Source organism: Hydrogenophaga aquatica, assembly GCF_054780915.1.
The window spans coordinates 1-214555 of record NZ_BAAGVK010000007.1 but is presented as its reverse complement, the minus strand read 5'-3'; the positions used below and the strand labels follow the sequence as shown (position 1 = coordinate 214555).

General features: G+C 66.1%; 213 protein-coding genes, 1 tRNA gene, 1 other RNA gene and 1 riboswitch. Of the genes, 100 read left to right on the top strand and 115 right to left on the bottom strand.

Annotated elements, in window-relative coordinates:
• The first annotated feature begins 96 nt into the window (after positions 1-96).
• From ACYVHH_RS05985 to ACYVHH_RS05930, 12 genes are all read left to right on the top strand, one after another.
• A complete protein-coding gene (locus ACYVHH_RS05985; RefSeq protein WP_460564198.1) occupies positions 97-1176 on the top strand; it encodes an ABC transporter substrate-binding protein in 1080 nt (359 codons plus the stop codon).
• A gap of 31 nt (positions 1177-1207) precedes the next feature.
• A complete protein-coding gene (locus tag ACYVHH_RS05980) occupies positions 1208-2047 on the top strand; it encodes an ABC transporter permease (protein ID WP_460564197.1) in 840 nt (279 codons plus the stop codon).
• 10 nt (positions 2048-2057) lie between these two features.
• A complete protein-coding gene (locus ACYVHH_RS05975) occupies positions 2058-2852 on the top strand; it encodes an ABC transporter permease (protein WP_460564196.1) in 795 nt (264 codons plus the stop codon).
• A gap of 16 nt (positions 2853-2868) precedes the next feature.
• The gene (locus ACYVHH_RS05970) at positions 2869-3702 is read left to right on the top strand and encodes an ABC transporter ATP-binding protein (protein ID WP_460564195.1); all 834 of its coding nucleotides are present in this window, start codon (positions 2869-2871) and stop codon (positions 3700-3702) included.
• A 29-nt stretch (positions 3703-3731) separates the two neighbouring features.
• Positions 3732-4829: an ABC transporter substrate-binding protein gene (locus ACYVHH_RS05965; protein WP_460564194.1), complete on the top strand. Its 1098-nt coding sequence runs from the start codon at positions 3732-3734 to the stop codon at positions 4827-4829.
• Entirely contained in the window at positions 4826-6157 is a 1332-nt protein-coding gene (locus ACYVHH_RS05960) for a sulfatase family protein (RefSeq protein WP_460564193.1), read from the top strand. Before ACYVHH_RS05965 ends, ACYVHH_RS05960 begins: the two co-directional genes overlap by 4 nt.
• Before the next feature lie 215 nt (positions 6158-6372).
• Entirely contained in the window at positions 6373-7014 is a 642-nt protein-coding gene (locus ACYVHH_RS05955; protein WP_460564192.1) for a peroxiredoxin, read from the top strand.
• A gap of 10 nt (positions 7015-7024) precedes the next feature.
• Positions 7025-7573, top strand: coding sequence for an RBBP9/YdeN family alpha/beta hydrolase (locus tag ACYVHH_RS05950; protein ID WP_460564191.1), 549 nt, complete (start codon positions 7025-7027; stop codon positions 7571-7573).
• 119 nt (positions 7574-7692) lie between these two features.
• The gene (locus tag ACYVHH_RS05945) at positions 7693-8691 is read left to right on the top strand and encodes a sulfate ABC transporter substrate-binding protein (RefSeq protein ID WP_460564190.1); all 999 of its coding nucleotides are present in this window, start codon (positions 7693-7695) and stop codon (positions 8689-8691) included.
• Positions 8692-8693: 2 nt separating this feature from the next.
• Positions 8694-9566, top strand: coding sequence for a sulfate ABC transporter permease subunit CysT (gene cysT, locus ACYVHH_RS05940; protein WP_460564189.1), 873 nt, complete (start codon positions 8694-8696; stop codon positions 9564-9566).
• Positions 9563-10477: a sulfate ABC transporter permease subunit CysW gene (cysW, locus tag ACYVHH_RS05935; protein ID WP_460564188.1), complete on the top strand. Its 915-nt coding sequence runs from the start codon at positions 9563-9565 to the stop codon at positions 10475-10477. Before cysT ends, cysW begins: the two co-directional genes overlap by 4 nt.
• A 22-nt stretch (positions 10478-10499) precedes the next feature.
• Positions 10500-11588 (top strand): sulfate/molybdate ABC transporter ATP-binding protein, encoded by a 1089-nt coding sequence (locus tag ACYVHH_RS05930; RefSeq protein ID WP_460564186.1) that lies wholly within the window; start codon positions 10500-10502, stop codon positions 11586-11588.
• A 15-nt stretch (positions 11589-11603) separates the two neighbouring features.
• Here ACYVHH_RS05930 and ACYVHH_RS05925 read toward each other — a convergent pair whose 3' ends face one another.
• Positions 11604-12605 carry an HDOD domain-containing protein gene (locus ACYVHH_RS05925; protein WP_460564185.1) on the bottom strand — a complete coding sequence of 334 codons (1002 nt, stop codon included), beginning with the start codon at positions 12603-12605 and terminating at the stop codon, positions 11604-11606.
• A gap of 428 nt (positions 12606-13033) precedes the next feature.
• Here ACYVHH_RS05925 and ACYVHH_RS05920 point away from each other — a divergent pair, with 428 nt between their 5' ends.
• Positions 13034-14026 (top strand): HDOD domain-containing protein, encoded by a 993-nt coding sequence (locus ACYVHH_RS05920; protein ID WP_460564184.1) that lies wholly within the window; start codon positions 13034-13036, stop codon positions 14024-14026.
• 80 nt (positions 14027-14106) lie between these two features.
• On the opposite strand, the gene ACYVHH_RS05915 is transcribed toward ACYVHH_RS05920, so the two are convergent.
• The gene (locus ACYVHH_RS05915; RefSeq protein WP_460564183.1) at positions 14107-15321 is read right to left on the bottom strand and encodes a DesA family fatty acid desaturase; all 1215 of its coding nucleotides are present in this window, start codon (positions 15319-15321) and stop codon (positions 14107-14109) included.
• Positions 15322-15463: 142 nt separating this feature from the next.
• Positions 15464-16750, bottom strand: coding sequence for an RsmB/NOP family class I SAM-dependent RNA methyltransferase (locus tag ACYVHH_RS05910; RefSeq protein ID WP_460564182.1), 1287 nt, complete (start codon positions 16748-16750; stop codon positions 15464-15466).
• Positions 16751-16868: 118 nt separating this feature from the next.
• Here ACYVHH_RS05910 and ACYVHH_RS05905 point away from each other — a divergent pair, with 118 nt between their 5' ends.
• The 3 genes from ACYVHH_RS05905 to ACYVHH_RS05895 are packed head-to-tail and all read left to right on the top strand — an operon-like array spanning position 16869 to position 19540.
• Positions 16869-17276 (top strand): hypothetical protein, encoded by a 408-nt coding sequence (locus ACYVHH_RS05905; RefSeq protein WP_460564181.1) that lies wholly within the window; start codon positions 16869-16871, stop codon positions 17274-17276.
• Between the two features lie 56 nt (positions 17277-17332).
• On the top strand, positions 17333-18952 hold the full coding sequence (locus ACYVHH_RS05900) for a peptide chain release factor 3 (protein ID WP_460564180.1): 1620 nt from the start codon (positions 17333-17335) through the stop codon (positions 18950-18952).
• A 6-nt stretch (positions 18953-18958) separates the two neighbouring features.
• A complete protein-coding gene (locus ACYVHH_RS05895) occupies positions 18959-19540 on the top strand; it encodes a YqaA family protein (RefSeq protein WP_460564179.1) in 582 nt (193 codons plus the stop codon).
• Between the two features lie 17 nt (positions 19541-19557).
• Here the strand turns inward: ACYVHH_RS05895 and purN are convergent, their stop codons facing one another.
• Entirely contained in the window at positions 19558-20166 is a 609-nt protein-coding gene (gene purN, locus ACYVHH_RS05890) for a phosphoribosylglycinamide formyltransferase (RefSeq protein WP_460564178.1), read from the bottom strand.
• Positions 20167-20249: 83 nt separating this feature from the next.
• On the opposite strand from purN, the gene ACYVHH_RS05885 reads away from it, so the two are divergent.
• The 4 genes from ACYVHH_RS05885 to ACYVHH_RS05870 all read left to right on the top strand — a co-directional run bounded on the left by ACYVHH_RS05885 (position 20250) and on the right by ACYVHH_RS05870 (position 23876).
• A complete protein-coding gene (locus ACYVHH_RS05885; RefSeq protein WP_460564177.1) occupies positions 20250-21431 on the top strand; it encodes an acyl-CoA dehydrogenase family protein in 1182 nt (393 codons plus the stop codon).
• Between the two features lie 10 nt (positions 21432-21441).
• Entirely contained in the window at positions 21442-22557 is a 1116-nt protein-coding gene (locus ACYVHH_RS05880; protein WP_460564176.1) for an acyl-CoA dehydrogenase family protein, read from the top strand.
• A gap of 16 nt (positions 22558-22573) precedes the next feature.
• Positions 22574-23455, top strand: coding sequence for a dienelactone hydrolase family protein (locus ACYVHH_RS05875; protein ID WP_460564175.1), 882 nt, complete (start codon positions 22574-22576; stop codon positions 23453-23455).
• 121 nt (positions 23456-23576) lie between these two features.
• Positions 23577-23876: a hypothetical protein gene (locus ACYVHH_RS05870; protein WP_460564174.1), complete on the top strand. Its 300-nt coding sequence runs from the start codon at positions 23577-23579 to the stop codon at positions 23874-23876.
• A 50-nt stretch (positions 23877-23926) separates the two neighbouring features.
• Here the strand turns inward: ACYVHH_RS05870 and ACYVHH_RS05865 are convergent, their stop codons facing one another.
• Positions 23927-26080, bottom strand: a complete 2154-nt coding sequence (locus tag ACYVHH_RS05865) for a hypothetical protein (protein ID WP_460564173.1) — start codon at positions 26078-26080, stop codon at positions 23927-23929.
• A 106-nt stretch (positions 26081-26186) separates the two neighbouring features.
• Complete coding sequence (locus tag ACYVHH_RS05860; protein ID WP_460564172.1) at positions 26187-26744, bottom strand: HNH endonuclease; 558 nt, start codon at positions 26742-26744, stop codon at positions 26187-26189.
• A gap of 164 nt (positions 26745-26908) precedes the next feature.
• Here ACYVHH_RS05860 and ACYVHH_RS05855 point away from each other — a divergent pair, with 164 nt between their 5' ends.
• From ACYVHH_RS05855 to lspA, 3 genes are all read left to right on the top strand, one after another.
• On the top strand, positions 26909-28006 hold the full coding sequence (locus tag ACYVHH_RS05855; protein WP_460564171.1) for a bifunctional riboflavin kinase/FAD synthetase: 1098 nt from the start codon (positions 26909-26911) through the stop codon (positions 28004-28006).
• A 123-nt stretch (positions 28007-28129) separates the two neighbouring features.
• Complete coding sequence (gene ileS, locus ACYVHH_RS05850) at positions 28130-31024, top strand: isoleucine--tRNA ligase (protein WP_460564169.1); 2895 nt, start codon at positions 28130-28132, stop codon at positions 31022-31024.
• A 10-nt stretch (positions 31025-31034) separates the two neighbouring features.
• Positions 31035-31544 carry a signal peptidase II gene (gene lspA, locus ACYVHH_RS05845; RefSeq protein WP_460564168.1) on the top strand — a complete coding sequence of 170 codons (510 nt, stop codon included), beginning with the start codon at positions 31035-31037 and terminating at the stop codon, positions 31542-31544.
• Between the two features lie 18 nt (positions 31545-31562).
• Here lspA and ACYVHH_RS05840 read toward each other — a convergent pair whose 3' ends face one another.
• On the bottom strand, positions 31563-33203 hold the full coding sequence (locus ACYVHH_RS05840) for a methyl-accepting chemotaxis protein (protein ID WP_460564166.1): 1641 nt from the start codon (positions 33201-33203) through the stop codon (positions 31563-31565).
• 345 nt (positions 33204-33548) lie between these two features.
• Between ACYVHH_RS05840 and ACYVHH_RS05835 the strand changes: the two genes are divergently transcribed.
• On the top strand, positions 33549-34043 hold the full coding sequence (locus ACYVHH_RS05835; protein WP_460564165.1) for a hypothetical protein: 495 nt from the start codon (positions 33549-33551) through the stop codon (positions 34041-34043).
• Here the strand turns inward: ACYVHH_RS05835 and ACYVHH_RS05830 are convergent.
• Positions 34024-35016, bottom strand: a complete 993-nt coding sequence (locus tag ACYVHH_RS05830; protein WP_460564164.1) for a quinone oxidoreductase family protein — start codon at positions 35014-35016, stop codon at positions 34024-34026. The genes ACYVHH_RS05835 and ACYVHH_RS05830 overlap by 20 nt on opposite strands.
• 108 nt (positions 35017-35124) lie before the next feature.
• Between ACYVHH_RS05830 and ACYVHH_RS05825 the strand changes: the two genes are divergently transcribed.
• Entirely contained in the window at positions 35125-36057 is a 933-nt protein-coding gene (locus tag ACYVHH_RS05825) for a DMT family transporter (protein ID WP_460564163.1), read from the top strand.
• Positions 36058-36078: 21 nt separating this feature from the next.
• Here the strand turns inward: ACYVHH_RS05825 and ACYVHH_RS05820 are convergent, their stop codons facing one another.
• From ACYVHH_RS05820 to ACYVHH_RS05800, 5 genes are read right to left on the bottom strand one after another with little or no spacing between them, the layout of a single operon-like run.
• Positions 36079-36873 carry an SDR family oxidoreductase gene (locus ACYVHH_RS05820; RefSeq protein WP_460564162.1) on the bottom strand — a complete coding sequence of 265 codons (795 nt, stop codon included), beginning with the start codon at positions 36871-36873 and terminating at the stop codon, positions 36079-36081.
• A 30-nt stretch (positions 36874-36903) separates the two neighbouring features.
• Positions 36904-37815: a DMT family transporter gene (locus ACYVHH_RS05815; RefSeq protein WP_460564161.1), complete on the bottom strand. Its 912-nt coding sequence runs from the start codon at positions 37813-37815 to the stop codon at positions 36904-36906.
• Positions 37816-37827: 12 nt separating this feature from the next.
• The gene (locus tag ACYVHH_RS05810) at positions 37828-38613 is read right to left on the bottom strand and encodes a class I SAM-dependent methyltransferase (RefSeq protein WP_460564160.1); all 786 of its coding nucleotides are present in this window, start codon (positions 38611-38613) and stop codon (positions 37828-37830) included.
• Positions 38613-39149, bottom strand: a complete 537-nt coding sequence (locus ACYVHH_RS05805) for a DNA-deoxyinosine glycosylase (RefSeq protein WP_460564159.1) — start codon at positions 39147-39149, stop codon at positions 38613-38615. Before ACYVHH_RS05805 ends, ACYVHH_RS05810 begins: the two co-directional genes overlap by 1 nt.
• The gene (locus ACYVHH_RS05800; protein ID WP_460564158.1) at positions 39146-40006 is read right to left on the bottom strand and encodes a TatD family hydrolase; all 861 of its coding nucleotides are present in this window, start codon (positions 40004-40006) and stop codon (positions 39146-39148) included. The genes ACYVHH_RS05805 and ACYVHH_RS05800 overlap by 4 nt, the downstream gene beginning before the upstream one ends.
• Before the next feature lie 94 nt (positions 40007-40100).
• Between ACYVHH_RS05800 and ACYVHH_RS05795 the strand changes: the two genes are divergently transcribed.
• The 5 genes from ACYVHH_RS05795 (at position 40101) to ACYVHH_RS05775 (ending at position 45485) form a co-directional block, all read left to right on the top strand.
• Positions 40101-41801, top strand: coding sequence for a diguanylate cyclase domain-containing protein (locus ACYVHH_RS05795; RefSeq protein ID WP_460564157.1), 1701 nt, complete (start codon positions 40101-40103; stop codon positions 41799-41801).
• Positions 41798-42574 (top strand): SDR family NAD(P)-dependent oxidoreductase, encoded by a 777-nt coding sequence (locus tag ACYVHH_RS05790; RefSeq protein WP_460564156.1) that lies wholly within the window; start codon positions 41798-41800, stop codon positions 42572-42574. Before ACYVHH_RS05795 ends, ACYVHH_RS05790 begins: the two co-directional genes overlap by 4 nt.
• Positions 42575-42579: 5 nt before the next feature.
• On the top strand, positions 42580-43176 hold the full coding sequence (locus ACYVHH_RS05785; protein WP_460564155.1) for a histidine phosphatase family protein: 597 nt from the start codon (positions 42580-42582) through the stop codon (positions 43174-43176).
• Positions 43177-43294: 118 nt separating this feature from the next.
• On the top strand, positions 43295-44479 hold the full coding sequence (bktB, locus tag ACYVHH_RS05780; protein WP_460564154.1) for a beta-ketothiolase BktB: 1185 nt from the start codon (positions 43295-43297) through the stop codon (positions 44477-44479).
• Between the two features lie 16 nt (positions 44480-44495).
• On the top strand, positions 44496-45485 hold the full coding sequence (locus ACYVHH_RS05775) for a Bug family tripartite tricarboxylate transporter substrate binding protein (RefSeq protein WP_460564153.1): 990 nt from the start codon (positions 44496-44498) through the stop codon (positions 45483-45485).
• Between the two features lie 48 nt (positions 45486-45533).
• Here the strand turns inward: ACYVHH_RS05775 and ACYVHH_RS05770 are convergent, their stop codons facing one another.
• The gene (locus ACYVHH_RS05770) at positions 45534-46274 is read right to left on the bottom strand and encodes a 2OG-Fe dioxygenase family protein (RefSeq protein ID WP_460564152.1); all 741 of its coding nucleotides are present in this window, start codon (positions 46272-46274) and stop codon (positions 45534-45536) included.
• 110 nt (positions 46275-46384) lie between these two features.
• On the opposite strand from ACYVHH_RS05770, the gene ACYVHH_RS05765 reads away from it, so the two are divergent.
• Positions 46385-47218 (top strand): DUF2189 domain-containing protein, encoded by an 834-nt coding sequence (locus ACYVHH_RS05765; protein WP_460564151.1) that lies wholly within the window; start codon positions 46385-46387, stop codon positions 47216-47218.
• Between the two features lie 13 nt (positions 47219-47231).
• On the opposite strand, the gene ACYVHH_RS05760 is transcribed toward ACYVHH_RS05765, so the two are convergent.
• Positions 47232-48953 carry a long-chain fatty acid--CoA ligase gene (locus ACYVHH_RS05760; protein WP_460564150.1) on the bottom strand — a complete coding sequence of 574 codons (1722 nt, stop codon included), beginning with the start codon at positions 48951-48953 and terminating at the stop codon, positions 47232-47234.
• Positions 48954-49088: 135 nt separating this feature from the next.
• Here ACYVHH_RS05760 and ACYVHH_RS05755 point away from each other — a divergent pair, with 135 nt between their 5' ends.
• Positions 49089-49367: a hypothetical protein gene (locus ACYVHH_RS05755; protein ID WP_460564149.1), complete on the top strand. Its 279-nt coding sequence runs from the start codon at positions 49089-49091 to the stop codon at positions 49365-49367.
• A gap of 27 nt (positions 49368-49394) precedes the next feature.
• Here ACYVHH_RS05755 and ACYVHH_RS05750 read toward each other — a convergent pair whose 3' ends face one another.
• Positions 49395-49871 (bottom strand): Cd(II)/Pb(II)-responsive transcriptional regulator, encoded by a 477-nt coding sequence (locus ACYVHH_RS05750; RefSeq protein ID WP_460564148.1) that lies wholly within the window; start codon positions 49869-49871, stop codon positions 49395-49397.
• Between the two features lie 72 nt (positions 49872-49943).
• On the opposite strand from ACYVHH_RS05750, the gene ACYVHH_RS05745 reads away from it, so the two are divergent.
• The 9 genes from ACYVHH_RS05745 (at position 49944) to coq7 (ending at position 57316) form a co-directional block, all read left to right on the top strand.
• Positions 49944-50588, top strand: a complete 645-nt coding sequence (locus tag ACYVHH_RS05745) for a cation transporter (RefSeq protein WP_460564147.1) — start codon at positions 49944-49946, stop codon at positions 50586-50588.
• Between the two features lie 41 nt (positions 50589-50629).
• Positions 50630-51040, top strand: coding sequence for a hypothetical protein (locus tag ACYVHH_RS05740; protein WP_460564146.1), 411 nt, complete (start codon positions 50630-50632; stop codon positions 51038-51040).
• A 79-nt stretch (positions 51041-51119) separates the two neighbouring features.
• Positions 51120-52427, top strand: coding sequence for a TolC family protein (locus ACYVHH_RS05735; RefSeq protein ID WP_460564145.1), 1308 nt, complete (start codon positions 51120-51122; stop codon positions 52425-52427).
• 2 nt (positions 52428-52429) lie between these two features.
• Positions 52430-53848: a multicopper oxidase family protein gene (locus tag ACYVHH_RS05730; RefSeq protein WP_460564144.1), complete on the top strand. Its 1419-nt coding sequence runs from the start codon at positions 52430-52432 to the stop codon at positions 53846-53848.
• 12 nt (positions 53849-53860) lie between these two features.
• Positions 53861-54409, top strand: a complete 549-nt coding sequence (locus ACYVHH_RS05725; RefSeq protein WP_460564143.1) for a cupredoxin domain-containing protein — start codon at positions 53861-53863, stop codon at positions 54407-54409.
• 23 nt (positions 54410-54432) lie between these two features.
• On the top strand, positions 54433-54897 hold the full coding sequence (locus tag ACYVHH_RS05720; RefSeq protein WP_460564142.1) for a DUF411 domain-containing protein: 465 nt from the start codon (positions 54433-54435) through the stop codon (positions 54895-54897).
• A 3-nt stretch (positions 54898-54900) separates the two neighbouring features.
• Positions 54901-55272: a copper-binding protein gene (locus ACYVHH_RS05715; RefSeq protein WP_460564140.1), complete on the top strand. Its 372-nt coding sequence runs from the start codon at positions 54901-54903 to the stop codon at positions 55270-55272.
• A gap of 12 nt (positions 55273-55284) precedes the next feature.
• On the top strand, positions 55285-56619 hold the full coding sequence (locus ACYVHH_RS05710) for a TAXI family TRAP transporter solute-binding subunit (RefSeq protein ID WP_460564139.1): 1335 nt from the start codon (positions 55285-55287) through the stop codon (positions 56617-56619).
• Positions 56620-56650: 31 nt separating this feature from the next.
• The gene (coq7, locus tag ACYVHH_RS05705; protein WP_460564138.1) at positions 56651-57316 is read left to right on the top strand and encodes a 2-polyprenyl-3-methyl-6-methoxy-1,4-benzoquinone monooxygenase; all 666 of its coding nucleotides are present in this window, start codon (positions 56651-56653) and stop codon (positions 57314-57316) included.
• Between the two features lie 6 nt (positions 57317-57322).
• On the opposite strand, the gene ACYVHH_RS05700 is transcribed toward coq7, so the two are convergent.
• The 3 genes from ACYVHH_RS05700 to ACYVHH_RS05690 all read right to left on the bottom strand — a co-directional run bounded on the left by ACYVHH_RS05700 (position 57323) and on the right by ACYVHH_RS05690 (position 59524).
• The gene (locus ACYVHH_RS05700) at positions 57323-57580 is read right to left on the bottom strand and encodes a MoaD/ThiS family protein (RefSeq protein WP_460564137.1); all 258 of its coding nucleotides are present in this window, start codon (positions 57578-57580) and stop codon (positions 57323-57325) included.
• 10 nt (positions 57581-57590) lie between these two features.
• A complete protein-coding gene (locus ACYVHH_RS05695; RefSeq protein ID WP_460564136.1) occupies positions 57591-58742 on the bottom strand; it encodes a glycosyl hydrolase in 1152 nt (383 codons plus the stop codon).
• 158 nt (positions 58743-58900) lie between these two features.
• Positions 58901-59524, bottom strand: a complete 624-nt coding sequence (locus tag ACYVHH_RS05690; RefSeq protein ID WP_460564134.1) for a 5-formyltetrahydrofolate cyclo-ligase — start codon at positions 59522-59524, stop codon at positions 58901-58903.
• A gap of 9 nt (positions 59525-59533) precedes the next feature.
• On the opposite strand from ACYVHH_RS05690, the gene ACYVHH_RS05685 reads away from it, so the two are divergent.
• Both ACYVHH_RS05685 and ACYVHH_RS05680 read left to right on the top strand, forming a co-directional pair.
• Positions 59534-61531 carry a lytic transglycosylase domain-containing protein gene (locus ACYVHH_RS05685; RefSeq protein WP_460564133.1) on the top strand — a complete coding sequence of 666 codons (1998 nt, stop codon included), beginning with the start codon at positions 59534-59536 and terminating at the stop codon, positions 61529-61531.
• 30 nt (positions 61532-61561) lie between these two features.
• Positions 61562-62509, top strand: coding sequence for a complex I NDUFA9 subunit family protein (locus tag ACYVHH_RS05680; RefSeq protein ID WP_460564132.1), 948 nt, complete (start codon positions 61562-61564; stop codon positions 62507-62509).
• 60 nt (positions 62510-62569) lie between these two features.
• Here the strand turns inward: ACYVHH_RS05680 and ACYVHH_RS05675 are convergent, their stop codons facing one another.
• Both ACYVHH_RS05675 and ACYVHH_RS05670 read right to left on the bottom strand, forming a co-directional pair.
• On the bottom strand, positions 62570-63814 hold the full coding sequence (locus ACYVHH_RS05675; RefSeq protein ID WP_460564131.1) for an OmpP1/FadL family transporter: 1245 nt from the start codon (positions 63812-63814) through the stop codon (positions 62570-62572).
• A gap of 76 nt (positions 63815-63890) precedes the next feature.
• Entirely contained in the window at positions 63891-64436 is a 546-nt protein-coding gene (locus tag ACYVHH_RS05670; protein ID WP_460564130.1) for a DUF302 domain-containing protein, read from the bottom strand.
• A gap of 256 nt (positions 64437-64692) precedes the next feature.
• Here ACYVHH_RS05670 and ACYVHH_RS05665 point away from each other — a divergent pair, with 256 nt between their 5' ends.
• From ACYVHH_RS05665 to ACYVHH_RS05655, 3 genes are read left to right on the top strand one after another with little or no spacing between them, the layout of a single operon-like run.
• On the top strand, positions 64693-65007 hold the full coding sequence (locus ACYVHH_RS05665) for a metal-sensitive transcriptional regulator (protein ID WP_460564129.1): 315 nt from the start codon (positions 64693-64695) through the stop codon (positions 65005-65007).
• 13 nt (positions 65008-65020) lie between these two features.
• Positions 65021-65719, top strand: coding sequence for a glutathione S-transferase family protein (locus tag ACYVHH_RS05660; RefSeq protein ID WP_460564127.1), 699 nt, complete (start codon positions 65021-65023; stop codon positions 65717-65719).
• A gap of 18 nt (positions 65720-65737) precedes the next feature.
• A complete protein-coding gene (locus ACYVHH_RS05655; protein WP_460564126.1) occupies positions 65738-67078 on the top strand; it encodes a multifunctional CCA addition/repair protein in 1341 nt (446 codons plus the stop codon).
• Here the strand turns inward: ACYVHH_RS05655 and trxC are convergent.
• The 3 genes from trxC to ACYVHH_RS05640 form a co-directional block, all read right to left on the bottom strand.
• The gene (gene trxC, locus ACYVHH_RS05650; protein WP_460564125.1) at positions 67055-67498 is read right to left on the bottom strand and encodes a thioredoxin TrxC; all 444 of its coding nucleotides are present in this window, start codon (positions 67496-67498) and stop codon (positions 67055-67057) included. The genes ACYVHH_RS05655 and trxC overlap by 24 nt on opposite strands.
• Positions 67499-67615: 117 nt before the next feature.
• Entirely contained in the window at positions 67616-67810 is a 195-nt protein-coding gene (locus ACYVHH_RS05645) for a DUF2905 domain-containing protein (protein WP_460564124.1), read from the bottom strand.
• A gap of 9 nt (positions 67811-67819) precedes the next feature.
• The gene (locus ACYVHH_RS05640; RefSeq protein ID WP_460564123.1) at positions 67820-68929 is read right to left on the bottom strand and encodes a class I SAM-dependent methyltransferase; all 1110 of its coding nucleotides are present in this window, start codon (positions 68927-68929) and stop codon (positions 67820-67822) included.
• A gap of 50 nt (positions 68930-68979) precedes the next feature.
• Between ACYVHH_RS05640 and ACYVHH_RS05635 the strand changes: the two genes are divergently transcribed.
• The 8 genes from ACYVHH_RS05635 (at position 68980) to ACYVHH_RS05600 (ending at position 75298) form a co-directional block, all read left to right on the top strand.
• Positions 68980-69783, top strand: coding sequence for an SDR family oxidoreductase (locus tag ACYVHH_RS05635; protein ID WP_460564122.1), 804 nt, complete (start codon positions 68980-68982; stop codon positions 69781-69783).
• Entirely contained in the window at positions 69780-70226 is a 447-nt protein-coding gene (locus ACYVHH_RS05630; protein ID WP_460564121.1) for a dihydroneopterin aldolase, read from the top strand. The genes ACYVHH_RS05635 and ACYVHH_RS05630 overlap by 4 nt, the downstream gene beginning before the upstream one ends.
• A complete protein-coding gene (locus tag ACYVHH_RS05625) occupies positions 70223-70606 on the top strand; it encodes a dihydroneopterin aldolase (RefSeq protein ID WP_460564120.1) in 384 nt (127 codons plus the stop codon). The genes ACYVHH_RS05630 and ACYVHH_RS05625 overlap by 4 nt, the downstream gene beginning before the upstream one ends.
• Positions 70607-70712: 106 nt before the next feature.
• Entirely contained in the window at positions 70713-71480 is a 768-nt protein-coding gene (locus ACYVHH_RS05620) for a substrate-binding periplasmic protein (protein WP_460564119.1), read from the top strand.
• Positions 71471-72811 carry a GGDEF domain-containing protein gene (locus ACYVHH_RS05615; RefSeq protein WP_460564118.1) on the top strand — a complete coding sequence of 447 codons (1341 nt, stop codon included), beginning with the start codon at positions 71471-71473 and terminating at the stop codon, positions 72809-72811. Before ACYVHH_RS05620 ends, ACYVHH_RS05615 begins: the two co-directional genes overlap by 10 nt.
• A gap of 40 nt (positions 72812-72851) precedes the next feature.
• Positions 72852-73625: a substrate-binding periplasmic protein gene (locus ACYVHH_RS05610; protein ID WP_460564117.1), complete on the top strand. Its 774-nt coding sequence runs from the start codon at positions 72852-72854 to the stop codon at positions 73623-73625.
• A gap of 84 nt (positions 73626-73709) precedes the next feature.
• The gene (ttcA, locus tag ACYVHH_RS05605; RefSeq protein WP_460564116.1) at positions 73710-74651 is read left to right on the top strand and encodes a tRNA 2-thiocytidine(32) synthetase TtcA; all 942 of its coding nucleotides are present in this window, start codon (positions 73710-73712) and stop codon (positions 74649-74651) included.
• 8 nt (positions 74652-74659) lie between these two features.
• Complete coding sequence (locus ACYVHH_RS05600; protein WP_460564115.1) at positions 74660-75298, top strand: DUF4136 domain-containing protein; 639 nt, start codon at positions 74660-74662, stop codon at positions 75296-75298.
• A 25-nt stretch (positions 75299-75323) separates the two neighbouring features.
• Here the strand turns inward: ACYVHH_RS05600 and ACYVHH_RS05595 are convergent, their stop codons facing one another.
• On the bottom strand, positions 75324-76301 hold the full coding sequence (locus ACYVHH_RS05595; RefSeq protein ID WP_460564114.1) for a chemotaxis protein: 978 nt from the start codon (positions 76299-76301) through the stop codon (positions 75324-75326).
• A 122-nt stretch (positions 76302-76423) separates the two neighbouring features.
• Here ACYVHH_RS05595 and ACYVHH_RS05590 point away from each other — a divergent pair, with 122 nt between their 5' ends.
• A complete protein-coding gene (locus ACYVHH_RS05590) occupies positions 76424-77062 on the top strand; it encodes a histidine phosphatase family protein (RefSeq protein WP_460564113.1) in 639 nt (212 codons plus the stop codon).
• The gene (locus ACYVHH_RS05585) at positions 77046-78197 is read left to right on the top strand and encodes a DSD1 family PLP-dependent enzyme (RefSeq protein ID WP_460564112.1); all 1152 of its coding nucleotides are present in this window, start codon (positions 77046-77048) and stop codon (positions 78195-78197) included. The genes ACYVHH_RS05590 and ACYVHH_RS05585 overlap by 17 nt, the downstream gene beginning before the upstream one ends.
• A 30-nt stretch (positions 78198-78227) precedes the next feature.
• Here the strand turns inward: ACYVHH_RS05585 and ruvB are convergent, their stop codons facing one another.
• Complete coding sequence (gene ruvB, locus ACYVHH_RS05580; protein WP_460564111.1) at positions 78228-79286, bottom strand: Holliday junction branch migration DNA helicase RuvB; 1059 nt, start codon at positions 79284-79286, stop codon at positions 78228-78230.
• A gap of 10 nt (positions 79287-79296) precedes the next feature.
• Positions 79297-79872, bottom strand: coding sequence for a Holliday junction branch migration protein RuvA (ruvA, locus tag ACYVHH_RS05575; RefSeq protein ID WP_460564110.1), 576 nt, complete (start codon positions 79870-79872; stop codon positions 79297-79299).
• A 30-nt stretch (positions 79873-79902) separates the two neighbouring features.
• On the opposite strand from ruvA, the gene ACYVHH_RS05570 reads away from it, so the two are divergent.
• From ACYVHH_RS05570 to ybeY, 3 genes are read left to right on the top strand one after another with little or no spacing between them, the layout of a single operon-like run.
• Positions 79903-80892, top strand: coding sequence for a PhoH family protein (locus tag ACYVHH_RS05570; RefSeq protein WP_460564109.1), 990 nt, complete (start codon positions 79903-79905; stop codon positions 80890-80892).
• A gap of 6 nt (positions 80893-80898) precedes the next feature.
• Positions 80899-81291, top strand: a complete 393-nt coding sequence (locus ACYVHH_RS05565; RefSeq protein WP_460564108.1) for a TfoX/Sxy family protein — start codon at positions 80899-80901, stop codon at positions 81289-81291.
• Entirely contained in the window at positions 81288-81746 is a 459-nt protein-coding gene (ybeY, locus tag ACYVHH_RS05560) for an rRNA maturation RNase YbeY (protein WP_460564107.1), read from the top strand. The genes ACYVHH_RS05565 and ybeY overlap by 4 nt, the downstream gene beginning before the upstream one ends.
• 13 nt (positions 81747-81759) lie before the next feature.
• On the opposite strand, the gene ACYVHH_RS05555 is transcribed toward ybeY, so the two are convergent.
• Genes ACYVHH_RS05555 through ACYVHH_RS05545 form a run of 3 tightly spaced genes read right to left on the bottom strand, consistent with a single transcriptional unit; the run spans position 81760 to position 83859 of the window.
• Complete coding sequence (locus tag ACYVHH_RS05555; RefSeq protein ID WP_460564106.1) at positions 81760-82467, bottom strand: 4Fe-4S dicluster domain-containing protein; 708 nt, start codon at positions 82465-82467, stop codon at positions 81760-81762.
• A gap of 3 nt (positions 82468-82470) precedes the next feature.
• Complete coding sequence (gene dtd, locus ACYVHH_RS05550) at positions 82471-82914, bottom strand: D-aminoacyl-tRNA deacylase (protein WP_460564105.1); 444 nt, start codon at positions 82912-82914, stop codon at positions 82471-82473.
• A gap of 15 nt (positions 82915-82929) precedes the next feature.
• Entirely contained in the window at positions 82930-83859 is a 930-nt protein-coding gene (locus ACYVHH_RS05545) for a cation diffusion facilitator family transporter (protein WP_460564104.1), read from the bottom strand.
• A gap of 38 nt (positions 83860-83897) precedes the next feature.
• Here ACYVHH_RS05545 and ACYVHH_RS05540 point away from each other — a divergent pair, with 38 nt between their 5' ends.
• The 4 genes from ACYVHH_RS05540 to ACYVHH_RS05525 all read left to right on the top strand — a co-directional run bounded on the left by ACYVHH_RS05540 (position 83898) and on the right by ACYVHH_RS05525 (position 87334).
• Complete coding sequence (locus ACYVHH_RS05540) at positions 83898-85367, top strand: sensor histidine kinase (protein WP_460564103.1); 1470 nt, start codon at positions 83898-83900, stop codon at positions 85365-85367.
• Positions 85364-85990, top strand: a complete 627-nt coding sequence (locus tag ACYVHH_RS05535; RefSeq protein ID WP_460564102.1) for a response regulator transcription factor — start codon at positions 85364-85366, stop codon at positions 85988-85990. The genes ACYVHH_RS05540 and ACYVHH_RS05535 overlap by 4 nt, the downstream gene beginning before the upstream one ends.
• 122 nt (positions 85991-86112) lie before the next feature.
• Complete coding sequence (locus ACYVHH_RS05530; RefSeq protein WP_460564101.1) at positions 86113-86604, top strand: GlcG/HbpS family heme-binding protein; 492 nt, start codon at positions 86113-86115, stop codon at positions 86602-86604.
• 7 nt (positions 86605-86611) lie between these two features.
• The gene (locus tag ACYVHH_RS05525) at positions 86612-87334 is read left to right on the top strand and encodes an ankyrin repeat domain-containing protein (protein ID WP_460564100.1); all 723 of its coding nucleotides are present in this window, start codon (positions 86612-86614) and stop codon (positions 87332-87334) included.
• A gap of 3 nt (positions 87335-87337) precedes the next feature.
• Here the strand turns inward: ACYVHH_RS05525 and tyrS are convergent, their stop codons facing one another.
• Positions 87338-88546, bottom strand: coding sequence for a tyrosine--tRNA ligase (tyrS, locus tag ACYVHH_RS05520; protein ID WP_460564099.1), 1209 nt, complete (start codon positions 88544-88546; stop codon positions 87338-87340).
• 280 nt (positions 88547-88826) lie between these two features.
• On the opposite strand from tyrS, the gene ACYVHH_RS05515 reads away from it, so the two are divergent.
• Complete coding sequence (locus ACYVHH_RS05515; protein WP_460564098.1) at positions 88827-90155, top strand: peptidoglycan DD-metalloendopeptidase family protein; 1329 nt, start codon at positions 88827-88829, stop codon at positions 90153-90155.
• 28 nt (positions 90156-90183) lie between these two features.
• Complete coding sequence (locus ACYVHH_RS05510) at positions 90184-91314, top strand: anhydro-N-acetylmuramic acid kinase (protein ID WP_460564097.1); 1131 nt, start codon at positions 90184-90186, stop codon at positions 91312-91314.
• Between the two features lie 10 nt (positions 91315-91324).
• On the opposite strand, the gene erpA is transcribed toward ACYVHH_RS05510, so the two are convergent.
• The 3 genes from erpA to rplM all read right to left on the bottom strand — a co-directional run bounded on the left by erpA (position 91325) and on the right by rplM (position 92702).
• On the bottom strand, positions 91325-91690 hold the full coding sequence (gene erpA / locus ACYVHH_RS05505) for an iron-sulfur cluster insertion protein ErpA (protein WP_460564096.1): 366 nt from the start codon (positions 91688-91690) through the stop codon (positions 91325-91327).
• A gap of 175 nt (positions 91691-91865) precedes the next feature.
• A complete protein-coding gene (gene rpsI, locus ACYVHH_RS05500) occupies positions 91866-92258 on the bottom strand; it encodes a 30S ribosomal protein S9 (RefSeq protein ID WP_460564095.1) in 393 nt (130 codons plus the stop codon).
• A gap of 9 nt (positions 92259-92267) precedes the next feature.
• Positions 92268-92702, bottom strand: a complete 435-nt coding sequence (gene rplM, locus ACYVHH_RS05495; RefSeq protein WP_460564094.1) for a 50S ribosomal protein L13 — start codon at positions 92700-92702, stop codon at positions 92268-92270.
• A 196-nt stretch (positions 92703-92898) separates the two neighbouring features.
• Here rplM and ACYVHH_RS05490 point away from each other — a divergent pair, with 196 nt between their 5' ends.
• Positions 92899-93816 (top strand): 23S rRNA (adenine(2030)-N(6))-methyltransferase RlmJ, encoded by a 918-nt coding sequence (locus tag ACYVHH_RS05490; RefSeq protein WP_460564093.1) that lies wholly within the window; start codon positions 92899-92901, stop codon positions 93814-93816.
• A gap of 27 nt (positions 93817-93843) precedes the next feature.
• Here the strand turns inward: ACYVHH_RS05490 and ACYVHH_RS05485 are convergent, their stop codons facing one another.
• A complete protein-coding gene (locus tag ACYVHH_RS05485) occupies positions 93844-95115 on the bottom strand; it encodes an O-acetylhomoserine aminocarboxypropyltransferase/cysteine synthase family protein (protein WP_460564092.1) in 1272 nt (423 codons plus the stop codon).
• A 107-nt stretch (positions 95116-95222) separates the two neighbouring features.
• Between ACYVHH_RS05485 and ACYVHH_RS05480 the strand changes: the two genes are divergently transcribed.
• Positions 95223-95987: a DUF3047 domain-containing protein gene (locus ACYVHH_RS05480; protein ID WP_460564091.1), complete on the top strand. Its 765-nt coding sequence runs from the start codon at positions 95223-95225 to the stop codon at positions 95985-95987.
• Positions 95988-95999: 12 nt separating this feature from the next.
• Here the strand turns inward: ACYVHH_RS05480 and ACYVHH_RS05475 are convergent, their stop codons facing one another.
• The 4 genes from ACYVHH_RS05475 to ahcY form a co-directional block, all read right to left on the bottom strand.
• Positions 96000-96611, bottom strand: coding sequence for an OmpW/AlkL family protein (locus ACYVHH_RS05475; protein ID WP_460564090.1), 612 nt, complete (start codon positions 96609-96611; stop codon positions 96000-96002).
• Positions 96612-96789: 178 nt separating this feature from the next.
• On the bottom strand, positions 96790-97626 hold the full coding sequence (gene metF / locus ACYVHH_RS05470) for a methylenetetrahydrofolate reductase [NAD(P)H] (RefSeq protein WP_460564089.1): 837 nt from the start codon (positions 97624-97626) through the stop codon (positions 96790-96792).
• An 18-nt stretch (positions 97627-97644) separates the two neighbouring features.
• The gene (locus ACYVHH_RS05465; RefSeq protein ID WP_460564088.1) at positions 97645-98415 is read right to left on the bottom strand and encodes a TlyA family RNA methyltransferase; all 771 of its coding nucleotides are present in this window, start codon (positions 98413-98415) and stop codon (positions 97645-97647) included.
• Positions 98416-98422: 7 nt separating this feature from the next.
• On the bottom strand, positions 98423-99859 hold the full coding sequence (gene ahcY, locus ACYVHH_RS05460) for an adenosylhomocysteinase (RefSeq protein ID WP_460564086.1): 1437 nt from the start codon (positions 99857-99859) through the stop codon (positions 98423-98425).
• Between the two features lie 71 nt (positions 99860-99930).
• A riboswitch (S-adenosyl-L-homocysteine riboswitch) is annotated at positions 99931-100044 on the bottom strand.
• 110 nt (positions 100045-100154) lie between these two features.
• Here ahcY and ACYVHH_RS05455 point away from each other — a divergent pair.
• A complete protein-coding gene (locus ACYVHH_RS05455; RefSeq protein ID WP_460564085.1) occupies positions 100155-101138 on the top strand; it encodes a polyprenyl synthetase family protein in 984 nt (327 codons plus the stop codon).
• A gap of 10 nt (positions 101139-101148) precedes the next feature.
• Positions 101149-101225: transfer RNA gene (locus tag ACYVHH_RS05450), tRNA-Pro, on the top strand.
• Positions 101226-101298: 73 nt separating this feature from the next.
• On the opposite strand, the gene ACYVHH_RS05445 is transcribed toward ACYVHH_RS05450, so the two are convergent.
• Entirely contained in the window at positions 101299-102501 is a 1203-nt protein-coding gene (locus tag ACYVHH_RS05445; RefSeq protein ID WP_460564084.1) for an HD-GYP domain-containing protein, read from the bottom strand.
• Between the two features lie 91 nt (positions 102502-102592).
• Here ACYVHH_RS05445 and ACYVHH_RS05440 point away from each other — a divergent pair, with 91 nt between their 5' ends.
• Entirely contained in the window at positions 102593-103885 is a 1293-nt protein-coding gene (locus ACYVHH_RS05440) for an HD-GYP domain-containing protein (protein ID WP_460564083.1), read from the top strand.
• Entirely contained in the window at positions 103882-106302 is a 2421-nt protein-coding gene (locus tag ACYVHH_RS05435; protein ID WP_460564081.1) for a putative bifunctional diguanylate cyclase/phosphodiesterase, read from the top strand. The genes ACYVHH_RS05440 and ACYVHH_RS05435 overlap by 4 nt, the downstream gene beginning before the upstream one ends.
• Positions 106303-106341: 39 nt before the next feature.
• On the opposite strand, the gene ACYVHH_RS05430 is transcribed toward ACYVHH_RS05435, so the two are convergent.
• Positions 106342-106863 (bottom strand): TlpA disulfide reductase family protein, encoded by a 522-nt coding sequence (locus tag ACYVHH_RS05430; protein WP_460564080.1) that lies wholly within the window; start codon positions 106861-106863, stop codon positions 106342-106344.
• Entirely contained in the window at positions 106860-107462 is a 603-nt protein-coding gene (locus ACYVHH_RS05425; RefSeq protein WP_460564079.1) for a hypothetical protein, read from the bottom strand. Before ACYVHH_RS05425 ends, ACYVHH_RS05430 begins: the two co-directional genes overlap by 4 nt.
• A gap of 57 nt (positions 107463-107519) precedes the next feature.
• Here ACYVHH_RS05425 and mpl point away from each other — a divergent pair, with 57 nt between their 5' ends.
• Positions 107520-108959, top strand: coding sequence for a UDP-N-acetylmuramate:L-alanyl-gamma-D-glutamyl-meso-diaminopimelate ligase (gene mpl, locus ACYVHH_RS05420; RefSeq protein WP_460564078.1), 1440 nt, complete (start codon positions 107520-107522; stop codon positions 108957-108959).
• A gap of 15 nt (positions 108960-108974) precedes the next feature.
• On the opposite strand, the gene ACYVHH_RS05415 is transcribed toward mpl, so the two are convergent.
• From ACYVHH_RS05415 to rodA, 5 genes are all read right to left on the bottom strand, one after another.
• Positions 108975-109295 carry a hypothetical protein gene (locus tag ACYVHH_RS05415; RefSeq protein WP_460564077.1) on the bottom strand — a complete coding sequence of 107 codons (321 nt, stop codon included), beginning with the start codon at positions 109293-109295 and terminating at the stop codon, positions 108975-108977.
• 81 nt (positions 109296-109376) lie between these two features.
• Positions 109377-110504 carry a 3-deoxy-7-phosphoheptulonate synthase gene (locus tag ACYVHH_RS05410; protein ID WP_460564076.1) on the bottom strand — a complete coding sequence of 376 codons (1128 nt, stop codon included), beginning with the start codon at positions 110502-110504 and terminating at the stop codon, positions 109377-109379.
• A 257-nt stretch (positions 110505-110761) separates the two neighbouring features.
• Positions 110762-112222 (bottom strand): metalloprotease TldD, encoded by a 1461-nt coding sequence (gene tldD / locus ACYVHH_RS05405; RefSeq protein ID WP_460564075.1) that lies wholly within the window; start codon positions 112220-112222, stop codon positions 110762-110764.
• Between the two features lie 55 nt (positions 112223-112277).
• The gene (locus ACYVHH_RS05400; protein WP_460564074.1) at positions 112278-113174 is read right to left on the bottom strand and encodes an NAD(P)-dependent oxidoreductase; all 897 of its coding nucleotides are present in this window, start codon (positions 113172-113174) and stop codon (positions 112278-112280) included.
• On the bottom strand, positions 113171-114325 hold the full coding sequence (gene rodA, locus ACYVHH_RS05395; RefSeq protein WP_460564073.1) for a rod shape-determining protein RodA: 1155 nt from the start codon (positions 114323-114325) through the stop codon (positions 113171-113173). Before rodA ends, ACYVHH_RS05400 begins: the two co-directional genes overlap by 4 nt.
• A 42-nt stretch (positions 114326-114367) precedes the next feature.
• Between rodA and ACYVHH_RS05390 the strand changes: the two genes are divergently transcribed.
• The 11 genes from ACYVHH_RS05390 (at position 114368) to ruvC (ending at position 124341) form a co-directional block, all read left to right on the top strand.
• Positions 114368-114952, top strand: coding sequence for a YqiA/YcfP family alpha/beta fold hydrolase (locus ACYVHH_RS05390; protein WP_460564072.1), 585 nt, complete (start codon positions 114368-114370; stop codon positions 114950-114952).
• Between the two features lie 32 nt (positions 114953-114984).
• Entirely contained in the window at positions 114985-116382 is a 1398-nt protein-coding gene (radA, locus tag ACYVHH_RS05385; RefSeq protein WP_460564071.1) for a DNA repair protein RadA, read from the top strand.
• A 126-nt stretch (positions 116383-116508) separates the two neighbouring features.
• Positions 116509-116691 (top strand): hypothetical protein, encoded by a 183-nt coding sequence (locus ACYVHH_RS05380; protein ID WP_460564205.1) that lies wholly within the window; start codon positions 116509-116511, stop codon positions 116689-116691.
• A 134-nt stretch (positions 116692-116825) separates the two neighbouring features.
• Complete coding sequence (locus tag ACYVHH_RS05375) at positions 116826-117491, top strand: 7-cyano-7-deazaguanine/7-aminomethyl-7-deazaguanine transporter (protein WP_460564070.1); 666 nt, start codon at positions 116826-116828, stop codon at positions 117489-117491.
• Between the two features lie 12 nt (positions 117492-117503).
• On the top strand, positions 117504-118208 hold the full coding sequence (queC, locus tag ACYVHH_RS05370) for a 7-cyano-7-deazaguanine synthase QueC (protein ID WP_460564069.1): 705 nt from the start codon (positions 117504-117506) through the stop codon (positions 118206-118208).
• Positions 118209-118224: 16 nt separating this feature from the next.
• The gene (locus ACYVHH_RS05365; RefSeq protein WP_460564068.1) at positions 118225-119310 is read left to right on the top strand and encodes a 6-carboxytetrahydropterin synthase; all 1086 of its coding nucleotides are present in this window, start codon (positions 118225-118227) and stop codon (positions 119308-119310) included.
• Positions 119311-119326: 16 nt separating this feature from the next.
• Positions 119327-119974, top strand: a complete 648-nt coding sequence (gene queE / locus ACYVHH_RS05360) for a 7-carboxy-7-deazaguanine synthase (RefSeq protein ID WP_460564067.1) — start codon at positions 119327-119329, stop codon at positions 119972-119974.
• An 89-nt stretch (positions 119975-120063) separates the two neighbouring features.
• Positions 120064-122148, top strand: a complete 2085-nt coding sequence (locus ACYVHH_RS05355; RefSeq protein WP_460564065.1) for a ribonuclease catalytic domain-containing protein — start codon at positions 120064-120066, stop codon at positions 122146-122148.
• A 9-nt stretch (positions 122149-122157) separates the two neighbouring features.
• Positions 122158-123012, top strand: a complete 855-nt coding sequence (locus tag ACYVHH_RS05350) for an energy transducer TonB (RefSeq protein ID WP_460564064.1) — start codon at positions 122158-122160, stop codon at positions 123010-123012.
• Positions 123009-123764 (top strand): monofunctional biosynthetic peptidoglycan transglycosylase, encoded by a 756-nt coding sequence (gene mtgA / locus ACYVHH_RS05345; protein WP_460564063.1) that lies wholly within the window; start codon positions 123009-123011, stop codon positions 123762-123764. The genes ACYVHH_RS05350 and mtgA overlap by 4 nt, the downstream gene beginning before the upstream one ends.
• A 28-nt stretch (positions 123765-123792) precedes the next feature.
• On the top strand, positions 123793-124341 hold the full coding sequence (ruvC, locus tag ACYVHH_RS05340; RefSeq protein WP_460564062.1) for a crossover junction endodeoxyribonuclease RuvC: 549 nt from the start codon (positions 123793-123795) through the stop codon (positions 124339-124341).
• Between the two features lie 27 nt (positions 124342-124368).
• Here the strand turns inward: ruvC and ACYVHH_RS05335 are convergent, their stop codons facing one another.
• The 17 genes from ACYVHH_RS05335 to mraZ form a co-directional block, all read right to left on the bottom strand.
• Positions 124369-124545 (bottom strand): hypothetical protein, encoded by a 177-nt coding sequence (locus ACYVHH_RS05335; protein ID WP_460564061.1) that lies wholly within the window; start codon positions 124543-124545, stop codon positions 124369-124371.
• Between the two features lie 28 nt (positions 124546-124573).
• Positions 124574-125497, bottom strand: a complete 924-nt coding sequence (gene lpxC, locus ACYVHH_RS05330; protein WP_460564059.1) for a UDP-3-O-acyl-N-acetylglucosamine deacetylase — start codon at positions 125495-125497, stop codon at positions 124574-124576.
• Positions 125498-125608: 111 nt separating this feature from the next.
• Positions 125609-126856, bottom strand: a complete 1248-nt coding sequence (ftsZ, locus tag ACYVHH_RS05325; protein ID WP_460564058.1) for a cell division protein FtsZ — start codon at positions 126854-126856, stop codon at positions 125609-125611.
• Positions 126857-127022: 166 nt separating this feature from the next.
• On the bottom strand, positions 127023-128252 hold the full coding sequence (gene ftsA, locus ACYVHH_RS05320) for a cell division protein FtsA (protein ID WP_460564057.1): 1230 nt from the start codon (positions 128250-128252) through the stop codon (positions 127023-127025).
• A 19-nt stretch (positions 128253-128271) separates the two neighbouring features.
• The gene (locus ACYVHH_RS05315; RefSeq protein WP_460564056.1) at positions 128272-129060 is read right to left on the bottom strand and encodes a cell division protein FtsQ/DivIB; all 789 of its coding nucleotides are present in this window, start codon (positions 129058-129060) and stop codon (positions 128272-128274) included.
• 1 nt (position 129061) lies between these two features.
• Positions 129062-130039: a D-alanine--D-alanine ligase gene (locus tag ACYVHH_RS05310; protein WP_460564055.1), complete on the bottom strand. Its 978-nt coding sequence runs from the start codon at positions 130037-130039 to the stop codon at positions 129062-129064.
• Positions 130036-131460, bottom strand: a complete 1425-nt coding sequence (gene murC, locus ACYVHH_RS05305; RefSeq protein WP_460564054.1) for a UDP-N-acetylmuramate--L-alanine ligase — start codon at positions 131458-131460, stop codon at positions 130036-130038. The genes ACYVHH_RS05310 and murC overlap by 4 nt, the downstream gene beginning before the upstream one ends.
• Positions 131457-132554, bottom strand: a complete 1098-nt coding sequence (gene murG, locus ACYVHH_RS05300) for an undecaprenyldiphospho-muramoylpentapeptide beta-N-acetylglucosaminyltransferase (RefSeq protein ID WP_460564053.1) — start codon at positions 132552-132554, stop codon at positions 131457-131459. The genes murC and murG overlap by 4 nt, the downstream gene beginning before the upstream one ends.
• Complete coding sequence (gene ftsW, locus ACYVHH_RS05295; protein WP_460564052.1) at positions 132551-133843, bottom strand: putative lipid II flippase FtsW; 1293 nt, start codon at positions 133841-133843, stop codon at positions 132551-132553. Before ftsW ends, murG begins: the two co-directional genes overlap by 4 nt.
• Positions 133840-135417 (bottom strand): UDP-N-acetylmuramoyl-L-alanine--D-glutamate ligase, encoded by a 1578-nt coding sequence (gene murD / locus ACYVHH_RS05290; protein ID WP_460564051.1) that lies wholly within the window; start codon positions 135415-135417, stop codon positions 133840-133842. Before murD ends, ftsW begins: the two co-directional genes overlap by 4 nt.
• Entirely contained in the window at positions 135414-136592 is a 1179-nt protein-coding gene (gene mraY / locus ACYVHH_RS05285; RefSeq protein WP_460564050.1) for a phospho-N-acetylmuramoyl-pentapeptide-transferase, read from the bottom strand. Before mraY ends, murD begins: the two co-directional genes overlap by 4 nt.
• Positions 136582-137997: a UDP-N-acetylmuramoyl-tripeptide--D-alanyl-D-alanine ligase gene (locus ACYVHH_RS05280; protein WP_460564049.1), complete on the bottom strand. Its 1416-nt coding sequence runs from the start codon at positions 137995-137997 to the stop codon at positions 136582-136584. The genes mraY and ACYVHH_RS05280 overlap by 11 nt, the downstream gene beginning before the upstream one ends.
• On the bottom strand, positions 137994-139532 hold the full coding sequence (locus tag ACYVHH_RS05275) for a UDP-N-acetylmuramoyl-L-alanyl-D-glutamate--2,6-diaminopimelate ligase (RefSeq protein ID WP_460564047.1): 1539 nt from the start codon (positions 139530-139532) through the stop codon (positions 137994-137996). Before ACYVHH_RS05275 ends, ACYVHH_RS05280 begins: the two co-directional genes overlap by 4 nt.
• Positions 139529-141259 carry a peptidoglycan D,D-transpeptidase FtsI family protein gene (locus ACYVHH_RS05270; protein ID WP_460564045.1) on the bottom strand — a complete coding sequence of 577 codons (1731 nt, stop codon included), beginning with the start codon at positions 141257-141259 and terminating at the stop codon, positions 139529-139531. The genes ACYVHH_RS05275 and ACYVHH_RS05270 overlap by 4 nt, the downstream gene beginning before the upstream one ends.
• Positions 141256-141600, bottom strand: a complete 345-nt coding sequence (gene ftsL / locus ACYVHH_RS05265) for a cell division protein FtsL (RefSeq protein ID WP_460564044.1) — start codon at positions 141598-141600, stop codon at positions 141256-141258. The genes ACYVHH_RS05270 and ftsL overlap by 4 nt, the downstream gene beginning before the upstream one ends.
• Positions 141597-142532, bottom strand: coding sequence for a 16S rRNA (cytosine(1402)-N(4))-methyltransferase RsmH (rsmH, locus tag ACYVHH_RS05260; RefSeq protein ID WP_460564042.1), 936 nt, complete (start codon positions 142530-142532; stop codon positions 141597-141599). The genes ftsL and rsmH overlap by 4 nt, the downstream gene beginning before the upstream one ends.
• Positions 142533-142541: 9 nt before the next feature.
• Positions 142542-142970, bottom strand: coding sequence for a division/cell wall cluster transcriptional repressor MraZ (gene mraZ, locus ACYVHH_RS05255; RefSeq protein ID WP_460564041.1), 429 nt, complete (start codon positions 142968-142970; stop codon positions 142542-142544).
• 428 nt (positions 142971-143398) lie between these two features.
• Here mraZ and ACYVHH_RS05250 point away from each other — a divergent pair, with 428 nt between their 5' ends.
• The 5 genes from ACYVHH_RS05250 to ACYVHH_RS05230 are packed head-to-tail and all read left to right on the top strand — an operon-like array spanning position 143399 to position 147230.
• Complete coding sequence (locus tag ACYVHH_RS05250) at positions 143399-143935, top strand: cupin domain-containing protein (RefSeq protein ID WP_460564040.1); 537 nt, start codon at positions 143399-143401, stop codon at positions 143933-143935.
• A gap of 28 nt (positions 143936-143963) precedes the next feature.
• Positions 143964-144929, top strand: coding sequence for a VOC family protein (locus ACYVHH_RS05245; RefSeq protein ID WP_460564039.1), 966 nt, complete (start codon positions 143964-143966; stop codon positions 144927-144929).
• A gap of 38 nt (positions 144930-144967) precedes the next feature.
• Positions 144968-145192, top strand: coding sequence for a recombinase-like helix-turn-helix domain-containing protein (locus tag ACYVHH_RS05240; RefSeq protein WP_460564038.1), 225 nt, complete (start codon positions 144968-144970; stop codon positions 145190-145192).
• A gap of 33 nt (positions 145193-145225) precedes the next feature.
• Complete coding sequence (locus tag ACYVHH_RS05235; protein ID WP_460564037.1) at positions 145226-146266, top strand: Rieske 2Fe-2S domain-containing protein; 1041 nt, start codon at positions 145226-145228, stop codon at positions 146264-146266.
• A 1-nt stretch (position 146267) separates the two neighbouring features.
• On the top strand, positions 146268-147230 hold the full coding sequence (locus tag ACYVHH_RS05230; RefSeq protein ID WP_460564036.1) for a PDR/VanB family oxidoreductase: 963 nt from the start codon (positions 146268-146270) through the stop codon (positions 147228-147230).
• 93 nt (positions 147231-147323) lie between these two features.
• Here the strand turns inward: ACYVHH_RS05230 and ACYVHH_RS05225 are convergent, their stop codons facing one another.
• From ACYVHH_RS05225 to ACYVHH_RS05175, 11 genes are all read right to left on the bottom strand, one after another.
• Entirely contained in the window at positions 147324-148103 is a 780-nt protein-coding gene (locus ACYVHH_RS05225) for an SDR family oxidoreductase (protein ID WP_460564035.1), read from the bottom strand.
• A gap of 28 nt (positions 148104-148131) precedes the next feature.
• Positions 148132-149604 (bottom strand): aldehyde dehydrogenase, encoded by a 1473-nt coding sequence (locus tag ACYVHH_RS05220; RefSeq protein WP_460564034.1) that lies wholly within the window; start codon positions 149602-149604, stop codon positions 148132-148134.
• Positions 149601-150401, bottom strand: coding sequence for an aspartate dehydrogenase (locus ACYVHH_RS05215; RefSeq protein WP_460564033.1), 801 nt, complete (start codon positions 150399-150401; stop codon positions 149601-149603). Before ACYVHH_RS05215 ends, ACYVHH_RS05220 begins: the two co-directional genes overlap by 4 nt.
• Positions 150402-150403: 2 nt before the next feature.
• Positions 150404-152065 carry a thiamine pyrophosphate-binding protein gene (locus ACYVHH_RS05210; protein ID WP_460564032.1) on the bottom strand — a complete coding sequence of 554 codons (1662 nt, stop codon included), beginning with the start codon at positions 152063-152065 and terminating at the stop codon, positions 150404-150406.
• The gene (locus ACYVHH_RS05205) at positions 152062-152892 is read right to left on the bottom strand and encodes an IclR family transcriptional regulator (RefSeq protein ID WP_460564031.1); all 831 of its coding nucleotides are present in this window, start codon (positions 152890-152892) and stop codon (positions 152062-152064) included. Before ACYVHH_RS05205 ends, ACYVHH_RS05210 begins: the two co-directional genes overlap by 4 nt.
• Entirely contained in the window at positions 152889-153746 is an 858-nt protein-coding gene (locus tag ACYVHH_RS05200) for an alpha/beta fold hydrolase (RefSeq protein ID WP_460564030.1), read from the bottom strand. The genes ACYVHH_RS05205 and ACYVHH_RS05200 overlap by 4 nt, the downstream gene beginning before the upstream one ends.
• Before the next feature lie 35 nt (positions 153747-153781).
• Positions 153782-154279, bottom strand: a complete 498-nt coding sequence (locus ACYVHH_RS05195) for a cupin domain-containing protein (protein WP_460564204.1) — start codon at positions 154277-154279, stop codon at positions 153782-153784.
• A 119-nt stretch (positions 154280-154398) separates the two neighbouring features.
• On the bottom strand, positions 154399-155151 hold the full coding sequence (locus ACYVHH_RS05190) for an SDR family oxidoreductase (RefSeq protein WP_460564029.1): 753 nt from the start codon (positions 155149-155151) through the stop codon (positions 154399-154401).
• A gap of 17 nt (positions 155152-155168) precedes the next feature.
• The gene (locus tag ACYVHH_RS05185; RefSeq protein WP_460564028.1) at positions 155169-155948 is read right to left on the bottom strand and encodes an ABC transporter permease; all 780 of its coding nucleotides are present in this window, start codon (positions 155946-155948) and stop codon (positions 155169-155171) included.
• 39 nt (positions 155949-155987) lie between these two features.
• Positions 155988-156980, bottom strand: coding sequence for an ABC transporter substrate-binding protein (locus ACYVHH_RS05180; RefSeq protein ID WP_460564203.1), 993 nt, complete (start codon positions 156978-156980; stop codon positions 155988-155990).
• 49 nt (positions 156981-157029) lie between these two features.
• Positions 157030-157836, bottom strand: a complete 807-nt coding sequence (locus ACYVHH_RS05175) for an ABC transporter ATP-binding protein (protein ID WP_460564027.1) — start codon at positions 157834-157836, stop codon at positions 157030-157032.
• A 199-nt stretch (positions 157837-158035) separates the two neighbouring features.
• Here ACYVHH_RS05175 and ACYVHH_RS05170 point away from each other — a divergent pair, with 199 nt between their 5' ends.
• Positions 158036-158509, top strand: a complete 474-nt coding sequence (locus ACYVHH_RS05170; protein ID WP_460564025.1) for an acyl-CoA thioesterase — start codon at positions 158036-158038, stop codon at positions 158507-158509.
• Between the two features lie 634 nt (positions 158510-159143).
• Here ACYVHH_RS05170 and ACYVHH_RS05165 read toward each other — a convergent pair.
• From ACYVHH_RS05165 to ACYVHH_RS05110, 12 genes are all read right to left on the bottom strand, one after another.
• Positions 159144-160514: a sodium:solute symporter family transporter gene (locus ACYVHH_RS05165; protein WP_460564023.1), complete on the bottom strand. Its 1371-nt coding sequence runs from the start codon at positions 160512-160514 to the stop codon at positions 159144-159146.
• 2 nt (positions 160515-160516) lie between these two features.
• Positions 160517-161842 (bottom strand): ATP-dependent protease ATPase subunit HslU, encoded by a 1326-nt coding sequence (hslU, locus tag ACYVHH_RS05160; protein WP_460564022.1) that lies wholly within the window; start codon positions 161840-161842, stop codon positions 160517-160519.
• Complete coding sequence (hslV, locus tag ACYVHH_RS05155) at positions 161839-162402, bottom strand: ATP-dependent protease subunit HslV (RefSeq protein ID WP_460564021.1); 564 nt, start codon at positions 162400-162402, stop codon at positions 161839-161841. The genes hslU and hslV overlap by 4 nt, the downstream gene beginning before the upstream one ends.
• Before the next feature lie 2 nt (positions 162403-162404).
• Positions 162405-164153 (bottom strand): STAS domain-containing protein, encoded by a 1749-nt coding sequence (locus ACYVHH_RS05150; RefSeq protein ID WP_460564020.1) that lies wholly within the window; start codon positions 164151-164153, stop codon positions 162405-162407.
• Positions 164154-164210: 57 nt separating this feature from the next.
• The gene (gene dksA, locus ACYVHH_RS05145) at positions 164211-164693 is read right to left on the bottom strand and encodes an RNA polymerase-binding protein DksA (protein ID WP_460564019.1); all 483 of its coding nucleotides are present in this window, start codon (positions 164691-164693) and stop codon (positions 164211-164213) included.
• Between the two features lie 195 nt (positions 164694-164888).
• Entirely contained in the window at positions 164889-165995 is a 1107-nt protein-coding gene (locus ACYVHH_RS05140; protein WP_460564018.1) for a CobW family GTP-binding protein, read from the bottom strand.
• 78 nt (positions 165996-166073) lie between these two features.
• Positions 166074-167258, bottom strand: a complete 1185-nt coding sequence (locus ACYVHH_RS05135) for a class I SAM-dependent rRNA methyltransferase (RefSeq protein ID WP_460564017.1) — start codon at positions 167256-167258, stop codon at positions 166074-166076.
• Between the two features lie 97 nt (positions 167259-167355).
• Positions 167356-167754 carry a DsrE family protein gene (locus ACYVHH_RS05130; protein WP_460564201.1) on the bottom strand — a complete coding sequence of 133 codons (399 nt, stop codon included), beginning with the start codon at positions 167752-167754 and terminating at the stop codon, positions 167356-167358.
• A 95-nt stretch (positions 167755-167849) separates the two neighbouring features.
• Positions 167850-168932, bottom strand: a complete 1083-nt coding sequence (locus tag ACYVHH_RS05125; RefSeq protein WP_460564016.1) for a tyrosine recombinase XerC — start codon at positions 168930-168932, stop codon at positions 167850-167852.
• A gap of 12 nt (positions 168933-168944) precedes the next feature.
• A complete protein-coding gene (locus ACYVHH_RS05120) occupies positions 168945-169649 on the bottom strand; it encodes a DUF484 family protein (RefSeq protein ID WP_460564015.1) in 705 nt (234 codons plus the stop codon).
• 29 nt (positions 169650-169678) lie between these two features.
• Positions 169679-170563, bottom strand: coding sequence for a diaminopimelate epimerase (gene dapF, locus ACYVHH_RS05115; protein ID WP_460564014.1), 885 nt, complete (start codon positions 170561-170563; stop codon positions 169679-169681).
• 24 nt (positions 170564-170587) lie between these two features.
• Positions 170588-171256, bottom strand: coding sequence for an OmpA family protein (locus ACYVHH_RS05110; RefSeq protein ID WP_460564012.1), 669 nt, complete (start codon positions 171254-171256; stop codon positions 170588-170590).
• Positions 171257-171401: 145 nt separating this feature from the next.
• Between ACYVHH_RS05110 and ACYVHH_RS05105 the strand changes: the two genes are divergently transcribed.
• The gene (locus tag ACYVHH_RS05105) at positions 171402-173060 is read left to right on the top strand and encodes an MBL fold metallo-hydrolase (RefSeq protein WP_460564011.1); all 1659 of its coding nucleotides are present in this window, start codon (positions 171402-171404) and stop codon (positions 173058-173060) included.
• A gap of 10 nt (positions 173061-173070) precedes the next feature.
• Here ACYVHH_RS05105 and ACYVHH_RS05100 read toward each other — a convergent pair whose 3' ends face one another.
• The 3 genes from ACYVHH_RS05100 to rnpB all read right to left on the bottom strand — a co-directional run bounded on the left by ACYVHH_RS05100 (position 173071) and on the right by rnpB (position 177454).
• Positions 173071-176319 (bottom strand): EAL domain-containing protein, encoded by a 3249-nt coding sequence (locus ACYVHH_RS05100; protein ID WP_460564010.1) that lies wholly within the window; start codon positions 176317-176319, stop codon positions 173071-173073.
• A 43-nt stretch (positions 176320-176362) separates the two neighbouring features.
• Positions 176363-177064, bottom strand: coding sequence for an RNA pseudouridine synthase (locus ACYVHH_RS05095; protein ID WP_460564009.1), 702 nt, complete (start codon positions 177062-177064; stop codon positions 176363-176365).
• A gap of 16 nt (positions 177065-177080) precedes the next feature.
• An RNA gene (gene rnpB / locus ACYVHH_RS05090) (RNase P RNA component class A) lies at positions 177081-177454 on the bottom strand.
• Positions 177455-177591: 137 nt separating this feature from the next.
• On the opposite strand from rnpB, the gene cysK reads away from it, so the two are divergent.
• Both cysK and ACYVHH_RS05080 read left to right on the top strand, forming a co-directional pair.
• A complete protein-coding gene (gene cysK / locus ACYVHH_RS05085) occupies positions 177592-178506 on the top strand; it encodes a cysteine synthase A (protein WP_460564008.1) in 915 nt (304 codons plus the stop codon).
• A gap of 79 nt (positions 178507-178585) precedes the next feature.
• The gene (locus ACYVHH_RS05080) at positions 178586-180442 is read left to right on the top strand and encodes an NAD(P)/FAD-dependent oxidoreductase (protein WP_460564006.1); all 1857 of its coding nucleotides are present in this window, start codon (positions 178586-178588) and stop codon (positions 180440-180442) included.
• 15 nt (positions 180443-180457) lie between these two features.
• Here ACYVHH_RS05080 and flhC read toward each other — a convergent pair whose 3' ends face one another.
• The 13 genes from flhC to ACYVHH_RS05015 form a co-directional block, all read right to left on the bottom strand.
• A complete protein-coding gene (gene flhC / locus ACYVHH_RS05075; RefSeq protein ID WP_460564005.1) occupies positions 180458-180997 on the bottom strand; it encodes a flagellar transcriptional regulator FlhC in 540 nt (179 codons plus the stop codon).
• Between the two features lie 49 nt (positions 180998-181046).
• Positions 181047-181400 (bottom strand): flagellar transcriptional regulator FlhD, encoded by a 354-nt coding sequence (gene flhD / locus ACYVHH_RS05070; protein ID WP_460564004.1) that lies wholly within the window; start codon positions 181398-181400, stop codon positions 181047-181049.
• A gap of 223 nt (positions 181401-181623) precedes the next feature.
• Entirely contained in the window at positions 181624-182493 is an 870-nt protein-coding gene (gene htpX / locus ACYVHH_RS05065; protein WP_460564003.1) for a protease HtpX, read from the bottom strand.
• A 111-nt stretch (positions 182494-182604) separates the two neighbouring features.
• Entirely contained in the window at positions 182605-183423 is an 819-nt protein-coding gene (locus ACYVHH_RS05060) for a DUF3025 domain-containing protein (RefSeq protein ID WP_460564002.1), read from the bottom strand.
• A 20-nt stretch (positions 183424-183443) separates the two neighbouring features.
• A complete protein-coding gene (gene pyrC, locus ACYVHH_RS05055) occupies positions 183444-184490 on the bottom strand; it encodes a dihydroorotase (protein ID WP_460564001.1) in 1047 nt (348 codons plus the stop codon).
• A 27-nt stretch (positions 184491-184517) separates the two neighbouring features.
• A complete protein-coding gene (locus ACYVHH_RS05050; protein ID WP_460564000.1) occupies positions 184518-184919 on the bottom strand; it encodes a GreA/GreB family elongation factor in 402 nt (133 codons plus the stop codon).
• 249 nt (positions 184920-185168) lie between these two features.
• Complete coding sequence (locus ACYVHH_RS05045) at positions 185169-186800, bottom strand: methyl-accepting chemotaxis protein (RefSeq protein ID WP_460563999.1); 1632 nt, start codon at positions 186798-186800, stop codon at positions 185169-185171.
• A 115-nt stretch (positions 186801-186915) separates the two neighbouring features.
• The gene (locus ACYVHH_RS05040; RefSeq protein WP_460563997.1) at positions 186916-187653 is read right to left on the bottom strand and encodes an amino acid ABC transporter ATP-binding protein; all 738 of its coding nucleotides are present in this window, start codon (positions 187651-187653) and stop codon (positions 186916-186918) included.
• A gap of 29 nt (positions 187654-187682) precedes the next feature.
• The gene (locus ACYVHH_RS05035) at positions 187683-188351 is read right to left on the bottom strand and encodes an amino acid ABC transporter permease (RefSeq protein ID WP_460564200.1); all 669 of its coding nucleotides are present in this window, start codon (positions 188349-188351) and stop codon (positions 187683-187685) included.
• Positions 188352-188355: 4 nt separating this feature from the next.
• A complete protein-coding gene (locus ACYVHH_RS05030; protein WP_460563996.1) occupies positions 188356-189111 on the bottom strand; it encodes an amino acid ABC transporter permease in 756 nt (251 codons plus the stop codon).
• A gap of 81 nt (positions 189112-189192) precedes the next feature.
• Complete coding sequence (locus ACYVHH_RS05025) at positions 189193-190101, bottom strand: amino acid ABC transporter substrate-binding protein (protein ID WP_460563995.1); 909 nt, start codon at positions 190099-190101, stop codon at positions 189193-189195.
• A 240-nt stretch (positions 190102-190341) separates the two neighbouring features.
• The gene (locus tag ACYVHH_RS05020; RefSeq protein ID WP_460563994.1) at positions 190342-191277 is read right to left on the bottom strand and encodes a LysR substrate-binding domain-containing protein; all 936 of its coding nucleotides are present in this window, start codon (positions 191275-191277) and stop codon (positions 190342-190344) included.
• Positions 191258-193207: an ABCB family ABC transporter ATP-binding protein/permease gene (locus ACYVHH_RS05015; RefSeq protein ID WP_460563993.1), complete on the bottom strand. Its 1950-nt coding sequence runs from the start codon at positions 193205-193207 to the stop codon at positions 191258-191260. Before ACYVHH_RS05015 ends, ACYVHH_RS05020 begins: the two co-directional genes overlap by 20 nt.
• 29 nt (positions 193208-193236) lie before the next feature.
• Here ACYVHH_RS05015 and ACYVHH_RS05010 point away from each other — a divergent pair, with 29 nt between their 5' ends.
• Positions 193237-193674 (top strand): acyl-CoA thioesterase, encoded by a 438-nt coding sequence (locus ACYVHH_RS05010; RefSeq protein ID WP_460563992.1) that lies wholly within the window; start codon positions 193237-193239, stop codon positions 193672-193674.
• Between the two features lie 15 nt (positions 193675-193689).
• Here ACYVHH_RS05010 and ACYVHH_RS05005 read toward each other — a convergent pair whose 3' ends face one another.
• Positions 193690-194892, bottom strand: a complete 1203-nt coding sequence (locus ACYVHH_RS05005; RefSeq protein WP_460563991.1) for an AGE family epimerase/isomerase — start codon at positions 194890-194892, stop codon at positions 193690-193692.
• Between the two features lie 27 nt (positions 194893-194919).
• Entirely contained in the window at positions 194920-195558 is a 639-nt protein-coding gene (locus ACYVHH_RS05000; RefSeq protein ID WP_460563990.1) for a nucleoside/nucleotide kinase family protein, read from the bottom strand.
• Positions 195559-195672: 114 nt separating this feature from the next.
• Between ACYVHH_RS05000 and ACYVHH_RS04995 the strand changes: the two genes are divergently transcribed.
• A complete protein-coding gene (locus ACYVHH_RS04995) occupies positions 195673-196578 on the top strand; it encodes a DUF808 domain-containing protein (protein ID WP_460564199.1) in 906 nt (301 codons plus the stop codon).
• Between the two features lie 3 nt (positions 196579-196581).
• Here ACYVHH_RS04995 and ACYVHH_RS04990 read toward each other — a convergent pair whose 3' ends face one another.
• The 10 genes from ACYVHH_RS04990 to ACYVHH_RS04945 all read right to left on the bottom strand — a co-directional run bounded on the left by ACYVHH_RS04990 (position 196582) and on the right by ACYVHH_RS04945 (position 209124).
• Positions 196582-196935: a carboxymuconolactone decarboxylase family protein gene (locus ACYVHH_RS04990; RefSeq protein ID WP_460563989.1), complete on the bottom strand. Its 354-nt coding sequence runs from the start codon at positions 196933-196935 to the stop codon at positions 196582-196584.
• 135 nt (positions 196936-197070) lie between these two features.
• Positions 197071-198054, bottom strand: coding sequence for a glucokinase (locus tag ACYVHH_RS04985; RefSeq protein ID WP_460563988.1), 984 nt, complete (start codon positions 198052-198054; stop codon positions 197071-197073).
• Positions 198055-198067: 13 nt separating this feature from the next.
• Positions 198068-198916, bottom strand: coding sequence for a MurR/RpiR family transcriptional regulator (locus ACYVHH_RS04980; protein WP_460563987.1), 849 nt, complete (start codon positions 198914-198916; stop codon positions 198068-198070).
• A gap of 11 nt (positions 198917-198927) precedes the next feature.
• Positions 198928-201732 (bottom strand): phosphoenolpyruvate carboxylase, encoded by a 2805-nt coding sequence (ppc, locus tag ACYVHH_RS04975; protein WP_460563986.1) that lies wholly within the window; start codon positions 201730-201732, stop codon positions 198928-198930.
• Positions 201733-201788: 56 nt separating this feature from the next.
• Positions 201789-203375 (bottom strand): glucose-6-phosphate isomerase, encoded by a 1587-nt coding sequence (gene pgi, locus ACYVHH_RS04970; protein ID WP_460563985.1) that lies wholly within the window; start codon positions 203373-203375, stop codon positions 201789-201791.
• 27 nt (positions 203376-203402) lie between these two features.
• On the bottom strand, positions 203403-204056 hold the full coding sequence (locus tag ACYVHH_RS04965) for a bifunctional 4-hydroxy-2-oxoglutarate aldolase/2-dehydro-3-deoxy-phosphogluconate aldolase (protein WP_460563984.1): 654 nt from the start codon (positions 204054-204056) through the stop codon (positions 203403-203405).
• A gap of 19 nt (positions 204057-204075) precedes the next feature.
• A complete protein-coding gene (gene edd, locus ACYVHH_RS04960; RefSeq protein WP_460563983.1) occupies positions 204076-205914 on the bottom strand; it encodes a phosphogluconate dehydratase in 1839 nt (612 codons plus the stop codon).
• Positions 205915-205924: 10 nt separating this feature from the next.
• Positions 205925-206647 (bottom strand): 6-phosphogluconolactonase, encoded by a 723-nt coding sequence (gene pgl, locus ACYVHH_RS04955; RefSeq protein WP_460563982.1) that lies wholly within the window; start codon positions 206645-206647, stop codon positions 205925-205927.
• A complete protein-coding gene (gene zwf / locus ACYVHH_RS04950) occupies positions 206647-208119 on the bottom strand; it encodes a glucose-6-phosphate dehydrogenase (protein WP_460563980.1) in 1473 nt (490 codons plus the stop codon). The genes pgl and zwf overlap by 1 nt, the downstream gene beginning before the upstream one ends.
• Positions 208120-208191: 72 nt before the next feature.
• Entirely contained in the window at positions 208192-209124 is a 933-nt protein-coding gene (locus tag ACYVHH_RS04945; protein WP_460563979.1) for a carbohydrate kinase family protein, read from the bottom strand.
• A gap of 159 nt (positions 209125-209283) precedes the next feature.
• Here ACYVHH_RS04945 and ACYVHH_RS04940 point away from each other — a divergent pair, with 159 nt between their 5' ends.
• The 6 genes from ACYVHH_RS04940 to ACYVHH_RS04915 form a co-directional block, all read left to right on the top strand.
• Positions 209284-210288, top strand: coding sequence for a substrate-binding domain-containing protein (locus tag ACYVHH_RS04940; RefSeq protein WP_460563978.1), 1005 nt, complete (start codon positions 209284-209286; stop codon positions 210286-210288).
• Between the two features lie 95 nt (positions 210289-210383).
• On the top strand, positions 210384-211343 hold the full coding sequence (locus ACYVHH_RS04935; RefSeq protein ID WP_460563977.1) for an ABC transporter permease: 960 nt from the start codon (positions 210384-210386) through the stop codon (positions 211341-211343).
• Positions 211343-212137: an ATP-binding cassette domain-containing protein gene (locus tag ACYVHH_RS04930; protein ID WP_460563976.1), complete on the top strand. Its 795-nt coding sequence runs from the start codon at positions 211343-211345 to the stop codon at positions 212135-212137. The genes ACYVHH_RS04935 and ACYVHH_RS04930 overlap by 1 nt, the downstream gene beginning before the upstream one ends.
• 28 nt (positions 212138-212165) lie before the next feature.
• A complete protein-coding gene (locus ACYVHH_RS04925; protein ID WP_460563975.1) occupies positions 212166-212609 on the top strand; it encodes an RbsD/FucU family protein in 444 nt (147 codons plus the stop codon).
• Between the two features lie 22 nt (positions 212610-212631).
• Positions 212632-213855 carry an ROK family transcriptional regulator gene (locus ACYVHH_RS04920; protein ID WP_460563974.1) on the top strand — a complete coding sequence of 408 codons (1224 nt, stop codon included), beginning with the start codon at positions 212632-212634 and terminating at the stop codon, positions 213853-213855.
• Positions 213856-214016: 161 nt separating this feature from the next.
• A partial coding sequence (locus ACYVHH_RS04915; protein WP_460563973.1) for a type I glyceraldehyde-3-phosphate dehydrogenase occupies positions 214017-214555 on the top strand: 539 nt, incomplete at its 3' end.

Below are 214555 nucleotides of genomic sequence, written 5' to 3'. Positions count from 1 at the left end.
CGGCCAGTCCGTTCGCGCCAGCCATGCCGACATGACGCGAAGCGTTTCCACACAAAACGGCATAGAGCCCTCTCCACTGCATTACCGGAGCAACGAATGAAACGCTGGATACGCTTTGCACTGCCTGCCCTGGCGCTGGCACTGTCGGCCACGGGCACCGCCCTCGCCCAGAACACAGAACCTCTGAAAACGATACGCATAGGCGTGGCTACCGGAGGCGTCGGCACCAACCCTATCCGCCATGGTGGCACCACCACTGCGCAAGCCTATACCGATGGCGTGCTGGAGGAAGAATTCAAAAAGGACGGCGTGCGCGTCGAATGGATCTTCTTCAAAGGCGCCGGCCCGGCCGTGAACGAGGCGCTGGTCAACAAGCAGCTGGACTTCGCCTGGCAAGGGGACCTGCCGTCCATCGTGCACCGCGCCAACGGCGTGAAGACACGCATCGTGCTGGGCAGCGGTGTGCGCACAGGTCTGTACCTGGGCGTGCAGCCCGGCTCTGACATCCGCCGCCTGGAAGACCTCAAGGGCAAGAAGGTGGCTCTGTTCAAGGGCACCAACCTGCACTTGGCCGCGATCCGGGCCCTCAAGGACAAGGGCATCCGCGAGCGCGACGTGAAGATCATCAACCTCGATCTGCCCGGCGGCAGAACGGCACTCATCAACAAGGACGTAGATGCGGTGTTCGACTACGTGGGCCTGTTCGACCTGCGCGACAAGGGGCAGGCACAGGTGGTCTGGTCTGCCGCGCAGGACTCGTACAAGTACACGCGGCAGACCGTGTTGCTGGTGACCGACGATTTCGCGCGCCAGCAACCGGCCGCCGTGCAACGCGTGGTGACGGCACTGGTGAAGGTGGCGCACAAGTATTCCGACGAAGGAAAGCGCGGTGAGCTGTTCGAAAAATGGGGGAAGACGGAATACCCCGACAAGGTCTGGCGCGAGGACTTCATAGGCCAGCCGCTGCGTGTGAGGCTCTCGCCGCTGCTGGACCCCTTCCTGGTGGAACGCTACAAGGACTCCGCCCGCGAGAGCCTGGAGCTCAAGCTCACGCGCTCGGCTCCCGAGGTCGACAGCTGGTTCGACCGCAGCTTCCTCAACGCCGCACTGAAGGAGCTGAAGCTGGAGAACTACTGGCCAGCCTACGCGGCCGATGGCAAGCCTTTGGTGCGTTGACCGTGCCCGCCAAGACTGCGAGGCAAACACCATGACCGTACAGCGATCACTCACGGCACCCCTACCTGCCGACGACATCGGGCCGCCAAGGCTCATCTTCCGACCGCCATTGAACTGGAGCGTGAACTGGCTGTGGGCCTGGGCCGTGCCGCTGGCACTGCTGGCCATCTGGCAACTCGCCAGCACACGCGGCTGGGTGCCCGACCAGGTGCTGCCTGCACCCCGCACGGTTGTGAACACGTTCTCTGACCTGCTCGGCAGCGGGGAACTGTGGGCCAACCTGAACATCAGTCTGGTGCGCGTCTTCGCGGGCTTCAGCATCGGGCTGTTCGGCGGCTTGATGCTGGGCATTGCCATGGGTCTGTCGCCCCTACTGCGGGACTACGTCTATCCGCTGTTCAAGGCCTTCAGCCAAGTGCCCACGATCGGCTGGCTGCCTTTCCTGATGCTGCTGGTCGGCATCGACGAGTCACTGAAATACCTGCTGATTGCCAAGGCCACACTGGTGCCAGTGGCAGTGAACACTTGCCAGGGCATCCAGGGCGTGCCGCACCGTTTCGTGGAAGTCGCCAGGGTCTACGCCTTCAGCCGCTGGCAGTTGCTGACACGCGTGGTCCTGCCTGCCGCCACGGCCCCCATCTGGAACGGCGTGCGCTACGGCCTCACCCACGCTTGGCTGGCCCTGGTGGTGGTGGAACTGCTGGCCTCGTCTGAGGGCATCGGCTTCCTCATCGTCTACGGTCGCCAGCTGTTCCAACTGGACGTGGTGCTGGCCGCCGTGCTGGCCGTGGGAATGGTGGGCTGGGCGCTGGACAAGGCGCTGCAGCGCACCGAAGACTGGCTGCTGCGCTGGCGCAAGAGCGGTTTCTGAAAGGAGACACATGATGTCCACCAACACACACAAGATCACCCTGCCCCCCCAGTTGCGGGGATGGGTTCTGCCCCTGGCCCTTCTGGCCGCCTGGGCTTGGGCCGCCAACGCGGGCTGGTCCGACTCGCCACTGCTCGTTTCGCCGCTGGCAGTATGGGAACGCGCGGTGCTGCAGGTGCGTACCGGTGAGTTATGGACCAGCCTGTCGGCCAGCCTTTGGCGCAATGCCTGGGGGTTTGCCATCGGCGCCAGCGCCGGGCTGGTGTTCGGTGCACTGCTGGGCGGCTCGCACTGGTTCAACCGGCTCCTGGGCCCGTCTTTCCACACGCTCAAGCAGATTTCGCTGTTCGCGTGGATACCGATGCTGTCAATGTGGTTCGGCCTGGGCGACGCCGCCAAGATCGCTTTTATCGCCCTAGCTGCGTTCTTCCCTGTGGTGCTCAACACCTGCGAGGGCCTGCGCGGCGTTCCGCGCGAGTTCATCGAGGTTGCCCGGGTGCACGGGTTCAGCACCTGGCAACTGGTGGGCCGCGTGGTCGCCCCGGCGGCGGCGCCCTCGATCTTCACAGGTCTGCAGCTGTCGCTCATCTACACCTGGCTGGCCACTCTGGGCGCCGAATACCTGATGGCGTCGGGCAAGGGCATCGGAAACACCCTCATCGATGGCCGCGAGCACCTGTGGATGGATCTGGTGCTGCTCGGAATCATCGTGGTCGGGCTGGTCGGGGCCGTATTGAACTGGACGCTGGCCACCCTGGAAAAACACCTGCTGGCATGGCGCGACCGTACGGTGGCGCGCTACTGAAACAAGGAACACAAACATGGCACATGCCGCAACACTTTCCATCAAGGACCTTCACAAACAGTACGAGGTCAAGGGCAAGCCTTTGCCCGTGCTGCAGGACATCAACCTCGACATCGCCCCGGGCGAATTCATCAGCATCGTAGGCTCCAGCGGTTGCGGCAAGTCCACGCTGCTGCGCCTGCTCATCGGCCTGGAGGGTGACTACCAAGGCGACATCCTGCTGGACGGCAAGCGCATCGTGGGGACCAGCCTGGAACGCGGCATCGTGTTCCAGGAGCACCGCCTGTTTCCCTGGCTCACGGTCGAGAAGAACATCGCACTCAGCCTGCTCAACGCCCCCCTCAGCCCCCAGGAAAAGGCCGCCACCGTGCGCGAGCACATCGAACTGGTGGGGCTCAAGGGATTCGAATCCGCCTACCCCCACCAGCTCTCGGGCGGCATGTCGCAGCGTGTGGCGATTGCCCGCGCGCTGGTCAACCGCCCCGATGTGCTGCTGCTGGACGAACCCTTCGGCGCGCTCGACGCGATGACCCGCGCCCACCTGCAACAGGAACTGCACCGCATCTGGCGCACAGAGGGCATCACCATGATCCTGGTGACGCACGACGTGGAGGAAGCGGTCTATCTGGGCAACCGCGTGGTGGTGATGGAACCGCGCCCCGGGCGGGTGCGCCGCATCGTCCCGGTGACCTTGCCCCACCCCCGCGACCGCGCCTCGCATGGGTTTGCCACCGTCAGGGAACAGGTGTTGCGGGAATTCGCCCCACAAGGCGCGGCCGAACTGGCCGAGGCCCCATGGAAGCGTGAGCCCGCCGCCAAGCCGCTGTCGGGCTGGCAGTTCGCCATCTGACCCCTTTATTCAATCTACAGAAGAACACCATGGATCTCACCTCCTCCCCGCAGCCCGCTATCCGGCGCCGCCATATCGTCTTGGGACTGGCCAGCGCAGCGGTGGCCAGTCCGCTCCTCGGCCGGGCACAAACCTCCAAGGTCATCCGCCTCGGCTCGCCCGACCTGGGCAGCGCAGGCAAGCCCTCACCCGGCGCCAACGCCTTTGCCGTGCTACAGGCCCACAAGTGGCTGGACGAAGAATTCGCCAAGGACGGCATTCGCATCGAGTGGAACTTCTTCCGTGGCGCAGGTCCGGCAGTCGCCGAGGCGCTCGCGGCCAGGCAACTGGACATCGTCTCACTGGGCGACTTGGCCTCGGTGATCCACAAGTCGAGGGGGCTCAACACCCGTTTCATCGCAGCCACCGGACGGGGTTCGGACAGCTACCTGGCCACCGCGCCCGGGGTGGTGGTCAAGACCTTCGCGGACCTCAGGGGCAAGCGCGTCACCGTACTCAAGGGCACGGCCTACCAGCGGACCTTCGACAACCTGCTGGCCAGCGTCGGCCTGACGGAAAAAGACGTCAAACTCATCAACATGGACTGGCCCAGCTCCAAGGCGGCCGTGGCCACCGGGCAGATCGACGCCACCTTCGGCGGCCCGGACCTCTTCGCCCTGAAAGACAAGGGCGTCAACATCCCCATCAGCACCAAGGGACTCGGCCCGGCTTACACCATCAACTCCGGGCTGCTGGCCACCGCCGAATTCTCGGCGGAACAACCGCAATCGGTTCAGCGCGTCGTCAAGCAGCTGGTGCGCGCGGCCCACTGGGCGTCGGCGGAAAACAACCGCGCGGCGCTCATCAAGCTGTACGCCGACAACAGCGGCAACCCCGAGGTGTCCTTTCGCGAGGAACTCCAGGGCGACGATCTGTCGTGGCGATATTCGCCGCTGCTGGACGACGGGTTCGTTGCTGGCTACCAGGGCGTACTCGACGATGGCCTGCGGCTGGGCTTGATTCGCCAGGGCTTCGACGTTCCCGCCTGGTTCGACCGCCGCTTCGTCCTGCAGGCAGTCAAAGACCTCAAGCTGGACCGGCATTGGCGCGAGACCGACGCCAGCGGCAAGGTGACGGGGCAAGCATGAACACACATCGCCGCCCCAACATCCTCTTCATCCTGGCCGACGATCTCGGCTGGGCCGACCTCGGCGTCTACGGGCAAACCGCCTTCCAGACCCCTCATCTCGACACCCTGGCCGCGCAAGGCGTGCGTTTCACCCAGGCTTACGCCAATTCCGCCGTGTGCTCCGCCACGCGCTTCGCGCTCATGACGGGCCGCTACCAGTACCGCCTGCGTGGCGGCCTGGAAGAGCCCCTGGTACGCGCCGCACACCTGCATGGTCTGCCGCCAGACCACCCCACGCTGCCATCGCTGCTGCGCGACGCCGGCTACGAAACCGCACTGATCGGTAAGTGGCACCTGGGCAGCCCGCCCACCTTCGGCCCCCTCCGGAGCGGCTACAACCACTTCTTCGGCAACCATGGCGGTGCTATCGACTATTTCACCCACAAACCGGGCGTGGGCGAGACCGTGCGGAGGGACCTCTTCGAAGGCGACACACCCGTCGAACGGGTGGGGTATTACACGCAGATCCTGGCTGACGAAGCCTCGGCCTGGATCGAGCGCCAGTCAGAAGAACGTCCTTTCTTCCTCTCCCTGCACTTCACCGCCCCCCACTGGCCGTGGGTGGGACCGGAGGACGAGCACGTTTCGCGCACCCTTGGCGACCTCTTCCACTACGACGGCGGCAACCTGCAGACCTACGGCAAGATGGTTGGCTCGCTGGACAACGCCGTCGGCCAGGTGCTTCGCGCCCTTGAGCACCGCGGGTGGGACGAGAACACCATCGTTGTCTTCAGCAGCGACAACGGTGGTGAGCGCTTCGCAAAGACCTGGCCATTCACCGGTCAGAAGACGGAGTTGCTGGAAGGAGGAATCCGCGTCCCCACTCTGCTGCGTTGGCCAGCCCGCCTGCAACCCCAGGTCAGCGAACAGGTAACCATCACCATGGACTGGCTGCCCACCCTGCTAGCCGCAGCCGGTGTGTCTCCCGCCCCGGGCTTCGAGCCCGATGGCGAGGACATTCTTCCGGTGCTGCAAGGGCACCAACCCGTGCGCGAGCGCCGTCTCTTCTGGCGCTACAAAGCGCAGCAGCAGCGTGCCGTACGGGAAGGCCGCTGGAAATACCTCAAGATCAACGGCAACGAGTTCCTGTTCGATGTCGAGACCGACTCCCTGGAACGCGCCAACCTGAGACAGCGGCACCCCGAGGTGTTCGAGCGGTTGCGCCAAGCCTGGACAGAATGGAACGCACAGTTCCTACCCATCACAGACGAAGTCTTCACACACGGACTGACACCCGACATCCAGGCCGACCGCTACGCGCCGGAGCACGCCAGCCGCGCCCTGTAAAAAAACCGATCAGGTGAACCCATGACGGAACCGCCTCGCACGCGGAGGTAACGGAGGTGCACAGCGAGGCCTTGGCCTGGGCCGTCAACCGCCCAGGCATTTTTTTGCCCAGACCGGACTTGCAACCAAAACGCATAAGCAAGTAAACGAATATTCGTTCGCCGTTCAGGCTCGGGCTTCCACAATCAAACACCTGACCAAACCGGAGAACCCGAATGACGACGCTCAGACTCGGCGATATCGCCCCGGACTTCACTCAGGAGTCCACCGCCGGCCTTATCCATTTCCACGAGTGGGCAGGAGAACACTGGACCGTGCTCTTTTCCCATCCAGCTGACTTCACACCGGTGTGCACCACGGAACTCGGCAAGACCGCCGCGTTGTCCAGCGAATTCGCCAAGCGCAATGTCAAGCCCATCGCAGTCAGCGTAGACCCTCTGGAATCCCACGATCGCTGGGTCGTGGACATCAACGAGACCCAGAACACGACGGTCGACTTCCCCATCCTGGCCGATGCCGACCGCAAGGTAGCCACGCTGTATGACATGATCCACCCCAACGCGTCGGCCACTGCGACGGTGCGCAGCGTGTTCGTCATCGACCCGAAGAAGGTGATCCGCGCCACCTTCACGTACCCCGCCAGCACCGGCCGCAATTTCGACGAGATCCTGCGGCTCATCGACTCGCTGCAACTGACGGACAGCCACAAGGTCGCCACGCCCGCCAACTGGCAACAGGGGCAGGACGTGGTCATCGTCCCCAGCCTGCAAGACCCCGAGGAAATCGCCCGCCGTTTCCCCAAGGGTTACCGCGTAGTCCGCCCCTACCTGCGGCTGACGCCGCAGCCCAACCGGTGAGGTACAGGCGATGAACCGCCCCACCACCATCATCGTGCCGGGCTGGCGAGACTCCGGCGCGGGGCACTGGCAGACCCTTTGGGCCGATTCCATTCCCGGGGCACGCCGGGTGGTGCAGGACAACTGGATCACCCCTGTCCGCTGCGCCTGGGTCGAACGGCTGACCAAGACCATCCTGGCGGTACCAGGACCTGTAGTGCTGGCCGCCCACAGCCTGGGCTGCATTGCCACGGCCCATTTGGAAGGTGAAGTTCTGGATCGCATCCACGGCGCCCTGCTGGTGGCACCCGCCGACCCGGAGCGCCGTGGCGTGCTCGCAGACTTCGCACCGGTCCCGTACCAGCGGCTGCCCTACCGCAGCATCGTTGTTGCAAGCACCAACGACCCCTTTTGCCCGGTACGGCTGGCAGGTGCATACGCCCGAGCCTGGGGTAGCGAATTCGTCCGCATCAACGACGCTGGACACATCAACGTCGAATCCGGTCACGGCAACTGGCCCCTAGGTCTGGCGCTGCTGAGGTCTTTGCTTGAAACCCATGAGGTTAACTGCACTGCATAAGCGAGAAAGCACCTCGTATATTCGTTTTTTAAATAAGAAAACAATAACAAAGTAGTTTGAGGATTGAAGAGGGTCTTTCAGAATCCAGGGCATACATCCTTTTCCTCTCTGTTCGCACCATGAAAAACACCCTCCGCACCGCCCTGGCCACCCTGGCCCTGGCCGCCGCTTCTGCCGCCTCCGCCCAGACCACGCTGCTCAACGTGTCTTACGACGTGGCCCGCGAGTTCTACAAGGACGTCAACACCGCCTTCATTGCCCACCACAAAAAGACCACGGGCAAGGACATCAAGGTTGACCAGTCGCATGCCGGCTCCAGCGCGCAGGCGCGTGCCGTGGCCGATGGCCTGGAGGCCGACGTGGTGACCTTCAACACCACGACCGACATCGACTTCCTCGCCGACAAGGGCGTGGTGGCCAAGGACTGGCGCCAGAAGTTCCCCAACGGCGCGGCCCCCACCACCTCCACCATGCTGTTCCTGGTGCGCAATGGCAACCCCAAGAACATCAAGGACTGGGACGACCTGATCAAGCCCGGCGTGCAAGTGGTGGTGGTCAACCCCAAGACCGGCGGCAACGGCCGCATGGCCTACCTGGCCGCCTGGGGTTACGTGCGCAGCAAGGGCGGCAGCGACGCCGACGCGCTGGACTTCGTGAGCAAGCTGTACAAGAACGTGCCCGTGCTGGCACGCGGCGGGCGTGACGCCACTGGCATCTTCCTGCAGCGCAACATCGGCGACGTGCTGGTGACCTTCGAGTCCGAAGTCGTGTCGGTGGACAACGAATTCGGCAAGGGCAAGGTCGACGCGATCCACCCGAGCGCCTCCATCGTGGCCGAGAACCCGGTGGCCATCGTCGAACGCACCGTAGCCAAGAAGGGCACATCCGCCGATGCCAAGGCTTACCTCGACTTCCTCTACAGCCCCGAAGGCCAGGAAATCGCCGCCAAGCACAACATCCGCCCGCGCAACGAGGCCGTCCTCAAGAAATACAGCAGCGCCTTCAAGCCCATCAAGTTCTTCACGGTGGAGCAATACTTCGGCTCCCTGGCTGAAGCACAGAAAGTGCACTTCAACGACGGCGGCCAGTTCGACAAGCTCTACACCCAGGGCCGTTGAGCATGAGCCATACCCTGGCAACACAGCCTGAGGCAGCACGGCGCCCGAACCGGCGCAATGTGCTGCCCGGCTTCAACCTGACGCTGGGCTACGCCGTCCTGTACCTGAGCCTGATCGTGCTGATCCCGCTGTCGGCGCTGGTGCTCAAGACCTTCACGCTCACCTGGCCGCAATTCTGGGAAGCGGTGACGGCGCCCCGCGTGCTGGCCTCGTACCGGCTGACGTTCGGCGCATCGCTGATCGCGGCATTGGTCAACGTGGTGTTCGGCCTGCTGGTAGCCTGGGTGCTGGTGCGCTACAGCTTCCCGGGCAAGAAGATCGCCGACGCGCTGGTGGACCTGCCCTTCGCGCTGCCCACGGCGGTGGCGGGTATCTCGCTCACGGCCCTGCTGGCCGGCAACGGCTGGATCGGTCAGTTCCTGGAGCCGCACGGCATCCAGCTGGCCTTCAACCCGAATGGCGTGGTCATCGCACTCATCTTCATCGGGCTGCCCTTCGTGGTGCGCACGGTGCAGCCAGTGCTGGAAGACGCCGAGAAGGAACTCGAGGAAGCCGCCACCTGCCTGGGCGCCACACGCTGGCAGACCTTCACCAAGGTCATCTTCCCGTCCATCATGCCCGCGCTGCTCACCGGCTTTGCCATGGCATTCGCGCGTGCGGTGGGTGAATACGGCTCGGTCATCTTCATCGCAGGCAACATGCCCATGGTTTCGGAAATCACGCCGCTCATCATCATCGGCAAGCTGGAACAGTACGACTATGCCGGTGCCACCGCTGTGGCTACTGTCATGCTGGCCATCTCCTTCGTGCTGCTGCTCATCATCAACGGGCTGCAGGGCTGGCAGCGCAAACGCGCCACGGGGGGCCGGGCATGAGCGCAGCACCCGCAGGCAAAGCCGCCACACGCAGCGCGCGCAAGGGCACGACCGAAGCCGCCTGGGTGCGCTACACGCTCATCGGCGTGGCGCTGACGTTCATGTTCCTGTTCCTGGTGCTGCCGCTTGCCGCCGTGTTCACCGAAGCGCTGCGCAAGGGTGTCGAGGGCTACCTGGAAGCCCTGAAGGAGCCCGACGCCTGGTCCGCCGTGCGGCTGACGCTGCTGACGGCACTGGTCGCCGTGCCGCTGAACCTGGTCTTCGGCGTGGCCGCAGCCTGGGCCATTGCCAAATACGAGTTCCGGGGCAAGTCCTTCCTCACCACGCTGGTGGACCTGCCGTTCTCGGTGTCGCCGGTGGTGGCGGGTCTCATCTACGTGCTGGTTTTCGGCGCGCAAGGCTGGCTGGGCCCCTGGCTGGCCGAACACGACATCAAGATCATCTTCGCCGTGCCGGGCATCATCCTGGCCACCATCTTCGTCACCTTCCCCTTCATTGCGCGCGAACTCATCCCGCTGATGCAGGCACAAGGCAACGAAGAGGAGCAGGCTGCCATCGTGTTGGGTGCCACTGGCTGGCAGACCTTCTGGCGCGTGACGCTGCCCAACATCAAGTGGGGCCTGATCTATGGCGTGATCCTGTGCAACGCGCGTGCCATGGGCGAGTTCGGCGCGGTCAGCGTGGTCTCTGGCCACATCCGCGGGCAGACCAACACCATGCCGCTGCACGTGGAAATTCTTTACAACGAATACCAGTCGGTGGCTGCCTTCGCCGTGGCCTCGCTGCTGGCACTGCTGGCCCTGGTCACGCTGGCCATCAAGTCCGTGGCCGAGTGGCGCATGGAACGCGAGATGAAGGCGCTCACCGAGCTGCCGCCAGAGCGCCCCGCGCCCGCCAGCCAAGCTGCTTGAAAACGCAGCGCAAGGAACGAACATGAGCATCGAGATTCGCAACGTCAACAAACACTTCGGCAACTTTCACGCGCTGCGCGACGTGAACCTGGACATCGCATCCGGCGAGTTGCTGGCGCTGCTGGGCCCATCGGGCTGCGGCAAGACCACGCTGCTGCGCATCATCGCCGGGCTGGAAACGCCCGACACCGGCAGCATCCTCTTCAGCGGTGAGGACACCACTGACGTTCACGTGCGCGAGCGCAACGTGGGCTTCGTCTTCCAGCACTACGCGCTGTTCCGCCACATGAGCGTGTTCGAGAACGTGGCCTTCGGCCTGCGCGTGAAGCCGCGCGGCCAGCGCCCCAGCGAAGCGCAGATCAAGGCCAAGGTGCATGAACTGCTGAGCCTGGTGCAGCTGGACTGGCTGGCCGACCGCTACCCGGCACAACTCTCCGGCGGGCAGCGCCAGCGCATTGCCCTGGCACGCGCGCTGGCCGTGGAGCCCAAGGTGCTGCTGCTGGACGAACCCTTTGGCGCACTGGACGCCAAGGTGCGCAAGGAACTGCGCCGCTGGCTGCGCCGCCTGCACGACGAACTGCATGTGACCAGCATCTTCGTGACGCACGATCAGGAAGAAGCGCTTGAAGTGGCCGACCGCGTGGTGTTGATGAACCAGGGCGTGGTGGAACAGGTAGGCACCCCACAGGACGTGTGGGACCATCCCGCCAGCCCCTTCGTCTATGGTTTCCTGGGCGACGTGAACTTGTTCCACGGCCGCGCGCATGAGGGCTTGCTGCACCTGGAAGGAGTGGCCATCGACTCGCCCGAACATGCCCAGGCGCACGACGCCAAGGCCTTTGCCTACGTGCGCCCGCACGACCTGGAAGTGGAACGCTACAGCCCGGGTGCCACCGGCATCGTGGCCGAACTGCAACGCGCCATCGTCGTGGGCCCCATCGCCAGGCTGGAACTGTGGCCTGAAGACCCCCAGCAGCCCGACGGCCACGACCCGCTGATCGAAGCGCAGATCACCGCCGAGCGCTTCCGCGCGCTGGGCCTGAAAGAGGGCGAGAAGGTCGTGGTGTCGCCGCGCAAGGCCAAGGTGTTCCTGCAACCGCAATCGAACTGACGCGGGGCTCTGCCGTCAGAGGCTGCGCACCGACTGCAGCATGCCCGTCATCTCCGCGACGAATGCCGGATCGCGGAAATCCTGCGCAAGCAGCTTCAGGCGTGGATGCACCATGAAGTGGGTTTGCAGGTGAAAGAACTCGGAGCCTCGCAGGGCCTCAGGCGCCGCCTGTGACAGGTCGGCCCATTCACCCGTGGCAAGCTTTTCTGCCACGCGCGCGCTGTAGTAGCTCAGCGCCAGGCGCAGGCCGCGGTGGCTGTCGAGCTGTTTGGGCGGCGTGGTGAGGATGCGGTCAACCGCGCGCACATCTTCAATGATGGCGTCGGGCATTTCCCACTGCTTCATCATCAGGCAACCCAGCTCACCGGCACACAGGCCAAGCGTTTCCTGCTCGCGCCGGGTGCGCTCCAGAAACCCCGAACGGGCATTGGCAAGTGTGGCCTCGGCGGGCTGCAGCGACATGGCCACCATGTGCCCAAGGAAGGACAGCACGGCCTGCGTCACCATGGCCCCGGGGTCGGGCACGCCCAGGCGCTGACCCAGGCGCAAGGCCAGCTGGCTGGCAAGCGCACTGGCATTCCACCATTTGTCGAAAACCGGCTGCAAGCCAGGGTCGGCTGGCCGCAAGGACTCGCTCACCATGTGTCGCAGGCAGATGCCGCGCACCGCATCCATGCCCAGCACGGCGATGGCCTGGTCCACGCTCGTCACGGGCCGGGGCAGACCATAGAAAGGCGAGTTGACGGTGGCCAGCACCTTGGCCGCGACCGCAGGCTCCGCGAGGATCAGCTCGCTCAGCTCTGAAGCCATCGCCTCTTCCAGGAACTGCGGCGACAGCAGCTTGTGCAAACCGTTGGGCGGGCGGGGAATGTGTGTGAGCCGAGCCAGCAAGGCGTCGTGATCGGCGTCCGACAGTTCAAATGCCTCGACACGCCGAAAACCCGCCAGTTCAGCTGGCATGTCCCAGCGCTCGGGAAGGATCGCGGGGACGGCAGCACCGGACTGAACCGTCTGCATGCTGGCGGGCACCTCGTTCTCCGTGGCAAAAAAACCACTGCGCCGCCGCCTGAGCATCCAAAACGACAGAATCAATACTGAAAAAACAAGCAACACCAACAAAATAACCAGGATTGTTGTCATTTACTTCAAGAAAAATGATCTACGACATGCGTGATTCTGACGCATGTCGATCCATTCATCACAAAAAATATGACATTTCCGCAAAACGGTGAAAATGCTGACCAGAAACACTGTTCACGTGAGGTTGGTTCATGGGCGGCTCCCTGTTCGTCTGGCTTGTCGGTATTGCGCTGTTGGTTGGCGTTGCCTGGTTTTGGCTTTCACGCGGGGGCCGGCAGCAGCCATCCGTGCCAGACAATCCCAGCAAAACACCATCAGACTCACCGTCTGCGCTGGTCTCCACGCCTGTTCGTCAAGAGCCTGCCATGCAGGCCACAACTTGGCAGGCTGCAGACGTTCCGCAACCCTTGGCAGCCTTGCGCCTGATCCACAGCGACAGCCTGGATGAAGAGAGCAAAGCCGCGCTGCTGGCCAGGCTCAAGGGCATTCCCAGGCCGCCCCGCTCGTTCCAGCAACTGGTGTCACCCGACTTCCTGCTGCGCGCCACCTCCACCGAACTGGCCGACCTGGTCCTGGGCGAGCCTCTGATCGCCGCCAAGGTGCTGGCGCGCGTCAATTCGCCGGTCTACGGGCTGCAAAAGCCGGTGGTACAGATCGGTCAGGCGGTCACCTACCTCGGGCTCAACGCCGTGCGTGGCATCTGCGTCCAGTACATGCTGGACGAGTCCTTCAAATCGGACAGCCCCGAGATCCAGAAGATCTTCGACGGCATATGGAAAGCCAGCGCGCTGGCCAGCGACCTGTGCTTCCGCCTGGGTCAGAAGCTGCGGCTGCCCGACCCGGGTGTGCTTTCCACACACGTGGTCCTGTCCTACGTGGGCCACCTGGCGGCGGCCGCCCTGTTGCCCAAGGATGTGGCTGTGGCCACGGCAGAGGCGGGGCTGCTGGAACGGGCCCAGGCCGAACAGCAACACCTGGGCGTGGCTGCATGCGAACTGGCACGGCTGTTGATGCAGAGCTGGGAACTGCCCAGTGAGCTGATCGAGCGGGTCAGCGCCATTGACAGCGTCCTGGTGTCACCCAGCCATGTGGCGGACACGCCCTTGCAGGCCGAACAGACAGGGCTGAGCTACTTGAGCGCCCGTGCCGGGGAATGGCTGGCCCAGGGGCGCCTGAACCTGCCCAGCGACATCACGGATCTGAACATTCTGGGTCAGGATGGCTTCTACCTGGGCAGTTACATGCACCTGCCCCACCTTCAGCATGGCCTCAAGGCGTTGCAGGCCCCCGAACTGAACGTGGCCGTCGAACGGATGTTGCAGGCCCTGCGTGGCGAAGCTGCTGGCCAGCCGACCTGAACAGCGGCTTGGCCAAACAGAAAGCCCGCCCTCTTTCGAGAGGCGGGCTTTTTTTGCCTGCCTGGACCGGTGATGCCGGATCAGGCCGCCTGGACAGCGCGCAGACGGATGGAGTAATCGCGCAGGGCGGCGATGCCACTCTCCTCGGCACGGCGGCACCAGGCCTGCAGGTCCTTGGCCAGTTGCTCACGGGTCACCGTGGTGTTGGACCACAGCTGGCGCAGCTCCTCGCGCATGGCATGCATCTTGGCCAGCGTGGGGTGCTGGGCGCGCACCTGCTCAACCTTGGCCTTGTACTTGGCGGGCACCTTGTCGTCGTCGCGGTGCAGCCAGCGGCGTGCGGCTTCCAGCATGGAAACGTCAGCGCGCTTGGACTTCATGGCGTCCAGTTCGGCCTGCACGGTGGCGCGCATCTGGCGGGCGTAACCAGCCATCACCTCGTAGCGGTTGGCGATGATCGCCTCCAGCGTCTTTTCGTCGGCCACGGGCTTCACATCGCCAAAGGCCAGCTTCGGCGGCGTCTTCTTGGGTTTGGCCAGGCCAAACTTGGCCAGAATGCTGATGTACACCCAGCCAATGTCAAACTCATACGGCTTGACCGAGAACTTGGCGGAAGTGGGGTAGGTGTGGTGGTTGTTGTGCAGCTCTTCGCCACCAATGATGATGCCCCAGGGGAACACGTTGGTGCTGGCGTCGGTGGCCTCGAAGTTGCGGTAACCCCAGAAGTGGCCGATGCCGTTGACCACGCCAGCCGCCCAGAACGGGATCCAGGCCATCTGCACGGCCCACACCGCCAGACCAAGTGCGCCGAACAGCGCCACGTCGATGATCAGCATGGCGCTGACACCCAGGCGGGAATACTTGGTGTAGACATTGCGCTCGACCCAGTCGTCGGGCGTGCCGTGGCCGTAGCGCTCCATCGTTTCCTTGTTCTTGGCCTCGGCGCGGTACAGCTCGGCACCTTCCCAGAACACTTTCTTGATGCCGAACACCACGGGGCTGTGGGGGTCGCCTTCCTGCTCGCACTTGGCGTGGTGCTTGCGGTGGATGGACGCCCACTCCTTGGTGAGCATGCCGGTGGTCATCCACAGCCAGAAGCGGAAGAAATGCGACACCGCGGGGTGCAGATCCAGCGCGCGGTGGGCCTGGTGGCGGTGCAGGAACAGCGTGACGCTGACGATGGTGATGTGGGTCATCACCAGTGCGACGATCAGCACCTGCCACCACGTGGCGCCGGTAAGGCCCTGAGACAGGAAATTGATCAACCCGTTCCAGCCCGATTCAAACACAGACATGTATGTCCTTTGGAAAAAGAAAAACTCACCAGACGGCACCCCGTTCCGCGGGGCCACGCAAGGCATAGCCTCTGATTTTAGGGCGCAAGGCCAAAATCGCCAAGCGCCACTCGTCGGGCATTTCGCGGCAAATGCCGAAAGTTCAAGGCCTTTTGTTCCAGACAGCCGCAAAAAAGCCGTCGGTTCCATGCAGATGCGGCCACAAGCGCAGGTAGCCGTCCCGGCACAGAGCCGCTGCGCCTTCGACACCCGCGCGCGTCAACAGTTCCTCAGCCCGCACAGGCACGAAGTCCCGGTGGGCGGCGGCGAACGCCCGCGCGACAGCCTCGTTTTCCTCCTCCAGCAGGCTGCAGGTGGCGTACACCAGACGGCCACCGGGCCTGACCAGCCGTGCCGCGCTGGCCAGGATGCGGCCCTGGAGCATGGCAAGCTCGGCCACCCCCTCGGACGACTGGCGCCACTTCAGGTCGGGGCTGCGGCGCAGCGTGCCCAGGCCGGAGCATGGCGCGTCCACCAGCACCCGGTCGAGCTTGCCCGCCAGCCGGTTGAGGCGCTCGTCGCGCTCGTGCGCAATGGCCATGGGATGCACGTTGGCCAAACCGCTGCGGGCCAGCCGGGGCTGGATGGCTTCCAGGCGGTGTGCGGACGTGTCCATGGCGTAAAGCCGCCCGGTGCCGCGCATGGCAGCTCCCAAGGCCAGCGTCTTGCCGCCCGCACCGGCGCAGAAGTCCGCCACCATCTCATTGCGCTTGGGCTCCATCAGCAGCACCAGCAGCTGCGAACCCTCGTCCTGCACCTCAACGGCGCCTTCGGTGTACAGCGGGAGCTTGTGCAGGGACGGCTTGCCCTGCAGACGCACCCCCAATGGCGCATAGGGGGTGGGCTCGGCGGGCAAGCCCGCCTCCTGCAGGGCCCGCAGCACCGCAGGGCGCTTGGCCTTCAGCGCATTCACGCGCAAGTCCAGGGTGGCGGGCGCGTTCAACGACGCGGCCAGGTCGTCGAATTCCTCACCCACCTGGGCCCGCAGCCGCTCGGCCAGCCAGCCGGGCAGCAAGTGGCGCGCTTCGGGCGGTAACGCCGCCTGACCGGGGCTGGCAACCTGGGCCAGCCAGGCCCGTTCTTCGTCGCTGCAGGCCGCGTCGCGCCAGGCGGGGTCCCCCTTGAAGGCCAGCAGCGCCAGCCGGCGCGCCAAGGCAATGGGCGCAGCGCCCTTGGGCAGGGCTGCCTCGCCTTGCCGGGCCAGCCACTCCAGGCGCGGCTTCTCACGCAACACGGTGTAGACAGTGTCAGACAGGCTTTGCCGCTCGCGCGGCCCCAGGTGGTGGTGTTCGCGGAAGTAACGCGCCACGGTGGCGTCGGCGGGGTGTTGAAAGGTCAGCACCTGCGCGACCAGTGCGGCGCAGGCGTCAAGAAAGGCTTTGGGATGCATGGCCCGGATTGTCCGGGATAACCGCCGCCTGCGGCCGTTCATCTGCCGTTCAGCCATCGGACAACACAATGGCCGCCTTTCCTTCCCGCAACCCACAAGCCCAGCCCTCACCCCTTCCATGAAGCCGATCCGAACTTCCCTCCTCGCCCTGGCAACCGGCTGTGCACTGAGTGGCTGCAGCGTCAACGGCAGCTGGGACCAGGAATATGCCTGCACCGGGGAGGAAAGGACCCAGGCCAGCTTCGCCGACCCGAAAGCCGCCAGCCAGACGCAAAAGACCTACCCCTTGACGATCGACTTCCACCTGCGGGGCGGGCAGGCCCTGGCCAAGACCTACACCACCCGCATCGACGACCTGGCCGCCGACCGGCTGACCTTCCACGCCAAAGACGCGCTCAACTGGCTCAACGGCACGTTCGACAAGCAGTCGCAAGAGCTGACACTGATAGAAGAGCGGCAGCTGGACACCCCGCTGGGCAGGCAGAGCGTGCGCTCGACGGCGCATTTCACATGCCAGGCCGTCTGACGGAATGTCTGCCACGCCGGCACCAGTGGCGCGCCAGTCCGGGATAATCCCGCCCCATGTCCGAAATTGAAAACCAGGTGCGCCGCCGCCGCACCTTCGCCATCATCTCCCACCCCGACGCGGGTAAAACCACCCTCACCGAGAAGCTGCTGCTGTTCTCGGGTGCCATCAACATCGCGGGTTCCGTGAAGGCGCGCAAGGCCGCGCGCCACGCCACGTCCGACTGGATGGAAATTGAAAAGCAGCGCGGCATCTCGGTCGCCAGCTCGGTGATGCAGATGGAGTACCGCGATTGCGTCATCAACCTGCTGGATACCCCGGGCCACCAGGACTTCAGCGAAGACACCTACCGCGTGCTCACCGCCGTGGACGCGGCGCTCATGGTGATCGACGCGGCCAACGGCGTGGAGCCCCAGACCCGGCGACTGCTGCAGGTTTGCCGCGCGCGCAACACGCCCATCCTCACATTCGTGAACAAGATGGACCGTGAGGTGCAGGCCCCGCTGGACGTGATGGACGAGATCGAGCGCGAACTCGGCATGACGGTGGTGCCCTTCACCTGGCCGGTGGGCATGGGCAAGCTGTTCCACGGTGTGTACGACCGCCGCAGCGAACAGATGCGCGTGTTCACCGCGGGTGAAGACCGCGCCGGTGGCGACGAAGAGGTGCTGGCCGGACAGGACAACCCCGAAACCGCCCGGCGCTTCGGCCTGGAATGGCAACAGGCCAAGGACGAACTGGAACTGGTCGAAGGCGCCTCCCCCGCCTTCGACGAAGCCGAATTCCTGGCGGGCAAGCAAACGCCCATGTTGTTCGGCTCGGCCATCAACAACTTTGGCGTGCGCGAGGTGCTCGACGCGCTGGTGGACCTGGCCCCGCCCCCCGGCCCCAAACCCGCCATCCAGCGAGTGGTGGAACCCGTTGAGCCCAAGTTCAGCGGCGTGGTGTTCAAGATCCAGGCCAACATGGACCCGGCGCACCGCGACCGCATCGCCTTCGTGCGGGTGGCCAGCGGCCACTTCGAGCGCGGCATGAAGCTGAAGGTGGTGCGCAGCGGCAAGGAACTGCGCCCCAACACCGTGGTGAGCTTCCTGAGCCAGCGGCGCGAATTGCTGGATGAGGCGTATGCCGGCGACATCATCGGCATCCCCAACCACGGCGTGCTGCAGCTGGGCGACACGCTGACCGAGGGCGAGCAGCTGCAGTTCACCGGCCTGCCCTTCTTCGCACCTGAGATCATTCGCAGCGTCGAGGTGGCCGACCCGCTGCGTGGCAAGCAGCTCAAGGCGGGCCTGACGCAGCTGGGTGAGGAAGGCGCCATCCAGGTGTTCCGCCCGATGGCGGGATCCATCCTGATGCTGGGCGCCGTGGGCCAGCTGCAGTTCGAAGTGGTGCAGCACCGCCTGGAAGCCGAATACGGCGTGAAGGCACGCATCACCCACAGCCCCTACCAAGTGGCGCGCTGGGTGACCTGCCCGCCCGAGAACGGCGGTGAGACGGAGCTCAAGCGCTTCATCGACGCCAACATCCACCGCATGGCCTGGGACGCGGTGGACGCGCCCGCCATTCTGGTGGACCACAACGCCACACTGCGTGCGGTGGAAGCCAACTGGCCCAAGATCCAGTTCCACGCCATGCGCGAGCACGCGGGCCTGGTGTTCCACAAGAGTGTCTGACCGCCGATGAAGCTGTTTGCGCCGCTATACGCCCGTGCCATGCAGTGGGCACGCCACCGCCACGCCCCCTGGTACCTGGGCGGTCTGAGCTTTGCCGAGTCGTCGTTCTTTCCCATACCGCCCGACGTGATGCTGGCGCCCATGTGTCTGGCGCAGCCGCACAAGGCCTGGCGGTTCGCCTGGCTCACCACGCTGATGTCGGTGCTGGGCGGCTTGCTGGGCTACGTGATCGGCATGCTCGCCTTCGCCTCCATCGAACCCTGGCTGCAGACGAGCAAGTACTGGGCGCCCTACCAGACGGCGCTGGCGTGGTTCAACGACTGGGGGGTGCTGGCGGTCTTCATCGCGGGGTTCTCCCCCATTCCCTACAAGGTGTTCACCATTGCCGCCGGGGTGCTGTCGATGGCCCTGCTGCCGTTCACACTGGCGTCTTTCGTGGGCCGCGGCGCGCGCTTTTTCCTGGTGGCGGGGCTCATGCGCTGGGGCGGCGCGCGCATGGAGGCGGAACTCCACAAGCACATCGACCGCATTGGCTGGGCTACCGTGGCGCTGGTGGCTGCGGGCGCGGCGGTGTACGCGCTGCGCTGACGCCTTCGCTCAGCCTCTCAAACCTGCGCCAGCAGGCGCTCCACGGCACGGGGGTAGATGATGTGCTCCTGCGTGAGCACGCGCGCGGCCAGCGCCTCTGGAGTGTCCCCCGGCAGCACCGGCACCACGGCCTGGTCCAGGTACTCGCCATGGTCCAGTTCGGCCGTGACACGGTGCACCGTGGCGCCAGCAAAACGGCACCCGGCCTCGATGGCGCGCTGGTGCGTGTGCAAACCTGGGAACGCAGGCAGCAGCGACGGGTGGATGTTGACCAGCCGCCCCTCGTAGTGCGCGACGAAACCCGGCGTGAGAATGCGCATGAACCCGGCCAGCACCACCAGGGCAGGACGGCCGTGGGGGTCGAAGCCGTCGATGACACGCACCAGTTCCGCATCAAACGCCTCGCGCGAGTCAAAGCCCTTGTGGTCCAACACAGCGGCGGCAATGCCTTGCTCGCGGGCAAAATCCAGGCCCTTGGCACTGGCGCGGTTGCTGACCACGGCCGCCACGCGCGCGCCCAGGCGCTCGGCCCAGCGCTGCCGCTGTGCGGCATGCACGATGGCGGCCATGTTCGACCCCGTGCCCGATATGAGGATGACGATGTTCTTGTCTGTCTGGGAAGGCATGGGGCAGGAGTGTAAATGTCACAGGCCGGACAACCCGAAATCGAACGGCCGTGCTAAAAACCAGGATCAAAGGAGACACAAGCATGGATCTCGCATTCACCCCTGAGGAACAGGCCTTCCGCGCCGAAGTGCGCGCGTGGGTCAGGGCGAACCTGCCCCAGCACATTGCCGACAAGGTGCACCAGGCCCAGCGCCTGACCCGCGACGACATGCAAGGCTGGGCCAGGATCCTCGGCAAGAAGGGCTGGCTGGGCTACGGCTGGCCGAAACAGTTCGGCGGTCCCGGCTGGAACGCCGTGCAAAAACACCTGTTCGAAGAAGAATGCGCGCTGGCAGGCGCACCCCGCATCGTGCCTTTCGGGCCAGTGATGGTGGCACCCGTCATCATGGCCTTTGGCAACGCCGAACAGCACAAACGCTTCCTGCCCGGCATCGCCAGCGGCGACGTGTGGTGGAGCCAGGGCTACAGCGAACCGGGCTCCGGCTCCGACCTGGCCAGCCTGAAGACCCGGGCCGAGCGCGTGGGTGACAAATACATCGTCAACGGCCAGAAGACCTGGACCACGCTGGGCCAGTACGGCGACTGGATCTTCTGCCTGGTGCGCACCTCCACCGAAGGCAAGCCGCAGACGGGCATCAGCTTCCTGCTCATCGACATGAAGAGCCCGGGCATCACCGTGCGTCCGATCAAGCTGCTCGATGGCGAGCACGAGGTCAACGAGGTGTGGTTCGACAACGTGGAGGTGCCCGCCGAGAACCTGATCGGCGAGGAGAACAAGGGCTGGACCTATGCCAAGCACCTGCTGAGCCACGAGCGCACCAACATTGCCGACGTGAACCGCGCCAAGCGCGAGCTGGAGCGGCTCAAGCGCATAGCCAAAACCGAAGGTGTGTGGGACGACCTGCGTTTGCGCGACCAGATCGCGCTGCTGGAAGTGGACATCGTGGCGCTGGAGATGCTGGTGCTTCGTGTGCTGAGTGCCGAGAAATCGGGCCGGAACTCGCTGGACATTGCGGGCCTGCTCAAGATCAAGGGCAGCGAGATCCAGCAGCGCTACACCGAACTGATGATGCTGGCCGCAGGCCCCTTCAGCCTGCCCTTCATCTTTGAGGCCATGGACGCAGGCTGGCAAGGCGACTTCCCCGGTGGCGTGGTAGCCAACGCCCCCCTGGCGGCCAACTACTTCAACATGCGCAAGACCACCATCTATGGCGGCAGCAACGAAGTGCAACGCAACATCGTGGCACAGACCGTGCTGGGCTGAGGAGACTGACATGGATTTCGACTTTTCCGAAGATCAGGAACAACTGCGCGACGCCGTGCGCCGCTGGGTCGACAAGGCTTACGCCTTCGAGCGCCGCCGCGACGCCGTGGCCGCGGGCGGCTTTGACCGCAAGGCCTACGGCGAGCTGGCCGAACTGGGCCTGTGCGGCCTGTACGTGAGCGACGAACACGGTGGCATGTCCATGGGCCCCGTGGAGGGCATGGTGGCGATGGAGGAACTGGGCCGCGGCCTGGTGCTGGAACCGCTGGCACAGACGCTGATCGCCTCAGGCGTGCTGGGCGGCTATGCGGATGCGGCTTTGCAGGCCGAATGGCTGCCCCGCATCGCAGCGGGCGAAGCGCTGGTGGTGATGGCCCACCAGGAACGCGGCCTGCGCCACCGGCTGGGTGCAGGATTGACGCGGGCCACGGCCCAAGGGGGCGGCTGGACCGTGAGCGGCACAAAGAGCATCGTGCCCGCTGGTGACCAAGCCGATGCCTGGCTGGTGCCCGCGCAAACCGATCAGGGCCTGGCCCTGTTCCTGGTGGAACGCGGCGCCAGGGGAACCCAGGCCAGCGGTTACGTCACGCAGGATGGCAGCCGGGCTGCCGAGGTGAGCCTCCAGGACGCCCCCGCGCACCTGGTGACGCTTGATGGGCAGACCGCGCTGGAGCATGCCGCAGACATCGGCATTGCCGCCGCCAGTGCCGAGGCTGTGGGCGTGATGGACAAGACCCTGGCACTTACCGCCGAGTACCTGAACACCCGCAAACAGTTCGGCGTGCCCATCGCGAGCTTCCAGGCCCTGCGCCACCGTGTGGCCGACATGAAGATGCAGCTGGAACTGGCCCGCAGCATGAGCTATTACGCCAGCCTCAAGCTCAACGCCCCAACCGGCGAGCGCCGCCAGGCCCTGGCCCGGGCCAAGGTGCAGCTGGGGCAGTCCATGCGCTTCGTTGGGCAGCAGGCGGTGCAACTCCACGGCGGCATCGGGGTCACGGACGAATACATCGTCAGCCACTGCTTCAAGAAACTCACCCAACTGGAGATGACCTGGGGCGACACCTTGCACCACCTGGCCGAAGTTTCGGCCAGAATGCAGGACACCGCTGGCGTATTTGCCTGATTTGGAGGTCTCCGACATGCACGCTCTTCGCCTCTTCGCCCTGACCGCATGCCTTCTGACGGGTGTGACTGCCGCGCAGTCGCGCACGGAATCGGTTCAGTTTGCCGGTGCGACGGCCAACGCGAGCGAGTTTCCGGCCACCAGCTCTGTCAAGGCGACGCTGTCGCTGCCCAGCACGCCTGCAGGGCAACGGGTACCGGCGGTGGTCTTGCTGCACGGCAGCGGCGGTGTCGATGGCCGCGGGGCCTACCATGCAGCCGGATTGAACCAGGCGGGTTTTGCCACCCTTGAGGTGTACATGTTCGACCGGGACCAACGCCCCCGGCAAGGCCACACCGTGACCTTGAGCCACGCCTATGGCGCATTGAAGTACCTGGCGAGCAGGCCGGATATCGACCCCAACAGTATTGGCGTGATGGGTTTTTCCTGGGGTGGGAACATGGCGCTGCGCATGTCGTCTGCCAAGGTGCGCGGCGCTTTTTCGAACGACCTGAAGGATCTCGGCTTTGCCGCTCACGTTGCGTTCTACCCCGTGTGCTGGTTTCACAACAGCCTGCTGACATCAACCGATCCTGCCACCCAAGACACCTACGCGGCATTCACTGGCGCCCCTGTGTGGATTGCGATCGGCGAGCTTGACGACTACGGCGATCCGCAGGACTGCCCAGAGTTTGGCAAGGGGGTAGCCGATGCGTCCAAAGGCACAGTGGCGGTAACGGTCTACCCCGGTGCCACCCACGGCTGGGACGTTCCGGGCGGCACCTCTCGCACGGTGTACGACCCTACGGCACGCAAAGGCAAGGGGGCACAAGTGAGGATGTTTGCAGATTCGAGGCTGGCAACGCAATCGCGCACCGAAGCCATCCGGTTTTTCGAGCAGAACCTCAAACGTCCCTGAACCCAGTTGGGAGCCTTCGCTCAACCGGCGAGGGGCGGCCTCTGCCACTTCAGTAAAATCGCCGACCCTTCGCGGCAAGAGGCTGTTCTCTGCCCGCTCCTGATCTGCCCCCTGAAAATCCATGCGTTATTCCGTCTCCCACCACAAGCTCAACCTCATCCTGTCCGCCCACGGTCTGTCCTCGGGCGACGCAGGCGGCATCGACAAGCTCTTTGGCGGTGAAGACGGTTACTACTGGTACGGCACCCTGCGCGACCTGTGCCCGCAAGGCAAGACGATCACCTGGGACAACCAGTACGCCATGGTCAATGCCATTCAGGCGCACGAGAACGCCACCGCCGCCGAGGACGAAATGAAGCCGATGGTGCCCAGCCCGGCCAACATCGCCGCGCTCTCGAAGCTGCTGGGCGACCCCGTCTGAACAGGCTGCGGCCAGCGGCACACGCGACCGCTGGCCCCGCAACAGGGGACTCAGCCCCCCAGCCAACCTTGCCGCCAGACCCAGTACAGGCCGCCCATCAACAGCGCCAGCAGAATCCACCACGGCCAGGGGCTGGACTGCTCCGCGTACGGATCGGCGAGTGATCTCTCGGCCCCTTGCGGCAGCTGGGCCACACCGGTCAGCGAAGCGCCAAACGGGATGTTGATGCGCGCGCGGATGTTCACGGCCCAGCCGTTCGCGTCGAGCAGCGGACCCACGTTGCGCTTGCGCAGCTTGAGCCAGGCCAGCAGCATGGACGGCCCCGAGATGAGCAGCATGACGCCCAGCACCACCAGCGGCATCTGCCAGGCAGGCAACCGCAGGAAACCGGTGACCACCGCCGCCAACGCTGTACCCAGCGCACCCAGCGCCAGGCCGATGGCGGCAAAGATACCGGCGAACTTGGCGATGTCGAAAGCCTGGGCGGGTTTGGCGTCTGCGGCTGGCGCGGGCGCATCGGCCTTGGCACCAGCGTCGGCCACGCGGGCAGCTGCCTTGGCTTCCACGTCCTTGTCGCGCGAGGCGGCAAACTTGTGGACCTGCTCGCCGATCAGGCGCGAGATGCGCTTGTAGGGCGACCAGAAGGCCTGCCGCACGCTGATGGGCGCTTCCACCACCTTCACCACGCTCGCGTTCCAGTCGCGGCCCTGGCGGTCGTAGAACACGCCGTTGCGGCCCGGCACCATCATGTCGTCGGCATCGCCGCCGGTCATGGCAGCCACGATGGTGATGGGCGGTTCGCCCTGGCGAACACACTGGCAATAGACAAGATACGTGCCCGACAGCGGGGCCAGCGCGGCATGGCGGCCCATGTCACCCACGCGCAGGCACAGGTCGCAGCTGCGCTGGTCGATATAGAGCGTGCCCGCCTGGAAGATGGCCGGGCGCTCGGGGCCGTAGAAGTCGCTCAGGTTGACGAAGTTGCGCAGGAGCGTGATCAGGTCCCGGCGCAGGCGCACCAGGCGTTCGAGTGCCTCGATGGCCGTGGCGCTGGCTTCGGCAGTCTGGTCCTTCTCGATCAAGGCCTTCAGCGTGGCGGGGGCCGCCCCGCTCAGGATGTCGCGCAGCGTCTCTGCCGGCACGTCGGCCACCGGGGTGGCCGGGCGGGCGGCCAGCCACTCACGGTAGGCACCGAACCGCGCGGCCAGCGCGTCCCATTCGGCCTGGGTGAGCTGCTCACGCTCCCCCAGCACCGGCGTGACGACCTGCTCACGCAAGGCGGCCACCCTCGCCTGCCAGGCGGGGTTGATGCCGTCGCGCAGCGGCAGAAGTCCATCCGTGGCCACCTTGGCCAGCGGCAGGCTGGCCACTTCCTCGCTGGCATTGCTCAACGCCAGGGCGGACAGTTCGGCGTAACGGGTGTCGGCGGGATTGAGTGCCGCCTCGGCCCGCCCATCGAAGGCGGCAAGGCTGCAGCGTGTGAAGTAGTCCCGCACCTTGTCCTGCACGGCATCGAAGGCGGCCAGCGCGGCAGGGGTCTGCTCACCCCAGGCCATCACGCTGCCGACACCGGTTTCCGCCTGGGCATGCCAGTCCACCACCTGCTGCGCAGCGGCCAGGAAGGCATCCAGCGTCTCGCCCGACACACCGGGCTGGCCGCTGCGGTCCTTCAGCGCGCCCTGCGCGGCGATGACGTGGCCGATCAGCGCGGCACTGGCCTCGTCGGGTGCCAGTTCAGCGGGGACGATCCCGTCGCCGTTGGGCTGCGCGGGCGGGAAGATCAGGCCCAGATCGGCGAAATCGTTCACGGCCAGAGCTGCGGCTTCAGGCTTGCCCAGGCGCTCCAGCACCTGGCGCGCCGCCCCCAGCAAACGCGGCCCCTCGTCGGCACCGGGGTGGATGGCATCAAGCGCCAGGGTATCGCCTGGCTGGAACAGCACATCCGGGTCGTTCAGCATGGCGCAAGCCCAGCGCACAGCCTCGCGCAGTTCGGGCACGCGGATGCGCCCATCACCGTCGGTGTCGATGAGTTGCAGGGTGCGCGTGTCGAATTCGAGCCCCGAGGTGGGACAAGCCAGCACGGCCCAGAGTTTCTGGTCCAGCTCACCCAGCCGGATCAGGTCCTGGGCGTTTTCGATGCGCACCTGGTCAAAGCCCCCCGACCGGAAAAAACGCCAGCGATGCTGGCCGTGCGGTTCACCCATGCGTGTACTCCTCTGTGGGTTGCTGTCTACGGCCAACCGCGTGTGCGGCGCCCCTCCCGATCGATGTTAGCAGTTCAAGCAGACCCAACCCGCCGTGACAGGACGATCAGGCGTGAAGGCGTGAGGTCTTGGGCAGGTGGGCCATGAGAAATTCCATCTGGTCCGCCAGGATGCGGCGGTTGCGCAGAATGAAATCCTCCCAGAGACTGGGCACGTAGGGTGCATAGAGCAGTGGCATGCGGGCCTGCTCGGGTGTGCGGTTGGCCTTGCGGTGGTTGCACGAACGGCAGGCGGTGACCACGTTCATCCACTGGTCGCGCCCCTTCTGCGCCAGCGGCACAATGTGTTCGCGCGTGAGCTCCTCTTCATGGAAATGGCCGCCGCAGTAGGCGCAGACGTTGCGGTCGCGCGCAAAAAGCTTGCCGTTGCTCAACGTGGGCTTCAGGTCGAAGGGGTTGATGGCAGGCACGCCACGGGTTCCGATGATGGAGTTGACCTCGATCACCGACTGCAGGCCCGTGACGGCGTTGTGCCCGCCACGGAACACAGCGACCCGCTGGCCCATTTCCCAGCGCACCTCGTCGGCCGCGTAGTGAAGCACAGCCTCTTCCAGGCTGATCCACGATTGCGGCAGACCCTGCGCCGACAGCTTCAACACCTTCAAGACCGACCTCCGCGCGTAACGCCCCTGGGGGCACCGAACCACAGGAATTCGTCCTGCCCGGCGCAACGCAGCGCTGCGACCGGGCGGATGCATGAACTTGTGTCAATATAGCGCGCTTTTGTATCGGTTTTCCGGCAAAACTTCTGAAATCCCCTGACCGTCGCATGAAAATCATCCAAGGCCTGAACAACCTGCTGCGCCACGCCAGCGCACGGGACACGGGCTGCGCCCTGACCATAGGCAATTTCGACGGCGTGCACCGCGGCCACCAGGCCATGCTGGCCCTGCTGATCAACGAGGCGCGCCACCGCGGCGTGCCCAGTTGCGCGCTGACCTTCGAGCCCCACCCGCGCGACTTCTTTGCCCAGAAGTTTCACAAGCCCGAATTGGCACCTGCGCGCATTGCCACCCTGCGCGACAAGCTGAACGAACTGCGCCGCTGCGGTGTGGATCAGTGCGTCATCCTGCCATTCAACGAACAGCTGGCCAGCCTGCCCGCGCAGAGTTTCATTGACGACGTGCTGGTTCGCGCCCTGGGTGTGCGCTATGTGCTGGTGGGCGACGACTTCCGCTTCGGCGCGCAGCGCCAGGGCGACTACGCCATGCTCGACGCCGCAGGCACCACCCACGGCTTTGACGTGGCGCGCATGATGAGCTACGAAGTGCATGGGCTGCGCGTGTCCAGTTCTGCCGTGCGCGACGCACTGGCCGAAGGGCGCATGGACGACGTGGCCGCGCTGCTCGGCCGCCCCTACAGCGTCAGCGGACACGTGGTGCATGGCCGCAAGCTGGGCCGCGAACTGGGCGCCACTGCGGCAGGCGCGGGCAACGGCTTTCGCACGCTGAACCTGCGCTTTGCCCACTGGAAACCTGCGGCCAGCGGCATCTTCGTGGTGCAGGTGCACGGGCTGGACGACGACCCCGACGCCGCCCCCCTGCCCGGCGTGGCCAACCTGGGAATACGGCCCTCGCTCGACCCCGACGACGTCAACGGCGGGCGCGTTCTGCTGGAAACCCACTGCCTGGAGTGGCCCGAACGCGTGCGGCGCGCCCTGGCCCACGCACCGTCTCCCGGAGAGGCCTACGGTAAAATCATCCGTGTGGAACTGCTGCACAAACTGCACGACGAACTCAGGTACGACAGTCTGGATGCCCTGACGAGGGGCATTGCCAAGGACTGCGATGACGCACGCGCCTGGTTCTCGGCGAACGCCACCCCCCACGCGTCGGTGCGCCGCCAGACCACGCGCGACCGAATTTAAAGCCCGCCCCAGCCGCCCGGCTGTTGCCGCACGCCCCTGGACAGGCTCGGGGTGCGTGGCCCCCTCACCCGGTTTCCTGCGCCTGCGCGGGCCGAGCCTGTCAGAAATTCCGAGACACAAGCCATGTCCGACGCCAAAGCCAACGCCCCCCAGTCCGGCACCGACCACAGCAAGACGCTGAACCTGCCCGACACCCCCTTTCCCATGCGCGGCAACCTGCCCCAGCGCGAGCCAGACTGGGTGAAGCAATGGGAAGAGCAAGGCATCTACCGCCGCCTGCGCGACGCCCGCGTGGGCGCGCCCAAGTTCATCCTGCACGACGGCCCGCCCTACGCCAACGGCCAGATCCACATCGGCCACGCCGTCAACAAGGTGCTCAAGGACATGATCGTCAAGGCGCGCCAGCTGGCTGGCTTCGATGCGCAATACATCCCGGGCTGGGACTGCCACGGCCTGCCGATCGAAAACGCCATCGAGAAGCTGCATGGCCGGGGCCTGCAGCGCGACGAGATGCAGGCCAAGAGCCGCGCCTTCGCCACCGAGCAGATCGGCCAGCAGATGGCCGACTTCAAGCGGCTGGGCGTGCTGGGCCAGTGGGACAACCCCTACAAAACCATGGCCTTTGCCACCGAAGCCAATGAAATCCGCGCCTTCAAGCGCGTGATGGAACGCGGCTTCGTGTACCGTGGCTTGAAGCCCGTGTACTGGTGCTTCGACTGCGGCTCCTCGCTGGCCGAGTTCGAGATCGAATACCAGGACAAGAAGAGCCAGACGCTGGACGTGGGCTTCCCCTGCGCCGAACCGGCCAAGCTGCTGCAGGCCTTCTTCGGCCAGAGCGGCCTGCCGCACGCCGACACGGCTGGCCTGCAAGACAAGCCGATGTTCGTGGTGATCTGGACCACCACGGCCTGGACCATCCCCGCCAACCAGGCGCTCAACCTCAACCCCGAGCTGACCTACGCGCTGGTCGACACCCCGCGCGGCCTTCTGGTGCTGGCCGAATCGCTGGTGGAAAAGTGCCTGGAACGCTACCAGCTGGAAGGCACCGTGCTGGCTACTGCCCAAGGCCGGGCGCTGGAGATGATCCACTTCAAGCACCCGCTGGCGCACGTGCACCCGGGTTACGACCGCCTGAGCCCCATCTACCTGGCCGACTACGCCACCGCCGACGACGGCACGGGTATCGTGCACTCCTCGCCCGCCTACGGCGTGGACGACTTCAACTCCTGCGTGGCGCATGGGCTGAAGTACGACGACATCCTCAACCCCGTGCAGGGCAACGGCCAGTACGACGATGCGCTGCCCCTGTTCGGCGGCATGAACATCTGGAAGGCGGCACCCGTCGTCATCGACACGCTGCGCGACCACGACCGCCTGTTCGCCACCGAGACCATCACCCACAGCTACCCGCACTGCTGGCGCCACAAGACGCCGGTGATCTACCGCGCCGCTGCGCAATGGTTCGTGCGCATGGACGAGGGCGAGGGCATCTTCACCAAGGACAAGGCCGCCAAGACGCTGCGCCAGCTGGCCCTGGAGGCGATCGAGCACACCAGCTTCTACCCGGAAAACGGCCGTGCCCGCCTGCGCGACATGATCGCCAACCGGCCCGACTGGTGCATCAGCCGCCAGCGCAGCTGGGGGGTGCCCCTGCCCTTCCTGCTGCACGTGGACAGCGGTGAGCCGCACCCGCGCACGCCCGAGATCATCGACCTGGCCGCCGAGGTGGTGGAGGCTGGCGGCATCGAGGCCTGGAGCAAGCTGAGCGTGGCGGACATCCTCGCGCGCATTGGCGATGCCACCGACCCGGCCGCCTACAGCAAGAGCACCGACATTCTGGAGGTGTGGTTCGACTCGGGTACCACGCACACCACCGTGCTCAAGGGCAGCCACGCCGGCAGCGGCCACGACAGCGGCCCCGAGGCCGACCTGTACCTGGAAGGCCATGACCAGCACCGCGGCTGGTTCCACAGCTCGCTGCTCACCGCCTGCGCCATGTACGACCGCGCGCCCTACAAGGGCTTGCTGACCCACGGCTTCACTGTGGACGGCCAGGGCCGCAAGATGAGCAAGAGCGTGGGCAACGTGGTGGCACCGCAGCAGGTCAGCTCCAAGATGGGCGCCGAGATCATCCGCCTGTGGGTGGCCGCCACCGACTATTCCGGCGATCTGGGCATCGACGACAAGATCCTGGCCCGCGTGGTGGACGCCTACCGCCGCATCCGCAACACGCTGCGCTTCCTGCTGGCCAACATCAGCGACTTCAACCCGGCACAGGACGCCGTACCCGTGGAACAGATGCTGGAGATCGACCGCTACGCCCTGAGCCGCGCGGCGCAGTTCCAGGCCGACGTGCTGGCCCACTACCACGTGTACGAATTCCACCCTGTGGTGGCCAAGCTGCAGGTGTACTGCTCCGAGGATCTGGGCGCCTTCTACCTGGACGTGCTGAAGGACCGCCTCTACACCACGGCACCCAAGAGTCTGGCGCGCCGCAGTGCGCAAACCGCGCTGCACCAGATCACCCACGCCATGCTGCGCTGGATGGCGCCCTTCCTGAGCTTCACCGCAGAGGAAGCGTGGGCGCTGGCGGGCAACACCCCGTCCATCTTCACCGAAACCTACCTGCCCTTGGGCACGCCCAACGAGGCGCTGCTGGCCAAATGGAGCCGCGTGCTGGAACTGCGCGCCACAGTGAACAAGGCCATCGAGGACGTGCGTGCCGCGGGCAACGTGGGCTCGTCCCTGCAGGCCAATGTGACGTTGACGGTCGGTGCGGAAGACTTCGCGCTGCTGCAGAGCCTGGGCGACGACCTGAAGTTTGTATTCATCGTCTCGGCCATCACGCTGCAACAGGGTGCCGACCTCGCGGTGGAGGTGACCCCATCTGGCGCCGCCAAGTGCGGCCGCTGCTGGCACTACCGCGACGACGTGGGCCACGACGCCGCCCACCCCGACCTGTGCGGCCGCTGCACCAGCAACCTGTACGGCGCGGGTGAAGCCCGCACCGTGGCCTGAAGGCGGGCGCATGGGCAAGGCATCCTCCAAAGGCATGCTCACCTGGCTGGGCCTGGCTTTCCTGATCCTGCTGGCAGACCAGTTCACCAAGGTGCTGATCCTGGGTTACTACCGCCCGGGTGAGGCCACCTACGTCACGTCGTTCTTCAACATCGTGCGCGTGCACAACACGGGCGCGGCGTTTTCCTTCCTGGCCAACGCGGGGGGCTGGCAACGCTGGTTCTTCACGGTGGTTGGGTTGGGCACAGCCGCCTTCATCGTGTGGATGCTGCGCTCGCACCATGGGCAGAAGCTTTTCGCCTTCTCGCTGAGCTGCCTGCTGGGCGGTGCCGTGGGCAACGTGGTTGACCGCCTGCTGCACGGCTACGTGGTGGACATGCTGGACTTCCACTGGCGCTTCCTTTCTCCGGTGTTCCATGGCGGGCACTTCCCCGCCTTCAACATCGCAGACGCGGCCATCACCGCTGGCGCCATCGGCCTGATCCTGGACGAACTGCTGCGCGTGCGGCGCACGGGCTGAACACAGCCCGGCGGTGTCTCAGGCCGCCAGCTGCAGGCTACGCTTGTTGGCCGCCCTCAATGCCACGGCGTCGGGGAGCAAGGGCGCATGCTGGGCGCTTTCCAGCCGGAACACCTGCACCGTCTCGGTCACGTTGCGCGCCATCCCCTCCAGGGATGAGGCTGCGTTGGCCAGCTGCTCCACCAGCGCGGCGTTCTGCTGGGTGATGCCATCCATCTGCGAAACCGCCGCGTTGATCTGCGACAAACCGGCAAGCTGCTCCTCGGCCGCGTGACTGATCTCGGTGACGATATCGTTGACCTTGCGCACGCCATCCACCGTCTGGCCCATCACGCTTTGAACGGCCTGTGTCCTGGCTTCTCCGTCATTGACCTTGCTGGTTGACTCGTCGATGAGGTCCTTGATTTCTCGGGCAGCCAGAGACACACGTTGGGCCAGGGAACGCACCTCTGAAGCAACCACGGCAAACCCGCGGCCCTGGTCTCCGGCGCGCGCGGCCTCCACTGCGGCATTCAGCGCCAGGATGTTGGTCTGGAAGGCAATGCCGTCGATGACCTGGGTGATGTCGCCGATGCGCGCGGAAGACGCCTGGATTTCACGCATGGTGCCACCCAGCGCCTCCACCGCCTCGCTGCCCCGCTGCACGGTCTCGTTGACGGCCGTGGCCATGGCATTGGCCTGGCGGGTGGAGTCGACGGTCTGGCGCACGGTTTCGGTGATCTGTGTGAGCGAAGCCGCCGTCTGCTCCAGGCTGCTGGCCTGGGCCTCGGTGCGCTGTGACAGGTCCAGGTTGCCCTGGGCGATCTCCGTCGTGGCCCGCGCCATCTCTTGGCTCTGCTGGCGGGCGTCACGCACCACGGACATCAGGTTCACGTTCAGCTGCGCCATGGCCTGCTGCATCTGGCCAAAGTCGTCGTCACGGGTTTTCTCCACAGGCTGGGTCATGTCGGCGCCCGCCATGCGGTTGGCTGCCGCCACCAGCTGGCCGACCGGACGCAACATCAGGTACGACAGGTACCGCCATGCGGCCGCGATCCCGCAGACGATCATGCCGCCAGCCAGCGCCTGACGGACAAAAGACGGGTCGTGGTCCACCAGGGAGATGGCATACCCCAGAAGGCCCGTCGTTGCGAGCACGAGCAGAAGGCGCCATTCCAGCCCCAGGCGCATGCGTTCGCGCAGACGGCCCCACCAGGTGGCCCTGACCACCCGTCCGGCCTTCAGCCGGTGAACGAGGTGGCCAGAAGTTTCCTCGGCACGCATGCGGGCATACAGCGACTCGGCCGCCTGTATCTGCGCCTGGCTGGCTTCGGTGCGCACAGACATGTAGCCCGCAGGCACACCGTCATGCATCAGCGGCGTGACGTTGGCCATCACCCAGTAATGGTCGCCATTCTTGCGCCGGTTCTTCACCAGCCCGGACCATGGGCGGCCAGAAGCGATGGTGTCCCACAGGTCACGGAACGCCTCCTCGGGCATGTCGGGGTGGCGAATGAGGTTGTGGGGCTGGCCCAGCAGCTCTTCCCTCGTATAGCCGCTGACCTCGATGAACATGGGATTGCAGTAGAGGATGCGCCCCTTGCTGTCCGTGGTGGACACGAGTGTCCTCCCCTTGGGAAACGGGTATTCGCGGCTGGTGACCGGCAAGTTCAAACGCATGATGACTCCTCAGGGCTCCACAACGACAATGGTTGGCTTATCGCCATAAATCACATTTCACACATTGTCGATTGATTATATGTATCGAGGCCTCACAAAAGCGTTTCAGTGATTTCAGTCACACTTAAACGGAAATCATTTTCAACTTTTATGATATATGAACGAAAAAATATGATGCATGCCATCGAAATTAATCTGGCGTTCAGAATAGACTGGGGGTGTATCTGCGCCAACGGCGCGGAACGCTCGCGCCGCCAGCGCAAGCATCACACCCATTGCAACCGCTAAAATTGGCAAAACAGAGGGGCGACCGCCCCGTACACCCCTCGGAACGCCTTCTTCTGCATGTCGAACCATCAAATCGTGCCGTCAGGCCGCCATGGTCCCACCGTCCGCCACATGATGAAAAGCCATGTGCGCTGGGCGGTCAGTTTCCGGCGGGCGGCAGCGGCGATGACCGCTTTGCTCCTGACCACACAGGTGAAGGCAGACCACATTCATTGCCACCTGTCGTACGCGGGTGCCACGCGCATGCTGACGGTCCCTCCCGTCACACAGGCCGAGGACGTGGAACCGCAACTGCAGGGGTCGTCGTTCGTGTTCAAGGTGGTGAACAAGGCCCTGCCGTTTGAAGAACCCGTGGTGCGTGTGAGCACCTACGCCGTGCTGGGGGGCGAACCGGTCCTGCTGCACCAGGCCAGCTACCGCAGCGCGCAGGTGCGACCCGCCGATGCCGCGCACGGCTTCACAGGCCTGCAGGCCGTGCAGGAACCCCTGCGCGGCTACGAGTTGCGTTACTGGTGCGAGAGCGGCGTGCCGGTCAGGGCAGCAGCACGGTAGAGCCCGTGGTCTTGCGGGCTTCCAGGTCGCGGTGGGCCTGCTGCACCTGCTCCAGCGGATAGCGCTGCTCCACGTGGATCTTGACCTGCCCACTGCCCACCACCGCGAAGAGGTCGTCAGCCATGGATTGCGTGCGCTCACGGCTGGTGATGTGGGAGAAGATCGTCTGGCGCGTCACGTAAATCGAGCCCTTGGCCGCCAGAATGGCAGGCGCAAACGGCGGCACCGGGCCTGAGGCGTTGCCGAACGCCACCATCAGACCGAAGGGCGACAGGCAGTCGAGCGACTTGTCCCAGGTGTCCTTGCCCACCGAGTCGTACACCACCTTCACACCCTTGCCGCCCGTGATTTCTTTCACGCGTGGCAGAAAGTCTTCGGTGTTGTAGTTGATGACGTGGGCCGCGCCGTTGGCTCGCGCCAGCTCGCACTTGGCGTCAGAGCCTGCCGTGCCGATGAGCTGCAGGCCCAGCGCCTTGGCCCACTGGCAGGCGATCAGCCCCACCCCTCCAGCTGCAGCGTGGAACAGCACGAAATCGCCCGGGTGCAAACCTTCTGCAGGCGGGCAACGCTTCAGCAGGTATTGCGCCGTGAGGCCCTTGAGCATCATGGCCGCACCCTGCTCGAAAGAAATGTTGTCGGGCAGGCGGCAGACGTTCATCGCGGGCATCACGCGCACATCGCAGTAGCTGCCCGGGGGCTGGCTGGCGTAGGCCGCGCGGTCACCGGGCTGCAGGTGCGTCACACCCTCGCCCACCGCCTCCACTATGCCAGCGCCCTCCATGCCCAGTTGCAGGGGCAGGGGCAAGGTGTACAGGCCGGTCCGCTGGTAGACGTCGATGAAGTTCAGGCCGATGGCATGGTGGCGGATGCGCACCTCCCCCGGGCCGGGGTCGCCCACGGTCACCTCGACAAGTTTCATTTGTTCGGGGCCGCCAGGCTGCTCTATGCGCACGGCGCGGCTGGTGATGCTCATGAATGGGGTCTCCTGCAGAAATTGGAACACTGCAATGGTGCCACGCAGGTGACGCGAAGGTGTCCCCATGGGGTCAATGCCCCTGCGGCGCTTGATACAGTGCGGGGCATGTCTTCCACACCCACCCAACGCCTGGACGCCGCCACGGCCCTGCTGCTCGTTGTTCCGCCACTGATGTGGGCGGGCAACGCGGTGGTGGGGCGTCTGGCCGCGCCCTGGATTCCCCCTGTCACGTTCAACTTCCTGCGCTGGGTGCTGGCCTTTGCCATGCTGCTGCCGCTGGCGGCGTGGGTGCTGCGCCGGGGCAGTCCGCTGTGGCGCGAATGGCGGCGCTTCGCCCTGCTGGGCCTGCTGGCCATCGCGGGCTACAACATGCTGCAGTACCTGGCGCTCAAGACGTCCACCCCCACCAACGTGACGCTGGTGGCTTCAAGCATGCCGGTGTGGATGCTGCTGGTGGGCCGGCTGTTCTTCCATGCGCCCATACGGCGGCAGGCCCTGCTGGGGGCGGCGTTGTCGCTGTCGGGGGTGACGGTGGTGCTCACCCAGGGTCACCTGGAGCGTCTGATGTCGCTGCAGCTGGTCCCGGGCGACGCCTGGATGCTGGTGGCTTCTCTGGTCTGGGCCTGCTACAGCTGGCTGCTCACGCGGCGTGACGAATCCGCCGAGATACGCAACGACTGGGCGGCGTTCCTGCTGGCGCAGGTGGTGATGGGCCTGGCGTGGGCGTCGGCGCTGACAGCCGGGGAATGGGTCTGGCTGGGGGCCACTGGCGCGCCCGAGCCATTTATTCACTGGAGCTGGGCACTGGCGGCCGTGCTGGTGTTCGTGGCCCTGGGCCCTTCGCTGGCGGCCTACCGTTGCTGGGGCATTGGCGTGCAGCGCGCAGGGCCCACGGTGGCCAGCTTCTTCAACAACCTCACGCCGCTGTTCGCCGCCACCATGTCGGCCGCGTTCCTGGGCGAGCCACCCCGGATGTACCACGGGGTAGCCTTCGCACTCATCGTTGCGGGCATCGTGGTGTCGTCGCTGCGGCGCTGACACCCCTGCCCGCAGGCGGGCTCAGTACGTGCCGGGGTACAGCCCGCCGTCGGGCAGAATGTTCTGGCCGTTGATGTAGCCCGCGTGCACGCTGCACAGGAAGGCGCAGATGGCCCCGAACTCTTCGGGGGTGCCAAAGCGCCTTGCCGGTATCTGCGCCTCCTGAGTGGCGCGCACCTCGTCCAGCGGTTTGCCGGTCTTCTGCGCGGCGCCCACCATGGTGGCCTTGAGGCGGTCGGTGTCGAACTTGCCGGGCAACAGGTTGTTGATGGTGACACCGCGCGCGGCGATGGGGCTGCGTGCCAGCCCGGCCACGAAGCCGGTCAGGCCGCTGCGCGCGCCGTTGCTCAGCCCCAGAATGTCGATGGGCGCCTTCACAGCGCTGCTGGTGATGTTGACGATGCGCCCGAAACCGCGCTCGGCCATGCCGTCCACCGTGGCCTTGATCAGTTCGATGGGAGTGAGCATGTTGGCGTCCACCGCCTTCAACCACTCTTCACGGCCCCACTGGCGGAAGTCACCCGGCGGGGGGCCGCCCGCGTTGGTCACGACGATGTCGAAAGCCCGGCCCGGCCCACCAGGCACGTTGAACAACGCCTCGCGGCCGGCCTCGGTGGTCACGTCCGCAGCCACGGTGAGCACCTTGCCGCTGGCTTGGGCTCGAAGCGCAGCAGCGGCATCCTCCAGGGCCTGCGCGCCGCGCGCCGCCATCACCACGTTCACGCCATCCAGGGCCAGCGCACGTGCACAACCCCAGCCCAAACCCTTGCTGGCGCCGCACACCAGCGCCCACTTGCCCGTCAAACCCAGATCCATGTCTTGTTGCTCCTCTGTCGTCAAAAAAGGTCAGGCCCGCTGGCGGCTCACCCACAGCACGCCGGACACCACCAGCACCGTGCCCGCCAGAATCCAGCCGTTGAAAGGTTCGTCCAGTATGAACACCCCCATGAGGATGGTGGACATGGGGCCGATCATGCCGGTCTGTGCCGCGAGGCCCGAGCCTATGCGCTCGATGGCCATCATCACCATCATCACCGGCGCGGCGGTGCAGGCCACGGCGTTGAGCACCGACAGCCAGACCACCTCGGGCGCCACCAGCGCCGCAGACATGGGCCGCAGCAAAACGAACTGCAGCAGGCACAGCAAACAGGCCACCGTGGTGGCCAGCCCCACCAGCCGCAGCGAGCCCAAACGCTTGACCATCTCACCGCTGTAGACCAGATAGATGGCGTAGCTGATGGCGCTGCCGAAGACCAGCAGCGCCCCCAAGGCGGTGGACCAGCCGTCGAAGCTCACTTCGTGGCCGAACACCAGCAGCACGCCGGCGTAACTCAACGCCATGGCACCGGCCTGCCGCGCGGTGATGGCACGCTTGTAGAGCACCCAGCCGAGCACCAGTACCAGCGTGGGGTTGAGGTAAAGGATGAGCCGCTCCAGGCTGGCGCTGATGTACTGCAGACCCCAGAAGTCCAGGAAGCTCGCCAGATAGTAACCACTCACTCCCAGTCCTAGGATGCCCAGCCAGTCGCGCCGGGTGAGTGGCACCACCGGCGTGCTGGAACGGTAGGTGGCCCACCACGTCATGGCCAGGAACAGCGGCAACGCGAACAACATGCGGTACATGATGAGCGTGACCGCATCCACCCCATACCGGTAGGCCAGCTTGACGATGATGGCCTTGCCGCTGAAGGCGATGGAACCCGCCACCGCCAACAAGAGACCGGTGGTGAGCGACGCCTTGGGAGAGGGTTGTGACATGACTGCCGTCCCTCAAGGTGCAACGGGCTTGAACACCCGCAGCCACTTGGTGGCGGGCAGCCCCCAGCGCTCCTGGATCACCTCGGCACGGGCCAGCAATTCCATGCGAGTGGGGTGTTGCGGTGTGCGCAGCGCCAGCACGATGGTGTTGCCCTCGCGCGTGGGGCGGAAGGCCCACACGGCATCGGCTCCGAAGGCTTCGCAGATTTTTTCCAGCGAACGCTCGTAGCTCGCGTCACGCCCGAAGAGGTTGACCGTCATGGCGCCGTCGTCGGTCAACAGGCGGCGGCAATCAGCGTAGAACTCGGTGCTGTCCAGCACTGGCGCGGCAGCTTCGTGGTCGTACAGGTCCACCTGCAAGGCGTCCACCGTGCCGTGGAAGGGCCCGTGTTTTGCCACCTCGGCGGCGTCGCCCAGCATGACGCGCAGCTTGGCACTGTCGGGCGGCAGTTTGAACCAGGTGCGGCAGGCCGCCACCACCTGCGGGTTGATCTCGATGGCGGTGGTGTCCATGCGCAGTTTCTTGAAGTGGAACTTGGTCAGCGCGGCCGACCCCAGCCCCAGCTGCCAGGCACGCCTGGCGGCCACACTGTCCGGATCGACGAACAGCAGCCACGCCACCATGCGCTGCACGTACTCCAGCTCGATGTCGAAGGGTTTGTCGATGAGCATCGAGCCCTGTATCCACTCGGTACCCAGGTGCAGGAAACGCACCTCGCCGTCCTCGGAGATGGTGACTTCAGGCAAGTCTGCGGTTTCGGTACCGCCGCCACGGGCGGCATTGCGTTGGCGGGCCATCAGACAGCCCCTTCGGCCAGCAGCCCGTGCCGGACGAACACCTCGCGCCAGGCAGCAAGCTTGCGCTCGAAGCTCCAGCTGGCATTGGCCGGGCTGGTGGAGGGTAGCCGGTACACAGGCAGGCCCAGGGCACGGGTGTGGCGCGCATGGCGGAAGCTTTCGCCGCCGTTGTGGGCAATGGCCTGGAGGCGGGGGCAGCGTTGGCGCAGGCCTTGCAGGTCGTTCAGGCGGGCGTTGCGGATGGCGCTGTCGAGGCTGCCTTCGCGCTCGCAGGCGGCGTAGACGTCCCACACGCCCAGGCCATGGGCGCGCAACACGTCGGTTCTTTCGTTGTAGGGCATGTCGGTCAGCGGCTGGCCCCACAGGGCGCCGAGAATCTTCCAGAAATGGTTTTGCGGGTGGGCATAGTAACGCTGCGCCTGCAGCGAGGCGACGCTGGGAAAGCTCCCCAGCACCAGCAGGCGGGTGCGTTCGTCGAGGATGGGGGCCAGCCCCTGGAGGGTTTCGGGCAAGGACGCGTTGAAGGGCGCGCTCATGAGACATGCTCCAGCACACGCAGCCTGGGCAACGCGGTCAAGGCGTTGCTGCTCGTCGCCTTCGCCAGAGTATCCGCGGTCAAGCCGCGCAAGCCCGCCACCGCCTCGCCAATGCGAGGCAGTTCCGCCGGTGTGTTGATGCCCTGCGGCTGGCCAGCGCCGCGCTGCGCGGCAGGCACGTAAAGCCATTGCGGGGGTATGTCGGGCGCGTCCGTCTCCAGCACCAGCGCTTCCAGCGGCAGCTGGGCAGCCAGGCGGCGCAACTGGCGGGCCGTGTCGAACGTGACCGCGCCGCCAAAGCCCAGCTTGAACCCCAATGCCAGGAAGGCCTGTGCCTGCTGTTCGCTGCCATTGAAGGCGTGGGCGATACCGCCGGCCACGGGCTGGCCCTGTGCCGCCATGCCGCGCAGGTGCTTGAGCAACTGGTCGGCCGAGCGCCGCACATGCAGGATCACCGGCAGCCCATGGCGCTGCGCCAGGCGCAACTGCTCGCGGTAGAAGTGAAGCTGCCGCTCGCGCATGGCGGGTTCGCACAGCGCAGGCACGAAGAAGTCCAGGCCGATCTCGCCCACGGCCACCAGGCGTGGGTCGTCACGCGCCTCCTGCAAGGCCTGGTCCAGCGCGGCCAGGTCGGCTTCTTCGGCTTTCGGCACATACAGGGGATGGATGCCCAGAGCATAGGCGTCTCCGGTGCGGTGGGCCAGGTCGCGCACCGTTGCCCAGTTCTGGCGCATCACGGCGGGCAGCACGCACAGGCCCACGCCGCGCTCGCGCGCCAGCACCCGGGCAGCGAGTGCACCGGCGTGGTCTGTGCCGAACTCCGGCGCGTCAAGATGGCAATGGGTATCTGTCCACATGGGGCTTCGCATTATTGCTCAGGGTAAACCCCCGGGCTGTACGGCACAATCTAACCCGTACATCACAAAAATACTCCACGCCGAGGGACGTCGCTTGAAACTCAAATCGCGGTTCCTGCTGCTTACCGCATCACTCATCATCCCTGCCACGCTGGTGGCCTGGGGGGTATTCCAACTGATTGCGGAGAGCGTGATCGAGCGCTGGGGCCAGCGGGTGGTGGGCATACAGGTGCGCTACGACAGCGCGCGGCTGCTGCAGCCCATCGAGCGTGAGATTGCGCTAGCCAAGCAGATGGCGCAGTCGCAGGTGCTCAAGCGCTGGGCCAGGTCGCCAGACGACCCCGAGCGCCACGCCCAGGCCTTGGCCGAGATGGAGAACTACCGCCAGAACTTCCGCGACCGCAACTACTTCGTGGCACTGCGGGATTCCGGTGCGTATTACCACAACAACGCAAGCAACGATTTCGCTGAACAGCCCCTGCGCTACCACCTGAAACGCGACAACCCGGCCGACGCCTGGTTCTACGGCCTCATCGACCAGGACCGCGAGTTCCACCTCAACGTCAACCCGGACCAGGAACTCAAGGTCACCAAGCTGTGGGTGGACGTGCTGATGCGCGAGGGCGACCGGACCGTGGGGGTGGTGGGCACCGGCATTTCGCTGGAAGAGTTCCTGAGCAACGTGGTGGACATCGGCCAGCCGGGCATCACCAGCCTGTTCGTGGACTCCACCGGCGCCATACAACTCTACCGCGACCAAAAGCTGATCGACTACGCCAGCTTCGTGAAGCCGGAAGGCCAGAAGAGCCTGGTCACCCAGCTGCTGGACGACCCGCAGGACCGGGCGCGGCTGCAGCAACACATGCAGACACTGCAGCAAAGCACCTCACTGGCGGAACCGGTGCACAACGACTTCGTCACCGTGGGCGGCAAGCGCCACCTGCTGGGCGTGGCCTACCTGCCTACCATAGGCTGGTACGAGGTGACGCTGATGGACCTGGACGAACTGATGCCCGTGAACCAGTTCGCCCCGGTGGCGGCGGTGTTCGCCATCACCTTGCTGGCCACCCTGCTGCTGCTGCACCTGACCCTGCGCGCCTGGGTGCTCAACCCGGTGGCGGCGCTGGAAAAGGCGATGCTGCGCGTGCGCGACGGAGACCTCGGACCTTCCGGGCTGCCACGCGCGCGAGGCGAAATCGGGCAGCTGATCGAGCACTTTGGCACCATGGCCAACGCCATCCGCAACAACACCCGCGACCTGGAACAGAAAGTGCGCGAACGCACCGAGGCGCTGGACCGGCTGGCCCGCATCGACCCGCTCACCGGGCTGGTCAACCGCCGTGGCATGAACGAGCTGCTGGAAAACGTGGCCCTGCGCAGCCGGCGCGAAGGCGGCAGCTACGGCGTCATCTACCTCGACGTGGACTGGTTCAAGAAGATCAACGACACGCTGGGACACGCAGCGGGCGACACCGCGCTGGTAACAGTGGCCGGGCTGCTGCGCGCCAACATCCGCCCCTACGACCACGCGGCCCGCTGGGGCGGTGACGAGTTCTTGGTCCTGCTCACCCCCTGCGACAGCGCACTGCTGGAAAAGGTGGGCGAACGCATACGTGCAGACGTGGAGCAGCAGACACGTGATGGCGGGCAGCCCCTGACGCTGAGCATGGGCGGATACCTTGCCGATGGAGGGGACAACACCGAAGAAGTCTTGCACCGTGTGGACGAAGCGCTGTACGCTGCCAAGGATGCCGGGCGCAATGCTTTCCGCCTGGCGACGGACGACCCGACATGAACGACACCCGCCACCTCACCATTCTTACCGGCGCCTCGCGCGGCATGGGCCTGGCCATGGCCCGTCAGTTGCTGGCGCCTGACCGCATTCTGCTGTGCATCTCCCGCCAGACCAGTGATGACCTGGCCCACGAGGCCATGGCGCGTGGCGTGCACCTGGAACAATGGTCGCAGGACCTGGCAGAAACGGAAGAATCCGCCGAGCGGCTGGAGCGCTGGTTGCACAGCCTGCATGCCCCGGGCATCGTCAGCGCCACGCTGATCAACAACGCGGGCGTGATCCCGCGCATCGGCTCCATCGACCGCTGCCCGCCCGGCGAACTCGCACGGGCACTGCGCGTGGGGCTGGAAGCACCCATGCTGCTCACGGGTGCCTTCCTGCGCGCCACGCGTGCCTGGGTGGACGGCGGCTGGGAAGGCCCGCGCAAGGTGCTCAACATTTCGTCCGGGCTGGGGCGCCGGGCCATGGCGGCGCAAGCTCCCTACTGTGCGGCCAAGGCGGGCATGGACCATTTCAGCCGCTGCACCGCGCTGGACGAGGCCGCCCGCCCGCAAGGCGCGCGCATCGTCTCGCTGGCCCCAGGCGTGATAGACACGGACATGCAGACCCAGCTGCGCGCAGGGCCGCCCACCGAGTTCCCGGACCTGGAACGCTTTGTCAGCCTGCAACGCGACGGCCAGCTGAGCACCCCCGAAGATGCCGCCAGCCGTGTACTGGCCTATCTGGAGAAACCTGGCTTTGGCGAGCAGCCCGTGGCCGACGTGCGGGACTGAGCGCGATGGGAGTCTGTGACAGACACGACGACACGCGCCGCCGCGTGCTGCTGGCCACGCTGGCCCTGCCCGCCACAGCCTTGGCAAGGCAGGACAGCGCCGTTTTCTGGCGCTTGGCGCGAGAGGGCGGCAACGTTTTCCTGATGCGCCATGCCTCGACCGAACCCGGAACCGGGGACCCGCCCAACTTCACCCTGGGGAACTGCGCCACCCAGCGCAACCTCAGCGAGCGGGGGCGGCGCGAGGCGAAGCAGGCAGGCCAGCGCTTTGCCAGCGAAAAAGTGCAACTGGCCCGCGTGAGCACCAGCGCCTGGTGCCGCTGCGTCGATACGGCCCAGCTCGCTTTCGGCGATGCCAAACCCGAAGTCTGGCCTGCCCTCAATTCGTTCTTCCAGGGCCAGGGGGACGGTGATGCCCAGGGCAGAGAGGTGTTGCAGGCTGCAGCGGCCCTCCGTGCACCGGACAACTGGATGCTGGTGACCCACCAGGTCAACATCACGCAGCTGACAGGCGTGTACCCCGGCATGGGGGAAATCCTGCTCACGCGCCCGGTGACAGGCCCGTCACCCAGCCTGCGCGTGCTGACCCGCTGGACGCCCTGACGATGCCCGACCTGCCGCCCTGGCGACACAAGCGGCGCCCATCCCGCGCCGCGCCCCCGCAGCAGACATAAGATGTGACTTTGTACCTTCCCACCCTTCACCCCTACCGGAGCCATCCATGAGCAGAGAAGTCGTCGTCGTCAGCGCAGTGCGCACCGCCATTGGAACCTTTGGCGGCAGCCTCAAGGACATCCCGCCCACCGAGCTGGGCGCCTTGGTGGTCAAGGAGTCGCTGGCGCGCGCCAGCACCAGCGGCCAGGACGTCGGCCACGTCGTCTTCGGCCACGTCGTCAACACCGAGCCCAAGGACATGTACCTCTCGCGCGTGGCGGCCATCAACGGCGGCTGCGCCGAAGGCACCCCCGCCTTCAACGTCAACCGCCTGTGCGGCTCCGGCCTGCAGGCCATCGTCTCGGCCAGCCAGTCCATCCTGCTGGGCGATGCCGACATCGCCATCGGCGGCGGTGCCGAATGCATGAGCCGCGCGCCGTACGCCAGCCTGACCAGCCGCTGGGGCGCGCGCATGGGCGACACCAAGATGGTGGACATGATGGTCGGTGCCCTGCACGACCCCTTCCACACCATCCACATGGGCGTGACGGCCGAGAACATCGCCGCCAAGTGGGGCATCACCCGCGAGGATCAGGACCGCCTGGCCGTGGAAAGCCACAACCGTGCACAAAAGGCCACCGAGGCAGGCCACTTCAAGGGCCAGATCGTGCCGGTGATGCTCAAGAGCCGCAAGGGTGAGGTGGCCTACGACACCGACGAACACTTCCGCCCCAACGCCACGATGGAGGACATGGCCAAGCTCAAGCCCGTGTTCCTGAAGGAAAACGGCACGGTCACGGCCGGCAACGCCTCGGGCATCAACGACGCGGCTGCCGCGGTGGTGCTGATGGAAGCGGGCACGGCCAAGGCGCGCGGCCTGCAGCCCATGGCACGCCTGGTGGCCTACGCGCACGCCGGGGTGGACCCGAAGTACATGGGCATCGGCCCGGTGCCCGCGTCCAAGCTGGCGCTGCAGAAGGCGGGGCTGACCGTGAACGACCTGGATGTGATCGAGGCAAACGAGGCGTTTGCGGCACAGGCTTGCGCGGTCACGCGCGACCTGGGACTGGACCCGGCCAAGGTCAACCCCAACGGCTCGGGCATCTCGCTGGGCCACCCCATCGGTGCCACGGGCGCGCTCATTACCGTGAAGGCGCTGCACGAGCTGCAGCGCATCAACGGCCGCTACGCGCTGGTGACCATGTGCATCGGCGGCGGCCAGGGCATCGCCGCCATCTTTGAACGTTTGTGACTGAGGACCCCCTGACATGCTGAAACAGCCAACATCCTTTCCCCGCCGCGCGCTGCTGGGCGCCTGCACGGCCCTGGCCTCCCTTCTGTGCGTGGGCCCTGCGCTGGCGCAGTCCAGCCAGCCCATCAAGCTGATGGTGGGCTTTCCCGCAGGCGGCGGCACCGACGCGATCGCCCGCATCCTTGCCGAGCCGCTGCGGGAAGCCCTGGGCGCCCCGGTGGTGGTGGACAACAAGGCAGGCGCGGGCGGGCAGATCGCGGCCCAGGCCCTCAAGGCCGCCCCGGCCGACGGCCACACCCTGTTCCTTTCGCACGACCACAGCATCTCCATCCTGCCGCAGGTGATGAAGAGCCCGGGGTTTGACCCGGCCAAGGACTTCGTGCCGGTGGCGGGTTTCGCCACCTTCGTCAACGCGCTGGCCCTTTCCGGCGGCACGCCCGCCAAGTCCTACAAAGACTACGTGACCTGGGTGAAGAACAACGGCGGCAAGAGCGCCGTGGGCATTCCGGCTCCAGCCTCGGTGCCACAGTTCCTGGTGCAGGTGCTGGCCAGGAAAAACGGTTTCGACCTGGTGGCGGCACCTTACCGTGGCAGCGCGCCCATGATGGGGGACATGCTGGGCAATCAGATCCCGGCGGGCGTGGGCTCCATTCCCGACTTCATCGAAAACCACAAGGCAGGCAAGCTGCAGGTGGTGGCGGTGATGGGCAAGGAGCGCCAGGCCATCATGCCCGAGGTGCCTACCTTCGCAGAACTGGGCATCACCGGCTTCGAGGACGTGCCCTACTACGGCATCTTTGCACCGGCAGGCACGCCCAAGGCCATGATCGACCAGCTGGGCGCCGCCGTGGCCAAGGCGCTGACCGCCCCTGGCGTGAAGGACAAGCTCACCGCCATGGGCTTGAGCGTGGGCTACATGAGTGCCGAGCAGCTGGGCCAGCGCGAGCGCGCCTACACCCAGACCTGGGCACGCATCATCAAGGAAAGCGGCTTCCAGCCGCAGTGACGCTTTGCAGCGCCCAAGGCGACTTTCGCCGCCTTGGAGCGCAGCGGCTCAATCACCCTGGAAGCTCCCCGAGCGGCAGGTGATCACCAGGGTGTCGCGCCAGCCGATCGCATCGGCGTCGGCAGGCTGGATGGGGGTGGTCTCGTGGATCACCCGCTCGTCGTCCAGCAGCAGCAGTGACCACGGCTCGGTCAGCGTGAAGCGCTGGCCGTTCGGGCCATGGGCCTCGAACACCCGGCTCTCGCCGCCCTTGATGCGGTGGCGCCCCACCAGGAACACTGCCACCAGCTCCATGCCGTCGCGGTGGGCGCCCTCGGGCGTGGGGCGGCCAATGCCGTCGGTGGTGTCGATGCGGAACTGGTGCGCCTCGATGAACCAGCGCTGAGCGCCCTTCAGCCGGGAGGTGACCGCCGCCGTCTGTACCAGCAGGCGCTTCCACGCTGGCAGCGCCACGGTGGCGGGGTCCATCGGCTCGAACCAGCGCTCCATGCCGCCGTGCAGGGCGTTGTACTCCAGGGGCTGCCAATGGCGGCGGTGCGGCACCTGCTGAACGTTCTCGCCATCCACGATGAAACAGCTGTGGCGGCGGCGGCGGTAGCGCCCGCCATCCTTGAGGTATTCGTCGCTGGGCAGGTCGTCCCAGCTGGGCTGCAACGCAGCCAGATCCTGCGGCCCCACGGCCAGCCAGTCCTGCACGGACCGGGCATCCATCAGGGCAAAGCCCTGGCGGGACAAGGTTTCATCGACTCTGGACGGGGGAACGCAGGGCGGCAGGAAATGGGCACTCATGATGTCGCAAGTGTAGCCCCGTGGCCGGGAAAACCATGAGGCCGCCGCATCAGCGTTTGGTTATCTTCAATGATTGAGAAATATCAATCCAGATACCCGCAGGAGTTCACATGAGCCCAGCCCAGGCCGACGACACCCCACCCCGCCGCGATGAGGACACCCTCGGCAAGCCCGCCAACGGAGATGCCCCGGAAGAAACCTCCGTTTTCTCGCTCAAACTGGCGGACCTTTCAGCAGCCGACCCTTTTCGTTGGCTGGCGCTGGGTTGGCGAGACTTCGTCAACTGCCCCAAGGTGGGCTTGTTCTACGGGATCTGCTTCTTCGTCATGGGCCATGCGCTGTGGTACGTGTTCCAGGCCGCCCCGGCCTATGTGCTGGCCCTGAGCGCAGGCTTCCTGCTGATGGGCCCCTTCCTGTGCCTGGGCATCTACGACGCCAGCCGCGCGATCGAGGACGGCCGGCGCCCTTCGCTGCGTGCCTCCCTGGCCGCATGGCGCCCCACGAAAGGCACCATGGCCATCTTTGCCGGTGTGCTGCTGATCCTGGAGATGCTGTGGGGCCGCGCCTCGCTGGTGGTGTTCGCCGTGACGTTCAACACCATGCCCTCCACCGAGAACCTGCTGGCCGAACTCGTGCGCATCGAGAACATCGAGTTCCTCATCACCTACACGGTGGTGGGCGCCCTCTTCGCCGGGCTGATCTTCGTGACCAGCGCCATCTCCATCCCCATGATCCTGGACCGGCAGACCGACGCCATCTCCAGCGGGCTCACCAGCATCCGCGCCTGCCTGCAGAACCCCGGCGTGATGCTGCTCTGGGGGGCGCTGATCACCACCATCGTGGTGCTGGCCATGCTGCCCTGGTTCCTGGGGCTGCTGCTGGCCGGACCGGTGCTGGGCCACGCCACCTGGCACGCCTACCGGGCGATCGTGCCCAAACCCTGAGCGGCCGTGGCCGTCAGGCCAGTTCGGCCTCCTGCAACAGCCGCCACATGACCTTGCCGCTGCCGCTCTTGGGCAGCGCGTCCACAAACTGCACCTGGCGTGGCACCTTGTAAGCCGCCATGTGCTCGTGACACCACGCCATGACCGCCTCTTCGCTCACCGTGCCCCGGGCTTCGGCCCGCAGCACGACCACCGCCTTCACCGACTCGCCCCGGTAGGCGTCGCGCGTACCGATGACGCAGGCCTCGGCGATGGCCGGGTGCCTGAACATGAGCGCCTCCACCTCGGCAGGCCAGACCTTGTAGCCGCTGGCGTTGATCATGCGCTTGAGCCGGTCGGTGATGAAGAAGTAGCCCTCGTCGTCCACGCGCCCCAGGTCGCCGGTGCGGAAGAAGCGCTTGCCGTCAATGTCGATGAACGCAGCGGCGGTGGCTTCGGGGCGTTGCCAGTAGCCGTCAAACACCTCGGGGCCGTGCACCACGATCTCGCCCGCCTCGCCAGGCGGCAGCTCACGCAGGGTTTCGGGATCGATGACACGCGCGTCGGTACTGACGAAGGGAATGCCCAGGCATTGCTGCTTGGGCCGGTCCGGCGGGTTGTTGTGAGACGGCGCAGCGGTTTCGGTCAGGCCATAGCCCTCGGCATAGCGCAGGCCATACTGCTCGAACAGGCGCTGGGCCACGGCCTGCGGCATGGCCGCGCCGCCTCCGCCAATGAACATCAGGCTTGAAAGGTCGTGGCTGGCGAAGTTCGGACTGGCCAGCAGGTCGATGATCATGGTGGGAATGTTCACCCAGTGCGTGACGCGCCAGCGCGAGATCAGGCGCCCGGCCAAATCGCGATCCCAGCGCGGCATGACGACCATGGTGGAGCCCGCGTAGATGCTGGCATGCATGCCCACCACCATGCCGGTGATGTGGAACATGGGCACCACCAGCAGACCCACGTTGTCGGCGGAGCCTCCCGTCCAGAGGGCGCAGGCCACGGCGTTGTGCATGAGCGTGCGGTGAGGGTGCATGCAGCCCTTGGGCAGCCCTGTGGTGCCGCTGGTGTAGGGCAGCACGGCCAGGTCGTCCGGTCCCGCCAGCGGCTCTGGCACGGGGCCGGTACAGGCCATGGCCTCGCGCCAGTCGCTCACCGTGCCGCCAGGCAGCTCGGGCATGGCATGGCGCGTGCCCAGCCAGTCGAGCCACGCGGCGGGCACGTCGCTGTCAGGCCCAAGGCAGCCGGGCGGCATGGCATCGTGGTAATGCACCACCAGCAGGTGCCGCAGCTGCTGCGCAGAGGGCAGCGCGGCGTTGGCACGTGCCAGTTCGGGCGCCAGATCGGCCGCCGCAATGGCCACGGCGGCCTGCGGGTCCGTGATGTAGTGCCCCAGCTCGTCGGCTTTGTTCATCGGGTTCACAGGCACCACCACTGCATTCGCACACAGGACGCCGTAATACGCCGCTATCCACTGCGGGCAGTTCTGCATGAACAGCATCACCCGGTCCCCGCGCCGCACACCCTGCTGGTGCAGCCAGGCACCCACCCGCCGCGCCTGTTGCAGCAACTCGGCATAGGTGGTGACCTGATCGAAGAAGACGATGGCGGGCTTGTCCGGGTAGCGTTGGGCGCTGACCTCCAGGTTGAACCACAGCGAGGTCGCCGGAGGCCGGATGGCATGGGGCAGACGTGCTGGCCAGTGGCGGTGATGCGCACGCAAGGGCATGCCAGCCCGAGGCGATTGGCTCATGGTTGACTCCTGGTGTCGTTGTGTGTGGAACTGAAAAAAAGCATACGGGAGCCCTGGTGGTACGCTTTGTCTCCAAGGGGACGGGGCAGGCTGGCAGCACCACCCGCACACGACCGGCATACCATCAGCGCCACCATGCAAACCGAACACCACACCACCCTGCAACGCATGCAGCAGCAGCTCGACCGGCTGCGTCAGGGCCAGCTGAACCTGAGCGGCTATCTGGACGAGGCGCGCCAGCAGGACGCGCTGATGCGCGCCCTGCCCCCGGCCTTCGGGGAAGTCTGGCGCAACCTGCTGGACCGGCTCGAATCGGCCAGCCTGTTCAGCGAGGAAAGCTGCTCCTTCAGCCAGAAGGACTTGCTGGACAGCCTGCAGCTCTGGCTGGACAAGGCAGGCCAGCGTCTCGCCTGAAGCGAGCGCGGCCGCGCCGTTCAGGTTTCAGACGTGGCGTGAGGGCCGTGCCTTCGGCTGCCCGTCTGCCACCACAGCGTCGGCCTGGGCATGCAGCGCCTCGATGATGTGGCAATGGTCATCACTGCCGTCGCAGCGGTCGCGCAACACCATCAGGTCTTTTTCCAGCACGCGGAGTTCGGCCAGGCGCTCCCGCACATGCCCCAGGTGGGCGTCCAGTGCCGCACGCGCGGTGGCGCAATCGTCCTTGTCGCGCAGGTCCAGTCCCAGCAGTGTGCGCACCTCGTCCAGTGACATGTCCATCGCCCGGCACAGGCGGATGAAGCGCAACCGGTGCAGGTCGGCGTCGCTGTAGAGACGGTAGTCGTTGTCGGCGCGCGCCTGCGGCGGCAGCAGGCCCTCGCGCTCGTAGTAGCGGATGTTGGCCGCGCTCACGCCAGAGTGACGGGCCGCCTGGCCAATGCGGTGTTTTGGCAACAAAGACATCGAGGAGGAGATCGGCATGCTTGACCTTGAACCTGCTTCAAGGTTTCAAATCATGTCACAGACACCGATTTCCCTCCAGACAACACAACCATGGCCTGTTCCTGCCACACCGACTCCTGCTCCACCGAAACTGCCGCCAGCGCCGTTCAGGACCCGCGCTGGCGGCGCGCACTGTGGATTGCGCTCGTCGTCAACGCCGCGATGTTCGTGGTGGAGCTGGCAGCCGGTCTGCAGGCTGGCTCCGTCTCGCTGCTGGCGGACGCCATCGACTTCGCGGGTGATGCGGCCAACTACGGCCTGTCGCTGGCCGTGCTGAGCATGGCGGTGGTCTGGCGCAGCCGCGCCGCCTGGATCAAGGGGGCCACCATGTTCGGCTACGGCCTGTTCGTGCTGGCCAAGGCCGCCTGGGTGCTGCGCAGCGGCAGCGTGCCCGAACCACTCACCATGGGCGCGGTTGCCTTCATGGCCATGCTCGCCAACGTGGGGGTGGCCGCGCTGCTCTACGCCTGGCGCAACGGCGACGCCAACATGCGCAGCGTGTGGATCTGCTCCCGTAACGACGCACTGAGCAACGTCGCGGTGATGCTGGCCGCCGCGGGCGTGTTTGGCACCGGCTCCGCCTGGCCCGATCTGGCGGTGGCCGCCATCATGGCCGGGCTGGCGCTGACGGGCGGCGCACAGGTGATGCGCCACGCGCGCGCCGAACTGGCCGAACACCGGCACGCCCCCGCTTGACCGCCGGGAACTTCCGTGGGCCCGCCGCTATCATTCCACCCATGCGTGCTCTGACCCTGTGGCTGATGATGTGCCTGCTGCCCCTGCGGCTGCTGGCAGGCGACGCCATGGCCGTGCAGGCGCAGGTGGCTGGCGGGCACATGCCTGCGGCCAGCATGCCCAAGGCGCAGGCAGCGCCGCAAGCCAGCCGCGACTGCCATGGGCAGACCGTCGGCAAAGCCATGTCCCACCACGCACATGGCCAAACAGACACGGCCAGCCCGGCGTCCGCTGACAAAGCCCACCCAGGCCACGCCATGTGCGGACTGTGCGACGTGTGCCACAGCACCTTGCACGCGGCCACGGCTGTCTCTCTGCCCGCTCAGGAACTGCCTCGCGTGCTGCCCGCCGCCCTCACCCCGCGCCTGAGCAGCGCCGAGCCGCTGCCCGGCTTCAAACCCCCCATCGCCTGACCGCCACACCCTAAGTGCGTCCGGAATTTGCCAATAACGGCAGCCGGGCGCCGGTTTCGAGCGTTTTCAGGAGCATTTCATGTCCCGTTCCCCCGGCCTTGGACACAGGCCTGGTCACATCGCCTGGCTGCTGGCCAGCGCACTGGCCGTGTCCGCCACGCCCGCGTGGCCCCAGGTCCACGACCATGGCGGTACCACTTCGGCCCCATCCACCAGCACGCCCTCCGGTGCAAAGCCCCCGCCACAGCAGGCAGCCTGGAAGGCAGCCAACGAGGCGGTCGGCGCCTTCCCGCGCGGTCATGCCGACATCCTGCGCTGGGAACAGTCCCGCGCGTCACCCCAGACAGCCGAAATGGCGAAGCTGCCCGAGCCCTGGACCTTGCCCCAGTCCATCGCCGCCGCCATGCGGGCGCAGCCCGGCCTGTTGGCCCAGCCCGGACTCAACCCCCAGGAAGCCGCCGCACTGCGCAACCGCACACTGGCCCTGAGCCACCAGGTGGAACGCGCCTGGGTGCAGGCCGTGGCCGCGCGACAGGGCCTGGCGTACCAACGCCAAGTGCTGGAAGCTGCCGAAGCCGGTACCGAACTGGCCCGTCGCATGACCCAGGTAGGCAACTGGAGCGCCGCCCGCCAGATGCGCGAGGAACTCGCCCTGTGGGACGCACAGGCACAGTGGTTGCTGGCACAGCAGCAGGAACAGGCCGCCACCGAAGCACTGTGGCGGCTGCTGGACAGCACGGCCCCGGACACCCAAGCCCTGCCGGACCACCTTCCCACGCAGCTGCCCCCGCTGCCCGCCAGCCTTGCCGGGAACAGCGAGGCCCTGCAACAACAGGCGCTGCAGCAGCACCCCCGCTGGCCGTGGCTGGACAGACAGGCACGCCTGCTGGTGCAAGGCCTCACGCCCGCAGACCGGGAGCGCCTGACAAGGCTGCCCCAAGAGGCCATTGCCGCCGCACAAGGCCAGTGGCCCGCCCGCATGGAAACGCGCGGCACTGGCTGGAGCCACGCGCTGGAAAAGGCTGCAGAAGCCCAGGCCGAAGCCGCTGCACTGGAACGCCAGATCCGCTCCGACGTGCGCCTGGCGCTGACCGCCTGGCAAACGGCACGTGCTCTGGCTGTGCAGGCTCGCCAGGAAGTGCAGCGCCTGCACACCGCCTTGCAGGAAGAAACCCTGCTGCGCTACAACGGCATGCTCGCCAGCACCTGGGACCTGCTCGCCGCCGCGCGAACCCGCGTCACCAGCGTGCACGCCGCCTTGCAGGCCGAGCGCGACGCCTGGCTGGCCCACGCAGACCTGCAAGCCGTTCTCAACGGCCTGCCCTACGCAGGCGCCTCCCTTGGCGCAGCGGGCACCAGCGCAGCCCCCACACCCGCAGGACACTGACCATGCAACGCCGACACTTCTTCCAACAGGCACTGGCTGGAGCTGCCACCGCCGTGGCCGCCACGGGCGTCAGCCGCAGCGCCCTGGCTGCACTGCCCGAACCCGTCATTCGCTCCAATGCCGACACCGCCGCCCCCTGGACGCCGCCTGGCGTCACCGGCGCGGGCCGCCCCTACCGCCCCGTCGTCACCCTCAACGGCTGGACGCTGCCCTTTCGCATGAACAACGGCGTCAAGGAATTCCACCTCGTCGCCGAACCCGTGGTGCGCGAAATGGCCCCCGGCTTCCAGGTAAACATGTGGGGCTACAACGGCCAGTCGCCCGGCCCCACCATCGAAGTGGTCGAGGGCGACCGCGTGCGCATATTCGTCACCAACCGCCTGCCGGAGCACACCACCATCCACTGGCATGGCCAGCGCCTGCCCAACGGCATGGACGGTGTGGGCGGCGTCAACCAGCCGCAGATCCAGCCCGGCAAGACCTTCGTCTACGAATTCGTCGCACGCCGCCCCGGCACCTTCATGTACCACCCCCACGCTGACGAGATGACACAGATGGCCATGGGAATGATGGGGCTCTGGATCACCCACCCCAAGGGGCGTCACCCCCTCATCGCCGATGTGGACCGCGACTACTGCTTCCTGCTCAACGCCTTCGACGTGGAACCCGGCAGCATGACGCCCAGGGTCAACACCATGCTCGACTTCAACATCTGGGCCTTCAACAGCCGCGTGTTTCCGGGCATCAGCCCGCTGGTCGCACGGCTGGGCGAGCAGGTGCGCGTGCGCGTGGGCAACCTCACCATGACCAACCACCCGGTGCACATTCACGGCATCGAGTTCGAAGTCACGGGCACCGACGGCGGCCCCGTGCCCAAGAGCGCGCGCTGGCCCGAGGTGACCACCGACATTGCCGTGGGCCAGATGCGCCAGATCGAGTTCCTGGCCGACGAACCCGGTGACTGGGCCATGCACTGCCACAAGAGCCACCACACCATGGGCGCCATGGGGCACGACGTGCCCACCATGATCGGCGTGGACCACCGCGGCCTGGTGCAAAAGATCCAGAAACTGGTGCCCGACTACATGGTCATGGGTGAACGTGGCATGGCCGACATGGGCGAAATGGAAATGGAACTGCCCGCCAACACCTTCCCCATGATGACCGGCTCCGGCCCCTACGGCCCTGTGGAAATGGGCGGCATGTTTACCATGTTGAAGGTACGGGCCGACCAGAAACCCGGCGACTACACCGACCCCGGCTGGTACACCTTGCCCGCCGGCACGCAAGCCTACGAATACACCGGCGAGCCGCTGCAGCCTGCACCATCGGCGGCACAGCCGCCCGCGCAGGGCATGCCCGCCCACAACCAGCCGCCAGCCCAGGCACGCAAGCCCATGGGCCATGGCAACCACCACTGAGACCTGCCCCTGATGAAACACGCCACCCCCGCCAGCCACCGACCCCTGGGCACCCTGCTGCTGACAGGTGCCCTGCTCACGCCAGCAGCCTGGGCGCACGGCCCCCAAGGCCATGCCGGCCAGATGCCCATGGCCAAGCACCATGACCTCGTGAAAGAACAAAAACCCTGGGGAATCGCTGCCGAACGCTCCAAGGCCCGCCGCACCATCGAAATCCGCATGACCGATGACATGCGCTTCACGCCCGAACGCATCGAGGTGCGTGAAGGCGAGACCGTGCGCATCGTTGCCGCCAACCGAGGCCAGGTGATGCACGAGATCGTGCTGGGGACGCGCGAGGAACTCCTCGCCCACGCCGAACTCATGAAGAAACACCCGGACATGGAACACGACGAGCCCCACATGGCCCACGTTCCCGCAGGCAAGCGCGGCGACATCGTCTGGACCTTCAACCGCCCAGGCGAGTTCGAGTTCGCCTGCCTGATCGCGGGGCACTACGAAGCAGGCATGAAAGGCCGCATCACCGTGCTGCCCGCCAGCGGGCAACGTGCCCAGCCCTGAGCCCATCCCTTCTGGAGAACACCATGCAAAGACGAACCCTGCTCGGCGTGTGCGCCGCCTGGATGGCCAGCGGAGCCACCGCCGCACTGGCCCAGCCCGCCAAACCCCTGGTCGAGGTCTGGAAAGACCCCAACTGCGGCTGCTGCAAGGACTGGGTCGCGCACCTGGAGGCCAACGGCTTCACCGTGCGCGTCAACGACTCCGGCAACACCGCTGCCCGCAAGCGCCTGGGCATGCCCGACCAGCTCGGCTCCTGCCACACCGCCCGCGTGCAGGGCTACGTGATCGAAGGCCACGTGCCCGCCAAGGACATACAGCGCCTGCTGGTCGACAAACCCCAGGCCCTGGGCCTGAGCGTGCCGCGCATGCCCGTGGGCAGCCCCGGCATGGACGGCCCGGAATACGGCGGCCGCAAGGACCCCTACGACGTGCTGCTGGTGCAGCGCGACGGCTCCACCCGCATCTATGCTTCCTACAACAAGGCCTGAACCATGAGCTTGCCCCAACACCGCCTTTGCGCACTGCTTGCGACCCTGTCACTGGCGCTCGCCAGTGCTGCCCACGCCCAAAGCACCACCAGCCACGACGGACACCACGTCACCCCCGCTGTTTCCACCCCGGCGCCCGTGACGGACGGCCTGCCAACGGCCGAGGCCGAGGTGCGCCGGGTCGACCTGCAAGCCGGCAAGGTGTCACTCCGGCATGGCGACATCCCCAACCTCGACATGCCCCCCATGACCATGGTTTTCCAGGTGAAGGACGCCACCTGGCTGCAGCAGATCAAGGTGGGTGACAAGGTCCGATTCACCGCAGACAAGGTCAATGGCACCTACACGGTGATGAGCCTGGAGCGCATGCAGTAAGCTGTCGGGGCCATGCCCCAACCCCTGCGCCACACCCTGCTGTCGCTGCGCGACCTGCTGGTCTCGTTCGGCCCGTTCATCCTGCTGACGGCCGGCCTGCTTGGCCTGGCCTACTGGTGGCTTGACCCGGCGCCCCCGAAGCGCGTGGTGCTAGCCACCGGCCCCGAGCAAAGCGCCTACGAAAACTTCGGCCAGCGCTACGCCCAGGCCCTGGCAGCCTACGGCATCACCGTGGAACTGCTGCCCAGCGAAGGCTCCGCCGACAACGTGGAGCTGCTGCGCAGCGGCCGGGCAGACCTGGGTTTCGTCCAGGGCGGCAGCGGCCACATCCGCGCCGAGGACACCGAGCAAATGCTCACCCTGGGCAGCCTGTTCGTTGAACCGCTGTGGCTCTTCTACCGCGAAGACGCGGCCCGTTCGCGCAACCGCACCCAGCAGATAGGCACGCTCAAGGAGCTGCGCGGCTGGCGCGTCAACGTCGACACCCCCGGCAGCGGCGTGCCGCAACTCTTCACCCGGCTGCTCGACGCCAACGGCATGGCCCCCGCCGACCTGCAACTCAGCCAGCTGGCCCAGACACCTGCCACGGTGGAGTTCATCGACGGCCGGCTCGACGCCCTTGTGTTCGCGTCCGCCCCGGAATCGCAGCTGGTGCAGATGCTGCTGCAGACCCCGGGCGTGCGTCTCATGAACTTCCAACAGGCACAGGCCTACTCCCGCCGCTTCGGCTTCCTCACCCCGGTGGTGCTGCCGCAAGGCGTGGTGGACCTGGCCGCCAACCGCCCGGCGCAGAATGTCGACCTGGTGGCATCCACCACCAGCCTGCTGGCACGCGCTGACACCCACCCCGCCATCCGCCAGCTCTTCGCCCAGGCCGCGCAGACGCTCCACAGCCCATCAGGCTGGTTCAACCGGCAGGGCGAGTACCCCAGCCTGACACTGGCCGAACTCCCCGCAGCGCCGGAAGCGGAACGCGCCATCCGCAACGGCCGTCCGCTGCTGCAGCGCTACCTGCCCTTCTGGCTGGCCAACCTGGTGGAACGCATGTGGCTGGCCCTGGGCCTGATCATTGCTCTGGCGCTGCCCCTGTCGCGCGTGCTGCCGCCGCTATACACCTTCCGCATCCGCTCGCGCGTGTTCCGCTGGTACGCCGAGTTGCGCGACATCGAGGCCCGCGCCGAGCAGGAAGGCGCGGCCATGCCGGAGCTGCTGCAGGAACTGGACCAGCTGGAAACCCGCGCCGAGAAGGTTCCACTGCCATTGGCCTACACCGACGAACTCTACGCCTTGCGTCACCACATCGATCTGGTGCGCAAGCGCCTGCGCCGGCAAGGGGCGCTGCCATAATTCACCCGTTGCCTTTGGAGGACCCGTCATCATGACCACCTTCGTCGATGCCAGCCTGATTGCCGCCGACAGCGCCTTGCGCACCCTCTTTGCACCGCACCGCGCGGGCCGCCCCACCCCCACCGTCTCGCCGGAACAGCAGGCCGAATCGGCCAGCCTGAGCGACAGCGAACGCAAGCTCGCGGGTGCGCTGATGCGCGTCAACCATGTGGGCGAAATCTGCGCACAGGCGCTCTACACCTCGCAAGCCCTGTCGGCCCGCCTGGGCCCCGGCAACCCGGCCGCCAAGGAAGAACTGGCCCGCCATCTGGAAGAGGCCGGGCAGGAAGAAACCGACCACCTGGCCTGGTGCAAGCAGCGCCTGGACGAGCTGGGCGACCGCACCTCCCTCCTCAACCCGCTGTGGTTCGCGGGCGCCTTCGGCATCGGCATGCTGGCTGGGCGCTTCGGCAAGGGCGTGAGCCTGGGTTTTGTCATCGAGACCGAGCGCCAGGTGGAAGCCCACCTGGACAGCCACATGGACCGCCTGCCCGCCAAGGACCATGCATCGCGCGCCATCGTCGCCCTGATGAAGGACGACGAGATCCGCCACGCGCACAACGCCCAGCACGCTGGCGGGGTGGAATTCCCGACGCCCGTCAAAGGCCTGATGCGCGCCGCGGCCAAGGTAATGACCACCATCGCGCACCGCATCTGAAGCCCGCTACCCCCCGCTGAGCGCCTGCACGATGTGCAGCCTTTGCGCGGGGTTCAGTTCGGCATCCAGCCGGAACACCTGTTCGCTGTCCACGAAGAAGCGGATGTGGCGGCGGATACCTCCCTGCTCGTCGATCATGCGAAAGCGGATGCCCGGGTACTGGCGCTCCAGGTCCCACAGCACGGTGTCGACCGTGCTGCCCTGCGCCTCCACCCACGCCGCACGCGTGTAGGACTGCAAGGCACTGGGTATCAGGACCCGCACGTCATGCCCCTCAAAACTGGACGTAGGCAGCTTCCACCGCGTGAATCTCCGGCAGGTGGCGGGCGAGGCACTGCCAGTGCGCGCCTTCGTCAACGCTGCCCCACAGCTCGCCCCCGGTGTTGCCAAGGTACAGGCCCAGAGCCGCCTCACGGTCTGCCGTCATGGCCTGGCGTTTCACGGTCCACCAGGCCTGCGCCTGCGGGAAGCCCGTGTCCTGCCGGGTCCAGCTGGCGCCGCCGTCGCGCGTCACATACGCTGCAGGCCGCCCGCCGGGCGAGGTGCGCGGCCACACGTCGGTGCCATCCATGGGAAATACCCAGGCCACGTCGGCGTCACGCGGGTGCACCACCAGCGGAAAACCCACATCGCCCACGTCGGCAGGCATGGCGCGGCCAATGCGCTCCCAGCGCGTGCCGGGCCGGTCGAGCCGGTAAATGCCGCAATGGTTCTGTTGGTACAGCCGGGTGGGCTGGCTGGGGCACAGGCGCAGGCAGTGCGGGTCGTGGAAGGTGGGCTGGCCCGGCTCGAACCCCTCCACCACGTCCATGCCGTCGATCAGCGTGCGAAACGTCTCACCGCCATCCGTGGTTTCGTGCACGCCGCCACCCGACATGCCCAGGTACAGGTGGCGCGGATCGGCCGGGTCCACGGTGATGGAGTGCAGCTTGGGGCCGTCGGGCGTGCCGTCCTGCACCGTGCCCATCCACTCGCGGAACGCCGGGTCGTCGTTGAGGGACGACCAGGGCGACCAGGTCTGCCCCCCGTCTTCGGAGCGGAACAGGCCTTGTGGAGACGTGCCCGCGTACCAGACGCCGGGCTGCGAAGCGTGCCCGGGCGTGAGCCAGAAGGTGTGGTCGACCGTGCGTGCGGGCAGCCCGTTGGCGGCTGGCCCAAAGGCCGGCGGGCGCGTGGCTTCCTGCCAGCTGGCGCCCAGGTCGGTGGAGCGCAGCACGGTGGGGCCCAGGTGGCCGGTGCGCGCCGCCACCAGCAGGGTGCGGCCATCGCGCGGGTCCAGCACCGCGTGGTGGATGATGTGCCCGAGGAAATGCGGCCCGTCCTGCCGCCAGCCGTCGCGGCCGCCCTCGTCATGGAACAGCCACAAGCCCTTGCGTGTGGCCACCAGCAGCACCAGGCGCTGCTTCGATAGGTCCGTCTGCGCCATCGCGGCCCCCCTTGGAAGAAGTGCGAAAGCGGCAGTGTATGCCTGTGTGGCGGGCTGCGGTAGCTCCCTGGGGTACTTGCCTGGCTATGGGGCGGCTCTGTTGGCGTTGCAACTTGCAGGCCGCAGCAGTCGGTGCGCCTGGCAAGGCCCGGAAAGCCTCAAGGCAGCGGCCAGACCACCCCGTTGTCGTTCAGGATCGCGTCCAGCGGCACGTCGTGCGGCTCCGGCTCCAGATCGGGCAGGAAGCCGTTGGTGTAACCCAGGCCCACCGTGAACGGCTTGGGCTGCAGCGCCGCCAGCGTGCGGTCGTAGAAGCCGCCGCCATAACCCAGGCGGTAGCCCCCCGGGCCGTAACCCACACACGGCACGAACAGCAGCGTGGGCTGGATGATCTCCGTGTCCTTCGGTTTCGGGATGCCGTAGGCGTCCTCCTCCATCGGGCAGCCCGGGTACCAGGTGTGGAAAGTCAGCGTCTTGTCGATCTTGTTGATCACCGGCAGTCCGATGCGCCGCCGCCGCGTGGCCCCCATCGCGTCGGCCTCCATTCCCGCCTCCTGCCAGCGGAACAAAGCAGGCAAAGGATCGAACTCACCCTTGATCGGCCAGTAGGCCCCGATGGTCACGTCGGGCCGGTCCACCAGCCACACCCGCATCACCCGCTGCAAGGCGTCGTTGCGTGCCAGCCGGTCCTCCAGGTGCAGGCGCTCCTCCACCAGCTGCTTGCGCCAGATGGCCTTGCGCTGCAGGGGATCAGGCTGGGCAGAGGGTGCTTTGTTATCCATAATTCGCTTATGACACTGAAGAAGACGTTGCGACACCGATTGTTGACCATTATGGCGGCCACCGTGCTGCCCTGGGGCGCCATGCTCGCGCCCGCTGCCGCGCAACCGCTCACCGACGCCGACCGCACCCTGCTGGACATGCGCCAGGCTTTTGCCAAGAACAACCCGGCCCAGCTGCGCGCCGCCTTGCCCCAGGTTCTGGGCCACCCGCTGGAACCGCTCGCCGCCTACTGGGAACTCAAGGCCCGCCTGGAAACCGCCTCCACCGACGAAATCCGCTCATTCCTGAACCGCTACGCGGGCACCTACCACGAAGACCGCCTGCGCAACGACTGGCTGCTCCTGCTGGGCAAAGCGGCCAACTGGCCGCTGTTCCTGGAGGAGCTGCCCCGTTACAGGATGAATGACGACCGCGAAGTGCAGTGCTACGCCCTGCTGGCCCAGCGCGACCGCCTGGGTGCCAGCGCCGCGCAGCAGGTGCGTGCCTTGTGGCTGGCACAGAAGAAGGCCGATGACGGCTGTGCCGCTGCCGCCCAGTACTGGCTGCAAACCCGTGCCTTGCCTGCCGAAACCGCCTGGCACAGGGCGCGCTGGGCCATGGAGTTCAACCAGCCAGCCGCCGCCATCCAGGCGGTTGGCATGCTCGACCCCGCCTGGGTCAGCCTGGTCAATACCATCCACACCAACCCCGAGCGCTACCTGGACGAAAAGGTCACCGCGATCCGCACGCGCACGAAGGAACTCGTCACCCTGGCGCTCATCCGCCTGGCGGTGCGCGACCCGCTGGCCGCCGCCGACGAGGCCGACAAGCTGCGTTGGCGCACCCAGCTCACCGCCGAGGAACAGAGCTGGGTGTGGGGCGTGATCGGCAAACGGCTGGCGCTGAGGCTTTCCGACCAGGCCCTCGCGGCCTTTGCCAAAGCGCAAAACCAATACCTGAACGACGACCTGCTTGGCTGGCGCACGCGGGCGGCATTGCGCGGGGGCGCCTGGGATCAGGTCGAGGCGGCCATCGCCGCCATGAGTGCCGCTCAGCAAGCCGAACCCGTCTGGACCTACTGGATGGCCAGGGCACTGCAGGCGCGCAACACCCCCGAAACCCGCAGGCAGGCCACCGTCCTGTACCAGCGCATCGCGGGCAGCGCCGGTTTTTACGAACAGCTGGCCCTGGAAGCGCTCGGCCAGGCCGTCACGCAGCCCCTGGCGCCCATGCCGCTGACCCCTTCTGAAATGCAAGGCGCCCGCGAGAACCCGGGCCTGCAGCGTGCCCTGAAGGCCATCCAGATCGGCCTGCGCAGCGAAGGCGTGCGGGAGTGGAACTACAGCGTCGCCTTGCACACCCCAGGTGGCATGGGTGAGCGCGAACTGCTCGCGGCGGCAGACCTGGCCTGCAGACACGAAATCTGGGACCGCTGCATCAACACCAGTGCCCGCACCCAGAACGAGCTGGACCACTCACAGCGTTTCCCCATGCCTTTCAGGGACACGGTGGTCAGGCGCGCTCGTGAAATCAACCTCGACCCAGCCTATGTGTACGGTCTCATCCGCCAGGAAAGCCGCTTCATCATGGATGCGCGCTCCCACGTCGGCGCCTCGGGCCTGATGCAGGTGATGCCCGCCACTGCCAGCTGGACCGCCAAGCGCATCGGCCTGACCGACTTCAAGCCCCACCAGATCACCGAACGCGACACCAACATCATCATCGGCACGGCCTACCTCAAGCTCGCGCTGGACGACTTTGAAGGCTCCATGGCCATGGCGGCGGCTGCCTACAACGCCGGCCCCGGCCGCCCCCGCACGTGGCGCAACGGCCCCGTGCTGGAAGCCCCTATCTGGATCGAGAACATCCCCTTTGACGAGACCCGTGATTACGTCAAACGGGTGCTCTCCAACACCACCAATTACGCCGTCCTCATCACCGGCGAGCCGCAGCGGTTGAGCAGCCGGCTCGCGCCGGTCGGCCCCCGTTCCGCTGCGGCGCAGGCTCCCAACACTGACCTGCCCTGACCCTTTTCCTTCACTCACTTCAACGTACCCATGAAAAAGGTTCTTCTTCTGGGTGGCACCGGCTTTGTCGGCCGCCACGTCTGCGAGCAACTCACCCGCCAGGGCGTGCGCGTTACCGTCGCCACTCGCCGCTTCAGCAACGCCCAGGCAGTGCAGACCCTGCCGATGGTGGACGTCATTGAGGCCAACCCCCACGACGAAGCTGCACTGCGTGCATTGCTGCCGGGCCATGACGCGGTGGTCAACCTGATCGCCGTGCTGCACGGCAGCGTGCAGCGGTTTGAGCAGGTCCATGTCAAGCTGCCGCAGACGCTGGCGCGCGCCATGCAGGCCAGCGGCGTGAGCCGCCTTGTGCACGTGAGTGCCCTGGGCGCCAGCCTGGAGGGCCCCTCCCTGTACCAGGCCAGCAAGGCTCGCGGCGAGGCCGCCCTGCGCGAAGCAGGCCTGGACCTCACCGTCCTGCGGCCCAGCGTCATCTTCGGTGCGGAAGACAAGTTCCTCAACCTCTTTGCCCGGCTTCAGCAAGTGTTGCCCATCGTCCCGCTGGCGGGCGCCAGCACCCGCTTCCAGCCGGTGTGGGTGGGAGACGTCGCCCAGGCCATCGTGCGCTGCCTGCAGCAACCGCAAACCACTGGGCAGACCTACGAGTGCGTGGGCCCCGAGGTGCTGTCCCTCGGCGACATCGTGCGCATGGCTGGCCGCCTCAGCGGGCATCCGCGCCCGGTGCTGGGCTTGCCGCGCGCACTGGCCTACTTTCAGGCGCTGTTCATGGAATGCCTGCCCGGCGAGCCGTTGATGAGCACCGACAACCTGCGCTCCATGGAGGTGGACAACGTGGCATCGGGCAACGCCCCCACGCTGGCAGACCTGGGCATCTCGCCCACGGCGCTGGAAACCACGGCTGCCCGCTACCTCGACCTAGCCGGCCAGGCCGATCCGCTGCTGCATGTGCGCGAGCGCGCCGGCCGCGCTTCCTGACGGAAAAAACCCCCGGTGCGCATAAGGTGCACCGGGGTTGACGCACTAAACCGGTGGGCGTCAGAACTTGCGGCTGTACTGCAGTCCAAAGCCGTTCTGGCTCATGCCTATGCGGGCATCAATGCCCGGCGTCATGCTTGGCCCGGCCACGTTTTCGCGTTTGCCGTGCCAGATGGCGAAAGTCCACTCGGCATCCTTGTCTGGCGAATAGGTCCCGCCGAAGGTGATGTGCCTGCGCACCACCCCCGGCGCCAGGATATTGAACATGGCGTCAGCCGACGTCACCGGGTTGTCGCCATGGTTGTAGCCCGCCCGCAGGGTCCAGCTGCCGTTCAAGCGCCACTGCACGCCGACCTTCACCACGTTGATGTCTTTCCAGCCGAAACCCGAGCCACCCGCCTCACCCAGCTGCGTGCCCGACATGATCGGGGCCAGGCTGCCATTGGCAATGGACGGCACCTTGCCATAGCCAATGCGCTGCCAGTCCATGGCCAGCTGCACGTTCGGGGTCACCTGCAGGGCAATGCCCAGGTTGTAGTTCTCCGGGATGTCGAAATCCCCACCGCCCGCGAACAAGCCCGAATATTTGTCGAACCGGCTCATGCCGATCTTGGGGGAATACGAAGCGCCCAGGGTCACGACATCGTTCAACCGCCCCATGTACCCCAGGCGTATCCCGATGCCGGTACTGGTGTCCTTGCCCCGGTTGGTCAAATTGCCGGGCGACGATGAGTACATCGAGAAGCCCTGCAGCCCGTAAGCCTCGAAACGCTGCAACACCAGCAACGGCGACACACCGATCGAGTGCCCTGGCGTGAACTGGTAGGCCACGGTTGGTGCCACGATCAGCTGCATCAGGTCCACGCCCAGCTTGCCCTGGCCACCCAGCAGGTTGGAATCATCGGGGAACGGCGCATACGACGTGTTCATCCCGCCATTGCCGTACACCGTCAACCCCACCGCCAGCTGCTCGGACAGCTTCACGTTGTAGCCAAACTCGGGGATCAGGAAGGTATTGCGGCCGCTTTTCACCACGGGGCTCGCGCCCACCAGCTCCGCGTCCCGCTTTGGGGTGAATATCTCTGCGCCAATGTCCCAGCGGTTCCCCGCGAACATGGCGGCCGCAGGGTTGTTCACCCCAGCAAAGCCGTCCTGTGCCAAGGCCGCAGCTGTGCCGCCCATGCCCTTGGCCTTCAGGCCAAAGCCGTGCGGGAAGTAGCCGTTGGTTGCATGCGCGGCCTGTGCCGCCCCCAGCAAGGCCACCGCCATGCCCAACCGCTTCCAGGCAGTCGTCTTCTGCTTCATGGTTTTGTCTCCTCGTCTCTCTTGTTGATGTGTGGATATCCGGGCGTCCCTCTCCTGGCACCCTCGGCGTCAAGGCTCAGAAGTCGCCCTTGGAGGCTCGGTCGATGATCTGGTACATCGCCTCGCGCACCATCCAGGCCTCCTCCTTCAAAGGGGACGGCAGCTTGCGCCCCATCTTGACCATCATGTCCATGTTGAGTGTGTAGAGCCACAGGCCATCTGGCTGCTCCACCATCGAGACCCGGCACGGCATGTAGGCCGACATGGCCGGACTGAAATCGGCCATGCGCCGGGCAATCGTCGGGCTGCAGAACTGGTAGATCGTCAGCACCGGCTCCTTCTTGCCCGATCGCGCCTCCAGCTCCTTCGACAGCGGCAGGGTTCCCACGTCGCGGATGTTGTGCTCCACCGCCACCATCCGGATGATCTCCTCGACCTGGGCCACCGTCATTCCGTCCTTCACCTTGCGCGACCAGGTGGTCGCCACGGCGATGTCACCCTCCCCCTCGATCCAGCGGTCCCACATCCGGCCCGCCTCACCCGCGGCGCCGTCCTCCAGCTTGCCGATGGTGGACAGCGTGCCGCAACCACTGGTTGCCAGGGCAGCGACCGACAGGACCATCAAGACAGCACTTCGTTTCCATATGCGCATTGCTTGCACCTCTTTCGCAGTTGGGATTGCGCCGGCTTGACAAATATCAAGCTCAACGTGCCTGCACGATATCGGAGAGGTCAAAAATCAAGCATTGGCATTTACCCTAGGGGGTAGGGTTTATTGAGGCACAAGAGAAGTCGCCTGAAAGGGGTATGCGCCCGTTCGAGCGGAATTTTTGGCACACTTCCCCGTATTTCCTTCTTCGAATCTCAAGAGACACACCATGGCCACTACCTCCAAAGCCACCTCACGCAGCCCCAAAGCGGCCCCAACCGTGGCGGCCTCCTACCGCTCCGAGCACCAGCGCGACATCGTCAACCGTCTGCGGCGCATCGAGGGCCAGGTTCGCGCCCTGGTGGAAATGGTCGAAGGCGGCCGACCGTGCGAAGACGTTGCCCAGCAGATGTCCGCCGCGCGCAAGGCCATGGACAAGGCGTTCTACCGCATGATGGCCTGCACCGTGATGGAAGCCGTCACCGGCACCGAGGCCGAGGCCGATGTCGAGCGCTCCACCCGCATCCTCGAAAAGTACGCCTGAACAGGAAAACCCCATGCTGCGCCTCTACATCGGCAACAAGAACTATTCCTCCTGGTCCATGCGCCCCTGGGTGCTCATGCGCCAGGCAGGCATTTCCTTCCAGGAAGTGATGGTGCGCTTCGACTCCTTCGATGCGGACTCCAAGTTCAAGCAGTCCCTGGGCGGCGTCAGCCCCACGGGCAAGGTGCCGGTGCTGGTCGACGACGGCGCAGAGGGTGGTCCGCTGGCCGTCTGGGACACCCTGGCCATTGCCGAATACCTGGCCGAACGGTTCCCGCAAAACGCGTTGTGGCCAGCGGCAGCTGCCGCCCGGGCCACCGCGCGCAGCGTCTGCGCCGAAATGCACAGCGGCTTCGGCGCGCTGCGCAGCGCCTGCCCCATGAACATCGAGGCACACCTGCCCGACACGGGCGCGCTCATCTGGCGCGACAACGCCGCCGTTCGCGCCGACGTTGCCCGGCTGACCCGCATGTGGGAAGGTTTGCTTGCACAGCATGGCGGCCCCATGCTCTTCGGGGAGTTCAGCATTGCCGACGCCTACTACGCCCCGGTGTGCATGCGCCTGCACAGTTATGCGCTGCCCGTCTCGGCCACCGTGGCGGCCTACGTCGAACGCGTGCGCGCCCTGCCAGGGGTGCAGGCCTGGATTCAAGACGCTCTGGCCGAGCAGGACTTCCTGGACTTCGAGGAACCCTACCGGATGCGCCGCTGAACCGGCGCGCCACAGCACATGGACATCTACCTGGTAGGCGGTGCCGTTCGCGACGGGCTGCTCGGCCGTTTCCACACCACGCACCGCCTGCCCGACGGCACCCCGCATGCCGACCGCGACTGGGTCGTCGTCGGCGCAACCCCCGAGGCCATGGTGGCCCAGGGCTTCCTGCCTGTCGGGCGGGATTTCCCGGTCTTCCTGCACCCCAAGACGCGCGAGGAATACGCGCTGGCGCGCACCGAACGCAAGACCGCTCGCGGCTACCACGGGTTCGAGTTCCAGGCGCATCCCGATGTCACCATCGAACAGGATCTGGCCCGGCGCGACCTGACGGTGAACGCCATGGCACTGCCCCTGGGCGAGCTGGACACCGAGGGCCGCTTCGACCCTCACAGCCCTGCGCTGATCGACCCATACGGTGGACTGCGCGACCTGCAGGCCAGGGTGCTGCGGCACGTGACGGACGCTTTCCACGAAGACCCGGTGCGCATACTGCGCATGGCGCGCTTCGCCGCGCGCTGGCCGGATTTCACGGTGGCACCCGAAACCCAGGCGCTGATGCAGCACATGGTCGACAACGGCGAGGTCGACCACCTTGTGGCCGAACGCGTGTGGCAGGAACTGTCCCGCGGGCTGATGGAGCAGCGCCCTTCCCGCATGCTGGACGTTCTGCGCGCCTGTGGCGCCCTGCACGTGCTGCTGCCCGAAGTGGATCGCCTGTGGGGCGTGCCCCAAAGGGCCGACTACCACCCCGAGATCGATACCGGCGTGCACCTGTGCATGGTGCTGGACATGAGTGCGCGCCTGCAGGCCCCGCTGCCCGTTCGCTTCGCCTGCCTCTGCCACGACTTGGGCAAAGGCACCACGCCCGCCGACGTCCTGCCCCGCCACATCGGTCATGAGGGCCGCAGCGTCAAGCTGCTGCAGACGGTTTGCGAGCGCTGGCGCGTGCCCAGGGAATGCAAGGAACTGGCAGAGGTGGTGGCCCGGGAGCACGGCCACATCCACCAGAGCCTTGCGTTCGGCGCCGAAGCCGTGTGGCGCCTGCTGGAGCGCTGCGACGCCCTTCGCCGCCCGCAGCGTTTTGCCGACATCTTGCTGGCCTGCGAATGCGATGCACGCGGTCGCCTGGGCCACGAGGACGACGCCTACCCCCAGGCAGCTCGCCTGAGCACAGCGCTCGATGCCGCGCTGGCGGTTGAAACGGCGCCCATTGCTGCCCAGGTCATGGCACACGCGGCAGACGCCGCCAAGGCCGGCCTGCACATCGCGCAAGCCATTGCCTCAGCGCGCACGGCGGCCGTCGATCAGGCTCTCACGGCATTCGACGCCCAGTCAGCGGACGCTGGCCAGCGCTGAACGCACCCAGCGCACGATATCCGCCTGCCCCATTGCGCCGGGCTGGCGGGCCACTTCGCGGCCACGGTAAAACAGCGCCAGCGTGGGAATGCTGCGGATACTGAACCGCGCCGCCAGCTGCTGTGCCTCTTCGGTATTGACCTTGGCCAGCCGCACCTGCGGCTCCAGTTGGTTTGCTGCGGCCTCATAAGCGGGGGCCATCATCCGGCACGGGCCACACCATGGCGCCCAGAAGTCCACCAGCACCGGCAAGTCGCTGCGCGACACATGGCGCTCGAACGATGCCTCGTCCAGCGGCACGGGGTGCCCGGTGAACAAGGGCTGGTGGCACTTGCCACAGTCCGGCGCGTTGCCCAGGTGCCCATGGGCAACACGGTTGGTGGTATGGCAGTGGGGGCAGACGACGTGCAAGGGTTCCATGGTGGAGCAAGCTGGAAGGTTGAAACAGCAGGCGAATACGCCTCATGTGGCGCTGTCCCGTGCAATTTCAAGATACCCCATGCGGTACCAAGCACCTTCGGGCATCGACCCTGGGCTTCAGATCAGGTGACTGATCAGGCTGGCCACGAAGCTCAAAAGAATGGTGGTGGTGACGGGCAAAAACCACTCCCGCCCGAACGCCCGGAAACGAAAGTCCCCCGGCAGGCGGCCAAACCCCAGCTTCTGCAGCAGCGGCGTGAACCAGCTGATCAGCAGCAACGCGAGGAAGATGACGATCATCCAGCGAATCACGGAACCACCTCAGAGCGTGTGGGTGCGGTCGCCCTGGGCAAATCCCAAGGGCAGCCAGCCATCGGCACTGGCCATGGGGGCCAGCGCCAGCACCTTGAACAGCTCGCCCATCTCGTGCTCGTTGACCAGACGGGCCATGTTGGCGCGTTCGGCCAGCGGCGCGTCCTGCCCCATTGCCAGCAACCCCGCGTTGATGAGGAAGCGCCCCTGGCTGGTGTAACCCATCACCTGCAGACCAGCGTCCTGCGCGGCCAGCGCCACGCCTGTGAAGTTGACGTGCGCGGTGATGTCCTTCAGCCCCAGGCCGGTGAGCGGATCGGCGTCGCTGCGGTGCAGCCGGTGGCAAATCAGTGTGCCCATGGCGCGCTGGGGGTGGTAGTACTCCGCCTCGGGGAAACCGTAGTCGATGAAGAACCCCGCCCCGCGGCCCCAGCGCTCGGCCAGCGTGCGCACGAAGGCCTCGGCTTGCGGATGGATCTCCGTCACGTAATCGTGGGTGCCCTCCACCTCGACGGGTGGCCGCAGAGCGGTCGGGCGGTCTTGCCAGACGAAGACGCCGTCCGCGTTCAGCCCGACACCGCGCTCCTGCCAGCTGCCTTTGACGCGCGCGAGCAACTGCACCGGCATGGCGTCCAGCACTTCGTTGCCCAGCAACACGCCATCAAAGTGTTCCGGCAGCCGGTTCTCCCAGGTCACACGGCCGGCAAAGCCGCTCAGCGTCTCTTGCTGGCGGGCCCGCAACGTGCCCGACAGATCGACGATGTGGTACGCCACACCATCCATCCCCTCGGCGCTGAGCTGTGCCAGCACCTGCCGGGCCAGGGCCCCCGTGCCTGCGCCAAACTCCCACACGTCCTTCGTGCCGGTGGCCTGCAAGGCCTGCGCCACCTGGCGGCCCAGCGCCCGCCCGAACCAGGGCGACAATTCGGGCGCTGTGACGAAATCCGACCCGCCCTGCGGCATGGCACCGAACTTCACCGTGTCGTTGGCGTAATAGCCCAGGCCGGGCGTGTACAGTGCCAGGGCCATGAAACGGTCGAACGGCAGCCAGCCACCGCAGGCGGCCAGCTCGCTCACAATATGGGCTTTCAGCTTCTCGGACAACAAGGATTCGCTCAAGGTGGTGCGTGCGTCGGATGGATGTGCGCGCCATCATAAGCCCCCACACCATGCCCGCCACGCCCCCCCCAAACACCCCGCCTTCCGTGCTGGTCACAGGAGGCGGTGTTCGCCTGGGCGCTGCCCTGTGCACCACCTTTGCCGAGGCCGGGTGGCACGTGCTGTGCCAGTACCGCCACTCTGCCCGGGCGGCCCAGGCGCTTTGCGACGCGCTCGTCAAACGCGGGCTGCTCGCCACCGCCATTGAAGGCGACCTGACCAGCGACACGGGGCGCACCGACCTGATGCAGCGCGCCCAGGCACTCGCCGGACCGCTCCAATGCCTGGTCAACAACGCCTCAGCCTTCGAACCCGACACGGGCGAAACCTTCGACCCGTCCCTGGCACGCAACCAGCTGGAAGTGAACCTTGTTGCGCCGCTGGACCTGTCGCGCCTGTTGGCCGCCGGGCTGGCACGTCAACCCGGCGCGCAAGGCAGCGTCATCCATGTCCTGGACCAGAAGGTCTACAACCTCAATCCCGACTATTTCTCCTACACGGTCACCAAGCTGGCGCTGGAGCGCGCCGTGGCGCTGCAGGCCCAGGCGCTGGCGCCGCAGGTGCGCGTCTGCGGTGTGGCCCCCGGGCTGATGTTCCCCAGCGGCCCGCAAACGCAGGAAAATTTTGAACGCGCCAGCCGTGTCAACCTGTTGCGCCGCCCCATCGACCCGGCCGACGTGGCGCGCACCTGCCTGTTCCTCGCGCAGACGCCCTCCATCACCGGCACCACGGTCTGCGTCGACAACGGCCAGCACCTCGTTCCCCTGGCACGCGACGTCATGTTCGCCATCGACACCCCATCCTCCGCACCATGATCGACGTCACCCCACCCACCCACCTGTCCCTCATGGACGAACTGCGGCTGCATTGCCGCAAGCTCTTCCTGCGCAGGCACGAGGTACAGGCCCGCATCGGCGCCCACGATTTCGAAAAGGGCGTGACCCAGCGCCTGTGGATCGACGTGGAGCTTTACGTGCCCTTTGAGCATTCCAAGCCGTCTCTGGACCGGCTGCACGAGGTGGTGGACTACGACTTCGTGCGGGCCGAAGTGGCCTTGCGCCTCGCCCAAGGCCACGTGGAACTGCAGGAGACGCTGTGCGACGACCTGGCCCGCCGCCTGCTGGCGCACCCCGGCGTGCGCGCCGTGCGCGTGGCCACGAGCAAACCCGACGTCTACCCCGACTGCGAAGCCGTGGGCGTGGAAGTCTTCCACGTCAAGGACCTGACCCCCAACCCGGAACCCGCCCACCTGCCATGACCACGCTCTCTGTTCCCAAGGCCGGCACCCAGATCCTGACGCTGACCGGTCTGCGTTTCGACGCCAACCTCGGCATCCTCGACCACGAAAAAACCGGCCCCCAGCCCATCCAGGTGGACGCCGAACTCAATCAGGGCACCCAGCCGCTGATGCCGCACGACGACGACATCAGCCACGTGCTCGACTACCGCAAGGTGCGCCAGATCATCATTGACGAGTGCACCGCCGAACACGTGAACCTGCTGGAAAGCCTGATCGGCAAGCTGACGCACCGCCTGATGCAGCTGCCCGGGGTCATCGGCGTGCGGGTCCGCATCGCCAAACTGGAAATCTTCCAGGATTGCGAGGTTGCCATCCGCATGGAAAGCGGGCAGTGGTGATCCGCGCCGGGCGGCAGCGCCTGCCCGAATCATCGTAATATGATGGATATGCGCATGCCTCGAACCCGTGGTGGGTTTCCCCCGTAGCAGGCGCACGGAGAACTGCATGATCCTGTCTGCCATGGCGGCTTTGCTGCGCCGCGCGAGCGTGATGCTTGCGCTAGCCGCCTGTGCGCTTCCGGCAACTGCTCACGAAACCATCCGCATCCTGACGGAGGAATACCCCCCCTTCAACTACACCGACAAGGGCAAGGTCACCGGCCTGGCCACCGAGGTGGTGCAGGCCGTCCTCAAGGAGATCGGCATTGAAGGGCAGATCCAGTCTCTGCCCTGGGCGCGGGCCTACGAAACGGCCCAGAACAGCGAGAACGTGCTGCTCTACGCCGTGCACCGGTCCAAGGAACGGGAAAAGCTCTTCAAGTGGATCGGGCCCATCATGCCCACCAACTTCTACCTCTTCGCCTGGAAGAGTCGTAACCTCCATGTCAGTGACTTGCGGCAGGCGCAAACCCTGCAGATCGGCACGGTCAACCAGGACATTGGCGAACAGTTTCTGATCCAGCAAGGCTTTCTGCCAGGGCGCAACCTGCAGTCGAGCGGCAAGTACGAGCAGAACTACGAAAAACTCAAACTCGGCCGGATCGACCTGTGGGTGATGAACGAGCTCAGCGCCTATCACATTGCCCGGCAGTCGGGTGACGACCCCTCCCGCGTCCTGCAAAAGGTGCTGTTCATTCCCGAGTTGAGTGGCAATGGCAACTACATGGCGTTCGGCCTGAAGACCTCCGACGCGCTGGTGGAGCGGTTCCGCAAGGGGCTGGAGACGATCAAGAAGAACGGCACCTACGACGCCCTGCAGAGGAAATGGCTTTGACTCCAGCGTCTTTCCGGCCCGCCAGCGCCACGCTGGGCTCCAGGCTGGTCCTGGCCACCCTGGGCTTCTGCCTGGTGTTCACGCTGCTGGTGGTAGGGTTGCGCACCTGGTCGGCCTGGCAAGACAACATCTCGGCCTTGTCCGGCGAACTGCGCCTCATCGGGCAGATTTACCAGCGCTCCCTGTCCAAGTCAATCTGGGACATGGACCGCGAATCGCTCGAAGCGCACGTCAGGGGCGTGGCCAACGTCGCGTCCGTGGGGCAGATCGAAGTCACGCTGCAATCGGCCAACCGCGCACCCGAGGTGCTGCGCAACGCGCGCGAGGGCTGGCAGCCTTCCACCCAAATCCCGGTGCTGCGCGTGCAGCTCGATTACGAGCCCTTTGCCGGTGGCAGCGAAGTCATTGGCGAACTGGCACTCTACGGCGACGAGCGGGTGTTGTGGTCCCGCCTGCGCGACGAAGTGGTGGCCATCGTCGTGACGCAGGTGGTCCAGTCGCTGCTGCTCGCCAGCCTCATCATGCTGATGTTCAACAAGCTGGTGACCGTTCATGTGCGCCGCATTGCCCAGCACCTGGGAAAGCTGACGCCCGCCAACCTTGGGCAGGCACTGCGGCTAGACCGTGACACCGCCCGCCACGACGAACTGTCCCAGCTGGTGACGGGGGTCAACCAGCTGCAGGGCAACCTGTCGAGCTACCTGGAACAGCAGCAACGTTACGAACAGGAGCTGCTGGTTCACCGCGACAACCTGGCGCTCCTGGTGAAGGAGCGCACCACCGAACTGGAAGCCGCCAACGCGCGCCTGGACAGCCTTGCGCGCACAGACACGCTCACGGGCCTGGCCAACCGCCGCCAGTTCGACGAGGTCAAGCAAGTCGAATTCCACCGCTCCCTGCGTTACGGACACCCATTGTCATTGCTGGTGTGCGACATCGATCACTTCAAACGCTACAACGACGCCTACGGCCATGCCGCTGGCGACCAGTGCCTGCGGCGGGTAGCGCAGGCGCTGCGCGACGGCTGTGCCCGGGCAACCGATCTGGTGGCAAGGCTGGGGGGCGAGGAGTTCGCCATCCTGCTGCCCGCGACGGACGCGGCACACGCGGCTCAGATCGCCGACCGGCTACGGCTGGCCGTGGCCCGGCTGGGCATTGAACACAAGGACTCCGACACGGCCGCCCATGTCACCATCAGTCTGGGGCTGGCACAACTCGACCCGGGCAGGACCAGCACCTTCGATGACCTGTTCATGCAGGCCGATGCAGCGCTCTACGAGGCGAAGGCTGCTGGTCGAAACCGCTGCGTCGTCCACATCGTGCCCGGCTGACGCAGGCGCCCCACCGAACCACCCACTCCCGGAGGTCCGCATGAAACACATGTCCGCTACGTTGCTGCTCTGTGTCGGCGCATGGTTCGGCCAGTTGGCCCTGGCGCAGCCCGTTCGTGTCGTCACCGAAGATGCCCCTCCGTACTCCTTCATGCAGAACGGGCAAATCGGCGGCACGGCCACCGCGGTGCTGGAAAAGACCCTGCAAACCGCGGGCATCCAGGACTATCGCATCCAGATGTACCCGTGGGCCAGGGCCTATGACATCGCCCTGACCGAGCCCAACGCGCTCATCTACATGATCGCCCGCACCCCGGCGCGTGAACAGCAATTCCAATGGGTAGGGGAATTCACGCGCATCAGCTACCACCTCTACAAGCTGCGTGGCCGTGACGACGTTGCCCCGCGCGATCTGGACGGTGCGCGCCCGCATGCCATCGGCGTGATCCGCGACGACGTGCGGCACCAGTACCTGCAGCGCAAGGGTTTCGCGAGGCTGGTCATCTCCGCTGGTGCGGCGGACAACCTGGCCAAGCTCGCCAACCGGCAGGTCGACCTGGTGCCGCTGACCGAAGGCGAGACCCAGTCCTTGTGCCAGGCCATCAAGCTTGACTGCACCCGGCTGGAAAAAGTCATGACCCTCAACGAAATGACCACCGGTCTTTACATGGCCTACAGCAAGAACACGCCGGTGGAGCTGGTCAAACGCACCCAGGCGGCCTTCGATCAGCTGCAGGCCAGCGGCACGGTCCGGCGCCTCATGGACGGGCAGACACCCGCCCGGAGCCCGGCAACGGCAGCCAAAACCCCTTGAAACAGCCTGTATCCCCGTGAAACCACGCAGCGCGGGATAATTGGCGTTTTTTCGAAGCTTGGCAATTGCCAACAGACGACACCGATGAGCGCTGCATGGACCACGGAGGGCGCCCCCAGCCCCGCCTCCACCTCTTCCGACCTCAAGATCGAACGGGAAAACCACAAGCTGGAAAAGCGCCTGTGCCGCCTGACCGGACAGGCCATCACCGACTACAACATGATCGAGGCGGGTGACCGCGTGATGGTCTGCCTCTCCGGCGGCAAGGACAGCTACGCCCTGCTCGACATCCTGATGAAGCTGCAGCAGCGCGCGCCCGTGCGCTTCGAGCTGGTCGCCGTCAACCTGGACCAGAAGCAACCCGGCTTCCCGGCAGACGTGCTGCCCAACTACCTGAGCAAGCTGGGCATCCCCTTCCACATCGAGACGCAGGACACCTACTCCATCGTCAAGAAGGTGATTCCCGAAGGCAAGACCATGTGCAGCCTGTGCAGCCGCCTGCGCCGGGGCATCCTTTACCGGGTGGCGCGTGAGTTGGGCTGCAACAAGATCGCCCTGGGCCATCACCGCGATGACATCCTGCAGACCCTGCTGCTCAACATGTTCTTCGGCGCCAAGCTCAAGGGCATGCCCGCCAAGCTGGTGAGCGACAACGGCGAATTCATGGTGATCCGCCCGCTGGCCTACGTCGCCGAGAAGGACCTGATCCGCTGGGCCCAGGTGCGCGAATTCCCCATCATCCCCTGCACACTTTGCGGCAGCCAGGAAAACCTGCAGCGCCAGCATATGAAGGAAATGCTGAAGGACTGGGAAAAACGCTTCCCCGGCCGCGTGGACAACATGCTCACCGCCTTGCAGAACGTGGTGCCCAGCCACCTGATGGACCGCAAGCTCTACCCCTTCGAGACACTGCAGACCACTGGCGTGGCGAGCGAGGACGGTGACACGGCCTTTGACGAGGAACCTCTGCCGCTGGCGGCGCCTCTACCCCAGGAGCAGGTCATCTCCCTCAGCCCCAGCCACTGAAGCCCGCCATGTTCAACCGCCGCCGCTTGGCCCGCTTGGCCGTGCTGCTCGCCGTCGCAGCCGCCCTGGGCGGCTGCGCCAGCGTGATCCGGCTGGACAACGATGTGCGCAGCTACGCCGCATGGCCTGCGGGCAAGGCCCCGGCCAGCGGTGACACCTACCGGTTCGAGCGGCTGCCCTCACAGCGTGATGGGGAGATGGCGTTGCGGCAGGACACCCTGGAAAGCCTGACGCGTGCAGCGTTGACGAAGGCCGGGCTGCAGCCGGCAAGCGACGCTGCCCGGCCTGCGGGATGGGCAGTGCAGGTGAGCGCGCGTTCGGTCAGAATGCCTTACGCCCCCTGGGATTCCCCCTATGACGCCTGGCCCGGCTGGGGCCTGGCAGGGCGCGACTACGTGGTCACGGGAAGCGGACGGGTGGTCTGGACCCCGATGTTCATGCACGTGCGTTCGCCGTACTACCAACGCGAAGTCAGTCTGATCATCAGGAACACCTCGGGCCAGGTGGCTTACGAGACCCGCGCCGCCCATGACGGGCCTTGGCACGACACCGAGGCAATGTGGTCGGCCTTGCTGGACGCTGCCTTGCAGGGCTTTCCTCAGCCCCCTGCGGGGACCAGGCGTGTGGTGATCGAAGTCCCGAGGTGACCCGGTCTGCCGGACCGGTCAATGGTCAGGCAGCCACGATGTCGTGACGCCCGAGCACGGTGCGCAACACCTCGGCCAGCTCCTTCGCGGCAAACTTGGCCACGTAGGCATCGGCGCCCGCGCTGCGCACGTGGCTCTCGTTGGTGTCCCCCGTCAGCGAGGAATGGATCACCACCGGCAGGCCGCGCATCTGCGGATCCTTCTTGATGTTTCGCGTCAGCGTGAACCCATCCATCTCGGGCATTTCCAGGTCCGTCAGCACCACGGCCACGCGGTCCTGCACAGGAATGCCCTTGGCTTGGCAGTCGGCCGCGATCTGCTGCAGTGTCTCCCAGGCCTCCTTGCCGGTCTTGGTCATGACGAAAGGCAGGTTCAGCACCTTGAGTTCCTGCTCGATCATGCTGCGGGCCACGAAGGAGTCGTCAGCCGCCAAAACGATCGCGTTGGGCTTGATCTTGACGGCCGGGCCCACGGTTTCAGAAGTCACCTCCACCTTCTCGCTGGGAAGCACGCGCTGCAGGATGGATTCCACGTCGAGGATTTGCGCGAGCCGGGTGTTGTTCTGGTCGCCGTCCAGGCGGGCAATGCTGGTGACGTAGCCACGCGCCACCGTGCCGTCAGCCGACAGGATCTGGTTCCAGTCCAGCCGCACGATGTCCTCCACCGACTCGGCCGCAAAGGCCTGGGTGGTGCGGGCGTATTCGGTCACGAGCATGATGTTAAGGCCGGTCTTGGGCACGCAGCCGACCACGGCCGGCAGGTCGATCACCGGGATCACCTGCCCACGCAGGTTGACCACACCCAGCACATGTTGCGGCGCCCCGGCCATGGTCGTGACTGGCGGCATGGCCACGATCTCGCGGATCTTGAAGACGTTGATGCCAAAAAGCTCCGAGCGGTCAGTGCCCGCCGAATCGCCCAGCCGGAACAGCAACATCTCGAATTTGTTGGACCCGGTCAGGTTGGCGCGTTCGTCGATTTCTTTTTGAATGGATGAGCTCATGGGCAGAATGTCCTGATTGGCGTGGCACCCGGGCGTGCGCCATTACCATTGCATTCTAGGCACAAGTGACCGCAGGTCGCAAACTTCACACTGGACAGGAACCACACCAAGGAGCCCCTTACGTGCATTGCACCCGCATACTGGCCATCCGTCACGGCGAAACCGCCTGGAACAAAGACACCCGCATCCAGGGCCAGATCGATATTCCGCTCAACGATACGGGGCTCTGGCAGGCTGGCCGCGCCGCGCAGGCCCTGCGCGACGAGGACGTACACGCGGTGTACGCCAGCGACCTGAGCCGCGCCCACCAGACGGCCAGCGCCATTGCCAGCGTGCTGGGACACGATGTGCAAACCCACCAGGGATTGCGTGAGCGCTGCTTCGGGGCATTCCAGGGCCAGACCTGGGCCGAACTGGAAGCCAACTGGCCCGACGACGCCCTGGCCTGGCGCAAGCGCGTACCAGATTACGCGCCCCCCCAGGGTGAAAGCCTGCTGCAGTTGCGTGAACGCGTGCTGTCCACCCTGGACGACATCGCCGCGCGCCACCTGGGCCAGCAGATCGCCGTGGTGGCACACGGCGGGGTACTCGACATCCTTTACCGTGCCGCGACTCGGGTGGAGCTGCAAGCCCCCCGCACCTGGGAGCTGGGCAACGCCGCCATCAACCGCCTGCTCTGGACCCCCGAAGGCCTGAGCCTGGTGGGCTGGGCAGACCGCAGCCACCTGGAACAGGACAGCCTGGATGAAAACACCGCTTGACAGCTTGATCGGCCAGCCCGTGGCCGCCATCGACACCCCTGCGCCGGTGATCGACCTGGACGCCATGGAGCGCAACCTGCACACGATGGCGGCATTCGCCCGCCAGCACGGCGTGCGGCTGCGCCCCCACGCCAAGATGCACAAGAGCGCCGAACTGGCATTGCTGCAGATGCAGGCAGGTGCCGTGGGCGTGTGCGTGCAAAAGACGGCCGAGGCAGAGGCCCTGGCCGCTGGCGGCGTGACCAACATCTACATCAGCAACGAGGTGGTCGCCCCTGCCAAGCTGCGCCGGGTGGCCACGCTGGCGCAGGCATTGGCTGCGAGAGGCGGACGGCTGGCCATCGCCGTGGACAGCCTGGCGGGCGTGCAGGGTCTGGACACCGCCATGCGCCAGACAGGCGCGGCAGACGCTTGCCTAGAGGTTTTCGTGGAACTCGACGTGGGGCAAGGCCGCTGCGGCGTGCCCCACCCCGAAGGCGTGGTACCGCTGGCCCAGGCCATCTCCCAATGCCCAGCCCTGCGGTTTGCAGGACTGCAGGCCTACCACGGCAAGGCCCAGCACCTGCGCACGCCAGAGGAACGCCGTGCAGCGCTGGCCGCGACGCTGGACAAGGTGAACCAGGCCCGCGCCTTGCTCGACACCGCCGGGCTGCCCGCGCCGCTGGTCACGGGTGCGGGTACCGGCACCTTCGTGCTGGAGGCTGCCAGCGGCGTCTATGGCGAGCTGCAGACCGGCTCCTACCTGTTCATGGACGCGGACTATGCCCGCAACGAACTGCCCGCCGGGCAGCCGCGCTTCGAGCACGCCCTGTTCATCAAGACGCAAGTGATCAGCGCCTGTGCCGATCACGCGGTATGCGACGCCGGGCACAAATCACATGCCATTGACTCGGGCCTGCCGCACGTGCACGGCGCGGCGCTGGAATTCGCCAACGGTGGAGACGAGCACGGCATCCTGCGCGCCAGCCAACCCGGCACGCCCTTGCCAGCGATAGGTGATTCTCTCTGGCTCATTCCCGGCCACTGCGACCCCACCGTCAACCTGCACAACCACCTCATCGGCGTGCGCGGCGGGCTGGCACAAGGCGTGGTCGAGCGCATCGTGCGCGTGGACGCGCGTGGCGCACTGACCTGACGGCCCTGCCCGCGCCCGGCCACACGAGATTCACTCGCTAAAGAGCGAGTCGTCCTGCGCCGGAGGCGCCACACCCAGGTGGCGGTAGGCCGCCAGCGTGGCAATGCGCCCGCGTGGCGTGCGCTGCAGGTAACCCTGCTGGATCAGGTAGGGCTCGATCACGTCCTCGATGGTGTCGCGCTCCTCACCAATGCTGGCCGCGATGTTGTCCAGCCCCACCGGCCCGCCATCGAACTTGTGGATCACGGCTTCCAGCAGCTTGCGGTCCATCAGGTCGAAGCCGACCGGGTCCACGTCCAGCATGGCCAGCGCACGGTTGGCCATGTCGCGGGTGATGGTGCCCGTGCCCTTGACCTCGGCGTAGTCGCGCACGCGGCGCAGCAGGCGGTTGGCAATGCGCGGCGTGCCACGCGAGCGCCGCGCGATCTCGAAAGCGCCATCGTCCTCGATGGGGGCTTGCAGCAGGCCCGCGCTGCGGCGCACGATGCTGCGCAGCTCCTCTGCGGTATAGAACTCCAGCCTGGCGACGATGCCGAAGCGGTCGCGCAGCGGGTTGGTCAGCATGCCCGCGCGCGTGGTGGCCCCCACCAGGGTGAAAGGCTGCAGGTCCAGCTTGATGCTGCGCGCCGCGGGGCCCTCGCCAATCATGATGTCGATCTGGTAGTCCTCCAGCGCGGGGTAGAGGATTTCCTCCACCACTGGCGACAGCCGGTGGATCTCGTCGATGAAGAGAACGTCGTTGGGCTCCAGGTTGGTCAGCAGCGCGGCCAGGTCCTTGGGCTTTTCGAGCACCGGCCCGCTGGTCTGGCGCAGGTTCACCCCCAGTTCGTGCGCGATGATGTGCGACAGCGTCGTCTTGCCCAGGCCGGGCGGGCCGAACAGCAGCACGTGGTCCAGGGCCTCCTCGCGCTTGCGCGCCGCGCCGATGAAGATTTCCAGCTGCTCGCGCACCTTGGCCTGGCCCACGTATTCCTGCAGGCCCTTCGGCCGCAGGGCGCGCTCCAGCGCCTCCTCGCGGGTGCTCTCCGGCGCAGCGGACACCATGCGCTTGGGCGCCTGGAAGGCGAAGTCGTCGGTTTCAATGCTCATCGGCGCACCCTCACTTTGCCAACGCCTTCAACGCCAGCTTGATGCCATCGCTCACCCCCACGTCCGCAGGCAGGGCCTTGAGCGCGGCGGCAGCTTCCTTGTCGTTGTAGCCCAGCGCCAGCAACGCCTGCTGGATGTCCCCATGGGCATCGGTGTGCGGGGTGCCCGCCACGGGTCCCAGCTCGGCGCCGATCTTGCCCTTCAGCTCCAGCAGCAGCCGCTCGGCCGTCTTCTTGCCGATGCCGGGGACCTTCACCAGCCGCCCCACCTCCTGCGCCGTCACCGCCTGGGCCAGGTCAGCCACGCTCATACCCGACAGGATGCTCAACGCCGTGCGCGGCCCCACGCCGCTGATCTTGATGAGCTGGCGGAAAGCTTCACGTTCGCTGGCCGTGCCAAAGCCGTAAAGAATCTGCGCGTCCTCGCGCACCACGAAGTGCGTGAGCAGCGCCACCTTCTCGCCCGAAGCGGGCAAGTTGTAGAACGTGCTCATGGGCACATCGACCTCGTAGCCCACGCCATGGCAGTCCACCAGGATCTGGGGAGGGTTCTTTTCCAGCAGGGTGCCGCTCAACTTGCCTATCATTGGAGATCTTCCTTTTACCGGATTATCGGTTTGATTCTCAGACACACCTTCTCCCCCCCGGACAACACCCGCATGGCCCACCTGTGCGGCCCCATGGACGCGCACATCCGCACCATCGAGGCCGCGCTGCAGGTGAAAGTGGCACATCGCTTCGAGCAGTTCCGTGTCGAGGGCCCCAAAGCCCTGGCGCAGCAGGCCATGGAGGTCATCCAGGCCCTGTACGAGATGGCCCGCGCGCCCATTCCGGCGGAACAGGTACAGCTCATGCTCAGCGGCGACACTGCCCTGGGTGGTGATACCGTGGACGCGGTGGTGATGCAGACACGGCGTGGCGAAGTGCAGGGCCGCACGGCCAACCAGAAGCGCTACCTGGCCAACATGGCCACACACGACATCACCTTCGGCATCGGCCCGGCCGGCACCGGCAAGACCTATCTGGCCGTGGCCTGCGCCGTGGACGCACTGGAACGCAGCGCGGTGCAACGCATCGTGCTGACTCGCCCGGCCGTGGAGGCAGGTGAACGCCTGGGCTTTCTGCCCGGCGACCTCACACAAAAGGTGGACCCCTACCTGCGACCGCTGTACGACGCGCTGTACGACCTGATGGGCTTCGACAAGGTGCAAAAGGCCTTCGAGCGCCAGCAGATCGAGATCGCGCCGCTGGCCTTCATGCGCGGGCGCACGCTCAACCATGCCTTCGTCATCCTGGACGAGGCACAGAACACCACGCCCGAGCAGATGAAGATGTTCCTCACCCGCATAGGCTTCGGCAGCAAGGCCGTGGTCACCGGTGACGTGAGCCAGATCGATCTGCCGCGCACGCAGTTGAGCGGCCTGATCGACGCCGAACGCGTGCTCAAGCGCATCAAGGGCATCGCCTTCAACCGCCTGAGCAGTGCCGATGTGGTGCGCCACCCGCTGGTGGCGCGCATCGTGGACGCGTACGACGCGGGCGGTGCTGCGGCACATGACGATGGCGCCCCGCCTGCGCGGCGCAGCACACGCGCCGCGAGCAGATGAGCGCACATGACCACGCGCGAGCTGCCTGAATTCACCGCCTACTGCCTGGAGCTGCTGCAGGGCATCGGGCCCAGCCTGGCGCGGCGCATGTTCGGCGGCTGGGGCATCAGCGTTGACGGCCTGACCTTCGCCATCATCGCTGACCTGGGCGGCGGCGAGCGCCTGTGGCTCAAGACCGACGACGACACCCTGCCCGTCTTCCGTGGCGCGGGTTGCCCGCGCTTCACCTACCAGGCCAAGGGCAAGGACATGTCCCTGCATTACCACGCCGCGCCCGAGGAGGCGATGGAGTCCCCCGCGCTGATGCTGCCCTGGGCCCGGTTGGCCTGGGAGGCCGCGCTGCGTGCCCAGGCGCGCCCGGCCAACAAACGCCGTACCACACGAAAGTCATCGAAATGACCCTGCCCGACCTGTCTCTCTCCCTGCAATTCGGCCGTTTTGACGGTGTGGCGGAACACCGTGCCGCCCTGCCCCGCCAGAAGGTGATCCGCTGGCTGCGCCACGCGCTGGACGCCGACGGCGAACTCACCGTGCGCATCGTCGATGCCGAAGAGGGCCAGGCGCTCAACCGTGACTACCGGCAAAAGGACTACGCCACCAACGTGTTGACCTTCGACTACGCGCAGGAGCCCGTGGTGATGGCGGACCTGGTGCTGTGCGCGCCGGTGGTGGCGCGCGAGGCCGCCGAACAGGGCAAGACGTTGCAAGCCCATTACGCGCACTTGCTGGTGCATGGCGCGCTGCACGCTCAGGGCTGGGACCACGAAACCAGTGAAGAAGACGCCGAGGCGATGGAAGCGCGCGAGATCGAGATCCTGGCACGCCTGGGTTACCCCAACCCCTACGCGGGTTGAGGCTGGCGACGCATCAGTACCACTCGCGGATCGCGCGCATCGAATGCAGATAGTGGTAGGCGATCTGCTCGTCGCTGTAGCGGTGCGGTTCACCCACCGGGCAGGCGTTGCGCGCCAGGCAGCGGTCCAGGCACGCTGAGCCTGGCTGCTTGCGGTAGTCCAGGCAGGCCTGCAGGCGCCAGGCCCCGGTCTGATCACTGGCCAATGCCCCGGCAGGGCAGGCGCTCACGCACGGCTGGCCGCTGCAACTCAGGCATGGCGAGGTGGTCTCACGCCGTGGCGTGACGGGCAGCGACGTGTCCGCCAGAACGGCCGCACGGTAGGCAAACCAGCTGCCCCATTCGGCATCCACCCCCACCCAGAACGGTGACGGGTGGTGCCACCCTGCCAGCTCCCCCAGGCGCTGCAGCCCGATCGGCCTGGTCCCTGGAAACAGCTGCAGCCAGGCGTGCCCGGCCAGCGGACCTTCCATCCACGCTCGCACGCATTCGCCCACAAACGTGTCCACCGGCGCGCTGCCATGCATGCCACGCCGTTGCAAGGCCTGCCAGAACCCGCCGCCCAGGTTGCCGATCAGGATCAGCTGCCGGTAACGCTCGCGCTCCTCCTCGGTCAGTGCCAGGCGCTCCAGCACATCGTGCGGCAGGCCATCCAGGTCAAAGACGGCATGCAGCGGCATGCCGTGGGCGCGCAAGGGTGCAAAGAGGTCGGTGTCGGTCATCGCTTAGGCAGTCATCTGTATGGGAATCGTCACCGGCCCGTCGTTGACGAGATGGACTTTCATGTCCGCCGCGAAGCGGCCCGTGGCCACCTGCGGGTGCGCGGCCCGGGCCAGCTCGACGAACCGCTCGTACAGCCGCCGCCCCTCGTCCGGCGCCGCTGCCTGCGTGAAGCTGGGCCTGTTGCCGCCAGACACATCCGCCGCCAAGGTGAACTGGCTCACCACCAGCAGGCCGCCGTTCACGTCCTGCACGCTGCGGTTCATCTTGCCCGCCTCGTCGCTGAACACGCGCAGCTTGAGAATCTTGGTCAACATGCGCTCAGCCACCGCGTCCGTATCCCCACGCTCGGCACACAGCAGCACCAGAAAACCAGCGCCTATGTCACCGGTCACCTCGCCGTCCACCACCACCCGCGCTTCGCTCACGCGCTGCAGCACTACCTTCATCCGTTCACTCCTGGGTCAGATCAGATCACGAGGATCGTCGAAATGCGCTTCAACATCGCTGGGCAGCAACTGTATGCTTGCACGCAGGCCCGGCACAGCACTCATCAAGGCCTGCTCGACGCTGCCGCGCAGGGCCGCCGCGCGCCCCAGCGACCAACTGGCTGGCATATGCATGTGCACATCCACGAAGCAGCGCTGCCCGGCCTTTCGGGTGCTCAGGTGGTCGAATCGGACGATCTCCGTCTCGCCCCGGCGGTGCGCAAAGCCATCCAGCGTGCGCTGCACCGTCTGCAACACCTCGGGGTCCACGGCTTCGTCCATGAGTCCTTGGGAAGAGCGCCAGATCAGGTGAAAGCCTTCGCGCAGGATGTTGGCCGCCACACCCATCGCCACCACGGCGTCCAGCCACAGCCAGCCGGTCAGCCACACCAGCACCAAACCGGCCACCACGCCCGCCGATGTCCACACGTCGGTGAACAGGTGGCGCGCATCGCCCTCCAGAGCCATCGAGCGGTGCTCTCGCGCGGCCCGCAACATCACCCAGGCCAGCAGACCGTTGAGCGCCGAACTGGCCACCGAGAGCGCCAACCCCCAGCTCAGCTGCTCCAAAGGCTGGGGGTTCCACAGGCGGTCCAGCGACGCCCACAGGATGCCCAATGCCGCGATGATGATGAGAACGCCCTCGAAGCCGGAGGAGAAGTACTCGGCCTTGTGATGGCCATAGGGGTGGTCCTCGTCCGCAGGACGCGCCGCCACGGTGACCATCGCCAGACCAAACGTGGCGCCCGCCAGGTTCACCACCGATTCCATGGCGTCAGACAGCAAACCGACCGATCCCGTGAGCCACCAGGCCAGCGTCTTGAGCGCGATGGTGACCAGCGCCACCACCACCGACACCCACATCAGCCGGGCTGGCGTAAGCCAATGTCTTGCAAATACCGTCATGGGTGCATTGTCTCGCACCGCCATGCCAGAATGCCGCGATGCGCTCTTGGTGGACCCTTCGTGTGTGGTGGCTGACCGGCCTGCTGGCGGCCGTTGCAGGTTGCGTTGCGCTGGCCCGCTGGGAACTGGACAGCCTGCACCAGTCCTTCGACACGGATGCACGGATCGCGCACCGCCTGCTGAGCCAGCGCGTGGTGCAGCACGACGCCATCCTGGCCACGGTGGCCCTGCTGCAGGCGCCCGGCACGCAAGACGCAGGACCCGAACAACGCCTGCCCGCGCTCTACCCACAGGTGCTGGCCGTTCACCGGCGCAGCCCCGGCGCCTCCTGGGGTGACGATTCGCTGGCGCAGGCCGAAGAACGTTCACGCCAGCTGGGCCGTGCCGTGCTGGCAGACCTGGACGCCTCGGCAGGCAGGTACCGGCTGGTGCTGGCGGGACTCCCGGCAAGCTACGCCATGGTGATCGACTTGGCGCGCACCGTACCCACCGAGGAGTGGCCCATGCCCGGCCCAGAGCATCCGGCACGCGTCACTTTGGCGCTGGCCGCGAACGAATGGGTGATCCAGCCGGGCCAATCGCCCGGTTGGGGCTGGAATTTCGCTTTTGCCAAGACCTTGGCTGCTGACAGCCAGCCCTTCGAAGTGCGCGTACAGCGGCGCGCAGGCTGGAGCGAGCTGCCCTGGGCGGGCATGCTCGCCTGGTGCCTGGCCGTCTGGGCCACCAGTGCGTCCCTGGTGGCCTGGACACGCCAGCGCCAGGCCAGGCGCCGCGCTGAGGACTTGCTACGCCTGGGACAGGTCGCGCGGCTCAACACCCTGGGGGAGCTCGCGGCGGGGCTGGCACACGAGCTCAACCAGCCGCTGACAGCCGTGCTGGCCAGCACCCAGGCCGCACAGCGGCTGCTGCATGAGCAGCCGCCCGACGAAGCCACCGCCCGGGACGCCATGACACAAGCTGCCGCTCAAGCCCGTCGTGCGGCGGACGTCCTCACCCGTCTGCGCCGTCTGGTGGAACGGCCATCTGACCAGCAGACCAAGGAGGGCGTGAACCTGGGCGAGGCCGCGCAGCGCGTCCTCTTCCTGCTCGACCCCGAATGCCGCAAGCGCTCGGTGACCGTATCTCTCGTGGCAGCGGACAAACCCGTCCATGTGCTGGCCGACCCGGTGGCTCTGGACCAGATCGTGCACAACCTGCTGATGAACGCGCTTCAGGCCCTGGAACACGTGCCGGAGCAACAGCGGCAGATCACCCTGACCGTCCGTGCCAGCGGCGGACACGGCGAACTGCTGGTGCAGGACAACGGCCCCGGCATCCCCGAGGACTTGCGCAGCCGGATTTTCGAGCCCTTCTTCAGTACCCGGGACGGCGGTCTGGGGCTGGGGCTGAGTCTGTGCGAGAACCTGGCCTCCGGCATGGACGGCAGCCTGACGCTGCGCGCTGCTCCCGTGCACGGCGCCAGCTTCGTCCTTCAACTGCCTTTGCAGACAACAGGCCAACACCCATGAAGCCAACCTCCGAGGCCCATTCGCCCGTCATCCACCTGGTCGACGACGACGGTGCCGTGCGCGACAGCCTGGCCCTGTTGATAGGGACCATCGGCCTGCGCGTCCAACCCTGGGCCGACCCGGTGGCATTCATGGAGCAGTTCGACCGTCAGGGCATAGGCGCCATCGTGCTGGACGTGCGCATGCCGGGCATCAGCGGCCTGAGCCTGCTCGACACCCTGAAGGCACAGGGCATCGACCACCCCGTCGTGATGCTGACCGGCCACGGGACCGTGGACATGTGCCGGCGCGCGTTCAAGGCGGGTGCCGCCGAATTCCTGGAAAAGCCTGTCAACGATGAGCAATTGATCGAAGCATTGCAAAACGCGGTGCGGCACCACGTCAAGGCCCGCGAGCGGCTGCACGGCGATCACTTGGCGCGCGAGCGTTACGGCCACCTGTCGGAACGGGAAAGGGAAGTGCTTGCGTTGATCGTCGAAGGCTTGACCAACAAGGAAATCGGGCGGGCTCTGACCCTGTCGCCCCGCACCGTGGAAACGCACCGCGCCAACCTGTTTGCCAAACTGGAGGCCGAATCACTGGCCCAGCTCATCCGGCAGTACGCCTGGCTGGTGGATGAATGACTCGGACTCTCCGTAGATTTACGGAGCCACGGGCGTAGCCACACGAATGTGCAGAATCGCGCGGTTTTTCTACAGTTCTCCCACGGTCCCGTTGACCGCAACCACCACCCAAAGGAGAACCCATGAAACACCGCGCCGCACTCACCGCCCTGCTGCTCACCGTTGCTGCCACCGCCGCCCAGGCACAGGCTGTGCGCACCGAAAAGAACATGTCGCAGGACCTGGCCCGGCAACTGGCCGAAGCCACCGTGGCCGCCTGCACCGCTGGCGGCTACGCCGTGACCGCCACCGTGGTGGACCGCGCGGGCAGCGTGCGTGCCGTGCTGCGCGCCGACAACGCCGGCCCCCACACACTGGAAGCCAGCCGCCTGAAGGCCTACACCTCGGCCTCGGCCAAGAACACCACGTTGGCCATGATGGAAGCGGCACAGAAGAACCCCGCAGCCGCCAACCTGGTGCACATCCCAGGCTACCTGCTGCTGGGCGGCGGCGTGCCGGTGAAGGCAGGAAACGAAGTGATTGGCGCCATCGGCGTGGGCGGTGCGCCCGGCGGCCACCTCGACGAGCAATGCGCCATGGCTGCCCTGGCCAAGGTGCAAGACCAGCTGAAGTGAGCCTGCCATGAACTTGCAACCACAGGCATGGGCACAAACGCGGCGGCAGTGGCTAGGCTGCGTGGCGGCAGCCGGCTGGGCTGCGGCCTTCCCTGCCGCCCAGGCGCAGGTGGCGCCCTCCCCAGGCGAATCCGACCGGTACGGCGGCCTGCTGGCGGCAGCACACCGGGGCGACCTGCCCCGGCTACGGCAAATACTGGCCGCAGGCACCAACCTGGAGGAAACCGACGGCCATGGCCGCACGGCCGTGCACCTGGCTGCCCACGGCGGGCACCGTGACGCGCTGCGCCTGCTCGCCCAGGCGGGCGCCAACCTCAACCGCCTGGAAAATGACCGTTACGACGCGGTGACCATCGCGTCCGTCGCCAGCGACGAGGCCACGCTGGCGGTGTTGCTTGCTCTGGGCGCCAGCGCCAGGCAGGTCACCAGCCGTTACGACGGCACCGCGCTGATCGCCGCCGCCCACCTCGGGCACGCAGGCATCGTGCGCCAACTGATCGCCGCAGGCGCACCGCTGGACCACGTCAACAACCTGCACTGGACGGCCGTGATCGAGGCCATCGTGCTCGGCGACGGCGGCACCAGACACCAGGCCACGCTCCAGGCGCTCATTGGCGCTGGCGCCAACCTGCAGCTTGCCGACCGGCATGGCGACACGCCGCTGCAACTGGCCCGCGCCCGGGGCTACACGGCCATGGTGCGCATGCTGGAGGCAGCGGGCGCCCGCTGAAGGTCAGGCCAGCGTTACCCGCGCGAACTTGCGCTTGCCGACCTGCACCACAAAGGTGCCGGCGGGCAGCTTCAAACCCTTGTCGCTGACGACGGCACCATCCACGCGCACACCACCGCCGTCGATGAGGCGGTTCGCCTCGCTGGTGGACGGCGCCAGGCCAGCGGACTTCAGCAGCGCGCCAATGCCCAGCGGCGCCCCGGTCAGGCTCACCTCGGGGATTTCGTCGGGCACGCCGCCCTTGCTGCGGTTGATGAAGTCCTGCTCCGCCACGTCCGCCGCCGCCGCGCTGTGGAAGCGCGCGGTGATCTCCTTGGCCAGCATCACCTTGGCGTCCTTGGGGTTGCGCCCGCCAGCAATTTCCTGCTTCAGTGCATCGATCTCGGCCAGCGACTTGAACGACAGCAGCGTGTACCAGCGCCACATCAGTTCGTCGCTGATGGACAGCACCTTGGCGAACATGGTGTTGGCGTCTTCGGTGATGCCGATGTAGTTGTTCTTCGACTTGGACATCTTGTCCACGCCGTCCAGCCCCTCCAGCAGCGGCATGGTCAGGATGCACTGCGGCTCCTGCCCATACTCGGCCTGCAGGTGGCGGCCCATCAGCAGGTTGAACTTCTGGTCGGTGCCGCCCAGCTCGAGGTCGCTCTTCAGCGCCACCGAGTCGTAGCCCTGCATCAGCGGGTACAAGAACTCGTGCACGCTGATGGGCGTGCCCGCCGTGAAGCGCTGATGGAAGTCGTTGCGCTCCATCATGCGCGCCACCGTGTACTTGGCCGCCAGCTGGATCATGCCCATCGAGCCCAGCGGCAGGCTCCACTCGCTGTTGTAGCGGATCTCGGTCTTGGTGGGGTCCAGCACCAGGCTGGCCTGCTTGTAGTAGGTTTCGGCGTTGGCCTTGATCTGCTCTGGCGTGAGCGGCGGGCGCGTGCTGTTGCGCCCCGACGGGTCGCCGATCAGGCTGGTGAAGTCACCGATCAGGAAGATCACCTGGTGGCCCAGGTCCTGCAGCTGGCGCATCTTGTTGAGCACCACGGTGTGGCCGATGTGGATGTCCGGCGCCGTGGGATCCAGCCCCAATTTGATGCGCAACGGCTGCCTCGTCGCCTCGCTCTTCTGCAGTTTCTTGACCCAGTCCGCCTCGGGGATCAGTTCCTCGCAGCCACGGCGCGTGACTGCCAACGCATGCTGAACGGCATCGGAAAGTTTCACAGGCGCCGAATTGTCTGCAACGGTCGCGGCAGCCGACAAATGCGTCGCGTTTTGAGGTATTTCGTGATTGTTCATAAGGGTTATTACAGATGCCCAGACAGGTGCACCCGTTATACTTCAGCGTTGATTTGTCTTGGGATTCTAGTTGGCCTGCTTCTTGCACGCCTTTCGTGACATTCCAGGCCAGGCACGGGCTGCAGTTCAACGCAGCCGCTCCCCTGTTTATCCCCATGGCGCCAGCAGAGACTCTGCTGCGGGCCCATGTTGTACCCGAATTCACATGAACGACCTGTTCGGCCAGCTCAAGCTGACAATCCAACAGCACCCAAAGCGAATCATGGGTGGCTTGGGCGCGCTCCTGCTGGGCACCGGGGTCACCGCCTTTGGCGTAGCCCCGTCCGACGCCGAGATCGCGAACCTGCCCGTCCGCCAGGTGGTCGAGTCGGTGCAGCCCTTTGCCGCAGCAAACACCGGTCTTGATGCGCCGGTGCCTTTCGTCCTGTTCCGCAGCGACACCACCCGCCGTGAAGACACGGCGCAGACGCTGCTCCTTCGCCTGGGCGTCAACGACAGCGAGGCGACCGCGTTTCTGCGACGTGACGCCGCCGGCACGGAACTCTTCAAGGGCCGGGCTGGCAAGCTGGTCATGGCCGAGGCCGATGACGCCCAGCGCCTGCTGCGCCTGACCGCGCGCTGGCTGCCCAGCGAAAACAGCCAGACCTACAACCGCCTGGTCGTCGAACGCAGCGAACAAGGCTGGACCTCCCGCGTCGAAACGGCCGAATTCACCACATCGGTGCGGCTGAGCAGCGGCACCATCCGCACCTCCCTGTTCGCGGCCACCGACGCGGCGCGCCTGCCTGACGACGTGGCATCCCAGCTCGCCGACCTGTTCTCCTCAGAGATCGACTTCCGGCGCGACCTGCGCCAGGGCGACACCTTCAACGTGGTCTACGAGGCGCTCGAAGCCGACGGCGAGGTCCTGCGGTACGGCCGCATCCTGAGCGCGGAGTTCGTCAACCAGGGCAAGGCACACCAGCTGGTGTGGTTCCAGGAGCCCGGGCAAAAAGGCGCGTACTACAACTTCGCCGGCGAGAGCATGCGCCGTGCCTTCCTCGCTTCGCCCCTTGCGTTCTCGCGCGTGAGCAGCGGCTACGGCATGCGCTTCCACCCCATCTCCGGCAACAAGAAGGCCCACCTCGGCGTGGACTTTGCCGCACCCACCGGCACCCCGGTACGCAGCGTGGCAGATGGTTCGGTGCAATTCGCAGGCTGGCAGAACGGCTACGGCAACATCGTCATCATCCAGCACCGCCAGGACAAGACCACGGCCTACGCACACCTCAGCCGGATTGACGTGCGCAAGGGCCAGCGCGTGTCTCAAAGCGACGTCATCGGCGCTGTCGGCTCCACCGGCGCGTCCACCGGCCCGCACCTGCATTTCGAATACCGCGTCCGGGGCATCCACCAGGACCCCCTGAACATCGCCCGCGAGAGCGCTGGCGAACCGATTGCCGCTCGCTCGCGCGCCGCCTTCAACGAGGTAGCCCAGAGCATGCGCCAGAAACTGGCATCGGCTTCCACCGTCGTCCAGGCCAGCGCAGAATGACGGAATGCGCCCTCAGGCGCATTTCCTCATGACCGGCATGCCTCAGCACTACATCGGCCTGATGTCCGGCACGTCGCTAGACGGCGTGGACGGTGTGCTGATGGCTTTTGACGACGGCCAAGCCAACCTGCTTGGCAGCTGCGCTCTCGACTTCCCTGCCGACCTGCGCGAGGAACTGCTGGCCTTGAACCGGCCCGGCCCCAACGAGCTGCACCGCGCCGCGGTTGCCGCCCACCGGCTCGCCGAACTCTACAGTCAGGCCGTTCATCTGCTGCTCCAACAAGGCGGCCTGCCAGCCAGTGCCGTGCACGCCGTGGGCGCGCATGGACAGACCGTTCGCCATGCGCCACCTGGCTCGGGCAATGCCACGCCCTACACCCTGCAGCTGAACCAGCCCGCCCTGCTCGCAGAGCTTTGCGGCATCACCGTTGTGGCGGACTTCCGCAGCCGCGATGTTGCTGCGGGCGGCCAAGGGGCGCCGCTTGTGCCCGCGTTCCACAAGCGGGTGTTCGGTCAAGCCGGGAAACCGGTAGCCGTGGTGAACATCGGCGGCATCGCCAACATCACCGCCCTGCCTGCCGACGGCAGGGTGCTGGGCCTGGACACCGGCCCAGGCAATGTGCTGCTGGACCTTTGGTGCCAAAGGCACACCGGGCAAAACTACGACGCCAACGGCGCCTGGGCTGCCAGCGGCAATTGTCATGCCGCGCTCCTGTCACACTTGCTGCAGGAGCCCTACTTCCACGTGAAAGGGATCAAAAGCACGGGAAGAGACCTGTTCAACGCCGCCTGGCTTGACGAGCGCCTGCAAGGCTTTTCGCAGCTCGCCCCGGCAGACATACAGGCGACCCTTGCCGAGCTGACGGCGCACACCATAGCGCAAGCCATCATGGGCACGCCCTGGAACGGCACTGGGCCCAAGGAGGTTCTGGTGTGTGGCGGCGGCGCGCGCAACGGCCACCTGATGGGAAGAATTGCCGCCTTGATACCCCAGGCAAGTGTGTCGACGACCGACAGCCGGGGATGGCCCGTGTCTCAGGTGGAGGCTGCGGCCTTCGCCTGGCTGGCCCAGCAGACACTGGCAGGTCAGACTGGCAACGAACCCCAGGTGACGGGCGCCAAAGGCCCGCGCATCCTGGGCGCGATCTACCCTGCCTGAAGAAAACAGCTCAGACGCTGAAGCTGGAGCCACAACCGCAGGTGGTGGTGGCGTTGGGGTTCTTGATGACGAACTGGGCACCCTGCAGATCTTCCTTGTAGTCGATCTCGGCCCCCACCAGGTACTGGTAGCTCATGGCATCGATGAGAAGCGTGACACCGTTCTTGCTCATCTGTGTGTCGTCATCGTTCACGATCTCGTCGAAAGTGAAACCGTACTGGAAGCCGGAGCAGCCGCCGCCTTGCACGAACACACGCAGCTTGAGGTCGGGGTTGCCCTCCTCGGCGATCAGGTCGGCGACCTTGGCCGCGGCACTGTCGGTAAAGACCAGCGGTGCGGGCATTTCGGTTTCGACTTGTTCTGCGACTGCGCTCATGGTGCGACCTTCCGGATTGAAACTGACGTATGAATACTAAAGCAAAAAAGTCAGGAATCTCCCTAGGCGAGACGATTCCCTTCGACGCCAGCAGGGTCTTTCCCCCTGGCAAGAAAAAACCGCCCCCGGCACAAGGCCAGCAGGCGGCTTTTTCGGCAGCAGGCTGCCAGCGCGATCAGCGCTTGGAGAACTGCTTGCGGCGGCGTGCGGAACGCAGACCGACCTTCTTACGCTCGACCTCGCGGGCATCGCGGGTCACGTAACCGGCAGCGCTCAGAGCGGGCTTGAGGGCTGCGTCGTAGTCGATCAGGGCGCGGGTGATGCCGTGGCGCACGGCACCGGCCTGGCCGGATTCACCACCACCGTGGACGTTGACCTGGATGTCGAAAGCTTCGACGTTGTCGGTCAGCACCAGGGGTTGCTTGGCAATCATGATCGAGGTCTGGCGGCCGAAGAACTGTTCGATGTCCTTGCCGTTGACCGTGATCTTGCCGGAGCCTTTTTTCAGAAACACGCGGGCGACGCTGGATTTGCGACGGCCGGTGCCATTGTTCCAATCACCAATCATGTCAGCTCCTTAGATTTCCAACACTTTGGGTTGCTGGGCGGTGTGCGGGTGCTCTGCACCGCCGTACACCTTGAGCTTCTTGATCATGGCGTAACCCAGGGGACCCTTGGGCAGCATGCCCTTGACGGCTTTTTCCAGGGCACGGCCAGGGTGCTTGGCCTGCAGGTCGCGGAAGTTGGTGCCGTAGATGCCACCGGGGAAACCGGAGTGGCGGTAGTACACCTTGTCCAGGGCCTTGGTGCCCGTGACCTTGAGCTTGGATGCGTTGACGATGACGATGAAATCACCGGTATCAACGTGAGGGGTGTAGATGGCCTTGTGCTTGCCGCGCAGACGGCGTGCCACTTCGCTGGCGACACGTCCGAGCACCTTATCGGTGGCGTCAATCACAAACCACTCATGCACCACCTCAGCGGGCTTGGCGCTGACGGTTGTTTTTTGCATGGTTTTCTCTCTGTGAAGAGGGGTTTGGCGGGCTCTTTTCCACGGTCGGTGTTGCTCTGCTGGCAACCTCTTAGGTGGGATGAATGCTTCGCCGCGGAGCCCAAAAAATCGCTGCGAAGCCCGCCATTATAGATTCAAACCCGATTCCAACGCAAACCCTGCCCCGTGCACGCCCGCTGTGGGGTACCATGCGCCCATGTTCAGTTACCGCCACGCCTTCCACGCAGGCAACCACGCAGACGTGCTCAAGCACATGACGCAGGTTGCCATCCTGCAATACCTGGGTCAGAAAGACACGGGCCTGCTGGTGGTGGACACCCACGCCGGTGCGGGCGTCTACCGGCTCGACCAGGAGCACGCGCGCACCTCGGCCGAGTCCGACGCGGGCATCCTGCGCCTGCGCGCGGCGGCCGAAGCCGCCATGGCCAAGGGGCAGGCCGTTCCGGACATGGCACGGGCCTACCTGGACACGGTGCAGACATTCAACCCGGGCCGGGACTGGCGCACCTACCCCGGCTCGCCATGGATCAGCCAGGCCATGCTGCGCCCGCAGGACAAGCTCAAACTGTTCGAGGTGCACCCGACCGACGCGCGCCTGCTGGACAAGCAGGTGGCCGAGCTGGAGCGCGGCAAGCAGATCGAAGTGCTGCGGCGCAGCGGCTTCGAGGGCCTGCGGGCGCTGCTGCCACCGCCCACCCGTCGAGCCCTGGTGCTGATGGACCCGAGCTACGAACTCAAGACGGACTACAACGCCGTGATCGAGTGTCTGGAAGACGCCCTCAAACGGTTCCCTACGGGGACGTACGCCATCTGGTACCCGGTGATTGGCCGCCCGGAGGCACATGCCCTGGCGCGCAAGCTCAAAACGCTCTGTACCCGGCTACAGCGCCCCTGGGCACAAGCCGAGCTGAACGTGGGGCTGACCCCCGCCGAAGGCACCAGCGCGCAAGTGGCGCAGGGCCGCTCGCACACCGCCATGCGGGCCAGCGGCATGCACGTCATCAACCCGCCTTTCACATTGGCCCAGCAATGGCGCGAAGCCCTGCCATGGGTCAAGGATGCGCTGAAAGAAGCCACTGGCGCGGGCTGGACGGTGGAACACGGCGGCGGCTGATTCGCCGCCGACCGTCCAGGAAAGCACTCAGACCGCAGCCAGCGCCTGCGCCAGATCGTCGCGCAGGTCGTCGATGTGCTCGATACCGACGCACAGGCGCACCGTGTCTTCCGTCACCCCAGACTTTTCCAGTTCTTCGGGTGAGAGCTGGCGGTGCGTGGTGGACGCCGGGTGCGTGGCCAGGGAACGCACATCGCCAATGTTGACCAGGCGGGTGAACAGCTTGAGCGCGTCCAGGAAGCGTTCGCCGCCGCTGCGGCCGCCCTGCACGCCGAAGGTCAGCAAGCCTGAGGCCCGCCCGCCCATGAGCTTGCGGACCAAGGCGTGGTCCGGGTGGTCGCTCAAACCTGCGTAGTTCACCCACTTCACCTTCGGGTGCTGGCGCAGGTATTCGGCCACAGCAAGGGTGTTCTCGCAGATGCGGTCCATGCGCAGCGGCAGGGTCTCTATGCCCTGCAGGATGAGGAAGGCGTTGAATGGCGACAGCGCCGCACCCATGTTGCGCAGCGGCACCACGCGCGCGCGGCCAATGTAGGCCGCAGGCCCCAGGGCCTCGGTGTACACCACGCCGTGGTAGCTGACATCCGGCTCGTTGAGCCGGCGAAAACGCTCTCTGTGCTGGGCCCAGGGGAATTTCCCCGAGTCCACGATCGCGCCCCCAATGCTGTTGCCATGCCCGCCCAGGTACTTGGTGAGCGAATGCACCACGATATCGGCGCCGTGCTCGATGGGCCGGCACAGGTAGGGGCTGGGCACCGTGTTGTCCACGATCAGCGGCACGCCATGGCGGTGCGCAATCTCGGCCAGCGCCGCGATGTCGGTGACGTTGCCGCGCGGGTTGCCCAGGGATTCGGCGTACAGCGCCTTGGTCCGACCGTCGATCAACGCTTCAAAGCTGGAGGGGTCGTCGGAATTGGCGAACCGCGTCTCGATGCCGTACTGCGGCAGCGTGTGCGCGAACAGGTTGTAGGTGCCGCCATACAGGGCTGTGGCCGACACAATGTTGTCACCCGCCTCGGCAATGGTCTGGATGGCGTAGGTGATGGCAGCCTGGCCGGACGCCACGGCCAGCGCCGCGATGCCGCCTTCAAGGGCTGCCACACGCTCTTCCAGCACCGCCTGGGTGGGGTTCATGATGCGGGTATAGATGTTGCCCGGCACCTTCAGGTCGAACAGGTCCGCGCCGTGCTGCGCGCTGTCGAAGGAATAGGCCACGGTCTGGTAGATGGGCGGCACAACCGCCTTGGTGGTGGGGTCGGGCTGGTAACCCGCGTGCACGGCCAACGTTTCGATCTTCATGCATTCACTCCTTTATCACTTGTACCTTATCGGATGAAAACGCATCTGTCGAATGCGGGTTTCTCACTAGCATATGCGTGGAACGGATGTCATCGACTGACGCTAACATGCCCGCCATGTTTCTGCGCCGCCTGACACCACTCATCTGCCTGTTGCCCCTGCTTGTTGCCGGTTGTGCCATAGCGCCAGCTCAGCGAGAGGCCCGGGACCTGACAAGCTCGCCCTGGGCGCAAGCCAGCACCCTGACGGGCGAAGGCCAGTGGCAACACCAGACCTTCAAGGGACGCAAGAACACCGCTTACGCCGCCACCACGCACGAAGGCCGCCCGGCGCTCCACGCCCGCAGCGACTCGGGCAGCAGCGCCATGCGCTACCGGGTACGCGTGCCGTCCGACGCCATGGGAACCCTGCGTTTTTCGTGGTTCGTGCGGCAGCTGAACCCCGCCTTCGACCTGACGGACCGCGAGGCTGAAGATGCCGTGGCCCGTGTGATCCTGACGTTCGAAGGGGACCGCCAGCGTTTGACAGCCAGAGACCACATGCTGTCGGAACTGGCACAGCTGATCACCGGCGAACCGCTGCCCTACGCCACCCTGATGTATGTCTGGGATCACGTGCACCCGGCGGGCACGGTACTGGAACATCCAAGCACGCGGCGTATCCGTATGCTGGTGGTCAAATCCGGCCCTGGCAAGCTGGGCCAGTGGGCCGACCAGGAACGCGACGTCCTGGCCGACTTCCAGCATGCTTTCGGTGAAACACCACAGGCGCTCACAGGCATAGGCCTGATGACCGATGGCAACAACACCCGCCAGCTGGCCGAGGCCTGGTACGGCCCCGTGAAACTGGACCGGCAGGTGGTGCAGAGGTGAAGAGCCGGGCGCTCAGAAACGCCAGCCCAGGCCAATGCCCACCAGCACCGGGTCAACCTTGAACTTTCCGACCTTGGCACCCGACGAATACACGTCGGTTTCGATGAACACCTTCTTGACGTCGACGTTCAGGTACATGTCCTTCGACAACGGGATGTCCACCCCGACCTGAAGCGCCGCCCCCCAACTGTTCTTGTCGATGGACGGGTTCAATGCAGTCACCACGGCTGGATCGAACTTCACACTGGAGAACCGCGTGAAGTTGACGCCTGCGCCAACATAGGGTTTGAAGCCGGGGGCGTTGAAGTGGTATTGCAGGGTCAGTGTCGGGGGCAGGTGCTTGAGTGTGGCGATAGATGCGCCGTTTGAAGAAAGGGTGTGCTTCTGCGGAACGGTGAGGATAAGCTCAGCGGCCACGTTCTTGGTGATGAAGTAGGTGAAGTCCACTTCGGGCAGCCACTTGTTGTTGACCGACAGGCCCAGACCCGTGGTGTCCTTGTTCGCGCTGTCGAGATGGACAGCTCGGGCTCGAACCAGCCAGTCGCCCTCCTTGAAATCCTGTGCGAAAGCGGAGCCACAAACCAGGGTCGCCCCTGCGACCATTGCGAGGAGATGCTTGCTCATGATGTGTCGTGAAAATACCCGGGAATATTCCCGGGTGACATTTCAGAGCGGCATCCCGGCGCCCCACTTGACCCAGGTCAAAACGAAGAATACCCCCACGACAGAAGTGTGAGCTCGGTCATGTTTGGTTCATCCAGAACTGAACGAACGTTGCGCCAACAACACACCCGCCCATAAATCAGGCGACGCCGAGCTGACTCAGAACAGTCAGCGTGGGCGCACTCTGGTTCATGGTGTAGAAGTGCAGCCCCGGCGCGCCCGCCTGACGCAGCCGCTCACACAAATCTGCCACCACGTCCCGCCCGAAAGCCTGAATGCTGGCGGTGTCGTCGCCATAGCCTTGCAGGCGCAGGCGTATCCAGCGCGGCACCTCGGCCCCGCAGGCATCTGAAAAGCGCAGCAGTTGCGAGGCATTGGTGATGGGCATGATGCCGGGCACGATCGGCACCTCGACCCCCAACTTGCGCACGTCGTCCACGAAACGGAAATAGGCGTCGGCGTTGAAGAAATACTGGGTGATGGCGGAATCCGCCCCGGCCTTGACCTTGGTGGCAAAAGCCTGCAGGTCGGCTTCGGGCGAGCGGGCCTGGGGGTGGAATTCGGGGTAGGCGGCCACCTCGATGTGGAAGGTGTTGCCCATTTCCGCGCGGATGAAGGCCACCAGATCGCTGGCGTACTGGAACTCGCCACCCAGCCCGTAACCGCTGGGCAGGTCGCCACGCAGGGCCACCAGCCGCTTGACGCCCATGGCCTTGAGCGTGGCCAGTTGCTCACGCACGCTGGTGCGCGTGGCGCCGATGCACGAGAAATGCGAGGCGGCATCAACCCCCTCTGCCAGGATTTCGCCCACGGTGGTGAAGGTGCCCTCCTGGGTCGAGCCCCCCGCACCGTAGGTCACCGAGCAGAAAGCAGGCTGGCGTGCGTACAAGGCTTGGCGCGCGGTGCGCAGCTTGGCCGCGCCTTCGGGCGTCTTGGGCGGGAAGAATTCAAAACTGATGGGAAAAGTCGTATCCATGTACTGCCCCTGGGGGATTCAGGCTGCCTTGGCAGCCCAGACAAAAAACTCGCGGTTGCCATCACCGCCGGCAATCGCTGAATCGAACCAGCCACGCACCGTCAGGCCAAGCGCCTCGCAGCAGGTACGGATGCGCTGCTCCACCACAAGGTAGAGCGACGTGTCGCGCACCACGCCGCCCTTTCCGATCTGGCCGGGCTGCAACTCGAACTGCGGCTTGACCAGCATGAGCAGTTGCCCGCCCGGCGCCAGCAAAGGCACCACGGCGGGCAGCACCAGCGTCAGCGAGATGAACGAAAGGTCGCCCACGGCCAGATCGAACCCGTTGACCAGCTGCTGCTGCGGCACACCTGCCTCCTGCAACCGCTCGCGACTCAACTCGCGGGCATTGAGCTTTTCCAGTGCCAGCACGCGCGGGTTTTGCAACAGGCTCGCGTGCAGCTGGCGCTGACCCACGTCCACACCCAGCACCCAGGCGGCACCCTTTTGCAACAGGCAGTCGGTGAACCCCCCGGTGCTCTGGCCCACGTCCAGGCAATGCAAACCTGTGGCGTCCAGGCCGCTGTCGCGCAGCGCCCCTTCCAGCTTCAGCCCGCCGCGCGACACGTAGCGCGACTCGGCGGTATCCTGCAGACGCAACTCGGCCGTGACGGGCAGCTCGTCACCGTTCTTGGCCACGGCCCGCCATTCGCCGCCGTGGCGCCACAGCACCCCGGCGGCAATCAGGCGCTGCGCCTGCGAACGGCTGGCGGCCAGGCCGCGCTCCACGAGCAACTGGTCGGCACGCACCGCTGAATCAGTAGCGGTAGGTGTCGGGCTTGTACGGGCCCTGCTTCGGCACGCCGATGTAGGCGGCCTGCTCGTCGGTCAGCTCGGTCAGCATGGCGCCAACCTTCTTCAGGTGCAGGCGAGCGACCTTCTCGTCGAGATGCTTGGGCAGCACGTAGACCTTACCCACGTCGTAACCTTCGGGGTGGCAAAACAGTTCGATCTGGGCGATGGTCTGGTTGGCGAAGCTGGACGACATCACGAAGCTGGGGTGACCCGTGCCGCAGCCGAGGTTCACCAGGCGTCCCTTGGCCAGCAGGATGATGCGCTTGCCATCCGGGAAGATCACGTGGTCGACCTGGGGCTTGATCTCTTCCCACTTGCAGTGCTCTTCGAGCTTGGCGACCTGGATCTCGTTGTCGAAGTGACCGATGTTGCAGACGATGGCCTGGTCTTTCATGGCCTTCATGTGTTCGAAGGTGATCACATCGCGGTTACCCGTGGTGGTCACGAAGATGTCGGCCTTGTCGGCGGCGTACTCCATGGTCACGACTTTGTAGCCTTCCATGGCGGCCTGCAAGGCGTTGATGGGGTCGATCTCGGTGACCCACACCTGGGCGCTCAGCGCACGCAGGGCTTGTGCAGAGCCCTTGCCCACGTCGCCATAGCCGCACACCACGGCTACCTTGCCAGCGATCATCACGTCGGTGGCGCGCTTGATGCCGTCCACCAGCGACTCGCGGCAGCCGTACAGGTTATCGAACTTGCTCTTGGTGACCGAGTCGTTCACGTTGATGGCGCGGAACATCAGCGAGCCCTTGGCCGACATTTCCTTGAGGCGGTGCACGCCCGTGGTGGTCTCTTCGGTCACGCCGATGATCTGGGCGCTCTTGCGGCTGTACCAGGTGGGGTCCACGGCCAGCTTGGCCTTGATGGCGGCGAACAGGATGCGCTCTTCCTCGCTGCCCGGGTTGGCCAGCACGCTCTGGTCCTTCTCAGCCTGCTTGCCCAGGTGCATCAGCAGCGTGGCGTCGCCGCCGTCGTCCAGGATCATGTTCGGGCCTTCGCCCTCGGCGCCTGCGGGGCCGAAGTCGAAGATGCGGTGGGTGTAGTCCCAATAGTCGACCAGGGTTTCACCCTTGATGGCGAACACCGGGGTGCCCGCGGCGGCAATGGCGGCAGCGGCGTGGTCCTGCGTGGAGAAGATGTTGCAAGAAGCCCAGCGCACCTGAGCGCCCAGCGCCTGCAACGTCTCGATCAGCACGGCTGTCTGGATGGTCATGTGCAGCGAGCCGGTGATGCGCGCGCCCTTGAGGGGCTGCTTGGCCGCGAACTCTTCGCGGATGGCCATCAGGCCGGGCATCTCGGTTTCGGCGATCTTGATTTCCTTGCGGCCCCAGTCGGCCAGGCCGATGTCGGCGATGGCGCAATCGGCGTTGATGGGGTTCTTCAGCGGTGCGTTCATGGTGTGCTCCAAAACTCATGTTTCGAGAAAGCCACTGGACGCAAGGGAGGATGGAGGCTCACCTCACGTCAAGTGGGTGAGCGTCGTTGCGGAAGACGGCGCGCACGCGGTCGTGGGCCGGTTTCCGAGCCTCGCGCCCACGCCTGCCGGTACGGCTGGGGGACGCTGCAACGCTCCTCGGAAAACTCCCGCGATTATACGAACCCCAGGCCATGGCGGGCAAGCGTGTCAGGACCGGACAGGGCGCGCTTCCTATAATGCTCAGGAGATTCGCAACCCAACAAGCAGCAGCATTTTGAGCCCCGCGCCCACCCCGACCAACCAGCCCCTGTCCCTCGTTGCCGACGAGATGCGGACGGTGGACGCCGTCATCCAGCAACGCCTGAGCAGCGAGGTTCCCCTCGTCGGGCAGGTGGCCCAATACATCATCAGCGCAGGCGGCAAACGTGTGCGCCCGGCCCTGCTGTTGCTGATGTGCGGCGCCCTGGAATGCACCGACGAACGCCGCCATAGCCTGGCGGCGGTGGTGGAGTTCATCCACACAGCCACCTTGCTGCACGACGACGTGGTGGACGAATCCACCCTGCGCCGGGGCCGCGACACGGCCAACGAGGTGTTCGGCAACGCGGCCAGCGTGCTGGTAGGCGACTTCCTCTATTCGCGCGCCTTCCAGATGATGGTGGACGCCGGGAACATGCGCATCATGCAGGTGCTGGCCGACGCCACCAACGTCATCGCCGAAGGCGAAGTGCTGCAACTGATGAACATGCACGATGCCTCGCTGGACGAGTCGGGCTACCTGCGCGTCATCCGCGCCAAGACGGCAAAGCTGTTCGAGGCCAGCGCCCGGCTGGCGGCCATCCTGGCCGGCGCCGGCGACGCGCTGGAGGCCCGGTGTGCCGACTACGGCCAGGCCCTGGGTGCAGCCTTCCAGGTGGTGGACGACGTGCTGGACTACGAAGGCGACGCACAAGAGTTGGGCAAGAACCTGGGTGATGACCTGCGCGAGGGCAAGGTCACGCTGCCCATCATCTGCACGTTGCAGAAGTGCGCGCCGGACGAAGCCGAGCTCATTCGCAGCGCCATAGAGAACGGCAACACCGAACACCTGGACGACATCCTGAGGATCGTTCGCCAGTGCGGCGGTCTGGAAGCCGCTCGCAAGGCCGCTGCGGCAGAGGCCATGCGTGCGGTTGAAGCCGCTCGCGCACTGCCCGCCAATAAATACAGCGAATCCTTGATACAATTAGCGGCTGCACTTTTGGAGCGACGCTCCTGAGTTGCCCCATCGGGGTGTAGCTTAGCCTGGTAGAGCGCTACGTTCGGGACGTAGAGGCCGGAGGTTCGAATCCTCTCACCCCGACCAGGATCACCAAGAAGCCGGATCGACCATGTTCGATCCGGCTTTTTTTGTGCCTGGCGTCGAAGGGAGCCAAGATTCAGACGCGGCTGAGCAGTTTGGGAACGTTGATGCGAACCTTGACCTCGTCGGCCGAGATGCTGGCCTTGACCTCGTACTCGCGCTCCAGGGTGTCACGCAAGGCTGGCTCGCCCAGCGGCATGCCGTGCCGGCCCACGATGGCAAACACCCCGGGCGCATTGGCCCGGCGCCCGCGCCTGACCACCACCGCCACCTCGTCGTTGGCAAGACGGACGTAGCTGCCGGGTATGTAAAGCCCCAAGGTCTTGACAAAGGCTGCCCCGAGCGGATTGGGCTGCCCGCCCTCCCCCAGGTAAACGTCGCGGGCAGCCATCTGCGGCAACAAGCCCGCACGCGCCTGCCTGGGGCTGATGCGCGCCACGTAGACGTCGGCCATGCGCAACAGCTGGCAAGGGATGCCATCAACGCGCTTGCCCGCCGGGTAGCCCTTGCCGGAGGCATCCTCGTGGTGATCCGCGACCAGTTCCAGCCAGAGATGATCACCCACGCCCAGCTGGCGCAGCAAAGACACCCCCTCTGACGGATGCCGCAGTATGTCCGCCCGCTGCTCCTCGCTCAGAGGCACTGTCTGGCGCGTCAGGGCGTCGTGCAGGCGCGCCATGCCGATGTTCATGGTCAGGGCGGCACGGCAAAGGCTGGCCAGCTCACCCGCGGATAGGCCGACCGTCTGCCCGACCAGGCGGCAGATCACGGCGCACAGCAGCGCGTGGGTGGCGCTGTAACCCACCGAGCGATCAAACAGCAGCTGCACCAGTACAAAAAGGCTGTCATCTACTCGGGTACGCAGTTGGGCATCCAGGCGCTGGTCAAGCTGGACCAGGCGGGTCACGAAATCCTGCGCCGTGACGTTCTGGTGCAAAAGGGTCTGCAGAACCGCATGCATGTCGGCCCAGGCATCGGCAGGCGTCAGCTCGGCCTGGGCCGGGTGGTTCTCCACCCCCATCGGGCGCGCGACACCGGCAATCTTGGTCAAGGCCTCGTTGCCACGGACGCGCCGGTCAATCTCGGCGGTGTAACGGTACATCCAGGCGCGGTACTCGTCCTCAACCACCATGGGGCTGTGCAGGACCAGGTACTCGCGGTGCTGTGCATTGCGTATCGCTTCGCCTTTGCGCAACAGCAACACCCCTTTGGGGTCCCAGATATTGACTGGAACCGGGGCGTTCAGCTCTAGCGCGTCCAGCGGGAAAGGTACGTACATGATGCGACTGTAACGCCTGCTCGGAAGCAACAGGCTGGCGACAAAAGTTTAGCCATAATGGCGGACACAGTCACAACCCGGTTCAGAAGAATTGCCCAGCACCATCGACCCCAACAGCCCAACGGTCGCCCTGGATGACCTGCGCGTGGGACTTTACGTGCACCTGGACCTGGGCTGGATGGACCACCCCTTTCCCCTGGGCAGCTTCAAGATCACCTCCCAGCAGCAGATCGACACGATCCGCTCCCTGGGGCTCCAGCGGCTGCGCTACTCACCGGAGAAAAGCGACCCTGCGCCAGCAACCGTCCCGCAGCAGCCCCTTTCCGCTGAATCTGCAGCCGAGGCAGAAGCCCCCCCTCTGGAAAGCGACGCCCAGCGCCACTTGCGCGAACAGCTGGAAACCCAGCGCCGTGGCCTGCTGCAATGCGAACGCCAGTTCACGGAAACGGCACGGGGCTACCGGCTGGTGATCGAAGAGTTGACGCAACGGCCCGCCGAAGCCAAGGAGAGAAGTGCCGCCATGGTCGGATCGATGGTCCGGCAGATGCTGGGCCAGGGCGAGTCGGCCATCAGGCTGCTGTCTGAAGGCACGGGTGACCGGGCTTCGCTGCACGCGGTGAACGTCACCGTCCTGAGTCTGCTGCTGGGCAAGGCCATGGGGCTGGACCAGGACACGCTGCAAGACCTGGGCATGGCAGCCCTGCTCCACGACATGGGCAAGATCGAGCTGCCAGACCGCGTGCGGTACAGGGACGAGCACTTCACACCGCCGCAGTTCAAGCTTTACCAGGAGCACGTGATGCACGGCGTGGCGCTGGGCAAGCGCATGGGCATGTCCACCAGAGCCCTGCTCACGCTGTCCCAGCACCACGAGCAGGCCGACGGCAAGGGCTTTCCCCTGGGATGTGGCGTGGAAAAGATCACGCCCGGCGCCCGCATCCTCGCCCTGATCAACCGTTACGACAACCTCTGCAACCCGACCAACCCCATCAACGCGCTGACACCGCACGAAGCCCTTTCGTTGATCTTCGCGACGATGAAGGAGCGTTTTGACAGCGCCACGCTCAGTGCGTTCATCCGCATGATGGGCATCTACCCGCCGGGGTCCCTGGTCCAGCTGTCAGACCAGCGCTACGCCATGGTGGTGTCGGTCAACTCGTCGCGCCCGCTCAAACCCAAGGTGCTGGTGCACGACAGTACCATCAAGGTGGCCGAGGCCCTGCTGCTGGACCTGGAAAGCACACCCCAGTTGTGCATCCAGCGCAGTCTGAAAGCCCACCAGCTGCCGCGCCAGGCTGTCGAATACCTCGCGCCGCGCCAGCGCGTGTGCTATTTTTTCGAGCGCGCTGTAGAACACAACATCACAGGGGAAGAGTCCGCATGAAGTATGTCCACTGGAGAACCTGCATAGAGGGCATGCTTGAGGCGGTCTGGGTGGTCGACCTCAAGACGCAGCGCATCCTCACCGCCAACCAGGCTGCGGGCGCGCTGCAGCAGATAGACCCGGCCGAACTCGAAGGGGCGGCCGTGATCGAGTTGCACGCCTCGCCCCAGGACCAGTTCTTCTGGCACGACATGGCGGCCGGCCGGCTGGAGGGCATCCACTCCGAAACACTGCTGCGCCGCTCCGACGGCTCAACCGTGCTCGTGGAACGCCGCGCCACGCCCGTGGATCTGGGAGACGGCGAGCTGGTCTGCCTGGTGGCCATGCAGGACAAGAGCCAGGAACACCGCATACAGCAGCAGCTGGAACAGCTCCTGGCCGAGCTGCGCGCCACGCTGGAGTCATCGGCGGACGGCATCCTCGTGTGCGACATGTACGGCGGCATCAGGGCCTTCAACCGCCTCTTTGCCACGCTGTGGAGCCTGCCACAGGCCTTGCTGCTGCAGCGTGACGACGCCTCGGTGCACGCCTACCTGGCCAACAGCGTGCCCAACCCGGAACAGTACCAGCAGCGCCTTGCGCAGATCAACCGGTCGCCACTGCTGGAAGCGACCGACGTGCTGGTGCTGCGCACGGGCCGCATCCTGGAGCGTATATCGCGCCCGCAGCTCGTGCGCGGCAGACCCACAGGCCGCGTGTACGCGTTCCGCGACATCACCGAGCGTTCCGCCACGGAAACGCAGCTCAAGCTCGCGGCCAAGGTGTTCGAGTCGAGCCTGGACGCGATTCTGATCACCGACCCGAACTACAGCATCCTCGCATGCAACCCCGCTGCCGAGCGCCTTGTGCGCTCTCCGGGCAAGAACCTCATCCAGCGCAACGCACAGGAGCTGTTCTTCACACCGCACGAGCTGCCCTGGGTGCAGGACCTTGACAGCAAGCTTGCCCAGGCCGGTTACTGGGAAGGCGAACTGTGGTTCAGGCGCCCGGACGGCGCCGCCACCGCCCTGCAGGTGTCCTGGGTCATGCTGCGCAATGCGGAAGGCGAGCCACTGAACACGGTCCTTTTCGTCAAGGACCTGACCGAGAAGCTGGCCGCCCAGCAGCGCATCGAACAGCTGGCCTACACCGACGTCCTGACCGGCCTGCCCAACCGGCTGATGCTGACCGAGCGCGTGGAACACGCCATCCACCTGTCGGAACGCAGTGACAGGGGCTTTGCCGTGCTGTTCCTCGACCTGGACCGGTTCAAGCACATCAACGATTCATTGGGCCACCTGTTCGGTGACCGCGTGCTGGTGGAAGTGGCTGGCCGGCTCAAGGGCTGCTTGCGACAGACCGACACTCTGTGCCGCCTGGGCGGCGACGAGTTTGTGATCCACCTGCACGAAGCCGACGTCAGCGCCGCTGAGCGCACCGCGCGGCGCATCATCGAGACGGTGGGGCAGCCCGTCTGCCTGGAGGACATGAACTTCAGCCTGACCTGCAGCGTTGGCATTGCCATGTACCCGGAGGACGGGACCTCCCTGGACGAACTCATCCAGCACGCCGACACCGCGATGTACCAGGTGAAGGAGCGCGGCAAGGGGCATTTCCGTTTCTACCAGCCGCAGATGAACGCCGATCTGCTGTCCCGCATACGGCTGGACCACGCCATGCGCGAGGGGCTTCAGCACAACCAGTTCGTGCTTCACTACCAGCCCCGGGTCAACATCCGCACAGGGGCACTGATGGCGTGCGAGGCGCTCGTCCGGTGGAACGACCCCGTCAAGGGACTGGTTTTCCCGGGCGCCTTCATCGGGGTGGCCGAAGAAACGGGCTTCATCGTGATGCTGGGTGACTGGGTGCTGCGGGAGGCCGTGCGGCAAGCCGCCGCGTGGGCACGCGAGGGGCGGCCCTGCCAGGTAGCCGTCAACGTTTCAGCCCTGCAATTCCAGCAATCCCGCTTTGTCGGGGATGTGGCAGCCGCGCTGCGGGAACACGGCCTGGACCCATCGCTGCTTGAGCTGGAGCTGACCGAGTCGATCCTGATCCTGGATGCCGAAGAAGCCCTGGAACGGCTGCAGGCGCTGGCGGCGTTGGGCGTGGGCCTGTCGCTGGACGACTTCGGCACCGGGTACTCCAGCCTGTCCTACCTGCGCCGGTTCCCGCTGCAAAAACTCAAGATCGACCGCTCCTTCATCGTCTCCATGCACGAGAACCCCGCAGACGACGCCATCGTTGCGGCCATCGTGCAAATGGGGCATGCGCTGAACATGGAAGTGGTGGCCGAGGGCGTCGAATGGGCTCAACAGCATGAGCGCCTGCGGGACCTGGGCTGCGACCAGTACCAGGGCTTCCTGTGCTCGCCCGCGGTGCCGCCTGCCGACTTCGTTCTGTTGCTGCAGGGCGCAGAGGCTGCCACGCCCGCCAGCTGAGGCGAGCCCAGGGTTTGGGCCGCCATTCGGCGCCAGCGGTCAGACGCGCTGCAACCAGGCCTGCAGGTCTTCGGCGTGGACCTGTCCGATCTTGCGCTCCGCCACCCCGCCCGCCCGGTCGAACACGATGGTGAAGGGAAGGCCTCCGCCGGTGTTGCCCAGCTGCTTGCTCAAATCGACGCCAGAAAGGCCCGCCATGGCGACCGGAAACGCCAGCGGCAGGCGCTCCAGGAACTTGCGTACCGGGCCTACCTGGTCCACCGCCAGTGCCAGCACCTGCCAGCCCCTGCTCTGCTGTTCACGGTAGAAGGCGTTGAGCAACGGCAGCTCCTCCACGCAGGGGGGGCACCACGTGGCCCAGAAGTTCAGCAACAAAGGCTGCCCACGAAAATCCGCCATGCGCACGGTCTGGCCTTGCGGTCCTTCCCACTGCTGGCCCCACAGGGTATCCACCGCGCCATCCGCCACCTCATGGGGCTGGTAGCGCCACCAGGCCCAACCAGCCCCTGCCAGCGCGGCGGCGGCGGCCACGCCGCCTGTCAACACATGTCTTCGGTTCATGAGGGGTCCGACTCCGTTGTGGCCAGCAAGTTTCGCAGCGCCTGCGCGTCACCGCGCGGCTTGCGCCCAAGTTCGTCGGGCAGCAGAGCGCCTCGCTGGTCGCGTGTTTCGTGGATCAGCAGGTGCACGCCCACCCACTCCTGCAGCGCCTGGCTGCGGCTGCGCACGCTCAACACCGGCACTTCGCGGCCATGCAAGCCAGACGTACTGCGGGCTTCGTAGTCCACCCCCCGGTTGAGCAGCCAGATTTCCACCGCCTTGGGGTCGTCACTGAAGAGCTGCAACTGGATGTCGCTCATGCGGTTGGCCGTGCCGTGCCACACCGCCCCGCCGACCAGGGGCTGGAACTCGGCCAGCCGTTCCATCCACTCCAGGGCCAGTTCGCGCAGCTCGCGCAGCTCGCCGGGCTGGGTGTCGGCGTGGAAGATGGCAATGTGCTCGCGCACGGCCGCTTCCACCTCGTACTTGTCGGGCAACGGGGTGCGTGCGGGCAGGCCCAGAGCCTTGAGCGCACGCCGCTTGGCGCTGCCGTAATCCAGGCCTTCGTCCACCACCAGCGCTGCCGCCGTGGCCGCGATTTCCTGTTTCTCGGTATCCATGACCGCTATTGTGCCGCCCGCCGCAAAACCCGGACCTGGCCGCCGATAATCACCGCCATGCACATACACATTCTTGGCATTTGCGGCACGTTCATGGGGGGCGTGGCCGCCCTGGCCCGCGAAGCTGGTCACAAGGTCACAGGCTGCGACGCGGGTGTTTACCCACCCATGAGCGACCAGCTCCGCGCACTCGGCATCGATTTGATCGAAGGTTTCAGCGCCGACCAGATGGCCCTGAACCCCGACGTGTTCGTGATCGGCAACGTGGTGTCGCGAGCCCGCCTGCCCGACGGCTCGCCCAAGTTCCCGCTGATGGAAGCCATCCTCGATGCCGGCGCCCGCTACACCAGCGGCCCCCAGTGGATGAGCGAGCACATCCTGCAAGGCAGGCACGTGCTGGCCGTGGCGGGCACACATGGCAAGACCACGACCACCTCGATGCTGACCTGGATTCTGGAGCACGCAGGGCTGCAGCCGGGCTTCCTGGTAGGGGGTGTGCCGCTGAACTTTGGCGTATCCGCGCGCCTGGGCGGATGGGGAGCGTCGGGTTCTGCTCCGTGTCCCCCCGACCGCTCACCGTTTGTCATCGAAGCCGACGAATACGACACTGCTTTCTTCGACAAGCGCAGCAAGTTCGTGCACTACCGCCCGCGCACGGCCGTGCTCAACAACCTTGAGTTCGACCACGCCGACATCTTCGACAACCTCGCCGCGATCGAACGCCAGTTCCACCACCTGGTGCGCACTGTGCCATCCCAGGGGCGGGTGGTGTTCAACGGCCTGGAAGAAAGTCTGGCACGCGTGCTGCACATGGGTTGCTGGAGCGAACAACGCAGCTTTGGCGCAGCGGTGAGCGACTTTTGCGCCGAGGGCGAGGCCAACGACTTTGCCGTGCTGCAACAGGGCCGCGAGGTGGCGCGCGTGCGCTGGAGCCTGAGCGGTACGCACAACCAGCTCAACGCCCTGGCCGCCATTGCCGCGGCCGAGCACGTGGGCGTATCACCCGCCCTGGCGGCCGAAGCTTTGAGCCTGTTCCAGAACGTGAAGCGCCGCATGGAAGTGCGCGGGCACATCGAACGCCCGCAGGGCACCATCACCGTGTACGACGACTTCGCCCACCACCCCACCGCCATCCGAACCACGGTGGACGGCCTGCGCCGCCAGCTCGACCAGCAAGGCCATGCGCAGGCACGCATCCTCGCGGTGTTCGAGCCACGCTCCAACACCATGAAGCTGGGGACGATGAAGTCACAGCTGCCCTGGAGCCTGGAGCATGCCGACCTGGCCTTCTGCCACAGCGCGGGGCTGGACTGGGATGCCGCCGAAGCCCTGGCCCCCATGGGCGACCGCGCCAGCGTGGCGGACCGCATCGACACCCTGGTGCAAACCGTGGTGACCGCTGCCCGGCCGGGCGATCACATCCTGTGCATGAGCAATGGCGGCTTCGGTGGCGTGCACCAGAAGCTGCTGGACGCACTGCGCCCCAAAACGCAGTGAGCCATGCGACGAGGGTCAGTAGCTGACGCTCAAGGCGGGCACGTCCACCCGCACCACGGGCTTGGCCAGCATGGCGCTCACCGCGCGGGCATACACATTGGCCCACGCCCGGTGCGCGTCGTCTGAAAACCTGTCAGGGCCCACCGCCTGCGCCACCGCCAGTACCTTGTCGGCCAGCAGCACCTTGCCTGTCAGGCGGATGGGTTCGCACCCCAGCTCGGTGAACTGCTGGTCCAGCCACGACCTGGCCATGTCGTGGGGCATGGGCTGCACCTCGTCCAAGTCGAAGGTGTAGGTTGCGGTCTCTCCCCAGCTGACGATCACTTGGCTGCGCATGTATCGGTCTCCTGTGACGGTTGCGGCATCTGGGTTGATTGTGCCCAGATGCCCCACCCCGTACAAGCCCTCAACCCGCCATCAGCCGCGCCGTGCGCGCACCGCGTCGCTCAGCGTCTGCAGCACCTCCACGGACGCGTCCCAGTCGATGCAGGCGTCGGTGATGCTCTTGCCGTATTCGAGCTGCCCCACTTCGTCCTTGCCAGGCGTGAACTTCTGGGCACCGCCCTTGAGGTGGCTTTCCACCATCACCCCGAAAATGTGGCGCGATCCCCCTGAAATTTGTGCGGCAATGTCGCGCGCCACATCCACTTGCCGTTCGTGCTGCTTGCTGCTGTTGGCATGGCTGCAGTCCACCATCAGGGTGGGCGGCAGCTTCGAGGCTTCCAGCTCCTTGCAAGCGGCGGCCACGCTGGCCGCGTCGTAGTTGGGTGTCTTGCCACCGCGCAGAATCACGTGGCAGTCCTTGTTGCCGTTGGTCTGCACGATCGCCACCTGCCCGTTCTTGTGGACCGACAGGAAATGGTGCCCGCGTGCCGCGGCCTGGATGGCGTCGGTGGCGATCTTGATGTTGCCGTCGGTGCCGTTCTTGAACCCGATGGGCGCCGACAGGCCGGAGGCCAGCTCGCGGTGCACCTGGCTTTCGGTGGTGCGCGCGCCAATGGCGCCCCAGGCGATCAGGTCGCCGATGTACTGCGGCGAGATCACGTCCAGGAACTCGCTGGCGGCCGGCAGGCCCAGGCGGTTGATCTCGATGAGCAACTGACGCGCGATGCGCAGGCCCTCGTCGATGCGGTAGCTCTCGTCCAGGTACGGGTCGTTGATGAGGCCCTTCCAGCCCACCGTGGTGCGCGGCTTCTCGAAATAGACACGCATCACGACTTCCAGCGTGTCGCTGTACTTTTCGCGCATTTCCTTCAGGCGGCGGGCATAGTCCAGCGCCGCAGCAGGGTCGTGGATGGAGCAGGGGCCGATGATCACCAGCAGCCTGTCGTCCTTGCCGTGCAGGATGTCGTGGATGGACTTGCGGGTCTTGGCGATGAGCTTCTCGATGGCGGTGCCACGGATGGGGAAGAAGCGGATCAGGTGTTCGGGCGGAGGCAGCACGGTGATGTCCTGGATGCGTTGGTCGTCGGTCTGGCTGGTGCGGTCGGCGGGATGCGCATACCAGACGTCGGTGGCGCCGGACTTCGTGTTGGACTTGTTCATCGTGCTGCTCCTGAAGGTTGGGAATCGTGGATGGAATGGGGTAAAGAACGAAGGCAAAAAAAAACCGCCGGGTTCACCGACGGTTTTTTGAGGGCTGCGGGCTTTTTTCGCCTAGGCTCGACTCTCTCTTCCGTCGGTGACGCGTGAGAACCAAAAGTAGGCAAAGTAAAAGCGGGTGGCTTTCATGTGTATCAATGTAGCACAAACTTCATGACGGCGGCCTGACGGGTATGTCGTGAAAGCACAACGCTGGCGAATCAGGCGGTGCCACCGACGGTCAGGCCTTCGATGCGCAAGGTGGGCTGGCCCACGCCCACGGGCACGCTCTGCCCTTCCTTGCCGCAGGTACCCACGCCGCTGTCCAGCGCCAGGTCGTTGCCGATCATGCTGACCTTCTTGAGCGACTCGGGCCCGCTGCCCACGATGGTGGCGCCCTTGACCGGGTACATCAGTTTGCCGTTCTCCACCCACCAGGCCTGGCTGGCGCTGAAGACGAACTTGCCACTGGTGATGTCCACCTGTCCGCCACCGAAGTTGGTGGCGTACAAACCCTTCTTGATGCTGGCGATGATTTCCTGCGGGTCTTTGTCGCCGCCGAGCATGTAGGTGTTGGTCATGCGCGGCATGGGCAGGTGCGCGTAGCTTTCGCGGCGGCCGTTGCCGGTGGGCTTGACACCCATGAGTCGGGCGTTCAGGCTGTCCTGGATGTAGCCACGCAGGATGCCGTCTTCGATCAGCACGTTGCGCTGGCTCGCACAGCCTTCATCGTCCACGTTGAGCGAGCCGCGCCGGTCGGCGATGGTGCCATCGTCCAGCACCGTCACGCCCTTGGCGGCCACGCGCTGGCCAATGCGCCCGCTGAAGGCGCTAGAACCCTTGCGGTTGAAGTCACCCTCCAGGCCATGGCCCACGGCCTCGTGCAGCAACACGCCAGGCCAGCCGGGCCCGAGCACCACGGTCATTTCGCCAGCAGGCGCAGGGCGGCTGTCCAGATTGGTGAGCGCGGCCTGCACGGCCTCGGTCACGTAGCTGTTGATGAGTTCGTCGTCGAAACGGTCCAGCCCGAAGCGGCCGCCGCCGCCCGAAGAACCGATCTCGCGGCGGCCATTCTGCTCGGCGATCACGGTGACCGACAGACGCACCAGCGGGCGCACGTCTGCGGCCATGGTGCCATCGGCACGCGCCACCAGCACCACATCGTATTCGCTGGCCAGGCCCGCCATCACCTGAACGATGCGCGGGTCTTTGGATTTGGCGAGCTGCTCCACCTTTTCCAGCAGAGCGACCTTGGCCGTGCTGTCGAGCGTGGCGATGGGGTCGTGCGCTTCGTAGAGCGAACGCGCCTTGGCAATCTTCTGCGCCCCCACGCGCACCTTGCGGCTCTGCCCCTGGGCACCGATGGCTCGGACGCTGTGGGCGGCATCCAGCAGGGCCGACCAGGAGAGGTCGTCGGAATAAGCGAAGGCGGTCTTGTCGCCGCTGACGGCACGCACACCCACGCCCTGGTCGATGCTGAAGCTGCCCGTCTTGACGATGCCCTCTTCCAGGCTCCAGCCTTCGGCGCGGGTGTACTGGAAATACAAGTCAGCGTCGTCCACGCCGGGCACCATGATTTCACCCAGCGCGCGGCGCAGTTGCGCCTCGTCCAGGTCGTAAGGGGCCAGCAGGAGGGACTGGGCGGTGGCCAGGCGGGCCAGGGTGGGTTCTCGCGCGATCATGGGGTGATTGTAGAAAGGCCCGCGATCCAACACCGGGGCCGTGGTTACAAAGGCGCTACGCCTGGCCACGCAGCCAGAGCAGCAGGGCCGCATCGTCCAGGTCGGCCATGCCGGCGGCATGCGCCTGCTCGAAGGCCTGGGCCGCCAGCGGGCCCAGCAGGCCGGCGAAACCGGCGGCGCGAGCGGCCTCGATGGCCAGGGCGGTGTCCTTCTTCAGCAGGCCCACGTGGGCACGGGGCGCAAAGTCTCCCGCCAGGGCACGGCGCATGCGGTCGCTGCCTACCCAGCTCTGCCCGCTGGACTGTTCGATCACATCGAGCGTCCGGGCCGCGTCCAGGCCCAGCCGCTCGGCCAGGGCGATGGCTTCGGCGGCGCCCACCAGGTTGATGCCGGCCAGCAGGTTGTTGACGAGCTTGGTGCGGGCGCCGTCGCCCACCCTGCCGCCCACCACGAACTGGCGCGACGACATTGCATCGAGCAGGGCCTGGTGGCGGTGCCGCAGCTCGCCAGGGCCGCCCAGCATCAGGCTCATGGAACCGTCCCGCGCCCGGGCAGGCCCGCCGGACATGGGGGCGTCCAGCGTCTCCACACCCATGGCGGCCAGTTCGAACGCGATGGCTTCGGCATCCCGCGGCGCGATGGTGGGGCACAGCAGCACGGCCTGCCCCTGGCGCATGGCCGGGGCCGCGCCCTCGGCGCCGAAAAGCACGTCGCGCGTCTGCGCGGCATCCACCACCGCCACCACCAGGGCAGCCCCGGGCTTGAGCGACTGGGCCACCTGCCGCGCGCTGGCAAGCACCTGCGCACCTGCCGCGCTGGCACGCGCCTGCGCTGCGGCTGCCACATCGTTCACCGCCACGCGCCAGCCCAGTTCGCACAGGCGCTCCACCACGGCGCCGCCCATGTTGCCGGCCCCCACCACGGCCACGTCGGCCCAGGCGCCTGCCGTCATGTCTGCACCAGCCGCTTCGAGCGGGAAATCGACATCAGGATGCCCAGGCTGGCCCCCAGCGTGACCATGGCCGTTCCCCCGTAGCTGATGAACGGCAAAGGCACCCCCACCACGGGCAATATGCCGCTGACCATGCCCATGTTGACGAAGGCATAGACGAAATAGATGAGCGTGAGCGCCCCGGCCAGCAGGCGGGAGAACAGCGTGGGCGCCTCCACCGCGATGCGCAGCCCCCGGTAGAACAGGAACAGGAAGGCCAGCAGCAAGGTCAGCACGCCGAGGAAACCGAACTCCTCGGAAAAGGCGGCAAAGATGAAGTCAGTGGTGCGCTCTGGCACGAACTCCAGGTGGGTCTGCGTACCCTGCATGAAGCCCTTGCCCCAGACACCGCCCGAGCCGATGGCGATCATGCCCTGGAGAATGTGAAAACCCTTGCCCAGCGGGTCTTTCATCGGGTCCAGCAGCGTACACACGCGCTGGCGCTGGTATTCATGCAGCACGTGCCAGTCAACCCCGGGCTGGCACCACTGGGGCTCCATGACGATGAGGGTGATGATGCCCGCAGCCCCCAGCAAGACTGGCGGGATGATGAGTTTCCAACTGAGCCCGGCAAAGTAGATCACGAACAGGCCGGACGCCACAACCAGCAGCGTGGTTCCCAGGTCGGGCTGGCGCAGGATGAGCGCCGAAGGCACCGCCAGGATGATCCCGGCCACCACGAAGTCGAGCGGGCGCAACTGCCCTTCGCGTTTCTGGAACCACCACGCCAGCATGAGCGGCATGGCGATCTTCATGATTTCACTGGGTTGAATGACGATGCCGACGTTCACCCAGCGCTGCGCCCCTTTCTTGGTGATGCCGAACAGCGCCACGGCGATCAGCAGCGCCACGCCCACCGTGTACAGCGGCACGGCCAGGGCCATGAGCCGCTGGGGCGGCACCTGCGCCATCACGAAGAGCACGCCCGCGGCGATCAGCATGTTGCGGGCATGGTCGACAAAACGCGTGCCGTGGTCGTAACCGACCGAATACATCACCACCAGCCCCATGGATGCCAGGATCATCACGGCCAGCATCAGCCAGCCGTCGAACCCCCGGAACACCGGGGCCACGCGTTGCCAGAGAGGAGGTTTTTGGATGACGACGGCCATGGTGCGGGATTATCCCCCGGTGTGACGTTAAGCTGCACAGCCATGACAACCACACACCTGCTTTACCTGCACGGATTCCGCTCATCGCCACGTTCCATGAAGGCCGTGAAGGTGGCCGAACGCGTGCAACGCGACCACCCCGCAGTGCACTGGTGGTGCCCGCAATTGCCGCCCTCGCCCCGCGAGGCCATGGCCCTGATACGCCAGGGCACCGCCAACTGGCCGCGCGACCGCATGGCGGTGGTGGGCTCGTCGCTGGGCGGTTTTTACGCCACCCGCGTGGCGCTGGACACCGGCTGCCGCGCCGTGCTGCTGAACCCTGCCGTGGACCCTGCGCGCGACCTGGCCAAGCACATAGGCGAGCAGACTGCGTGGCACAACCCCGAAGAACGCTTCTACTTCCGTCCCGAATACGTGGACGAGCTGCGCGGCCTGGCGGGCGGCACCCTGCACCACCCGGAACGCGTGATGGCAGTGATTGCCAAGGGCGACGAGGTGCTGGACTGGCGCGAGATGGTGGGCCGCTACCCCGGCGTTCACCTGAAACTGCTGGAAGGCAGCGACCACGCCATCAGCGACTTTGACGACCACATTGACGAAGTGTTCGCTCACTTGCAGTTGGCCTGATTGGGCTGGCGGGCGACTGCTAAAGTGACGCCATGGCCAAAGACAAGACCCTGTACGCGTGCAACGAATGCGGTGGAACCAGCCCGCGCTGGCTGGGGAAGTGCCCGCATTGCGGCGCCTGGAACAGCCTGGTGGAAGTGGTGGCTGAAGCCCCCACCGCCAGCAAGAACCGCCTGAGCAGCGCCCCCAAGGGCCTGGCGCCCAGCGCAGAACTTGCGGTACTGAGCGAGATTGAAGCCGCCGACGTGGCGCGCACGCCCACGGGCCTGAGCGAGCTGGACCGCGTTTTGGGCGGCGGCGTGGTGGAAGGCGGGGTGGTGCTGATAGGCGGCGACCCGGGCATAGGCAAATCCACGCTGCTGCTGCAGGCGCTGGACGCGCTGCAACGCAGCAACCTTTCCACCCTGTATGTAACAGGCGAGGAAAGCGGCGCCCAGGTGGCCTTGCGCTCGCGCCGCCTGGGGCTGGAACAAAGCCAGGTGAAGGTGCTGGCCGAAATCCAGCTGGAAAAGATCGTGGCCACGCTGGACGCCCACCGCCCGGCCATCGCCGTCATCGACTCCATCCAGACGCTGTATTCCGACCAGCTCAGCTCCGCCCCCGGCTCGGTGGCGCAGGTGCGCGAATGCGCCGCCCACCTGACGCGCGCCGCCAAGGCCAGCGGTGTGGCCATTGTGCTGGTGGGCCACGTGACCAAGGAAGGCGCCCTGGCCGGCCCGCGCGTGCTGGAGCACATGGTGGACACCGTGCTGTACTTCGAGGGCGACACCCACAGCAGCTACCGGCTGATCCGCGCCATCAAGAACCGCTTCGGCGCGGTCAACGAGATTGGCGTGTTCGCCATGACTGAGCGCGGCCTGAAAGGCGTGGCCAACCCGAGCGCGATCTTCCTGTCTCAGCACTCGCAGCCCGTGCCCGGCAGTTGCGTGCTGGTGACGCTGGAAGGCACACGGCCCATGCTGGTGGAAATTCAGGCTTTGGTGGACAGCGGCGGCCCCAGCCCGCGCCGCCTGAGCGTGGGCCTGGAACGCGACCGCCTGGCCATGCTGCTGGCGGTACTGCACCGGCACGCGGGCGTGGCCTGCATGGACCAGGACGTGTTCGTCAATGCCGTTGGGGGCGTGCGCATCAGCGAACCTGCCGCCGATCTGGCCGCCATGCTGGCCATCACCTCCAGCCTGCGCGGCAAGGCGCTGCCGCAGGGTTTTCTGGCCTTTGGCGAAGTGGGCCTGGCAGGCGAGGTTCGCCCCGCCCCGCGCGGGCAGGAACGGCTGAAGGAAGCGGCCAAGCTCGGCTTCAGCGTGGCCGTGGTGCCCAAGGCCAACTTGCCCAAGAAAAGCGATGCAGCCTTGGCCAAGGCGCTGGAAGGCATGCGCATCTTTCCGGTGGAGCGGATCGAGGAAGCGCTGGAGGTGGTGCGAGAGTTGTGACGGATGGGCAAATGGCTGGAGTTTTGGAGAAGCCATCCGTGAACATTTGGGATACCGGGATTACCGCTGAAAAGTGGAGTTCCTGGTACTCGCTGAAAATACCGGCAAGCGAACCGTGGTGTTATGGTGAGCGACATCACCACGAAAGCGTTCCAGATGGCAAAGCCCAACTACCAGTACGAAAAACGTCAGCGAGAGCTGCAAAAGAAGCAGAAAAAGGAAGAGAAGGCCCAGCGCAAGGCCCACACCGAACCGGTGGCACAAGAATCTCCCGCCCATCCCACGCAGAACGAACCTGTTGCCGGATGAAGCATCCCTGCGGAAACCGTAAAGTCGACACTCCGCACCGGTAGCAGTTAAAATTTCATACTTCGGCCCACAAGCCGATCCGTCCGATGGGTTCCCTCGCCCCCATCCTGTCTTCAAAAAAAAGGACCCCCACCATGGCTTCCCTTCATGGCGCCGCTGAATTGCGCGGCCGCTCTGCCCTGCCGGCCCTCGTGGCCTTGCACATCGCCCTCATCATCGCCAGCAACTACCTGGTGCAAATCCCCTTCGAGGTGATGGGCCTGCACACCACCTGGGGCTCGTTCACCTTCCCGCTGGTCTTCGTGGCCACCGACCTGACCGTTCGCCTGCTCGGCAAAGAGGTGGCACGTGGCGTGATTGCCCGCGTGATGCTGCCTGCGCTGGTGGCTTCTTACGCCGTGTCGGTGCTGTTCTTTGAAGGCGCCTTCAGCGGCTGGGCCTCGCTGGCAGCATTCAACGGTTTCGTCTTCCGCATTGCGCTGGCCAGCTTCGTGGCCTACGTGGCGGGCCAGTTGCTCGACATCGCCGTGTTTTCCCGGCTGCGCCAGGTGGCTGCATGGTGGGTGGCGCCCGCAGCGTCCACTGTGGTGGGCAGCCTGCTGGACACGGTGCTGTTCTTCTCGGTGGCGTTCCACAACAGCAGCGATGCCTTCATGGCTGAGCACTGGGTGGAAATTGCCACGGTGGATTACTTCACCAAGCTGGGCGTGAGCCTGGTGTGCTTCCTGCCCCTGTACGGCGTGCTGCTGGGTGCGCTGATGAAGGTGTTCAAGCCCGCGCCGCAGGCCGTGGCCGCCTGACGGGAGCGCGCCATGAGCAACAACAAACCCGCTGTCGTCCTGCTCAGCGGCGGGCTGGATTCGACCACCGTGCTGGCCATGGCCAAGGCACAGGGTTACACCCCTTACGCGCTGAGCTTCAGCTACGGCCAGCGCCACGCTCACGAACTGCAGGCCGCCGAGGCCGTGGCCCGCACACTGGGCGCGGCCAAACACGTGGTCGCGCAGATCGACCTGCGCGAATTTGGCGGCTCTGCCCTCACTGCCGACATCGCGGTGCCCAAGGGCCGGTCGGTGGACGACATGGGCCACGGCATTCCCGTGACCTACGTTCCCGCGCGCAACACCGTGTTCCTGAGCTTCGCGCTGGCCTGGGCCGAAACGCTGGGCGCATCGGACATCTTCATCGGCGTCAACGCGTTGGATTATTCAGGCTACCCCGACTGCCGCCCGGAGTACATCGCCGCCTTTGAAACGCTGGCTAACCTGGCCACCAAGGCCGGGGTGGAAGGCACACAGAAGCTCAAGATCCACAGCCCGCTGATGGCACTGAACAAGGCGCAGATCATTCAGGAAGGCCTGCGCCTGGGCGTGGACTACGCGTTCACCAGCAGCTGCTACGACCCGGGCCCGGACGGCAAACCCTGCGGCGGATGCGATTCGTGCCTGCTGCGCGCCAAGGGCTTTGCCGAAGCAGGCCACGTGGACCCGCTGTGGGTGCGCTTCGGCATGGCCTGAGCGCGGAGGGTTGAGCATGCACATCCTCCATACCGCCGAGGCGGGCTTTGAGGCCGCCCGGTACATAGACGCGCTGCCCGAAGGGCACCCCAAGAAACGCCTGCACGGGCACAGCTTCGTGGCCCGCCTGCGCGGCACCACTGATGCGGGCTGGGCCGCCTTTGCCGGGGGCGAGGTGGACCAACTGCGCCGCCACCTGGCCACAGGCGTGCAGGTGTTGGACCACGCCTGCCTGAACGACCACGTGCCCAACCCCACCGACACGCAGCTGGCCCAATGGCTGCAACAACGGCTGCAAGTTGACGGTCTGCACCTGCAACAGGTGAGCGTGCAGAGCACCCGTACCAGCGGCGTGGAAATCGACGTCCAGGGCCAGCCCCACGTGTGGCGCCGTTACGTTTTGCATGCTGCTCACCAACTGCCCAACGTGCCGGAAGGGCACAAATGCGGCCGCATGCATGGACATGGCTTCGAGGTGCTGCTGCACGCCCGCCAAAGCGGCGCCACACCAGTGGACGCCGACCGGCTGGACGCCCTGTGGGCGCCGCTGCACCAGTTGCTGGACCACGCCTGCCTGAACGACATCCCCGGCCTGCAAAACCCGACGAGCGAGGTGATGTCGGGCTGGCTCTGGCGCCAGCTCAAGCCGCTGCTACCGGAACTCTCCTGGGTGACGGTGTTTGAAACCGCATCGTGCGGCGCCAGCCACGACGGCCACCACTACCGCATCTGGAAAGAAATGACGCTGGACAGCGCCGTACGCCTGCGGCATGCGCCCGAGCACAGCCCGCTTCAACGCCTGCACGGGCACACCTTCACGCTGCGCCTGCACCTGTGCGCCCCGCTGGACGAGGTGATGGGCTGGACCGTCGACTTTGGCGACGTAAAACGCCTGTTTGACCCCATCTTCAAGGCCCTGGACCACCGCCCGCTGCACGAACTGGCCGGGCTGCCCGACTGCGACTGCGCCAGCCTGGCGCGCTGGGTGCTGGGGCAGGCGCGCAGCGAGTTGCCAGCAATGAACCGTGTGGATCTGCACGAGACCCCAGGGTGCGGCGCCGTGGCATTGCTTGGCGACAGCGAAGCAGCTTTGCCCATCTGAACACCAAGGCCTGAGCATGAGCTACGCCGTCAAGGAAATCTTCTACACCCTGCAAGGCGAAGGCGGGCAGGCGGGCCGCGCCGCCGTGTTCTGCCGTTTTGCAGGCTGCAACCTGTGGAGCGGGCGCGAGGAAGACCGCGCCCAGGCCGTTTGCCGTTTCTGCGACACCGACTTCGTGGGCACCGACGGGACGGGCGGCGGCAAGTTCGCCACGGCCCAGGCGCTGGCTGAGGCCGTGCGCTCGCACTGGCCCGCGCCTAACGGCGCCTCTGCCCAGGGCAAGCCGCTGGTGGTGTGCACCGGGGGCGAGCCGTTGCTTCAGCTCGACTCACCGTTGATAGACGCCCTGCACGCACAGGGGTTCGAGATCGCCGTGGAAACCAACGGCACACAGCCCATTCCCCCTGGGCTGAACTGGGTGTGCGTCAGCCCCAAGGCGGGCAGCGAACTGGTGGCCAGGGCAGGCGACGAACTCAAGCTGGTATTCCCGCAGCCGGGCGCCATGCCCGAGCAGTTCGAGCACCTGGCGTTCCGCCACTTTTTCCTGCAGCCCATGGACGGCCCGCTGCGCGAGCAGCACACCCAGGCCGCCGTGGCGCACTGCATGGCCCACCCGAAGTGGCGCCTGTCGCTGCAGACCCACAAGCTGTTGGGCATACCCTGAGCGGCCACCCCCGGTAAACTTGAGCCTTGGGCAGCGTCCATAGCGACCTGCCCTTTCGCTGCGTTCCCCCACCACCCGAAAGCCCCATTTTGTTTGCTCTGTTCGATGAAGCCGGCAAGTTCCTGACCGGTCGCGTGTTGTCCGAAGCCGAAAGCTCCCTACAGGTGGAGCTGGAAACGGGCAAGCGCGTCAAGGTCAAGTCGGCCAACGTGTTGCTGAAGTTCGACAAACCCGCACCGTCCGCGCTGATGAACGCGGCACAGTCGCTGGCGAGCGACATCGAGCTGGACCTGGCCTGGGAATTCGCACCCGAGGACGAATTCGGCTTTGCCGACCTGGCACGCGACTACTTCAGCGAACAGGCCACGCTGGAACAGCAGGTGGCCGCACTGCTGCGCCTGAGCGAGGCGCCGCACTACTTCCGCCGCGCGGGCAAGGGCCGCTACAAGAAGGCCCCGGCCGAGGTGCTGCAACAGGCGCTGGCCGCCATCGAGAAGAAAAAACAGGTGCAGGCACTGATCGACCAGTGGGCTGCCGAACTGGCCGCAGGCCAGTGCCCTGCCCCGGTACGCGAACAGCTCTACAAGATCCTGTTCAAGCCCGACAAGAACGCGCCGGAATACAAGGCCGTGGTGCACGCCGCGCGCGAAACGCACCTGGCCCCGCTGGCCCTGCTGCAAAAGGCAGGTGCCATCAGCAACGCCTACCAGTTCCACTGGCAGCGCTTCCTGTTCGAGCATTTCCCCAAGGGCACCGGCTTCCCTGCGTTGCAGGCTCCTCCCGTGACCGACGAGCTGCCACTGGCCAGCGTCAACGCCTTCTCGGTGGACGACTCGAGCACCACCGAGATCGACGACGCGCTGAGCGTGCAGGGTCTGGGCAGCGGCACCGTGACGCTGGGCATCCATATTGCCGCGCCGGGCCTGGCCATCCAGCCAGACAGTGCACTGGACCAGGTGGCACGCAACCGCCTGTCCACCGTGTACATGCCGGGCCACAAGATCACCATGCTGCCCGATGAGGTGGTGCAGACCTACACACTGGAAGCGGGCGGCCCGCGCCCCGCCCTGTCTCTGTACCTGACCATCGACGAAGCCGACCTGACGGTACGCGACAGCGCCACGCGCCTGGAGCAGGTGCCCATCCAGCACAACCTGCGGCACGACCAACTTGACCAGGCCATCACCGCTGAATGGCTGCTGGACCCTGCCGCCCCGGCAGGCGCCCCACTGGCCGACGACGTGGCCGCGCTGCGCCCGGAACTGGCCTTCCTGTACCGCCTGGCGCTGGCCTGCAAAGCCCGCCGCGAAGTGGTGCGCGGCAAACCCGAAACCTTCACCCGCCCCGACTACACCTTCAAGCTCGACGGCGTGCAGGGAAGTGAGCCGCACGGTGACGAAACCGTCATCATCGGCACGCGTTCCCGCGGTGCTCCGTTGGACCTGATGGTGGCCGAAGCCATGATTCTGGCCAACAGCACCTGGGGCCAATTGCTGGCCGACAGCGGCGTGCCCGGCATCTACCGCAGCCAGGCCAGCCTGGCGCCGGGCGTGAAAGTGCGCATGGGCGCCAAGGCTCTGCCCCACGCAGGCATTGGTGTGCCCTGCTACGCCTGGAGCACCTCGCCCCTGCGCCGCTACACCGACCTGGTCAACCAGTGGCAGATCATTGCCTGCGCGCGCCACGGCAAGACCGCCGCACTGGTGGCTCCGTTCAAGCCGAAAGACGCCGGGCTGTTCTCGGTGATCAGCGCCTTCGACGCCGCCTACACCGCCTACAACCAGTTCCAGAACGGCATGGAGCGTTACTGGACGCTGCACTACCTGCAGCAGCACGCGTTGAGTGAAATCACCGCCACTGTCATCAAAGACAACCTGGTGCGCGCCGACACGCTGCCGCTGGTGTTGCCGGTGCTGGGGGCCGACGGCCTGCCGCGCGGCGCCCAGGTGCGCGTGCGCTTAGGCGCCATAGACGACATCTCGCTGGACATCAGCGGTACGGTGATAGAGCGGTTGGACCAGACGGCACCGGCCGCAGCCATGGACGAGGAAGGCGATGACGAGGCCGAACTGGCCGCGCCGTTGACCATTGCCATGGACGTGAACGACGATGACCCCGCCGACAAACCCGCAGACGCGGGCAATGGCAGTGCCAACGGCGGCGCTGCTGGATAATTTGACGCCGTGAACTTCCTGCGCCGACTCAGCACCCTGCAGATCGCTCTGGCGGTGTCCGTGTTGGCGCACGCTGCGTTGCTGACGGTGCGTTTCGTGGCGCCGCAGACCTACAACCGGGTGTTCCAGGACACCCCGCTGGAGGTGGTGCTCGTCAACGCCCGCAGCGACGAAAAACCCACCAAGGCACAGGCCATCGCCCAGGCCAACCTGGCCGGCGGCGGTGAGGCCGAGCGCGGCCGCGCCACCTCTCCCCTGCCGCCTTCGGCGCAAGCCCGGCTGGGTGACGCCCTGGAGGAAGAGGAGCGGCGCATAGAGGCCATGAAGGAGCAGCAGAACCGCCTGCTGGCGCAGATGCGCAAGCAGTTGGCCAGCCTGCCCCCGCCCGACCAGAACGCCCTGTCCCGCCCGGATGCCGAGGAACGCGAGCGCAAGCGGCAGGCGCTGGTGAAGGTGCTGGCGGAAATCGAAAGACGCATCAACGAAGAGAATGCCCGCCCGCGCAAACGCTACATCAGCCCCGCCACGAGCGAAAAGGCGTACGCGGCGTACTACCACCAGGTCAAGCTGCGCATCGAGGATCATGGAACACGCAACTTCCCCGAGATTGCCGGACGCAAGCTCTACGGAGAACTGACCATGGCGATCACCGTGAACCACGACGGCAGGGTGCTTGACACCGAAGTGCTGCAGAGCTCGGGACAGAACGTGCTCGACAACCGCGCGCAGGCCATTGTGCGCAGCCTGCGCTTCGGTTCTTTTGACAAAGCCATACGGCAACGCGCAGACCAGCTGGTGATGGTTTCACGTTTCCGGTTCACGCGGGAAGAAACCCTGCAAGCCCAGCAACTGAACGCGCAATGAAGAAGACGGGTGTGTTCAGGGCCTTCTGGGCGTGGATCGGGTGGCTGCTTCTGGCAGGCATCGCGCTGCAGGTTTTTTTTGTCGGGCGCATTGCACTCATGGCGGTGCTCGCCCCGCAGAGCACGGCGTTCCAGCGTTCTGAGGCCTGGCAGCTGCTGCAAGGGGGCGACCGCTTCACATGGTCGCAGCAATGGGTGGACTACAGCCAGATATCCCCTCACCTCAAACGCGCGGTGATCGCATCGGAAGACGCCAGCTTCGTGACGCACGGCGGGGTGGACTGGAAAGCCATTGAGTCGGCGTGGCAGAAGAACGCGCGTCGGCTAGCACAGGCTGAAAGGCGTGCCGCACAGGCCAGACACCCCAGCCAGGTGCGCCCGGCGCGCATCGTCGGGGGTTCCACCATCACGCAGCAGCTGGCCAAGAACCTGCTGCTTTCGGGTGAGCGCAGCATGCTGCGCAAGGGGCAGGAACTGGTACTTGCGCTGGCGCTGGAAGCCTTGCTGAGCAAGGAACGCATCCTGGAGATCTACCTGAACAGCGTGGAATGGGGCGAAGGCGTGTTCGGCGCAGAAGCGGCGGCCCAACGCTATTTCAGGAAGTCCGCGCGCCAGTTGAACGCGTACGAGGCTGCGCGCCTGGCGGTGCTTCTGCCTGCGCCCAAGTTGTTCGAGAAACGCATGAATTCCAGCTACCTGGCGGGGCGAACCTCGACGATCGTTGCACGCATGGGCGCCGTGCAGCTGCCCTGAGCGGCTCATTCTCTGCTACAAGAGCACCATGCGCATTCTTGGCATCGACCCCGGCCTGCAGGCCACCGGCTTTGGCGTGGTGGACGTGGACGGCGCGCGCCTGAGCTACGTGGCCAGCGGCACCATCCGCACCCGGCCCGACGAAGGCGCCCTGCTGCCCGAGCGGCTAGGCGTGATCTTCAATGGCATCACCGAGGTGGTGAAACGCTACCAGCCGACGGTGGCCGCCTGCGAGATCGTGTTCGTGAACGTGAACCCCCAGGCGACGCTGCTGCTGGGTCAGGCGCGAGGCTGCTGCCTGACCGCCCTGGTGGCCAACGGCCTGCCAGTGAGCGAATACACGGCGCTGCAGCTGAAGAAAGCCGTGGTGGGTTACGGCAAGGCGGCCAAGCCACAGATGCAGGAGATGGTGAAACGCCTGCTGCAGCTGCCAGGCCTGCCTGGCAAGGACGCCGCCGACGCGCTGGGCCTGTGCATCACGCACGCGCAGGTGGCGCGCACCACACAGGCCATCAACCAGGTGAGCAAGTCGCAGGCCCGCACGCACGCGGTGTACCGCGACGGCCGGGTGTACTGAACGGTTTTCCCCTGCCCGGGCAGTGCGTCAGACGATGCGTTCCAGCGCCAGCACAGCGAAGAAGGCGAGCGCGGCAATCAGCGTCCACTTGAGGATGACAAGGCCCCAGCGGCGGTAATGCACGCGGCCGGTGCCCAGGTAGAACACGAAGCACAGCGCCGACGCTCCCAGAAGGAAGAACATGAGGAAGCGGAAGATCAGCATGTTCGTTCCTGTGCCGGCATAGCCCTGATCACCAGGCAGCCACGGGTTGTGCAAAGCCCTTGGGAGCGCGGCTGTCCTGCTCGAAAGTGACGATCTCGAAAGCTTCGGGTTTGGCCAGCAGAGCGCGCAGCAGCTGGTTGTTCATGGCGTGGCCCGAGCGGAACGCGCTGTAGGCAGCCAGCAAGGGCTTGCCCACGATGTATAGGTCGCCCATGGCGTCCAGGATCTTGTGCTTGACGAACTCGTCCTGGTAGCGCAGGCCGTCGGCGTTGAGCACCTTGACGTCGTCCATCACGATGGCGTTGTCCAACCCGCCACCCAGCGCCAGACCGTGCGAACGCATCATCTCCACATCGCGGGTGAAGCCGAAGGTGCGGGCCCGGGCGATCTCGCGCGCGTACTGGCCGGTACCCAGGTCGAACTCCACGCGCTGCCCGGTGGCGTTGACCGCCGGGTGGTCGAATTCGATTTCGAAGCTCAGCTTGTAACCATGGTAAGGGTCCAGCCGCGCCCACTTGAGGTTGCGGCCCTCGCCTTCTCGCACCTCCACAGGCTGTACGACGCGGATGAAGCGCTTGGGCGCCTTCTGCAGTTCGATGCCTGCACTCTGGATGAGGTAGACGAAGGACGCGGCGGAACCGTCGAGGATGGGCACTTCCTCGGCGGTGATGTCGATGATGAGGTTGTCGATCCCCAGACCGGCGCAGGCACTCATCAGGTGCTCGATGGTGTGCACCTTGGCGCCGCCGTTGGCGATGGTGGACGCCAGCCGCGTGTCGGACACGGCCATGGCGTTGACCGGAATGTCCACCGGCTCGGGCAAATCCACCCGGCGGAACACAATGCCCGTGTCCGGCGCGGCAGGGCGCAGCGTCAGCTCAACCCGCTGACCGCTGTGCAGGCCCACGCCGACAGCTTTGGTCAGGGTCTTGAGGGTACGTTGCGCAATCATGCTGCCAATTTTAGTTTTTCAACACCAACTCTGCTGAAGAGAACGGCAATCTCCCAAATAGAGAAAGCCGATTGAGGGAATGGAAAGCGTAGCGAGTACGCTTTACACCCCTCAATCCGCTTGTTTGCGCAGGAAGGCGGGGATCTCGAAATCGTCCATGCCACCCGAAGACAGTGCGTCCACCTTGGCCGCAGCGGAGGTGCGGTCACGGGTGCGCCACACGCTGGGCACGGCGGGGTTGCCGCCCATGGCGGGCTGCGCCTGCCCCATGCCCACGGCCTGTGCCAGACCGGAGCCACCCACCGCCTGGTTCAGCGTGGGAATGAAGGGCATGTTGTCGGTACCGGTGCGCAGGCCCTGGGCAGGCGACTGCACCACGGTCAGCGGCTGGCGGGCGCCAGCGCGGTTCAGACCGGTGGCCACCACGGTGACGCGGATGGCATCACCCAGCGACTCATCGTAGGCGGTGCCGTAAATCACGTGCGCGTCCGGCGCGGCGAAGGCGCGGATGGTGTTCATGGCCAGCTTGGATTCGTTCAGCTTCAGGGAACCCTTGGCGGCGCTGATCAGCACCAGCACGCCCTTGGCACCCTTCATGTCCACGCCCTCCAGCAACGGGCAGGCCACGGCCTGTTCGGCGGCGATGCGGGCGCGGTCAGGGCCGCTGGCCACCGCGGTGCCCATCATGGCCTTGCCAGGCTCACCCATCACGGTGCGCACGTCCTCGAAGTCCACGTTCACCAGCGCCTCGACGTTGATGATCTCGGCAATGCCGCCGACGGCGTTCTTGAGCACGTCGTTGGCCTCGGCGAAAGCCTCGTCCTGGGTGATGTCGTCGCCCAGCACCTCCAGCAGCTTGTCGTTGAGCACGACGATGAGGGAATCCACGTTGGCTTCCAGTTCGGCCAGGCCCGCGTCGGCGTTGGTCATGCGGCGGCCGCCTTCCCAGTCGAAGGGCTTGGTCACCACGCCCACAGTCAGGATGCCCATTTCCTTGGCCACCTTGGCGATCACGGGCGCCGCGCCGGTGCCGGTGCCACCGCCCATGCCTGCGGTGATGAAGAGCATGTGTGCGCCTTCGATGGCGTTGCGGATGTCCGCCTCGGCCATCTGCGCTGCCTCGCGGCCTTTTTCAGGCTTGCTGCCTGCGCCCAGACCAGTCTGGCCCAGCTGGATGACGCGGTGCGCTGCGGTCTTGCCCAGGGCCTGTGCGTCGGTGTTGGCGCAGATGAACTCCACGCCCTGCACGTGGCTCTGGATCATGTGCTCGACGGCGTTGCTGCCACCGCCGCCCACGCCGATCACCTTGATTTGCGTGCCCCGGTTGAACTCTTCGACCTCGATCATTTCGATGCTCATTTGAAACTCCTTGAATGCCTTGAAACTGTGAATCTGAAAACTTGCTGAAAACGGGGATCGGTGGATCAGCCGGGCGGCGCATTGGCGCCGTGACTTCGTCGGACGTGCGCCTCGCGTGAGCGGGGACTGGTAGTGGAACGGCGCTGAACGCGGTGGTTGTTGTTCATCAGAAATTCCCCACAAACCAGTCCTTGATACGGCCCAGGGCGTTGCCCATGGAGCCAGCCTTTTGCGCCACCTTGTGGCCGCGCAGGCGCGCCAGGCGCGCCTCTTCCAGCAAGCCCATGACGGTGGCTGCCCGGGGCTGGGCCACCATGTCGCTGAGCGCGCTGGCGTACTTGGGAATGCCGCGCCGCACGGGCTTGAGGAAGATGTCCTCGCCCAGCTCGACCATGCCCGGCATCACGGCGCTGCCACCCGTGAGCACGATGCCCGACGACAGCAGCTCCTCGTGCCCCGACTCGCGGATGACCTGCTGTACGAGCGCGAAGATTTCCTCCACGCGCGGCTCGATGACACCCGCCAGGGCCTGACGGCTCAGCAGGCGCGGCCCACGGTCGCCCAGACCCGGCACCTCGACCTGCTGGTCGGGATCGGCCAGCAGTTGCTTGGCGCAGCCGCTTTCGACCTTGATGTCCTCGGCGTCCTTGGTGGGCGTGCGCAAGGCCATGGCGATGTCGTTGGTGATGAGGTCGCCAGCGATGGGAATGGCAGCCGTGTGGCGGATGGCACCGCCCTGGAAGATCGCCACGTCCGTAGTACCTGCGCCAACGTCCACCAGCGCCACACCCAGTTCCTTTTCGTCTTCGGTGAGCACGGCCTGGCTGGCGGCCAGCGGGTTGAGCATGAGCTGGTCCACCTCCAGCCCGCAGCGGCGCACGCACTTGATGATGTTTTCGGCCGCCGCCTGCGCACCGGTGACGATGTGCACCTTGGCCTCCAGGCGGATGCCGCTCATGCCGATGGGCTCCTTGACCTCCTGCCCGTCGATGATGAATTCCTGCGGCTCCACCAGCAGCAGGCGCTGGTCGGTGGAGATGTTGATGGCCTTGGCGGTCTCGATGACGCGCGCCACGTCGGTAGGCGTGACTTCGCGGTCCTTGATGGCCACCATGCCGCTGGAGTTGATGCCCCGGATGTGGCTGCCGGTAATGCCGGTGTAGACGCGGCCGATGCGGCAGTCGGCCATGAGCTCGGCCTCTTTCAACGCCTGCTGGATGCTCTGCACCGTGGCGTCGATGTTGACCACCACGCCACGTTTGAGACCGTTGCTCGGCGCCACGCCCAGGCCCGCCAGCTTCAGGTGCCCTCCCTGCTGGACTTCGGCGACCACCACCATGATCTTGGCGGTGCCGATGTCGAGTCCGACCACGATGTCTTTGTATTCCTTGGCCATGATGCGTGTGTGCTCTGGTTTAACTCCGGGGTTTGCCGGTCTTGTCTTCGGTCAGGGTGGTCACACCGCGCAGGCGCACGGCATAGCCATTGGGATAACGCAGGTCGGCGGACTCGATGTCGCGCCCGCCGTAACGGTGTGTGAGTTGCGTGGCGGTGGCCACCAGGGTGTGCACGCGAGCCAGCAGCTCCTCGCTGTCGCCACGGCCCATTTCGATCCGTGCGCCGTTGTCCAGCTCGGCGCGCCAGCTGCCACGGCTGGTCAGCTCCAGGCGGCGCATCTCGCGGCCGATGCGGGCGAACGCCGGTTGCAACTGCTGGTAGAAGGCGTAGACGCGCCCCGACTGGCCTTCGGGCCCGGCGAGTTCGCTCCATTCGTCCGCGCGGGAGTCGTCCGGGTTGGCCTCGAAAACCTCGCCCCGGTCGTTGACCAGGCGGCCGCCAGCGGCCTCTCCCCACCAGGCCACGGGCCGGTGTTCTTCGATGGTGACCGTGAGGCGGTTCGGAAAGGTCCGTTGCACCACTGCCTGGCGCACCCAGGGCACGTCTTCGAACAACTTTTGCACGTCCTGCAGGTTGAGGGTGAGAAAGCTGCCGTGCAGGCTGGACGCGAGGTGTGCGCGTACCGTGACCACGTTCTGGTGCGTGACGTCGCCTTCAATGGTGATGCCCGCGAGCGTCCACGCTGGGTGCCGGGCCATCCACCAAGCCCCCGCACCCAGCCCCAGGACGCACGCGACCACGAACAGGGTGCTGGCCACCCAGTTCATGACACGGACGTCGAGGGGAAGGACGGGGGTATCGGCCACGTCAGGCTCCGTTTGCCACAGGCAAGGGGTTGTCCAGGCTGGCGCCGGCCAGCACGTGCAGGCACAAGGTCTCGTAACTCATGCCCGTTGCACGCGCCGACATGGGCACCAGCGAATGGCCCGTCATGCCCGGCGAGGTGTTGATTTCCAGCAGGTAGGGCTTGCGGGTGGCGGCGTCGATCATCACGTCGGCACGCGCCCAGCCTCGGCAGCCCAGCGTGCGGTAGGCCTTGAGCACCAGCGCCTGGATCACCGGCTCCTCGCCAGCGGGCAGGTCGCACGGCACGATGTAGCGGGTGTCGTCGGTGAAGTACTTGTTCTGGTAGTCGTAGTTGCCACCCGGCGCCACGATGTGGATCACCGGCAGCGAACGCGCGCTCGCACCCGTGCCCAGCACCGGGCAGGTCACCTCGTCACCGCTGATGAACTGTTCGCACAACACCTCGGGGTCGTGCTGCGCGGCCAGGGCGTAGGCCTGGGCACACTGCGCAGCGTCGGTCACCTTGGTCAGGCCGATGGTGGAGCCTTCGCGTGCGGGCTTGACGATCATGGGTGAACCCAGGGCCTGGAAGGCGGCAACGGTTTCTTCGGCGCTTGACACCTGGCGCCAGTCTGGCGTGGGCAGCCCTTCGGCGCGCCAGATGCGCTTGGTCATGACCTTGTCCATGGCCACGCTGGACGCCAGCACGCCGGGCCCGGTGTACGGAATGCCCATCAGCTCCAACGCGCCCTGCACGGTGCCGTCTTCGCCGAAACGCCCGTGCAGCGTGATGAAAGCGCGCTCGAACCCGTCGCGCCTGAGTTCCCCCAGGTCACGCTCGGCCGGATCGAAAGCGTATGCATCCACGCCCTGCGAAAGCAGGGCCTGCAGCACGCCGTTGCCGGACATGAGCGAGACTTCGCGCTCGGCGGAGAAACCGCCCATCAGAACCGCTACCTTGCCCAGGCTGCGGGGATCGATCTTCACATCAGCGCTCATGCGCTCACCTCTTTCTGTTCCCCGGCCTGCGCCAGGGTGATCACTTGACCCGCCACCACACCGATGGAGCCTGCGCCCATGCACAGCACAACGTCGCCGTCGCGTGCGTTGTCCAGAATGGCCTGGGGCATGGCAGCGATGTCGTCCACGAACACGGGTTCGACCTTGCCTGCAACGCGCAGGGCGCGTGTGAGCGCGCGGCCATCTGCCGCCACGATCGGCGCCTCGCCAGCGGCGTAGACCTCGGACAGCAGCACGGCGTCCGCCTGCCCGATGACCTTGACGAAGTCCTCGAAACAGTCGCGGGTGCGGGTGTAGCGGTGCGGCTGGAAAGCCAGCACCAGACGGCGGCCCGGGAAGGCGCCGCGAGCGGCGGCCAAGGTGGCGGCCATTTCCACGGGGTGGTGGCCGTAGTCGTCCACCAGTGTGGCTGTGCCACCGCTGGGCAGCGCCGCTTCGCCATAGCGCTGGAAGCGCCGCCCCACGCCTTTGAAGCTGGACAGCGCGTCTAGCACTGCGGTGTCGGGCACGCCCAGCTCCACCGCCACGGCAATGGCAGCCAGGGCGTTGAGCACGTTGTGATGGCCGGGCAGGTTGAGCACCACGTTCAGGTCGGGCAGCTGCACACCGTTGCGGCGCTGCACGCGGAAGTGCATCTGTCCCTCCACCGGGCGGATATCCAGGGCCCGCACCTGTGCGTCCTCGCTCACGCCGTAGGTGGTGATGGGGCGCTGGATGTCGCCCAGCAAGCCACGGATATTGGCATCGTCGACGCAGACGATGGCCGCGCCGTAGAACGGCATGTGGTGCAGGAACTCCACGAACGCCTGCTTGAGGCGGCCGAAGTCGTGCCCGTAGGTGTCCATGTGGTCGGCGTCGATGTTGGTGACGACCGCCATCACGGGCAACAGGTTGAGGAAGGAGGCGTCGGACTCGTCAGCCTCGACCACGATGTATTCGCCGGTACCCAGGCGGGCGTTGGCACCCGCGCTGTTGAGCTTGCCGCCGATGACGAAGGTGGGGTCCATCTCGGCGGCAGCCAGCACGCTGGCCACCAGGCTGGTGGTGGTCGTCTTGCCGTGTGTGCCCGCGATGGCGATGCCCTTCTTCATGCGCATCAGCTCGGCCAGCATGATGGCGCGCGGCACCACCGGCAGCAGCTTGGCGTGCGCGGCCACCACCTCGGGGTTGTCCGCCTTCACAGCCGTGGACGTGACGATGCAGTCTGCACCGTCTATGTTGGCGGCGGCGTGCCCCAGGTGCACACGCGCGCCCAGCTGGCGCAGGCGGCGCGTGGTGGCACTTTCACCCAGATCGCTGCCCGAGATGGTGTAACCCTGGTTGAGCAACACCTCGGCGATGCCGCTCATGCCGGCCCCACCGATGCCGACGAAATGGATGTGGCGGATGGCGTGTTTCATGCGTGGCCTCCGGTTGAGGCGGTTGTCGTTTTGGCCAGGGTGCGGCAGGCCTGCACCATGGCTTCCACCGCCTGGGTCTTGGCCTGGGCGAGTGCCTTGCTGGCTCGGGCCTGCAGCTCGTCGCGGGTCAGGCCTTGCAGCATGGCAGCCAGCCCTTGCGCGGTGAGTTCGGTCTGCGGCACGAGCCAAGCCGCGCCTGCGTCCACCAGGAAGCGGGCGTTGTGGGTCTGGTGATCGTCCACTGCGTGCGGGAAAGGCACAAAGATGGCCGCAGCGCCCACGGCGGCCAGTTCGGTCACGGTGCTGGCACCAGCGCGTGCAATGACGACGTCCGCCTCGGCAAACGCCGCCGCGGTGTCCTGGATGAAAGGTGTGAGCGTGGCTTCAACACCGGCCTGCGCGTACGCGGCCTTGAGTGCGTCGATCTGTTTTTCGCCACTCTGGTGCGTGACCACCGGGCGCTGCCCGGCAGGAATCAAAGCCAGAGCCTGGGGCACCGTGTCGTTCAAGGCCTTGGCACCCAGGCTGCCGCCAACCACCAGCACCCGCAAGGGGCCGCTGCGGCCTGCGAAACGCTGCGCCGGTTCGGGCTGCTTCAGAAACTCGGCGCGCAGCGGGTTGCCTATCCATTCTCCCTTGCCCAGTGCGTTGGGGTAGGCCGTGAAAACCTTGTCGGCCACGCCAGCCAGCACCTTGTTGGCCATGCCAGCCACGGAGTTCTGCTCGTGCAAGACCAGTGGTTTGCCTGCCAGCACGCCCATCATGCCGCCAGGGAAGGTGATGTAGCCGCCCAGGCCCAGCACCACGTCGGGTTTGACGCGGCGCACCACAGCCAGGCTCTGCCAGAAGGCCCTCAGCAGGCGAAGCGGCAAAAGCAGCAAGGTCTTCACACCCTTGCCACGCACGCCGCCGAATGCCACCGGTTCAAACGCGAAGCCGCGCGGCGACACCAGGCGCTCTTCCATGCTGCCGGGTGCGCCCAGCCAGTGCACGCGCCAGCCTTCGGCCCGCAGGGCCTCGGCCACGGCCAGGCCGGGGAAGATGTGGCCGCCCGTGCCGCCCGCCATCACCAGAGCGCAGGGTTGTCTGTTCATACCCGGCCTCCGTGCATGAGTTTTCGGTTTTCATGATCGATGCGCAGCACCACTGCGATCGCCACGAGGTTCATCAGGATGGCCGAGCCGCCGTAACTCATGAACGGCAGCGTCAGGCCCTTGGTGGGCAGCGCGCCCAGGTTCACGCCGATGTTGATGAAGGCCTGGAACCCTATCCACAGACCCACGCCCTGCGCCACCAGCCCGGCAAACACCTGGTCCAACGCGATGGCCTGACGGCCGATGTACATGATGCGGCGCGTGAGCCACATGAACAGCGCGATGAGGATGAGCACGCCGACCAGGCCGAATTCCTCGCCAATGACGGCGAGCAGGAAGTCGGTGTGCGCCTCGGGCAGCCAGTGCAGCTTCTCCACGCTGCCACCCAGGCCTACGCCGAACACCTCGCCCCGTCCGAAGGCGATGAGCGAGTGCGAAAGCTGGTAGCCCTTGCCCAGCGCGTGGTCCACGCTGAAGGGGTCGAGGTAGGCGAACACGCGCTCGCGGCGCCAGGGTGAACTGGCGATCATGGCCGCGAAGGCGGCCACGAGGATGCCCGCGATCAGGAAGAACATGCGGGCGTTGACCCCACCCAGGAAAAGGATGCCCATGGCGATGACGGCAATCACCAGGAAGGCGCCCATGTCGGGCTGCGCCAGCAGCAGCACGCCGATGATGCCGACAGCGGCCCCCATGGGCAGCACGGCGCGGAAGAAGCGCTCTTTCACTTCCATGCGCCGCACCATGTAGCCCGCCGCGTACATGACCACGGCCAGCTTGGCCAGCTCTGAAGGCTGGAAGTTCATGAGCCCCAGGGGAATCCAGCGGCGTGCGCCATTCACGCCCTTGCCGATGAAGGGCAGCAGCACCATCACCATCAGCACGATGGCGGCCCCAAACAGCCAGGGCGACCATTTCTCCCACCGGCTCATGGGCACCTGGAAGGCGATGAGCGCGGCGACCGCGCCAATGGCCATGGACAGGGCGTGGCGCACCAGGAAGTGTGTGGACGCATAGGCGCGGAAGCGTGGGTTGTCGGGCAAGGCGATGGAGGCGGAATACACCATCACCAGACCCCAGCACAACAAGGCGACTACCACCCACATCAACGGTTGGTCGAACCCCATCTCGCGAACCACCGAGGTGCGCCCGCGCGCGTAATCTCGGCTGGAGAGGCGCACGGGCAACTCGCCCACCCACTCCCGCGCAGCCCCGCCAGCGGCGCGCGCGCCGCCACCAAGCCAGCGGCTGAGGCGTGCGAAGCCGGTTAGGGTGCGGGTGTCGCTCATGTAGGCGTCCCCTCTTCTTCCTGCAGTTCGTGCACGGTGTCCACGAACACCTGCGCGCGGTGGGCGTAGTCCTTGAACATGTCCAGGCTGGCGCAGGCGGGTGACAGCAGCACGGCGTCTCCGGGCTGCGCCTGCGTGGCGCACCAGCGCACGGCTTGCGGCAAGGTGGCTGCGTCGTGCAGGGGCACATGCGTGGCCACCAGCGCCTCACGAATGGCGGGGGCGTCACGCCCAATCAGCGCCACGGCACGCACATGCCGGGCGACGGCGTCAGCCAGAGGGGAGAAGTCCTGCCCCTTGCCGTCCCCCCCCAGGATGACGACGAGCTTGCGCTCTGCCCCCAGGCCGTTGATGGCCGCCAGCGTGGCGCCCACGTTGGTGCCTTTGCTGTCGTCGAAGTACTCGACCTCGCGCACGATGGCCACCGGCTCCACGCGGTGCGGTTCGCCCCGGTAATCGCGCAGCGCGTGCAGCATGGGCGCCAGCGGTGCGCCAGCGGCGGTGGCCAAGGCCAGCGCGGCCAAGGCGTTGCTTGCGTTGTGGCGCCCGCGGATGCGCAGCGCCTCGGCCGGCATCAGGCGCTGCAAGTAAATCTCTTCCTCGTCCTGGCCCCGGCCCTTGCGGCCAGTGCCCTGACGGGTGTCGTCTACGGGCAAGGCACGTACCAGCCAGGTCATGCCGTTCACCGTCTCCAGGCCCCAGTCGCCCGCGTGGTGCGGCATTTCGGTACCGAAGGTCACGTGTTCGCGGGCGGGCAGCGTCTTGCTCCGGTTGCCCTCGCGCACGGTCACAGGCTGTGGGCGCCAGGCCATCACGGTGGCGTCGTCGCGGTTGAGGACCATCACGCCCTGCTGGCCGAAGATGCGCGCCTTGGCCGCTGCATAGGCCTCCATGCTGCCGTGCCAGTCCAGGTGGTCCTGCGAGATGTTGAGCACAGCGGCTGCCGTGGGCTCGAAGCCCTGCACCCCTTCCAGCTGAAAGCTGGACAGCTCCAGCACCCAGGCCTGCGGCAACTGCCCCGTCGCCATACGTTCGCGCAGCACGTCCAGCAGCGTGGGGCCGATGTTGCCTGCCACGGCCACGTCCCAGCCCGCTTCGCGCAGCAGATGGCCGGTCAGCGAGGTGGTGGTGGTCTTGCCGTTGGTGCCGGTGATGGCGATCACCTTCGGGCGGTAAGGCGGGTTGGCTGCCTCGCCCTCGGGCGCCACATCACCTTCCGGCGACTCTGCCAAGGCCTTCAGCGCATGGGCAAACAGGCCCAGCTCGCCCACCACGGGTATGCCCACGGCGCGCGCGGCTTCTTCCAGACCCGCCATCTGCGCCGGTGCAATGCCTGGGCTGCGGCATACCATGGCCCAAGGCGCTCGCTGGAACAAGGCCGCATCAAAGGGAGTGCACAGCAGCGTGGCGCCTGGCAGTTCTGCCGCCAGCGTCGCCGCGTTCGGCGGGCTCTGGCGCGTGTCGGCCACGGTCACCTTCGCTCCCGCCTGCGCGCACCAGCGCGCCAGTGCCAGGCCCGAGATCCCCAGGCCCAGCACCAGCACTTCGCGGTCTTGCAGGTTCAAGTTGTTCATCGCAGCTTCAGGGTGGACAGACCGATCAGGCACAACAGCATGGTGATGATCCAGAAGCGCACGACGACCTGCGTCTCGCGCCAGCCGGACTTCTCGAAGTGGTGGTGCAGCGGCGCCATCTTGAAGAGGCGGCGCCCTTCGCCATAACGGCGCTTGGTGTACTTGAACCAGGTGACCTGCAACATGACCGACAGTGCTTCGACCACGAAGATGCCGCCCATGATGGCCAGCACGATCTCCTGCCGCACGATGACGGCGATGGTGCCCAGCGCGCCGCCCAGGGCCAGCGCGCCCACGTCGCCCATGAACACCTGCGCCGGGTAGGCGTTGAACCACAGGAAGGCCAGGCCCGCACCAGCCATGGCGGCGCAGAAGATCAGTACTTCGCCCGTGCCGGGGATGTAGGGCAGCAGCAGGTATTTGGAGAACACCGCGTTGCCGGTAACGTAGGCAAACACGCCCAGCGCCGAGCCCACCATCACCACAGGCATGATGGCCAGGCCGTCCAGGCCGTCAGTCAGGTTCACGGCGTTGCTGGAACCCACGATGACCAGGTAGGTGAGGATGACGAAGCCCAGCACGCCAAGCGGGTAGCTGACTTCTTTGAAGAAGGGCACCATCAGCCCCGCCTGCTCCGGCAGGTCGAGCGTGAAGCCGGACGCCACCCAGTTGACGAACAACTCGAACACGCGCTGGTTGGAGCTTTCCGAGATGGCGAAGGCCAGGTAGAACGCGGCCAGCAGGCCGATGACCGACTGCCAGAAGTACTTCTCGCGCGAACGCATGCCTTCGGGGTCTTTGTTCACGACCTTGCGCCAGTCGTCCACCCAGCCGATGGCGCCAAACCCGAGAGTGACGAGCAGAACGATCCAGACGAAGCGGTTGCTCCAGTCAAACCACAGCAAGGTGGACAGCGCAATGGCGAACAGGATCAGCACGCCACCCATGGTGGGTGTGCCGCTCTTGCTCAGGTGTGCCTGCACCGCGTATTCGCGGATGGGCTGGCCGATCTTGAGTTCGGTGAGACGGCGGATGAACCACGGCCCCGCGCCCACGCCGAGCAGCAGGGCGGTCATAGCGGCCATGACGGCGCGGAAGGTCAGGTACTGGAACACCCGCAGGAAACCGAATTCGGGACTCAGCCCCTGCAGCCAGAGAGCCAGACTAGGCAGCATGGTTCGCGCCCTCCTCTTTTTGATCTTGTCCGCCAGCGCGGGCCACCAGGGCCTGCACCAGCCTTTCCATGCGCATGAAGCGCGAGCCTTTGACCAGAACGCTGCCCATGCCGGGCAGCAAAGCCAGGGATGCGTCGGCAAGGGCATCGAAACCCGCGAAGCACTGCAAGTGCCCGCCGGCCTGAGGCAGCAGCGGTGCGCTGGCCTGTGCCATCCAGTCACCGGTGACGAGCACGTGGTCGATGCCGCGCGCGAGGGCGTGGCGCAGCACTTCGTCGTGGAACGCGAGGCCCTGCTGGCCGACCTCCCCCATGTCGCCGAGGGCCAGCAGGCGCGGACCGGGCAGTTCGGCCAGCACCTCGATGGCGGCGCGCACCGAGTCGGGGTTGGCGTTGTAACTGTCGTCCACCAGGGTGATGCTGCGGCCGGGCAGCTGTAGCGCCAGCGCGCGGGAGCGGCCATTGACCGGCTCGAACGCGCGCAACCCATGGGCGATGGCCTCGACAGGCACACCGGCTGCCACGGCACAGGCGGTGGCAGCCAGGGCGTTGCGCACGTTGTGACGGCCAGCGATGTGAATCTCGGTGGTGAAGCTGCCTGCGGGGGTGTTCACCTTCACCGCCCAGGCCGCGCCGGTCCAGACGGCGTCGCCGCTGACGTCTGCGCCCGCGTCGCCGAAGGTGAGCGTGCGGCGACCCTGCGCCAGTGTGGTCCACAGTCCGGTGTAGTCGTCGCCAGCGGGGAACACGGCGACACCATCCGCAGGCAGGCTGCGGAAGCACTCGGCGTTCTCGCGGGCGACGGCCTCCACCGTGGCCATGAATTCCTGGTGCTCGCGCTGAGCGTTGTTGACCAGCGCCACCGTGGGCTGGGCAATGGCGGCCAGACCCGCGATCTCACCCGGGTGGTTCATGCCCAGCTCGACCACCGCCAGGCGGTGTTCCGCGCGCAGCCGCAGCACAGTCAAGGGCACGCCGATATCGTTGTTCAAATTGCCTTGCGTGGCCAGCGCAGCATCGCCTGCCGCCATGCGGAGGATGGAAGCGATCATTTGTGTGACCGTTGTCTTGCCATTGCTTCCCGTCACGGCAATCAGGGGCAGCCGGAACTGCGCGCGCCAGCGGCGGGCCAGTTCGCCCAGTGCCAGGCGGCCATCAGGCACCTCGACACCGCTCAGCCCGGCAGCAGCCAACCCCCGCTCGGCGATGGCGGCCACTGCCCCGGCCTCACGCGCCTGCGCCAGATAGTCGTTGGCATCGAAACGCTCGCCGCGCAAAGCCACGAAGAGATCACCCACGCGCAACGTGCGGGTGTCGGTGTGCACGCGCTGCACGGCGGCCTGTGTGACATTGCCCACAGCGCGCGCGCCCGGCAGGGCCAGCATCAGCTCGGCCAGGGTCTTCATGGCTGTGCCTCCGTGGATGGTGACAGGCGGCGCTGCAAGGCCTGCCGGGCCTCGTCCAGATCGGAGAAGGGGCGCTTGACGCCGGCAATCTCCTGGTAATCCTCGTGCCCTTTGCCTGCCAGCAGCACCACGTCACGCGCGCCGGCCTGCGCCACCACCTCGGCGATGGCCTGCGCCCGGTCGGGCTGCACCTGCACGGCGGCAGGCTGGCGCAACCCGGCGGCCATTTGCCGCAGGATGTGCATCGGGTCTTCGCTGCGCGGGTTGTCACTGGTCAGCACCAGTCTGGCCGCTTCCTGTTCAGCCACGGCCGCCATCAGGGGGCGCTTGGTGGCGTCGCGGTCGCCGCCGCAACCCACCACGCACCACAGCTGGCCGCCGCGCTGCATGGCGAGCGGTTGCAGGGCCTGCAGGGCCTTTTCCAGGGCATCCGGGGTGTGGGCGTAGTCCACCAGCACCAGAGGCAAGGCATCTCGCTCGTCCACCCAGGCGGACTGCATGCGCCCCGGTACGGGCGTCAGGGCGTGGCAGGTCCGGATGGCGCTTTCCAGGGCATGCCCCTGGGCCCGCGCCGCAGCCAGCGCACAGAGCAGGTTGTACAGGTTGTACTCCCCCACCAGCGGCAGCCTGATCTCCTGCGGGTCGCTCTCGCGCCCGCCGGGCAACTGCTCCACCACATGGAAGCACAGCCCGGTGTCGGTCAGCGTCCAGGCGGGCACGTGCAGGCGGGCGGGCCTTCCGGCCGCCGACACCGTCCACAGATCGATCTCGCCGCCATCGGCCCGGGATTGGAGTTCGGCCGCCAGCTCCGCACCATGGGGATCGTCGACGTTGACGACCACCGCCTTCAGACCAGGCCACTTGAACAGCGCGCGCTTGGCCTGCCAGTAGGCCGCCATCGTGCCGTGGTAGTCCAGGTGGTCTTGCGTGAGGTTGGTGAATATGGCGGTGTGGATGCGCGTACCGTTGAGGCGGCCTTCCTCCAGGCCGATGGACGAGGCCTCAAGTGCGCAGGCACGCACGCCCTCTGCCGCAAAACGGCGCAGGCTGGCCTGCAGGGTGACAGGGTCGGGCGTGGTCAGGCCGGTGGGAACGAAGTCCGCACCCGGCACACCGACGCCCAGCGTACCCATCACGGCAGCACGCGTCTCCAGGGCGGTCAGCCATTGCGCAGTCCACCAGGCGGTGGATGTCTTGCCGTTGGTGCCGGTGATGGCCACGACCTTGACCTCGTGGCTAGGGTGGCGGTGGAATTGGTCGGCGATCTCGCCAGTGGCGTGCTTGAGACCTGTCACCGCCGCCACACGGGGGTCGGTGAAACCATAGGCTTCCACGCCGTCGCGCTCCACCAGGCAGGCCACGGCGCCCGCCTGCAACGCGGCATTCACGTAGCGGCGCCCGTCCTGCGCAGCGCCCGGCCACGCCACGAACGCGTCGCCGGGCTGCACGCGGCGACTGTCCACGCACAGGGTCCTGGCGGCATGTGCCTGCAACCAGCGGGCAGCTTCCAGCGGCGAGTGGAGTGTGGTGATCAAATCGACTCCTCCACCGTTTCGGCCACGATCTGCGGCTTGACGTTCATGTCGGGCTGCTCGCCCAGGATGCGCAAGGCCTGCTGCACGGTCTCGCTGAACACGGGCGCGGCCACAAGGCCGCCGTAGTACTGCCCGTTGCTGGGTTCGTCCACCATCACGCCCACCACGATGCGGGGCTTGTCGATGGGTGCCATGCCCGTGAACCAGGACCGGTACTTGTTGACGGCGTAACCCTTGCCCATCTGCTTGCGCGCGGTGCCCGATTTGCCGCCCACCGAGTAACCCACGGTCTGCGCCTTCTGACCTGTACCGCCGGGGCCCGCCGCCATCTGCAGCATCTTGCGCACGGCTGCCGCCGTTTCCGCGGAAAACACCTTGCGCCCCACGGCCGCCTCGCTGTTCTTGAGCATGGTGGGCTGGATGATGGAGCCGTCGTGCGCGAACGCGGTGTAGGACTGCACCATCTGGTACAGCGAGGCCGACAAGCCATAACCGTAGGACATGGTGGCCTGCTCGACGGGCCGCCATGTCTTCCAGGGGCGCACGCGGCCCGGGACCGCTCCCGGGAATTCGATGCGCGGTTTCTGGCCGTAACCCAGCGCCGTGTAGGTATCCCACATCTCCTGCGGGCTCATCTTCTGCGCGATCTTCAGCGAGCCCACGTTGCTGGACTTCTGGATCACACCCTCGACGGTGAGCACACCGTAGTTGTGCGTGTCGGTGATGGTGAAACCACCCATGGCGTAGCGGCCGGGGCTGGTGTCGATGATGGTTTGCGGGTTGATGCGGCCTGCGTCCATGGCCATGGCCACGGTGATGGGCTTCATGGTGGAACCCGGCTCGAAGGTGTCGGTCATGGCGCGGTTTCGCAACTGCTCGCCGCTCAGGTTCTCGCGCCGGTTGGGGTTGTAGGTGGGGTAGTTGGCCAGCGCCAGCACCTCGCCGGTCTGCACGTCGATCACCACCACGCTGCCCGCCTTGGCCTTGTGCTGCTCCACCGCCTCGCGCAGCTTCTGGAAGGCAAAGAACTGAATCTTGCTGTCGATCGACAGCTGGAGGTCCTGCCCGTCGACGGGCGGCACCACTTCGCGCACGTCTTCGATGACGCGGCCCAGACGGTCCTTGATGACGCGGCGTGACCCCGGTTTGCCAGACAACTGCTGGTTGAAGATCAGCTCCACGCCCTCCTGGCCCACGTCTTCGACATTGGTGAAGCCGACCACGTGCGCCGCCGCTTCGCCCTCGGGGTACTGGCGCTTGTATTCCTTGCGCAGGTAGACGCCTTTGATGTCGAGCGCCTTGACCTTGAGCGCGATGGGTTCGTCCACCTGGCGCCGCACCCACACGAAGGACTTGTCGGTGTTGAGCCTGCGCTTGAGCTCGGCCACGGGCAACTCCAGCAGCTTGGCCATCTCCGGCAGCTTGGGGTGGTTCAGATCCACGTCCTCTGGAATAGCCCACACGCTCTGTGCCACCACGCTGGTGGCCAGGATCAGGCCGTTGCGGTCGAGCACGCGCCCACGGTTGGCGGGCAGTTCCAGGGTGCGGGCGAAGCGCACCTCACCCTGGCGCTGGAAGAACTCGTTGCCAAAGACCTGCACATACGCGGCGCGGCCCGCCAGCCCCAGGAAGGCCACGGCCAGGCCCGCCACGATGAACTTGCTGCGCCACACCGGCGTGGCGCTGGTGAGCAGCGGGCTGGAGCTGTAGGCGATGCTGCGGCTCACTGCTGCCCCCCAGTCGCCGCGGCGGGCACCTGAATGGACTGAACGCGGCCACTCACCGCGCCATCGGCACCAGCCGCGCCGGGCAAGGTGACGTACTCGGTGATGGCCGGGTTGGCGGGGCGCATCTGCAGCTGACGCACGGCGAGCTGCTGCACCCTGGACGGGGTGGCCTGCGCGCGCTTTTGCACCACGAGCTGCTCGTGGTCGGCGGCCAGCCGCTCGCTGGCGGTCTTGGCGCGCTCCAGGGCCACATAGAGGCGGCGCGACTCGTACTGCAGGTGCACCAGGTAGAAAGCGCTGGCCAGCACGGCCACCAGCAACACCAGATTGAGCCGCGTCATGAACGCACCTCCACTGGCGCCTCGGTGCGCTCGGCCACGCGCATCACCGCACTGCGCGAGCGCGGATTGGCCGCCACCTCGGCGTCGCCCGGCATCACGCGGTGCACCCCGCGCAGGGCCATGGGCTTGGGGGCGGCAAAGGGAGCGCGGCGGTCGAACACCTCTTTGGAGTGCTGCGCCATGAACTGCTTGGTGATGCGGTCTTCCAGAGAATGGAAGCTGATCACCACCAGCCGGCCCGCTGGACGCAGCACCTGCAGACTGGCGCTTAGCGCCTGTTGCAGCTCTTCAAGCTCGGCGTTGATGAAAATCCGAAGAGCCTGAAATGTGCGCGTTGCAGGGTCCTTGCCCGGCTCGCGGGTTTTGACCGCGCCAGCCACGACTTCGGCCAGCTCGGCGGTGGTTCGAACAGGGCCCCGTTCCTGTCGGCGACGATCAATCGCCTTTGCAATCTGTTGAGCAAACCGTTCTTCGCCGTATTCACGAATCACCTCCGCCATCTGGGAAATGTCAGCCTCGGCCAGCCACTCGGCCACGCTCATGCCCCGGGTAGGGTCCATGCGCATGTCCAGCGGTCCGTCGTGCCGGAAGGAAAAACCCCGGGCGGGGTCGTCAAGCTGGGGCGAACTCACCCCCAGATCCATCAAGATGCCGTCGGCGCTGGCCGGCTCCAGCTCACCCAGGGCCTTGAAGCCCTCGTGGTGAATGGTGAGCCGCGCATCGGCGGCAGCGATTTCCCGCGCCACCGCGATGGCTTGCGGGTCTTTGTCGAACACCGTGAGCCGGCCGGCCGGCGACAGTCGCGACAGGATCAGCCGCGAATGCCCGCCGCGCCCGAAGGTGGCGTCGATGTAGTGGCCGTCAGGTTGGATGTGAAGGGCGTCGACCGCTTCATTCAACAAGACGGTGCAGTGTGTGTAAGACGCTTGCACCGCCGGGCCTCAGAAAGAGAAGTCCTTGAAGACGTCAGGCATCTCGCCCTTCATCGCCTCGGCCTCCTGGGCCGCGTAGGTCTCGGCGTCCCAGAGCTCGAAGTGGTTGCCCATGCCCAGCAGCACCGTTTCCTTGGTGATGCCAGCAGCACCCCGCAGCTCGGGCGAGATGAGCACGCGACCCGAGCCGTCCATTTCGCAGTCCATGGCGTTGCCCAGGAAGATTCGCTTCCACCATTGTGCAGACATCGGCATGGCAGCGAGCCGCTCGCGGAATTTCTCCCATTCATTGCGGGGAAAGACCATGAGGCAGCCGTGCGGGTGCTTGGTGATGGTGAGCTGTCCGCCCGCCGTGGCGCTCAGGACGTCACGATGCCGGGTCGGCACAGAGAGCCGACCTTTGGCATCGAGACTGAGGGAGGAGGCGCCTTGGAACACGGGATTCAGACCTTAGAAGCCACTTTTCACCACTTAATTGCACTTTTTCCCACTGTAGCACCAAAAGCCATCCACAGCACAAGCAAGGCGAACTTTTTTTGAATGAAATCAAAGACTTAGAGTATTTTCAGGAAGTAAATATATGAAAGAAATGTCAGCAAAAATAAGCACTTAGAAAATGTATTGAATGTCTTGCTTCAAATACAGAAGCCCGATTTCCACCCGATGCCATCCTTGCCCAGCCCAGGTTGGGCACCACCCCCAAGCCACCCCGCCCACCTGACTGGCGCCACCTCATTTCACCCAGGAAGCAAAGCCGACTCACCAGCTCGGATTTCACTTGACCTTTACCTGGCAAGGGATCATCATTCCCTCACGTTTCAATTGGGAAACGATGTTTTATATTAGAAACACGAATTGGAGATGCGATGAGTACCGAAGTTGCAGCGGAAGCGGCGGAATCCCAATACGAGTGCCCGCCCGGCATGAGCCTGGGAGACTGGATGAAGTCGCGCATGGCCACGCGGGCCACGCGCCGTTATGACTGGCACGCCCTGAAGTTCCAGGCGGACTACGACCCCAAGTACCGCCGCGCCCAGATGCGCTACATCGGAACGGGTGCCACCGGCGTGGACAGCGACGAGAACACCGTTCCCGCCGAGCACTTCACGTTCTCCACCATGATCCTGCCTGCAGGCGCGGAAGGCCCCCTGCACATCCACACCGACGTGGAAGAGGTGTTCTTCGTGCTGCGCGGCCGTGTCAAGCTGATTGCAGAACTGAACGGTGAAACCTGGGAGATGGAAGCAGGCGAACGTGACCTCATCTCCTGGCCCGTTGGCGTCTACCGGGGCGTGGTGAACATCGGCGACGAAGAAGCCCTGATGTGCGTCATCATCGGCAACCCCAAGCCCGTGACGCCCACCTACCCTGCATCCCACCCGCTGTCCAGGATCAAGCGGTGATAGCCTACACCGCACACAAGGAAAGCACATGAGCGTTCTGGGCATAGACGAAATCACCTTCGGCGCCAGCGATCTGCCGCGTTGCCGCCAGTTTTTGCTGGACTGGGGCCTGACGCCCGTGTCCGAATCGACACAGGAACTGGTGTTCGAGTCACTCAATGGCTGCCGGGTCATTGTTGCCGCTTCCGACAAACCGGGCTTGCCCGCCGGCATTGAAGCCGACCCAACCGTGCGCGAGGTGGTCTGGGGCGTGGAAAACGACGCCGACCTGAAAACCTTTACCGAACGCATGCGCAGCCTGCCCGGCTTCACCGACACGGGGGACCGTGCAGGCTGCTGCGATCCGATGGGTCTGGCAGTGCGCGTACAGGTGAGCCGCAAAAAGGCCGTCGATCTGGACTGCGCCAAGTTCAACACCTGGTCGGACCGCCCGCGCATCAACCAGCCCAGCCCTGCTTACGAGCGTGCCCAACCCATCGAGGTGGGCCATGTGGTGTTCTTCGTCACCGACCTGGATGCCTGCACGAGCTTCTACCAGGATGTGCTGGGCTTCGTGATTTCGGACCGTTACCCGGGCCGCGGCCACTTCATGCGCTGCGCACCGCGCGGTGGCCACCACGACCTGTTCCTGCTGCAGCCCCCGGAACCCCGCAAGGGCCTGAACCATGTCGCCTTCACGGTCCGGGACGTCCATGAGGTGTTCGGTGGTGGCATGCACATGTCGCGCAGCGGCTGGGACACCGAGCTTGGCCCGGGACGGCACCCCATCTCGTCAGCCATCTTCTGGTACTACAACAGCCCCGCAGGCGCACTGTGGGAGTACTACACCGACGAAGACGAGCTGACTGCCGACTGGCAGCCACGCGAGTTCACGCCAGGCCCCACCGTGTTCGCCGAGTGGGCGATCAAGGGTGGCATCGATGGCAACACCCGCCGGCAGAAAAGCGCAGAAGCGCCCAGTGGCCGCTTCATGACAGACAAACCCAAGGCCTGAGCCAACAAGGCCCGGACCCCATTCCCCAGGAGACTGCGATGAGCAACCGCCCCCTCTACAACGAAACCTTTCAAAACCGCGAGGCCGCGCCGACGGCCTATGAGAGCCTGCTCGGTGATTCGATCGAACGGGCCTTCGCCATGGGCATCCATGACCTCGAAGGCCTGGTGTGCTACCTGAACAGCGCGGGCCCCGCAGGCCCCAACGGCCAGGCCTGGACGCCCGACCTCTACAAACAGGAAATGGCCCGCCTGGCGGCCTGAAACACGATAAGCAGGACAAAGAAGGAGCACAGCATGAACACCTCCACCATCAACGTCGTCCTCGACCCGGTCGATCAGGCGCTCGAAGCAGGTCTCAAGGACCTGTGGTTCCCGGTCTGCCCCTCGTCCTTCGTGAAGGACAACCCAGTCTCGCTGCGGCGCCTGGGCTACAAGATTGCCGTGTGGCGCGACCAGGCAGGCAAGGTCCACGCACTGGAAGACCATTGCCCGCACCGGGGTGCGCCACTGTCCATGGGCGTGATCCTTGGTGACCGCATCGCCTGCCCCTACCACGGCGTGGAAGTGCGTGACGACGGCACGGTGACCCGGGTGCCTGGCAGCCCGGGCTGCAAACTGGAAGGCTCACGCACGACCCGCCGGTTCCATGTGAGCGAGAGCAATGGCGCAATCTTCCTCTTCAACGCCGCCAACCCGCATCTGGATGAAGCGCCACCGCTGGTGCTGCCTGAAGAACTGACCTCGCCGGAATGGTCCTCGTTCCTGTGCTACGTGGAATGGGGTTGCGACTACCGCTACGTCATCGACAACGTGATGGACCCGATGCACGGCGCCTACCTGCACAAGCAGTCGCACACCATGAGCGAAGGCGAAATCAGCGCCGACTTCCAGATCCGGGACACGGACACCGGCTTCTTCTTCGAGAAGAAAGGCCAGCGCGACGTCAACTTCGACTGGACCGAATGGCGCGAGGCGGGCAACATTCACACCATGCACTTGGAAATCCCCTACCCCAAGACGGGCGGACCGGGCGGCAACTTTGCCATCGTCGGCTCTTTCACCCCCGCTGAAAAGAACGTGACCAGCGTGTTCTTCTGGCGCTGCCGCAAGGTGCAGGGCTGGCAGCGCGACACCTGGCGCTTCCTCTACAAGAACCGCCTGGAAGAGCGCCACTGGAAAGTGCTGGAGCAGGACCGCGTAGCGGTGGAGGCCATGGAGCCCAACGCCAACCTGCGGGAGTTCCTGTACCAGCACGACACCGGCATCGTGCGCCTGCGCCGCCGCCTCAAGGCATTGGCGCAGCAGCAGGTCGACAAAGCAGCAGCCAAGGTCTGACATGAGCGCCACCAACCTGCAGGCCTGGGTGCACACGCTGCGCCACGAGGCGGAAGACGTCATCAGCGTGGAACTGCGGCCCGTGGAAGGCACTGCCTTCCCGGCCTTCGAGGCGGGGGCGCACATCGACCTGCACCTGCCCAATGGCATGGTGCGCAGCTACTCGCTGTTCAACGACAGCCGCGAGAACCACCGGTATGTGGTCGGCGTGCTCAAGGACCGCGCCAGCCGGGGCGGTTCGCGCTGCGTGCATGAACAGCTGCGCGTGGGCACACGGCTGCAGATCAGCGCACCGCGCAACCATTTCCCGCTGCACGAAGATGCGACCCACACCGTGCTCATCGCGGGCGGCATCGGCGTGACGCCCATCCTGTGCATGGGCCGACGCCTGCAGGCGCTCGGCAAGTCTTTCGAGGTGATCTACTTCGCCCGCTCGCGCAAGAGCGCGGCCTTCACGGCTGAGATCGAAGCGCTCGGCACACCCGTGACCTGGCATTTCGACGATGAACGTGGCGGCCCGCCCGACCTGAAAGCGCTGCTGTCACGTCACGCCCCCAGCCCCAGCGCGCACTACTACGCGTGCGGCCCTGCGGTCATGCTGGACGCCTTCGAGAAGTTCTGCGCCGAGCTTGGACACACGAACGCACACATCGAACGTTTCAGTGCGGTAGAGGTCAAGGCGGCGGCTGACGCCAAGGCGAGCTACACGGTGGAGCTGCGCCGCTGCGGCAAGACGTTCGAAGTCTCTCCCGAGAAAAGCCTGCACCAGTGGCTGTTGGACGTTCGCGCCGATGTTCCCTTCAGCTGCGAGGAAGGCGTGTGCGGTTCGTGCGAAACGCGGGTGATTGAAGGGGAAGTGGATCACCGCGACTCGGTGCTGACCGCTGCGGAGAAGGCCAGCAACAAGGTCATGATGGTTTGCGTGTCGGGCTGCAAGAGCCCGAAGCTGGTGCTGGATCTCTGACCGCGCACCTGTACCACTGATGACAAAGCCCGGTGGAGTCACCTCCATCGGGCTTTTTGCTGGTGCGGCTGGATAGGCCGCAACTCAGGCAACTCAGAAAACCCCAGAGAACGAGCCCCCATCCAGAAGGATGTTCTGGCCATTGATGTAGCCCGCATGAACGCTGCACAAGTAGGCGCAGGTATGCCCCAGTTCGCCAGGCTGGCCAAAACGGTGGGCCGGGTGCTTGGCCAGCCGCGCGGCAATCACCTCTTCAACCGAGCGGCCTTCGCGCTGGGCCTGTGCTGCGAAATTGCCGGCCAGCCGCGCGGTGTCAAACGTGCCTGGGAGCAGGTTGTTGATGGTCACCCCACTGCCCACAGTGGTGCGCGCCAATCCCGCGACGAACCCGGTGAGGCCGCTGCGCGCGCCCACCGACAGCCCGAGCCCGTCCACAGGCGACTTGACCGCACTGGACGTGATGTTGACGATGCGGCCCCAGCCTCGCGCCATCATGCCGTCCACCGTGGCCTTGATGAGTTCGATCGGTGCCAGCATGTTGGCGTCTATCGCCCGGTGCCAGGTGCCCTGGTCCCACTGCCGGAAATCCCCCGGAGGCGGCCCCCCGGCGTTCGTGACCAGAATATCGAAGGAAGGGTGTTTGGCGAAGATGCGGGAACGCCCTTCTTCCGAGGTGACATCCGCGGCAACGTGATCCACCCGGCCAGCCTGCAATGCCCGCAGGCGGTCTGCCGCTTCCAACAGCGGCCCTTCGGTACGCGCGGCGATGACGACGTGAACACCTTCGCGCACCAGCGCCTCGGCGCAGGCATAACCGAGCCCGGCACTGGCGCCGCAGACCAGCGCCTTTCTGTTTCCGATTCCCAGATCCATGTTTATTCCATCCTGGCGAAAACAGGCGTCAAACCCCGGCCCAGGGATTGGGGGCTTCGTTCAGCCCCCAGTAGAAGCTCTTCTGGCTGGTGTATTCCAGAATGCCCAGCCGCCCCTTCTCCTGGCCATAACCACTCATCTTCACACCGCTGAACGGCGTGCTGATGGAAAAGATCTTGTAGGTGTTGACCCAGACGGTGCCCGTCTGCAAGGCGCGGCCGATTCGCCAGGCGTTCTTGAAATCACGCGTCCAGATGCCTGCGGCCAGGCCAAACATGTTGTCGTTGCACTGCGCCACAAGATCGGCCTCGTCCCGCCACGGCAACAGCGCCAGCACCGGCCCGAAAATCTCCTCCTGGCACATGCGCGCACTGTTCGGCAGCCCTTCGAAGATGGTGGGCAGGTAGTAGCTGCCTGCGTCGTAGTAACCGCCCGAAGGCCGTACCCCACCGCACAGCACGCGCCCGCCCTCGTCCCGGCCCATCTGCACGTAACGTTCCACGGTGGCACGGTGCGCCATGTTGACCAGTGGCCCCATGTGCGTGTCCTCGCTCGACGGGTCGCCAACGCGCAGGCGCTTGACACCTTCCAGCAGGCGCGCCTTGAAGGCCTCGTACACGCTTTCGTGCACAAAGGCGCGCGACCCCGCAATGCAGGACTCGCCCGACGAACTGAAGATCCCGTACAGGACACCAGCCACCGCATGGTCCAGATCGGCGTCCGGCATCACGATGGTTGGTGACTTCCCCCCCAGCTCAAGAGACGTGGGCATCAGCTTCTCGGCGGCCTGCCGCTGTATGCCCATGCCCACGTTGGTGCCGCCCGTGAAGGCAATGCGTTTGATCAGCGGATGCCGCACAAGGGCATCCCCCACCACCGAGCCCTTGCCCGGCAGCACGCTGATGATGCCATCCGGCACCCCTGCCTGCTGTGCAATGCGGGCCAGCTCAATGGCCATGCGCGGGGTGATCTCGGCCGGTTTGAACACCACGGCGCAACCTGCGGCCAGGGCCGGGGCAAGTTTCTGCGCCTCGCTGGCAATGGGACTGTTCCACGGCGTGATGGCGCCCACCACCCCGAGCGGCTCGTGCACGCTCATGCTCAGGTAGTCGCCACGTGCCGGGGTGATGGTCTCTTCCCAGGTTTCGGCGGCAGCGCCAAAGAACTGGAACGTTCCGGCCGCGCTGGCCACCAGCGCCCGGCACTCCTTGATAGGCTTGCCGTTGTCGAGCCGCTGCAGCTGGGCCAGTTCCTCCGCCCGGTCGCGGATGCCCTGAGCGATGCGGTATAGCATGCCCGCGCGCTCATGGTGTTTCAGTCCAGCCCATTCGGGCCGCTGGCGTGCAGCCTCGGCGGTCTGCACGGCCTCGTCCACATCGGCCACGGTGGCTGCATTCAATCGGGCCACCGTGCTGCCGTCGTGCGGGTATTCGGTTGTGTACTCCGGGCCCGACGCGTCGCGCCATTGCCCGGCAAAGAAACTCTGCAACTTTTCGGTCATATCGTCACCGGTGAGGTACGGTTGTGCAGGAAGCGCAGCGCGGAAAGAACCGTCAACGCCGACGTCTTGGGGTTCTCGGGCAGCGGCTTGCCGCGCATGGTCACACACATCTCGCCAAAGGCGCCGCGCACTTCGATCTCGTGGATGTTCTCGGTGACCGTCGGATCGGCGACCAGCCTCACCCGCGTGGCATCCAGCCCCAGCCCCGCCAGCGAAATGGTCGCGGCCACGTTCGCATTCTTGGGGTAAAGGCGTGCCGCTTCGCGGGCCGAAGCCTCCAGGATCACGGTCGGCTCGGCAATGCTGTCCAGGTCGACCAGCAGCTCCGCCGGCGTGCCCCGCCAACCGGCAGGGGGCTTGCGCCCTGTGTACGTGATGGCGTCGAGCCCCGCAATGCGGGCGGCCGCAATCGCGTCAACCCCACCGATGGCTCCCGCCAGCAGATGAACCTGGGTGCCGCCCTTTTGGGCCGCCGCGGCCAATTGTTCGGGCAATCCATCTTCCGACAAGGCACCAACCGAAAGCACGGCCGTTTCGATGCCGCGCTCCAGAGCGGGCAGGACGTGATCGGTCAGCGCTGCATGCCCGGCGCACTCCACGAGCAGCGCCGTGTGGGCAGGTACCGCGCTGCACACCGTGACACCCGCCTGGTTCATGTCCTGCAAGGCCTGCGCCGCATCAGGCACATGCGCTTCAGGCACGACGATGTGCGTGATGCGCACCTCGGGGTGCTGCGCCATGCGCTTGAACAGCGTGCGGCCAATGGCGCCGAAGCCGATCAATGTCACCTGCTGCATGGTCAATCCTTCTTCTTGGGCGGGCCTGCAAACTTCACCGCAAACGGCCCCCAGGCGTTCATGTCCACCTCAACCACCACGGGGCCACGCATGCCCAGAGCCTGCTGCAGGGTCTCGCGGGTGGCGGCGGGATCGCTCAACCTGAAGTGCGGTACCTTCAGGCTCGCACAGAACTGCGCAAAGTCGGGCGTGTGCAGTTCAACGTAACAATGGCGACCGCCGTAGATGTCGTCCTGGATGTTCTTGATCACGCCATAGCGGCTGTCGTTCATCACGATGAACGTGACGTCGGCACGCTCCTGCGCGGCACAGGCCAGCTCGCCCACGTTGAGCATGAAGCCACCGTCGCCGCACAGGGAGACAGTCTTGCGACCCAGGCCAAACTCGGCATCGGCCACTGCGGCGCCAACGCCCATGGCCAGGCCTTGGCCTATGCCCCCGCCCAGTGCATGTACGCCCGCACGCGGATGGTCCAGCACCGGTGCGCGGTTGCCCCACATGCTGTTGGACAGGGTGATGTCGCGCACCCACCAGATGTTCTTGCCCGCGACCTCACCCAATGTGTTCTTGAGCTTGACATACTGGCCCAGGGTGGCGTCCACGAGTGCTGCGGACTCGGCACGGGTCCGCCTGACATCGCCAGCGTACTCGGGGTCGATGTGCATGCGCCCCTCCAGCCGGTCAGCCAGGGCATCCAGGGTCAGGCGGGCGTCGCCATGGACGAAACAGTCGGCGTCGTAACCCCGGTTGTCGGCCAGCACGTTGGCATCGATGCGGTAACGTGTGCGAGGCAGCTTGAGCTTGTAGTTCAGCGTCTCGTTGCTGCGCAGCCGGGTACCCACGGCCAACAGGGCGTCCACGGTCTCGTAAAACTCCTCGGTCGGCTTTTGCAGGTTGTAGGAACCCAGCGATGCCGGATGGTCCTCGGGCAAAATGCCACGCCCCTGCACCGACGTGACCACGGCCCAGCCCATCTTCACCAGGCGCTCCACCGCCGGACCGGCGCCACGCGCGCCGCCACCCAGCCACAACAGGGGGCGCTTCGCTTTCAGAAGCCGCTCGGCCAGGGCGTCAACAGCCGCCGGATCGGGCCTCACCACGGGAATGGCCAAGGGCGACAGATCGGCCGGCAAAGGCATCAGCATCTTCTGCACGTCGATCGGAATTTCAATGCTCACCGGGCCGCAGGGCGGTGTGTGGGCAAGGCGCACGGCTTCGCGCAGGGTGGCCAGCGCGGTCTCCGGGTTGCGGATGCGAAACGCGTCCTTGCCCACGGCCTTGAGCATCGCCAGCTGGGCCGGATGCTCGTGGATGTAGCCCAGGTCACGGTCCAGATAGGGGGACTCGATCTGCCCCGTCAGGTGCAGCAGGGGCGTGCCTGCCGTGATTGCTTCCACCATCGCACCGGCTGCGTTTCCGCAGCCCGTTCCCGTGCTTGTGACGCACACGCCCAGCGAGCCGCTGACGCGGGCATAGGCATCGGCCATGTTGCAGGCGCCGGCCTCGCCCCGCGCCGAAACGAATCGGATCCGGCTGCGGGTATGAAAGGCGTCCAGGATGGGCATGTTGTGGATCGAGATCACGCCAAAGGCGGCCTTGACCCCGCACTGCTCCAGGAAACGTGCGACCAGTTCGCCAACGGTGATGGTGGGTGTCGTGCTCATGTGACTCTTTTGTCTGAGGATTTCTGTGGCCAACCTCCCCGGCTGGGCAGGTGGCTGATGCGTTCGGTCAATTGGGAGGCGGCCTCTTGGACCATGGCGACCAGCGGCGGCAGGGCTTCGTCGTCGATGCGCTGCGCCGGAACCGAGATGCTGATGGCGGCGGCCACCTCGCCCCGGTCGTTGAACACAGGGGCTGCGATGGTGGAAATGCCGGTTTCGTACCCGCCCATGCTGACGCCGTAACCTTTGGCGCGGTCCTGGTCGATGAGCGCCTTGAGCTGGGCCAGGGTGGTGGGCGTCTTGGGCGTGTAGGAAGGCAGGGGCGTGTCCGGGTACAGCAGTGACAGCGCAGCCATGTCGAGGTCGGACAACAGCAGCCGCCCTAGCACCGTGGCATGGGCCGGCAGGCGCGCGCCCACCTGTATGGAATGGAACATGGCGTTGCGCCCCGCAGCCTTGGCGATGAAGACAACCTCGCGGGCGTCGCGCACCACGATGTGGGCCGAGTAGCCGCTGCGGTCGCGCAGCTCCTCGATCACCGGACGGCCATGCTCGGTCAGTTCCATGGACGCCAGCAGCTCGAAACCCAGGCGCAGCACCGCCAGCCCCAGCTTGTAGCTGACACCGTCGTCCGCCTTTTCGACAAACCCGCCCTGCTCCAGGGTGTAGAGCATGCGAAAGACAGAAGCGCGCGGCAGATCGAGTCGACGCGACAGTTCGGCACCGGAGAGTTGCCTCTCCTCACGGTTGAACTGCATCAGCAGCTGCAGGCCGCGCGCCAGGGCGGGAACGGTGTAACGGTCGTCGTTCTTGGTGTCGTCGGTCATGTGGTCGCCTCCTTCGTCTCGGACAGGGTCAGACCCAGCAAGGCATTGACGGGTGCCGGGGCTTCCAGCGGGCATGCATGTCCCACCGAGCCAAGGTTCAACCAGTCCTGTCCCGCCTGCCGGGCCACCAGCGAACAGCCCGCCGGCGGCGTGATCGTATCGGCCTCGCCACTTGCCACGCTGACAGGGCACGTCAGAGCTGCCACATCGCGCAGCAGAGTGCCGTTGGACAACATGCGGGCCGCCTGCGCGTAACCAGCGGGGTCCACCTGCGCCATGGTGTCGCGCACGGCCTCTATCAGTTCTGGCGCAGCGTGCGGCGACAGCATGGCCGCGCCACGGGCCGCAGCCATGCCTTGAGGCCCCAGCCGCTCCAATGTGCCGAGGCGGCTGGCCAGCTTCTCCTCTCGCTCCTGCGGGCCGGCATCGCCATACCCGCGTGCCGGTGAAAGCAAGACCACACGGCTCACCTGCGCTGGGCGCATGCAGGCCGCACTGGCCGCCATGAGCGCGCCCAGGGAGTGGCCCGCGAGCACCACGGCATCCGTCACGCCCAAGGCATCCAGCCACTGCCACAACCGCAGGGCGTAATCGCTTGCCAGCGGCGAAGGCGGCGCGACCGGCGTGCTCGCGCCGTAACCTGGAGCATCCCAGGCCAACAAGCGCAGGTCAGGCCGGTCCTGTGCCTGAAGCAGCTGGTAAACCCAACTGGCAGAACCCGACCCGATGCCATGCAACAGCACATGCGTGACGGCGGACGCTTTGCCCGCACTGCGGTACTGGACGCGGCCGCCAGCCGTTTCCACGCACTGAGCGGGGAAACGGTCAAGGGCTTGTTGCGGACTGATCTGCACAGGTGCTCCGGGGCGTCGGTTCGTGGCTTGCACCATCAACGCTTGATCTTGGCGAGCGGGGAGTCCGGCGGGTACACGGGCGTGATGGGTTTCGGCGAGCCCAGCATCACGCACATGAGCGCGTCTTCATCGCCGATGTTGTGCTCCTCGCGGTAAACACCAGGCGGCACGGAAATCAGATCACGCTCGCCCAGCACGGCTTCCCAGCGCTGGCCGTCCTTCTCGCAAATCACCTTCATGGCGCCACGCATGACAAAGAAGATTTCCTCCACGTCGTAGTGGATGTGCGACGGACCGATGTTGCCCGCCGGGATGACCATGGTCGAGAAAGTGAAGTGCGCCGAAGGCACGGTATTGCTGTCCGTGGCCACACCGGTGCCGCCTGTTCCCACGTACCGCATCTGGGCGCGGCGGTACTTCGAGTCGTAGTCCGCCTGGAACTTCAGCGCGTCCCAGTCGTAGCGGCGGGTGGACTTGCGTGCCACGCGGCTTTCCATCCATTCGGCAAAACTCTGGCCAGGCTGCTGCAGCATGGAGGCCTGGATCTCGGCCTCGCTCGGGATGCTTGCGTCTAGCAGGCCGCGCTCGTTGAACAGGGGCTGGTTGGCCGCGACAGCGGCAGTGGGCAAAGGTGCATTCATGTGTACTCTCCTCAATGCATGACGAAGCCGCCGTTCACGGGCAGCAACTGACCAGTGATGAAACCGCTGCCTTTGCTCAACAGGAACAGAGCAGCGGCGTTGACATCACCGGGAACCTGGGCGCGCTGTATGGCACGCCCCTTCATGTAGTGATCGTGACGCTCCTGCGGCACGTATTCGGTGGCTTCCACCAGGGTGAGACCTGGCGCAATGGCGTTGACGGTGGTGCCCTCTTCGCCCATTTCACGCGCCAGAGACCGGGTCATGGCAATCACGGCGCCCTTGCTGGCCACGTATGCCAGCAGCTTGGGCGGCCCCCAAAGCGCGGTGTCCGACGCCACGTTGACCACGCGCCCCTGGCCGCTGGCAGCCAGGTGCGGCCGTGCCGCTTGCGTGACCAGCCACGTCCCGCGGACGTTCACGTCCATCACCAGGTCCCACGTCTCAGGGGTCAACTCGTCCATCGTTCTGCCGCCGGAGCTGGTGATGGCGCCGTTGTTGATGAGCCCGTCGATACCACCCATGTGCCGGGCGGCGGCGTCCACCCCCTGGCGAATGCTTGCGCCGTCAAGAAGGTCAAGCGGAACGTAACAGGCGGCAGGGCCAAGCTCCTGCGCCAGCGCCTGCCCTTGCTCGTGCAGCACGTCGCTGATCGCTACACGTGCCCCTGCTTCCACCAAGGCCCTGGCAAAGCTGGCTCCCAGGCCGCGAGCCGCGCCGGTGACCAGGACCTTGCGGCCTTCCAGGCGAATTTCTTGTGTCATGGCTTGCTCCGCCGCGCTCATGCACCTGCGCGCTGCGCGCTGGGCAGGTAATGCAGAACCTTGCGCTCGGCCAGCACCACTGCGTAATAGGCAACGATGCCAATCACCGTCAGCGCTGCGATCACCACGAACACGCCAGCGGTGTTGCCCTGCCCCTCGAAGAAGACGAGCAGGTAACCCAGCCCCATGTTGCCGCCGACCAGTTCACCGACCACCACCCCGATCACTGCCAGCGTGCTGGCAATGCGCAAGCCCGAGAACAGGGGGGGCAGCGTCGTGGGGAACTCGACCATGCGGAACACCTGAAAACGTGTCGCAGAGAAGGAGCGCGCCAGGTTGATGAGGTCTCCATCCATCGCCCGCATGGCCGACAGGACGTTGATCAGCACGGGAAAGAAGACGATGAGGATGGCCACCAGGATCTTTGGGTAGACCGTGTAGCCCAGCCACATCACGAACAGCGGCGCGAACGCAACCTTCGGTGCAATCTGCAGGGCCAGCAGGTATGGCGACAGCACCGCTTCCACACGCGGTGAGACCCCGAGCGCATACCCGATCACCGCGCCCAGCGCCGACCCCAGCACGAAGCCCACCACCACCTCCAGGGCGGTGATGCCCGCATGCCACAGCAAACGCTCGCCACCCCAGATTCGCCCAAGCTCGTTCACCACGGCGCTGAAGGGCGGCAGCACGAATTCCGGAACCCCCAACAAGCCGGGAGCGAACTCCCACGCCAGGAGAAAAGCCACCAGGACCGCCAGGCTCCAGGCAGTGGTGACGATACGTTCGTTTTGCATCTTCTTGCTTCGGAAAGGATACGTAGAACCCGTGCCGGCTTACTTGGCCGCCACGAACTGGTTGGTGTAGAGCTCCTTCAGCGGGACCTCTTTGGGTACGATGCCGTTGGCAACGTAGAACTTCTGCAACTCGCCTAGGCGCGCCTCGTCCATGGTTCCGGGTACTTTCTGCGCGGCGTAGACGTACTTGTTGTAGAGCTCGAACGCCTTCTCGATGCTGGCCTCCTTACCCTTGTGCACCGGCACGTGGTTCACGTAGGCGGCGGCTGCGCCCTTCGGGTCGGCCATGATGTCTTTCATGCCCTTGAGCGTGGCGCGCACCAGCTTCTGAATCAGTTGAGGGTTCTTGGCAATCGTCTCGTCCGATGCCAGGATGGCCTGCGCCATGCTCTTGAAGTAGATGTCGGCGGGCATGATGTCGACCTGGGCACCGGCCTCGATCGAGCTGACAGTCCAATCGGGCACGCCAGCCATGGCCACGGCCTTCTTGGCGGCAAACTGCTGCCACACACCTGCGGGTCCGGCGGCCTGGATGTTCACGTCATTCTTGGTCAGGCCCACTTTGCTCAGCATGCCCAGCAACGCGTAGTAGGTGGTGTCGGTGTAGGCCAGCACGGTCACCGTCTTTCCCTTCAACTCACGCGGGCTCTCGATCTTCTCGTCCTTGTGGCTGACCAGCTGCGTCAGCGACCCGGCGCCCATCACCGCCACAGCCTTGACGGGAATGCCCTGCGACCGGGCGATGATGGGGGTGTCGCCAATGGCACCGCCAATTACGGCGTTGCCCGCACCGATCTGTTTGGCGACGTCCACACCGCCACGCGCCGTGACGAAGTTCACCTTCAACCCCTCTTGCTCGTAGTAGCCCTTGGCCTGCGCCAGCATCCACGGACCAAAGGCGGGCAGCGTTCCGGGGGCAGGCAACAGGTAGGTAACTTCCTGCTGTTGCGCGCTGGCTGCGAACGGCGCGGACAATGCACCTGCTGCCACCAAAGAGAGACACAGACGGCGTGCTGCCTGGAAAGACGACATACTTTTCATCACGGGCTCCGGGAGTTGAGGTTGGGTTGAAAGGGAAGGGTCAGTGCACGTCTGCATGCGCGTCAAGCTTGAGCAGGTCCATCAACCGGGAGACGTAGTCCCCCACGCTGTGGTGCTTGCGGCGCTGCATCGGGTTTTCTCGGTCGGGGATGTCGACGATGATTTCCTCGACGATCGTTCCGGGGCGCTCGCTCATCACGAGAATGCGGTCTGACAGCGCCACCCCTTCGGCCAGGTCGTGGGTGATGAAGACCACCGTCTTGCCATGCGCCTTGACGGTCTGCGCCAGGTCCTGCTGCAGAATCATCTTTGTCTGCGCGTCAAGCGCCGAAAACGGCTCATCCATCAGCAGCACCAGCGGGTCCACCGCCAAGGTGCGCGCCATGGCTGCGCGCTGACGCATGCCGCCGGAAAGCTGGTTCGGGTAGTGGTTGCCAAACCCCTTCAAGTGACACTGCGCCAGCAGGCGTTCCGCGGTCTCGCGCCGCTCGGCCGCCTTGACGCCCCGCAGTTCCAGGCCGAATTCCACGTTCTGCGCAATGGTGCGCCAGGGCATGAGCAGGTCTTTCTGGAGCATGAAGGCCACGTGCCGGTTCGGGCCGGTCACCACCTCACCGCCGACCTTCACGATACCCTTGGAGGGCTTCGACAACCCGGCCCCCATGTTCAGAAGGGTGCTCTTGCCGCATCCGGAAGGCCCGATGATGGAAACCACCTCGCCCGGGGCAATGGAAAAGTTCACGTCACGCGCAGCCAACACCTCCGCGGACTTGCCCCGTGCTGCAAAGCGCTTCTCCACACCAATGAACTCAATGGCAGGGACGCTGGAAGAAGGATCCGTAGACATCTGCTATCCTTTTTCGTTTCATTTGTGAAACGTTGATTCATTACGGAATCAATGGTACACCTATCCATGGGTCCGTGACCAATCCTTTACAAAAAAGTCGGGTAAGGAAAACCCTAGGTTCTCACACGGACTGACGCGCTGTCTCCCGTAAGATCGGGAGCACTACCCCACCGTCTCACACTGCCGAGAGGATCTTGCGATGGAACTGCCCGCCCACCAACTGACGATGACGGTGCTGATGACGCCCGACACCGCCAATTTCTCTGGCAACGTGCACGGGGGCACGATCCTCAAGCTGCTGGACCAGGTGGCCTATGCCTGCGCCAGCCGCTATGCAGGCACCTATGTGGTCACGCTCAGTGTGGACCAGGTGATGTTCCGCCAGCCCATTCACGTGGGCGAACTGGTGACGTTCCTGGCCTCGGTGAACCACACGGGCACGTCATCGATGGAGGTGGGCATCAAGGTGATTGCCGAGAACATCCGCACGCAGGAAAAACGGCACGTCAACAGCTGTTTCTTCACCATGGTGGCGGTGGACGACGAACGCAAGCCTGTCGCGGTGCCGCCCCTGCGCCCATTCACACCAGACGAGCGCCGCCGCCATGCCGCGGCCGAGGTGCGCAAAACCATGCGGCGTGAAATGGAGCAGCGCTTCGCAGCCATCAAGTGACTGACGCGGCGGTTGCCATGGACGGCCATGGCTTGGGCGCTCTCAGGAATTGGCGGCCAAGCCATGTGCGCCCAGGGGCTGGCGCTTCAACGAGGCGGCCGGTGCTACGCACCGGCTCCCCTGCGATGCTCGATGCCGTGGCCACGCGGCGGAACTCGCTTCGTTCGCTTTGCTCACTCCGCTTGAACAGCCGCCGCAAGCTAGATGACGAAGCGCGCTCACGCGCGCTGGCCACGGCCTCTGCGCTTCTCGGCACCTCGACAGGCGCGCCAGCCCCTGGGCACACACGCCTTGGCAGAAGCATTGTTGGCACATCAACGGTTGCGTACCACCATTCTTGGTGGCTGCGGCAGGCCTGGCCCTGTGGGGGCGATTTCTGTGGCGGCTGTGGCCGCCTGTCTGGGGCCGGGCACGCGTTAGCGCGCTTCGTAACTGACTTGCGGCGGCTGTCCGAGCGGAGCGCTGCAAGCGCGCAGTGAGTTCCGCCGCACCGGCCCCAGACAGGTGGACTCAGCGGAGTCGGCGCCAAAGGTGCCGACCGTCACAGCATGAGCCCCCGCAGGGCCAGGCCTGCCGCAGCAAGCGAGGCGCATCAATCGCATGCACCTCGCACACAAACTCTGCGCGCCTCAGATCATGCCCTGTTGCGCCCCAAAGACAAAAGCAGCAGACTCACCAAACTGGACGCCACCAACGCCCCCAGGAACGGGGCCAGCGTAGGCACACCAGTGGGAAAGCTGGCCTGAAGCAGCCCCTGGGCCAGGCTGGCATGCGACACCCACCCTGGCAACACAGCCCCCACCAGCCCCGCCACCGCACCGCCAATCGCGGCCAGAGGCGTCATGCGGCGCCACAGCCCCAGCAACACCGGCACCACCGCCGTGGCACACAGCAGGTCGGCCACCAGGAACAGGCGCAACACAGAAATGCCCTGCAAGGCCACCACCACCACCGGCACCATCAACAGCACCGTGATCCAGCGTGCAGCCGCCAACGACGTGCCCTTGCGCGACGTCACCAGCAGCGAAGCAATGCCGTTCTGCAAGGTGTCCACCGAAGACGCCACCAATGCCACGGCCAGCAGCAAGGCCGGGATGGCCAGCCAGGAAGGTGACTCGGCCAGCATCGCAAAGAACGGCGTGGGCGGCGAGCCCAGCTCGCGCCCGGTGCCGGCCATCCAGGCACCGACCATGCCCACCACGGCCACCACCACCACGGACGTCACCCCGCCCAGCCAGCCGCCACGCACCAGCTCGCGGTCATCGCGCGCAGCCCACACCCGCTGCCAGTAGCCCTGGTGGAACAGGTTGGCCGCCGTGACGGCAATGATCAGCGTCAGCGCCACCTGCAGGGCATCCCCCACCGGAATCGTGGGCCACACCAGCGGTCGGGGATCAGTGGGCAGACTCTGCCAGGCCACACCCAGCACCAGCGCCAGCAGGGCCAGCAACAGCCAGACCTGCCAGCGGTCCGTCACCAGGCTGGCGCGCAAACCGCCCCAGGCGGTGTAGATCAAGGTAGCCACGGCCACGCCAACCACCGCCACACTGCCCGGCAGGGGCGACAGCAGGGACGTGATGCCGCCAATGGCCGTCAGCTCCGCCGTGAGGAAGCACAGCATGTACAGCACCGAAATGGCCGCCACCCAATGGCGCAGGCCGGCGCCGAAACGCGCCTGCGCGTACTCGGTGATGCTGCGCCCTTGGGGCAGCAGGCGCCGGATCGCGGGGCCGCACCAGGCCAGCACGATGAACGGGAACGCCGCGCCCAGGGCGTAGCCCGCCACGCCCAGCGGCCCAACGAAGGCCCCCACTTCGGGCGGCACGAAGAGAATCCACGCGCCCAGCCCCGACGCCAGGAACGACAGCCCCAGGGTCGATGCGCTCTGGGAATTGCGCGCGGTCAGGTACTCGTCCAGATCGCCGCCCGCCGTGCGGGCACGCAGGCCGATCCAGACGAAGAAAACCAGTGCCGCCCCAAGGGCAACTGCGGTGGCATACAGCATGTTCATAGGATGTAGCGCGACAGGTCGTCGTTGCGGCTGAGTTCGCCCAGGCGGGCGTTCACGTAAGTGGCGTCCACCGTCACGGTCTGGCCCTCCAGCCGTGCAGCGTCAAAACTCACCTCGTCAAGCAAATGCTCCATCACCGTGGCCAGGCGGCGCGCACCAATGTTTTCGGTGCGTTCGTTCACGTCGTGGGCAATCTGCGCCAGGCGGGTGATGCCCTCGGGCGTGAACTCGATGGTCACCCCTTCCGTGGCCAGCAGCGCCTGGTACTGGCGCACCAGGCTGGCGTGGGTCTGCGTGAGGATGGCCTCAAAATCCGCGACCGAGAGCGACTGCAGCTCCACCCGGATGGGAAAGCGCCCCTGCAATTCCGGGATCAGGTCACTGGGCTTGCTCAGGTGGAAGGCGCCGCTGGCAATGAAGAGGATGTGGTCCGTCTTGATCGGGCCGTACTTGGTGGACACGGTGGTGCCCTCCACCAGCGGCAGCAGGTCGCGCTGCACGCCCTGGCGCGACACCTCGCCCGTGCTGGCGCCTTCGCTGCGGCTGGTGACCTTGTCGATCTCGTCGATGAAGACGATGCCGTTCTGCTCGGCGTTGTTCACCGCCTGCAGCTTGATCTCTTCCTCGTTGATCAGTTTGCCCGCTTCTTCGTCGATCAGCAGCTTGCGCGCCTCGGCTATTCTGAGCTTGCGTGTCTTGCGCTTGCCTGCGTTGAACTGGCTGAACATGCCGCGCAGCTGTTCGGCCATCTCTTCCATGCCTGCGGGAGTCATCACCTCCATCATGGGCTGGGCCGCTGCCAGTTCCAGCTCGATCTCCTTGTCGTCCAGCAGGCCTTCACGCAGCTTCTTGCGGAACACCTGGCGGGCCGTGCTGTCGGGCGCCGGTTCGTGGTCGCCGAGGCGGGGCGGGGGCAGCAACGCGTCCAGAATGCGCTCCTCGGCGGCATCTTCGGCGCGGGTGCGCAGCTTGGCCACCTCGGCCTCGCGCGTCTGCTTCACGGCCATGTCCACCAGATCACGGATGATGCTGTCCACGTCCTTGCCCACATAGCCCACTTCGGTGAACTTGGTGGCCTCGACCTTGATGAAGGGTGCGTTGGCCAGCCGGGCCAGGCGGCGCGCGATCTCGGTCTTGCCCACGCCGGTGGGGCCGATCATCAGGATGTTCTTGGGCGTGATCTCGGGGCGCAGCTTGGCGTCCACCTGCTGGCGGCGCCAGCGGTTGCGCAGCGCGATGGCCACGGCGCGCTTGGCGGCCTTCTGGCCGATGATGTGCGCGTCCAATTCGGACACGATTTCCTGGGGGGTCATGCTGCTCATGCCAGCACCTCGACCGTGTGGTTCATGTTGGTGTAGATGCAAAGCTCACCGGCCACCTTTAGCGACTCGCGCACGATCTGCTCGGCGCTGAGCGCGGTGTGGTCCAGCAGCGCCTTGGCCGCAGACTGGGCGTAGGCGCCACCCGAGCCGATGGCCACGATGCCGTACTCGGGTTCCAGCACGTCGCCGTTGCCGGTGATGATGAGGCTGGCCGTCTTGTCGGCCACGGCCAGCATGGCTTCCAGGCGGCGCAGAACGCGGTCTGTGCGCCAGTCCTTGGTCAGCTCAATGGCAGCGCGCGTGAGGTGGCCCTGGTGTTTCTCCAGCTTGGCCTCGAAACGCTCGAACAGGGTGAAGGCGTCAGCCGTGGCACCGGCAAAACCCGCCAGCACCTGGCCATGGTGCAGCTTGCGCACCTTGCGCGCCGTGCCCTTGACGACGATATTGCCCAGCGTGACCTGGCCGTCACCGCCGATGGCCACCTGCACGCCCTCGGGCGTTTCGCGGCGCACGCAGACGATGGTGGTACCGTAGAAAAGCGAAGAATCCTTGTGTTCCATGCTCAGTATTGTCGCAGGCGCACGGTCACGGCCTCGTCAATACCCACGACATGGAAGAAGGCAGCCACCAGCCGCCCCACCTGGGTCAGCTCGACCCGAACGCCCCGCGACATGGCGGCCAGAAGCCACTGCATCAGGCTGCCCGCTGCCACAAAATCGATGCGGCGCAACCCCAGGCAGTCGATGGCAAACACCTGTGATGGCGAGTGGGCATCCAGCGCGGCCTGCAGGTCTGCCAGCGCCGTCCCGATTTCGCCTTGAAGCACACCGGTCAGCACCGGCTTGGGCGGCCCGCTGGCGTCGGCGGCAACCCCATGGGCCGCAACACCCATCTGCGTGCCGCTGAAGAACTGCGTGTCACCCGCCATCGCCGGCCATTCCAGAACATCCAGCCCGCCCAGCTGGGTCACCAGCGGCCGTATGGGCTCCTGCAAGGCTGCGCCTTCCAGCTCCAGTGGTGCGGTCTGCGCAAACTCCGTGGGCAGGCTGTCGGCCAGTTCAAAGCCGCACACCGGCGCCTCCCACAGCGGTGGCAGAACCCCGTAGGTGACACAGAAATCGAGAGCGGCGAGATCAAATTCCTCCGGGCGGTGCATCATGCGCAGCAGCGCCAGGCGCAAATGCCACCAGACCGGCTCGTTTTCACGGCGGCCAGACGGTGTGCTGGCCTTCAGGCGCCGCCGGAGAACGCTGCTGCCCAGAAACCGGAAGACCACCGGCTCGCCCAGCCAGCGCTGGACCTCCGACAACAACACCTCGGCGGCGGCGATGTCGGCCGAGACGAGTTCCGTCCAGTCCAGCCACTTCACCTGGCCCGGCTGCCCGACCACGGACTTCAGCGACTGCACGGCATCGGCGTCGAGAAACGGCGGGCAGACCCAGACCGCCGCGCCAGCAGCTGGTGTGCCACCCGGCTGCGCAGACGCCCCCGCGGACGCGCCAAGCGCGGGCATGCCCGAAGGCCAGCGAGGCACCGGCACGGCAAACGCTTCCGCGTACTCCGCCGCAGTCTCCTCAAAGCGCTCCAGGTTCCCCTGGCCATGAAAGACATCCAGCAAAGCAAGCCACGCCAGCCTGGCGTTCGGCGTGTTGACTTCCTGGGCCATCAGCGCCCGCAACACCCTCTCGGCCTCCAGGTCGTCAGCGTTGGCGAACCGAACGGCGGCCTCCTCGATGGCCTGAGGCATCTGGTGGCTCGGCGTTGGCATACCCCCGCCAGAATCGTCCGGGATCATGTCGATCGGCAACGACGCGGCGGGCATGGGCCGCAAGGGCTTGCCGTCGCTGGCCTGCAAATGCGCGGGAATGGTGACGCCGCCTTCCAGCCGGTCGGGAATCGAAGTCCCGCTGCCGATACGCACCGGGGCAACAGCCCGTCCTCCGGACTCGCCCTGGCGGCTCAGCCAATGCTGGGCCATCTGCGCCTCGATCCGGGCGATTTTCTCGATGGTTCGAGCCTTGTCGGGATCGGTGGGGGGGGAACTGGACAACGGGTCCTGGCCACCCGCCTGAACGGTATTGGCCTGTTGCGCCCGCTTGCGCACCAGCGCTTCCCGCAAAAACTCAAATTCGCGCCGGCGGATCTGGTCGTTGCGCCGCTTGCGCTCGATGGCGGCCTTGAGTGCACGCCGGTCCTGCTCGGTACCGGCGCCGGGCAGCCGGTCGTCCAGCTCCGACCAGTTCGCCGTCGGATGCCTGACGAACTGGGCCACCCTGGACAGAAAACCGCCGCCGGATTCTCCCTTGCTCATGGTCGTTTCATCCGCTCACGCATGCGTATGTCTTGTTGTCGTGGCGGTAACAGGGCCTCAATCCCCGAAAAGCTTCTGTTTGAGTTCCCGGCGTTGCTGCGCTTCGATGGAAAGGCTGGCCGTCGGACGTGCCAGCAAACGGCCGACGCCGATGGGCTCGCCGGTTTCGTCGCAGTAGCCATAGTCACCGGCATCGATGCGGGCGATGGCCTGCTCGATCTTCTTGAGCAGCTTGCGCTCACGGTCGCGCGTGCGCAGCTCCAGGGCGTGCTCTTCCTCGATGGTGGCGCGGTCCGCAGGATCTGGCACCACCACCGTGTCTTCACGCAGGTGCTCGGTGGTCTCGCCAGCGTTCACCAGGATGTCCTGCTTGAGCTGCACGAGCTTGCGGCGGAAGTAAGCCAGCTGCACATCGTTCATGTACTCGCTGTCGGGCATGGCCAGCAAGTCCTCGTCGGTCAGGGCCTCCAGCGGTTTGCTCTTCCAGTTGTTGGCCAGCTTGGGGTCCTTGCGGGCGGGAGATTGGACAGTGGTTGTCATGGCTCGCTCGATCTTGGGTGAAAAAGTGACCGCTCAGGGCGGGTGAGGAACGCTGGCCTCGTGGCGCGCCGCCCCGGGAATGGCGGCTCAGCGTTTCGCCTGTTGTAGTTATACCCGCTTATACACCGGGCGGGCTTTTCGGCGGCGCCGATTGTACCCATTTGTGCCGGATTTGGCGCTTACAACGGCAAGCGGTCAAGCGAGGGACTGTTCCAGCCCTTGGATCAGGATGTCCTTGGGCAGATCGATGCCGATGAAGACCATCTTGCTCAGGCGCTGTTCGTCGGGGCCCCACAGCGGGCCCAGGTCGCTGCCCATGAGCTGGTGCACGCCCTGGAAGATCACCTTGCGGTCGGTGCCTTTCATGCTCAACACGCCCTTGTAGCGCAGCAGCTTGGGGCCATACACCTGCACGATGGCGCCGAGGAAATCCTCCAGCTTCACCGGGTCGAACGGGCGCTCTGCCCGGTACACGAAGCTCTTCACGTCATCGTCGTGGTGGTGGTGATGGCCGTGCTTGTGCGACGGGTGGTCGCAGTGCTCGCCATGCTCGTGATGGTGGTGGTGCTCGTGGCCATGGTCGTGGCCTTCATGCTCGCAATGGCCATGGTCGTGGTCGCAGTGGCTGTGGTCATGGCCGTCGTCCACCTTGAGGAAGTCGGGATCGATGTCGAGCTTGGCGTTGAGGTTGAAACCGCGCAGGTCCAGCACCTTGCTGATGGCCACCTCACCGAAATGCGCCTTCTCGATGGGCGCGCGCGGGTTCATGTGCTTGATGCGGTGGATCAGGTCGTCCAGCGCCTCGTCGTCCACCAGGTCGGCCTTGCTGATGAAGATCTGGTCGGCAAAGCCCACCTGGCGGCGCGCCTCCTGGCGGTCGTCCAGCTGCTGCTGAGCGTGCTTGGCATCCACCAGCGTCACGATGGAGTCCAGCAGGTAGCTCTCGGCCACCTCGTCGTCCATGAAGAAGGTCTGCGCCACGGGGCCCGGGTCTGCCAGGCCGGTGGTCTCGATCACCACGCGCTCGAAGTCAAGCTGGCCCTTGCGCTTCTTGGCCGCCAGCAGCTGCAGCGTGCTGCGCAGGTCTTCGCGGATGGTGCAGCAGACGCAACCGTTGCTCATCTGGATGATCTGCTCCTCGGTGTCGGCCACCAGGATGTCGTTGTCGATGTTCTCTTCGCCGAACTCGTTTTCGATGACGGCAATCTTCTGGCCGTGCGCTTCGGACAGCACGCGCTTGAGCAGGGTGGTCTTGCCGGAGCCCAGGAAGCCAGTGAGGATGGTGGCGGGAATAAGTGCCATGGTGGATCAGAAAAAAGGAAGAAATGGCCCGTTGCGGGGCCCTTGCAATCAGTGTAGTGCGGCTGTCAAGACCGGGGATCAGCTGCGCTTTACAACCACCAACCCCTTGAGGTATTCGCCTTCGGGGAAGTTCAGCGACACGGGGTGGTCGGCCGAGCCGCCCTGGCGCTGCACGATGGCGGCGTCCACACCCGCGTCCAGCGCGGCCCCGGCCACGATCTTCTGGAACAGCTCCACGCCAATGCCGCCAGAGCAGGAGTAGGTGAACAGGACGCCGCCGGGGCGCAGCAGCTTGAGGCCCAGCCGGTTGATGTCCTTGTAGGCGCGCGCCGCGCGCTCGGCGTGAGCCACCGTGGGCGCGAGCTTGGGTGGGTCGAGCACGATGGCGTCGAACTGGCGGCCTTCGGCCAGGAAGGCGCGCAGGCTTGCGTTCACATCGGCGTCCAGCCAGGTGGTGCGAGCCAGGTCGAAGCCGTTGAGGGCCACGTTCTCCCGCGCCTGCTCCAGCGCCGGGCCGGACGAGTCGACGGACGTGACATGCTGTGCACCGCCCGCCAGGGCGGCCACGGTGAAGCCGCCGGTGTAGCTGAAGCAGTTGAGCACCTCGCGCAGGCCCAGGCGGCGCACCCAGTCGGCACAGTCGCGGCGGCTGTCGCGCTGGTCCAGGTAGTAGCCGGTCTTGTGGCCGTGCGCCACGTCCAGCCCCAGGCGCCAGCCGTGCTCCTGGATGGTGAGCGCCGTCTCGCCGCCGCCACGCAGCCAGCCGGTGACTTCGGGCAGGCCCTCCAGACCACGGGCACTGGCGTCGGACCGTTCGTACAGGCGCTGCAGGCCGGTGGCTTCCAGCAGGGCGTCGGCCAGCACAGCCTTCCAGCGCTCGGTACCACAGCTGGTGAACTGTGCCACCAGCGTGTCGCCGTAGCGGTCCACCACCAGGCCGGGCAGCCCATCGGATTCGCCATGCACCAGCCGAACGCCGTCGCTGGGCAGGTTCCAGCTGGCACGCAGTTCAACGGCGCGCTTCACCAGCGATGCCAGGAAGGGCGCATCGATGCGCTGCGCCTGATCGAAGCTCCACACCCGCACACGGATGCGCGACTGCGGTGAAAAGGCGCCCCAGGCGAGGAAGTCACCATCATGGCTTTCCACGCGCACGGTTTCGCCAGGGTCCCCGCCGCCCTTGGCGATGGCGCCGTCAAACACCCAGGGGTGGCGGCGCAACAGGGACTTTTCCTTGCCGGGCTTGAGTCGGATGGTTTTCATGGGGCGCTATTGTGGCCCGGCGCACAAGCCGCCGCCCGGCGAAGGAAAAAGAAAAGCCGGGACACGCCCGGCTTGCAGCTGCCACCCAAGCAAAGGCTCAGGGCCGCAGGTAGACAAAACCTTCCTTCGCCTGCAGGCGAGCCACTTCAGCCACGCCGGAAGGCACGATCTTGGTTTCCATCAGCAGCTTGTCGGCGGAAATCTTGCGCGAGACCAGCGTGTTGTTGCACACGCGGAACTCCACCCCCTTGGACGCGAGATCGCTCACGGCGCCAGCAAAGGGCTGCTCCATCTGGTTGGTGGCGCCCTCCAGCAGGAAGTCGATGCCCAGGCCATGGGTGACCACCACGATCTTGGCCGTGGGGTCGGCCGCCAGGTGGTTGCGGATGTTCTGGATGGCACGCGATGCCTGGGGAATGCCCTCGCTCATGTGATAGACCACCTTGACGTTGTCGGCCGCGTACGCGGACACGCTGAACACCAGCCCCAGCAGCATGGCCTTGAAGGCCGTCATCCATTTCAACATCGTGCATCTCCTGTGCAAAAGGCGCCCGGCAAGGGCAAATCAGAATTCTCCAATATTGTGAAGAATCACTTCTTCAATGGTAGAGGGCTAACCCTGTCCCCCGCCGTCTGAGGGTCTTCCCCTGGGCTGGCCTCCGGGGTGGGGCGCTTGCCGGCCCTGGGGTGCGCCGCCTCGTACACCTTCGCCAGATGCTGGAAGTCCAGGCGCGTGTACACCTGGGTGGTGCCTATGTTGGCGTGCCCGAGCAGTTCCTGCACGGCACGCAGGTCGCCGCTGGACTGCAGGAGGTGGCTGGCAAAGCTGTGCCGCAGCATGTGCGGGTGCACTGGCGCCATCAAACCCGCCTGCACGGCGCGCTGTCGCAGGCGCTGGCGCAAGGCCTGCGGCGTGAGGCGGGCCCCGCGCTGCCCCACGAACAAGGCGCGGTCATCCTTGGCCCACAACGGCCGCTGCACCAGCCAATCGGCCAAGGCCTTCAATGCGGGCTGCCCCACGGGAACCGTGCGCCACTTGCCCCCTTTGCCAAGCACGTGTGCCTCGCCCGCCTCGGGGTCTATCCACCCCCGGGCCAGGGGGCTGGCCGCAACGTCCAGGCCCAGCAATTCGCCCAGGCGCAAGCCACTGCCGTAGAGCAGCTCGGTCGCGCAGCGGTCACGCGCAGCCAGCACCGGGTCGTCTTGCTCAGGTTCGTGATCGGCCAGCCGCAGGGCATCTTCCACGCCGAGCGCCTTGGGCAGCGGCCGCCCGGCCTTGGGGGCGCGCACGCCCTGCACCGGGTGAACGTTGATCAGGCCCTGCCGCCCCAGCCAGGTGTAGAAGCCCCGCCAGCTCGACAGCACCAGCGCAATGCCGCGCGGTTCGCGCCCGCTGGCACGCAATTGCGCAACCCAGCGGCGCACATGGGCGTCGCGCACAGCGGCCAGCGTCAGGTGCTCCTGGGCGCAGCGGCGGGCCAACCCTTGCAGGTGCTCGGCGTACAGGTCCTGGGTGCGGGCGGCCAGGCGCTTTTCCACGCGCACGTGCTCCAGGTAGCGGTCCAGCCAGGCCTGGTCTTCGGCAGACAGCTGCGCGCTTTCCGCATCAGGTCCCTGCGCCGCACCCGGCAGGTTTTTCGCGCGGGAACGCCGGGAAGCCGGTCGCGCCGCCATGCGGGACCTGCGTCAGGCCTCGCCGCCCTCAGGCAGCAGGCGGGTGAGCGCGGCGGCCGCCAGTTCGGCGATGCGCTCCAAAAAGTCCGTTCCCATGGAGGCGTGGAAGCGTTGCGGATCACCCGACGCCAGCACCAGCAGGCCAAAGGCGCGCGCGCCCTCGCTGGCACGCAGCGGCAACAAGGCGATGGACGCGGCGGCGGACGGGTCACCCAGCCACTGAGCAGCCTCCAGCCCGGGGTTGTTGCCGCAATAGGGCAGCGTGAGCGACACGGCAAACGCCTGCGCATCCGCACTTGCCCCCTGCGCCCAGGGTTGATCGGCATGCGCCGGGGCCACGCCCCACAGCTTGATGGCGGCCTGAGGCACCTGGAACTGCCCCTGAATCTCCTTCACGATCACTTCGGGCAGGTCCGCCGCATCGCGCGTGAGCAGCAGCTGGCGCGTCCAGCGCTGCAGCTTGTCGGCGATGCTCACGTTCTCCTGCCCATGGCGGATCATCTCGACAGCCTTGAGCTCCAGGTGACGGATCTTCTCGCGCAACATCTCGGCCTGGCGCTCCTGCAGGCTCACGGCCCGCTGGCCGTGCGGGCTGGTCAACTGCACGGCAGCCAGCAATTCGGCATGGCGCTCGAAGAAGTCGGGGGTGTTGACCAGGAACTGGGCGATGTCGTCTTCGGTGATCGGTGGCAAGGCGTTGGTGTCCAAGGCAGGCACTCCGGCTACAGGTAGGGTGTTGGGAAAAGTCAGGTCAGTTCAGGCACGTCGATGGCGCCTTCGAACACGGTGACGGCCGGGCCGGTCATCATGACCGGGGCCGACAGGTCAGCCAACCCCGCCCAGGCGATGGTGAGCCGACCGCCACGGGCGTGGACATCAACACGCTCGTCCAGCAGGCCCAGGCGTATGCCCGCCACCACGGCGGCGCAGGCACCGGTGCCGCAGGCCAGGGTCTCGCCCGCGCCGCGCTCGTACACGCGCAGCTTCACTTCGCTGCGGCTCATCACCTGCATGAAGCCGGCGTTGACCCGCCGGGGAAAGGCTGTGTGGCGCTCGATCAGCGGCCCCCACTCCAGCACGGGAGCGGTCTCTACGTCATCCACCAGACAGACGGCATGCGGGTTGCCCATGGACAGCACGGCGACCTCGGCCGATGCCGCACCGCCTGGCAGGGCCAGCGGCAAGGGCCAGACCTGCCAGCCGCCTCTGGGTAGCGGCGCCAGCCCTGTGGCATCGAAAGGCACCTGGGGCAAGTCGAACACGGGCGCGCCCATGTCCACGGTGACGCGGCCGTCATCGTTCAGGCGCAACGTCATCTGGCCGCCGTGCACCTGCACGCGCACCACAGGCTCGCGGGTCAGGCCATGCTCGTGCACGTAACGCACAAAACAGCGGGCGCCGTTGCCGCAGTTCTCCACCTCGCCGCCATCGGCGTTGTGGATGACATATTCGAAATCGACCCCTGCGTGCGGCGCAGGCCGCACGGTCAGGATCTGGTCGGCACCGACACCGAAGTGCCGGTCGGCCAGGAAACGGTACTGGGCGGCGCTCAGGCCAAAGCGGCCACGCGTCTCGTCGAGCACGACAAAGTCGTTGCCCGCGCCCTGCATCTTGGTGAATGGAATGCGCATCAGCGCATTATCGTTCCACGCACCTCAACGCGCAGGCTCGGCCATGAAGATCTCGACCCTGCGGTTGCGCGCGCGGCCATCAGCGGTGTCGTTGCTGGCCACGGGCTCACGCGAGCCTCGCCCGTCAATCGCAATCGCCGCCACCGGCACGCCTCGCGCAGTCAGGTAATCACGCACGCTGGCGGCACGGTTCACCGACAGGGGATTGTTGATGGCGTCGCTGCCCGTGCTGTCGGTGTGGCCGATGATGCTCACACGCGCCGCCGGGTTGCGCACCAGGCCCTGCGCAAAGGTGTCCAGGATGGGGCGGAAGTTGGGCTTGATGTCGACACGGCCAACGTCAAAGGAGACGTCGCTCGGGATGTTGAGCTTGAGCTGGTTGTCGGCCGTCTGCGTCACCTCCACGCCCGTGCCGCGGGTGCTGGCCTCCATCTGGCGCTTCTGCTCTTCCATGCGGGTGGACCAGACGTGCCCGCCCACGGCGCCCACGCCAGCGCCGATCGCTGCGCCCCGCACGGCGCCCTTGCTGCCGTCGGTGGCGGCGCCCAGCACCGCACCCGCCACAGCGCCGATGGCAGCGCCCTTGGCGGTGCCGCTCTTCTGTTCCTCGGACATGTTGGCGCAACCGCCCAGCACCACGGCGGCAGCCACCGTGACCAGGGTCCATTTCAAGCGTTGACCGTTTCTCGTCATCGTTCTCTCCTTGTTCTTTAGCAGCTCATTGCCGCTCTCATCATTTTGCGCCTCAACCGCTGCGGCGTACAACTTTGCCCCAGCGTGTTTACACACCTTTACGACTCTTGCACGCCTGCACGCGCGGGGCTGCACAATGGCGGGCATGGTTCGCCCCTCACAACTCATTCACCCGCAACGGGAAGCCGCGCCCACGCGCGCGGCCGCCACGGTTCTGCTCCTGCGCGACACGGCTCAGGGCCTGGAAGTTCTGATGACCCGCCGCTCCATGACGGCCAGCTTCGCGCCAGGAGCGTACGTCTTTCCCGGTGGCGGTATCGACCCGGAAGACGCCAAGGCTCACGGCCTGGCCGACCGGCGCCCCGGCCAGGACCACGAAGGACTGACCCAGGCCATCGCAGCCATCCGCGAAAGCTTCGAGGAGCTGGGCGTATTGCTGGCGCGCCATGCCGACGGACGCTGGGCCGGGCAAGAGGACATAGCCGCGCTTTCGCGCGTGGCGCCACTGCCCCCGCAATGCGCCGAACGCGGTTTGCGCCTGGCGGCGGACGAGGTGTTCGTGCTGGCACGCTGGGTCACCGACCGCGACCTGCCCCGGCGCTTCGACGTGCCCTTCCTGGTGGCGCGCATGCCCGAAGGGCAGACACCCGAAGCCGACGGCAACGAGCAGTTCGAGCCGGTCTGGGTTCGCCCGGCGGACGCCCTGGCACGCCACGCGGCGGGCGACTTCTTCATGGTGTTTCCCACGGTGCGCACCCTGGAGCGGCTGAGCGGGCACGCCAGCGTCGCCTCGGTATTGGCCGCCTGCGCCGCGAGCGAAGAACCGTTGTGGACCAGTTGCCCCCGCGCCGGATGGCTGGAGGGCAAGGAAGCGCGCTACATGGAGCACGAGGCACCATTCGGCGAACTGGCCTTGGTATGCCCGGACGGCCAGCTGCTGCACCCCCTGGACTGGCAGAGCGACCACCCCGTAAGCCTGCTGAAAAACGTGCAACGCCTCACCGCGCCCAACCCGGGTGTGATGACCGGCCCGGGCACCAACAGCTACCTGGTGGGCGACCCGATCACCGGCCACATCGCCATCGACCCTGGTCCGGAGGACGCCGCCCATCTGGAGCGCCTGTGGCGCGCCGCCGGGGGCGACATCCGCGCCATCGTCTGCACACACTCCCACCCCGACCACTCCCCCGGCGCGGCGGTGCTGCAGGCGCTTTGCGCGCAACAAGGCAGACCCAAGCCCCCCATCCTGGGGCTGGCCAGCGCCGCCACGTCGCGTGCCAACAGCCACTTCGTGCCGGAACGTGAACTGACCCACGGCGAACAGCTGGTGCTGCAAAGCCCCGATGGCACCGTGACGCACACCTTGCGCGCGCTGCACACCCCTGGCCATGCGGCCAACCACGTGTGCCTGGTGCTGGAAGAGGACGGCCTGCTCTTCAGCGGCGACCACATCCTCAACGGCAGCACCACGGTGGTCGACCCGCCCGACGGCAACATGGACGCCTACCTGCGCTCGCTGGACCTGCTCAGCCAGGCGTGCGGCGAACACGGCATCGAATTCATCCTGCCTGCCCACGGTTACGTGCTGGGCCACGCACCCGAGGCCATCGCCCAGCTCAAGGCGCACCGCCTCAAGCGGGAAGCCAAGGTGGCCGCTGCCATGCGCGCCCTGCCCCACGGCAGTCATGACGACTGGGTCAAGCTCGCCTACGACGACGTGCCTCCACGCTTGTGGCCGGTGGCCAAGCGTTCGCTGCTGGCCCATGTGGAGCGCATCGAGAGCCTGGGCGGCTTCAACCTCTGAAGCCGGGGTTCTAGGACCGGATCAGTTCCGCGAGCAGCACATCCCAGGGTCGGTTCTGGTTCCACTCACCCAGCCAGACCGGCAGCTGCCCCGCCGGCATGGGCTTGGCCAGCGCATAGCCCTGCGCGAGATAACACCCCATGGCCAGCAGGGCGCGGGCGTGAGAAAGGCTCTCCACCCCCTCTGCCACCACAGACCGGCCGAACGCCTGAGCCAGGTAGGCCACACTGTGCACGATGTTGTGGTCATCGTCGTGGGCAAGCATGTTGCGCACGAAACCCTTGTCAATCTTGACGGTGTCCAGCGGCAACGCGCGGAAGTAAGCCAGCGAGGAATACCCGGTCCCGAAATCGTCCAGCGCAAAGCGCACACCGAGCGCGCGGCAATCCGCCATCACCTGCGCGGCCATCGCCAGGTCGGCAATGGCGGCCGATTCCAGCACCTCCAGCTCCAGCTGCTGCGCCGCGCCCTCGTGGTGCCGCTCGAGCATCTGCTCCAGCCAGTCGCTGAAACCCGGTCGCAGCAGCTGCCTGCTGCCCAGGTTCACGCTCACGCGGATGTCGGGGCCGAGGCGGCGGTCCTGCCGTGACCATTCACCCACCTGGCGCAGCGCGGTCTCGATCACCCACTCGCCAACCTCAATCTCCAGATCGGTGCCGTCCATCTGCCCCAGGAAAGCGTCCGGCGGGAGCAGGCCCGCATCCGGGTGCTGCCAGCGTATCAACGCTTCCAGCCCCACCACCTCGCCGGTCTGCAGGTTGACCTGCGGCTGGTAATGCAGGACGAACTCGCCCCGGTGCAGCGCCTGGGACAGCCGCGCCAGTTGCTCGCGGTGCGTCTGCACCTCTCGGTCCTGGGCCATGTCGAACAGCTGGTAGCGGTTGCGCCCGCCCTGCTTGGCCCGGTACATGGCCTGGTCCGCGTGCCGCAACAAGGTATCGGCGTCAGCGGCGTCCGAGGGGAAGAGCGTCACCCCGACGCTGACGGAGGCGGTCAACTCGTGCCCATCGAGTACCACCGGCTGCTGCACCTGCAACATCAACCGCTGCAGCACGCCCTGCCACTCGTCGCTGTGCTCCAGGTCGTTGAGGAGCACCACGAACTCGTCGCCACCCAGCCGCGCCAGGGTGTCTTCAGTGCGCAGGCTCTGCTGCAGTCGGGAAGTGACCTCCACCAGGAAACGGTCGCCCACGGCATGGCCGAAACGGTCGTTGATGGGCTTGAAGTCGTCCAGATCAAGGTAGCAGACCGCCAGCCACTTGCCACTGCGCCTGGAGCGGGCCACGGCCTGGGCCATGCGGTCCTCCAGCAGGCGCCGGTTGGGCACGCCGGTCAGCGCGTCGAAGTTGGCCATGCGGTCCAGCTCGGCTTGGTGCGCCTTGAGGTGCGAGATGTCGGACAGCACGGCCACATGGTGGCGCTGGTTGCCACCTGCCGTCTGCACGGCAGAGATCGACATCAGACAGGGGTGCGTGCGGCCATGGCGGTCGTTCAGGGGCATCTCTCCCTGCCAGTGCCCGTCCAGGTCGATGGCGCGCTGCAACATGTAGTAGCCGGAACGGCTGCCCCCCCAGTCGAACAGGTCGTAGAGAAGTTCGCCCTCGATCTCGCCGGGTTGCAAGCCGGTGATCCGCGTGAACGCCGGGTTCACTTCACGCACGCGGTGCTTGTGGTCCGTCACCACCACCGCGTCGTAGCTGTTGTCGAACACGCTGGCCGCCAGACGCAGGCGCTCTTCCCTGGCACGCTGCTCGGTGATGTCCCGCCAGACGCCCAGGGCCTCGGCACCGCCGTTGTCGCCCGGCAGCAGCCGGATGTCGTCGTGGATCCAGTGGTACTTGCCAGCAGCGTCGGCAAACCGGAACACATGCTCGACCCGCCCAAGCACATGCAGGCTGCGCACCGTTTCCACCGCTCCGGGCAGATCCTCCGGGTGGATGTGGCGCTTCCACCAGTCCCGCTCCATCGACTGCGCAACGGAATACCCCAACAGCCACTGGATGTTCGCACTTCCCCAGGTGATTTCCGTCTGCGGACCCTGGACGCGCAGGGTGTAGGTCATCACCGGGCTGGAGGCCATCAGGTAATTGAGACGCGCCGTGGTCGCCTGCAAGGCGGACCGGTCCGCCTGAAGCGTTTTCTTGGCGGCAACCAGCCGGCGCGTGTTGATGCCCAGAACGGCCGTGAGACCGACCACGACCAAGGCGGCCAGCCCCAACATGAGAATCCACGGGCGGTAGCGCTGCCAGACATCAGCCAGATTCAGTTCCGGCGCCTGATCGAACGGCGGCATGCGGACGTCACGCATTGCCTGCTCCACCGACGAATAATCGGCCGGGATGGTGAAACCGTATATGCCCGCCGCAATCGCCGCCGCGTGCCCCCGGGGCAGGTCCAGCAAGGCGCCAGCAACCCGGTGCGACACGGCCGGTGCCACATGCGCTACGGCCAGGAACGGCCACTCGGGGTAAAGCCGCGTGGATACCCTGTACGGGAACCCGATTGGTGATTGAGGATTCACGACGGTCAGCGCGCCAGGCGCCAGGCGCCCTTCCCGCTCCAGGTCCTCCAGCACCCCGGTGCGCACGAACCCGGCATCGACCTGCCCCTCCAGCACAGCCGTGATGACGCGATCAACCGGCTGCGCCGATTCGACGAAGGTGATGGAGTCGAGGCTGACCCCGGCCCTGACCAGTTCGGCGGCAGGCGCCATGTAGGTGCCCAGGTACTGTTTGCCCGCAATGGAAATCCGTTTGCCCGCCAGGTCCAGGAGGGTCGCGATGTCGGTGCGTTCCCGGCGCCGAACCACCACACCGCCAATGCTGTGCACGGGCGTATTGCCGTCGCGCAGGACCATGGTTGCAAGCGCACCCGACAAGCGCCCGTACTCGCGCAAGCTGATGTAGTGGCTGGGATTGGTGAGGACGAAATCCAGTGTGCCTGCGGCAATCCCGCTTTCCAGCTCGGCGTCGCTCAGTGCGACGACCCGCACGCGGTAACCCGGAACATGTTCGCTGAGGTACGCCCCCAGGGCCGAGAAACGCTCTTCAATGACCGGTTTGGGCCGGAACGCGAACACCCCCAGGGTCAGTTCACGCGGGCCGACCGGCTCCCGCCCTGCAGCGGGCTGCTGTGCCCATCCCACCCCCAGGCAGACACTCCAGAGCAGAACCACGCGGAAAAGACCGGCCAGCCATTCCACAGGGGAAAGACTCCTGTGCGCTGCGCGGCCTGCCGGTTGGACGGGATTGCCCTGCATGGTCTCCTGAAAGTGTTAACTATGGGTGGGCTCCATGATAAGTTCAGAAACGGTCGTGTGCCGGCAGGTAGGCCCACAAGCCCTCAGTCAAACCCCGCAGCGGTATCCGCCCCAGCCTGAGGCGGCGCACGGCCGCCACCGCCAGGCCAGCCTGTGTGCACAGGGACTCCACCTGGCCGGGCTGCAGGCCCTTGAGCGCCAGCCGCAGGCGCCGCTCGCTCTGCCAGCTCGCCTTCACGGGCACACCCTGGCTCACCGCCGCGTTCAGGCGCTGCAAGGCATCCGGCGGCACGCTGCCCTGCACATCCACCACCAGCTCGCTTTCCATGCGTGCCCAGTCGTCGCGCAGCTTGCGCAGCACGGCCACATCCTGTGACCAGACGACCAGCCCGCTGGCTTGGGTCTCAAGGGGAGCGGCAAGGGTCTGCCGCGTGAAGTGGCGCCGCAGCAGGCGCCCGCCGGGAATGGCACCGGACACATGGTCCGCAAGCAGGCTGCCTGCATCAAAGGCGGACAGGTCCAGCCCGGCCGGTTTGTGGAACAGCAGCGTGACAGACGGCACAGGCCGCGCCACGGCCCCGGGCGCCAGCGCCACCTGCTGGCCAGGCACCACGCGGGCCTGCGGCTCCTCGACGGTTTGGCCGTCCACCAACACCCAGCCACCTTCGATGTACAGCTCCGCCTCGCGGCGCGAACACGGCAACAGGGCGGCCAGGTGCTTGGCCAGTCGAAGGGGTTCTGTCATGGGAGGGAAGAATAAAGTGTGAAGTCTGCCGATACGCCGGATTCTGTGCACTGCGGTCGCCCGCAGCGTGACCGCCATTCCTCTGGGCCGCCGGTCACCCGAGCGGCTCGGTGCCACCTACCCGCCAGCTCGCCTTGCGGAACCACAAGGTCGGAAGAGGTTGCCCTGCTCCCGTGGCTGGCCTACTTGGTGTTGCTGCGCGCAGAGATTGCCCGTTTCACCCCACAGGCTCCTGCCGCCGAAGCGGGTGGTTCCCGTGGACTCGTCTCTGTTGCTCTGATCCTCACCTCGCGGTGGAGAGCCGTTAGCTCCTGCGCTGTCCTGTGCAGTCCGGACGTTCCTCCAGCGCGCCCTTTCGGGACTTGCGCCAGCGGCGGTCTGGCAGGCTTCACGGGCGTGATTATCCCCTCATTCCGCCCGGCATGCAGCGAACGCACCAGTTAATCACCACGCTGCATAAACATATGGTCGAATGCACCACCCGGTTGTTTCAGAATAGCGCCACACCCCACACAAGAGAGGCCCCCATGAGAGCAGACAACGTCCTGGCCACCATCGGCCAAACCCCGCACATCCGAGTCAACCGCCTGTTCGGCAGCGCCAATGTCTGGGTCAAGTCCGAACGCAGCAACCCGGGCGGCTCCATCAAGGACCGCATCGCGCTGTCCATGGTGGAAGACGCCGAGAAACGCGGCGCGCTCAAGCCCGGTGGCACCATCATCGAGCCCACATCCGGCAACACCGGCGTGGGACTGGCCATGGTGGCGGCGGTCAAGGGCTACAAGCTGGTGCTGGTGATGCCCGACAGCATGAGCGTGGAACGCCGCCGCCTGATGCTGGCCTACGGCGCCACGTTTGACCTGACCCCGCGCGAAAAAGGCATGAAGGGCGCCATCGCCCGGGCCGAAGAGCTGGCTGCGCAGACGCCGGGCGCCTGGATTCCCCAGCAGTTCGAGAACCCGGCCAACGTGGAAGTGCACGAACGCACCACGGCCCAGGAAATCCTGGCCGACTTCCCCGAGGGGCTGGACGCCATCGTCACCGGCGTGGGCACGGGCGGCCACATCAGCGGCGTGGCGCGCGTGCTCAAGGCCAATTGGCCGCAGCTCAAAGTGTTCGCGGTGGAGCCCACGGCATCGCCCGTCATCTCGGGCGGGCAGCCTTCGCCCCACCCCATTCAGGGCATCGGCGCGGGCTTCATCCCCAAGAACCTGGACACGGCTTTGCTCGACGGCGTGATCCAGGTGGAGGCAGAAGCCGCCCGCGAATATGCCCGCCGCTCGGCGCGCGAGGAAGGCCTGCTGGTGGGCATTTCCAGCGGTGCCACCCTGGCCGCGATTGCGCAGAAGCTGCCCGAACTGCCCGCAGGCAGCCGAGTGCTGGGCTTCAACTACGACACGGGTGAACGCTATCTGTCGGTCGAAGGCTTCCTGCCCGCCTAATCCAGTCTGAACGCGGCCAGTCAGGGCGGGCTGGCCGTATCATTCGCGGATCTTGATGCTTGATGGACACAAGCCCGCCATGATGCGAATTTCTGAACTGAAGCTGCCCCTGTCGGCGCTGCCGGTGGAACACCGCCGCGCAGCCGACGCCCCCGCCGAAACCGACGAGGACCGCGTTCCGCCGCCCCACCCCGTGGAGGCCCTGCGCGAACTGGCGGCCCAGGCCCTGGGCATACCCTCCTCCGATATTGCCGACCTGCAGGTGTTCAAGCGCAGCTTCGACGCGCGCAAGGCCGATCTGCTGGCAGTGTTCATCGTGGACGTGACCCTGGCGGAACCGGCCCGCGAAGCAGAACTGCTGACCCGGCACGCGCAGCACCCGCACATCCAGCCCACGCCCGACATGGACTGGCACGCGCCCGCCCATGCCCCTGCGGGGTGGCCCGCCAGCGAGGCCGAACGCCCCGTGGTGGTGGGCTTCGGCCCCTGCGGCATCTTCGCCGCGCTGGCCCTGGCGCAGATGGGCCTGCGCCCCATCGTGCTGGAGCGCGGGCGCCCCGTGCGCCAGCGCACGAAAGACACCTGGGGCCTGTGGCGCAAGAAGGTGCTCACGCCCGAGTCGAACGTGCAGTTCGGTGAAGGCGGCGCGGGCCTGTTTTCCGACGGCAAGCTCTACAGCCAGATCAAGGACCCGCGCTTCATCGGCCGCAAGGTCATGCGCGAATTCGTGGACGCGGGCGCGCCGCCCGAGATCCTCTACATGGCCCACCCGCACATCGGCACCTTCAAGCTGGTGAAGGTGGTGGAAGCCATCCGCGAGAAGATCGTTGCGCTGGGGGGCGAGATCCGCTTCGAGCAGCGCGTGACCGGCGTGCTACTGGCGCCCGACAACGGCGCCGCACAACCCCACCCGGCGGGCCTGCCCGTGCCGCCGGGACAGCGCGTGACCGGGCTGCGCGTGCAGGACCTGGCCAGCGGCGACGTGCACGACATGCCCTGCCAGCACGTGGTGCTGGCCCTGGGGCACAGCTCGCGCGACACCTTTGCCATGCTTCATGACGCGCACGTGTTCCTGGAGCCCAAACCGTTTTCGATTGGCGTACGCATAGAGCACCCGCAGAGCGTGATTGACCGCGCACGCTGGGGCCGCCACGCCGGGCACCCGCTGCTGGGTGCCGCCGACTACAAGCTGGTGCACCATGCCAACAATGGCCGCGCGGTGTACAGCTTCTGCATGTGCCCGGGCGGCACCGTGGTGGCCGCCACCAGCGAGCCGGGCCGGGTCGTCACCAACGGCATGAGCCAGTATTCACGCAACGAACGCAACGCCAACGCGGGCATGGTGGTGGGCATAGACCCGCCCGACTACCCGCTGGACGCCGAAGCCTGGGTGGCCGCCTTTGGCGACGAGGCCGGTGCGCGCTACGCCGCCGAGGCGCAAGCCCTGCACGCACAGGGCCGCACCCACCCGCTGGCGGGCGTGGTGCTGCAACGTCAGCTGGAAACCCGCGCTTTCGAGGCCGGCGGCCGCAGCTACGAAGCCCCCGGCCAGCTGGTGGGTGATTTCCTGGCAGGCAAGCCATCCACCGCCTTCGGGGAGGTGGAACCTTCGTACAAGCCCGGCGTGCGCCTGGGCGACCTGGCCCAGGTACTGCCTGACTATGCCGTGCAAGCCATGCGCGAAGCCCTGCCCGCCTTCGGCCGCAAGATCAAGGGTTACGACATGGCCGATGCCGTGATGACCGGCGTGGAAACACGCACGTCCTCGCCGCTGCGCATCACCCGGGGGGGCGACTACCAGAGCCTGAACGTGCGCGGCCTGTACCCGGCGGGCGAAGGCGCGGGCTATGCGGGTGGCATCCTGTCGGCGGGGGTGGATGGCATCAAGGTGGCGGAGGCTGTGGCGCTGGCTGCTGTGGGGCAGCCAGCCACCTAACCCACCAACTCGCGTTTACTGCAACCGCAGACCCCCATCCGCCTTGCCCTTGCCCGCACGTGCCGGGGGCTTGCACAGGCCGCAGACGAAGTGGCGGGCGTTCTGGTATTCGTCCGTCACGAACATGCCCCCGCAGCAGGTGCACTTGGTCTGGGTCAGCATGCCGGCATCCATGAACTTGCTCAGGCGCCAGGCGCGGGTGAAGGTCAGCATCGGCTCGATGCCGCAGGCGCGCATCTGCTCGTCGTACAGCTTGTAGGCCTTCATCACGGCGTCGATGCTGTCCAGCGCCACCGTCTTGTTCAGGTACTGGTGGATGTTGACGTACAGCGAGGCGTGGATGTTGGGCTGCCAGGTGAGGAACCAGTCGGTGGAGAACGGCAGCTGGCCCTTGCTGGGGGACTTGCCCGTCACTTCCTTGTACAGGCGCAGCAGGCGCTCGTAGGACAGGCTGGTCTCGCTCTCCAGCACCTGCAGGCGGGCACCCAGGCCGATCAGCGCGATGGCGCGTTCGATATCCTTGCTTTCGTTGACGATGCTCTTGACGGCGGCCATGGTGTTCTCCTGGAAATCTGACGGTTGTTCGGGGGCGTGGACAGGGGGCTCAGGCAGCAAGGCGGCCGGCCATCAGGATGCCTGCGTGCAGGCGCTGCGTGGCGTCGTTGGCGGCGCGCTGGGGTGCATGGCTGCTGGTCAGCAGGCCCCACACCATCTCGTCGTCGGCGCGGAAGCTGCACAGCAGCGTGTTGGTGGCGCTGAGCTTGAGCACCTGCGCAGGCGACAGCGTCGCGATCAGCTCGGCAGACGCTTCGCTGATGCCCAGGCGGTACACGGCTTCGGCCATGTCCTGGCGGATCAGCTGCTGTGCCAGCATCAGGTACGTCAGGTTGGCTTCGCGGATCTCGGCCAGCAGTTGGTCGGCAATCTGTGCGGCGTTGTTCTGGGCGGCTGCGTTCATGTTCACACTCCTGTTTCGGGGCAACGTTCCGGGCCTAACACGGCTGGCAAAACGTTGATTCGTTGAAATGGATTGTGAAAGTCAGCCTGTTTTTCTTGAATCGGAAGTTGCCTGTTCGCGCCGTCAGCGCCGCACACCGCGCTTGTAGGAAAAATTCCTACAAGGCAGGACATAAAAAAAGCGGCCCGCTGGGGGCCGCTCTGGCACGAAAGACAAGAAGGGATCAACCCTGCTGGAGTGCCTGGATGCGCTCTTCGATGGGCGGGTGGGTGGAGAACAGCTTGCCCAGGCCACCGGCGATACCCATGGCGGCCATGCTCTTCGGCAGTTCGCCGGGGTGCAGCCCGCCCAGACGGGCCAGCGCGTTGATCATGGGCTGCTTGCGCCCCATCAGCTGGGCAGCGCCTGCGTCGGCACGGAACTCCCGCTGGCGGCTGAACCAGGCCACGATGATGGCGGCCAGGAAACCCAGCACGATGTCCATCACGATGGTGGTGACCATGTAGCCGATGCCAGGGCCGGAGCTCTGGTTGTCGCCGCGGCGCAGGAAGGCGTCCACCGCGTAGCCGATGACGCGGCTGAGGAAGACCACGAAGGTGTTCATCACGCCCTGGATCAGGGTCATGGTCACCATGTCGCCGTTGGCCACGTGCGCCACCTCGTGGCCAATGACGGCCTCGACCTCTTCGCGCGTCATGTTGCGCAGCAACCCGGTGGACACGGCCACCAGCGCCGAGTTCTTGAACGCGCCCGTTGCAAAGGCGTTGGGGTCGCCTTCATAGATCGCCACTTCGGGCATGCCGATGCCCGCCTTGTCGGCAAAGCGGCGCACGGTTTCCACGATCCAGGCCTCGTCGGCGTTGCGCGGTTGCTCGATCACGTGCGCGCCGGTGCTGAACTTGGCCATGGGCTTGCTGATGAGCAGCGAGATGAAGGCACCGCCAAAACCAATGACGAGCGAGAACCCGGCCAGCGCCGTCATGTTCAGGCCGTTGGCCGTGAGGAAACGGTCCACGCCCAGGATGCGGGTGGTGATCAGCAACACGGCCATCACGGCGATGTTGGTCAGAACCAGCAGAAGAATGCGTTTCATGTGTGTGGTTGCTCCGAATGATGGGTCAGGCTTGAGACACCGAACCGCCCCTGCAGGTTCCCCGCAGGACAAGGCGGCATGCGCATCATACTGAGGGCGAACGGCAAAAACTCAAGCCGCCGGGATGGCCTCGGCTGTAGGCTGGGCAAGGCCTTGGGAGGTTACGGTCTGCGGCCTGGGAGGGCGGAACACCGATGCATCTCCATAGAAGGCGGGGCTCTCGTTGTCAGGCCACCACCCTGGCGTGCCCAGCACTGGCAGCGGCGTGTAGGGCTTGGTGGCCAGCCAGTCCGGCGACAGCGCCCCGGCCAGCCAGGCGTCCCAAGGGTGAACAGGGGTATAGTCTGCCGCAGACAGGTCCGTGGGCACCGGCAGGCACAGCACGTGGGCGGTAATGGACTTGTAGGGGGTGACCAGCTTTTCGGTCAACGCGTGGCCGAACAGCACCAGCCGGGCCTGCGCCCACAAGGCCCGCTGACCGACGAAGAGCGAATGCCAGTCGCGCGCAAGGAGCGCCTGCCACAACGGCTCGGGAGCCTGCAGCAGGGCCACGTTCTCGTCGAACAGGGTGAGCGCGTCGCGCAGCGGCCCGCGCGTGGATTGCACACCCCCTGCTGCCTCGATGGCCTGCGCCTGCCAGCGGTTCAAGAGCCGCTTGGTCTGGGGAAAGCGCATCCAGCACAGGGCGTTGAAGAAGTCGTGCAGGCCTTCGCGCGTGGGCACGCCGCCCGTGGCGTAGATGTGGCTTTCGTACGCCACGCCATCGGGCAGGTCGGCTTGGGGGATGAAGCGCACCGGCGCCAGCCCGGCAGCGTTGAGCGCACCGGGCAGGTCCGTGCCCGCCAATGCGGCACGGGCCACCGGCTCGCCCAGCAAGCGCCAGGGGGCAAACCAGGGTCGCGGCCAGTCGATAGCCTCGGCGAAATGCAAGATGCCCTGCCCCTGAATGGTCAGACCAGCTTCCAGGGCAAGGCCTCGCCCGCGCGCAGCGGCTTGAGTTCGGCCTCGCCGAAGGCAAAGCTCTCGGGCGGTGTCCACGACTCACGGCGCAGGGTGATGGTGCCGCTGTTGCGCGGCAGGCCGTAGAAGTCGGCACCGAAGAAGCTGGCAAAGCCCTCCAGCTTGTCCAGCGCGCCCACGGTGTCGAAGGCCTCGGCGTACATCTCCATGGCGGCATGCGCTGTGTAGCAGCCGGCGCAGCCCGTGGCGTGCTCCTTCAGGTGTGCCGGGTGTGGCGCACTGTCGGTGCCCAGGAAGAACTTGGCGTTGCCGCTGGTGGCCGCGGCCACCAGGGCCTGGCGGTGCACCTCGCGCTTGAGCACGGGCAGGCAGTAGTAGTGCGGGCGGATGCCACCCGTGAAGATGGCGTTGCGGTTGTACAGCAAGTGGTGCGCAGTGATGGTGGCACCCAGGAAACGGTCAGCTTCGGCCACGTACTGCGCGGCCTCGCGGGTGGTGATGTGCTCCATCACGATCTTCAGCTCGGGAAAGTCGCGGCGCAGCGGGGCGAGTTGCTGTTCGATGAACACGGCTTCGCGGTCGAACAGGTCGATGTCGGGGCTGGTGACCTCGCCGTGCACCAGCAGCAGGATGCCTTCGCGCTGCATGGCCTCCAGCGTCTTGTAAGTCTTGCGAATGTCCGTGACGCCCGCGTCGCTGTTGGTGGTGGCCCCGGCGGGGTAGAGCTTGCACGCTACCACGCCAGCAGCCTTGGCTCGCGAGATTTCCTCGGGCGGAAGGTTGTCGGTCAGGTAGAGCGTCATCAACGGCTCGAAGCTGACGCCAGCTGGCACAGCCGCCAGAATGCGCTCCTTGTACGCCACCGCCTGGGCCGCCGTGGTCACGGGCGGCTTCAGGTTGGGCATGATGATGGCACGGCCGAACTGCGCGGCCGTGTGGGGCACCACGGTGTGCAATGGTGCGCCGTCGCGCACGTGAAGGTGCCAGTCGTCGGGGCGGGTGATGGTGAGGCTGGTGAGGGGGGCGAATGAACTCATGCGCCTATTTTCTCACCAGCGCCATCCTCAAAGGGTGTAGTCGCCGCTGGCTTCGGGCTGGAAGAGGATGTCCAGCACGCGCGCACTGGCGTCCGGCCCTGCCGGAGTGCTCCACGCAACGGTGTCGCCCTTGCGCGCGCCCAGCAGCGCAACACCCAGTGGCGACAGGACCGACACGAAGCCTGCGGAGGGTTCCGCGTCGGCCGGGTAACACAGCGTCACCTTGCGTGCGGGTTCACCGGTCTGTTCGCCCAGCAGCACCTGCGAGTACATGGTCACCAGCCCTTCGGGCACTTCGCGGGGCAGCAGCAGGTCGGCGTTGTCCAGCACGTCGCGCAGTCCATCGTGCGCCCCCTGGCGGGGCAGCAGCTTGAGGATGCGGGCGTGGTCGAGCGCACTCAGGGTGCGAATGGTCGTGGAAGAAGTCATGAACGCTCTCCGGGAGTCCGGCCTGACGGGCCGGCAGCGCCTGGGAGTGCCCGGTGGTCCAGAGGTGGCGCGATGAAGGGTTTGAGGTTGGACCGCCGGGCTCAGTACTCTGCGGGGACGAACGTCCGCCACAGACCGAGCGTCAGACGGGGGCGCACGCCCGCGCCACACCGGCAAGCGGTGTGGCAGCAGGAGGAAACAGCGTGCGCGCGTATGTGCATGAAGGGGATTGTAGGCAGTCCCGCCCGTTCATGCCTTGATGGCCAGCGGCGGGCTGCTGCGGGGCGTTGGCAGCAGGCGAACGTCCCCGCCCTGCCCGGAAGCGTGTCGGCTTTCCAGGTGGAAGGCGGAGATGGCGCGCGCCAGCCCCTCGGCCTGGTCGCGCAGGCTCAGCGACGCGGCAGCGCTTTCCTCGACCAGCGCTGCGTTCTGCTGGGTCACGTTCTCCAGGGAGTCGATCGCGGCATTGATGTCTCGAATACCCGAACTCTGCTCGCTCACGGCCGAGGTGATCTCGCCCACGATGTCGGCCACGCGCTGGATCGACTGCTGGATTTCCTGCATGGTCTGCCCCGCCGTGGCCACCAGCCCGGCGCCTGCCTCCACCTGCGCCACGGAAGTGCCGATGAGGTCCTTGATCTCGCGGGCAGCCTGTGCGCTGCGCTGCGCCAGCGTGCGCACCTCGCCCGCCACCACAGCAAACCCCCTGCCCTGCTCACCCGCACGCGCGGCTTCCACCGCCGCATTGAGCGCCAGGATGTTGGTCTGGAACGCGATACCGTCGATGACACCGGTGATGTCAGCGATCTTCTTGCTGTTGACGTTGATGCGGTCCATCGAAGTGACCACGTCGCCCATCACCTCGCCACCCTTGCGTGCGACGCTGGAAGCGCGCGAAGCCATATCGCTGGCCTGCTGGGCGTGGCGGGCGCTCTGGTCAACCGCCTGCACCAGCGTGTCCATGGTCGCCGCGGTGGACTGCAGGTTGCCCGCAGCCATTTCGGTGCGCTGGGACAGGTCGGCGTTGCCCTGCGCCACCTCGCTGGAAGCGGTGCGGATGGAGTCCACGCTCTGGCGGACGTTGCTCACCAGGTCGCGCAACGCATCCTGCATGGCGGCAATCGAGGTCAGCAGGCGGCCGGTTTCATCACGGCCTGCCACCGCCACCGAAGTGGCCAGGTTGCCTGCGGCTATGCGTTCGGAAACGCCAACCGCCTCCTGCAAGGGCCCGATCACCGAGCGGCCAATAAGCCAGGACATGAAGGCCGACAAAAGGAGCGTGAGCGCAAACACCCCCGCCAGCGTCATCAGCGCCAGACCGATGCTGGAAAACACCCGGTCTTTCACGGCCCCCACCTGCACCTCCAGCGTGCCCGCGTAGTGGGTCGCGATCTGCCGGGCCTCCTCAAAACGCGCCAGCGGCTCCTTCAGCGCCTCGAAGGCGCCCTCGGCGTCGGCAAAGCGGTTGTCGGCGAGCTGCCCCGCGAACTGATCCACCCCGCCACGGTACTGCGTCACCACGGCCCACAGGCGGTCCAGCTCGGCCTGACCAGCCGGGTCCGCCGTCATCTCGCGCAGGCGCTTGAAGGCGGCCTCGGCGCTGGTCTGCGAGGCTTCCCACAACTTCCTGTGGCGCTGCACCTCTTCGGTGTTGAAGTTGCTGGCCACCATGTCCGACTCGCTCACCCGTGCCCGCAGCAGGTGCTCCATCATTTCGGCGTGGGCCAGCCGCATCGGGTAGTAGCGCTCGGTCATGTCCTGCAGGCCGTTGCGTCCGGCCGTCAGCCCGAAGGCCGAGACCGCCACCACCAGCGCCAGGAAGAAACACGAGATGACGGCGTTGGCCGCCAGACGTGCACGGATCGAGAAGCGATTCAGCATGGCACTCTCCTGCCTTTCGGATGGAACACCAGCGGCGAACGCAAACAGCATGCCGCCACGGCCCGCCCTCATGGGGCGGGCATGGAAACACATCTGGCCAACGGGCAGGAGGCCGTCAGTGCTGGAGGATCTTGTTCAGGAAATCCTTGGTGCGCGGCTGGCGGGCTTCGGGATTGCCGAAGAACTCGTCCTTGCTGCAGTCTTCCAGGATCTTGCCGCCGACGTCCATGAAGATGACGCGGTTGCTGACCTTGCGCGCGAAGCCCATTTCGTGCGTCACGCACATCATGGTCATGCCCTCGCCAGCCAGGCCGACCATCACGTCCAGCACCTCGCCCACCATCTCGGGGTCCAGCGCGGAGGTGGGCTCGTCGAACAGCATGACGATCGGGTCCATGGAGAGCGCGCGGGCAATGGCCACGCGCTGCTGCTGGCCGCCAGAGAGCTGACCGGGGAACTTGTCCTTGTGGGCCATCAGGCCCACGCGGTCGAGCATCTTGAGGCCACGCGCCTTGGCGTCGGTGATGTTGCGGCCCAGCACCTTGACCTGTGCGAGCGTGAGGTTCTCGGTGACGCTCAGGTGCGGGAACAGCTCAAAGTGCTGGAACACCATGCCCACGCGGCTGCGCAGCTTGGGCAGGTTGGTCTTGGGGTCGTGCACGGCCTGGCCGTCCACGTAGATCTCGCCCTTCTGGATGGGCTCCAGCGCGTTGATGGTCTTGATCAGCGTGGACTTGCCCGAGCCCGACGGCCCGCACACCACCACGACCTCGCCCTTGCTGATGCTGGTGGAGCATTCGTTGAGCACCTGTACGGGGCCGTACCACTTAGACACATTCTTCAGTTCAATCATGGATGTTTCTCCAGTTCATTACAGCCCGCTCAACGGATGATGGCGATCTTCTTGTGCAGCCGCTTGACCAGCCAGGACAGCGCATAGCACATGGCGAAATAGGCGACTGCGGCCATCAGGTACGCCTCGATCGGGCGGCCGAAGTTCTTGCCCGCGACCTCAAAGCCCTTGAGCATGTCGTAGGCGCCGATGGCATAGACCAGCGAGGTGTCCTGGAACAGGATGATGGTCTGCGTGAGGAGCACCGGCAGCATGTTGCGGAAAGCCTGGGGCAGCACCACCAGCTTCATGTTCTGGCCATACGTCATACCCAGTGCCAGGCCGGCAAAGACCTGCCCGCGCGGGATGGACTGGATGCCAGCGCGCATGATCTCGCTGAAGTAGGCGGCCTCGAAGGCGATGAAGGTGATGACGGCTGACGTTTCGGCGCCGATGGGGCGCCCGATCAGGAAGGGCACCAGCAGGAAGAACCACAGGATCACCATGACCAGCGGGATGCTGCGCATGCCGTTGACATAGATGGTGGCAGGCACCACCAGCCACTGGCGGCCGGACAGGCGCATCAGAGCCAGCAAGGTGCCGAACAGCACGCCGCCGATGGTGGCCACGATGGTCAGCACCACGCTGAACATCAGGCCCTTGAGGACGAAACTGCTGATGACGCCCCAGTTGACGAAGGACCAGTCGAGATTGCCCATCATGTCAGTGGCCTCCTGCGCCGCCACTGGCGATGAAGCCCGGCACGCGGGCGCGTTTTTCGATGAAAGCCATGATGCGGTTGATGGCAAAGGCCGAAACGATGTAGAGGCCGGTGACAGCCAGGTAGACCTCGATGCCGCGCGAGGTCTCTTCCTGCGCCTGCATGGCGAACATGGTCAGCTCGGCCACCGACACGGCGAACGCGACGGAAGAGTTCTTGAAGATGTTCATGGTCTCGCTCGTCAGCGGCGGGATGACGATGCGAAACGCCATGGGCAGCAACACGTAGCGGTAGGACTGCGTGGTGGTCATGCCCAGCGCGAGGCTGGCGTAACGCTGGCCGCGCGGCAACGCCTGGATGCCGGAGCGCACCTGCTCCGCGACACGCGCGGAGGTGAAGAAACCCAGCGCAAAGACGACCAGCACGAAACCCGGCACAGCCTTGAGCGCGGGAAACAGTGCAGGCACCACGTGGTACCACAAAAAGATTTGCACCAGCAGCGGGATGTTGCGGAACAGCTCCACCCACGCATTACCAAAGCGCACCACCCAGGGGCTGTCAGGCAAGGTACGCAGGGTACCGATGACTGCTCCCACCACCAGGGCCAGCGCCAGCGCCAGCAGCGACACGGATACGGTCCACCCCCAGGCAGACAGCAACCAGTCCAGATAGGTGATGTCCCCCCCCTGGCCAAAACAACGCTCACCCACTTCTCGGGTGATGGTGTCCTCGCAGAACACCTGCCAGTCCCAACTCATCGCGGACTCCTCAATTCACGCCAACTAAAAGCCCCTTGCGGCCTTCAGACTGCAAGGGGCCAATCCATGGAAACGCGTCGTTTATTTGACGGCGTATTCCTCCATGGGCTTGTCGTTGGGGTTGGCCAGGGCTGCCTTGAGGTTGTCGCTCATGGCCAGGCCCACCTTGGCGTTGGCAGGCGGGATCGGCTGCATCAGCCACTTGTCGTAGAGCTTGGCGACTTCGCCAGACTTCATCATGGCCTTGATGCTGTCGTCCACGGCCTTCTTGAAGGCGGGGTCGTCCTTGCGGATCATGATGGCGATGGGTTCGACGCTCAGCACTTCACCCACGATCTTGAAATCGGCGGGGCTCTTGGACTTGGCGATCAGGCCGGCCAGCAGCGAGCCGTCCATGATGAAGGCGTCGGCACGGCCGGACTCGAGCAGCAGGAAGCTGTCGGCGTGGTCTTTGCCATAGACCTCCTTGAAGTCCAGACCCTGGGCGCGCTCGTTCCTGCGCAGGGTTTGCACCGAGGTGGTACCCGTGGTGGTGGCCACGTTGCGACCGTTCAGGTCCTTGATGGAGTTGATGCCGGAGTTGGCCTTGACAGCAATGCGCACCTCTTCAACAAAGGTGGTGACCGCGAAGGCAACGTCTTTCTGGCGGGTGGCGTTGTTGGTGGTGGAGCCGCACTCGATATCCACGGTACCGTTCTGCACCAGGGGAATGCGGTTCTGGGAGGTCACCGGCTGGTACTTGATGTCCAGCTTGGCCAGGCCCAGCTGCTTTTGAACATCGGCCAGAACCTTCTGGCAGATCTCGACGTGGTAGCCGACGTACTTGCCGTCGCCAAGGGTGTAGGACAGCGCGCCGGAAGATTCGCGCACGCCCATGGTCACGCTGCCGCTGGACTTGATTTTGGCCAGGGTGTCGTTCGCCTGAGCCCATGCGCCACCGGTAGCCAGCGCCAGGGTGATCGCAGCAAACATCACGTTCGGTTTCTTCATCTGTGTTTCCTCTGTGTAGTCGTCACACGCGAGCGGGTAGCCCGCGCGCCCATCATGACCCGAAGCACGGCCATTTGCAAGACGCGAAAGTACGTAGTCTTACAGCCCTGTCGGCGGGGTCCATATCCTGCAAGCACGTGGCGTGCCAACAAAGATGCGCGACTCTAACAATCTCATCGCTGAAATGCCAATACCTTTTCGCTTATGAGTCATGCAAAAAAATTATGAGCAAGAGTGTGGTCAATCGTCCAGCGCATGCGTGTTCTGCAGGAAGCTCCAAAGGCTCTGCACGGCACGCTTGGGGCGTTGTGCGTCTGTAGCCTTGCTGCGGTAGGCCCGGATCTCCATGTTCATCTCGAGGTCTTTCACGCCCGCTGGCGTGGCACTCACCAGCCTGCGATTGGCCAGTTCCTGCTTGACGGCGCTCAGCGGCAGGAACGCCACGCCGTGGCCCTCGAGCGCCATGGCCTTCAGGCCTTCGGCCATGTCGGTCTCGTACACACGGTCGAGGTGGATGGTGGTGGGCGACTGCTTGAGCAGCAGGTCCACCACCCGGCCCAGATAGGCACCAGGGGCGTAGCCCAGGTAGGGCATGGGCTGCGACGCCGCGCCCGGCGTCTGCCACATGGGCTGCCCGCCAGCGTCCGGCTTGACGTAGGGAGCGAGCAGTTCGTGTCCCAGCACAACCATCTCGTATTTCTCGGGGTCGAGCGACAGGGGCTGCGAGGGATGGTGGTACGCAATGAGCAGGTCGCAGTTGCCTTCGACCAGCCGCATCATGGCATCGTGCACGTTCAGCGCGATGAGCCGGCTTTTGATGGGACCGAAGTTCTGGCGAATGTCTGACACCCAGGAGGGGAAGAAGGTGAAGGCCAGCGTGTGGGGCACCGCGAACTCCACCACGTCCTGCCCAGCGGAAGCATAGGCGCGCAGCATGGCGCGCGAGGCCTGCAGCGACTGCAGGACTTCCAGCGCCTGCATGTAGAGGGTCTGCCCGGCAGGCGTGAGGCGCGTGGGGTAGGAGCTGCGGTCCACCAGTTCGGTGCCCGCCCACGCCTCCAGCGACTGGATACGGCGAGAGAAGGCGGGCTGCGTCACGTGGCGCAGCTGCGCTGAACGGCTGAAGCTGCGTGTCTCGGCCAGGCTGACGAAATCCTCAAGCCACTTGGTGTCCATGTGCTCCTCCGGCGTTGGCCGGGCTGGCGGCTGTTTTCTGTTCTTCGTTGTCGCCGCCGCTTTGCTGCAGCGCCCACATCTGTGCATAGCGGCCATTGGCGGCGAGCAAGTCGGCATGGCGCCCGCGTTCGACAATGGTGCCATGCTCCAGCACGATGATCTCGTGCGCATCCACCACGGTGGAAAGGCGGTGCGCGATGACGAGCGCGGTCTTGTTGCGTGCCACGCTGCGCAGCTCTGCCTGGATGGCGCGTTCGTTGGCGGAGTCGAGTGCGGAGGTGGCTTCGTCGAAGATGAGGATGGGCGGGTTCTTGAGCAGCGTGCGCGCGATGGCCACACGCTGCTTCTCGCCGCCGGAGAGCTTGAGGCCGCGTTCACCCACCATGGTCTGGTAGCCCTTGGGCAAGCGCTCGATGAAGCCGTGGATGTGCGCGGCACGGGCTGCCTTCACGGCCTCGTCGTGCCCGGCTTCGGGGCGGCCGTAGAGGATGTTGTATTCGATGGTGTCGTTGAAGAGCACGGTGTCCTGCGGCACGATGCCGATGGCACGGCGCACGCTGCCTTGCGTCACGGCTCGGATGTCCTGCCCGGCGATGGTGATGCGCCCGGTGTCCTCGTCAGACGGGTCGCCCGGGCGGCCCACGTCATAGAAGCGGTAGAGCAGGCGCGCCAGCGTCGATTTGCCTGAGCCGGACGGCCCGACCACCGCCACCGTCTTGCCCGCAGGCACGGTGAAGCTCACGCCATGCAGGATTTCGCGTTCGCGTTCGTAGGCAAAGTGCACGTTCTCGAAACGCACCTCGGGTGCCCCGTCCAGCTGCAGGTCCTGAGCGCCCGGCGCATCGGCGATCTCGCGCTCCTTGTCGAGCAGCGTGAACATCTTGTCCAGGTCGGTCAGGCCCTGCTTGATCTCGCGGTAGAGCACCCCCAGGAAGTTCAGCGGGATGTAGAGCTGGATCATGAAGGCGTTGATCATGACGAGGTCGCCCAGCGTCATGCCCCCCTGGGTAACGCTGGCAGTGGCGCGCCACAGCATGGCCACCAGCGCGGTGGCGATGATGAGCTGCTGTCCGGCATTGAGCAGCGACAGCGTGACCTGGCTCTTGAGACGGGCGCGGCGCAGTTTCTCCAGGCTTTCGTCGTAGCGGCGGCTTTCGAACGCCTCGTTGTTGAAGTACTTGACGGTTTCGTAGTTCAGCAGCGAGTCGATGGCCTTGGTCTGGCTGATGGACTCCATCTCGTTCATCTGGCGGCGGAACTGGGTACGCCATTCCGTCACCTTGACGGTGTAGGTCACGTACAGCACCAGCGCCGCGAGCGTGGTCCACACGTACCACATCTCGAACTTTGCGCCGAGCAGCGCCAGCACCAGCGCCACCTCCAGCAGCGTGGGCAGGATGCTGTAGATGGAATACGAGATGAGTGACTGCACGCCCCGGGTGCCGCGCTCGATGTCACGCGTCATGCCGCCGGTCTGGCGCTCCAGGTGAAACCGCAGGCTGAGCTCGTGCAGGTGCCCGAACACCTGCAGGGCGATGTGCCGCGTGGCCCCTTCGGTGGCCTTGGCGAAGATGAGTTCACGCAGCTCGGTGAACAGTGTGGTGGAGAAGCGCAGCAACCCGTACGCCAGCAGCAGGCCCACCGGCACCACGAACAGTGCCTCACTGCCCGCAGGCAGGCCCAGAAGCGAGGTGCCGGGCTGAGGCGTGAGCGCGTCCACCAGTTCCTTGAGCAGCAGGGGCACGCCCACGTTGGCCAGCTTGGCGGCCACCATGAAGCCCAGCGCCGCCGCGACACGCCAGCGGTAACCCCACAGGTAAGGCAGCAGCCGGCGCAGCACGGCCCAATCGCCGCGGGGCTGGGTGCCGGGTGGCGCGTCAGGAGGCGCACCCGTGGCGGGTGCGGCGGACGAAACGGATAGATGACGCATGTGAGACAGGTATCGGGGAGAATGGGGGCATGAACTCAGCGATTTTGCCCCCAAGCCAAGGCCCTGGTGCAACCCAGGCCGTGCCGCACGACCCGTCGGACAAGAGCCTGGTGCTCAAGGTCATCCCCATGCCGGCCGACTGCAACGCCAATGGCGACATCTTTGGCGGGTGGGTGATGGCCCAGGTGGACCTGGCTGGCGCCGTGCTGCCCGCGCGAATTGCGCAAGGCCGCATCGCCACCGTGGCGGTCAACCAGTTCGTGTTCAAGCAACCGGTGCGCGTGGGCGACATCCTGAGCTTTTACGCGCACGTGACGCGCATCGGCAACACATCCGTCACCGTGCAAGTGGAGGTGTTTGCCGAGCGGCTGGGCAACCAGGGGCAGTTTGTGAAGGTGACCGAGGCATCTCTGACTTACGTCGCCATCGACGAGACCGGCAAGCCTCGCCCCGTGACCCAGGCCTGACGGCCCCCCCCGCGGTCAATCGCCCAGGCCCCCAGCGGCCATGACGTCCCAGCACGCCCCCATGGTGTGGTAGTCCGTCTTGCCCGCGGGGGACTTGGTGTCTTCTAGCTTGCGGCCGTCGGCAGCCAGGATGCGGTACCACGCGCCGTGGTGGTGGTCCACCAGGTGCTGCCAGCTCCAGGCCCACAGGTCCAGGTACTGCTGGCGGAAGGTGGCGTCACCCGTGACACGCCACAGCCGCCAGGCGCTGGCAAAGGACTCGGCCTGCACCCAGAAGTATTTGTCGGTGTCGCAAGGTGATCCGTCGGGCGCGAAGCCATAGATCAGGCCGCCGTGCTGTGCGTCCCAGCCGTGGCGCCAGGCACTCAGCTGCAGCGTGGCGGCGCGGTCCACCCAGCGCTGCTGGGGCCGGTGCGCATGCGCCTGCAGGATGAGCTTGGCCCACTCGGTCTGGTGCCCCGTCTGGTAGCCCCAGGGCTTGAAGATGTCGCCCGGGTTGTCGCGGTTGTAGTCCCAGTCGGGCTGCCACGCGGTGTTGAAATGTTCCCAGATGAGGCGCTCGGCACCCGTGGCGGCTTCGAAGGCAAAGCGCTCGATCAGCGATTCGGCGCGGTCCAGGTAGCGCTGATCGCCGGTGGCCTCGAAAGCCGCCAAGCAGGCCTCGCAGGTGTGCATGTTGGCGTTCTGCCCCCGGTAGGCGGCCAACTCGCCACGGGGGCTGAGTTCGTCGGCGTAGGCGCTGTTCGCGGATTCGTAGAACACCGCCTCCATGCGGTCGAAGGCGTCGGCCACGTCCTGCTGGCTGGCCAGCCCCGCCATGTGCGCGTGGCTTTGCGCCAGCAGCACGAAGGCTTGGCCATAGGCCATGGCGCGCTCGTCCTCCAGGCGGCCGTCCTGCAGCGTCCAGGCGTACAGGCCCGCGCCAGGGTGGCCTGCCGGCCGACGGAAGGACTCCAGGTGCGCCAGGGCATGGCGCGCCCAGTCACGCCAGGTGGCGCAGCCCGTGTGCCGCCAGGCCTGGCACCAGTTGAAGACAAAACGCGTGGCACTGACCAGGTGGCGGTGCCCCCGGTTGTAGACGGTGCCATCGTCCAGGAAGTAGTGGAAGAAGCCCCCTTCGGGGTCGTAGGCCGACCGTTCGTAGAACCCCAAGGTGTCGTCCACGTGAGCGGTCAGGAAATGCCGGCTTTCAAAGTTGGCGGGGGGCAGTGAACTCATGGTCTTGGCTATGGGCAATGGGCGTTGTCACAGGCGGCAGACGGCATGGGCGCGCAGCCTGCACTGCTCGATGAGGCGGGCATTGGGTTCGTCGGTCTGCGCCACCCAGGCCTGAGCGGCCTGCGGCGTGCGGCCGAACCGCACATGCCGGTCGGCCAGCCGCTGCCTGCGCAGGTTGTCGTCCACGTCGACGTACCAGACCTCGTCGAGGCAGGCGGCAACGCAGTTCCAGGGAAAGGTGTCGAGCAACAGGTAGTTGCCTTCGGTGATGATCAGCCGGGTCTGAGGCTGTACGGCGATGGCGCCTGCCACGGGTTCCTCGATTTCGCGCCGGAAGGCCGGGGCATAGATCACTTCATCCGGCGCCTGCTGGCGCAGCCGCCGCAACAAGGCCACGTAACCGTGTGCGTCGAAGGTGTCGGGGGCTCCCTTGCGGTGGGCCCTGCCCAGCCGCTCCAGTTCAACCTGCGCCAGGTGGAAGCCGTCCATGGGCACCACCTGGGCCTGCGGCCCGAAGCGGTCGAGCAGCTGCTCGGCCAGCGTGGACTTGCCCGCGCCGGGCGGCCCCACCAAGCCCAGCAGGCGGCGCTGGCCACCCGTCAAAAGGGCCTGCAGGCGCTGCGCCAGTTCGTCTGAGGAGAACGTTTCAGGTGCCATGGGTTGCATAGGTTCCACCGGCCTTGGCCGAGCGCCTTAATGTAACCCGGTTACCAGCAGTTTGACTGCTTTCGTTCTGGTACAACCATGGACATTCCCTTGCTGTCACACGCCTCGCACACCATGGCTGCCACCACCCTCCTCGCGCTGATCGACGACATCGCCTCCGTCCTGGACGACGTGGCCGCCATGACCAAGCTGGCGGCGCGAAAAACCGCTGGCGTGCTGGGCGACGACCTGGCCCTGAATGCCCAGCAGGTGACCGGCGTACGCGCCGACAGGGAGCTGCCCGTGGTATGGGCGGTGGCCAAAGGCTCGCTGGTGAACAAGGCCATCCTGGTGCCGGCCGCCTTGCTGATCAGCTGGTTGGCGCCCTGGGCCATCACGCCGCTGCTGATGCTGGGAGGCGCCTTCCTCTGCTACGAAGGCTTTGAGAAACTGGCGCACAGGTTCCTGCACGCCGCGCCGGAGGACGCCGCCAAGCACCAGCAGACCTTGCAGGCCCTGGCCGATCCGGCGGTGGACCTGGTGGCTTTCGAGAAAGACAAGATCAGGGGCGCCGTGCGCACCGATTTCATCCTGTCTGCCGAGATCGTGGTGATCACCCTGGGGGCGGTGGCAGACGCTGCGCTGGGGCAGCGGGTAGCCGTGCTCGCAGGCATCTCGCTGCTGATGACAGCAGGCGTCTACGGGCTGGTGGCAGGCATCGTGAAGCTGGACGATCTGGGCCTGCACCTGCTGGGCAGCGGGCAACGCTGGAAGAGTGCCTTGGGCAAGGGGCTGCTGCAAACCGCCCCCTGGTTGATGAAGAGCCTTTCCGTGGTGGGCACGGCCGCCATGTTCATGGTGGGAGGTGGCATCCTGCTGCACGGCTGGCCCGCCTTGGCGCATGCGGTCGAGGGCTGGGCGGCCGCCTTTGGCGGCTGGACCCAGGCCATCTTCAGCACGGCCGCCGGAGCCACCCTGGGTGTGGCAGCCGGTGCGCTGCTGCTGGCGGCGGTAACGGGCGCACAGAAACTGCGGCGCTGACGCTCAGGCCCTGGCCGCCTCGATCACATCCCATGCCTTGAGGGCTTCGGCGGTGTACATGAGGGCCGGCCCGCCCCCCATGTAGACGCACACCGCAAGCATCTCTTCCAGCTCGGTACGCGTCGCCCCTAGGCGGTGCAGTGCCTTGACGTGAAAGCCGATGCAGCCCGAGCAGCGCTGGCTCACGCCGATGGCCAGTGCGATCAGCTCCTTGTGCTTGGCACTGATGGCACCTTCTGCCATGGAGGCCTGCGCCAGTTGCGAGAAGCCGCGCATGGCTTCGCTCTGGGCCTTGCGGAACGGGGCCAGGCATTCGTTGATGTCCTGCATCAGGCCTGCGTGATCGAACGTGCTCATGGGTCATCCTGTAAAGACTGGAAGCCCCTCAGTCTGAACAGGCAGGCCCTGGCTTGCCTTGACACAGGTCAAGCCACCCGCATACCCCCAATGGTATTCGGCAAAAACACCACAGCGCGTTGCGAGAGGGCCGACTCACCGGCCCGCAGCGCGGCTGTCGAGCACACAGGCCGTGCCTGCCAGCGCAGGCGACTGGGTGGCGGTGATGACCCACACGGGGATGTCTGCGAGGTAGCCGCGAAAGCGCCCCTTGGACTCGAAACGCTCGCGGAAGGCCGTGCCATCGAACCACGACCCCAGGCGAGGCACGATGCCGCCGCCGATGTAGATGCCACCCTTGGCGCCCAGTGTGAGCGCCAGGTTGCCCGCCACGGTGCCCAGGAAGGCGCACATCATGGCCAGCGCCTCGGCGCAGCGGGCGTCGCCCGCCCGCGCGGCTTCGCTGATCTGCGCGGCGCTGAGTGACTGGCTGGGGGCGGCATCGGCCACACACAGCGCGCGGTGAATGTCCACCAGCCCCATGCCGCTGACGGCTCGCTCCGCTGACACGTGGCCGTGCTGGCTGGCGAGCCAGTCCACCACCACCTGCTCGCGCTGCGTGATGGCAGCCAGCGTGACATGCCCGCCCTCGCCCTGCAACGGCACCCAGCCGCCGCGCCCGTCGGGCAGCAGACCGGAAACGCCCAGCCCCGTGCCCGGACCGATGAGGCCGATGGCCGCTCCCGCCATGGGTGCGTTGCCGCCCACCTGACGCTTGTCGCTGGCGGGCAGGCCCGGCAAGGCCAGCGCCAGCGCAGTGAAATCGTTGAGCACCGACAGGTGTTGCAACCCGACGGACTGGCGCAGCGCCTCGATGGAGAACGACCAGTGGTGGTTGGTCATGCGCACCTGGTCGCCCGTGACGGGATTTGCGATGGCGATGGCGCCCAGCTGCGGGCGCGGGCGGTCCAGCCCGCTCAGGTAGGCCTGGATAGCGGCGTCGATGGTGGGGTAGTCGGCGCAGGGCAGCGTGCGCTGCGCCTCGATGGGCGCGCCAGGGCCGGCTTGCCACGCAAAGCGTGCGTTGGTGCCGCCCACGTCGGCGAGCAGGCGTGGCAGGGAATCGTCGGAACGGGTCATCTTGTCGGAAAAGTCAGGCGTAGCGCTTGTTCTGCAGGTTGGTCTTCATCTCGCGCAGCAGCGGCTGCAGGGTGGACGTGCCGATGCGCAGTGCCAGGCAGGTGGCCAGGATGTCGATCACCAGCAGATGCAGCAGGCGCGATGTCATGGGGATGTACTGGTCGTAGAACTCGGTGTGGTCGGCGGCCAGGTGCAGGTCGGTCGTCAGGGCCAGCGGCGTGCGCGTGGCGGTGATGGCCACGGTGGTGGCGCCGTGCTTGCGCGCAATGTCGGCGGCGTCGATCAGATCGCGCGTGCGGCCGGAGTTGGAGATGATGATGGCGACGTCACCCGGCTTGAGCAGCGCCGCGCTCATGACCTGCATGTGGCCGTCGCTGTAGGCCACGGAGTGCACGCCCAGGCGGAAGAACTTGTGCTGCGCGTCCTGCGCCACGATGCCGGAGTTGCCCACGCCATAGAACTCGATGCGGCGCCCGTCGCGGTAGGCCTTCTCCAACGCATCCACCACCTTGCCGATGGCCACGTTGGAGGACTCGTTGCGGTACTTCAGGAACGCGGCGACCGCGTTGTCGATGACCTTGACCGCCACATCGGGCACCTTGTCCTGCGCGTCCACGCTGCGGTGGATATAGGGCACGCCTTCGCTCACCGTGCCCGCCAGCTTGAGCTTGAAGTCGCTCAGGCCGTCGTAGCCCATGCTGCGGCAGAAGCGCACCACGGTGGGCTTGCTCACGTGCGCCATGGCGGCCAGTTCGCCCACCGGCAGTTGCGAGAACTGCCGGGGGTTCTTCAGCACCAGCCTGGCGACACGCTGTTCAGCGGCCGGCAGGGTGGACAGGGAAGCCTCGATGCGGTCGAGCATGGTCAAACCCTTTAACCGGTGTTGCGCAGTCCTGCAGCAATGCCGTTGATGGAGATGTGGATGCCGCGCTTGACCTTTTCTTCCTGGCTGCCCGCGCGGTAGCGGCTGATGAGCTCGACCTGCAGGTGGTGCAGCGGGTCGATGTAGGGGAAGCGGTGCTCGATGGAGCGCGCCAGCGCACGGTTGTTGGCCAGCCGCACCTCGGCCCCGGTGATGCGTTCCAGGGCTTCGTGGGTGCGGTGCCATTCGGCCTCGATCATGGCAAAGACCTTCTTGCGCAGCTTGCCGTCGGGCACTAGGTCGGCGTAGCGCGCGGCCAGCGACAGGTCGCTCTTGGCCAGCACCATGTCCATGTTCGACAGCAGCGCCTGGAAGAAGGGCCACTTGCGGTGCATCTGCTGCAGCAGCTCGGTAGCCTTCTGCTCACCCATGTCCTTCATGAGGCCCTGGACCGCGCTGCCCAGGCCGTACCAGCCCGGGAGCGTGACGCGGCACTGGCCCCAGCTGAAGCCCCAGGGAATGGCACGCAGGTCTTCGATGGCGCGCGTGGCCTTGCGCGACGCGGGGCGCGAACCGATGTTGAGTTCGGCGATTTCGCGGATGGGCGTGGCGTTGAAGAAGTAGTCGGTAAAGCCGGGGGTCTCGTACACCAGCGCGCGGTAGGCGGCCATGCTGGCACGCGAGAGCGTGTCGGCGGCCTGCAGGTATTTGACAGGCACAGGCTTGGTGGGCGGCAGCAGCGTGGCTTCCAGCGTGGCGGCCACCAGCGTTTCCAGATTGCGTCGGCCAATGTCGGGGTTGGCGTACTTGGAGCCGATGACCTCACCCTGTTCGGTCAGGCGGATCTGGCCGCGCACGGTGCCCGCAGGCTGCGCCAGGATGGCCTGGTAGCTCGGGCCGCCGCCACGCCCCACCGTGCCGCCACGGCCGTGGAACATGCGCATCTGGATGGGGAAGCCCAGGTCGTGAGAGAGCTGGTCGAACAGGGCCACCAGCGCCACCTCGGCACGGTACAGCTCCCAGTTGCTGGTGAAGATGCCGCCGTCCTTGTTGCTGTCGGAGTAGCCAAGCATGATGTCCTGCTCGGCGCCGCTGCGCTGGACCAGGGCGCCCACGCCGGGCAGGCGGTAGAAGGCGTCCATGATGCTGGCCGCGTTGCGCAGGTCTTCGATGGTCTCGAACAGCGGCACCACGATCAGCTCGGCGCAGGCGTCGTGGTCCAGCGTGCCGTGCATCAGGCCCACTTCCTTTTGCAGCAGCAGCACTTCCAGCAAGTCGCTCACCGTTTCGGTGTGGCTGATGATGGCGTGACGAATGGCGGCCTTGCCGTAGCGCTGGCGCATCTCGCGCGCGGTCTCGAAGATGGCCAGCTCGCTGAGCGTGTGGGCGGTGTACTGCGCGTCAATCACTCGCAGCGGACGCGCGTCGTTGAGCAGGCGCAGCAGCAACTGCTGCTTGGCGTTTTCGTCCAGTGCGCTGTAGCCGGGCTCGATGCGCGCAGTGGCCAGCAGGTCGGCCACGGCCAGTTCGTGCTGGTCGGAGCTTTGGCGCAAGTCCACCGTGGCCAGGTGAAAGCCGAACACCTCCACCGTGCGGATGAGCGGGCGCAGGCGCTGGATGGCCAGCGCTTCGCAGCCCTGCTCTGCCAAGGCCGCGTCGATGGTGCGCAGGTCTTCGAGCAATTCGTCGGCGCTGGCATACGGGTCTTGAGGTGCCACGGCGTGGCGCGCGGCCTCGCCGCCAGTCAGCTCGTGCAGCGTGGCGGCCAGGCGCGCGTAGATGCCCGTGAGCGCGCGGCGGTAGGGCTCGTCCTGACGGTGCTCGTTGGTGTCGGGCGAACGCTCGGCCAGGGCCTGCATCGCTTGGGGCACAGGGATCAGCATGGCCGACAGCGACAGCTCAGCCCCCAGCAGGTGGACCTGCGTGAGGCAGTGGCGCAGGGCCACGTCGGCCTGCCAGCGCAGTGCCAGACGCAGGGTCTCGGCCGTCACGTTGGGGTTGCCGTCGCGGTCACCGCCAATCCACTGCCCCATGCGCAGGAAGGGCGCCACGTGGCGGCCTTGCAGCGCGGCTTCGATATCGGCATAGATACGCGGAATTTCCGGCAGAAAGGTGTTCTGGTAGTAGGTGAGCGCGTTCTCGATCTCGTCGGCCACGGTGAGCTTGGTGAAGCGCAACAGCCGGGTGTGCCACAGCTGGGTGATGCGCGCGCGCATCTGCGCTTCGTTGGCGGCCAGCTCGCGGTTGAGCAGGTGGTCGCGCTTGGCACCGCCAGCCTCGGCGCTGGCGTGGATGGCATCGCGTTCGGCCAGCAGGCGCGCGATGGCGCGCTCGGCGTCCAGGATGCTCTTGCGCTGCACTTCAGTGGGGTGGGCCGTGAGCACGGGCGAGACATGGCCGTGCGCCAGCGTCTCGCCGATGCGGTCGGCGGACACGCCCGCGCGGTGCATGCGCTCCCAGGTGTGGGCCAGGCTGCCTTCCTGCACACTGCCTGCGCGCTCGTGCACCTCGCGGCGGCGGATGTGGTGCCGGTCCTCAGCCAGGTTGGCCAGGTGGCTGAAGTAGGTGAACGCACGGATCACGCTCACCGCCTGGTCGTCGGTCAGCCCCTTGAGGAGCTTCTTGAGCTGGCGGTCGGCGGCGTGGTCGGCCTGGCGGCGGTAGGCCACCGAGAGCTGGCGGATCTGCTCGATCAGCTCGTAAATCGCCACGCCCTCGTGTTCGCGAATGACATCGCCCAGCAGGCGGCCGAGCAGGCGGATGTCGTTGATGAGGGGCTGGTCCTTGTCGGGCGCGGCGGCGGGGCGTCGTGGCATGGCGAGGGCTAAGGGAGGGTTGATGAAAAGAAAGGCATTGTCCCGTATGCCGGGTATCAGGCGGCCGCTTCCATGGCCTTGGCCATGGTCTTGCCCAGCTCCACTCCCCACTGGTCGTAGGCGTGGATACCCCACAGCGCAGCCTGGCAGAACACCTTGTGTTCGTACAGCGCCACCATGGCACCCAGGGTGCGGGGGGTGAGTTCGCGCAGCCAGAAGGTGGTGCTGGGCACGTTGCCGCGGAAGGTGCGGTGAGGCAGCAGTTCGTTGATGCGTTCTTCGCTCAGGCCGTTGGCGCGCAACTCGGCCACGGTGGCGGGCTCGTCGCGCCCCAACGCCAGGGCTTGCGCCTGTGCCCGCAGGTTGAGCAGCGCCACGCGGTGGTGTTCGGCGGCCAGCGGCAGCGGGGTGTCTTCGGTTTCCACGCCAATGAAGTCCACCGGCACGCGGTGCTGGCCTTGGTGCAGCAGCTGGAAATAGGCGTGCTGCCCTTCGATGCCCAGACCGCCCCAGACGATGGGGCCGGTGCCCACCGACACGGCGCTGCCATCCACGTGAGTGGATTTGCCGTTGGATTCCATGTCGAGCTGCTGCAGGAAGCGCGCGAAGTGGAACAGGCGGCTGGCGTAGGAGGCGATGAGGTGCGTGGGGCAGTCAAGGAAATTGCGGTTCCAAACGCCCAGCAGCGCCATCAGCAGCGGCATGTTTTTTTCGGGCGGAGCGGTCCAGAAATGCCGGTCCATCTCGTGGCCGCCGTCCAGGAAGGCGCGGAAGTGCTCGGCACCGATGGCGATGGCCAGCGGCAGACCGATGGCCGACCACACGGAGTAGCGGCCGCCCACCCAGTCCCAGAAGCCAAAGGTGTTTTCCGGCAGGTAGCCCTGCGCAGCCGAGATGGCAGGCGACGCCGTCACCGCGATCAGGTGCGGCGCCTGCTGCTCGGGGGTGACCAGACCGTGGTCGGCCAGCCAACGCTTCACCGACGCGGCCAGGGTCATGGTCTCTTGCGTGGTGAAGGTCTTGCTCTGCACGATGAAGAGCGTCTGCTCGGGCTTGAGCCAGCGCAGCGTGCCGTGCAGGGCCCAGGCATCGGGGTTGGAGACGAAATGCACGCGCACGTCCTGATCGGCGTAGGCGTCGAGCGCCTGCACCGCCATGCGCGGCCCCAGGTCGGAGCCGCCGATGCCGATGTTGATGACGTTGGTGATGCGCCGCCCAGTGGCGCCGCGCCAGCGCCCGTCACGGATGCGTTCGGCCGCGTCGAGGAAGCGGTCCAGCTCGGCACACACCTCTTTCGACACGGCTTCGCCCCAGGGCGGGTTGGCCATCTGGCAACCGCGCAATGCCACGTGCAGCACGGCGCGGTCTTCGGTGGCGTTGATGTGCTCGCCCTTGCGTTGCGCATCGGCGTAAGCCATCACACCACTCTCTTCGGCCAGGGCCAGCAGGGCCTGCAACACCTCAGGGGTGACCGGCTGGCGGCTGGCATCCATGCGCAGGCCAGCGGCTTCGACCTGCAGGCTGGCATGGCGTGCGTCCTCACCAGCGGCAAGCAGCTCGCGCAGGTGGGGTTGGGGTTGCTGTGCGAGCGCTTGCAGACGTTGCCAGCTGGCGCGCTGCTGCGGAAGCTTGAAAGTGGACATGATGACTTGCAAAAGAGCGTTATGCGGTCAGACGGCGGCGGCCAGTGCCATGGCTTCGGCGGCCAGGCGAGTGATGCCAGCCCAGTCGCCAGCCTTCACCAGCGCGGCGGGCGTGAGCCAGGAGCCCCCGGCCATGGGCACGTTGGGCAGCGCCAGGAACTTGCCCAGGTTGGCGGGCGTCACGCCCCCGGTGGGGCAGAAGCGCAGATCGGGCAGCGGGCCGCCCCACGCCTTGAGGACTTCCACACCACCCAATTGCGCGGCGGGAAAACATTTCATCAGCGTGAAGCCTTCGTCGCGGGCGGCCATGGCTTCGCTGGGCGAGCCCACACCGGGAATGAAGGGCAGGCCCACTTCCTTCACGCGCTGCAGCAGCGCGGGTGTGTAGCCTGGTGACAGCGCGAAGCGCGCACCGGCGTCACGCACGCGGTTCACCTCGTCGGCACGGGTCACCGTGCCAGCGCCCACGACCATGCCGGGCACCTCGCGGGCCACGGCCTCGATGGCCGCCAGCGCGGCGTCGGAGCGCAGGGTGATTTCGATGACGTCCACGCCACCGGCCAGCAAAGCCTGGGCCATGGGAACCGCCTGGGCCGGATCGCTGACGACGACCACGGGTACGACGCGCGAGCGGAAGACCGGCAGGCTGGCGGGAAGGGTTTGGGATGCAATGTGACTCATGATTTGGGCAGGGAGGATATCAATGGTTGCCGAAGAGGGGCGAGCCGCCGCGCTCGGCCAGGCCTGCGTTGCGGCGGAACAGGGCGAACAGTTCGCGGCCCATGCCGTGCTCGTTGCCTGACAGATCGGGTTGCGATGCGCTGCGGCTGGCGAGTTCCTCGTCGGACACTTCGAGCTGCAACACACCGGCCTCGCAATCGAGCAGGACCATGTCGCCGTCGCGCACCTTGGCGATGTTGCCGCCCTGCAGGGCCTCGGGGCTGACGTGGATGGCTGCGGGCACCTTGCCCGAAGCGCCAGACATGCGCCCGTCGGTGACCAGCGCCACTTTGAAGCCCTGGTCCTGCAGAATGCCCAGGATGGGCGTGAGCTTGTGCAGCTCGGGCATGCCGTTGGCCTGCGGCCCCTGGAAGCGCACCACGGCCACGAAGTCGCGGTTGAGCGCGCCCTGCTTGTACAGGTCGCTCAGAGCCTGCTGGCTTTCCACCACCACGGCGGGGGCGTGCACGCGGCGGTGCTCGGGCTTGACGGCCGAGACCTTGACCACCGAACGCCCCAGGTTGCCCTGCAGGCGTTTGAGACCCCCGTCACGGCTGAAGGGGTTGCTGACCGGGCGCAGCACCGACTCGTCACCCGACGCAGCTGGCGCGGCGCGCCAGGCCAGCGTGCCGTTGTCCAGCCACGGTTCCTGCGCAAAGTTCTGCAGGCCCGGCCCGGCGATGGTACGCACGTCGCCGTGCAGCAGGCCAGCGCTCAGCAGCTGGTCGATGAGGAAACCCATGCCGCCGGCAGCGTGGAAGTGGTTCACGTCGGCCTTGCCGTTGGGGTACACGCGCGCCAGCAGCGGCACGGCATCGGACAGTTCCGAGAAGTCATCCCAGTCGATGATGATGCCCGCTGCACGAGCGATGGCGACCAGGTGGATGGTGTGGTTGGTGGAGCCGCCCGTGGCCAGCAGCCCGACGATGCCGTTGACGATCGCTTTCTCGTCCACGATGTCGGCGATGGAAGCGGCATCAGCGCCTTCGCGCAGGCGCAGCACGCGCTCCACGGCATGCTGTGTGAGGGCCTCGCGCAGCGGCGTGCCCGGGTTCACGAAGGAAGAACCCGGCAGTTGCAGCCCCATCACCTCCAGCAGCATCTGGTTGGAGTTGGCGGTGCCGTAGAAGGTACAGGTACCCGCACCGTGGTAGGCCGCTTCTTCGGCCGCCAGCAGCGCAGCGCGGTCCACCTTGCCTTGGGCGTAGAGCTGGCGCACCTTGGCTTTTTCGTCGTTCGACAGGCCCGAGGTCATGGGGCCGGACGGCACGAACACCACGGGCAGGTGGCCGAACTGAAGCGCACCAATCAGCAGGCCCGGCACGATCTTGTCGCAGATGCCCAGCAGCAAGGCGCCGTCGAACACGTTGTGCGACAGGCCCACCGCCGTGGCCATGGCGATGACGTCGCGCGAGAACAGCGACATCTCCATGCCCTCGTAGCCTTGGGTGACGCCATCGCACATGGCGGGCACACCGGCGGCCACCTGGGCCGTGGCGCCCAGCGCGCGCGCGGCCTCGCGCAGCTTCTGCGGGTAGTGCTCGTAGGGCTGGTGTGCCGAGAGCATGTCGTTGTAGGCGTTGACGATGCCGATGTTGGGCTGGCGCTCTTCGCGCAGCATCAGCTTGTCGCTGGCAGGCATGGCGGCAAAGGCGTGTGCGGCGTTGGCACAGCCCATGCCTGCGCGGTAGGGGCCGGGCTTGCGCGCGGCGGCCGTGGTGCGCAGGTAGGCGGCGCGGGTCTCACGGCTGCGCTCGACGATGCGCTCGGTCACCCGGCGCAACACGTCGGAAATGGGGGTATGTGCAAAGGTAGTCATGGCAACGGTCTCAATCGGAAATCCAGGCCTGCAGCGAACTGGCGCGCGCCAACAGGGTGTGGATGGGTTTGTCGGTGGCCACGCCCTGGCGGGCGGCGGCAAACACCTGTTTTTTGACCTGCCCGGCAATGGACAGGTGGCGCTGGCGGCAAGCCAGCAAGGCATTTAGCGTGAGGGTGAGGCGCAGGTGCGGCGCCTGCGCGGGACGCACCCAGGTGAGCGGCGCACTGGCGGCCAGGGCCACGGCCAGGCCCGGACTGTCGGGAAACCAGGACGCAGTGTGGCCGTCCTCGCCCATGCCCAGCACCGCCACGTCCAGGGGCCAGGGCAGGCCTTGCAGGCGGGCCTGCGCCTCGTCCACCAGGGCGGAAGGCGTCAGGCTCTCGGGTTCTTCGACGCCCTCGAGCCAGTCGATGAAGGTGGCGTCGGCTGCCCCGTCCTGCATCAGGTGCTCCCGCACCAGGCGGGCGTTGCTGTCGGCGTGCGAGCCGGGCACGCAGCGCTCGTCCACCAGGGTCACGGTCACGTTTTTCCAGGGCAGCGGCTGCACGCGCAGGTGTTCAAAGAACGCGATAGGGGAACGGCCGCCCGACACGGCCAGGCTGGCCGCGCCGCGTGCGGACACGGCTTGACCGAGCTGGCTGGCCACGGCGGCGGCCAGAGCCTCGGCCTGTGCCTGTGGCGTCGCAAACCGGCGTTCGTCCACGGCGCAGGCAGGTGACACGGCAGTCATCACGCTTCCTCGAACCAGGTGCCGCCCTCGCGCGCCATCAGTGCCGACGAGGCTGCAGGCCCCCAGGTGCCCGCCACATAAGGGCGGGGCCGGTCGCCCAGTTGCTTCCAGCCTTCCAGGATGGGATCGGCCCAGCGCCAGGCGGCTTCCAGTTCGTCGCGGCGCATGAAGTGCGTCAGGCGGCCCTTCACCACGTCCACCAGCAGGCGTTCGTAGGCCTCGGCACGGCGGCCTGCCAGCGCGGACTCCAGGTCCAGGTTCAGGAACACGGGTTTCATGTTCATGCCCGAGCCAGGCTGCTTGGCCATCATCTGCAGCTGGATCGACTCTTCGGGCTGCAGCGTGATGATGAGCCGGTTGGGCTGCGACATGTCAGACGAATTGGATTGCCCGGCGAAGATGGAGAACGGCGGCTGGGCAAAGTCGATGATGATCTGCGAGCGGCGCGTCTGCATGCGCTTGCCGGTGCGCAGGAAGAAGGGCACACCCGCCCAACGCGCGTTGTTGACCTGCGTGCGCAGCGCCACAAAGGTTTCGGTCTGGCTTTCCGGCGGAACGTTTTCTTCTTCCAGGTAGCCGGGCACCGATTCGCCCGTGACCGCCCCTTCGATGTACTGTCCACGCACCGTGTGCTGGCGGATTTCGGCCAGGTTCATGCGCTGCAGCGAGCGCAGCACCTTGAGCTTTTCGTCGCGCACGTCGTCGGGGTCGAGTGAAATGGGCGGCTCCATGGCGACGATGCACAGCAGTTGCAGCAGGTGGTTCTGCACCATGTCGCGCATGGCGCCGGTCTGGTCGTAGAAGCCCGCGCGGCTGCCAACACCCACGGTTTCGGCCACGGTGATCTGCACGCTCTTAATGTACGGCGCGCGCCACAACGGTTCGAAGATGGCGTTGCCAAAGCGCAGCACCATGAGGTTCTGCACCGTTTCCTTGCCCAGGTAGTGGTCGATCCGGTAGATCTGGTGTTCCTTGAAGTGCCGCGCCACCGCCTGGTTGATGACCTGCGCAGACGGCAGGTCGTGCCCCAGCGGCTTTTCCAGCACCACGCGCGAGTCGTCGCGGATCAGACCTGCATCGTTGAGGTGCTGGCAGATGTGCGTGAACAGGCTGGGCGCGGTGGCCAGGTAGAACACCTTGGTGGAGCCAGACGTGCAGATGGCTGCCAGGTGCTGGTAATCCCCGGCAGCGGTCGCGTCCATGCGCACGTAATCGAGACGGCGCAGAAAGTCTTCCCACACATCGGGGCGCAGTGCGTCCTTGGCGATGTACGACGGGGAATGTTCGTTGATGAACGCCACATAGGCCTCACGCGACCACTCCTGGCGCCCCACCCCGATGATGCGGCAACCCGCCGGCAGGCGCCCGTGGGCATGCGCCATGTAGAGCGCGGGCAGCAGCTTGCGCCAGGACAGGTCGCCTGCACCGCCGAAGATCACGATGTCCAGAGGAGGGGTGTGGTTTTCGTTCATGGGAAGAAGAAATGGAGAAGCCCGCGAATTGTAATTTGGTTACTTCGGATTTTCAACAGAAAAGTAACCGTGTTACCCCAACCTGCTCAAGCCTGCCAGTGTTTCTGCCAGCGTGGGGGGCTGGCAACCCTTGCGCTCGCAGTTGATGGCGGCGGCCGTCATGGCACGGCGCAAGGTATCGTCCGCGCGTTCAGGCGCACGTTCCGGGCGGGTGGCCCAGTCGGCCAGGCACGCCCCCCAGAACGTGTCTCCGGCACCCACGGTGTCCACCAGCGCCACGGCGGGTGCCTGGGCGCGCGCCAGCCGCCCCTGCACCTGCAGGCACGCCCCCGCGCTACCGAAGGTGATGGCCACCCGGCTTGCCCCCAGGCGGGTGAAACGCTCCACCGCTTGGGGGGCCTCGTCCATCGTCAGTCCGGGCAGACCCAGCACCTCCAGATCCTCTTCGCTGGCCTTTACCCAGTCGGCCAGTGCCACGGCCTGCCAAACGGCCCGCCGGTACTCGTCCAGGTCGCGCGCCATGCGCGGGCGCAGATTCACGTCCACGCTGATGGTCCAGCCCATCTCGCGCGCACCCTGCAGCACCGCCACGGCCTTGTGGTGGTCGGGCGGCATGAGCACCAACGAGCCGCTGTGCAGCACACCGGGCGGCCATTCGCGCAGGCGCTCCAGCACCGCTTCGGGCGTGTAGTCGCGGTCGGCAATGCCTTCACGGTAGAAACCGTAACTGGGCTGGCCGTCGCGCAGCGTCACCACGGCCAGCGAAGTGGGATTCGGGCTGTCGGGCATCAGCGCCTGGGCGCCGTCGGCCTGCAAGGTGGCTTTGAGCTGCTGGCCGAACAGGTCCTGCGAGAACGGGCACAGGTAACCCACACGCGCGCCCTGCCGCGCAGCGGCGCGCGTGAGGTTGTAGGGGCTGCCACCCTGCAGGGGCAGCAGGCTGCCATCAGGCTGCATCACGCAGTCCATCAGGGCTTCACCAAGGATGAGGATAGGAAGTGTCATGGCGGCTAGTGTCACCCCAAGCCCTTTTACCGGGGATTAGGGAAAGCACTAAGTAAATCTCATTGATTTAATTTATCCGCTTGCACAAAATCCAACCCACGGACCGACGCATGGGGCGTTGGCCGCAAACACCGTCGAAATTCCTCCAGAGGAGACACCATGTCAGTCGCATCCAAGTTCCGCCTGGGCCTGCTGGCCGCCGCTGCCACCGCGTTCACTGGCGTCTGCGCCGCCCAGCCCGTCATCGGTCTGATCACCAAGACAGAGACCAACCCCTTCTTCGTGAAGATGAAGGAAGGCGCCGAGGCCGAGGCCAAGAAGCTGGGCGCCAAGCTGCTCAGCGGTGCGGGCAAGTCCGACGGCGACAACGCCGGCCAGGTGACCGCCATGGAAAACATGATCGCCGCCGGTGCCAAGACCATCCTCATCACCCCGAGCGACTCCAAGGCCATCGTGCCCGCCATCAAGAAGGCACAGGCACAGGGCGTGATGGTGATCGCGCTGGACAGCCCGGCCGACCCCGAGAACGCCACCGACGCCCTGTTCGCCACCAACAACTACAAGGCGGGGGAACTGATCGGCGCCTACGCCAAGGCTGCCCTGGGCGGCAAGGCCCCCGTGATCGCCACGCTGGACCTGTTCCCCGGCCACCCGGTGGGTGCGCAGCGTCACAACGGCTTCCTCAAAGGCTTTGGCCTGCAGTCGCTGGACGCCAAGAGCAATGAACTGGCCAAGCCTGCCGAGGTGGTGTGCATGGCCGACAGCTTCGGCGACCGCGCCAAGGGCCAGACCGGCATGGAGAACTGCCTGCAGAAGAACCCCAACATCAACCTCGTCTACACCATCAACGAACCGGCAGCCGCCGGTGCCTACAACGCGCTCAAGGCCGCAGGCAAGGAGAAGGACGTGGTCATCGTCTCGGTGGACGGCGGTTGCGAAGGCGTGGCCAACGTGGGCAAGGGCGTGATCGCCGCAACCAGCCAGCAGTACCCGCTGCGCATGGCCGCCATGGGTGTGGCCGCGGGTGTGGAATACGCCAAGAGCGGCAAGAAGGTGAGCGGCTACACCGACACCGGCGTGACCCTGATTGCCGCCAAGGCCCTGCCTGGCGTTGACAGCAAGGACGTCAAGACCGGCACCGACCTGTGCTGGGGCAAGAAGTAAGCAGCCGCGCAGCGGCGCAGTCCGGCACGCCAGTGCCAGCCGGGCTGCGCCGCCCGCCCGAGTGTCTAACCCCTCCGTCTGCCCGGACACCCGCCATGAACACATTCGCCTCCAAACTGCCCCCCATTGCCACGCTGGGGCCATTCATTGCGCTGCTGATCGCCTGCGCCTTTTTCGCCACGCAGAGCGACCGCTTCCTGTCCGCGCAGAACTTCTCCCTCATCCTGCAGCAGGTCATGGTCGTGGGCGTCATCGCCATCGGCCAGACGCTCATCATCCTCACCGCGGGCATTGACCTGAGTTGCGGCATGGTGATGGCGCTGGGAAGCATCGTCATGACCAAGGTGGCCGCCGACTTCGGCCTGCCCGCCCCCGTTGCCATTGCCTGCGGCATTGCCGTGACCACGCTGTTCGGCCTGCTCAACGGCCTGCTGGTCACCAAGATCAAGCTGCCTCCCTTCATCGTCACGCTGGGCACGCTCAACATCGCCTTTGCCATCACCCAGCTGTATTCGTCGTCGCAGACCATCACCGACATCCCAGACGGCATGACCTGGCTGGGCAACACCATGCGCTTTGGCGACACCGCCGTGGCCTACGGCGTGCTGCTGATGCTGGGGCTGTACTTCATCACCTGGTTCGCCCTGCGCGAAACACAGCCCGGCCGCCACGTGTACGCCGTGGGCAACAACCCCGAGGCCACGCGGCTGACCGGCATTGCCACCGACAAGGTGCTGCTGGGCGTGTACGTGCTGGCGGGCGTGTTCTACGGCATCGCCTCGCTGCTGAGCGTGGCGCGTACCGGCGCGGGCGACCCGAACGCTGGACAAACCGAGAACCTGGACGCCATCACCGCCGTGGTGCTGGGCGGCACCAGCCTCTTCGGCGGACGCGGCGTGGTGCTGGGCACCCTGGTGGGCGCGCTCATCGTCGGCGTGTTCCGCAACGGGCTCACCCTCATGGGCGTGTCCTCCGTCTACCAGATCCTGGTGACCGGCATCCTCGTGATCCTGGCCGTGGCCACCGACCAACTTTCTCGCAAAGGAGCCCGTTGATGAACGCTCAAGCCCCCCTGGTCATGCAGGCACGCGGCCTGGTGAAGCGCTACGGCCAGGTCACCGCGCTCGACGGCGCCGACTTCGATCTGCGCGCGGGAGAGATCCTGGCCGTCATCGGCGACAACGGCGCAGGCAAGTCCTCGCTCATCAAGTGCCTGTCCGGCGCCACCATCCCCGATGAGGGCGAGATCCGGCTGGACGGCCAGCCCGTGCACTTCCGCAGCCCGATGGACGCGCGCCGCGCCGGCATCGAAACCGTCTACCAGGACCTGGCCGTGGCGCCCGCCATGACCATCTCGGAAAACCTGTTCCTGGGCCGCGAGGTGTTGCGCCCTGGCTTCCTGGGCAAGGTGCTGCGCATGGTCGACAAGAAGAAGATGCTGGAAGAGAGCATCGCACGCATGCAGGACCTCAAGGTCGGCATCCGCTCCATGGTGCAGGCGGTGGAAACGCTGTCCGGCGGCCAGCGCCAGTGCGTGTCGGTGTCACGCGCCGCGGCATTCGCGCGCCACGTCGTCATCATGGACGAGCCCACCGCCGCCCTGGGCGTGAAGGAAGGCAACATGGTGCTGGAGCTGATCCGCCGCGTGCGCGACAAGGGCCTGCCCGTGGTGCTTATCTCGCACAACATGCCGCACGTCTTCGAGATCGCCGACCGCATCCATGTGGCCCGCCTGGGCAGGCGCATCGCCGTGCTCAACCCGAAGAACATCTCCATGTCCGACACGGTGGCCGTGATGACTGGCGCCATGCCCGCCGAGCAGATCCCCGCCGAGGCCCTGGCCCACTGACCCCCACTTCAACCGGACACACCCCACCATGCTCAAGGGTATCGACCCCCTGCTCACCCCGGACCTGCTCAAACACCTGTGCGCCATGGGCCACGGCGAATGGGTGGCCGTGGTAGACGCCAATTTCACCGCCGACTGGCTGGCCAAGGGCAAGCCGGTGATCCGCCTGCCCGGCCACAGCCTGGAGCGTGTGTCGCAGGCGGTGCTGTCCGTGTTCCCGCTCGCGGTGGACGTGGCCCAGCCCGCCGCGTACATGCAGCACAGCGAACTGCCTTTGGGCAAGCGCACCTCTGCCCAGCAGGCCTTCGTTGACACTGTGCGTGACATGGAAGGCCGCGACGCATCGCAGGTGGAGCCGCTGGAACGCTACGAGTTCTATCGGCGCGTGGACGGCGCCAGCCTGATCGTGCAAAGCGGCGAGGTCACCGCCTTTGGCAATGCGTTACTCTGCAAGGGTGTGATCCTGCCCTGAACCCCACCCGGTACCCGAGACGATGAACACCGCCATGCTGCCCGCCGACGACACGCCCTTGCAGGTGCGCGGCTCCAACCACCAGGGCATGCGCCAGTTCAACGAGCGCACCGTCCTGCAGGCCTTGCGCCTGCACGGCGCCACACCCAAGGCAGAGCTTTCGCGGCTGACACAGCTTTCCAAGCAGACCGTTTCGATCATCGTCGAGCGCCTGCTGGACGACGGGCTGCTCGTCAAGCAGGACCGCATCCGGGGTGGCATAGGCCAGCCTTCGGTGCCTCTGGCGCTGAACCCTGACGGCGCCTTCAGCGTGGGCGTGCAGGTGGGCCGGCGCAGCCTGGAAGTGCTGGTGGCCGACTTCGTGGGACGCGTCCGCCAGCACGACACCTTTCACTACGATCATCCGGACCCGCTGGTGCTGCTGCCACGCATCGGCACCATGCTCGACAAGCTGAAGCAGGACTGGGCAGCCCATTGGCACCGCGTGGTGGGCCTTGGCCTGACTGCACCGCTGGACATGCACCAATGGGCCGACGTGCTGGGCCCCGACGCCGCCCCCGTGCTGGCCCGCTGGCAAGGCATCGACCTGCGGCAGCGGGTGCAGGCCATGACAGACCTGCCGGTCGTCTTCGCCCGGGACACCATTGCTGCCTGCACGGCGGAACTGCTGCAAGGCCATGGCCAGCAGTGCGCCAACTTTCTGTATGTGTTCGTCGGCACGTTCGTTGGCGGCGGGCTGGTGCTGTCGGGCCACCTGCTCAACGGCCCGCGCGGCAACGCAGGGGCCATCGGCTCCATGCCGCTGGGACTGGCAGGCAAAGGCGTGGCCGCCCAGTTGCTGGAGATCGCATCAGGCTGGCCGCTGGAACGGGCCCTGATGCAGCGCGGACACGACCCGCGGCTGGTGATGAGCGAAGGCATCATGGCGGCAGAGCATGCACAGGACGTGGGCACCTGGGTTGCCGACGCCAGCGAAGCTCTGGCCATGGCGGCCACGTCCGCCACGGCGCTGCTGGACCTGGATGCCGTGATCATCGACGGCACGCTGTCGCCGGGCCTGTTGAAAAAGCTTTCGGACGCCACATCCCAAGGCCTGGAGCGCCACCGGCTCGCGGGCATACAGGTGCCCAGGATCATGCTCGGGCGTGTGGGCAGCCACGCGCGCGCTCTCGGCGGCGCCCTGCTGCCCCTGCACACGGCCTTCTTCCCAGACAAGGACATCTTCCTCAAGCAGGACCTGGCCTGACGCCCCGCCTGGCCCACCACAGCCCAAAGTTACGTAACCGCATTGAAACCAGAGTTCAAGGCATGAACAGCGCGCCCTATTCTTGTAACTATGTTACTTATTGACTAAGATGTCGATGTAACTCCAGTCACACCACACCCTCACACACGGAGACCTTCATCATGACCATCAAAGTAGGCATCAACGGATTCGGCCGCATCGGCCGCATGGTGTTTCGCGCGGCGGTGCAGAACTTCGCCGACGACATCGAGATCGTGGGCATCAACGACCTGCTCGAGCCCGACTATTTGGCCTACATGCTCGCCTACGACAGCGTGCACGGCCGCTTCAAGGGCAGCGTCGCCGTCGAAGGCTCCACCCTGGTCGTCAATGGCAGGAAGATCCGCCTGACGCAGGAGCGCGATCCCGCCAACCTCAAGTGGAACGAGGTGGGTGCCGACGTGGTGATCGAATCCACCGGCCTGTTCCTGGACAAGACCACCGCCGAGAAGCACCTGGCCGCAGGCGCCAAGAAGGTGGTGCTCTCCGCCCCCAGCAAGGACGACACGCCCATGTTCGTCTATGGCGTCAACCACGACAAGTACGCTGGGCAGGCCATCGTCAGCAACGCCAGCTGCACCACCAACTGCCTGGCCCCGGTGGCCAAGGTGCTCAACGACAAGTGGGGCATCAAGCGCGGGCTGATGACCACCGTGCACGC

What these genes read in the sequence shown, in the direction of transcription:
- ACYVHH_RS05985 (WP_460564198.1), top strand. Translation starts at nt 97, where the DNA reads ATGAAACGCTGGATACGCTTTGCACTGCCTGCCCTGGCGCTGGCACTG.
- ACYVHH_RS05980 (WP_460564197.1), top strand. Translation starts at nt 1,208, where the DNA reads ATGACCGTACAGCGATCACTCACGGCACCCCTACCTGCCGACGACATC.
- ACYVHH_RS05975 (WP_460564196.1), top strand. Translation starts at nt 2,058, where the DNA reads ATGATGTCCACCAACACACACAAGATCACCCTGCCCCCCCAGTTGCGG.
- ACYVHH_RS05970 (WP_460564195.1), top strand. Translation starts at nt 2,869, where the DNA reads ATGGCACATGCCGCAACACTTTCCATCAAGGACCTTCACAAACAGTAC.
- ACYVHH_RS05965 (WP_460564194.1), top strand. Translation starts at nt 3,732, where the DNA reads ATGGATCTCACCTCCTCCCCGCAGCCCGCTATCCGGCGCCGCCATATC.
- ACYVHH_RS05960 (WP_460564193.1), top strand. Translation starts at nt 4,826, where the DNA reads ATGAACACACATCGCCGCCCCAACATCCTCTTCATCCTGGCCGACGAT.
- ACYVHH_RS05955 (WP_460564192.1), top strand. Translation starts at nt 6,373, where the DNA reads ATGACGACGCTCAGACTCGGCGATATCGCCCCGGACTTCACTCAGGAG.
- ACYVHH_RS05950 (WP_460564191.1), top strand. Translation starts at nt 7,025, where the DNA reads ATGAACCGCCCCACCACCATCATCGTGCCGGGCTGGCGAGACTCCGGC.
- ACYVHH_RS05945 (WP_460564190.1), top strand. Translation starts at nt 7,693, where the DNA reads ATGAAAAACACCCTCCGCACCGCCCTGGCCACCCTGGCCCTGGCCGCC.
- cysT (WP_460564189.1), top strand. Translation starts at nt 8,694, where the DNA reads ATGAGCCATACCCTGGCAACACAGCCTGAGGCAGCACGGCGCCCGAAC.
- cysW (WP_460564188.1), top strand. Translation starts at nt 9,563, where the DNA reads ATGAGCGCAGCACCCGCAGGCAAAGCCGCCACACGCAGCGCGCGCAAG.
- ACYVHH_RS05930 (WP_460564186.1), top strand. Translation starts at nt 10,500, where the DNA reads ATGAGCATCGAGATTCGCAACGTCAACAAACACTTCGGCAACTTTCAC.
- ACYVHH_RS05925 (WP_460564185.1), bottom strand. Translation starts at nt 12,605, where the DNA reads ATGCAGACGGTTCAGTCCGGTGCTGCCGTCCCCGCGATCCTTCCCGAG.
- ACYVHH_RS05920 (WP_460564184.1), top strand. Translation starts at nt 13,034, where the DNA reads ATGCAGGCCACAACTTGGCAGGCTGCAGACGTTCCGCAACCCTTGGCA.
- ACYVHH_RS05915 (WP_460564183.1), bottom strand. Translation starts at nt 15,321, where the DNA reads ATGTCTGTGTTTGAATCGGGCTGGAACGGGTTGATCAATTTCCTGTCT.
- ACYVHH_RS05910 (WP_460564182.1), bottom strand. Translation starts at nt 16,750, where the DNA reads ATGCATCCCAAAGCCTTTCTTGACGCCTGCGCCGCACTGGTCGCGCAG.
- ACYVHH_RS05905 (WP_460564181.1), top strand. Translation starts at nt 16,869, where the DNA reads ATGAAGCCGATCCGAACTTCCCTCCTCGCCCTGGCAACCGGCTGTGCA.
- ACYVHH_RS05900 (WP_460564180.1), top strand. Translation starts at nt 17,333, where the DNA reads ATGTCCGAAATTGAAAACCAGGTGCGCCGCCGCCGCACCTTCGCCATC.
- ACYVHH_RS05895 (WP_460564179.1), top strand. Translation starts at nt 18,959, where the DNA reads ATGAAGCTGTTTGCGCCGCTATACGCCCGTGCCATGCAGTGGGCACGC.
- purN (WP_460564178.1), bottom strand. Translation starts at nt 20,166, where the DNA reads ATGCCTTCCCAGACAGACAAGAACATCGTCATCCTCATATCGGGCACG.
- ACYVHH_RS05885 (WP_460564177.1), top strand. Translation starts at nt 20,250, where the DNA reads ATGGATCTCGCATTCACCCCTGAGGAACAGGCCTTCCGCGCCGAAGTG.
- ACYVHH_RS05880 (WP_460564176.1), top strand. Translation starts at nt 21,442, where the DNA reads ATGGATTTCGACTTTTCCGAAGATCAGGAACAACTGCGCGACGCCGTG.
- ACYVHH_RS05875 (WP_460564175.1), top strand. Translation starts at nt 22,574, where the DNA reads ATGCACGCTCTTCGCCTCTTCGCCCTGACCGCATGCCTTCTGACGGGT.
- ACYVHH_RS05870 (WP_460564174.1), top strand. Translation starts at nt 23,577, where the DNA reads ATGCGTTATTCCGTCTCCCACCACAAGCTCAACCTCATCCTGTCCGCC.
- ACYVHH_RS05865 (WP_460564173.1), bottom strand. Translation starts at nt 26,080, where the DNA reads ATGGGTGAACCGCACGGCCAGCATCGCTGGCGTTTTTTCCGGTCGGGG.
- ACYVHH_RS05855 (WP_460564171.1), top strand. Translation starts at nt 26,909, where the DNA reads ATGAAAATCATCCAAGGCCTGAACAACCTGCTGCGCCACGCCAGCGCA.
- ileS (WP_460564169.1), top strand. Translation starts at nt 28,130, where the DNA reads ATGTCCGACGCCAAAGCCAACGCCCCCCAGTCCGGCACCGACCACAGC.
- lspA (WP_460564168.1), top strand. Translation starts at nt 31,035, where the DNA reads ATGGGCAAGGCATCCTCCAAAGGCATGCTCACCTGGCTGGGCCTGGCT.
- ACYVHH_RS05840 (WP_460564166.1), bottom strand. Translation starts at nt 33,203, where the DNA reads ATGCGTTTGAACTTGCCGGTCACCAGCCGCGAATACCCGTTTCCCAAG.
- ACYVHH_RS05835 (WP_460564165.1), top strand. Translation starts at nt 33,549, where the DNA reads ATGTCGAACCATCAAATCGTGCCGTCAGGCCGCCATGGTCCCACCGTC.
- ACYVHH_RS05830 (WP_460564164.1), bottom strand. Translation starts at nt 35,016, where the DNA reads ATGAGCATCACCAGCCGCGCCGTGCGCATAGAGCAGCCTGGCGGCCCC.
- ACYVHH_RS05825 (WP_460564163.1), top strand. Translation starts at nt 35,125, where the DNA reads ATGTCTTCCACACCCACCCAACGCCTGGACGCCGCCACGGCCCTGCTG.
- ACYVHH_RS05820 (WP_460564162.1), bottom strand. Translation starts at nt 36,873, where the DNA reads ATGGATCTGGGTTTGACGGGCAAGTGGGCGCTGGTGTGCGGCGCCAGC.
- ACYVHH_RS05815 (WP_460564161.1), bottom strand. Translation starts at nt 37,815, where the DNA reads ATGTCACAACCCTCTCCCAAGGCGTCGCTCACCACCGGTCTCTTGTTG.
- ACYVHH_RS05810 (WP_460564160.1), bottom strand. Translation starts at nt 38,613, where the DNA reads ATGGCCCGCCAACGCAATGCCGCCCGTGGCGGCGGTACCGAAACCGCA.
- ACYVHH_RS05805 (WP_460564159.1), bottom strand. Translation starts at nt 39,149, where the DNA reads ATGAGCGCGCCCTTCAACGCGTCCTTGCCCGAAACCCTCCAGGGGCTG.
- ACYVHH_RS05800 (WP_460564158.1), bottom strand. Translation starts at nt 40,006, where the DNA reads ATGTGGACAGATACCCATTGCCATCTTGACGCGCCGGAGTTCGGCACA.
- ACYVHH_RS05790 (WP_460564156.1), top strand. Translation starts at nt 41,798, where the DNA reads ATGAACGACACCCGCCACCTCACCATTCTTACCGGCGCCTCGCGCGGC.
- ACYVHH_RS05785 (WP_460564155.1), top strand. Translation starts at nt 42,580, where the DNA reads ATGGGAGTCTGTGACAGACACGACGACACGCGCCGCCGCGTGCTGCTG.
- bktB (WP_460564154.1), top strand. Translation starts at nt 43,295, where the DNA reads ATGAGCAGAGAAGTCGTCGTCGTCAGCGCAGTGCGCACCGCCATTGGA.
- ACYVHH_RS05775 (WP_460564153.1), top strand. Translation starts at nt 44,496, where the DNA reads ATGCTGAAACAGCCAACATCCTTTCCCCGCCGCGCGCTGCTGGGCGCC.
- ACYVHH_RS05770 (WP_460564152.1), bottom strand. Translation starts at nt 46,274, where the DNA reads ATGAGTGCCCATTTCCTGCCGCCCTGCGTTCCCCCGTCCAGAGTCGAT.
- ACYVHH_RS05765 (WP_460564151.1), top strand. Translation starts at nt 46,385, where the DNA reads ATGAGCCCAGCCCAGGCCGACGACACCCCACCCCGCCGCGATGAGGAC.
- ACYVHH_RS05760 (WP_460564150.1), bottom strand. Translation starts at nt 48,953, where the DNA reads ATGAGCCAATCGCCTCGGGCTGGCATGCCCTTGCGTGCGCATCACCGC.
- ACYVHH_RS05755 (WP_460564149.1), top strand. Translation starts at nt 49,089, where the DNA reads ATGCAAACCGAACACCACACCACCCTGCAACGCATGCAGCAGCAGCTC.
- ACYVHH_RS05750 (WP_460564148.1), bottom strand. Translation starts at nt 49,871, where the DNA reads ATGCCGATCTCCTCCTCGATGTCTTTGTTGCCAAAACACCGCATTGGC.
- ACYVHH_RS05745 (WP_460564147.1), top strand. Translation starts at nt 49,944, where the DNA reads ATGGCCTGTTCCTGCCACACCGACTCCTGCTCCACCGAAACTGCCGCC.
- ACYVHH_RS05740 (WP_460564146.1), top strand. Translation starts at nt 50,630, where the DNA reads ATGCGTGCTCTGACCCTGTGGCTGATGATGTGCCTGCTGCCCCTGCGG.
- ACYVHH_RS05735 (WP_460564145.1), top strand. Translation starts at nt 51,120, where the DNA reads ATGTCCCGTTCCCCCGGCCTTGGACACAGGCCTGGTCACATCGCCTGG.
- ACYVHH_RS05730 (WP_460564144.1), top strand. Translation starts at nt 52,430, where the DNA reads ATGCAACGCCGACACTTCTTCCAACAGGCACTGGCTGGAGCTGCCACC.
- ACYVHH_RS05725 (WP_460564143.1), top strand. Translation starts at nt 53,861, where the DNA reads ATGAAACACGCCACCCCCGCCAGCCACCGACCCCTGGGCACCCTGCTG.
- ACYVHH_RS05720 (WP_460564142.1), top strand. Translation starts at nt 54,433, where the DNA reads ATGCAAAGACGAACCCTGCTCGGCGTGTGCGCCGCCTGGATGGCCAGC.
- ACYVHH_RS05715 (WP_460564140.1), top strand. Translation starts at nt 54,901, where the DNA reads ATGAGCTTGCCCCAACACCGCCTTTGCGCACTGCTTGCGACCCTGTCA.
- ACYVHH_RS05710 (WP_460564139.1), top strand. Translation starts at nt 55,285, where the DNA reads ATGCCCCAACCCCTGCGCCACACCCTGCTGTCGCTGCGCGACCTGCTG.
- coq7 (WP_460564138.1), top strand. Translation starts at nt 56,651, where the DNA reads ATGACCACCTTCGTCGATGCCAGCCTGATTGCCGCCGACAGCGCCTTG.
- ACYVHH_RS05695 (WP_460564136.1), bottom strand. Translation starts at nt 58,742, where the DNA reads ATGGCGCAGACGGACCTATCGAAGCAGCGCCTGGTGCTGCTGGTGGCC.
- ACYVHH_RS05690 (WP_460564134.1), bottom strand. Translation starts at nt 59,524, where the DNA reads ATGGATAACAAAGCACCCTCTGCCCAGCCTGATCCCCTGCAGCGCAAG.
- ACYVHH_RS05685 (WP_460564133.1), top strand. Translation starts at nt 59,534, where the DNA reads ATGACACTGAAGAAGACGTTGCGACACCGATTGTTGACCATTATGGCG.
- ACYVHH_RS05680 (WP_460564132.1), top strand. Translation starts at nt 61,562, where the DNA reads ATGAAAAAGGTTCTTCTTCTGGGTGGCACCGGCTTTGTCGGCCGCCAC.
- ACYVHH_RS05675 (WP_460564131.1), bottom strand. Translation starts at nt 63,814, where the DNA reads ATGAAGCAGAAGACGACTGCCTGGAAGCGGTTGGGCATGGCGGTGGCC.
- ACYVHH_RS05670 (WP_460564130.1), bottom strand. Translation starts at nt 64,436, where the DNA reads ATGGTCCTGTCGGTCGCTGCCCTGGCAACCAGTGGTTGCGGCACGCTG.
- ACYVHH_RS05665 (WP_460564129.1), top strand. Translation starts at nt 64,693, where the DNA reads ATGGCCACTACCTCCAAAGCCACCTCACGCAGCCCCAAAGCGGCCCCA.
- ACYVHH_RS05660 (WP_460564127.1), top strand. Translation starts at nt 65,021, where the DNA reads ATGCTGCGCCTCTACATCGGCAACAAGAACTATTCCTCCTGGTCCATG.
- ACYVHH_RS05655 (WP_460564126.1), top strand. Translation starts at nt 65,738, where the DNA reads ATGGACATCTACCTGGTAGGCGGTGCCGTTCGCGACGGGCTGCTCGGC.
- trxC (WP_460564125.1), bottom strand. Translation starts at nt 67,498, where the DNA reads ATGGAACCCTTGCACGTCGTCTGCCCCCACTGCCATACCACCAACCGT.
- ACYVHH_RS05635 (WP_460564122.1), top strand. Translation starts at nt 68,980, where the DNA reads ATGCCCGCCACGCCCCCCCCAAACACCCCGCCTTCCGTGCTGGTCACA.
- ACYVHH_RS05630 (WP_460564121.1), top strand. Translation starts at nt 69,780, where the DNA reads ATGATCGACGTCACCCCACCCACCCACCTGTCCCTCATGGACGAACTG.
- ACYVHH_RS05625 (WP_460564120.1), top strand. Translation starts at nt 70,223, where the DNA reads ATGACCACGCTCTCTGTTCCCAAGGCCGGCACCCAGATCCTGACGCTG.
- ACYVHH_RS05620 (WP_460564119.1), top strand. Translation starts at nt 70,713, where the DNA reads ATGATCCTGTCTGCCATGGCGGCTTTGCTGCGCCGCGCGAGCGTGATG.
- ACYVHH_RS05615 (WP_460564118.1), top strand. Translation starts at nt 71,471, where the DNA reads ATGGCTTTGACTCCAGCGTCTTTCCGGCCCGCCAGCGCCACGCTGGGC.
- ACYVHH_RS05610 (WP_460564117.1), top strand. Translation starts at nt 72,852, where the DNA reads ATGAAACACATGTCCGCTACGTTGCTGCTCTGTGTCGGCGCATGGTTC.
- ttcA (WP_460564116.1), top strand. Translation starts at nt 73,710, where the DNA reads ATGAGCGCTGCATGGACCACGGAGGGCGCCCCCAGCCCCGCCTCCACC.
- ACYVHH_RS05600 (WP_460564115.1), top strand. Translation starts at nt 74,660, where the DNA reads ATGTTCAACCGCCGCCGCTTGGCCCGCTTGGCCGTGCTGCTCGCCGTC.
- ACYVHH_RS05595 (WP_460564114.1), bottom strand. Translation starts at nt 76,301, where the DNA reads ATGAGCTCATCCATTCAAAAAGAAATCGACGAACGCGCCAACCTGACC.
- ACYVHH_RS05585 (WP_460564112.1), top strand. Translation starts at nt 77,046, where the DNA reads ATGAAAACACCGCTTGACAGCTTGATCGGCCAGCCCGTGGCCGCCATC.
- ruvB (WP_460564111.1), bottom strand. Translation starts at nt 79,286, where the DNA reads ATGAGCATTGAAACCGACGACTTCGCCTTCCAGGCGCCCAAGCGCATG.
- ruvA (WP_460564110.1), bottom strand. Translation starts at nt 79,872, where the DNA reads ATGATAGGCAAGTTGAGCGGCACCCTGCTGGAAAAGAACCCTCCCCAG.
- ACYVHH_RS05565 (WP_460564108.1), top strand. Translation starts at nt 80,899, where the DNA reads ATGACCACGCGCGAGCTGCCTGAATTCACCGCCTACTGCCTGGAGCTG.
- ybeY (WP_460564107.1), top strand. Translation starts at nt 81,288, where the DNA reads ATGACCCTGCCCGACCTGTCTCTCTCCCTGCAATTCGGCCGTTTTGAC.
- ACYVHH_RS05555 (WP_460564106.1), bottom strand. Translation starts at nt 82,467, where the DNA reads ATGACCGACACCGACCTCTTTGCACCCTTGCGCGCCCACGGCATGCCG.
- dtd (WP_460564105.1), bottom strand. Translation starts at nt 82,914, where the DNA reads ATGAAGGTAGTGCTGCAGCGCGTGAGCGAAGCGCGGGTGGTGGTGGAC.
- ACYVHH_RS05545 (WP_460564104.1), bottom strand. Translation starts at nt 83,859, where the DNA reads ATGACGGTATTTGCAAGACATTGGCTTACGCCAGCCCGGCTGATGTGG.
- ACYVHH_RS05540 (WP_460564103.1), top strand. Translation starts at nt 83,898, where the DNA reads ATGCGCTCTTGGTGGACCCTTCGTGTGTGGTGGCTGACCGGCCTGCTG.
- ACYVHH_RS05535 (WP_460564102.1), top strand. Translation starts at nt 85,364, where the DNA reads ATGAAGCCAACCTCCGAGGCCCATTCGCCCGTCATCCACCTGGTCGAC.
- ACYVHH_RS05530 (WP_460564101.1), top strand. Translation starts at nt 86,113, where the DNA reads ATGAAACACCGCGCCGCACTCACCGCCCTGCTGCTCACCGTTGCTGCC.
- ACYVHH_RS05525 (WP_460564100.1), top strand. Translation starts at nt 86,612, where the DNA reads ATGAACTTGCAACCACAGGCATGGGCACAAACGCGGCGGCAGTGGCTA.
- ACYVHH_RS05515 (WP_460564098.1), top strand. Translation starts at nt 88,827, where the DNA reads ATGAACGACCTGTTCGGCCAGCTCAAGCTGACAATCCAACAGCACCCA.
- ACYVHH_RS05510 (WP_460564097.1), top strand. Translation starts at nt 90,184, where the DNA reads ATGACCGGCATGCCTCAGCACTACATCGGCCTGATGTCCGGCACGTCG.
- erpA (WP_460564096.1), bottom strand. Translation starts at nt 91,690, where the DNA reads ATGAGCGCAGTCGCAGAACAAGTCGAAACCGAAATGCCCGCACCGCTG.
- rpsI (WP_460564095.1), bottom strand. Translation starts at nt 92,258, where the DNA reads ATGATTGGTGATTGGAACAATGGCACCGGCCGTCGCAAATCCAGCGTC.
- rplM (WP_460564094.1), bottom strand. Translation starts at nt 92,702, where the DNA reads ATGCAAAAAACAACCGTCAGCGCCAAGCCCGCTGAGGTGGTGCATGAG.
- ACYVHH_RS05490 (WP_460564093.1), top strand. Translation starts at nt 92,899, where the DNA reads ATGTTCAGTTACCGCCACGCCTTCCACGCAGGCAACCACGCAGACGTG.
- ACYVHH_RS05485 (WP_460564092.1), bottom strand. Translation starts at nt 95,115, where the DNA reads ATGAAGATCGAAACGTTGGCCGTGCACGCGGGTTACCAGCCCGACCCC.
- ACYVHH_RS05480 (WP_460564091.1), top strand. Translation starts at nt 95,223, where the DNA reads ATGCCCGCCATGTTTCTGCGCCGCCTGACACCACTCATCTGCCTGTTG.
- ACYVHH_RS05475 (WP_460564090.1), bottom strand. Translation starts at nt 96,611, where the DNA reads ATGAGCAAGCATCTCCTCGCAATGGTCGCAGGGGCGACCCTGGTTTGT.
- metF (WP_460564089.1), bottom strand. Translation starts at nt 97,626, where the DNA reads ATGGATACGACTTTTCCCATCAGTTTTGAATTCTTCCCGCCCAAGACG.
- ahcY (WP_460564086.1), bottom strand. Translation starts at nt 99,859, where the DNA reads ATGAACGCACCGCTGAAGAACCCCATCAACGCCGATTGCGCCATCGCC.
- ACYVHH_RS05445 (WP_460564084.1), bottom strand. Translation starts at nt 102,501, where the DNA reads ATGTACGTACCTTTCCCGCTGGACGCGCTAGAGCTGAACGCCCCGGTT.
- ACYVHH_RS05435 (WP_460564081.1), top strand. Translation starts at nt 103,882, where the DNA reads ATGAAGTATGTCCACTGGAGAACCTGCATAGAGGGCATGCTTGAGGCG.
- ACYVHH_RS05430 (WP_460564080.1), bottom strand. Translation starts at nt 106,863, where the DNA reads ATGAACCGAAGACATGTGTTGACAGGCGGCGTGGCCGCCGCCGCCGCG.
- ACYVHH_RS05425 (WP_460564079.1), bottom strand. Translation starts at nt 107,462, where the DNA reads ATGGATACCGAGAAACAGGAAATCGCGGCCACGGCGGCAGCGCTGGTG.
- mpl (WP_460564078.1), top strand. Translation starts at nt 107,520, where the DNA reads ATGCACATACACATTCTTGGCATTTGCGGCACGTTCATGGGGGGCGTG.
- ACYVHH_RS05415 (WP_460564077.1), bottom strand. Translation starts at nt 109,295, where the DNA reads ATGCGCAGCCAAGTGATCGTCAGCTGGGGAGAGACCGCAACCTACACC.
- ACYVHH_RS05410 (WP_460564076.1), bottom strand. Translation starts at nt 110,504, where the DNA reads ATGAACAAGTCCAACACGAAGTCCGGCGCCACCGACGTCTGGTATGCG.
- tldD (WP_460564075.1), bottom strand. Translation starts at nt 112,222, where the DNA reads ATGATCGCGCGAGAACCCACCCTGGCCCGCCTGGCCACCGCCCAGTCC.
- ACYVHH_RS05400 (WP_460564074.1), bottom strand. Translation starts at nt 113,174, where the DNA reads ATGACGGCAGGCGCCTGGGCCGACGTGGCCGTGGTGGGGGCCGGCAAC.
- rodA (WP_460564073.1), bottom strand. Translation starts at nt 114,325, where the DNA reads ATGGCCGTCGTCATCCAAAAACCTCCTCTCTGGCAACGCGTGGCCCCG.
- ACYVHH_RS05390 (WP_460564072.1), top strand. Translation starts at nt 114,368, where the DNA reads ATGACAACCACACACCTGCTTTACCTGCACGGATTCCGCTCATCGCCA.
- radA (WP_460564071.1), top strand. Translation starts at nt 114,985, where the DNA reads ATGGCCAAAGACAAGACCCTGTACGCGTGCAACGAATGCGGTGGAACC.
- ACYVHH_RS05375 (WP_460564070.1), top strand. Translation starts at nt 116,826, where the DNA reads ATGGCTTCCCTTCATGGCGCCGCTGAATTGCGCGGCCGCTCTGCCCTG.
- queC (WP_460564069.1), top strand. Translation starts at nt 117,504, where the DNA reads ATGAGCAACAACAAACCCGCTGTCGTCCTGCTCAGCGGCGGGCTGGAT.
- ACYVHH_RS05365 (WP_460564068.1), top strand. Translation starts at nt 118,225, where the DNA reads ATGCACATCCTCCATACCGCCGAGGCGGGCTTTGAGGCCGCCCGGTAC.
- queE (WP_460564067.1), top strand. Translation starts at nt 119,327, where the DNA reads ATGAGCTACGCCGTCAAGGAAATCTTCTACACCCTGCAAGGCGAAGGC.
- mtgA (WP_460564063.1), top strand. Translation starts at nt 123,009, where the DNA reads ATGAAGAAGACGGGTGTGTTCAGGGCCTTCTGGGCGTGGATCGGGTGG.
- ruvC (WP_460564062.1), top strand. Translation starts at nt 123,793, where the DNA reads ATGCGCATTCTTGGCATCGACCCCGGCCTGCAGGCCACCGGCTTTGGC.
- ACYVHH_RS05335 (WP_460564061.1), bottom strand. Translation starts at nt 124,545, where the DNA reads ATGCTGATCTTCCGCTTCCTCATGTTCTTCCTTCTGGGAGCGTCGGCG.
- lpxC (WP_460564059.1), bottom strand. Translation starts at nt 125,497, where the DNA reads ATGATTGCGCAACGTACCCTCAAGACCCTGACCAAAGCTGTCGGCGTG.
- ftsZ (WP_460564058.1), bottom strand. Translation starts at nt 126,856, where the DNA reads ATGAGCATCGAAATGATCGAGGTCGAAGAGTTCAACCGGGGCACGCAA.
- ftsA (WP_460564057.1), bottom strand. Translation starts at nt 128,252, where the DNA reads ATGGCCAAGGAATACAAAGACATCGTGGTCGGACTCGACATCGGCACC.
- ACYVHH_RS05310 (WP_460564055.1), bottom strand. Translation starts at nt 130,039, where the DNA reads ATGAGCGCTGATGTGAAGATCGATCCCCGCAGCCTGGGCAAGGTAGCG.
- murC (WP_460564054.1), bottom strand. Translation starts at nt 131,460, where the DNA reads ATGAAACACGCCATCCGCCACATCCATTTCGTCGGCATCGGTGGGGCC.
- murG (WP_460564053.1), bottom strand. Translation starts at nt 132,554, where the DNA reads ATGAACAGACAACCCTGCGCTCTGGTGATGGCGGGCGGCACGGGCGGC.
- ftsW (WP_460564052.1), bottom strand. Translation starts at nt 133,843, where the DNA reads ATGAGCGACACCCGCACCCTAACCGGCTTCGCACGCCTCAGCCGCTGG.
- murD (WP_460564051.1), bottom strand. Translation starts at nt 135,417, where the DNA reads ATGAACAACTTGAACCTGCAAGACCGCGAAGTGCTGGTGCTGGGCCTG.
- mraY (WP_460564050.1), bottom strand. Translation starts at nt 136,592, where the DNA reads ATGCTGCCTAGTCTGGCTCTCTGGCTGCAGGGGCTGAGTCCCGAATTC.
- ACYVHH_RS05280 (WP_460564049.1), bottom strand. Translation starts at nt 137,997, where the DNA reads ATGAAGACCCTGGCCGAGCTGATGCTGGCCCTGCCGGGCGCGCGCGCT.
- ftsL (WP_460564044.1), bottom strand. Translation starts at nt 141,600, where the DNA reads ATGACGCGGCTCAATCTGGTGTTGCTGGTGGCCGTGCTGGCCAGCGCT.
- ACYVHH_RS05250 (WP_460564040.1), top strand. Translation starts at nt 143,399, where the DNA reads ATGAGTACCGAAGTTGCAGCGGAAGCGGCGGAATCCCAATACGAGTGC.
- ACYVHH_RS05245 (WP_460564039.1), top strand. Translation starts at nt 143,964, where the DNA reads ATGAGCGTTCTGGGCATAGACGAAATCACCTTCGGCGCCAGCGATCTG.
- ACYVHH_RS05240 (WP_460564038.1), top strand. Translation starts at nt 144,968, where the DNA reads ATGAGCAACCGCCCCCTCTACAACGAAACCTTTCAAAACCGCGAGGCC.
- ACYVHH_RS05235 (WP_460564037.1), top strand. Translation starts at nt 145,226, where the DNA reads ATGAACACCTCCACCATCAACGTCGTCCTCGACCCGGTCGATCAGGCG.
- ACYVHH_RS05230 (WP_460564036.1), top strand. Translation starts at nt 146,268, where the DNA reads ATGAGCGCCACCAACCTGCAGGCCTGGGTGCACACGCTGCGCCACGAG.
- ACYVHH_RS05225 (WP_460564035.1), bottom strand. Translation starts at nt 148,103, where the DNA reads ATGGATCTGGGAATCGGAAACAGAAAGGCGCTGGTCTGCGGCGCCAGT.
- ACYVHH_RS05220 (WP_460564034.1), bottom strand. Translation starts at nt 149,604, where the DNA reads ATGACCGAAAAGTTGCAGAGTTTCTTTGCCGGGCAATGGCGCGACGCG.
- ACYVHH_RS05215 (WP_460564033.1), bottom strand. Translation starts at nt 150,401, where the DNA reads ATGCAGCAGGTGACATTGATCGGCTTCGGCGCCATTGGCCGCACGCTG.
- ACYVHH_RS05210 (WP_460564032.1), bottom strand. Translation starts at nt 152,065, where the DNA reads ATGAGCACGACACCCACCATCACCGTTGGCGAACTGGTCGCACGTTTC.
- ACYVHH_RS05205 (WP_460564031.1), bottom strand. Translation starts at nt 152,892, where the DNA reads ATGACCGACGACACCAAGAACGACGACCGTTACACCGTTCCCGCCCTG.
- ACYVHH_RS05195 (WP_460564204.1), bottom strand. Translation starts at nt 154,279, where the DNA reads ATGCTGCAGCAGCCTGGCCAGAGTTTTGCCGAATGGATGGAAAGCCGC.
- ACYVHH_RS05190 (WP_460564029.1), bottom strand. Translation starts at nt 155,151, where the DNA reads ATGACACAAGAAATTCGCCTGGAAGGCCGCAAGGTCCTGGTCACCGGC.
- ACYVHH_RS05185 (WP_460564028.1), bottom strand. Translation starts at nt 155,948, where the DNA reads ATGCAAAACGAACGTATCGTCACCACTGCCTGGAGCCTGGCGGTCCTG.
- ACYVHH_RS05180 (WP_460564203.1), bottom strand. Translation starts at nt 156,980, where the DNA reads ATGTCGTCTTTCCAGGCAGCACGCCGTCTGTGTCTCTCTTTGGTGGCA.
- ACYVHH_RS05175 (WP_460564027.1), bottom strand. Translation starts at nt 157,836, where the DNA reads ATGTCTACGGATCCTTCTTCCAGCGTCCCTGCCATTGAGTTCATTGGT.
- ACYVHH_RS05170 (WP_460564025.1), top strand. Translation starts at nt 158,036, where the DNA reads ATGGAACTGCCCGCCCACCAACTGACGATGACGGTGCTGATGACGCCC.
- ACYVHH_RS05165 (WP_460564023.1), bottom strand. Translation starts at nt 160,514, where the DNA reads ATGCTGTATGCCACCGCAGTTGCCCTTGGGGCGGCACTGGTTTTCTTC.
- hslU (WP_460564022.1), bottom strand. Translation starts at nt 161,842, where the DNA reads ATGAGCAGCATGACCCCCCAGGAAATCGTGTCCGAATTGGACGCGCAC.
- hslV (WP_460564021.1), bottom strand. Translation starts at nt 162,402, where the DNA reads ATGGAACACAAGGATTCTTCGCTTTTCTACGGTACCACCATCGTCTGC.
- ACYVHH_RS05150 (WP_460564020.1), bottom strand. Translation starts at nt 164,153, where the DNA reads ATGAGCAAGGGAGAATCCGGCGGCGGTTTTCTGTCCAGGGTGGCCCAG.
- dksA (WP_460564019.1), bottom strand. Translation starts at nt 164,693, where the DNA reads ATGACAACCACTGTCCAATCTCCCGCCCGCAAGGACCCCAAGCTGGCC.
- ACYVHH_RS05140 (WP_460564018.1), bottom strand. Translation starts at nt 165,995, where the DNA reads ATGGCACTTATTCCCGCCACCATCCTCACTGGCTTCCTGGGCTCCGGC.
- ACYVHH_RS05135 (WP_460564017.1), bottom strand. Translation starts at nt 167,258, where the DNA reads ATGAAAACCATCCGACTCAAGCCCGGCAAGGAAAAGTCCCTGTTGCGC.
- ACYVHH_RS05130 (WP_460564201.1), bottom strand. Translation starts at nt 167,754, where the DNA reads ATGCTGCTGGGGCTGGTGTTCAGCGTGTCCGCGTACGCGGCCGACAAC.
- ACYVHH_RS05125 (WP_460564016.1), bottom strand. Translation starts at nt 168,932, where the DNA reads ATGGCGGCGCGACCGGCTTCCCGGCGTTCCCGCGCGAAAAACCTGCCG.
- dapF (WP_460564014.1), bottom strand. Translation starts at nt 170,563, where the DNA reads ATGCGCATTCCATTCACCAAGATGCAGGGCGCGGGCAACGACTTTGTC.
- ACYVHH_RS05110 (WP_460564012.1), bottom strand. Translation starts at nt 171,256, where the DNA reads ATGACGAGAAACGGTCAACGCTTGAAATGGACCCTGGTCACGGTGGCT.
- ACYVHH_RS05105 (WP_460564011.1), top strand. Translation starts at nt 171,402, where the DNA reads ATGGTTCGCCCCTCACAACTCATTCACCCGCAACGGGAAGCCGCGCCC.
- ACYVHH_RS05100 (WP_460564010.1), bottom strand. Translation starts at nt 176,319, where the DNA reads ATGCAGGGCAATCCCGTCCAACCGGCAGGCCGCGCAGCGCACAGGAGT.
- ACYVHH_RS05095 (WP_460564009.1), bottom strand. Translation starts at nt 177,064, where the DNA reads ATGACAGAACCCCTTCGACTGGCCAAGCACCTGGCCGCCCTGTTGCCG.
- cysK (WP_460564008.1), top strand. Translation starts at nt 177,592, where the DNA reads ATGAGAGCAGACAACGTCCTGGCCACCATCGGCCAAACCCCGCACATC.
- ACYVHH_RS05080 (WP_460564006.1), top strand. Translation starts at nt 178,586, where the DNA reads ATGATGCGAATTTCTGAACTGAAGCTGCCCCTGTCGGCGCTGCCGGTG.
- flhC (WP_460564005.1), bottom strand. Translation starts at nt 180,997, where the DNA reads ATGGCCGCCGTCAAGAGCATCGTCAACGAAAGCAAGGATATCGAACGC.
- flhD (WP_460564004.1), bottom strand. Translation starts at nt 181,400, where the DNA reads ATGAACGCAGCCGCCCAGAACAACGCCGCACAGATTGCCGACCAACTG.
- htpX (WP_460564003.1), bottom strand. Translation starts at nt 182,493, where the DNA reads ATGAAACGCATTCTTCTGCTGGTTCTGACCAACATCGCCGTGATGGCC.
- pyrC (WP_460564001.1), bottom strand. Translation starts at nt 184,490, where the DNA reads ATGAGTTCATTCGCCCCCCTCACCAGCCTCACCATCACCCGCCCCGAC.
- ACYVHH_RS05050 (WP_460564000.1), bottom strand. Translation starts at nt 184,919, where the DNA reads ATGACTTCTTCCACGACCATTCGCACCCTGAGTGCGCTCGACCACGCC.
- ACYVHH_RS05045 (WP_460563999.1), bottom strand. Translation starts at nt 186,800, where the DNA reads ATGCTGAATCGCTTCTCGATCCGTGCACGTCTGGCGGCCAACGCCGTC.
- ACYVHH_RS05040 (WP_460563997.1), bottom strand. Translation starts at nt 187,653, where the DNA reads ATGATTGAACTGAAGAATGTGTCTAAGTGGTACGGCCCCGTACAGGTG.
- ACYVHH_RS05035 (WP_460564200.1), bottom strand. Translation starts at nt 188,351, where the DNA reads ATGGGCAATCTCGACTGGTCCTTCGTCAACTGGGGCGTCATCAGCAGT.
- ACYVHH_RS05030 (WP_460563996.1), bottom strand. Translation starts at nt 189,111, where the DNA reads ATGAGTTGGGACTGGCAGGTGTTCTGCGAGGACACCATCACCCGAGAA.
- ACYVHH_RS05025 (WP_460563995.1), bottom strand. Translation starts at nt 190,101, where the DNA reads ATGAAGAAACCGAACGTGATGTTTGCTGCGATCACCCTGGCGCTGGCT.
- ACYVHH_RS05020 (WP_460563994.1), bottom strand. Translation starts at nt 191,277, where the DNA reads ATGGACACCAAGTGGCTTGAGGATTTCGTCAGCCTGGCCGAGACACGC.
- ACYVHH_RS05015 (WP_460563993.1), bottom strand. Translation starts at nt 193,207, where the DNA reads ATGCGTCATCTATCCGTTTCGTCCGCCGCACCCGCCACGGGTGCGCCT.
- ACYVHH_RS05010 (WP_460563992.1), top strand. Translation starts at nt 193,237, where the DNA reads ATGAACTCAGCGATTTTGCCCCCAAGCCAAGGCCCTGGTGCAACCCAG.
- ACYVHH_RS05005 (WP_460563991.1), bottom strand. Translation starts at nt 194,892, where the DNA reads ATGAGTTCACTGCCCCCCGCCAACTTTGAAAGCCGGCATTTCCTGACC.
- ACYVHH_RS05000 (WP_460563990.1), bottom strand. Translation starts at nt 195,558, where the DNA reads ATGCAACCCATGGCACCTGAAACGTTCTCCTCAGACGAACTGGCGCAG.
- ACYVHH_RS04995 (WP_460564199.1), top strand. Translation starts at nt 195,673, where the DNA reads ATGGCTGCCACCACCCTCCTCGCGCTGATCGACGACATCGCCTCCGTC.
- ACYVHH_RS04990 (WP_460563989.1), bottom strand. Translation starts at nt 196,935, where the DNA reads ATGAGCACGTTCGATCACGCAGGCCTGATGCAGGACATCAACGAATGC.
- ACYVHH_RS04985 (WP_460563988.1), bottom strand. Translation starts at nt 198,054, where the DNA reads ATGACCCGTTCCGACGATTCCCTGCCACGCCTGCTCGCCGACGTGGGC.
- ACYVHH_RS04980 (WP_460563987.1), bottom strand. Translation starts at nt 198,916, where the DNA reads ATGCTCGACCGCATCGAGGCTTCCCTGTCCACCCTGCCGGCCGCTGAA.
- ppc (WP_460563986.1), bottom strand. Translation starts at nt 201,732, where the DNA reads ATGCCACGACGCCCCGCCGCCGCGCCCGACAAGGACCAGCCCCTCATC.
- pgi (WP_460563985.1), bottom strand. Translation starts at nt 203,375, where the DNA reads ATGTCCACTTTCAAGCTTCCGCAGCAGCGCGCCAGCTGGCAACGTCTG.
- ACYVHH_RS04965 (WP_460563984.1), bottom strand. Translation starts at nt 204,056, where the DNA reads ATGAGTCACATTGCATCCCAAACCCTTCCCGCCAGCCTGCCGGTCTTC.
- edd (WP_460563983.1), bottom strand. Translation starts at nt 205,914, where the DNA reads ATGACTACCTTTGCACATACCCCCATTTCCGACGTGTTGCGCCGGGTG.
- pgl (WP_460563982.1), bottom strand. Translation starts at nt 206,647, where the DNA reads ATGACTGCCGTGTCACCTGCCTGCGCCGTGGACGAACGCCGGTTTGCG.
- zwf (WP_460563980.1), bottom strand. Translation starts at nt 208,119, where the DNA reads ATGAACGAAAACCACACCCCTCCTCTGGACATCGTGATCTTCGGCGGT.
- ACYVHH_RS04945 (WP_460563979.1), bottom strand. Translation starts at nt 209,124, where the DNA reads ATGACACTTCCTATCCTCATCCTTGGTGAAGCCCTGATGGACTGCGTG.
- ACYVHH_RS04940 (WP_460563978.1), top strand. Translation starts at nt 209,284, where the DNA reads ATGTCAGTCGCATCCAAGTTCCGCCTGGGCCTGCTGGCCGCCGCTGCC.
- ACYVHH_RS04935 (WP_460563977.1), top strand. Translation starts at nt 210,384, where the DNA reads ATGAACACATTCGCCTCCAAACTGCCCCCCATTGCCACGCTGGGGCCA.
- ACYVHH_RS04930 (WP_460563976.1), top strand. Translation starts at nt 211,343, where the DNA reads ATGAACGCTCAAGCCCCCCTGGTCATGCAGGCACGCGGCCTGGTGAAG.
- ACYVHH_RS04925 (WP_460563975.1), top strand. Translation starts at nt 212,166, where the DNA reads ATGCTCAAGGGTATCGACCCCCTGCTCACCCCGGACCTGCTCAAACAC.
- ACYVHH_RS04920 (WP_460563974.1), top strand. Translation starts at nt 212,632, where the DNA reads ATGAACACCGCCATGCTGCCCGCCGACGACACGCCCTTGCAGGTGCGC.